The organism is Arthrobacter sp. 01T414 (assembly GCF_056398965.1).
In genome coordinates, this window is record NZ_JBFTQK010000004.1 from 1 (window position 1) to 227212 (window position 227212).

Consider the following 227212-nt stretch of genomic DNA (forward strand, 5'->3'; position numbering starts at 1 on the left):
TGGACAACACAGCCAAAACAACCAATCAATAAAACAATTGGTATCAACAAACTTGGCACACTATTGAGTTCTCAAACAACAGACACACCCGGCACCACCCAAACCAAACGGTCCAGGATCGCTCCGGAGCAACTTTTCAAACTTACCCGCGCACTTCGACCTAGTCAAATCAGCGTCCCGATCCAGTTGGCCGTGGCCTTCGTGGTCTTCTCAGCGGATCAACTCCGGGGAGCAGCGCGGAAATAAACTGTACCACCACTCGGCCGCGGTGACAAAGCCGGCGTCACGGGCTCCCCTTCAGGACGCAGGGCCCGGCTCCCCCGGGCAGCGAAAAGGCCCGGAACCACAGGGGTTCCGGGCCTTTCGAAGGGTAGCTACCCGGCGACCTTGAAGTACGCGGCCCCCAGCGGAGGCAGCGTCACGGTCAGCGTCGCGGGCTGGCCGTCAATCCCGTCGTCGGCCGCGGTCAGCATCCCCTCGTTCAGGACGTTCGACCCACCGTAAGCGGCGGCGTCGGTGTTCAGGACTTCCTGCCACTGCCCCGCGGCCGGGACCCCCAAGCGGAAATCGTGGTGCGGGGCGCCGGAGAAGTTCAACGCACACACCAGCGCGTTGCCCTCGGCATCCCGGCGGATGAAGGTCAGCACGTTCCGGTCGGCGTCGCCGCCGTTGATCCACTGGAAGCCGTCCGGATCGTTGTCCCGTTCGTAGAGCGCCGGGGTGGAGCTGTAGAGCTCGTTCAGATCCTTAGTCAGGAGCTGGACGCCGCGGTGCGCGGGGATGTCGGCGAGCCACCAGTCCAGGCCATGCTGCTCGGACCACTCCGCTTCCTGGCCGAACTCGGTACCCATGAAAATCAGCTGCTTGCCCGGGTGGGCCCACTGGTAGCCCAGGAACGCCCGCAGGTTCGCGAGCTGCTGCCAGCGGTCGCCGGGCATCTTGCGCAGCATCGAACCCTTGCCGTGCACAACCTCGTCATGGCTGATCGGCAGCAGGAAGTTCTCCGTGTAGGCGTAAACCATGGAGAAGGTGATGGTGCCGTGGTGCCACTTCCGGTTGAACGGGTCCTCGGCCATGTACTTGAGCGAGTCGTGCATCCAGCCCATGTTCCACTTGATCCCGAAGCCCAGGCCGCCCTGGCTGGTGGGGGCCGTGACGCCGGGGAACGCCGTGGATTCCTCGGCGATCATGACCGCCCCGGGATGCGTCTTGTAGACGGTGGCGTTGACTTCCTGCAGGAAGGAGATCGCTTCAAGGTTTTCGCGGCCGCCGAAACGGTTCGGCTGCCACTGGCCCTCCTCGCGGGAGTAGTCCAGGTAAAGCATCGAGGCGACTGCGTCGACGCGAAGGCCGTCGATGTGGAACTCGTCCAGCCAGTAGAGCGCATTGGCAACCAGGAAGTTGCGGACCTCGCTCCGGCCGAAGTCGAAGATCAGTGTTCCCCAGTCCGGGTGTTCGCCCAGGTTCGGGTCGGAGTGCTCGTACAGCGGACCGCCGTCGAACTGTGCCAACGCCCACGCATCCTTGGGGAAGTGCGCCGGGACCCAGTCCAGCAGCACGCCGATGCCGGCCTGGTGCAATTCGTCCACGAGGTGCCGGAACTCGTCCGGGTGCCCGAATCGGGAGGTCGGCGCGAAGTAGGACGTGACCTGGTAGCCCCACGATCCGCCGAAGGGGTGTTCGGCCACGGGCATGAACTCCACGTGCGTGAAGCCGAGCCACTTCACGTACTCCACAAGTTCCTTGGCCAGCTGCTTGTAGTCCAGTCCTACACGCCAGGATCCAAGGTGGACTTCGTAGACGCTCATCGCGGCGTTGTGCGGATCCCGGGCCGCGCGGGCCTTCATCCACTCTTCGTCCCGGAAGGCGTAGGAGGGCTCCACGACGCGGGAGGCCGTGAGCGGAGGAACCTCGGTGCCAAAGGCGAGCGGATCGGCTTTCTCCACCCAGTGTCCATGCTTGGTCTTGATCTCGAACTTGTAGCACGCCCCTGCTACAACGCCCGGGATGAACAGTTCCCACACTCCCGAGGATCCGAGCGAGCGCATGGAGAATTCGCGGCCGTCCCAGCCGTTGAAGTCGCCCTTGACCCGCACGGCCTGGGCATTCGGGGCCCATACGGCAAAGGAGACGCCGTCGACGTCGCCGAGGACGGACTTGTAGTGACGGACATGCGCACCCAGCGCGTCCCAGAGCCGCTCGTGGCGGCCTTCGCCGATTAGGTGCAGGTCGATCTCCCCCACCGTCGGCAGGTAGCGGTAGGCGTCGTCCGCCTGCTGCGGCGCCTGGCCCTCGTAGGTGACCTCGAGCCGGTAGTCCGGCACGTGCCCTTGATCCACCGGCTCCAGCACGGCCACCCACACGCCGCCGGATTCGTGCGACATCGGGAAGCTGCCGGCCGACGTGACCACGGAGACGGCTTCCGCGAGGTGCTTCACGGTGCGGATGGTGACGTGGCCGTAGTCGTCGAGGTGCGCGCCAAGAACTGAATGCGGGGCGTGGTGTTCGCCGGCGGCGACCCTGGCAAGGGTCTCCGAGTCCACGGGAAGCGGGACTCCGGGCCGATCGGTACGTGCTGAACCTGTCATTTTGTTACCTTCCGCTGCGGCTTCGGCGGGAACGCCGGCGCCTGTACTGCCGAGGAGACGACGGGATGCATTCACCGGGATGGCGAGCCAATCCGGCCTGTTCCGTAGTTCGTAAACAACTTCGTAGAGAGCCTTGTCGAGCCACAACGCCACGAACAGTGGCGAGTCGCGGTCGATCGTGCCCGGGGTGACCTCCGCATAGCCGGCCAGGAACGCCTCGGCGCAGTCGTCCACCCAAGAGGCGGGGACGACGGCGTCGTCGTACTCGCGGACCGCAGCGCCGGCTGCGTAATCGAAGGACCGGAGCATGCCGACGACGTCGCGAAGCGGCACGTCCGGGAAATTTCGCTCCGAGATCGGTCGGAGGGGTTCGCCCTCGAAGTCGAGGATCGCCCAGCGCGCGGGTTTCCCGGTCCCGCCCGGGACCTGCAGGATCTGGCCGAGGTGCAGGTCGCCATGGATGCGCTGCAGTCGGCCGGCGCTGCTGCCCTGGAGGCGCGACAGAAGTTCTTCCAGCTCGTCGTCGAAGGGCCCGACGGCGGCGCCGGCTTCCGCCCACGACTGCCTGACCCGCTGGGCGACGCCGGGGGCGATCTCCCCGCCCGGGGCGGACTCCGCCGCGGTGCCCAGCGCCTCGGCCAGCCGGCGGTGAACGGTGGCCGTCGCTACGCCCAGGGCGCGGGCTTCGGCGGTGAAGTCGGTGCCGGTGCTGGCCGCGTCCACTGCGAGGCGCCACGCATCGAGGCCGCCGGCCAGGAATTCATGGGCAACGGCCAGCTCGCCGCGGGCCGCCGCAGCGCCGTCGGGTCCGGTCCACTCGCCGGTGACCCAGCCGAGGGTGGCCGGGACCTCAACGGTCCGGCCCGCGGTGAGGGCCGCGCCGATCTCGACCTCGGGGTTCTGCCCCTCGGAAAGCACCCGGAAGAATTTGAGGATCGCCGCGGAGCCGCCGTCGTCCACAATGACCGAGCTGTTGGACTGCTCACCGGAGAGCACCCGGACCTTTCCGGTGGCGAACGGCAGCCGGTAATCCGAGTCCACCAAGTGCCCGGCGGCCGTGCCGTCGGCTGTGGCGGCGCGTCCGCGCATGAGCTCGAGCCAGGCCGCGATGAAGGCCGGGTCATGGACGCCGTCGTAGATCCAGCCGTGTTCAGGGTTGGTCCCGTCCGTGGGGATCTCCCCCAGCAGGGCGGCGCCGGCACCGGCCAGCGGCAGGGCGCGGAAGCTGAGCGGCACCTGCACGACGTCGGTGCGGTTGCCGTCCGCCGTCGGGTAGGTCACCGCGAGCAGCAGGACCTCAAGCTGCGCGCCGGCCTCCGGCGTCCCGGCGCCCGGACCGCCGCCGAGGCGCACCCGGCCGACCGGCTCGAAGCTGAAGTGCGCGCTCTTGACGGGGAACCAGCGCTGGCGCGGCAGCCAGCTGCGGAGCAGGGCGTCGAGCGCCGGGGAAAGGGTGGGTCGGGTCATTTCAGCCTTCGATGGACAGGATAGGCATCGCCTGGGTGTGGGGCGAAGCCGGGTTGGATGCGGCCGATCGGATCCGCAGCCAGAAGAAGTCGTGGCTGCCCAGGGTCAGGGTCAGCGTGCCGTCGTCGGAAATGGCGGGGAACGCCTGGCCGCCGAAGACGTCGCGGAGCCCGCGGCCGGCATACTGCGGCACCCGCAAGGTGGTGGCCACCGGGTGCTGGGACAGGTTGAAAGCGCACAGGATGGTCTCCGGATCCTCGCCGGCGGCGTTACCCGCCGGCAGGTCGCGCAGGTAGGACAGGACGACGTCGTGGTCCGCTTCGACATGCTGGAACGAACCGAGCCCGAATGCCGGGTGGTTTTTGCGGACGCTGAGGATCTGCCGTGTCCAGCGCAGCAGCGAGCCGGAGTGGGCGGCCTCCGCCTCGACGTTGGCCATGCTGTAGTTGTAAACCAGCGACTGGATCACCGGAAGGTACAGCTTGCCCGGGTCGGCGTGCGAGAACCCGGCGTTGCGGTCCGGGTTCCATTGCATCGGGGTGCGGACCGCGTCGCGGTCCTCGAGCCAGATGTTGTCGCCCATGCCGATCTCGTCGCCGTAGTACAGGAACGGGCTGCCCGGCAGCGAGAGCAGCAGGGCGTTGATCAGTTCGATTTCCGAGCGGGAGTTGTCCAGCAAGGGCGCCAGCCGGCGTCGGATGCCGATGTTGGCGCGCATCCGGGGGTCCGGAGCGTACCAGCCGAGCATGGCGGCGCGCTCATCGGCGGTGACCATTTCGAGGGTCAGCTCGTCGTGGTTGCGCAGGAAGGTGCCCCACTGCGCCCCCTCGGGAATGTCCGGGGTGTCCTTCATCGTCTCGATGATGGGTGCAGCCTTTTGGTCCCGCAGCGCGTAGTACAGCCGCGGCATGATCGGGAAGTGGAAGGCCATGTGGCATTCGGGTTCCTCTTCGGTGCCGAAGTACTCGACCACCTCGGCCGGCGGCTGGTTGGCTTCGGCGATGATCACGCGGCCGGGGTAGCTCTCGTCCACCATCCGGCGCAGCTGGCGCAGGAACTCATGGGTGGCCGGCAGGTTCTCGCAGTTGGTGCCCTCCTCCTCGAAGAGGTACGGAATGGCGTCGGCGCGGAACCCGTCAATGCCCTGGTCCAGCCAGAACCGCACGACGTCGAAGAGCGCGTCGATCACCTTGGGGTTCTCGAAGTTCAGGTCCGGCTGGTGGCTGAAGAAGCGGTGCCAGAAGAACTGGCGGCGGATCGGGTCGAAGGTCCAGTTGGATCCTTCGGTGTCCACGAAGATGATGCGCGCGTCCTGGTACTTCTCGTCCGTGTCGCTCCAGACGTAGAAATCGCCGAACGGGCCGTCCGGGTCTTTGCGCGATTCCTGGAACCAGGGGTGCTGGTCCGAGGTGTGGTTCAGCGGCAGGTCGATGATGACCCGGACGCCGCGGGCGTGGGCTTCCGCGACGAGCCGCTTGAAGTCGCTGATGGTGCCGAACTCGTCCAGCACCGAGTTGTAGTCCGAAATGTCGTAGCCGCCGTCGCGCAGCGGGGACTGGAAGAAGGGCGGCAGCCAGAGGCAGTCCACGCCGAGCCACTGCAGGTAGTCCAGCTTCTCGATCAGGCCGTGGAAGTCGCCGGAGCCGTCGCCGTTGCCGTCGGCGAACCCACGCACCAGGACCTCGTAGAAGACCGCCTTCCGGTACCAGAGGGGATCATGCTGCAGGCCGGGCGCGTTCAGTTCGAAGGTCCCCTTCGGGGTGAAGTGCTGGCTGGGGTTGCTCGGGCTGAAACTCACTGGCGCTACCTCCGGATGCTAAGGATGTGGGCGGGTTCGACGTGTGCGTCCAGGCGTACGTAGTTGTACTCGCCCCATTCCCAGCTCTCGCCGGTCAGCAGGTCATCGACGATAAAGCCGCCGTTGTGCGTCAGGTTTTCCGGGTCCAGTTCCAGGGCGGCCAGGTCCAGGGAGACCGTGCTCTCGCGGATGCCGTGCGGATCCACGTTGACCACGATGATCAGGGTGTCCTTGCTGCCGTCCGGGAGGGTTTTGTGCTTCGAGTAGACCACCGTGGCGTTGTCCGTGCTCTGGTGCAGCGTGAGGTTCTGCAGGTCGCCGAGGGCGGGGTGGGTGTGACGGATCTCGTTGAGCCGGGTCAGGTACGGAGCCAGGGTGCGGCCCGATTCGGCCGCGGCGTCCCAGTCCCGGGCCTTGTACTCGAACTTCTCGTTGTCGATGTACTCCTCCGCGCCCGGCCGGGCGACGTGCTCGTAGAGCTCATAGCCGGCGTAGACGCCCCAGATGGGGCTGGCCGTGGCGGCGAGCGTGGCCCGGATCTTGAACGCCGCCGGGCCACCATACTGCAGGTATTCGGTGAGGATATCCGGGGTGTTGACGAAGAAGTTCGGCCGGAAGTAGGCCGGCGACACGTGGCTGACCTCGTGGAAGTACTCCTCCAGCTCTTCCTTGGTGTTGCGCCAGGTGAAGTACGTGTAGGACTGCTGGAAGCCGGCCCGGCCCAGGGCGTGCATCATCGCCGGCCGGGTGAACGCCTCGGCGAGGAAGACGACGTCGGGGTTCTTCTTATTGACCTTGGCGATCAGCCATTCCCAGAACCACACGGGTTTGGTGTGCGGGTTGTCCACGCGGAAGATCTTGACGCCGTGGCTGATCCAGAGCTGGACGATCCGCAGGATCTCGTTGGACAGGCCCGCTGGGTCGTTGTCGAAGTTGAGCGGGAAGATGTCCTGGTACTTCTTCGGCGGGTTTTCGGCGTACGCGATGCTGCCGTCCACCCGGGTGGTGAACCATTCGGGGTGGCTCTGCACCCAGGGGTGGTCCGGCGCGGCCTGCAGCGCGAGGTCCAGGGCCACCTCGAGGCCCAGCTCGCCGGCCCGCGCCACGAACGCATCGAAGTCTTCAAAGGTGCCCAGGTCAGGGTGGATGGCGTCGTGGCCGCCTTCCTTCGCGCCGATCGCCCACGGCGAGCCGGGGTCGTGCGGGCCGGCCAGCAGGGTGTTGTTCGGTCCCTTGCGGTGCTGGGTGCCGATCGGGTGGATCGGCGGCATGTAGATGATGTCGAAGCCCATCGCGGCCACGGCGTCGAGGCGCTTCGCGGCGGTGCGGAACGTTCCGGAGGTCCATTCGCCGGTCTCGTGGTTGCGAACGGCGCCCTCGGAGCGCGGGAAGAACTCGTACCAGGCGCCGCGGCCGGCGAGCTCGCGCTCCACCAGCAGCGGGTACGGCTCGGAGAGGGTCACCAGTTCGCGGATCGGCTGCCGGGCGACGACGGCGGCGACGTCGGTGCTGAAGCCGGCGGCGAGGCGCTCCTCCGGGGTCTTCGAACCATCGGAAAGCCCGACGACGGCGATCCGCAGGGTCCGCCGGTCGGCCGAGGGCCGGGCCGGGTCCTCAGAGGCCTCGGTCAGCAGGGCGGCACCTTCGGCGAGCATCAGGTCGACGTCGATGCCTGCCTCGATCTTGACTTCGGCGTTGTGGTGCCAGGTGCCGTAGCGGTCGTGCCAGGCCTCAATGACGAACGACCACTTGCCTGTGCCGGACGGGGTGAGCAGGCCCTCCCAGCGGTCGGTGCCCTTGCCCCGGTTCCCGCGCGGCGGGGCCAGCCGGACGCGCTGGCGCTCTTTGCCACGCGGGTCCAAGAGGACGGCACTGACGCCGAGCATGTCGTGACCTTCGCGGAAGGCGGTGGCGCCCACCACGATGCTCTCGCCGACTACTGCCTTGGCGGGAAACTTTCCGTCTTCGACCGCGGGCTGCACCGCGGTGATCGGAAACCTGCCAAATTTGAGGCCCTCCGTGATCAGGGCCTTCGGCTTTTGCTTGGACACGGCACTGGTTCGCGAGTTAGTCGTCACAGCCTCGACGTTATCTACAAATCGGACAGAATGCTAAGGCCGCTCACTTTTTTTGGGTGAATCCTGAGGTCAATCCGACATTTAGCGGAAAGAAACCCAAAGTTGTTCCGGGCCCCTGCGTTCTCCGTTAGTGTTTCGCAGGTGAAGGCTATCCGCAGATTTACCGTCCGAACTGTTCTTCCCGAATCGATCCGGCCTCTTGCGCGGCTCGCCACCAACCTTCGCTGGTCGTGGCACCTGCCGACCCGGGAGCTCTTCGAGCAGCTGAACCCGGGTGTCTGGGCCGAGAGCGCGCAGGATCCGGTGACCTTCCTCGGCCTCGTCAGCAGGGAAGAGCTGCAGCGCCTTGCCGCGGACCAGGACGTGGTGCGCCGTGTCCACGAAGCCGCCGAAGACCTGGACCGTTACCTGGAGCAGCCCCGCTGGTACCAGAGCCTGGGCGAGGACGCACCCCGCTGCATCGCCTACTTCTCGCCCGAGTTCGGCATCACCGAGGTGCTGCCGCAGTACTCCGGGGGCCTCGGCATCCTGGCCGGCGACCACCTGAAGGCGGCCTCGGACCTTGGCGTTCCGCTGATCGGCGTCGGGCTGCTCTACCAGGCCGGCTACTTCAAGCAGTCCCTGTCCCGCGACGCCTGGCAGCAGGAGACCTACCCGGTCCTCGATCCGGACGGCCTGCCGCTGACGCTGCTCCGTGAGCCTGCCCCGGACGGCAACGGCCGGCCCATCCAGATTTCGCTGCCGCTCCCCCACGACCGGCGCCTGCTTGCGCACGTCTGGCGGGCCGACGTCGGACGTGTCCCGCTGCTGCTGCTGGACTCCAACGTGGCCGGCAACGACGACGCCGCGCGCGGCATCACCGACCGCCTCTACGGCGGCGGAGGCGACCACCGGCTGCAGCAGGAACTCCTGCTGGGCATGGGCGGGGTGAAGGCGCTGCGGGCCTACCAGCGGCTGACCGGCGCGCCCGCGCCCGAGGTGTTCCACACCAATGAGGGCCACGCCGGCTTCCTGGGCGTCGAACGGATCCAGGAACTGATGTCCGGGGAACATCCGCTGAGCTGGGAAGAAGCCCTGACAGCGGGCCGCGCCTCCACCGTGTTCACGACGCACACCCCCGTCCCGGCCGGCATCGACCGCTTCGAAACCTCGCAGATCGAGCACTTCTTCACCGCGGGCCTGGCCCCGGACGTGCCGATCGCGAAGATCCTGGACCTGGGCCGCGAAGACTTCACCGACGGCAACCCGTTCGTGTTCAACATGGCAGTGATGGGGCTGCGGCTGGCCCAGCGCGCCAACGGCGTGGCAAAGCTGCACGGCGTCGTCTCCCGCGGCATGTTCTCCGCCCTCTGGCCGGGCTTCGACCACGCCGAGGTGCCCATCACCTCGGTCACCAACGGCGTGCACGTGCCCACCTGGGTGGATCCGCGGGTGTCCCAACTGGCACGCGAACAGTTCGGCTCCGACGCCGAGACCGAGGGCCGCTGGGACCTGGCGTACAACGTCAGCGACGAAGCCCTGTGGGCGCTGCGGCGCGAGATGCGGGTCTCCCTCGTCGAGGACGTCCGCCGCCGGCTCCGGGCCGCCTGGAAGAAGCGCGGCGCGGCCGACGCCGAGCTGTCCTGGACGGATTCCGTGCTCGATCCGGACATCCTCACCATCGGCTTCGCCCGCCGCGTGCCGACCTATAAGCGCCTCACGCTGATGCTGCGGGATCCGGACCGGCTCAAGGCCCTGCTGCTGCATAAGACCCACCCGATCCAGCTGGTGATTGCGGGCAAGTCGCACCCCGCTGACGACGCCGGCAAGAAGATGATCCAGGACCTGGTCCGTTTCACCGACGACCCCGCGGTGCGGCACCGGATCGCGTTCCTGCCCAACTACGACATCGCCATGGCCCGGACCCTGTTCCCCGGCTGCGATGTCTGGCTGAACAACCCGCTGCGTCCGCTTGAGGCATGCGGCACCTCGGGCATGAAGGCCGCCCTGAACGGCTCGCTTAACCTCTCAGTACTGGACGGCTGGTGGGATGAGATGTACGACGGCGAGAACGGCTGGGCGATCCCGACGGCTAACAACGACGCGTCCCCGGAGGAACGCGACGACATTGAAGCCTCGGCCCTGTACGAGCTCCTCGAAACCCAGGTTGCACCCAAGTTCTACGGCCTTACCGTCTCCGACGAGGCGGGCGCCGCCGGCCCCTCGCAGTCCGGGGCGCAGGAGGTTCCCACGCACTGGGTCTCGATGATCAAGCACACCATGGCGCACCTTGGTCCGGCCGTGTCCGCGGACCGGATGCTGCAGGACTACGTCAACGTCCTCTACCGGCCGGCCGCGGTGGCCGGGCGGCAGGCGCTAGCGGACAATTTTGCCGCCGCGAAGGAACTCGCCGCCTGGTCATCCCAGCTCCGCGCAGCCTGGCCGCAGATCCAGGTTGAACATGTGGACTCGGTGGGTGTCTCGGAGGACCCGCAGATTGGCGATGACCTGCAAGTGAACGCCTACGTGGCGCTCCACACCCTGCGGCCGGAGGACGTGGCGGTGGAGGTGGCCTTCGGCCGGGCCGAGGACAGCGACGAGCTGACCGACGTCACCGTGGCGGAGCTGCAGTCCGTGGAGGACCTGGGCAAGGGCCGGTACCTGTTCAGCGGCACCCTGGTGATCGACCGCTCCGGGTCCTTCGGGTACACCGTCCGGGTTCTGCCCAAGCACGCGGGGCTGGCGTCGAAGGCGGAGCTGGGCCTGATCGTCAACGCCTGAGCCTGACCCGACCGGCGATTGCTCCGCAAATCGGCCCATGCTCCGCGTGCTCGCTCGTTCCTCCCCACCGTCTCCCTAACCTCGCAAGCTCGGCCAGGGAACCCTGACGGCGGGGGCCCTGCTTAGACGCACGCTTCCGCATGACCGATTTGCGGAGTTACTAGGTTGCTCGCTCGGTGCTGGGGAGCTGCGGCGTCAGAGGCAGACGGCTATGACGTTGAGGTCCTGGCCGGCGTAGCTTTCGGCGTCCTGGAGGATTTCGCAGATGATGCCGAAGGCGCGGTCGCTGCGGAAGGCGGGCGGAACCTGCCAGATGACCGTCGCCTGCCGGTCGTCGTCGGCGGCGGCATCGGCGAAGTCGTGCAGGGCATCGTTGAGGGCGTCGAGGTTGACGCCGTAATGCTCCGGGAAAGCCATTGCCTCGCCGAAGGCCTGCAGGACGGCCTTTTTGGAATCCGCCGCCGGGATCACCAGTGCCCGGCGTCCGGCGTCGTGCACCTGTGCACGCAATTCCTCAAGTGTCCAGGTGTCGGCGGAAAAGAGCTTCATGGGATCCCTACTTGCCTTCGGCGATGAATTTGAACGATTCGTAATGGTCGGCGGTGTAGTATTTTTCGCCGGCCGCGCCCGCCACGATCCGGCGAGCTCCGCGGTCCGACTCCCCCGGAGTCCGTACGGTGAATTCCCGGTAATAGCCGGAGGCTTTCCGCGGAAGAATTCTTTCAAAGTTCCCGAACGGGACATTATCCCGCGAATACGGGTAGGGGCCGCCCCTGGCGATCAGGGCGAGGGTCTGCCGCGCCTCGGCCGGCAGGCCTGAGGCCTTGATCTCCGGAAGGCTGGAGGGGTTGGCGACGCCGGCCGCCGTGGTCCTCCCCGGCGTCGGGGTCCTGGAAGCGGCCGCGCTGGAGGCGGGGCTGCTCCGGCCGGCATCCGGCGGGGCCGTGCCGGTCTGCGGGATGCCGGCCAGCATGAAGACCAGCACCACCACTCCCGCCAGTACGGCGAGCAGGGCGATGAGCCGTTTGACGTTCACTCGTGATTCCCCCATGCCTGCTGTGCGGACACCCTAGACGCGGTAGATGTTGATGGTGTTGGCCTGGACCGCGTCCCGCTCGCCGGAGGAGATGCGGACGCCCTGGCGGCGGTCGTGCAGTTCCGAGGTGGTCAGCCGCATTTCGTACAGCCGGTGGCCGCCGCCGTCGTCCGCGGGAATGAGCGGGAGCGTGACCTTGACGTCGTCGGCGCCGCCGTTGACCACGACGAGCCCGTCAATCCGCCCGTCGTCGGAGCCCAGCAGGAGCTGGACCACCCGGTGGCCCGGATCCTGCCAGCGGTCGCCGGACATCGGCTCGCCGTTCACGTCAAACCAGTGGAAGTACGACTGCCGGTCCCGTGCCGGGTAGTCGTGCGGCTGGGCGGCGAGGAACTCCTTGCGCAGCCGGATCACACGCTTGGTGCTGCGCAGCATCGCGTGCGACTCCGGCGTGCTGGTCCAGTCGATCCAGGTGATGGGGTTGTCCTGGCAGTAGGCGTTGTTGTTTCCCTGCTGGCTGCGGCCGATCTCGTCGCCGGCGGTGATCATCGGCACGCCCTGGGAGATCATCAGCGAGGCCATCAGGTTGCGGCTGGTCTGGGCGCGCCGTGCGAGGACCTCCTCGTCCTCGGTGCGGCCTTCGAAGCCGTGGTTGTAGCTGCGGTTGTCGCCGTGGCCGTCCCGGTTCTGCTCCCCGTTCGCCTCGTTGTGCTTGCGGTCGTAGGAGACCAAATCGGCCAGGGTGAAGCCATCGTGGGCGGTAATGAGGTTGACCGAAGCCAGCCGGCTCCGGCCCGAGGCCGCGAACAGGCCTGCGGAACCGGAGAGCGCATCGGCAAGCCGCGCCACCGAGCCGCCCTGGCCGCCGGCGTCGATCGCGGCGCGGTCAGCCAGCCAGAAGGTGCGCACGGCGTCGCGGAAATGGTCGTTCCAGTCCACCCAGCCGGCCGGGAAGCGGCCGGTCTGCCATCCGCCGTAGCCGACGTCCCAGGGCTCGGCGATGAGCTTGGTTTCGGACAGCACCGGGTCCGCGGCGATCGCGACCAGGAAGGGGTGGCGCGGATCGAACTCGTTGTTGGCGTTGCGGCAGAGCGTGACCGCGAGGTCGAACCGGAAGCCGTCGATGTGGAACTCGTTCACCCAGTACCGCAGGGAATCGAGCACCAACTGCACCACCCGGGGCTCGCCGAAGTTCAGCGAATTGCCGCAGCCGGTGGTATCCACGTACTTGCCCTGGCCGTCGTGGCGGTAGTATTCCAGCTCGCCCAAGCCTCGGAAACTCAGGGTCGGCCCGTCCGCTCCACCTTCCGCGGTGTGGTTGTAGACGACGTCGAGGATCACCTCGAGGCCGGCGGCGTGCAGCAGCTTGACCATGCCCTTGAACTCGTCCTGCACCGCTTGGGGTCCGGCGTCCTGGGCTGCCTGGGTGGCGTAGCCCGGGTGCGGCGCGAAGAACGCGGCCGTGTTGTAGCCCCAGTAGTTGGGCAGCCCGAGGTTCTGCAGGTGCGGCTCGTCGATGTGGAAGTGGACGGGCAGCAGTTGCACGGCCGTGATGCCCAGCGAGATGAGGTGCTCGACCATGGCCGGGTGCGCCATCCCCGCGTACGTGCCCTGGAGGTTCTCCGGGATGTCCGGGTGCAACATGGTCTGGCCGCGGACATGGGCCTCGTAGATGATGGTGTTGCGCCAGGGGGTCCGCGGGCTGTGGTCCATGCCCCAGTCGAAGTCGCCGGCCATCCGGACGCTGGTGATGAAACCGTCGCGTTCGTCCACGCCCCGGCCGTATGGATCGAGCAGCAGCGGTTGCACGCCGTCGGCGTCGAAGTCCAGCGTCGGCACGGAGAGCGGCAGGGCCTCCGGCTCCGGCGAGGCGCGCAGGCCGTAGCGCGAGCCGGCCGGCAGGCCCTCGACGATGCCGTGGTGGACGCCGTCCGTGTTGTTGGGCAGCGTCTTCAGCTGCCAGCTGCCGCCGGGTGCCTGATAGGCAATCTCCAGATTGGCCACGCCCGGCGCGTAGACGGCCACATTCGCGAAGGTACCGCGAGGGTCGTCCGTCGCCGGGGAACCCGTGCGCGGGACGCTGACACCGAGCGGAAACGGCCGCGAGGCGTCTACGGTGGTAGCTGGATCTACATAGGACTTGACCATCGCTTAAAGCTTAGCCGGGGATGACAAACGGTCACCCTTTTTGTCCCAGGGCGTCGGGGGCGGGTGGCGAAGGGCCGCCATACTGGGAGTAGGCGCTGAACTGGAGGTAACTGTGCGGGTAGCACTGGCTCAAATCATCACCGGCCGCAAACCGGCCCGGAACCTGGACCTTGTGCGGGACTACGCCCGTCAGGCCAAGGCCGGCGGTGCGGAACTGGTGGTCTTCCCGGAAGCGACCATGCGTGCCTTCGGCAACTCGCTGCTGGACATTGCCGAGCCCTTGGACGGGCCGTGGGCCTCGCAGGTCCGCGCCATCGCTGCCGAGCTCGGCATCGTCATTGTGGCGGGCATGTTCACCCCCGCCTCCTCTGCTTCCTCTGCGGCCGGCGCGCGCAAGGTCCGGAACACCCTCCTGGTCACCGGCCCCGGCGTGGAGGCGAGCTACGACAAGATCCACCTTTACGACGCCTTCGGTTTCGCCGAGTCGGACACCGTTGAAGGCGGCACCCAACCCGTCACGTTCGACGTCGGCGGCGTCACCTTCGGCGTGGCCACCTGCTACGACGTCCGGTTCCCGGACCTGTTCACGGAGAACGCCGACCGTGGCGCCCTGGTCAACATCGTTTGCGCCTCTTGGGGTGCCGGGCCGGGCAAGGTCGAGCAGTGGAAGCTGCTCTCCCGCGCCCGGGCGGTGGACTCCACCACTTTTGTATTGGCGTGCGGGCAGGGCGATCCGGCCAGCCAGGGGGTTGAGGCTGCAGGTTCCGCGCCCACCGGAGTCGGGCACTCCGCCGTCGTCTCGCCCTTCGGCGAAGTCCTCCAGGAGCTCGACGGCGCCCCGGGCCTGCTCTTCGCCGATCTGGACCCCGCCGTCGTCGAGGACGCCCGCACCAAACTCCCGGTCCTCGCCAACCGCCACAAGTTCTAAGCGACGCTCCCTCAGATCCGGCGCTCTACCCGCAGACGCTCCCTCAGATCCGGTGGACTGAAGCGAGACGCTCCTGCAGATCCGGCGGCTTAAACGCGAACGCTCCCTCACTCGAGGTGAGGGAGCGTTCGCCCAGATTCAGCCAGACGTGAGGGAGCGTCCCGGAAAAGCCCGCCAGACGTGAGGGAGCGTCCCGGCAGGACCCGCCAAACGTGAGGGAGCGTCCCGGAAAAACCCGCCAAACGTGCGGGAGGGTCGGTTACTTGGCGGCGCGCTGGCGGGAGATCTCGTAGAGGGAGATGCCGACGGCCATCGAGGCGTTGAGCGATTCCATGGCGGAGTCGATCGGGATGGAGACGATCTGGTCGCAGTTCTCGCGGACCAGGCGGCTGAGGCCCTTGCCTTCGGATCCGACGACGATGCAGACCGGTTCGGTGGCCAAAGCGAGGTCCGGGAGTGAGACGTCGCCGTCGCCGTCCAGGCCGAGAACGTAGATGCCCATGTTCTTGAAGGCCTTGAGCGTGCTGTTCAGGTTGGCGGCGCGGGCCACGGGGACGCGGACGGCGGCACCGGCGCTGGTCTTCCAAGCCGAGGCAGTGACGCCGACGGAGCGGCGTTCCGGCACGATCACGCCGTGGCCGCTGAAAGCAGAGACAGAGCGGATGATCGCGCCGAGGTTGCGCGGGTCGGTGATGCCGTCGAGGGCGACGAAAAGCGGCGCGTTGGCGATGTGGCCCTTCTTCCAACCTTCGATGGTCTCCTCGGCCAGCTCGTAGGCGTCCTGGTATTCGTACGGCGGGATCTGCAGCACGAGGCCCTGGTGGATGGCGTCGTCCGTCATCCGGTCCAGTTCGGGCTTGCCGGTTTCGAGCAGCGGGATGCCGCGTTCGGCCGCGAGCTTCAGCGATTCCTTGACCCGGTCGTCCATCTCGATCCGGATGGCGACGTGCAGCGCCTTGGCGGGGATGCCGGCGCGGAGAGCCTCGACCACGGAGTTGCGTCCGGTGACGACTTCCTCGGTGGCACGGCCCTTGGGGCCGGAGCGGGCACCGGCACCGGCGCTGCGGGCACCGGAGCCGCGCTTGGCGGCGGAGCGTTCCGCAAGCTGCTTATTCTTGTGGGCCTTGTGGTACGGACGGTCCTCCGCCTTGGGGGTGGGGCCCTTGCCCTCGAGGGCTTTACGGCCGTGACCGCCGGTCCCGACGGTGGGGCCCTTCTTCATTTTGACCGAGCGGCGACCGTTGTTGGCCATGAGTTTCACCCTTTTAACTACTTTAACTACGCGATTCGTTGATAAGTCTGAACTCCAGTCTACTGACTCGCGTTAAATCCTCGACCGCGGGGTCTGCCGGCGGCCCGCTTCGGCCAGCCTGGCCGGGACGGCCTCAGCCGCGCTTGAGGCTCCAGCTTGCGCCGTCCGCGCCGTCTTCGACGACGACGCCGGCCGCCGCGAGGGTATCCCGGATGGCGTCCGACGCGGCCCAGTCCTTGTTGGCGCGGGCCTGCGCACGGGCCGCGAGCTGGGCCTCGACCAGGACGCCGAGGGCGGTGTTGGCCTGCTCGTCCTCTGCCGGGGCCGCCGTGTCACTGAGACCAAGGACACGCAGCATGGCTTCGACGACGGCGAGTGCCTTCCGGGCGTCGTCGTGCTCGCCGGCGGTGAGCGCCGTGTTGCCTGCCCTGACGGTGTCGTGCAGGACAGCGAGGGCCTGCGGCACGTTGAGGTCGTCGTCCATCGCGGCTGCAAAGGCGTCCGGGACGGTGCCGTCGCCGAAGGTGCCGTGACTTGCCGGGGATCCGCCGTCGGCCCCGGCGAGGGTCCGGACCGCGCGGCTGATGAAGCCGTCGATCCGCTCCATCGCGGCGGCGGCTTCCTGCAAGGAGGTGGGCTGGTAGTCGAGGACCGAGCGGTACTGCGCCTGGCCGAGGTAGTACCGGACCACCCGCGGCGAGGCCAGCTCCAGCATTTCGGACGGGCTGATGGTGTTGCCGATGGACTTGGACATCTTTTCGCCGGCGTAGGTGACCATGCCGTTGTGCATCCAGAAATTGGCGAAGCCGTGGCCGGCAGCCTGCGACTGGGCCATCTCGTTTTCGTGGTGCGGGAATCTCAGGTCAAGGCCGCCGCCGTGGATATCGAACTCGGTGCCGAGATACTTGGTGACCATGGCGGAGCATTCGAGGTGCCACCCCGGCCGGCCGGCGCCCCACGGTGAAGCCCAGGCCGCCGTCGCCGGTTCGCCCTCCTTGTGGCCCTTCCAGAGCGCGAAGTCGCGCGGATCCCGCTTTCCCCGGGGGTCGGCGTCGGGAGCTCCCTGCATGTCGTCGAGCTTTTGCCGGGTCAGTGAGCCGTACTTCGCCCAGGAGCGCACATCAAAGTACACATCGCCGGAATCGTCGAGGGCCGGGTAGGCGTGGCCGCGGTCGATGAGCTGCTGGATGAGGGCGTGCATTTCCGGAATGTGGCCGGTGGCTCGCGGCTCGTAGGTGGGGCGGGTGACGCCCAGGGTGTCGTAGGCCTTAAGGAATTCCTGCTCGTAGCGGTAGGCCAAGGCCCACCACTCCTCTTCGCGGACGGTGCCCGGCTCGTCCTCGAAGCCTGCGGCGAACGATTCGGCGGACTTGGCAAGGATCTTGTCGTCGATGTCGGTGACGTTGCGGACCGCGGTGACGCGGAAGCCGCGGTACTCCAGCCAGCGCGTGAGCTGGTCGAACGCGATCGCGGAGCGGATGTGTCCCACGTGCGGCATGCCCTGCACCGTGGCGCCGCAGTAGTAGAGGCTCACTTTGCCCGGAACCAGGGGGACGAAGTCGCGGACTTCAGCGGATGCAGTGTCGTAAAAGCGCAGGGTCACCGCTCCAGATTAGCCGATGCCCCGGGACGGGCCGGGCGGACTACTTGCAGTGCACGCCGATCTTGTCCATCTGCTGCCGGAGCTGCGTCAGCTGCTCTGCGGTCTGCCTCCCGGTGGCGCTGGAGCCCACCTGCTTCATGATGTCGGCCATCTGCTGGATCGGCTCGGAGACTTCCGGGGCCACCTTGTCCGCGACCTCCTGGTAGTGCTGGCCGATCTGGGTGGCTTTTTCCTTGTCGCTGCCTTTGGGCACGAAGGTGTCCGTGGTGAGGAACTTGCAGCTCTCCTCGACGCTCATGCGGGGCGTGGTGGTGGCGGCCGGCGTAGCGGAGCCGGAGCAGCCGGCCAGTAGCGTCCCGGTTACGAGGACGACGACGGGAAGCAGCTTTTTCACGGAAGGTCTCCTGACATCTACGGAGGGGTTGTCCCTTAAGCGTAGGGCAGTTAGGCCGAAGCGGCTGCGCCGAGCGGGTAGACCAGTGCGGTTGCGGTGGCCGCGATGCCTTCGCCCCGGCCGGTGAAGCCCAGGCCGTCGCTGGTGGTGGCCGAGACACTCACCGGTGCACCGGCGGCCTCACTGAGGACCCGTTGGGATTCCTCGCGGCGCGGACCGAACTTGGGCCTGTTGGCCACGAACTGCACAGCAATGTTGCCTATCTCGTATCCGCTGGCGCGGACGATCCGGGCCGCTTCGGCCAGCAGCGTCACGCCCGAGGCGCCGGCGTATTCGGGACGATCGGTACCGAAGTGCGTGCCGAGGTCGCCGATACCGCAGGCGGAAAACAAGGCGTCGGCCGCGGCATGCGCCACCGGGTCGCCGTCGGAATGGCCGGCCAGGCCGCGTTCGCCCTCCCAGAGCAGGCCGCCGAGCCAGAGCGGCTGGGGCGCGTCCAAGGGGGCGTAGGCGTGGACGTCGATGCCGATGCCGGTGCGTGGAATCATGGGCGCGGACTGCTGCGGCTGGTTCCCCTCCACCCTTAGCCCTCCACCCAGCGCGCGCCGAGCGGGCCTTCGAGGAGTCCTTCGGCGAGGATCAGGTCCAGCGGGGTGGTGATCTTCAGTGACTGGCTGGCGCCGCGGACGGCGTGGACCGGGACGCCGAGCAGCTCCACCAGCATCGCGTCGTCCGTGACGGCGGCTGCTTGGGCGGCGTCGAACCCGGCGGCGGCCTCGTGCGCGCCGCGCAGGGTGGCGAGGTCAAAGCCCTGAGGGGTCTGGACGGCGCGCAGCATCTCCCGCGGGGCGGTGCCGGTCACCAGCTCCGGGGCGATGCCGGCGTCGTCGCCGAAGGTGGGGTCCACCGTCTTGATGGTGTCGACAACCGGGATCACGGGGATGACCGCGACGGCGCCGGCGGCGAGGGCAGCGGCCACGCGGTGGAAGACGGCTTCCGGCGTGAGCGCCCGTGCGGCGTCGTGGACCAGGACATACTGCATGCCCGGCTCCAGCGCGGCCATCCCGGCTCGGACGGATTCGGCGCGGCTGGCGCCGCCGTCGACGATGGTCACTACCGGGAGCTGCACGGCCGTCTCCGCGGCGGCTGTGCGGCGGTGCTCGGACTGCAATTCCGCGGCGAACGCCTCACACTGCGCCCTCAATTCAGAGTCTCCAGGCGGGATGGCGACACAGATCTGGCGGGCGATGCCAGCCGCGGCCACACCCCGGAGGGCGTGCATGAGGATGCTGTCGCCGCCCAGGGGGACCTTGGCCTTCGGCATGCCGTAGCCCAGGCGCTGGCCGGAGCCGGCGGCGACGACGATGACCGCGGTGACGTGGGCTGTCGATGCAGAGTTCATGCGGACAAGACTACGTCCCGGCGCCGCACCCAGACCCAACCTGGACGGGTTTGGGCAAAAAGAAGCCCCGGCGGCGTAATGCCACCGGGGTTCGATTCTTAGCTAGGAAGCCAGGACCTCGTCGAGAACGCTTGCGGCCTTCTCTTCATCAGTCTTCTCAGCCAGTGCCAGTTCTGAGATCAGAATCTGGCGGGCCTTGGCCAGCATGCGCTTCTCTCCGGCTGAGAGACCCCGGTCGTGGTCCCGGCGCCACAGGTCGCGGACGACCTCTGCCACCTTGATCACGTCACCGGAAGCAAGCTTTTCCAGGTTTGCCTTGTAACGACGCGACCAGTTGGTGGGCTCTTCAGTGAACTCGGCACGCAGCACGTCGAAAACGTGCTCCAAGCCTTCCTTGCCCACTACGTCCCGGACCCCAACAAGGTCAACGTTTTCTGCTGGAACTTCAATGGTCAGATCACCCTGAGCCACCTTGAGCTTGAGATACATCTTCTCTTCGCCCTTGACAGTGCGCATCTTGATTTCTTCAATTTTGGCTGCACCGTGGTGAGGGTAAACTACTGTCTCGCCGACCTCAAAAACCATGTGGACATTCCCCTTTCCCGCAGACCAGTTTATCACGATTAAGGCATACGACTGCCATGGATCGGCCACGGAAACCGCGTAAATACGCGGAAAATCGCCAGAATCGGCCCTCCAAACCCCTTGACGGACGCGGATAATAGTGCATTGGAGACCCCGTGCCAAGGGCGTGAAAGTTCGACGCCGGGCCTGCCCAGGAGGGGTCCCTGCCGGGCCGGAGGCCCACCCTCCGGCCGGCCCCTCCTCCCGCTGCGGCCGACTTTGTGTAGTCCCCCGAATCCGCGTTTGAGGTCCATTGCGGATAGGCTATGGCTGAATAATGTTTCAAGACTCTCAAGGAGTGCGTGACGTGCGTTTCACTGCGATGACTCGGGGCCGGCGCGGCAAGCTGGCAATGGCAACGGCTGCACTTGGCATTGGCCTGCTGTCGGTGTCCGGCTGCGGCTACATCAACCCCCAGCAGACCTCTGTGCAGTATTCGGCGTCGGACGGGACCCGGACCGACCTCGGACCGCTCCAGCTCCGCAACATGATGATCGTCTCCGACGGCGAGAACAAGCCCGGCCGCGTGATCGGGGCGGTGTACAACACCTCTGCCAAAGATGTGAAGCTCACCATCAGCGGCGCCGCCGGCTCCCAGACCGAGGTTCCGGTCAAGAAGAACTCCTACGTCCTGCTGAATGACACCGCCGACGCGGCGATCCTCAGCACTTCCGGCGGCAAGCCGGGTTCCCTGGTGGAAGTCACGATCCGCGAAGACGGCACCAACATGGACGCCAAGTTCAAGATGCCGGTCCTGGACGCCACCATCACGGACTACAAGAAGTACCTCCCGACGGCCGAGCCCACCAGCTCCAGCAGCACAACGCCGTCGTCGACGCCCTCGGAAACGCCTTCGGAGACCCCGTCGGCCACGCCGACGCCGTAGCACTCCCGCACACGCTAAAGGAGCGGCACCCCACCGGGTGCCGCTCCTTTTTTGCGTCTTCGTCGCGTCCAGCGGCCGGGCCGGCCCGCGAGTCGGACCGGGCGCCCCGCCCGCTCGCGAGCCGGACCCGGGGCGCGGCCCGGCCGCCTAGGGCTCGAACTTGTAGCCCAGCCCGCGTACCGTGATCAGGTAGCGCGGTGCTGAGGGGTCCGGCTCGATCTTGCTGCGCAGCCGCTTGATGTGAACGTCCAGGGTCTTGGTGTCGCCGACGTAGTCGGAGCCCCACACCCGGTCGATGAGCTGTCCGCGGGTGAGGACCCGGCCGGAGTTGCGCAGCAGCATCTCGAGCAGCTCGAATTCCTTCAGCGGCAGCGAAACCTGTTCGCCGTTCACGCTGACAACGTGCCGCTCAATGTCCATCCGCACCGGCCCGGCCTGGACGGTGCTGGAGACGAGCTCCTCGGGTTCGCCGTGGCGCCGCAGAACGGCGCGGACCCTGGCCACCAGCTCCCGGGAGGAGTAGGGCTTGGTGACATAGTCGTCGGCGCCCAGCTCGAGGCCCACTACCTTGTCGATTTCCGCGTCCTTGGCGGTCAGCATGATCACCGGCACGGACGAGCGCTGGCGCAGCTGGCGGCACACCTCGGTCCCGGACTGGCCCGGCAACTGCAGGTCCAGGAGGACCAGGTCGGCGCCGTTGCGGTCGAATTCGGTGATGGCGTCGAGACCGTTGTCCACGACTTCCACCTCGAATCCTTCCTTGCCCAGCAGATAGGAAAGGGGGTCGCTGAACGATTCCTCGTCCTCGACAATAAGAATCCGGCTCAAGCGCTAGCTCCTTGTTCATGGACGCCGGCGGCGTCGCGTCGATCGTGTCGTGCAGTTTGCGGGGACCGGCGGGGATCCGCCGCGGGCTCGTCCTGGCCCTCCATCTCCGGGAGGCGGATGGTGAAGGTGGAACCCTGCCCGGGCTGGGACCAGAGCGTGACCTCACCGCCGTGGTTCGCCATCACGTGCTTGACGATGCTCAGGCCCAGGCCGGTGCCTCCGGTGTGGCGGGAGCGGGCGGAGTCCACGCGGTAGAAGCGCTCAAAGACGCGCTCCTGGTCCTCGGCGCTCAGCCCCTCGCCCTGGTCCGTCACGGAGACGGCCACCAGGCCGTCCCTGGCCCGCACGCCGACGCCAACCCGGGTGTTCTCCGGCGAGTAGCGGATAGCGTTGTCGATCAGGTTTCGCAGCGCCGTGACGAGCAGGTCTTGGTCTCCGTAGACCATGGCGTCGGTCCGGCCTCCCACAACGATCTCAATGTTCTTGCTTTCGGCCGGCAACTGGGACCGGTCCACGGCCTCGGCGACAACCTCGTTGATGTCCACGGGGTGTGCCTGCTGGGCCACGTTGGCCCCCTGCAGCCGGGAAAGTTCGATGATGTCCTGCACGAGCGCGGCCAGCCGGGTGGATTCCTTATGCATGCGCTTGGCGAACCGCCGGACGGCTTCCTCGTCGTCCGGTGAGGCTTCCAGCGCTTCGGCCAGCAGCGAGATTGCGCCGACCGGGGTCTTGAGCTCATGCGAGACGTTCGCGACGAAGTCGTTGCGGATCTCCTCGGTGCGGGTGATCTCGGTACGGTCATCGGCGAGCAGCAGGATATATTCCTCGCCGAGCATGGCTGCGCGGATCTGCACCACGATGGTGCCCTGGCCGAGCGGGCCGCGCGGCAGCTCGAGCTGTTTCTCAAGGATCACGCCGTCGCGCCGGACCTTGCCGGTCATCTCGAGCAGCTGCTGGTGCACCACGGTGTGGCCCCGGACCAGGCCGTAGGCGTAGGCCGCAGGGCTGGCGCGCACGACGCCGTCGACCGCGTCCACCACCACGAAGGCGCGCCCGACGACGGCCAGCACCTCGGCGGCGCCCTCCGGGAGCGAGGGATCGCCGGTCTCGACGTCGCTGATCTTGCGTTGCTGCTCGCTGATCCGGAACGCGAGCACGCCAAATATGCCGAGCGACAGGCCGACCAGGCCCGCGATCACACCGATGAGCATTGGATCCACGGCTCCAGCTTATGCGCTGCGGCATGCCGGAAATCGAAAACTTGTGCGATTGGGGCGCTGGTTCAGCTAACGTTCACCTATTGAGGCGTAACAGTTCACCGGAGGCTGGAAGGGTGGCAGGTTGAACGCCGCTACGGTGAAACGAAACGGCCGGCCGCCGCGGCGCCCGGGAACGTTTCCGAGGAAAGGACGCACCCGTGCGTAAGGTTTTTCAGGAAGAACTCGCCCAGGTGGGTGAGCAGCTCGTCGAAATTTCGAAGCTCGTCAGCGAGGCGTTCGAGAAGGCCACCACAGCCTTCGAGGGCGCAGACATCGACCTCGCCGAAGACGTTATCGCAGCCGACGCCCGGATCGATTTCCTGCAGAACAGCCTCGACGAGCGTGCCATCGACATTCTCGCCCTGCAGGGCCCGGTGGCGAGCGACCTGCGCATGATCGTGGGGTCGCTCCGGATGAGCGCCTCGCTGGAGCGGATGGGCGACCTCGCCCGGCACATCGCCCAGCTCGCCCGTCTCCGCTACCCGGCCAACGTGGTGCCGCAGCAGCTGCAGGAGACCTTTAAGAGCTTCGCCAAGCACGACCTGGAGATCGCGGAGAAGCTCACCGTGCTGTTGGAGACCCGCGACCTGGAGGTGGCCCGGGACATCCTCAAGGCCAACAGTGCCGTCAACGACCTGCACCTGAGCGTCTTCAAGGCGATCGCCCGCAGCGACTGGGCAGAGTCCGCCGCCACCACCGTGGACGTCGCGCTGGCCAGCCGCTACTTCGAGCGCTTCGCGGACCACGGCGTCTCGGTTGCGCAGAAGGTCACCTACCTGGTCACCGGCGCATGGCACCCGACCAGCATCGAGCACAGCTGACGGCCCCGCCGTCCCAATAGCAGCGGGTACGACGGCGGCCGGTCACCTTGGGGGTGACCGGCCGCCGTCGTCGTTTCCGGGGTACGGAGGACGCTACTTCTTGCCCTGGTTTGCCACTGCCTTGATGGACTCCGCGGCGGCCTCGGGGTCGAGGTAGGTGCCACCCGGGTTCAGCGGCTTGAAGTCCTCGTCCAGTTCGTAGACCAGCGGGATGCCGGTGGGGATGTTCAGGCCGGCGATGTCCTCGTCGCTTATGCCGTCAAGGTGCTTGACCAGGGCGCGCAGGGAGTTGCCGTGGGCGGTGACCAGGACGGTCTTGCCGGCGCGGAGGTCTTCCTTGATGTCCGATTCCCAGTACGGGAGCAGCCGGATCAGGACGTCCTTGAGGCATTCGGTGCGCGGCATGGCGTCGCCGAGGTCCTTGTAGCGCGGGTCCCCCACCTGGGAGAACTCGGAGTCGTCCGCGAGGGGCGGCGGCGGGGTGTCGTAGGAACGGCGCCAGGTCATGAACTGCTCCTCGCCGTATTCGGCCAGGGTCTGGGCCTTGTCCTTGCCCTGCAGTGCGCCGTAGTGGCGTTCGTTGAGGCGCCAGTCGCGCTTGACGTCGATCCAGCCGCGGTCGGCCTTCTCCAGCGCAAGGTTGGCAGTGTTGATGGCCCGCTTCAGCCGCGAGGTGTAGAGGATGTCCGGGAGGACGTTGTTCTCCACGAGCAGCTCGCCACCGCGTACCGCCTCGGCACGGCCCTGGTCGTTCAGGTCGACGTCCACCCAGCCGGTGAACAGGTTCTTGGCGTTCCATTCGCTGTGGCCGTGGCGCAGCAGAATCAGCTTGTAAGTCATGCTTTTCATCCTAGCCGAGCAGTCCCGGGCCGTGCCGAGCGTTACACCGGCCGGGATAGGCTGGACGCGTGGTGCAGAAGGCTGAGCGGGTGGTGTCCCCCCGGACCCGGAGCGGGATGCAGAAGCGGACCCAGGACGGCACCGGCGGCGGCACAAGGACGGGCCGGCCGGTAGGCAACGTGACCCGCGGAACCACCAACCCCAACCGAATGCGACGGGTGGACCGCTGGCTTACCGGCCCACAGGCCTGGCGGTTGCGCGGCGCCGAGGATCCACTGGTCGTCGACCTCGGCTACGGCGCGTCCCCGGCTACCGCCGTCGAACTCTTCGAACGCCTCACCGCCATCCGGCCCGACGTGCGCGTGGTGGGGATTGAGATCGAACCGGAGCGCGTCCGGCAGGCCAAGGCACTGGAGCGTCCCGGGCTCAGTTTCCAGCTCGGCGGCTTCGAACTTCCGGTGCCGGGCTGGCCGGTGTTGGTGCGGGCCTTCAACGTGCTGCGGCAATACGAGGAAGCCGACGTGGCTGCCATCTGGCGCCTCGTGCAGGACCGGCTGGCGCCCGGAGGCCTGTTCATCGACGGCACCTGCGACGAGATTGGACGCCGGGTCACCTGGGTGGCGCTCGACGACGAGCGGCCGCTGAGCCTGGGGTTGTCCATGCGCTTCGGCGGCTTCGAGCTGCCCTCGGATATCGCCGAACGGCTGCCCAAGGCGCTCATCCACCGGAACGTGCCCGGCGAACGAATCCATTCCTATCTGCAGGCCCTGGACAAGGCCTGGGTTGAAGCAGCGCCGCTGGCCTCGTTCGGGAACCGGCAGCGCTGGACCGCCATGTGCCGGGCGATGCGGGACGCCGGCTGGCCCGTGCAGGATGGTCCGGCGCGGTGGCGCCTGGGCGAGCTGACCGTGGATTGGGAAGCGGTGGCACCGGACGGTCTATAGCCGGGTGGGGCCACGCCGGCAGGGTTCCCTGAGCGAGCTTGCGAGTTGGGGTACCGGTGGGTGGGGCCACGCCGGCAGGGTTCCCTGAGCGAGCTTGCGAGCTTAGGGTGCCGGTGGGGATCACCAGGGGCCGTAGGGGCCCATGTTGCGGCTTCCGCCGCGGCCGGCATCCTTCACGGCAGGGCGGACGTCCGCGAGGTAGACGGAAGCGGCCGTGACGGCCGCGAGGCCAAAGAGTCCCAGCGGGCCGAAGAACCCGCCTCCGCCGCCAACAATGGACAGCAGGCCGATGAAGAGGGCGCCGCCGGTCAGGGCGAGCCAGAACGTCTTGGTCCGCTTGGACACGGCTTCGAAGGCGTTGGCCTTGTGCCGCAGGCAATCGAAGAACGCCCACACCTCAAGGCCCAGGGCTACGACCGCCAGCAGGAAGTAGATCCCTCTGTCGGCAAATTCAATCAGCGTTCTTCCGTCCATGCCCCAAGCCTAGCTGTCCAGTGCTGCCAAAGCCTGCCGCAAATCGGCCCAGAGGTCCTCGACGTTTTCAATTCCGACGCTCAGCCTGACCAGGTTCTCCGGCACGCTCTCCGGTTCCGCCGTGTGCCGGCGCCGGCGTTCGATCAGGGATTCCACGCCGCCCAGCGACGTGGCCGGCAGCCACAACTCCAGGGCGCGGATCATCCGGTCGGCTGCCTCGGCGCCGCTGAGGGTGCCGTTCGGGCCCTCCACCGGCGCCATTTCGATGCACAGCACGGAGCCGAAGCCCTTCATCTGAGCCTTGGCCCGTTCGTGGCCGGGGTCCGAGGGCAGTCCCGGGTAGCGGATGCTGCCAACCCGCGGGTGCTGGCTCAGCCGTTCCGCGAGCACCGCCGCGGAGGCCTGGGAGCGCTCGATCCGCAAGGCGAGGGTGCGCAGCCCGCGCAGCGCCAGCCAGGCCTCGAACGGCCCGGCGATGCCGCCGTGGATGGTGCGGTGGTGCAGCAGCCTGGCGTGCAGCTCGGCGTCGGAGGTCGCGAGGGCGCCCAGCACGACGTCGGAGTGGCCGGAAAGGTACTTGGTGACCGAGTGCAGGACGACGTCGGAGCCCAGGCTGAGGGGCTGCTGCACGAGCGGGGTGGAAAAGGTGTTGTCGGTGACGACGAGGGCATCGGCCGCGTGTGCCGCGGCGGTCAGCGCCCGGATATCCGCGACGCCGAGCATCGGGTTGGTGGGGCTCTCCAGCCACAGCATGCTGGCCGGTTTGCCGTCGACGGGCGCCAGCTGCGCCAGCACGGCGTCGGTGTCCGCAATGTCCACGGTGCGCAGCTCAAGGGCGCCCTTCTGCGCCAGTTCCGTCGCCATCACGAGCGACCCGGCGTAGCTGTGCGAGGGCATCACCAGCACTCCCTGCGCCGGAACCAGGGACAGCGCAGAACCCACCGCGGCCAGGCCCGAGGCATACAAGAGGCCCGGCAGTGCGGCGCCTTCCAACTGTGCCAGGGCTTGCTCGAAGGGGTCCCAGGTGGGGTTGGAGTAGCGGCCGTAGCCGCGGTCGCCGGGGCCCAGCGGGCCGGTGCCGAAATAGGTCGAGGACAGCACGATCGGCGGGTTCACCGGGGCGTCGCGCTCGCGCGGGGGACGGCCCGCGGCAACCACCACGGTTTCGGCCGAGAGCGAGGCTGCCTGTTCTTCGGAGAGACTCATGGTGACAGGGTACGTCGGAGCGGCCCGGTGCCTGTAAGGCGTTACGCGCGGGCCGCTATGGTGTCGGAGATTGTCGGTAGGCTAGAGCAGTGGATACCCAGACTCCCGGAACGCTCCCCGGACTGTTCATTGCCTTCGAAGGCGGCGACGGCGCCGGCAAGTCGACCCAGACGGCGGAGCTTGCAGCGGCGCTGGAGTCCCGCGGGCTGACGGTGCTGCGGACCCGGGAGCCGGGCGGCACGCCGATCGGCGAGAAACTGCGTTCCCTCGTGCTCGATCACGGCCACGGCCACATCGATGCCCGCACCGAGGCCCTGATCTTTGCGGCATCCCGCGCCGCGCACGCCGCCCAGGTCATCCGTCCGGCGCTGGAGCGGGGCGAGGTGGTCCTCACCGACCGTTACATCGACTCCTCCGTCGCCTACCAGGGCGCGGGCCGCCACCTCGGCACGGAGGCGGTGCGGGGCATCAATGAATGGGCTACCTCGGGCCTGCAGCCGGACTTGACGGTGCTGCTCGACGTCGACCCTGCCGATGGCCGCCGACGCCGGACCGCCGGCGACGCCGCGGAGGACCGACTGGAATCGGAGGCGGACGAATTCCATGCCCGGATCCGGGACGCCTTCCTGTCACTGGCCGCGGCCCGGCCGGAGAAGTACCTGGTCCTCGCGGCGCACCTGCCCGTGCCGGAGCTCGCCGCCCGGATCCTTGACCGGGTTCAGTCCTTGCTCGCCCTCCGCGAGGGCAGCTCGGCATGAGCGTCTGGGACGACCTCCAGGGCCAGCCTGCCGTCGTCACCCAACTGCGACAGGCAGCGGAGGGCGAGGGGCTGACCCACGCCTGGCTGTTCACCGGACCGCCGGGATCAGGCCGTTCCAACGCCGCGAAGGCCTTTGCCGCGGCGTTGAACTGCGACCAGGAAGACGTCACGAAGCGGGGCTGCGGCGAGTGCCCGGCGTGCCAGACGATCGTCGGCGAGACCCACTCCGACGTGACGTTCGTGCGGACCGAGAAAGTCACCATCACGATCGACGAGGCCCGCGAACTGGTCTCGACCGCCGGCAACCGGCCCTCCTCTGCCCGCTGGCGCATCATCGTGGTCGAAGACGCGGACCGGATGGCCGAGCGGACCACCAACGTGCTGCTCAAGGCCATCGAGGAGCCCACCCCGCGCACCATCTGGATGCTGTGCGCGCCGTCCCCCGCGGACGTGCTCGTGACCATCCGTTCCCGCTGCCGGCCGGTGGCGCTGCGGCTCCCGCCAGCGGCCGACGTCGCGGCCCTCCTGGTCAAGCGGGACGGCGTCGAGCCGGAGGTTGCCGAGCGGGCGGCACGCGCTGCGCAAAGCCACATCGGGATCGCCCGCAGGCTGGCCCGGGATCCCGAGGCCCGCGAACGCCGGCTGGAGACCGTACGTTTTCCGCTGCACCTTCGGGGCATCACCGCAGCCGTAATGATGGCGGACAAGCTCGTCAAGATCGCCACCGAGGAGGCCAACAGCTCCAACGAAGAGCGCGACGCCGCCGAGAAGGCCGCGCTGCTCGCTACGCTCGGGGCACCTGAGAGCGGGCCGCTTCCGCCGGCCATGCGCGGCCAGGTCAAGCAGCTGGAGGACGACCAGAAGCGGCGTGCCAAGCGCTCCGTTACCGACTCCCTTGACCGCACCCTGACCGACCTGCTGTCCTTTTACCGGGATGTGCTGATCATCCAGATGGGGAACGCCGTGGAATTGGTCAACGTTGAGCTGAGGAACGAGCTGCAGGAATTCGCCGGGCGCTCAACGGCCGAGGTGACACTTGCCCGGATGGATGCCATCAATAAGGCCCGCAAACGGATCACGACAACCAACGTCGCCCCGCTGCTGGCCATCGAGTCCATGGCCTCCAGCCTGATTTGACCCGCCAGGAACGCTCCACACACTTCGATTCGCCCCGTTCCACATCCCCAAGGAGAACCGCATGACGTCAGCAGCACCACGGCCCTCGGGCGGCCGAACCTTCGGGCTCAAGGTGCGGGCCGCCGGCGCCTTGGCGCTGGGCCTGGCGCTCTCCCTGGTGCTGTCTTCCTGCACACTTTTCGGCACCGGCGACGGCGGGCCAAAGAGCTCGTCCGGGACCCCCGACCCGTCGATCGCGGCCGCCGCCCCGGCCGAGCTGCGGAGCTTCTACTCCCAGCAGCTCACCTGGTCGCCCTGCGAAACTGACTTCCAATGCGCCAAGGTCAAGGTTCCGCTGGACTACAGCAAGCCCGATGGCGGCACGATCGAACTGGCTGCCATCAAGCTGGCGTCGAGGGGCGGCAACAAGAAGGGCAGCCTGCTGGTCAACCCCGGCGGTCCCGGCGGTTCCGGCTACGACTTCGTCAGGGACGCCGGCGCCACGAATATTTCCGAGAAGGTGCGCTCTAACTACGACGTCATCGGCTTCGATCCGCGCGGCGTGAAGCGCTCGGCGCCCGTCACCTGCCTCACGGACAAGGAACGGGACGCCAACCGCGCCAAAATCTACAAGCTGGACACCGACGCCGGATTGGCCGAAGCCTTTGCGGACAACAAGGCCATCGCAGCCAAGTGCGCCGAGAAGACCGGACCGGTCCTGGGCCACGTCGACACCGTCAGCGCCGCCAAGGACCTCGACATCCTCCGCGGCGTCCTGAACGACGCCAAGCTGAACTACCTGGGGTACTCCTACGGCACCTTCCTCGGCTCCACCTACGCCTCACTCTTCCCGGACAATGTGGGCCGGATGGTGCTGGACGGCGCCCTGGACCCCTCGCTAAGCAACGAGGAACTGACCGCCGGCCAGGCGAAGGCCTTTGAGAAGGCCATCCACGCGTATGTGACCAACTGCCTCCAGAACACCGGCTGCCCGCTCAGCGGAACCCCCGACGAAGCGGTCCGGCAGATCCAGGACATCATCGCGGCCGTGGAGGCGAATCCGCGGCAGGCCAAGGACGGCCGGGTGGTCAACGCCTCGATGTTCGTCAGCGGCTTCATCCTGCCCTTCTACAACGACGACAACTGGCCCGCGCTGACGCAGGCCCTGGACAGCGCAATGAAGGGCGACGTGTCCCCGATGCTCCGGCTCTCCGACTTCGGCGCGGACCGCGAGCCCAACGGCACCTACTCGGCAAACTCCACGTTTGCCTTCAACGCCATCAACTGCCTCGACTACCCGATGGAATCAGACCCGGCCGCGATGCATGCCGAAGAGAAGCGGCTTCGCCAGCTGTCCCCCACCCTGGGTTACTACTTCGCCTACGGCGGCACGAACTGCAGGGACTGGCCCTACAAGAGCCTCCGTACCCCTGCCCCGGTCCAGTACAAGGGCTCGTCCGACATCCTGGTCGTGGGCACCACCGGGGACCCCGCTACACCGTACGAATGGGCCGGCGCCCTGCGCAAGCAACTGGGCAAGGCTTCGCTCCTGACTTGGAAGGGCGAGGGCCACACCGCCTACGGCCGCGCCAACAGCTGCATCGAGAAGGCGGTGGACGGGTACCTGGTGGACGGCAAGACGCCGGCCGACAACACGGTCTGCTGAGCTTTGGACGGCTTCCGCGCCGCTCATTTTGACCCGGGCGCGGAAGCTCCATTACAGTTGTCTCTTGCATGATCCGCCCGGTTCGCCGGCGTTTCACGCGGTTGCTTCCTTAGCTCAGTCGGTAGAGCGTCTCACTCGTAATGAGAAGGTCATCAGTTCGATTCTGATAGGAAGCTCGGACAAACCCCCCAGAAATCAACGTTTCTGGGGGGTTTCTCTTTGGTTGTAGACAAGTGGGGAATCCTGTGCATTCCCCCAGGTTTCTTTCGATTCCCATCGTGTCCGTCACTTTTTCGTCACGTCCCCTCGGGTGGCATCAGGCTCGTCGCAAGGCAGCGAGCCGGCGCCCTCTTGCCCTGGGGACGGACACGGGACGCGAGTCGGACGGCAAGCTTTTCCTGAGGCTGGCATGCAACCCGCCTACCTCGGATAGCGGCGGCCTTCCAGTAAGCTCAAGTGGCGACGTGGGCCTCCGGCAGTGAATCGGACCTTCACCCGACGCCGAGAACCTAAGTCTCGGATGTGCCGAACTCTGCGCACATCTGCCGTTACGTCTGAAAGAGGGAGTGCTCCGCGTGTTGACCGCAAGCAATTTTGGGGAAGCTCTGCGGAGCCTCGGTTTTACGGACGAGCCCAATGGGTTGTTGGCCACCACAGTAGATGGCGCCCGCATGGCCGTGGACTTCAAGAAGAAGCAGTTGATCTATCCCGAGGACAAGGGCCTGAAGATCAGCGAACGGCAGACCTGCAACTTCTCGGCAAATGAGAACTTCGTCGTCTTCGAATGCGTCTACAGGCTTCTCAGTAAGGGATACGCCCCGAACCACATTGAGCTAGAGCCCAAATGGCAGCTCGGCCATGGCGCCAGCGGGGGCAGGGCCGACATTCTGATTAAGGGCAACGACGGCAAGGTACTGCTCCTTATCGAGTGCAAGACCTTCGGATCGGAATTCGATCATGAGTGGCGAGTCACTATGCAGGGCAAAGGCCAACTGTTCAGCTACGCCCAACAAGTCAGTGAGACCCAGTTCCTGTGCCTCTACGCTTCCACCTACGAGGAATCGGAAGTCCGGTACCAGACCAACATCATCGCGCACCGCGACAATCCAAAGCACTTGGCTGAGAACCCTAGCCTGCCCACTTTCTCAGGTGCGACCACGACTGAAGATCGGTTCGCCGTTTGGAGAGATACCTACAAGCGTGACTTCCGCACAGTAGGGCTCTTCGAGACAAACATTCAGCCGTACCAGATAGGCAAGGATAAGTATTCCCTCGACGATCTCCACACCATATCTGAGAGCGATCGCAAGAAGAAGTACAACGAGTTCGCCACCATCCTTCGCCAACATAATGTCTCCGGCCGCGAAAACGCCTTCGACAAGCTGGTCAACATCCTGCTGTGCAAACTGGTAGACGAAGCTACCAACCCCGACGACCTGAAGTTCACCTGGAAGGGCGTCGCCTACGATACCCATTTCGGGCTGCTGGACCGCCTCCAGCAGCTTTACCAAGCAGGAATGCAAAAGTTCCTTGGTGAGGACATCACCTATATCAACGAGCAAGACGTCAATCGGGCTCTGCGATTCATCCGAACGAGCCCCGATGCCACTCAGCGAGCCGTTTGGGACCTCTTCGTCCAGCAGAAGTTCTTTACCAACAACGACTTTTCATTCATTGACGTCCACAACCAGCAGCTGTTCTATCAAAATGCAGAGGTACTTCTGCAGATTCTCCAGATGTGGCAAGACGTGCGGTTGACATCCGACGGTGCTACCTTCAACCAGTTCCTGGGCGACATGTTCGAGGGCTTCTTGGACCAGGGTGTGAAGCAATCTGAGGGCCAGTTCTTCACGCCAATCCCGTTGACCAGGTTCATTATTCAGAGTCTCCCGCTGGTTCAGTTGGTAACGGCCAGCAATGAACCTCCAAAGGTTGTGGACTACGCCTGTGGCGCTGGCCACTTCCTGAACGAGTACGCCAACCAAGCGGCGCAGATCCTGCGAAGCGAGACGACGAACGCTTCTGAACTTGCTCGCTATCACGAAAACGTCTTTGGAATCGAAAAAGAGTACCGCCTGTCCAAGGTGGCCAAAGTATCCGCGTTTATGTACGGCCAGCCCGCAATTAACATCGTGTACGGCGATGCGCTAAGGCAGGAACACACCTCCTTCCCGGCTGTTGCAAACGGAACGTTCGACCTGTTGGTGGCCAATCCGCCGTATAGCGTTCGAGGGTTCCTGGAGACGCTCCCGGTGGAGGATAGGAAGGCTTTTGAGTTAACCAAGACCATCGATGAAAAGGCTCTCGACACCGCGAACAGGATCGAGGCATTCTTCATCGAGCGCGCCAAGCAGCTACTGAGGCCCGGCGGCATCGCCGCAATCATCCTGCCTTCCAGCATCCTTTCGAACAACGACAAACCAACGGCTCGGGCGCGAGAGATTCTCTTGGAATCTTTCGACATCGTGGCACTGGTGGAGCTGGGGAGTGGCGCATTCGGATCAACTGGGACGACCACCGTAACGGCGTTCCTAAGGCGGAAAGAAAGCCGACCAGATACCTCTGTCCACCTTCGCGATCGCATCGCAGCGTGGTACGCCGAGCCCGATGCAACTGACGCATATGAAGACGACAGCATCATCGACGAGTACGCCGAACACATCAAGCAGGACCCTGCTGAGTACCGCGATTTCGTTGGGGGCGGGCTGCCGCCCAAGATGATGGCTTCAGAGCTGTTCCAGAACTACAAGCGCGCGTTCGAGGCTGACACGAAAGTAAAGAACCGACTCAAGTCCCGCACGTTCCTCAGGCTCTCAACCGCAGATGCCCAGCGTGAAAAAGAGGATATGTTCCGAAACTTCGCTGTCGCAATCGAGCGCGAAAAGCTATTCTTCTTTGCCGTTGCCCGGTCCCAGCCCAATCCAGTGCTGATCATCCGCAGTCCTAGCGGGACCAAAGAGATGAAGCGGTTCTTTGGGTACGGGTGGAGCAAGGCGAAGGGCAACGAAGGCATACAGCTCATCACAGACGCGCAAAAGCGGCATGTGACGCCGCTCTACGACGAAACATCTCGTACTAATCCTTCGAAGCTCAGCACCTACATCTCGGCTAATTTCGATGGCACACTGGCTTCGCTACCGGACGCCCTCAAAAAGTATGGGACCGTTGCGCCTTTGGAAGACCTCATGGATTTTGACGAGTCAGTATTCGACAAGGCCATATCGCTCTCCCCCAAGTCAGAGATGTTCGTTCCGGAGAGCAAGTTCCCATTGGTTCCGTTGCGCCTACTTGCAACCAACATAAACCGCGGAGCTTCCCCTAGGCCCATCGATGACTACATCACGGAAGATCCGGACGGCGTACCTTGGATCAAAATCGGCGATGTTGCCCGCGGGGCCAAATACGTTACGCAAACCGCCGAGCGCATCACGGCCGAGGGTGCGAAGCAGTCCCGAGCGGTCAAAAAGGGCGACTTCATCCTCTCCAATTCGATGAGTGCGGGCCGGCCCTACATCGTGGACATTGACGGGTGCGTTCACGACGGTTGGCTGATTCTGTCAGACCTGGATTCTTCGGTCAGTAAGGATTATCTCTACTACGTACTGTCAGACCAGATCGTGCAGCGTCAGCTCGACCACAGGTCTAAGGGGCCGATCGTACGGAATTTGAACATCAGCCGCGTGAAGAGTGTCCTCATTCCGCGCGCAGATGAGGACACGCAAAAGAAACTGGTCGCTGACGCCAACGCCCTAGAAGACAAGATCACGAAAGTTCAGGACGACATTCTTCGGCTCAACCATGAGCTGATAACTGAGGTTGCTAAAGCTGAGACCCTTCCCTCCACCCGTCTGGACGAAGTCGCAGAGAACGTTTCGGTCTCTGTCAACCCACAAGACGAGACCGATACCGTTCGCTACGTTGGATTGGAAAGCATCCAAGCCCACACCGGCGAGATGACCGATGTCGCAGGCTCTGAACTCGATGATCCGCAAAGCAGCAAGCGACGATTCGAAGCCAACGACGTCCTGTACGGGAAGCTTAGACCCGGTTTAAATAAGGTCGTTCAGGTCGAAACGCCCGGCATCTGCTCAACCGACATACTGGTCTTCCGGTTCGGATCAATAGAAGCGTCCACGTTCTACTCGCTTTATCTCAGGACGCCGGTGTTCAACAAGCAAGTTGTACGCACAATCACGAACACGATGCCGCGGACCTCGTGGGAGAAGATGCGCAGACTTCCAGTTCCCAGGCTGAACGAGGAGCAACTTGGTGACTGGCTAACGAAGGTGCGCGGTCATCGGCGCGACATCGCCAAACTTGAAACCGAGTTGTCGAAGTTGGTGGCACACAAGGCAGCTCTTGTGAGCAAGTTCCTTTAGGGCGTTAGGCCAGGGCTCGGGCTACGTCGTATCCGGCCGCCCTTGCAAGCGTGCCCCGCGCCCTGTCGTAACGCCGAGTGGTTCGGGGGTCGGCGTGCCCCATGCTGTCTTGCAGGTCATGAAGAGCGGTGCCCGCGTCTAGCGCCAGTGTGGCGAACGTGTGCCGCAGGCTGTGAGGGCTGATCTGCCCCTCCACTCCCGCCGTCTTGGCCAGCCGTTGAACGGTACGGAAAGCCTCAGAAGCCGCCCACCGATGTCCCGTAGCCGTCGTAAAAAGCGGCAAACCCATGCCCGCTGTACCTGCCACCAGCTCACGCCCGGTGGTTTCTTGATAGGCATTCAACGCTTCCACCGCCGGGGCTGGGACGGCGACCCTGCCATCCTTTCCACCCTTGCGCCGGATGCTCAACGTCCGGTGGCCGGTGTCGTGGCCATAGTCCGCCGTGTTCGCGTTCAACGCCTCACTGAGCCGGACACCGGTAAAGAGCAGAAGTGAAACCAAGGCGTGAGAGCGCGGGCCGTCTGCCAGCGCGGCGGCCAGCAAGGCCCGCGCCTGATCTTTGGTCAGCCCCTCGGTGCTGGAATGGTCCGCGTCCACCTTCGGGCGCTTGACCAGCTCAACAGGATTACCTCCCGCGATCGCGTCAGCGGAGAGCGCGTAGCGGTAGAAGCTGGAGAGTGCCGCCAGCTTGGCGGCCACCGTGGCCGGCGCACCAGCCAGCGTGTGCCTGTACCCGTCGACGATTGGACGCTTCACCGTGAGCAGGTCCATTCCCCTGGCATCCAGCCAGGAACAGAAATCGGTAATGCTCCGGCTGTAGGCCCGGAGCGTGTGCGGAGAGCTTTGTGCCAGCTTCCATGCGGCGATGATGCTGCCGTGCCGCTGCTCGTTACTCGCCGGGGCTGCGATCTTCTCAAGTTCCATAACCACATGATAACTGACATTATCGTGTGTCTATGGGAGTTGCTCGTGAAACGTAGAAGCGAAACACTTTCAGGCCTGACTGGAGGGGAGCGTTCCACCACACGACGAAGTGTCTACGAACCCTTGGGGTCTGAGACGTTGGATATGCTCGAAGTCATGATCACGGTCGAAGGGGCAAAGCTGCTGGCGCAGTTCATCCCCGTGCTGGTTCTGATACTTGCCGTAGAGCAGCGGATACTCGGACCCGAGCCGCAGCCGTTCCGCCTTATTGGCTGGATTTGGTATTGGGCGAAGGGGATTGGTCAGTCACTTGGAGCCGCTGGGTGTCTCATCTCGATGGCCCCCCTAATTCTGTACGTGAATGCGAACCAAAACATTGATGGCAGCTGGGCTTGGGTGATCTTCATTTCCGTACTCCTGGCAGGTCAGTCTGTGATTGGGATTGTCACCGCCCTCGTGTTCCGCGGGTACTTCGGACACGCGCAGATCGAGCGCGGGGAGGAGAGGATGCGCCTTCAGCGTGAGGAAGCCCACGCCGTCCGACGCATCCGCCGCGCCCGTAAGCGGGCACGGCGGAAGATTGAGGCTGCGGCGGGGAGGGGGGGGTAACCCCCAATCAGTTGCCGCCCGCCCCCGCTCGTGATAACGCCTCCCTGCGCGTACGGGTTAGAAAGTCTTCCCGGCTTCAAGTAGTCGTCCATATCAACGACCAGAGCTCTCGCATTCGTCGCTGCCGCCTTACCAAGTCTGTTGCTTTGGGCGGGCCATCTCATCTTCCGATTGCGTGGAGGAATCGCAGTCGGAAGGTGAGCCACATTCCGCAAACGGCCAACTGAAATGCGCGTGGTACCGGCCCTACGTACCCGCGCCACGTGAGTGGGTCGTCGTGGCCATTCCGTCCAGCCTCAAGGTGGCGATGGCATGTAGCACGTCAGGTTCTTGCAGACTCTCTCAGCGCCACAGTCATGCCAGGCCCAGGCACAGCTGAGTATGCCCCGTTACTATGAGGCATGACTTTGGGGATAGACAACCGCAGCGAGATCCGGCACTCACAGATCCGAGAGCTCTCTCAGCGTGTGGCGGGGCGAAAGTATGAGAATTACTTGTTCTCCATGCACCTAATCAAGTTGCGCGCCTACAAGGACAAGACAATCAGTTTTGATTTTCCTGTGACCGCGCTTGTAGGACCAAACGGAGGGGGTAAGACAACCGTCCTCGGTGCTGCGGCCCTGATCTTTAATGAGATTCGGCCACGGAGGTTCTTTGCCAAGAGCGGGAAGTATGACGCTGGCATGCTGGCATGGCGCGTCCAGTACGAGATGGCCGAGAAGGGCAAGAGTTCGGCGGTACGCACGGCAAGCTACCCGAGATCCAAATGGGACCGGAACTCCATCAGCCGCCCGATTAACTTATTTGGGGTTACCCGAACGCTTCCGGCAACTGAGAGGACCGACCTGCAGCGGTTCATAGGCGGGACTTTTAAGGGGCAGCAGGAGACTCTACTCTCCGAGGATACCGTCAAGGCAGTGGAGCGAATTCTGGGCAAGGAGGCGAACAAATACCTTCTTGTTGGTGCGTCAAGAACAAGTACCAAGAAGCTGTATGCGGCTGAGACGGAGGATGGACAGGCCTACTCTGAGTTCCACTTCGGCGCCGGCGAGGCAAGTGTTATCCGCATCGTTGCTGACATCGAGAAGAGCCCCGATCAGTCAATGATTCTAATTGAGGAGATCGAAAACGGGTTGCATCCTGTGGCAACCAAACGACTCGTCGAGTATCTGATTGGCGTTGCTCGCCGGAAGTCCTGCCAAATAATCTTCACAACTCATTCGAACGACGCACTCGCACCCCTGCCCGATCATGCCGTTTGGTCCTGCGGCAACGGGGAGCTCACACAGGGCAAGCCTGATGTCAACGCTCTCCGAACTCTTACAGGAGAGGTTAAGGACAGCTTCGCAATTTTTGTGGAGGATCGTTTTGCGGAGGCCATGACAATGGCGGCGCTGCGGAGTTACAGCCGAACTGACGGCCTGGAATTAGCAGGCCTCGCGATCCACTTCGTGGGCGGCCACGCCCAAGCCGTTAAGTTCACGCGCACGCACAACGAAAACCCTGCCATCAAGTTCAGAGCCATGGCCATCCTCGACGGAGATGTACCGCAGGAGGTGTGTCATGCCGATTCGATCGTTGCACTTCCGGGCGAAAGCGACCCCGAGCTACACGTGGCCCTTGCTGTTGCATCCAGGATGGACTCGGTAGCTGCCAAACTGGCCATTGCCATAGGCCTTCCGATCACCGAGCAGGACCGTGTTCGCGATGTCGTCAGGGAGCGACTGCGCACTAACCACGATCCACATACCCTGTTCGATCAGATCGGAGCCGACCTCGACTACACGGCGGGCCGAGCAGTCGAACACGCATTCCTGTCGCAGTGGGCGGAAGAGTTTCCGGAGGAAGTCTCCGCCATTTTTGCGCCCGTGAGAAAGTACTTGCCGGGGATCAGTACTGACGATCCAGAGCCAGTCGCTGACGCCGCCCGGATGTAGCCTCCTAAAATCTCATCATAGATCTCGGCATTACAGGTGGGGTGCGGGTGCCCCCCCCCCCCCCCACCCCCCACCCACACCCGATGCGTCCCTGCTCGTGGTAGGCGTTCACTGATTGAACGCGTTGGAAAGCCTTCAGTCCGGCCGGGGACAGGCCCTGAACGACAACGAGACGCTGGGGGGGATTTGCACTGGCGTCGCGTCGAACCGTTGTCCCTGAATCGGGCCGGGGCGCTCAGCCCCACGGCCCTGTGTACTGGCGAAGCATGCACCTATGTTTATCGTCGATTGGAAACGGCGCATGAACGAAGGATTCAACCGGTCCAGCTAACGGGCCTCATTGGCAGCGCGGACGTGACACTTCAGTCTTCGTCGCATGGGAGGGTCTGCGAACCGGTGCCGTCGTCAGCCAATCCCGGCCCGCGCCCTGCCGCAGGCGCATTCACCGCCGTTGACCACGGTGCGGGTGCACCGCGACGCGGAGACGAGGAGCGCCATGGCCCAGGCTCGTCAACTGGAAACGAGCCGACGATCTTACTGCAGGAATCACAGGGCGGCTTGGACCTTGAGAACCCGAGTTGGTGGCCGAATGACGCCTGGGCAGCACACGGGCTGCAAAGTCCGAGTGCCAGGTAATGGCCCTTGACAGTCGAGAACGTCCGAGCTTGCCTCGGGGTCTCGTTGGCGTCACGCTTGCTTGAGGTGGTGGCGGACATGAAGATGGTCCTTTCAAAGGATAGTGAGGAGGGGTTGCGCGACTCCGCGGCGTCGGGCGCCTGCGTGAACGATGCGTAGCCGTGCGGGCTCTGCCTAGCAACGACAGTTGGGGGCTCGCCGCTACGCCCCTTGGGGGCGAAAGTTCAGCGGAAACCCGTCAGCGCCCATTCGAGGGCGCTGCCCTGCGGGTGATAGCGCCACTGCTTCATACTTCCCAGCAGCGGCGACGATGGCCTCTGGGCCACCGCACAATACGATCCGCAGAAGACAGGGATCGGCCAGTAGAAGAGTCGCTTTGCTCTCTTCTTATAATGGGATTTTTAGAATGGGCTGCGCCCGTCGCCCCACGGAGCAGGCAGGGGGTTGTCATCCGCGGCCCGCACCCACCATTCGTGCTCACGGGCAGACCAGGGGTGCGGCGCAATATCAGTGATGTCGTACTCGAAGCCCGATGAACCACCGACCGTCAGGTCGTGGATGCTCGACGTATTCCAACGGCGCCTACTTCTCATGAGGCCCGCGCTCCGGGCCAACTTCCAATGTTGCGTGATCGTGGATTCGTCCCTACCGACTGTCGAGGCCAGGGTCATGCGGTCCACTGCCGTGATTCCGCGTGCGGAGGCCGTGCGGGCGGTGGCGGAAAGAGTATCAACGACCTTCGGTTTGAGCGCGGAGGCGGACAGTCGCTCCAGGTATTGCTCCAAGTTGAACGCCGGATTCGCAGCCCACAGGGCCGATGCGGCCTGGGCCCTTTGGAGATACCAGCCGGAAGCGCAAACCGCCTTCCGAGTCACGGGTCGGCAATGCCACGGTGGCGGCAACGGGCAATCATCGCGCCCAGCCCTCGTATGAGGCTGGCGTCCCTGACCACTTCTCAGCGCGCGGGACTGCACGCTGAGTCGGGATAACGGGCCCCCAGAGTGGGCCCGCCGCTGTCGGGATAGTCAGCGTGTACAGGACCGAGCTGTTCTTGCGTCGCTGCTTGAACAGGTAGCCCGCTTTTTCGGCGATTGCCGTGTGCCTTGAAACGGTGCCCGGGGTAACGCCCGCCCCCTCCGCCAGTCTTCGCAGCGCTGGCCACGCGCGCGCCGACTCACCGGTGGCAGATCCTGCGATCAGTAGACATATTGCTTTCGTTCTGGGGGGCAGGTCTGATGCAGCGACCGCGTCTTCATAGACCCGCCGACGTGACGTTGGACCCACTGCGCCAGTCACGCCGGAACCCGCTGTTGCTGAGCCCAACGACGCACGTCTTCTATGTGGTACCTGCAGTGGGCGCCGAACTTATAGAACTTAGGCCCGCTAAAGCGCCCACCCTGTGCAAGCCACTTCTCGGACACTCGGAGGTAGGAAGCCACCTGCTTGCGAGTCCAGTAAGGGCTCGGCGGAAGGTCTCCCGGGGCGGCTGTCTTAGCCGCCGCGGTGGAGGCCATGGGGATGATCAAAACGACTCCAATCGTGTAGACACAGTCGACTTGGCAAGCCGACTGTGTTCACAATACTCAAGCACAGTGCGGTTGGCAAGTTGACTGTGCTACAGTGCTCACATGACTAGAAAAATGCCGTCCCTACCCGATGACGTAGAGCTCCGCAATGCTGCTCACCCCATAAGTGAGACGTCCGGCGAAGTGGATGGTCACCCCGTCACCACCCTGCGCGTTTCGTACCGCGTCGAGTCGTTCAACGTCACGATTGGATGGACTGTCGGACATCGGCTTGGACCTTTCAAGGAGCCCGACGAACTCGACATCGACTTCGACTCGGAATGGTGGGCTGAAAACAACAGCTACGAAACGAATTCTGCTGAACGCGAGGTACTCGCCTTGCCAGGCCTGACCACCAGAATTCTCAGGAAGCTGCCTATCGCTCACGCCCAAGCCCTTATGCGGGACAACTACGAATTCTTGGAAATCGAAGAGGTGAAGAAGGATCTGAGCCCGCTCCCTTCAAGAGTTGAGAAAGACGAGGACTACGTTCACATCGCCGCTGCGTACGTCGCCCTTGGCGCCTCATCAGTAGAGCCCATCAGACGGTTGCACGAGTGGACAGGCGAGAGTCCGGACACCTGGCTTGCACGCCTGAAGCGGGCTAGAAACAGAGGAATTCTTCAAGGGACCGGCTACAAGGCCCGCATCTCGCCCTCGTTCCAAGAACAGTCAAATCAGCTCTGGACGAGAATGAGGGCAAGAAGGGAAGAGATCAGTGGCAGTTAAGAAACTTGCTGATGGAGTGAAGCGGTGGCAAGCAGACTGGACAACTGCTGATGGTGTCCGCCAGAGAAGGCGCTTCTCCACGAAGCGCGAAGCGGAGGATTTTCACCAGGCCACCGTCCGATCAATAAGGGGCGGCACGTTCATTGACCCCCGGGCCAGCAGCAAGACGACTGTCGGTCAGCTCTATGCGGAATGGATCACGAGGATTGCACTCGTCGGCGCCAACGGACGAAAGCCCGCAAGCCCGAAAACACTGGACAATTACCGCCGATGCTACGAAAACTACGTGGCACCTCGGTGGGCCCACACGCCCGTCAGCAACGTCCGCTATGACGACGTGGCAGCGTGGATCACAACTCTTAAAGGACAGGACGGGCTTCCAGCAGGCGTAACCACTCGCCGTGAGGTCGGCTTGTACTTCGGCAGGCTCATGGGTCACGCCGTCAAGAAACGCCTACTCCCCAGCAATCCGGCCAAAGATCCACTTGGACAAACAGACTACATACCTGCCAAAGAGAAGCAGCGGGAGCACGTCTACCTGACCATGCCCCAACTCACCGCCCTGGCTCGCGAATGTGAGGGCTTCGAGCTGTTCGTAATGTTGGCGGGAACAGGCGGCCTTCGCTGGGGAGAGATAACAGCACTGTCCTTCGACGACTTTGAATTCGGGGAGACGCCTTCCGTGGCAATTCGTCAGGCCTTCTCAGAGGTTGGCGGAAAACTTGTGCTTGGGCCTACTAAGGGAGGGGAAAGCCGCGTCGTGCCACTCCCCCGTCTCATTGCCCGTCGATGCGAGCAAATGGCCGGCACCAGCGTCGGACGTGAACGAGCCTTCACAGGCGGGCGCGGCTCTGTCCTGCGTAACAACTCTTGGACAAAGCGCCACTATGCCCCCGCTATCGCCAGGGCCATGACAGCCGATCCTTCATTCCCACGCCCTACGTTTCACGACTTGCGCCACACTGCCGTTAGCCTTGCGATCAGCCACGGGGCCAACGTGAAAGTCGTTCAGCGCATCGCGGGACACGCGAGTGCAACGATGACACTCGACACTTATGCTGGGCTCTTCGATCACGATCTTCATGACAGCGCCGAGCGTCTGAATGGTGCGCTCGTGAACCTCAAATGGAACTAGCTCGTCACTTTTTCGTCACCTTAGGGCGGTGCATCCCCAGTTTTATAAGGCAAAGCAGTATCCCTCGTAATGAGAAGGTCATCAGTTCGATTCTGATAGGAAGCTCGGACAGCACGAACCAAAGAACCCCCGGAAATCATGGATTTTCGGGGGTTCTTTGCGTACCTACCAGACGGGCTGCGGGAACCGTGGGGTGCGGTACGGGGGCACTTCGACACGGACACGCCGCGCACCAGACCGACCGGGACCGTATCCGTGGGGACAAGCACCCTGGCCGCTCACCGAGCCCTCGCTGCCCTTGTCATTCAGGTGCCCGTCCGCGACCCTTGGAAAATGGACCGGCGTGAGCGCGAACCCGACCATCCAGGGCCGGCTCCCCACGCGCTTCCGGCGGCACCGGCCCAACCGAACGCGGCGGCAGCTGACAGAACTTCGGCCGGGTTACCAGCCGACGGCCGCCAGCCGTGGGGCACGGTGGTGGGTTTCGGGCTGGTCAGCCTGGCCACCGACGTCGTGTCCGACGGGGCCCGTCCGCTCGCCGGACCGCTGCTGGCGCAGCTTGGCGCCTCCGCCCTGCTCGTTGGGCTCGTCACCGGCGGGGCCGAAGCCGCTGCGCAGGGCCTGCGCCTTGTTTTCGGGCCGTGGGCGGACCGCACCCGCAAATACTGGAGGTTTACCCTTGCGGGTTACGCCCTGACGGCGTTCTGCGTACCCCTGCTGGCGTTGGCCCCGGCCGTGGGTGCCGCGGGGCTGGTCCTGGCTTCGGCGCTGATCATCGGCGACCGGGTAGGCAAGGCCGTCCGCAGTCCGGCAAAAACAGTGCTGCTCGCCGCCGCGGCCAAGCGCGTGGGCCGCGGCCGGGGATTCGCCGTGCACAAGTCGCTGGACCTCACCGGGGCTCTCCTCGGCCCGATCCTTGTGGCCGGCGTGCTGGCGGTCACCGGTGTCCTCCCGGCCGCGTTTGCGGTCCTGGCCGCGCCGGCAGCGGTGGCACTCGCCCTGCTGCTCTGGTTGCGCCGACGGGTGGCCGAGCCCGGCGCGGAGACCAACTCGGAGTCCGTGGCTGCCGCCGCGGGCCCGGAAACCGATCCCGGGCCGGGCGCTCCCCCGGGCGGTGAAGTGCAGAACGCCGACGGCGCACCGGGCGCGGCCGGCATTCCGGCGCTGCCAGCCACGGCCGGGAAGCCGCCGTCGTTGTTCTCCGGGGTTTTCTTGCTGTTCGCCGTCTGTGCCTTCTTCTGGAGCGCGGGCCTCGTGGCGTTCGGCGTCATCTCCTACCATCTGACCGCGGCCGTAGCGGTTCCTGCCCCCGTGGTGCCGCTGCTCTACGCTGCGGCCATGGGCACAGCGGCGCTCGGCGCGCTGGGCAGCGGCTTCCTCTACGACCGGGTGGGCCCGGCGGTGCTATTAGCGCTGCCGGTGCTGATTGCCGCCGTTCCCGCGCTGGCCTTCTCCCCCGGTGTGGCCATGGTAGGGGCAGGCGTGGCCATCTGGGGCGCCGCCACCGGCATCCAGGACTCCACGGTCAAGGCGCTCGTCGCGGACCTGGTGCCGGAGCCGCGCCAGGGGTCGGCCTACGGGGTCTTCGCTGCCTTCGAAGGAGCGGGGGCCCTGGCCGGCGGTGCGCTCTACGGAGCCCTCTACGGCGCGTTCCCGGCGCTGATCGCCGCGGTGGCCGCGCTGCAGGCGGCCGCCCTGGTGCTCTTACTCCTGACGGTACGAAGGGCGCGCCGGACCTAGGGTCCGGCGCGCCCTTCATGGCGACGCCAGCGCGCTGGCAGCGCAATTTCAGTGCAATCTCAGTGCAATGTCAGCGCGCCCACACGGATGCGGCGCCGGAGTGACCGGTGATGATGCTCTGGTAGACAAAGAAGGCGCCGGCCAGGGCTCCGACAACCAGCAGGCCTGTCCGCAAAACCCGGTTCGTGCGAAGGCCGCCGAGGAACGCGAACCGCCGCCCGATCGGTTCAAAGCTGACGATGATCATCGCGGCAACGATCACGAAGAAGATGACCGAGACGACCTTCAGCACGTCACCCTGCTCCGCATGTTCCCGGACCAGTTGCGTAGCCGGTCGGGCCTTCTCCAGCTGCTCCCCCGCCTGCGCGGTGACGAGCGCGACCGGGACCAGTCCCAGCGAAAGGACCCCCAACGGCCAAGCCAGGTACCTGCGCCAGCGCGGGGCAGCCGCGTAGATGATGGCGGCGAGGCCGGCGATTGGGCCAAGCACCACGACGGCGTGGACCAGAAGGATGTGGGCCGGGAGCCCGGCTATTTCAATCACGTGGAATCTCCTACGGTGGACGTGGGCTGCGCACTCCCGGCGTGGGGGGCCGGAGCTTCTATGATTCTTGCATGGCACAACGTGGGCTCGCGGACATCGCGGCGCAGCTCTACGCCATGCCGTTCGACGGCTTTGTCGCAGCACGCAATGCCGCGGCCAAGGAGTTGCTCGCAGCAGCGGAGTCCACCCCGGAGCTGCGCTCCCGCGTAGCGGCGGTCCGTTCCCTGCCCAAGCCCTCGGTGAGCGCCTGGGCCGTCAACATGCTCGCCTGGCACAGGCCCGAGGCACTGAGTGACCTGGCCGAGCTGGGACTAGCAATGCGCCGGGCGCAGGCCGCCCTCGACGCGGCGACGCTCCGCAGCCTCTCCCGGGAACGTCGGACCATGCTGGCCGGTGCCGTTGACGCAGCCCGGGCCGAGGCGGAGCGGCAGGGGCGGAAGATCAGCGGCACCGTCGCGGCGGAAGTGGAACAGACCCTGCGAGCGGCCACCGCCGACGAAGGCGCCGCTACCGCCGTCCGGAGCGGGCGGCTGCTGCGGGCGCTCTCAGCGGACGGCGTCGACGTCGTGGACCTCGACGGCGCCGTCGCCGTTCCGGAAGCACCGGGGCCAACGCTGCGGAAGGGTTCGCCTCCGACGGCGGCTCCGGCAGGAGCAGCCGCTGCTCCCGGGCCGGGCCAACCGCGCCTGCGGGCCGTCAGGCAGGACCGGCCCGCCCCCAGCCCGTCAGCGAGGGACCGTGCCGAGGCCGCGCTGCGGGAAGCCTCGGACGCCGCCTCTTCCAGCGCCGCCGAGGCGGAACGCAAGGCCAACGAGCTGCTGGACACCCAGCGCGCCGCGGCCACGCTGACCGAGGAGGCGGCCCGGCTCAAGGAGGAACTGGCGCGGGCCGACGCCGAGCTGCGGCAGGCCCGCAAGCGCCTCGAACTGGCCGCCGCCGCATCGCAGCAGGCAGCCCGCACCGCGGAGAAAGACCGCCGCCGGGAGGACCTGGCCCGGGAACGGGTGCTGCGGCTCGGCGACACGCCGGGCCGCTGAGCACTTACTGTCAGAGGCCGGTTGCAGACTTAATTCATGGAACAGCATCAGGATTTCGCAGCCGCAGCTTCGTCGTCAAACCAGTCGTCAAACCAGTCTTCAAACCAGTCTTCAAACCAGCCCGCGGCAGATCATTGGGCAGTCACCTACCTGGACACCGACTGTGGCCGGGTCCGCACCGAAACTTTCGACGACGCCCTGGCGGCCGAGCGCTTCGCCTGCCGGCGGGTCCAGGACGAACACGGCTGGGCAATCGTCGACGCCGTGCGGCCACGCCAGAGCCGGGCCGCCGCCTAGCCGCCCTTGCCGCTGCCGCCCCCGTGGGAGGGGGCCGGGTTCGCCGGGCCGTCCGAAAGTTCGCCCACAGGGCCCTTTTGGCGGACGGCGGGAGGGAGTACCTTTCGAGGTGGAGGCCCCTTCTTTTGCGGTGTCGGCAACCGCGGAGAGCTCGGCCTTGGTACCCGAAAAGAGGCCAGCATGCACTCACGGATGCGCGGGGCGTCGATTCTGGCGGCCTCCATTGCCTTGGCAGCGGCCGGATGCAGCACCACCAGCGGACTGTCCCAGAGCGGCCCGCAGTCCGCTGACGATGCAACTGTCCTGACCCTGGCTACCGCTGGCGGCCCCGACGGACGGGCCGCAGCGCAGGTCCGGCAATTCGCCAGCCAAGTGAAAGAACTCTCGGGCGGCACGCTCCGGATTGAGCTCGTGCTGAAAGCGGCTGCCGACGAAGCCGGTGCTTGGGACCAGGCGGTGGCCCAGTCCACCGAGGGCGGCGATTTCGACATGGCGCTGGTCCCGGCCCGGACCTGGGAGGCGGAGGGCATCAGATCCTTTATGGCACTCTCGGCGCCGTTCCTCCGGGCCTCGGACCAGGTGGTGGCCAAGGTCGTCTCGCCCGAAAATGCCGGCGGCATGATGGCCGGGCTGCGGCCTGTCGGACTCACCGGACTGGCCCTGCTGCCGGATGGCCCGCGGATGCTCTTCTCCTTCGGCAGACCCATCATGGCACCGGCCGAACTCGCCGGAAAGGTTGTCCGGGCCCCCGGCTCAAGCACAGGAAATGCAACCCTGAAAGCATTGGGGGCCAGCCCGCAGGCACTGGCCGGCGAACTGTTCACCGACGCCCTGGCCAAAGGCACGGTTAAGGCTGCCGAGTCTTCCTTCACGCGGGCCGCAACCTTCCCGCGGCCAAGCACCGTGGCGGGAAATTTGCCCGTATACGTGAAGGTCAACTCGCTGGTCATCAACACCAAGGCCTACGCGCACCTCGCCGCGGACGACCGCCGCGTCCTGCTGGAGGCCGCCGCCAGGACCCAGGAATCGGTCACCGAAGCCAAGGCCCGTACCGCTGACGAAGCGGCCGCCTTCTGTCGACGCGGCGGCACAATCGTCGCCGCCACGGACCAACAAATCGCAGCCTTTGAAGCCGCGGCGGCACCGGTCTACGCGCAACTCGAGCGGGATGCCGCTACGAAGGCGCTGATCGCAAAAATCCGGTCGCTCACCGACGCTCCTGACGGAGCCTTCGACGTCGCACCCTGCGGCCCGGGCGCGTGACGGCCCACAGAAAGAGCGGTCCAGGCCCGGTAGGCCCTGAACCGCTCGTTTCTTATCGTTTGTTACCGCTTGCAGGGAACCCCTGCCATGGCGCTAGCGCCTAGGCGAAGTCGGAAACCGCCGGGTCCGGGCCGATACGCCCGGCGCCCTCAGCGGAGCGGTCCAGGCCGTTGATGGCCTCCACGTCCGTCGCGTCGAGGGTGACGTCCAGGGCCGCATAGTTCTCGCGGATCCGCGACTCGGTTACCGACTTGGGGATCACCACGTTGCCGATCGCGAGGTGCCAGGCAATGACCACCTGTGCCGGCGTGGCGTTGTGCTTGGCCGCGATCTGGGCGATGACCGGGCTTTCCAGCAGCTCCCCGCCCTGGCCCAGCGGCGACCACGCCTGGGTGAGGATGCCCTTGGAGGCGTTGAATTCGCGCAGCTCCGCCTGGTTGAAGAACGGGTGCAGCTCAACCTGGTTGATGGCGGGGACGACGCCGGTCTCGTCGATCAGGCGCTGCAGTCCCTCCTTGGTGAAGTTGGAGACACCGATCGTCTTCACGCGGCCGCGCTTCTGCAGCTCGATGAGCGCCTTCCAGGTGTCGACGTACTTGTCCTGCTTCGGCTGCATCCAGTGGATGAGGTAGAGGTCCAGGGTCGCAAGCCCCAGGCGCTCCATGGATTCCTCGAACGCCTGAAGCGTGGATTCGTATCCCTGGTCCGCGTTCCAGAGCTTGGTGGTGATGAAGATTTCCTCGGGCTTGAGGCCCGAACGCTCGATCGCGCGGCCCACCCCTGCTTCATTTCCGTAGATCTTGGCGGTGTCGATGTGCCGGAAGCCGGCCTCGAACGCCTGGACGACAACCTTCTCGGCTACGTCGTCCTCAACCTGCCACACACCGTAGCCAAGCTGCGGGATGGTGTTGCCGTCATTGAATGTCAGTTCGGGTGAAGAAGTCATTCATCCATCCTGCCAATCGGCGGCCCCCCAGGCCAGCGTTTTTCCACCGCTAAGCTAGGCGCTTAACCCGGAATATCCGGCAGCCCCGTCAATCGCCCGGCCTACTCCTCCGGCGGGCGCAGCATCAGTCCCCTGCTGTTGCCTCCGCGAGCCGCCGTTCGGCGTCGTCGATGTGTTCCGCGACGGTCTCGGCGCGGCGGCGCACCGACGCCGCGCCGACCGGGACCGGCCCGACGGCGAGGCGCAGCATCGCCGCTGCTTCCGCTGTCATGGCCAGCGCGTTGCCCGCCGTGGACAGGGCCCGATGCACCCCGCTCAGGGCTCCGGGGATGTCCAGGCCGTCGCTGGGAGAGCGGCGCTGCGCCTCCATGCAGATCTGCCGCACCCGCACGGCCAAGGCGGACAGCTCGTTGGCGATCTCGACCAGTTCCGCGTAGAGGGCCTCATCCTCGACCCCTTCGAGGACTTGGTGATACCGGTCCAGGCCCCGGACGAAACGGTCGTGGGCGCGCCGCCATAAGCCCTTGCCGAGTTCGGCGTCGTCCTTGCGTCCTTGCCGCGCCGCGCTAAAGAATCCCAAAGCGGCCCTAGAGGTACTGGCCGGGACCGTGGTCCGGGTCGGCGGGACGGGCGGGCTGGGTGGGGTCTTCGCCGGGCTGCCGCTCGGCGGCCCGCTGGGGTTCGCCGTTTTCACCGATGACGACGCCGGGGGCAATCATGGTTCCGGGCGGCAGCTGGCGGAGCTGAAGCTGCGCGGCCGCGTGCTCCCGGGCGGCATGCTGGGCCGCGATCGCGGTCTGGATGCCGTGAAAGAGCCCCTCGAGCCAGCCGACCAGCTGGGCCTGCGCGATGCGCAGTTCCGCATCGGAGGGGGTGCCGTCCTCGGGGAACGGCAGGTGGATCCGCTCGAGCTCCTGCACGAGCTCGGGCGCGAGGCCGTCCTCCAGTTCCTTGATCGAGCGCTCGTGGATCTCCGCCAGGCGGATCCGCGCCGCGTCGTCCAGCGGGGCGGACTTCACCTCGTCCAGCAGTTGCTTCAGCATGGTGCCGATCCGCATGACCTTGGCGGGCTCGTCCACCAGGTCCTGCAGGTGGCTGGCCCGGCCGCGCTCGGCCGGGCCGCGGGAATCGGAGGGGCGCGGCGCCGATTCCGTAGTGGCCGTGTCGGAGCCGGGGGCGTCGGGCGTCGCGGAGGTGGCGATGCCCTCCAGCGGTGCGTCCCCGCCGGGCTGAGTGTCGTTCGGATCGCTCATGGCTTCATACTCTCACGCTGCAGCGGGACGCAGAGGGTGGATGTCGCCCAGGTGGCACCGGGGGCCCGCTCTCCCGCGGCGGGCTCCGCCAGTGAGGCCCCCGCGGCGGGCTCGCCAGAAAGCCCCGGCGGCGGGTCCGCCGTCGTACGCGCAAATGGCAGGGGCGCCGTCGGGAACTGGTGTTCCCAACGGCGCCCCCTGCACCGCGGCAGCCATGTCAGCAGCAGCGGCCTTGCGGATTGCTGTCCTGGCGGTCGGTGTGGTCCCGCCAGAAGTCCCGCTCACACATCGGCGGACCATCGTGGCCCGAGGCCTGATGGTGCTCCAGGTACTTCTTGTAGGCATCGGCTCCAAGGACACCGCTGAAGTACTCGGCAAATCCCCGGAATCCCGCTAGGAGTGCGTTCATGGCAGCAACCGTCAGTGCCGTGCGGAGTGTTCGAGCCGCTGGTCGGCCGGCAGCTTCTTCCACTCCGCGTCCAGCTCCCGTTCGGCCGCGGTCGGGAACAGCCCGGCCGGCGCGAAGACGCGGGACGGCTGGGCCGGATCCTCGTATTCGACGTTGGCGGTGCCGGCGGAGGCATTGCGGAACGCCTTGGCAGTGGCGATCAACGCCGTGATGATGACGATGATGCTCAGCACCACGAAGATGACCGAGAGCCAGCCCTGGATCATCGTGTTGCGGACCACGGCTTCCATGGCAGCCTGGGTCTTGGCCGTGCCGAAGGAGGTCTTACCGTCGGCCAGGGCCTTGGCGAACGCCGCGTTGTTGGCGAAGTACCCGACGGCCGGGACCGGCGAGAAGATCTTGTAGAAGCTCGCGGTGATCGTGACGACGGCCGCGAACGCGAGCGGCAGGGCCACGATCCACAGGTACTTGAAGGTGCCGCGCTTGGCTACGATCGCGAGAACCACGGACAGTGCAATGGCAGCCAGCAACTGGTTGGCGATACCGAAGAGCGGGAACAGCGTGTTGATGCCGCCCAGCGGGTCGGTGACGCCCATCAGCAGCACCAGGCCCCACGCGGCAACCATCACCGCGGTGGCGAGCCAGGCTCCCGGCCGCCAGGAGTGATCCTTGAACTTCGGAACGAAGTTACCGATCGAGTCCTGCAGCATGAAGCGCGCGACGCGGGTACCGGCGTCGACCGCGGTCAGGATGAAGAGCGCCTCGAACATGATCGCGAAGTGGTACCAGAAGGCCATCATGGCGGTACCGCCAATGAACTGCTGCATGATGTGCGCCAGGCCCACAGCGAGCGTGGGCGCGCCGCCGGAACGGGAGATGATGCTCTGTTCGCCTACGTCCTTGGCGGTCTGGGCGAGGACATCGGGCGTGATGTTAACTCCGGCCAAGCCCAGGCTGTTGACCCACTGCGCGGCCGTCTCAACCGTGCCGCCGGTCAACGCGGTGGGGGCATTCATGGCGAAGTAGATGCCTCGGTCAATCGAGATCGCAGCTACCAGCGCCATGATGGCGACAAAGGATTCCATCAGCATGCCGCCGTAGCCGATCAGGCGGGTCTGGCGTTCCTTTTCGATCAACTTCGGCGTCGTGCCCGAGGAGATCAGGGCGTGGAAGCCGGAGAGCGCGCCGCACGCGATGGTCACGAACAGGAACGGGAACACGGCGCCGGAGAAGACGGGGCCGTTGTCACGGGAGGCGAACTCGCTGAAGGCCGGGACCGTGATTTCGGGCCGAACCACGATGATGGCCAGGGCCAGCATCACGATTACGCCGATCTTCATGAAGGTGGAGAGGTAGTCGCGCGGGGCGAGGAGCAGCCACACGGGCAGGATCGCGGCGATGAAGCCGTAAATGATCAGGCCCCAGGCGATGGTGACCTTATCCAGGTGGAAGAACGCGGCACCCCATTCGGTGCCGGCCACGGCGCCGCCGCCGATGATGGCGGCCATCAGCAGCACGAAGCCGATGAGCGAGACTTCCATGACCTTGCCGGGGCGCAGGTAGCGCAGGTACACGCCCATGAACAAGGCGATCGGGATGGTCATGCCAACGGAGAAGACGCCCCAGGGGCTTTCGCCGAGGGCGTTGACGACGACGAGTGCCAGGATGGCGACGATGATCACCATGATCAGCAGCGTTGCGACGAGGGCGGCGGTGCCGCCGATCACGCCGAGTTCCTCACGGGCCATCTGGCCGAGCGAGCGGCCTCCGCGGCGCATGGAGAAGAAGAGGACCAGGTAGTCCTGGACGGCGCCGGCAAGGACGACGCCGATGATGATCCAGATGGTGCCGGGCAGGTAGCCCATCTGGGCTGCGATAACCGGGCCGACGAGCGGGCCGGCGCCGGCGATGGCGGCGAAGTGGTGGCCGAACAGCACGTTGCGGTCGGTGCGGACATAGTCCTTGCCGTCAGCCTTGTACTCGGCCGGGGTGGCGCGGCGGTCGTTCGGCTTGGTGATGTACCGCTCAATGACCTTGGAATAGAAGCGGTAGCCGATCAGGTACGTACAGACCGAGGCGAACACGAACCAGATCGCGTTGACCGTCTCGCCCCGGACGATCGCGAGCATGAACCAGGCGACGCCGCCCAGCAGTGCGATCGCCACCCAGAGCGCGATTTTCGCCGGTGTCCACTTGCGCTCTTCCGCTTCGCGGACGGAATCATCGACGGCCGTGGCCGGAAGGCCCGGCACCGGCGTGATGCCATCGTCGACTCGTGCGGTGTTTGGCCCGCCATCTGGCATTGTGCCCATGTCTCCTCCTTGAGAAACCCCATCTGACAGATCAGCAGTCAGATCTGCCCCAAGGCACCCTATCAATGCAGCATCAGCTTGGACATGACCCCGGGGCCGCAGGGCCCTGCGGCTCGGCAAGCGGTGCAGAGTCCGCGGTGAACGGCGTCACACCGGGGGTGCCGGCGGGCTGGCGGGCCCGGGCGGTCAGGCCGTGGATGCGGTCAGGCCGGGCCGGTCAGGCCGGGGATGCGGTCAGGCCGGGCCGGTCAGTTGCAGAAGGCGGGCCTCGCAGAGGTCCAGCCAGCGGACCTCTGCCTCGGTCTGAAAGATCAGCGAGTCAAGGACCAGCAGCCTGGCCGTGTCCGCGGGCCTCGGGTGCACCACGGCCTCGCGGCGGGACTTGGTGTACTCCTGAAGCGCCCGGATGGAGACGGCGCGCTGGGCCTGGATGAGTGCGCCGACATCGACGGCAGGCAGCGTCAGGGCGAGGGCAAGTTTGATAGCCAGTTCGTTGCGCGGCGGATTGGCGCGGCCCACGGGAGCGTGGAACCAGCCCTGCACCTCCGCGAGGCCGGCCGTCGTAATGCTGTAGACAATGTGGCCGTCGCCGTCGGCGCCGTCCTTTTGCACGAGGCCGTCGCGTTCGAGGCGGTCGAGGGTGGTGTAGACCTGCCCGATGTTGAGGGGCCAGGACGATCCGGTGCGATCCTCGAATTCAGTCCTGAGCTGGTACCCGTAGCGCGGCCGGTCCTGCAGCAGCGCAAGAAGGCTGTGGCGGATAGACATGGTGCTCCCGACGGTAGCAGGACGACGGCATACACGCGCCCCAAGACGCGTGTATACCGCGTATGGAATCACACTATCGTCGTTTACCCCGGACAAGCGCCATGCATATGCCGATTCGTGCATGTCGTCCGTCACATGGGGTTACATGACGAGCAGGACCTTGCCCACGTGTTCGCCGGAGTCGAAGTAGCGGTGGGCTGCCTGGACCTGGTCGATGGGGAAGGTCTTCGCCACGAGCGGCCGAACCCGGCCGTCGGCGAGCAGCGGCCACACGGCGTCGCGGACGGCGTTCATGATGACGGTCTTTTCCTCCACGGGGCGGGGACGGAGCGAGGTGGCGATGATGGCCGCCCGCTTACGGAGCAGCTGGCCGAGGTCCAGTTCGCCTTTGGTGCCGCCCTGCAGCCCGATCACAACGAGCCGGCCATAGTCGGCCAGGGCGTCGACGTTCTGTTCCAGGTACTTGGCGCCGACGACGTCGAGGATGACATCCGCACCCTTCCCGCCGTTCTGGGCGCGCAGGCTCTCCGGGAAGCGCTCCTCGGCGTAGTTGATGGCAATATCGGCGCCGAGGAAGGCTTTCGCGGTGCCGACCTTTTCGGCCGTGCCCGCGGTGGTGGCGACGTGGGCGCCCAGGGCCTTGGCCAGCTGGATGGCCATGGTGCCGATGCCGCCGGTGGCCCCGTGGATAAGCACCGTTTCCCCGGCCTGCAGCTGGGCCGTCATCACCAGGTTGGAATACACCGTGGCAGCGACTTCCGGCAGCGAAGCGGCGGTGACGAGGTCCACGCCGTCGGGGATGCGCAGGACCTGGCCGGCCGGAACGGCCACCTGCTCCGCATAGCCCCCGCCGGCCAGCAGGGCCACGACTTTGTCCCCGACGGAGAAGGGCTTGGTGACACCGGGGCCGAAGCCGGCGATCCGCCCGGAAACCTCGAGTCCGGGAATTTCGGAGGCGCCCGGCGGGGGCGGGTAGTACCCCATCCGCTGTTGGACGTCCGCCCGGTTGAGTCCGGCGGCGACGACGTCGATCAGCACCTCGCCCGGGCCGGGAACAGGCGCCGGGACCTCGCGGAGCTCCAGGACCTCCGGACCGCCGGGCTCTGAGATGTAGACAGCCTTCATGGAGAACTCCCGATTCCTTACTGATTTCGTGCGGGCAGGGCACCCCCGGCGCGCGGCGCGGGCAACGCCCTTCTCCAGAGTAAGTGGCCGCACCGGCGTCGTCTGCGAGCGCCGCCTGCTTTTTGTGGCTGCCTAAAGGCTATGAAACACTACTCTTCAAGGAAGGTTGTCCGAGCGGCCGATGGAGCTGGTCTTGAAAACCAGTGTGCGGTAACCCCGTACCAAGAGTTCGAATCTCTTACCTTCCGCGGGTGCGCAGAATCTGCGCGACATTGAGGCCGGTTGGCGCGATCGAAAGATCGCTCCAACCGGCCTCACCTGTCTTCGCTTCCGTTCGGCGGAACGCTCAAGCGGAAGCGGCTCAGATCAACCCGGGATAGCTGGACAGAATATAGTCCGCGGCCGCGGGACCCTTCATGCGCAGCGGCGTGTAGCCGGGACGGATCTTCTTCTCTTTCATGGCCGCCCAAAAGGCGTCTTCGGGCCGGGGCACTGCCCGGGACAGGAAGCACCAACTCGTGTAAACGCCGTAAAGGCAGTCCCGTCCGAGGACGGAGCCGCGTGCGGCGTCGGGGGTGGTGGCTTCTTGGAGGAACTGGTCGTACTGCGAATCTGCCATGGTGGCTCGTTTCCGCTGGATGCATATTGTGCCGCCGAGGGCTACAGCGGCAGACACTTGAACGCCATGCACGGGCGCCAAGCCGGTCCGGATGCCGCAGTGCGGCAAATTCAGGACTTATCTACACTGTAGACAGTAGGCGTAGACTTCGATGTAAGCAAGCTTGTTTACCAATTACCCAGGGACGGCTCCGTTGTGGCACCGGGCCCGCCCGACAGGATCAGAACCCATGCCCCCCGCAGCAAAGCCGTCCCCCTCCGCGACTCCCAAACCCCGCCTTAGCCGTGAGCTCGTGCTATCCGCAGCCCTGGCGCTGGTGGATGCCGAAGGACTCGACGCGCTCACCATGCGCCGGCTCGGGCAGGAACTCGGCCGGGACCCGATGAGCCTGTACCGCTACGCCGAAAACCGCGCGGCCCTCCTTGACGGCGTCTCGGAGCTGGTCCTCGACGAACTGGAAATCGTCCCGGAAGACCCGGACTGGCAGGCCCAGCTCCGGCGCATTGCGCACTGCCTGCGCGAGCTCGCGCTCAAGCATCCGAACGTCGTGCCGCTGCTCGTCACGCGCCCCTTGTCCACTCCCCTGGGCCTCCGCCCGCTGGGCACCTTGCGGCCGCTCGAACAAATTCTCGCGCTGCTGATCGACGCCGGCTTCGCCCCGACCGACGCCCTGCACGTCTACCGGGCCTACTACGGCTACCTGTACGGCCACATCCTCAACGAGCTCCAGGAGTTCATCGTGGACCCGGAGGAAAACGAGGTCCTGCTCCGCTTGGGTCTGCACCGGCTGCCCCCGAAGGAATTTCCCCGCCTCCGGGCGCTCGCACCGGTCCTCGCGGATTACGACGGAATGGCCGAACTGGACGAAGGCATCACCATCCTGTTGTCAGGCCTCGCCACCCGGCTGTCGCCTACGGCCTGATCGGGGCCGGCCGGCAGAGGCACCCCGCACGGATCCTGACCAGCGCTAAGATGGCCGCATGACACCGCAGCAGCTGGCCAATCTGGTCCACCTGCGCCGGGCACGGGACCTGATTGACCGCGATTACGCCCGGCCGCTCGACGTGCCCACGATGGCCGCCGGCGCCCTCATGTCCCCCGCGCATTTTTCCCGCCAGTTCAAGGCGGCCTACGGCGAGACACCGTACAACTACCTGATGACCCGCCGGATCGAGCGTGCCATGGCGCTGTTGCGGGCCGGCGCGGGTGTCACCGACGCCTGCATGGAAGTCGGCTGTACCTCGCTGGGGTCTTTCAGTTCCCGGTTCAGGGAGATCGTCGGGATGACCCCCAGCGCCTACCGGGCCCGGGAGCACCACGCGGTGAAGGCCATGCCATCCTGCGTCGCCCGGCAGCACACCCGCCCGCCCAGGAAGCCGAGCAGGATTGAAGAAGCGCCCCAACGCCCGCCGTCGTAGCGTGTGATTCATGAACATTTCACTCCAGTACGCACAAATCACCGTCAACGACCTCGACGAGTCGCTCGCCTTCTACCGCGACGTTCTCGGCCTGGAGGTGCGCAACGACGTCGGCTCGGACGGCCACCGCTGGGTCACCCTCGGCAGCGCCGCCCAGCCCGACCTGGAAATCGTGCTTTCGCCGCCGCACGCCGGCCGCTCCCAGGACGACGGCGACGCACTCCAGCAGCTGCTCACCAAGGGAGTCCTGCCCGTGATCGTCTTCCGCACGGACGACCTGGATGCAACCTTCGAGGCCGTCCGCGCCGCCGGCGCCGAAGTTCTCCAAGAGCCCATCATCCAGCCCTGGGGGCCGCGGGACTGCGCCTTCCGCGACCCGTCCGGCAACATGGTCCGCTTCAACCAGGCCTGAGCCGACCGTCGGGCGAAGCAGGCGCCAGGGCACCCCGGCCCGAGGATCGGTGCCGGCGCCGGGTTCCCCGCAAGCCATTGAAACTGTCGGACCCGCGGAATAGTCTCTCCATGTTTGACTCTGGCCCACCCATCAGCAAGCCGCGGCCACCGGGAAACAACCGGAGCCGCGCAGAGCAGGAGATACCAATGCCGAGCCCTGACATCACTCCCGGCGCACCGTGCTGGATCGACCTCATGACCACGGATACGGACAAGGCGAAGAAATTTTACGGCGAACTCTTCGGCTGGGCCTTCGAAGCCGGAGACCAGGAGACCTACGGCGGCTACATCACCGCCTCGAGGAACGGTAAGTCCGTAGCGGGGATGATGCAGAAGACAGCCGAGCAGGCCGGGTTCCCGGATGTGTGGAGCACCTATCTGCGCGCCGACGACGCCGCCGCGACCGCGGAGGCCGTGAAGGCACACGGCGGCCAGGTCTACATGGAACCGATGGAAGTGCCGGAGCAGGGCAAGATGGCGATGTTCGCAGACGTGGGCGGCGCCTCGATCGGCGTCTGGGAGCCGCGCGAGATGAAGGGCTTCCAACTCGTGGCCGAACCGGGCGCCCCCGCCTGGCACGAACTTCACACTAAAGACTACGCCGCGGCCGTGAAGTTCTACCAGGACGTATTCGGTTGGGACACGGATGTCATGAGCGACACCCCGGATTTCCGGTACACCACGCTGGGTGCCGCGGAAACGGCAAAAGCCGGGATCATGGACGCCTCCAGATACCTCCCCGCAGGCGTGCCCGCCAACTGGCAGGTCTACTTCGCCGTCCAGGACACCGACGCCACCGCTGCCCAAGCCGCGTCACTTGGAGCCACCGTCGTCCAGGCACCCGAAGACACCCCGTTCGGCCGAATCGCCACGCTGAGCGACCCGACCGGCGCGATGTTCAAGATCGTTGCAGAGACTTCCGGGAAGGACACCGCCAACGCCTAAGCCCGCGGGCTTCATAAATCCTTTGGAAAAACTGCGATAAGAAATACCGGCCATCCGAATCCCAAGCGGCTACTGGCCGGTATTCTTTTGACTGCCCAGGCCTGGGGTTAAGCCCCGGGCCGTCAAAAGAGTCATACCAACACCGTCGCTGGGGCCACCTTGTTGGGCTTCCGCCACGGCTGCGAGGCGTTCCGCTGGGGGCCGTCGCGCCGAATGCGCATGAAATCTACCTTGCGTTCATTCACTCCTGTTTTGCTGTGCCGGAATCTGCTTGACCAGGAGCAGACCGGCCGGTCCGCGGGCCATCAACCCGGACATCGCACCCAGCCCTTACCCGGGCACCCTAATGAGAGTTAGAGCGGATGAAATTCACACCTTGGAAAACAGCGCTGGGCACAGCACTGTCAGCCGGGCTCATCGCAGCCCCGCTGACGGCCTCGCCCGCCGCCGCCCTGGAGGCCTCACCGGCAGCGGCCGGAACGTCGCCAGTCATTATTAACGAGGCCTACCTCAGCGGCGGTAGCGCCGGAGCGGCGTACAAGAACAAGTTCGTCGAGCTGTACAACACCTCGGACGCCCCGGTGGCGCTGGACGGCTGGTCCATCCAGTACCGCTCCGCCACCGGAGCCGCCTCCCCCAGCACCACGGTGCCCCTGTCCGGGACAGTCCCGGCAAAGGGGTTCTACCTGCTCAAGGGCGGCAGCAACGGGACCGTCGGGCTGGACCTGCCCGCCGCGGACGCCACCGCCACCGGCTTCAACCCGGCGGGCGCCGGCGGAACGATCATCCTGGCCAAGCAGCCCGCCGCCCTGACCACGCTGGGCACCGGTTCCGTCATTGAACCCGCGAACGTCGCCGACCTGCTCGGCTACGGCACCTCCAACACGTTCGAGACCCAGGCGGCGACGGCGCCGTCGGGCAACACGGACGTCAAGAGCATGAACCGCAGCGGCGGCACGGACAGCAACAGCAACGCCGCCGACTTCACCCTGAACGCGGCCATCACCCCCAAGGCGGCCAACGGGGAAGCCACCCCGGTCGATCCGGGGCCGGTCACGCCCCCGGTTGCCAAGAGCATCGCCGAGATCCAAGGCACCGGCGCGGCCAGCCCGCTCGCCGGATCCTCGGTCACCACCCGCGGCAAAGTCACTGCCGCCTTCCCGACCGGCGGCTTCGCGGGCTTCTACATCCAGACTCCCGGCACCGGCGGCGATCTGACCCCGGCCAACCACACGGCGTCGGACGCCATCTTCGTCTACGCGCCGTCCGCCGTCGCCGGGGTGCAGATCGGCGACTACGTCGAGGTCACCGGCGACGTTGCCGAGTACTACGGCATGACCCAGCTCAACGTCTCCGGCGCTGCGGGCGTCACGAAGCTGACCGAGGCCGCCCCCGAGGTCAAGGCCACCGGCTTCGCCCTCCCGGCCGACGAGGCCTTCCGCGAATCGCTGGAAGCCATGCTGCTGACACCGCAGGGACCGGTCACGGTCGCGGACAACTACTCGCTGAACCAGTACGGCGAAATCGGCCTGGCCGGCGGCACCACCCCGCTTGAGCAGCCCACCGCCGTCGCCCCGTACGGCTCTGCCGAATACACCGCCACCGTCGCGGCAAACGCCGCGCGCGGCATCAAGCTCGACGACGGCGCCAGCACCAACTTCCTCAAGGACGCCACGAACAAGGCGCTCCCCCTGCCGTACCTGACCACCGCGGACCACGTCCGGGTGGGCGCGCCGGTGACGTTCAAGACCAATGTGGTGCTCAGCTACGCCAACAGCTCGTGGAAGTTCCAGCCGCTGACCCAGCTGACGCCCGCCAACGCGGACACGGTCCAGCCGGCCAGCTTCGGCGCCACCCGGGCGGACACCCCGGCCGCGGTGGGCGGCAACCTCAAGCTTGCCTCGTTCAACGTGCTCAACTACTTCCCCACCACCGGCGACCAGGTCGCCGGCTGCAAGTTCTACACCGACCGGGCCGGCAACCCCATCACCGTCAGCGGCGGCTGTGACGTCCGCGGCGCGGCCAACGCCGAAAACTTCAAGCGCCAGCAGGACAAGATTGTCGCCGCCATCTCCAAGTCCGGCGCCGACGTCGTCACCCTGATGGAGGTCGAGAACTCGGCCCAGTTCGGCAAGAACCGGGACGACGCCCTGGCCAAGCTGGTTGATGCCCTGAACGTCGCCACGCCCGGCATCTGGGACTACGTCCGCACTCCGGCGAACGCACCCCCGCTGAGCGACGAGGACATGATCCGCACCGCCTTCATCTACAAGAAGGCAGCAGCAGAACCTGTCGGCGAATCGATCATCCACAACGACACGGTTGCCTTCGCCAGCGCCCGCAAGCCGATGGCCCAGGTCTTCAAGCCCGTCGGCGCCTCCGATGACAAGAAGTTCATCGCGATCGCCAACCACTTCAAGTCCAAGGGCTCGGCCGCAACGCCGGACGACACGGACAAGGGCCAGGGCAATTCCAACCTCGCCCGCACCGCCCAGGTGAAGTCCCTGCTGGCCTTCTCCGACGAACTCCAGAAGTCCAAGGGCACCAACAAGGTCTTCCTGATCGGCGACTTCAACTCCTACGCCAAGGAGGACCCGATCAACGTCCTCACGGCGGCCGGGTACGTCAACCAGGACGAAAAGGCCAAGAACGCCGACGGCAGCGCGAAGCACTCCTACCTCTTCGGCGGCCTCGTGGGCTCGCTGGACCACATCCTCGCCTCGCCGGCGGCCAACGCCGTCGTCACCGGTGCGGACATCTGGAACATCAACTCGGTGGAGTCCGTGGCGCTGGAATACAGCCGTTACAACAGCAACGTCACCGACTACTACGCCCCGAACCAGTTCCGCGCCAGCGACCACGATCCGGTGGTGGTGGGACTGGACCTGCCCGCGACCCCGGCCAGCGTTGACCTGAACTTCCTGGGCATCAACGATTTCCACGGCCGCATCGACTCCAACACCGTCCAATTCGCCGGAACCATCGAGAAGCTCCGGGCCGCCGCAGCGCCCGGCGCCACCGCCTTCCTCTCTGCCGGTGACAACATCGGCGCCTCGCTGTTCGCCTCGGCCGTGGCCAAGGACCAGCCGACCATCGACGTACTGAACGCCCTGGACCTCCGCACCTCGGCCGTGGGCAACCACGAGTTCGACGGCGGCTGGGCCGATCTGCGCGACCGCGTCATCGCCGGCGGCAACAACGCCAAGTTCCCGTACCTCGGCGCCAACGTCTACAAGAAGGGCACCACCGAGCCGGTTCTGCCCGAATACACCGTGCTGGACATGAACGGCATCAAGGTCGCTGTGATCGGCACCGTCACGCAGGAAGTGCCCTCGCTGGTCACTCCGGCGGGGATCGCGGACCTCGAATTCGGCGATCCCGTCGATGCCATCAACCGGGTCGCCGCCAAGATCAAGGCGGACAAGCTCGCCGATCTGATCATCGTCGAGAACCACGACGGCGCCGGTTCCGGAGCTCCCGAAGGCGCCACCCTGGATCAGGAAGTCGCCGCCGGCGGCCCCTTCGCCAAGATGGTCCAGAAAGTCACCCCGGATGTTGCCGCGATCTTCAACGGCCACACCCACAAGCAGTACGCCTGGGACGCACCCGTACTGGATGCTGCCGGACAGCCCACGGGCAAGACCCGGCCGATCGTCCAGACCGGCAACTACGGCGAGTTCATCGGACAGATCCAGCTCACCGTCGACACCAAGACCATGTCCGTCACCGGCTACAAGGCGGCCAACGTCAAGCGCACCACGGATCCGGCGGCCGACCTGGTCGCCGCGTATCCGCGGGTAGCTGCGGTCAAGGCCATCGTTGACAAGGCGGTCGCCGACGCGGCCGTCATCGGCAACCAGCCGGTCGGCAAGGTCACCGCAGACATCACGACGGCGTTCGGCGGCTCCCCCGCCGTGCGCGATGACCGCGGCAGCGAGTCCACCCTGGGCAACCTCGTGGCGGACTCCCTCGTCGACGCCCTCAAGGCGCCCGAACTGGGCGCCGCGGAGATCGGCGTCGTCAACCCGGGCGGCCTGCGCAACGAGCTGTACTTCGCTCCGGACGGCACCATCACCTACGCCGAGGCCAATGCGGTCCTGCCGTTCGTGAACAACCTCTGGACCACCACCCTTACGGGCGCGCAGTTCAAGACACTGCTGGAGCAGCAGTGGCAGACCAACCCGGACGGCACGGTCCCCAGCCGCGCCTACCAGCAGCTTGGCCTGTCCCAGAACGTCAACTACACCTACGACGCCGCCCGCGCCGCGGGTGACCGGATCACCGCGATCCGGGTCAATGGTGCGCTGATCGACCCGGCCAAGTCGTACCGGATCGGCACGTTCAGCTTCCTGGCCACCGGTGGCGACAATTTCCGGATCTTCAAGTCCGGCACCGGCACCAAGGACTCCGGGCTCGTGGACCGCGACGCGTGGATCAAGTACCTGCAGACGCACAACCCGGTCTCGCCGGACTTCGCGCGCCGTTCCGTGGCCGTGGTGAACACCACCGCAGCGGAGGTCAAGAGCGGGGATTCCATCACGCTGGCGGTCTCCAAGCTGGACCTCACCTCGCTGGGCAGCCCGGCCAACACCGCGCTCCGGGCCGAGTTCACCGATGCCGCCGGCAAGGTGACCTCACTCGGCAGCATCCCTGTGACCGCCGGTGCGGCCACGGTGGACGTCAAGGTGCCGGCCGGCGCCGCTGCAGGGACGGGAACCCTGTCGCTCACCGCGGTCGAATCCGGCACGGTGGTGAAGGCCGATGTGTTGGTTGCGGCCAGCGTCCCGGTCCCGCCGAAGTGCACTCCGCCGCTCCCGCCGACCAAGTGGTATGACTTTGCCGGGTGGATCAAGTACACGATCGCCTGGGTCAAGTACCGGCAGTGCCTGCGGGGCTAACTGCCTAGCCTGGCACGAATGAGCATGCCCCTCCCGCGGCCGGAGCGGTGGACATTTCATGCAAGTGTCCACCGTCTGGCCCCGGAAGGGAACATGCTCATTTTTTTGGTCCCGCAAGCGCCCGGCGTCACAAAGCCCGGGCGGGACTGCTGTGACAGGTGTTGCCCATGATGCGGCTGATATCATATCCGGCATGCGTAGAGGGAGATTTAACCGGGCTGTCGGCATATTTATTGCCCTGACGGCCAGCGGCGCGGCCGCCCTCCTCTGGTTCGCCGTCGCCGCCGGCGGACCGGCGCTGAGCGAATCCCCCTCCCAGGGCCTCTTCTTCGGCTTCTGGAGCATCCTCTACAACACCGATGCACCGGCCCCCCGCGTACTCTTGGCAGCCATCGCACTAGCGCTGCTCCTGGCCGCCGGTGTCGCCGCCGTGGACCGGCGGATCGCAAACCGCTCGCGCCGCTCCGCGGACCCGCTCACCGGCCCGCTCGCGCCGCGCGTGGTGATGGCAGCGACGCGCGGCGAGTTTGCCGGCCCGGTCAGGGTCACCGTGCTCATCCCGGCGCACAACGAGGAAGCCTCGCTGCCGCTGACCATTGCCTCCCTGCTGGCCCAGTCCCGGCGCCCGGACCGCGTCATCGTCGTGGCAGACAACTGCAGCGACGACACCGTCCCACTGGCCCGGGAGGCCGGCGTCGAAGTGATCGAATCCGTCAACAACACGCAGAAGAAGGCCGGCGCCCTGAACCAGGTGCTGAAGCAGCTGCTGCCCGGCCTCGGCGACAACGACGTCGTGATGGTCATGGACGCCGACACCCGGCTCGACGACGGGTTCCTCGGCGCCGCGGTGGACCGCTTCACCTACGACCGGGCGCTGATGGCCGTCGGCGGACTGTTCTACGGCGAGGAGGGGCACGGCCTGATCGGCCAGTTCCAGCGCAACGAGTACCTGCGCTACAGCCGCGAGATCGGGCGCCGGCGCGGCCGGGTCTTCGTGCTGACGGGAACCGCCTCGATGTTCCGCGCGCGGGGCCTGCGCACCGTGGCCGCCAGCCGCGGATCCTCGATCCCCGGCACCCCCGGGGACGTCTATGACACCGCCGCGCTGACCGAGGACAACGAACTCACCATCGCCCTGAAGTCCCTCGGCGGGCTCATGATCTCGCCCGAACAGTGCACGGTCGTGACCGAGCTGATGCCCAGTTGGGCCACCCTCTGGGCGCAGCGGCTCCGCTGGCAGCGCGGAGCGCTGGAGAACATCGGCGCGTACGGCATCACGCCGCAGACCCTGCGCTACTGGGCCCAGCAACTCGGCATCGGCTACGGCGTGATCGCGCTGGGCTCCTACCTGCTGCTGATCTTCCTCATGGTCTTCTCACTGGACACCTGGATCTGGTTCCCGTTCTGGCTGGGACTCGGCGCCCTGTTCATGGTCGAACGCGTCGCCACGGTCTGGAAGGGCGGCTGGCGGGCCCGGTTCCTGGCCGTCACGCTGTTCCCGGAGTTGTTCTTCGACATGTTCCTCAACGTCGTCTACCTGAAGGGCGTGGCGGACATCTCGCTGGGCCGGACGGCCAGCTGGAAACACGTCCCGCACGCCCGGCCGCTCGAGACCACGCCGGCGGAACGCGCATGAGCATCCCGGCCGCCGTCGTCGTCCCCGCGGGACTCCTGTTCCCCGAGTCCCTGCTGCATTCGCAGTGGTTCGCCGTTCTCGCCACCTTCGTGGCGATCAACACCGTCATGTACGCCGCCCTGGCGCTGGCGAAGATCCTGCCCAAGGTCCACCCCTCCGACTGGGTACGGACCCGGAACGAACGCTCCGAAACCCGCAGCATCCACCCCGACGCCGGGAACTAGGGCGCTACCGGCCGAGGATGCCCCGGGCGATCTCATCGGCGTCGCGCAGCGTGCGCTGGCCGCTGCGGTAGTGGGGGCCGTGCTGCTGCCGCGCTTCGGCCGCGATGGCCGTCCCCCACTGCGCGGCGGAGAGCTGCAGGCCCAGCACGTAGAGCCCTTCCGTGACCGAGCCGTTCGCACCGACGGGCCGGTAAGGGTGCGGGACGACTTCCAGCCCGGAACTCTGAACCGGCATTCCCTCCACACTCATCATCAGGCGCGGGCGGACCAGGCCGTCCGCGAGCAGCTGCTCCAGCAGCGGCGACGCATTGATGGCGACCCGGTTGGCCGGGGCCAAGGCTTCAATCAGCACCGCGGCCTGGACGTTGTCCCCGCCTTCCGCGCCGTCGCCGGCGAGGCCGGCCACCCACGGCGAGGCGGCCGTGAACACTTTGGCCTTGCGGTCGACGCCGAACTTGGGGTCGGGGCCGACAAAGCTGACCACCCCGGCGCGCGCCAGGGCTGCGAGCTGCTCGGCGCGTAACGCCGGCGGGCCGCTCGCGAGTCCTTCCACGAAGGACTCGAACCAGCCGCGCAGCCCGGCCACCCACGACTCGTCGGTGATGCCACCGTCGGCCACGGCCGTCTTCAGCACTGCCCGGCCGTGATGCAGTGCGCCAATCGCCATCTTGACCGGGTCATCCTCGCCGAGCGCGGAACGCCTCGCGTCATCGAGCAGATAGTCGACGACGGCGGCGTCCAGTTCCGACCGGGATGCGAAGCTCCTGCCGGCGAGCGGCGCGGCGAGGCCCAGCAGGTCCAGCCGGTGGGCCTCCCGGACGTGCGCCTCGATCACTTCCCCGGCGGCCTCTTCCCACTTCACGGTGGAGTGGGCATGCGGCTGCAGGGCCTCCTCGAGGGTGGCCAGGAAGCCCGCGGGGTCGGCATCGAAGGCGTCGGGCTGGGTGCGCGCGAGGGTCGAGTAGTAGGCCCACACGACATCCCGGTGCAGCAGCGGCCAGAGGTCGTGGTCGAACGCGGGCAGGATTCCGGCGGCGGCGAATTTCGAAAGCGCGTCCTCGGTGCAGTACCGCAGCGACACCGCCGCCGGGTAGTAGCCCGCCAGGGTCGCCTTCGCCCGGTACGGGGTGCCGCGGCGCGAGGCGGCGATGATGGACGGTTCCCGGCCGGAGGGCAGGTACGTCAGCCCTGGCCCGTCGGGCGCGGGCAGGAATTTGCCGCCACGGCCCTCGGTCAGCTGGCCCATCACGTCGAAGAAATTCAGGCCCATGCCGCGCACCAGCACCGGCTGGACGGCGGGGATCACGGACCAGTCGACGTCCGCCGGGGCCGCCGGCGGCAGGTACTTCAGTCCCAGCTCATCCGCGGCCGCCTGGAGTTCGCGCTGCTCCGGGTTTAGCCGGGACTCCAGGTGTCCGAGTGCCAGCACCACGGAGCCGACGGTGAGCTGGGAACCGTCGGCGAGCGCGACGTCGAACCCGGCGTTCGAGGAGCCGGCGTTGAAGGAGCCGGTCTTCGATGAGCCGGCGGCCGGCCGGACCGACGTCGCGGTGGTCTGGTGGAATTCCACGGTGACCCCGGCGGGCAGCTTCGCGAGCAAGTCCTCGAGCGTGGACCGCAGGTAGCGGCCATACAGCGCACGGCTGGGGAAATCGGCGGACCCCAGGCCGGACAGTTCGGTGCGTTCCTCGGCTGAGAACGCCGGGTCCGGATCCTTCCGCTGCTGTTCCCGCCACTGGTCAAAGGTGCCCCCGGCCAGCGGCTTCGCCAGCTCCGGGTCCTCGGGGACCACGGTGGGATAAAAGGACTGCGTGTTCATCAGGTAGAGCCGGGACTGCCCGGGCTGCCAGACGTGGCCCGGGCCCGCCGGGTAGGGGTCGATTACGTCGATGTGCAGGCCGGCGTCGGGCGTTGAAGGCGCCCAGTTGGCGAGCAGCCGCTCCAGCACGCTGGTGCCCCGGGGACCGGCGCCAATCAGTGCCGTCCGGATGCTCTGCGATTTACCCACGGCATCCAGCGTATCCGCATCCGGGCCGCCGTCTTGACTTGCCTGCCCTGCGTCCGTGTTGCTTGGATGGGCCCATGACCACCTCTTCAGCTGAGTACCCCACCGCGTCCGGCCAGACCTCCGGAGCGATTTCCGGCACGGCCCCGGAACCCGTCGACGAGAACATCTGGCTGGAGGAAATCTACGGCGAGGAACAACTGGCTTGGGTCCGGGAACAAAATGCCCGCACCGAGGAACTGCTGGAGGACGCAGAATACGGCGAGCTCGAGGGCCGGATCCTGGAGGTCCTGGACTCCACCGACCGGATCGCCATGGTGGGCAAGCACGGCCAGTGGTACTACAACTTCTGGAAGGATCGCGAGAACCCCAAGGGCCTGTGGCGCCGCACGGACTGGGAGAGCTACCGGGCGGGCTCCCCGGCCTGGGAGGTCCTGCTCGACGTCGACGCCCTGGCAGCGGCCGAAGAGCAGGAATGGGTCTTCCACGGCGCCAGTTTCCTGCGCCCGGCGGCCGGGCAGCCGCACCGGCTGGCCCTGCTGGCGCTCTCCCCCGACGGCGGCGACGCCAACCGCTACCGCGAGTTCGACGTCGAGACCCGTAGCTTTGTCGACCCGGCCGAGGGCGGCTTTGACCTCCCCACCGCCAAGGGCAACGCCTCCTGGCTGGACGCGGACACGCTGCTGGTCGCCAGCACCGCCGAGGGACTGCCGCGGACCAGCTCCTCCTACGCCAGGACCGGCGTGGTGCTGCGGCGCGGCGAGTCCCTGGCTTCGGCCGAACGGCTCTTCGAAATCCCGGAGGACCACATGATGGCACTCCTAGCGCACGACTCCACCCCCGGCTTCGAGCGGACCTTCGCTGTGGACTGGATCAGCTTCTTCGAAAAGCGCACCTCCGTGCTGCGCGACGGCGACTGGGTGGACATCGACGTGCCCGCCGACGTGAACCTGAGCTCGCACCGGGAATGGCTGCTCTTCCGCCCGCAGGGCGAATGGGACGTGGACGGAACGAGCTACCCGGCCGGGTCCCTGCTGGCGGCGAACTTCGAGGACTTCCTGGCCGGCAGCCGGGAACTGTCCGTGCTGTTCACCCCGGATGAGCACACCTCCCTGCAGTCCTGGAGCTGGACCCGGGACTTCCTGCTCCTGAACCTGCTCCGCGACGTCTCCTCCGAAATCCGGGTGCTCGATCCGCAGCGGCCCGGCACGGACGTCGCGTGGGCCTCGAGCGTGCTTGATGCCTGCCCGCCGCTGCACGACGTCAACGCCTTCAGCGTCGACGACGAGGACGATGCCGGCGACGGCGACAGCGACAGCGCCGCCGGGAACGACTTCTGGCTGGTCGCCACCGGGTTCGCGACGCCGAGCACGCTGACCCGGGGCACCCTCACGCGCGCCGGTGTGGACGGCGTCGTCAGCACCCACGAGGTGGTCCGCACCGCGCCGTCGTTCTTCGACGAGGGCGCCTACGAGGTCCAGCAGCACTTTGCCGTGTCGAAGGACGGCACCCGGGTGCCATACTTCCAGATCGCGGCCAAGGACCTGGTGCTGGATGGACAAAACCCCACCCAACTCTCCGGCTACGGCGGATTCGAGATTTCCCGCACCCCGGCCTACAGCGGAGCCGTCGGCCGGGCCTGGCTGGAACGGCGCACCGAAGAGTCCGCGGGCGCCGACGGCGCGGCACCGCACAGCCGCGGCGGGGTCTACGTGGTGGCGAACATCCGCGGCGGCGGCGAGTACGGTCCGTCGTGGCACCGGGCCGCGTTGCAGGACAAGCGGCACCGTGCCTATGAGGATTTCGCCGCCGTGGCGCAGGACCTGATTTCCCGCGGCGTGACGTCCCGGCAGCGGCTCGGCTGCGTGGGCGGCTCCAACGGCGGACTGCTGGTGGGCAACATGCTCACCCAGTACCCGGAACTGTTCGGCGCGGTCTCCTGCGGGGTGCCGCTCCTGGACATGCGCCGGTACAGCAAACTCTCCGCCGGCTACTCCTGGATTGCCGAATACGGCGACCCGGACGTGCCCGAGCAGTGGGAGTTCATCCGGACCTTCTCGCCCTACCACCTGCTCCGCGACGGGGTGGAGTACCCCGAGACCTTCATCTGGACCGCCACCTCGGATGACCGGGTGGGTCCCGTGCAGGCCCGCAAGATGGCCGCCCGGATGCAGGCGATGGGCATCCCCAACGTCTGGTTCCACGAGGCCCTGGAGGGCGGTCACGCGGGGGCCTCGGACAACCGCCAGGCCGCGGCGCTGCAGAGCCGCAGCCAGCACTTCCTCTGGCGAGCGCTGGCGGGCCGGGCAGCCTGAGCTCCGGACGCGGTGCCGGGGGCGATGCCGGGCGAGGCGCGCGGGCGCGCTGCGTGGGGATGCAACTGCGGATTTGCTGGCCACTCTGACGGCGGGCATGGGCCGTAAGGGACCCCGCGCTGCGTGGGGATGCAACTGCGGATTTGCGGGCCACTCTGACGGCGGCCATGGGCCGTAAGAGACCCCGCGCCGACCGTTTTGCACTGCATGGCCCCTTCTGCGTATCCTTGGTTGGCTAGTAATAGCAATTGGAGACGTGCCAGAGCGGCCGAATGGGCTTCACTGCTAATGAAGTGTGGGGCACAACTCCACCGGGGGTTCAAATCCCCCCGTCTCCGCGTTTGGCCCCGGTCCTGGACCGGGGCCTTTTGCGTTCCCACCCCCGACGCTCCCTCACCTCCGGCGGAAATTAACCCGACGCTCCCTCACCTCCGGCGCAGACTTACCCGACGCTCCCTCATGTCCGGCCGGAACTTGCCCGACGCTCCCTCACCTCCGGCCAGCGTTCGGATGGCAGGATAGGCGCATGTCGACCAATCACGCGTTTGACGCGATCATCGTAGGCGGCGGCCACAACGGACTTGCTGCGGCAGCGTACCTGTCCAGGGCCGGCCGGAAGGTGCTGCTGCTCGAAAAGCTCGAGCACCCAGGCGGCGCCGCGGTGTCAGCACAGGCGTTCGACGGCGTCGAGGCCCGGCTCTCGCGCTATTCCTACCTCGTCAGCCTGCTGCCGCAGCAGATCATCGACGACCTCGGCCTGCGGATCAGGCTGGAGCGGCGGCGGTACTCCTCGTACACCCCGGACCCGGCTGGTCCCGGCCGGGCCCTGCTGATCGACAACGAGGACGCGGCGTCCACCGCTGCCTCGTTCGCGGCGATCGGCGCGTCAGACGACGAGTTCCGTGCCTTCAACGAGTTTTACGCCAGCTGCGGGAAGCTCACCCGGGCGCTCTGGCCGACCATGACCTCCCCGCTGCCCAGCCGGTCGGCGGCGCGGCAGCTAGCCGTCCGGGCCGGCGCCGCCGAGGCCTGGGAAGCCATGATCGAGCGGCCGGTCGGGCATGCCATCGCCGAGGCGCTCGGCCACGATCTGGTCCGCGGCGTGGTGCTGACCGATGCGCTGATCGGCACCTTTGCCCGCGCCGACGACGCCGACCTTCAGCAGAACATCTGTTTCCTCTACCACCTGATCGGCGGCGGGACCGGCGACTGGGACGTGCCCGTCGGCGGCATGGGCGCGGTGTCCGGGGAGCTGGAACGCGCCGCCCGGGAGGCCGGCACAACGATCCTGGCGTCGGCCGAGGTTTCCTCGGTCCGCCCGGGCGGAGTTGTCAGCTACCGGCACGACGGCGTGCAGCACACCGTCTCCGCCCCGTGGGTGCTCTCCAACGTGGCCCCCGTGGTGCTGGACCGCTTGCGCAACGCTGGGCCGGCCGGTCACGGTCCAGTTGACGCCGCGCCGGATGCTACCGCCACCGCATCAAGCGACGCCGGTTCCGCGCACGCCACGCAGAATCCCAACCATCACCGCGAAGGCGCACAGGTGAAAGTGAACCTGCTGCTCAAGCGGCTGCCCCGGCTGCTCGACGACGCCGTCAGCCCGGAAGCAGCGTTCGGCGGCACCTTTCACATCAACGAGACCTGGTCCCAGCTGGATGCGGCCTACCTCAGCGCCGCGGAGGGGAACATTCCCGAGCCGCTGCCGTGCGAAATCTATTGCCACTCCTTGACCGATCCAAGCATCCTGTCCGCGGAACTGCAGGCAGCCGGGGCGCAGACGCTGACGGTGTTCGGCCTGCATGTCCCGGACCGGCTGATCACCGCGCAGAACAATGAGGCCCGCCGGGCCGAGTTGCAGGCCGCGGTGCTGCGCTCGCTCAACAGCGTGCTCGCCGAGCCCATCGAGGAGCTGCTGCTGACAGCACCGGATGGCAGGCCGTGCATCGAAACCAAGACGACCCTGGATATCGAACGCGCTGTCGGCATGCCGCGCGGCAACATCTTCCACGGCGGCCTCGACTGGCCCTTCGCGGACGATGACGCGCCCCTAGACACCCCGGCGCAGCGCTGGGGAGTCGCCACGGACGATCCGCAGCTGCTGCTCTGCGGCTCCGGTGCCCGCCGCGGCGGCGCCGTCAGCGCCATCGGCGGGCACAACGCTGCCATGGCCGTGCTGGAATCCGAGGAACCGCTCCGCGGCTGAACGCTGCCGGCGGCATGCCGGGCAGTATCGGTATTACCCGGCGGCTGAATGCTGCCGCCGGGCCTCCCTAGGCCCAACAGGCTGGGTGCCTGGCCGGCAGATGCTCATCCGGCCTGGCCGAGCACCAGCGGCAGCACGGCCCCGGCTCCTGCAAGCCGGAGGGCACGTCCGGCCACGGTGACGGTCCAGCGGCTGTCCACGAGGTCGTCCACCAGCATGACGCTTTGGCCCTGGATGCCTTCCAGCGCAGCCGCAAGCTCGGGGCCAACCACCAGACGATCCCAGACCCCGGCGAGTCGGTAGGCGCTGTTTCCGCCGCGCCCGCCCGTGGGTCCGCCGTGTGCGAGCTGCAACTGGCCCAGGTACGGGATCCGGCCGATCTCGGAGATGCCTCGGGCCAGGGAATCGACCAATGCCGGTTTGCCGCGGGACGGAACGCTGACGATCGCGGCCGGACGGCCGGCGCCGCTCCAGCCCGGGGTGCGCGCGTCCCCGTTGCCCCACTCGCGGAGGACCTGCACGCAGGCCCGTAGCATTCCGGGATCGACGGCCCGGTCCGGGGCGCCCGCAGCGAAGGTTTCCCGCAGCGCTCCGCCCCAGCCCAGGTCCGTCAGGCGCGCCAGCACCCGGCCGTTGGCCAGGCTTTCCTCCGGCTTGATCTTGCCCTTTACGTTTACTCCGAGGCGGTCCATGCCGCTGGGCCACTGAAGCCGCGGTTCCAGCACCATGCCGGCCCGGCTCAGGGTTGCGCCGGCCGCTTCGGTCGCGTCGGCGGCAATATCGGCCGGGAACCACTGCCCGGCGCAGTTGTCGCAGCGGCCGCAGGCCTTGGCGGTCTCGTCGTCGAGCACCGAGGTGATGTACTCCATCCGGCAGCCCGCGGTGTCCTGGTAGATCACCATGGAGTCCTGCTCGTCCACCCGGGCCTCGGCGATCCGGCGGTACCGTTCGGCGTCGTAGGTCCACGGCTGGCCGGTGGAGCGCCACCCTCCACCCACGCGCTCAACCGCACCATCCACGGCGAGCACCTTCAGCAGCAGTTCCAGCGGCGTCCGGCGCAGGTCCACCCGGGCCTCGAGCGCCACAGTGGACACGGCAGTGCCGGCCTCCGCGAGGGCGGTCAGGACAGCGGAGGCCTTTTCTTCCGAGGGCATCGAGGCGGTGGCGAAGTACTGCCAGATATCCCGGTCCTCGGAGCCGGGCAGGAGCAGCACATCGGCGTTGACAGCGCCACGGCCGGCACGGCCAACCTGCTGGTAGTAGGCCACCGGCGACGACGGCGCGCCAAGGTGCACCACGAAGCCGAGGTCCGGCTTGTCGAAGCCCATGCCGAGGGCGGAAGTGGCGACCAAGGCTTTGACCTGGTTGTCCTTGAGCAGCTGCTCGGCGCGTTCCCGGTCCGCGGGGTCAGTCCGTCCGGTGTAGGCGAGCACGTCGTGGCCGGCCTCGGCCAGCAGGCGGGCGGTGTCCTCCGCGGCGGACACGGTGAGGGTGTAGATGATCCCGCTGCCGGGCAGGTCCTTCAGGTGCGTGAGCAGCCAGCCCAGCCGTTCCCGGGAGTCGAGCAGGCGCAGCACGCCCAGGCGCAGGGACTCGCGGCCAAGGGCGCCGCGGATGGTCAGCACGCCCTCGCCTAGCTGTTCCTCAATGTCGTGGACCACCCTGGAGTTGGCGGTGGCGGTGGTGGCCAGGACCGGGACGGTGTCCGGCAGTTGGGTGATCAGGTCGGCGATCCGCCGGTAGTCGGGGCGGAAGTCGTGGCCCCAGTCGGAAATGCAGTGGGCCTCATCGATGACCAGCAGTCCGGTCCTGCGGACCAGCTCCGGGAGCTGGTTCTCGCGGAACGACGGGTTGGTCAGCCGTTCCGGAGAAACGAGCAGCACGTCCACTTCATCGGCCGCGAGCTGTTCACGGACGGTGTCCCAGTCGAGTTGGTTGGCCGAGTTGATGGCTACTGCGCGGACCCCGGCCCGCGCTGCGGCGGCGACTTGGTCGCGCATCAGCGCGAGCAGCGGGGACACGATCAGGGTGGGGCCGGCACCGCGGCGGCGCAGCAGCAGGGACGCAACGAAGTACACGGCCGATTTGCCCCAGCCGGTGCGCTGGACGACGAGGGCACGCCGGCCGCCGTCGACGAGGGCCTCGATAGCCTCGAACTGGCCGTCGTGGAATTGGGCTTCGGGGTTCCCCACCAGTTCGCGCAGAACCGCCTGGGCCTGCTCACGCGTCCCGGTTCCCCCGGCGGAGGGGGACTCGGGGGCGGAAAGGACTGCAGCATTCTGGTTATTGGCCATTGCTTCAGTATCCCAGTCCCCTCCGACAGCCACGAAGCGGGCAGAGTCGTATGTGGATAAGCGATATCCACATACGCGCCCAGCCCGGACGGTCCGCGGCTCCTTCCACGTAAGATAGGAGCCGTGACTAGCGACCAGACGAAGACTTTTGACCTTTCGGCTTCCTTCAAGGCCTACGACGTGCGCGGAATTGTGGGCGAATCCATCACCGCAGAAATCGTCGAAGCGGTCGGGGCTGCCTTCGTGGACGTCCTGGACCTGGCCGGGCAGACCGCCCTTGTCGGCGGCGACATGCGCCCCTCCTCGCCCGAGTTCAGCCGGGCCTTCGCCAACGGCGCGGCAACCCGCGGCGCCAACGTCCAGCTGCTGGACCTCATTTCCACCGACGAGCTCTACTACGCCTGCGGCGCCCTCAACGCGGCGGGAGCAACGTTCACCGCGAGCCACAACCCGGCCGAATACAACGGCATCAAGATGGCCAAGGCCGGCGCCGTGCCGATCTCCTCGGAAACCGGTTTGAAGGAGATCCAGGCCCTCGCCGAGGAATACCTCAACGCCGGTACCATCCCCGCGAACGGCCCCCGCGGCCTGATCAGCGTGCACGACGTACTGAAGGACTACTCCGAGTACCTGCGCAGCCTCGTTGACCTCCGCGGCTCCCGTCCGCTCAAGGTCGTGGTGGACGCCGGCAACGGCATGGCCGGCATGACCACCCCCGCCGTTCTGGGCGACACTTTGCTGCCCAAGCTGCCGTTGGAGATCATCCCGCTCTACTTCGAGCTCGATGGGTCCTTCCCCAACCACCCGGCCAACCCGCTGGAACCGGAAAACCTCCGCGACCTCCAGGCCGCCGTCGTCGAGCACGGTGCGGACATCGGCCTGGCATTCGACGGCGACGCCGACCGCTGCTTCGTGATCGACGAGAAGGGCGAGCCGGTCTCTCCGTCGGCCGTCACCGGCATGGTGGCCCGCCGTGAGATCGCGCGCGCCAAGGCCAACGGCGAGGAAACTCCGACGATCATCCACAACCTCCTGACGTCCCGGGCTGTGCCCGAACTGGTCGTCAACGACGGCGGCCGAGCCTTCCGCACCCGGGTGGGACACTCCTTCATCAAGGCCGTGATGGCGGCCGAGGGCGCGATCTTCGGCGGCGAGCACTCCGCCCACTTCTACTTCCGTGATTTCTGGAATGCGGACACCGGCATGCTGGCCGCCATGCACGTGCTGGCGGCTCTCGGTGAGCAGGACGGCCCGCTGTCCGAGCTGGGCCGCGAATATGAGCCCTACCGGTCTTCCGGCGAGATCAACTCGGAAATCGAGGACAAGGCCGCGGCGGTGGAACGTGTCCGCGCGGACTTTCACAACGAGGACGTTGAGGTGGACTACCTCGACGGCAGCACCTTCATCGCGGCAGACGGAAGCTACTGGTTCAACCTTCGCCCGTCCAACACCGAGCCGTTCCTGCGACTGAACGTCGAGGCCACGGATCAGGAAACCATGGAGCGCATCCGCGACCGGGTCCTGGCGCTGGTCCGGGGCTGATCGCCGTGACGGATTCTCCGGAGACCCAAGACGCCGTCCTGCAACCGGCTGATCCGGCCGAGGACTCCTGGCGCGGCTCGGTGCCGGACGCCAGCGCCACCGACCTCGAGAACCTGCTCGGCACCGGCGTGGGGGCAGCCCAGGAACAGCTGGAGCGCAACGGCGGCTTCCTGCCCTTCGCCCTCGTGGTGGAGAACGACGGCGAGGTCCGCCTCGTGGCGGTCACCCCGGCGGACGCGGCCGAGGACGCCGACGCAGACTTCGATGCCGACGGCATGATCAACGACCTCACCGAGCTGCTCCGGCAGCACCGGGACGAGTTCCGCGCCGCCGCGATCGTCTGCGACATCACCCTGCTGGAAGAGGATTCGGACGCGATCCACGTCGCTGCCGAGCACCAAGATGGTTCCGTCTTCGCGGCGGTGCTGCCCTACGGCGCGAACCCCGCGACGAACGAGCTGGAGTTTGGCGAACTGTCCGCCGACACCAATGAACCCACCGTCTGGGTGGACTAGACCAAGCCGGTGCCATGAAGATCAACGCCTTCGCGGACGTGAGCCTGCGCGCCATGATGGTGCTCGCAGCCGCGGCCGACGGCGAGCTGCTCACCACCCAGAGCATCGCCGACGCCGTGGGTACGCCCTACAACCACGTCAGCAAGGCGATGGCCAAGCTTCGTGAACTCGGCCTGATCGACGTCGAGCGCGGCCGCAACGGCGGGTCCCGGCTCAGCCCGGCCGGCCGCGACGCCACCGTGGGCCAACTGCTCCGCGCGCTGGACACGCGGACCGACCCGGCCGACTGCGTGGCTGCCGGAGGCGCCTGCCCGCTTATCAACGAGTGCCGGCTCCGGAGCGCCCTGGGCCGCGCGCGGGAAGCGTTTTACCGTGAGCTTGACGACATCGTCGTCGCTTCGCTGCCCACCTCGCGGCAAATGAATCCCGTTTTCGCGGCAATCGGCCTGCGCCCGGGCCTGGCAGAGCGCCTGTAGAACGCGAGTAGAGCGCCGGCACCGCGCGGCAGAACACAGATAGAGCGCCGGCATCCCGCCACCAGCCGGCGCGCACCCCGGCACGCACCCCGGCGCGCACCCCCGCCCGCACGCCCTCACGCTGCATGCCGCCCGCCCCGGCTTCATCCGATTTGCAACCATTTTCTACGACGTGTAGAACTGAGGCATGAATACTTGTATTTCAAATACGAGTATTTGGCAACGGTCCGGTTGAAGACGCCGGGCCACTATCTCAGGAGTCAGCATGCTCTCGGACAAGTCCTTCCCCGTCATCGAGGCCACCCTGCCGCTGGTCGGTTCCCGGATCGGCGATATCACCCCCAAGTTCTACGCCCGGCTCTTCGGCGCACACCCCGAACTGCTGGACGGGCTGTTCAGCCGCTCCAACCAGCGCTCCGGCAACCAGCAGCAGGCCCTGGCCGGGAGCATCGCCGCTTTCGCCAGCCACCTGGTCAGCAACCCGGGCACCCTCCCGGAGACCGTGCTGTCGCGCATCGCGCACCGCCACGCTTCCCTCGGCATCACCGAACCGCAGTACCAGGTGGTCTACGAGCACCTCTTCGCCGCCATCGCCGAGGACCTGGCCGAGGTCATCACCCCCGAAATCGCCGAGGCCTGGACCGAGGTCTACTGGCTCATGGCCGACGCCCTGATCAAGCTCGAAAAGGGCCTCTATGCGGCGCAGGCCAACGGCAAGATGTGGACCCCGTGGCGGGTTGCCGCCAAGACCCCCGCCGGCACCGGCTCCATGACGTTCACGCTGGAACCGGCCGACGATACCCCCATTACCCCGGCTCTGCCCGGCCAGTACGTCAGCGTCAAGGTGACCCTGCCGGAGGGCCTCCGCCAGGTCCGCCAGTACTCGCTCTCCGGCGACGCCGGCACCAGCCGCAGCTTCACCACCAAGCTCGACGACGGCGGCGAGGTCTCCCCCGTGCTGCACAACCACGTCAAGGTCGGCGACATCCTCGAGATCTCCAACCCGTATGGCGAAATCACGCTCAAGGAGAGCGAGGGCCCCGTGGTCCTGGCCTCGGCAGGTATCGGCTGCACGCCGTCGGCCTCGATCCTGCGTTCCCTCGCGGAGGAGGGCTCGGACCGCCAGGTCCTGGTCCTGCACGCGGAAAGCAACCTGGACAGCTGGGCGCTGCGCTCCCAGATGACCGACGACGTCGAGCGTCTCGAAGCCGCCGAGCTGCAGCTCTGGCTCGAGCGGCCGGAGGCGGGCGCGAAAGAGGGGTTCATGTCGCTGCGCGACGTGGACCTGCCGGCAAATGCATCGCTGTACCTGTGCGGGCCGCTGCCGTTCATGAAGAACATCCGCAACGAGGCCATCAACGCCGGCATCCCTGCCACCAAGATCCACTATGAGGTCTTCGGCCCGGACATCTGGCTCGCCAACTAGGAACACATCGATTGCTCCGTAACCGCCCTTATGACGGGCCAAAAGGGCGATTACGGAGCACTCGAATGCATCTCACCCCAGGGATGGCACACCGGTGATCGTGTGGCCGAACCGCAGGAGATTACCCGGGTCGTAGCTGGACTTCGCGGCCCTCATCCGTTCGTAAACTGGGGGCGCCCACGCCCGGGCCCGGTCCGCCTCATCGCCCGGTTCGCCGTGGAAGTTGACCAGGGTAAATCCGGTGGAGTGCGGAGCCATCGCGGCCAGGGTCGAGCGGATGGACGCCGTGACAGCCTCGGCGACCGGCGGCATCTTGAAGCCGAGCAGGAAGAGCAGGAATGCCGCGTCCCGCCCCGACACGGCGTTCGGCACTGCCCCTTCGCGGGCCAGGGCTCCACCCAGGGGCCGGATTTCGACCAGGAGCAGCGGACAGTCCGAGTCCTCCCCGGTGTGTTGCAACAGCTCCGCCAGGGTCTCCTCGCCGAGGTCCTTTAGCAAGGCTCCGCCGGCCGTGAAGGGGAGCGGATCCGCCGGGTCCATGTGGATCTGGTCGACGTCGAGGTAGTCCATGGGCCCGGCCGTGTCCATCAACGGGGTCGAAATTGCGCGCATGGGGGCAAGCAGCGCGTCGCCGACCTCCCGATTCCCCAACAGGGCGAAGCGGAGGTGCACCACAAACTGGCCCCGCAATGGGCCGGGGACAAACTCCATATCCGGAAGCCGCAACAGCGAGATCGAGGGCGAGGCGTCGTCCGGCAGCGTGGCCAGCCAGTCACGGAACGCGGCCAGAATAAGGGCCGCATCGGCACCCGGGTAGATGATGCCGCCGCCGTAGAACTCGCCCAGCGGAAAGAGGCTGAACTCGAGTTCGGTGACGATGCCGAAGTTGCCCTTGCCGCCGAGCATCAACCCGAACAGCTCGGCCTCCGCCTCGGCATCGATGCGGCGCAGCGCACCGTCCGCAGTGACCACCTCCATGCTGCGGACGTGGTCCGCCGCGAAGCCGTGGGCCCGGCCCAGTACCGGCAGACCGCCGCCGACGGTGTATCCCACCACGCCAACATCGGTGCTTGAGCCGTGCAGTCCGACCAGCCCGAGCGGAACACTGGCTTCCAGGACGCTGCGCCATTTCACCCCGGCCCCCACCCTCGCGGTGCGTTCCACCGGATCGATGTGCAGCCCCTGCAGCCGCCTGGTGTTAATCAGCAGACCACCCTCGACCACCGAGTCGGCGCCGTGTCCGGTGGACTGGACCGCTACCGGGAGCCGGCGTTCTGCCGCCCATTTGACCCCCGCCGCTACATCCTGGGCGGTGCTGGCGCCGAGGACGACGTCGGGCCGGTGGACGGTAGCGGCGTTGAAGGCGAAGGTCTCGGCCGCGAATTCGGGACTGTCCGGCAAAGCGACCGGGCCGCGGACAACATCGGACAGGGCCTGGATATCGTCAGTGACAAGCATGGTGTGCTCCTGGGATCTCGCCCGCAGCGGCAGGCGGAGGGCACGTCAGCGTGCGCCCGGAATGTCCCCGCATCCCCGAGCGCCAGCGGCCGGCCCGGCTGATGAATGCGACGAGCCTATGGGCCTCTCCGGACCGCGGGCTAGGGGCCTAAGTCCCGGCAGTCGGTGCCTCCCTGCCAAGCGATGACAACGATCGTTGAGAATACGACGGCGGCCCCGCACCTTATCGAAGGTGCGGGGCCGCCGTCGTTGCATCAACAGCCGCTAGTGCGCGGACATCCGTTCCTTGAGCGAATCGAGCTCGGAGCGCAGCGCGTCCGGCAGCGAATCGCCGAACTTCGCGTACCACTCCTCGATGGAGGCCAGCTCGGCGTCCCATTCCTCGCGGTCAACGCGGACGGCGTCCTCCACGTGGGCGTGGGTCAGGTCCAGGCCGCTAATGTCCAGCGAGTGCCCGGTCGGGACGAAGCCGATGGGCGTCTCGACGGCGTCAGCCTTGCCCTCGATGCGCTCGATGGCCCACTTGAGGACGCGGGCGTTGTCGCCAAAGCCGGGCCAGGCGAAGTCCCCGTCGGCCGTGCGGCGGAACCAGTTGACCAGGAAGATGTGCGGCAGCCGCTCCGGGTTGGCCTTGCCCGAGACGCTGATCCAGTGCTTCAGGTAGTCGCCGGCGTCGTAGCCGATGAACGGAAGCATGGCCATCGGGTCGCGGCGGAGCACGCCGACCTGGCCCGCGGCAGCAGCGGTCGTTTCCGAGGAGAGCGTGGAACCCATGAAGATGCCGTTGGTCCAGCTGCGGGCCTGGGTCACCAGCGGAACCGTGGTCTTGCGCCGGCCGCCGAAGAGGATCGCGGAAACCTCGACGCCTTCGGGGCTGTAGTACTCCTCGGCCAGCATGTCGACCTGCGAGATCGGGGTGCAGAAGCGGGAGTTCGGGTGCGCGGCCGGCTTGTCCGACGCCGGGGTCCAGTCGTTGCCCTGCCAGTCGATCAGGTGCGCCGGGACCTCGTCGGTCATGCCTTCCCACCACACGCCGCCGTCGTCGGTAAGGGCGACGTTGGTGAAGATGCTGTGGCCCTTGGCGATGGCGCGCATGGCGTTGGGGTTGGTGCCCCAGCCGGTGCCCGGGGCGACACCGAACAGGCCGGCCTCCGGGTTGGTGGCGCGCAGTTCGCCTTCCTTGCCGATCCGCATCCAGGTGATGTCGTCGCCGAGGGTCTCGACTTCCCAGCCCTCGATGGTCGGGTCGAGCAGGGCGAGGTTGGTCTTGCCGCAGGCGGAAGGGAACGCCGCGGAGACGTAGTAGTTCTTCTTCTCCGGCGAGGTCAGCTTGAGGATGAGCATGTGCTCGGCCAGCCAGCCCTCGTCGCGGGCCATGACCGAGGCGATGCGCAGGGCGTAGCACTTCTTGCCGAGGAGGGCGTTGCCGCCGTAGCCGGAGCCGAAGGACCAGATGGAGCGCTCCTCCGGGAAGTGCACGATCCACTTGTCCGGGTTGCAGGGCCAGGCAACGTCAGCCTGGCCCGGGGCCAGCGGGGCGCCCAGGGAGTGCAGTGCGGGAACGAAGAAAGCGTTGGTGGCGGTGATCTTGTCCAGGACTTCGGTGCCGATCGTGGCCATGATGCGCATGGAGGCGACAACGTAGGCGCTGTCCGTGATTTCGACGCCGAACTTCGGGTCCTCGGCGTCCAGGTGGCCCATGACGAAGGGGATGACGTACATGGTGCGGCCGCGCATCGAGCCGTTGAACAGGCCGCGCAGCTTTTCCTTCATCTCGGCCGGCGCCATCCAGTTATTGGTGAAGCCCGCATCCCGCTCGTTCTCGGAGCAGATGAAGGTCTGTTCTTCGACGCGGGCGACGTCGGCGGGATCGGAGAATGCCGCGAAGGAGTTCGGGAACAGCTTCTCGTTCAGCCGGGTCAGGGTTCCGGCCGCCACGAGCTCGTCCGTGAGCCGGGTGTTCTCCTCTTCCGAGCCATCCACCCAGTGAATCTGGTCCGGCTGGGTCAGTTCCGCAACCTCTTCAACCCATGCCAGCAGGCCGGCATGTGTGGTGGGTGCTTTCTCAAGCAGCGGCAGGTTCGCCAGATCGCCCATTACGGTTCCCTTCTTCGGGTTCAGTGGTGTGGTCTAAATGCTAGGTCTCGAGGACCACGCAGATTCAGGACTAAATACGGGTTGACGGCGGGCCGGCGATCGAAAAACCCCGGAAAATCAAGGTTTAGTAACTCCACACGGCGGATTTTTTGTGATCAAGGTCACGTAGACCGGTCTAGTCAGGCAGATTACATGGCTCTCGATTTGGAACTCCGGGCCGATCTCGCGTAAAGTAATTCGAGGTTCGGGGGAGCGAGAAGTTCCCGAAGAGCCGAGAATGCGCCCATAGCTCAGCTGGATAGAGCGTCTGTCTACGGAACAGAAGGTCAGGGGTTCGAATCCCTTTGGGCGCACAGATAGAAAAGACCCGCACCGGTTCGCCGGTGCGGGTCTTTTTGTATGCCCCAGCGCGGCGGTTCCGGAAAAGCGCGGCGGTTCCGGAAATACACGGCGGTTTCGGACGAGGGTGTGCCGGATCCGGTGCGCGCCTGTCGCAAAACGTAGCGAGAACCGCCGCAGCCTAGTTCCCCAGGCCTTACTCCCCCACGGCGGCCGAGATCCGGCGACGCATTTCGTCAAAGTGGCCGGCCAGCCGTTCCGCGGCCAGGACCGCGTCCCCCGCCGCCACGGCTTCGTAGATGCCCCGGTGCAGCGCAGCCCGGCGCGCAGGATCGCCGTGGGCGCTCCCGACAGCGGCACGCCCAGGTTCGTCGCTGCCCCGCTCCGTACCCGCCGTCCCAACGCCGCCCCGCTCGCCAGCCACCTGCCCGCTCGCCGGGCCCAGCTCCGGGCCCAGCTCCAGTTGGATCCGGCGGTAGACCGCCTGGAACGCGCCCATCAGGCCGAGCAGCAGCTCGTTGCCCAGCGGTTCGAACAGTTTCCGGTGGAAGTCGGCGTCGGCTTCGACAGAGCCCTCCCCCGAACCGGCCAGTTCTTCCATTCCCAGCACCGCCGCCTCCAGCCCGGCCAGCTGGTCCGCCGTCATGCGCGCCATGGAGGCGCCGATCAACCCCGACTCCAGCAGCCGCCGAGCATCGATCAGCTCCAGTGCCTCCTGCCCGCGATGCCGCAGCGACATCCGGGCCCGGAAGCTGAGGCCGCCCACCAGCGCCTCGAAGTTGCTCGCGGCCACGAACATGCCGAACCCATGCCGGATCTCGATCACGCCCAGGGCCTGAAGCACCTTCAAGGTCTCCCGCAGCGTGTTCCGGCCAACCCCCAGCAGCGCGGCCAGTTCGTTTTCGGTAGGCAACGGGTCGCCAGGCTCCAGCTCGCGCTCAAGGATGAGCTCAACGATGTCGGCCTGCAGCGCGCGCAGCCGGTCCCGCGCGCCCAAACGGGCCGCCGGCCCGGCGTCGCCGGCACTCGAACTGGCTGCACCCACGGCTGAACTCCTCCCCAAAGTGATCCTCAGGGTAACGGACGTCCCACCTCCTGCACAGGGTCCCGCCGAAACCGCTCCGTGCGGGGCTAGGCTGTTGCCATGACGGCACACTTTGAACGTGAATTCGATGTCCTCGTGATCGGGGCCGGCGCGGTGGGCGAGAACGTGGCCGAGCGCGTGGTCCGGGGCGGATTGACGGCCGTCCTGGTGGAGGCGGAGCTGGTGGGCGGCGAGTGTTCATACTGGGCCTGCATGCCGTCCAAGGCCCTGCTGCGGCCCGGTACCGCGCTGCATGGCGCGCAGACCGTGCCCGGAGCCGAAGAGGCCGTCACCCGGGTCCTCGATGCCGCGGCTGTCCTGAAGCGGCGCGACTACTTCACCTCCAACTGGCAGGACGACAGCCAGGTCAAATGGGTTGAGGACACCGGCATCGAGCTGATCCGCGGCCACGGCTGGATTACCGGTACGCGCCGGGTGGAGGTGGCCGGGGTGGACGGCAACAGCTACGCACTCACCGCGCGCCACGCCGTGGTGCTGGCCACGGGCTCGCGCCCGAGCATCCCGCCCATCGAAGGCCTCGAGGAGGTCGACTACTGGACCACCCGGGAGGCCACCTCCGCACACGAAATTCCGCCGCGGCTGGGCGTGCTCGGCGGCGGCGTGGCCGGGACCGAACTCGCCCAGGCCTTTGCCCGGCTCGGGTCGGCCGTGACGGTGGTGGCACGCGGCGGGCTGCTGGGAGCCTTCCCTGCCCCGGCGGCCGAGCTGGTCCAGGCCGGACTGCGCGCGGACGGCGTCGAACTCCGCCTCCGCACGGGCACCCAGGCCGTCCGAGAGAACGAGAACGGTTCCCTGACGCTGGCGCTCGACGGCGGCAACAGCGTGACCGTGGACAAGCTGCTGGTCGCCACCGGCAGGCACCCGGCACTGGAAGGCCTTGGGCTGGAGAGCGTGGGCCTGACCGGCGACGACGGGAAACCCCCGAGGTTCGAGACGGATGCGAGCGGACTCGTCCGGGGAGCTGAGGGCAACGACCATGCGCCGTGGCTCTACGCCGTCGGCGACGCCGCGGGCAAGGTGCTGCTGACCCACCAGGGCAAATACGAGGCCCGGGCCACCGGCGATGCGATTGCCGCCCGCGCCAACGGCACCCTCACCGGCGAGCCGGGCCCGTGGAGCCGCTACGCCCACACGGCCGACGAGCACGCCGTCCCCAACGTGGTCTTCACCGACCCCGAGCTGGCCAACGTCGGCCGCAGCCTGGAACAGGCCAGGAAGGACGGCTACAGGGCCAGCTCCGTGCAGCTCCCCATCCAGGTGGCAGGTTCCTCGCTTCATTCCGAGCACTACAAGGGCTGGGCCCAGCTCGTGGTCGACGAGGACCGCAACGTGCTGCTGGGTGCCACCTTCGCCGGCCCGGACGTCGCCGAGCTCCTGCACGCGGCCACAATCGCCGTCGTCGGTGAAGTCCCGCTGGACCGGCTCTGGCACGCTGTTCCCTCGTATCCCACCATCAGCGAGGTGTGGCTGCGGCTGCTGGAGGAATACGGGATGTAAGCGCGAACGGCCGTTTGGAGGCCCCGGAACCGGCGGTTCCGGGGCCTTCGATGTCTATTCGCTCACTTCTATTTGAACTGACCGGTCAGTTTAGTTAGCCTTGGAGGAGACCAATTCTTCGAAAGGCTTCCCTTGCTCTCCGTTCAACAGCTTCATGTGAAGGGCCGGCGGGACTACCTGCTCCCGCCCACCTCGCTGCAGGCCAGCCGGGGTGAACTGCTGCTCGTCGCCGGCCAACGCCAGGACCAGCGCACCGCCCTGGCCCTGACCCTGAGCGGCCGGATGAAGCCCTCGGCCGGCACCCTCGAGTGGGACGGCACCACCCGGATCAAGCAGCTCCGGCAGGCGAGCGCCGTGGTGGACGCCCCCGGGGTGAACGAGCCGGAGCAACACCTGAGCGTCCGGGATCTGGTTACCGAGGACCTGGCCCTGATCCCCCGCCGCTACCGGGGCGCGCTGCTCAGCACGCCGTGGCTGAAGGTGAACCGTTTCGAGGACATCGCCGGGCGCTGGGCCGAGGAGCTTCCTGCCGACCGCCGGCTCGAGCTGCTGACGGCACTGGCCCTGGCCAACCCCCGGACCGACCTGCTGGTGGTCGATTCCCCTGACCGCCACAGCGGCGATCCGACTCACTGGCTGCCGCGGCTGCAGGAACTGGCGTACGACGCCGGCCGCCCGCTCGCCGTCGTCGCCACCGTCGGCAACCTCCCGCCGGGCTGGACCGGTCCAGCCGCGGAGATCGGCAATGCCGTCGCGCCGGAACCGTCCGCTGCCCACCCTGACCACGAAACCGAGGATGCCCGATGACCGTGCTGCGGCTTGCCCGTTCCGAACTCAAGCGCATGACCGGCGGCCTGCTGCCGAAGCTGACCATCGTGGCCCTGACCCTGGTACCGCTGCTCTACGGCGCGGTGTACCTGTACGCCAACTGGGATCCCTACGGGAAGCTGAACCAGATCGACGCGGCCCTGGTGGTCGAGGACACCGGCGCCAGCTCCGCCGACGGCACCCGGCTGGAGGCGGGCCGGAAGGTGGCCGACAGCCTCGTGGACGGCCACGTCTTCAACTGGCAGACCGTCTCCAGTGCCGAGGCGGCGGACCAGGGCGTGAGCAGCGGCCAGTCCGCCTTCGCGCTGAAGATCCCGCGGGACTTCTCCGCCAACCTCGTCTCGCCCGGTAGCTTCGACGCCGCCAACCAGGCCATGCTGAACGTCACCACCAACGACGCGAACAACTACCTGCTTGGCACGATCGTGGACAAGCTCACCACCGCTGTCCATTCGACCGTGGCGAAGGAGGTGGGCGAAGAAACCGCCAACCAGCTCCTCACCGGCTTCGGCACCATCCATACCCAGATGCTCAAGGCGTCCGACGGCGCCAAAGACCTCGCTGGCGGGGTGTCGTCGCTCCACAACGGCGCGGCGAGCCTGCACCAAGGCACGTCCTCGCTCAGGAACGGCACCGGCGAATTGGTAGCCGGGCAGCGCAAACTCCTCGACGGGGCGAATGCCTTGAACTCCGGGACCGGGCAGCTCGCCGGCGGCCTCCACCAGCTCAAGGACAAGACCGCCACACTGCCCGCGGATACGCAGCGGCTGGCCGACGGCGCTGCCCGGGTCGCTGCCGGCAATGCCGCGCTGAACACCAAGCTGCAGGGCATGGCGGGCCAGCTAGCGTCCGCCCAACAGGCCGCAGCGCAGGCCCAGCGCGGCCGCGTCGTCGCCTCCAACGGCCGCCTGGTCGCCGCCGGCGTGATTACCCAGGCCCAGGCCGATGCCATTCTGGCCGACTATGACGTGAACTCCGCCCCCGCACCTTCCGGAGCAGCGGCCGCCTTCCAGGATGCCGCCGGCCAGGTGCAGCAACTGGCGGACGGATCCGCCGCGGTCAGCGCTGGCGCCGCGAAACTTGCCGCCGCTGCCCCCGCCCTGAGCGGCGCCGTCGGGCAGGCCTCAGCCGGGGCGGACCAGCTCGCCGCCGGCAGCGCACAGCTCGCCACCGGCCAGCAGAATGCCCTGGCCGGCGCGGAAAAACTCGCCCAAGGCGCCCAGCAACTCGACGACGGCGCAGCGCAGCTGGACAGCGGTTCGAAGAAGGCATCCGACGGCGCCGGAACCCTCGCGGCCGAACTGGGCAAGGGCGCCGGCAAGGTGCCGAACCCGGACGGCGCGCAAAAGGACAGCCTCGCCAAGGTGATGGCGGACCCCGTTGCCGTCAGCAACGTCTCGCAGGCCAAGGCGGGCTCCTATGGGGCCGGACTGGCGCCGTTCTTCCTGACCCTGGCCCTGTGGATCGGCGTCTTCATGCTGATCCAGGCGATGCGGCCGGTCACGCAGCGTGCCCTGGCATCCAACGCGCCGACGTGGAAGATCGCCGTCGGCGGCTGGCTGCCGTTCCTTACGGTCGCCGCCGTCCAGGCCAGCCTGCTGACCCTGGTGGTGGATGTGGGGCTGGGCCTGGATCCGGCTCACCCGGTGCTCATGTGGGTCCTGATGCTGGCAGCCGCCATGGCCTTCAGTGCGATCATCCAGGGTGTGGTGGCGCTGCTCGRCTCGCCCGGCAAGCTGGTGGTGTTGATCCTGCTGGTCCTGCAACTGGTCTCCTCCGGCGGCACTTTCCCTTGGCAGACCACGCCGGAGCCGCTGCATGTGGTGCACCAGCTGTTGCCGATGGGCTACGTGGTCAACGGCATGCGGCACCTGATTTATGGAGCCGATCTGTCCAGCATCATGCCCACCATGCTGGGCCTGGTTGGCTACACTTTGCTGGGACTGGCGATGTCCGCCGTCGCCGTACGGAAGCACAAGTTCTGGACCCTCAAGACGCTGAAGCCGGAGATCGCCGTATGAGCACCACGCCCCGCGTAGCCGCGGCGACCGACGCGGCGCCCGACGCCGACGCCGGCAAGAAACTCCGGCCCGGGCGCACCAACGCGACCAAGCAGAAGCTGTTCGAGGCCTCGATGGAGCTGATCGGCGAGCGCGGGGCCGCGGGCGTGACGGTCGACGAGATCGCCGCAGCCGCGGGCGTCTCCAAGGGCACCGTGTACTACAACTTCGGCAGCAAGTCGGATCTGATCGCGCAGCTGCTCCGTCACGGCGTGGACATCCTCATGGCGCGCCTGCTGAGCGTCAAGGACGGGTCGGCGGACCCGCTCGAGGCAATGGACGAGATGATCGGCCAGGCGATGGACTTCATGGCCGAGTACCCTTCCTTCGCCCGGCTGTGGGTCAGCGAGAACTGGCGGACGCCCAGCGAGTGGCAGGACACCTTCACCGAGCTCCGCGGCCGGCTGCTCGGCGTGATTGGCGCGGCCATCGAGGCCGTGGCCGCCAAGTATCCGGTGGATCCGGCCCTGTCCCGCGGCAGCCTGGAGACGGCGATCTTTGGGGCGTGTTTTGTCGTGGGGCTGGACCGCCAGACCTACAACCCGGAGCGGACGCGGGCTCAAAGTGTCGCCGCAATCATGGCGATCATGCGTGGCTACGTCGTGAAATAGCCCCGCTCGGGGATGATTAGTCACATGCGCCACATGGGTAAAAGCGGGAAGACCGCCATCGCGGCAGCCCTGGCGGCCTTGGCGCTGCTGGTGCTCACGGGCGTCACCCTGCACGAAACGGTAGGACTCTGGTTCCTGGCCGCCTCCGCGCTCGCCTATGTGGCGTCCGTGGCCGAGGTGCTGGTCCGACGGCGGTACAAGACACTGCTGGCCAGCGGGGTCGGCAGCATCCTCTTCATCGCGTTCGGCATCGCGTTCCTGCGCCAGTGGGGGCTGGCCTTCAACCCGGACCCGAACGCCTTGTCCACCAACGTCGATACCGAGCACCCGGACCTGTACTTCTACCTCTCCGCGGCGGCGGGAGCGCTCACGCTGATCCTGTTGCTCGCCGGCACCGTCCTGCCCGGGCACCGGCCCGCATCCGGTTCCGCCTACGCGTCCCGGCGCCCGGCTTCCGCGTCCAGGGGTTCGGCACCCCGCAAGCCAGCCCGCCCTGCCAGCCGCCCTGCCGCCCGGGCGTCGACGCCGCGCTCGGCTGCGCCGCGCGCCTCCGCTCCATCCCGCACCTCGGCCTCCCGATCCGCAGCACCACGAACCGCGGCACCACGGTCCGCTGCACCCCGGTCCGCGGCACCGTCGGCCAAGCGGCCGGCGTCGTCGTCTGCATCTTCAGGGTCCAAACCGGCTCCCAGGACGCCGGCCAAGCCCGCTGCGAAGGCTCCGCCCCGGCCCTCCGGCAAAGCTCCCACCCGGCGCTGACCACCCCGAGCTTGGCCGTTTTCGCTGCCGCGTCGCATGCCGGGCCTTCGCGTGCCGCCGCGCCGCATGCCGGGCCCCGGCAGCACGGCAGTTGCCACCCCGGCCAGGAGCAGCAGGCCGCCGCCAACTTCCGCCGCTGAGGGCACCTCGGACAGCACCAGCCACGCCGTCGTCATGCCGACCACCGGGACCAGCAGGGTGAAGGGAACGACGGCGGAGGACGGATACAGCCCCAGCAGCCGGTTCCAGATGCCGTACCCGATGAGGGAACCAAACACGGCGGTGTACAGCGCGCTGAGCATCGTGACCGGCTGCAGCTGCAGCAGGGCGTCCGACACCGCGGCCGGGCCGTCCACCAGCAGCGAAAGTCCGGCCAGCGGCAACGGCACCACGGCGCCGGACCACACCACCAGCCCCAATCCGGAGGCGGCCTTGGCCTTGCGTGCCACAACATTGCCGCCGGCCCAGGACAGCGCCGCGGCCAGCACGATCATCAGTGGCAGCAGCGGCGCCACTAGGCTGCGGCCGACGGCCACGACGGCGAGCCCGGCAATCCCCAGCGCGACGCCGGCGAGTTGCCTCCGGGTTGGCCGTTCGGCCAGGATCCCCGCGGCCAGCAGCACCGTCAGCAGGACCTGGGCCTGGAGCACCAGCGAGGCCAGGCCCGCGGGCATGCCGAGCGCCATGGCCAAGTAGAGCAGGCCGAACTGGCCCGCGCTCATCAACAGGCCAACGCCGATGATGGCCTTCCAGGTCACGTCCGGCTTGCGGATGAAGAAGATGCAGGGAAACACCACGAGGGTGAAGCGCATCGCCACGAACAAAAGCGGCGGCATTTGTGCGCCGTCGGGGTGCAGGCCGAGGTCGATGGCTACGAAGTTGACGCCCCACAGGATGGCGACGAGCAGGGCAAGCCCGGAATGTCGAGGGGTCATCGCACCCGCGGCCGTCGCCGCTGCCGCGCCTCAGAGATTGCGCGGCCGTTCATCGCGCGGGTCCTCGGCATCGCGGCGCTCCGCAGCCGACTCCCCGGGGTGGCCTGCGACGCCGCCGGTGCCTGCCGGACGATCACGGTCGCTCCGGTCCCGGCGCAGTTCCTCCTGTGGTCGCAGCTCCTCGTGCGGCTGTGACTCGCGGGTGCCGGCCTCGTGGGTGCCGGCATCGTGGGTGTGGGCCTCGTCGCCGCGGGCATCGTCGCGTTCGGTCGTTACGACGTCCGGATCGACGTCGTCGGCCCGTCGGAGCTGTTCTTCTGCGCCGGCACGGACGGCCGCTGCCTCCTGCTGCGTGCCGCGTGCCTGCATGCGGAGGCGTTCGGCCTCGACTTCGGCGGCCTTTGCATCGGCTTCCGCCCGCGCCGCTTTGGCCTCGTGGTCCCTCGCGGCGAGTTGGTCGGCCTCTGCCTTCTCACGCATTTCCGCGGCCCGGTTCCGGTCAGCGTCCGTCTTGCGTTTACGGCTGAAATAGAGTGCCACTGCAATGATCGCGAGCACCACGACGATGCCGACGATGATCCCTACGAGCTGTCCTGAATCCACGTTGATCCACCTTTTCCCTCGGTCGCTTAGAAAACACCGGCAGTAAAAGCAATAACAGCATCAGTAAACAACACAATGAGGGTGCTGACCATCAACGGTCCGGCGCGCTGACCTGCTACTTTGCGCGCGGAACCTTGAAGTGGGTCAGTCGCGCGTCCTGGCCGTCGAGCTCGGCCCAGGGCTTCTCGATCTCGAAAACGGTCAGGCCGCTGGTGGGATAGCGCGTGGCCGCATCCATGTAGGCATCATGGTTGGAGTCGCGGGAGGCCAGGTGCATGGCCAGGTCCTGCACGCCGGGCATGTGGGAGATCACCATGAGCGTTGTGACGGTGTCAGGGACGTGGTTAATCACGGCCAGCATGCGCAGGGCCGAGGCGCCGTAAAGACCGTCCTCCAGTTTCGGAGTCGGGGCCTTATCCCCCAGTTCGCTGCACACCCAGGTGCAGGTCTGCCGTGTCCGCAGGGCACTGGAGCAGAGGATGAAGTCGGGGACCACCCCGTGTTTGAGGAGCCATTTGCCGGCCAGCGGCGCCTCGCGGTGTCCGCGCTCTTCAAGCGGCCGCTCGTGGTCGGCGACGCCGCCCGGCCAGTCCGCCTTGGCGTGCCGCATGAGCACCAGACGTCTAATGTGATGCGCGCTCATGGCTCAATCCTAGTGCGGCCGGCTTCACCACGAGCGCGCTCCACATCGGGTGCCCTGTCAGTCGTCCAGGACGAAGGTCACTTCCAGCACCACATGCCAGGCCACGACGGCGCCGCCGCTTATTTCAACCTTCTGCTCCTTGACCCATGCCCCGGTGACGTTCCGCAGGGTCTTGTTGGCCCGGTCGACGCCTTCTTTGATGGCATCCTCAAACGAGGTCTTGGAGTTCGAGCTCAGGGTAGTAATACGTGCAACAGACATGTTTCCTCCCAATAGTCGGATCGACGGGAGCGAGCCTACGCCGAAGCCCCCAAACACAACAGAGTCCAAACCCCGTAGCCCCCCGGCGGCGGCTTCGCCGGATTTGGGGCCGTGCCCGCTTCGCGGTGCCCGCCACGCCGCGGCCCCAAAATCCGGCCTTGCCGCGCCCCGAATCCGCCGTTCGTGTTGCGAGGGCGCTGCAGCGCAGCGGCACATCCCGAGAGCGCCGTTGTTGCGCGAGGAACGAGCGCAGGCGCCGAGGGATCGTGCCGCGAAAGCGAAAGCGCCCGCCCCCGGAACAGGGACGGACGCTTTGCGTAAAGCTAAGGCTAGATGGAGTATTCCGGAGCGGCCCAGACAACAACCTCGGGGTGCTCGTAGAACCGGTAGCCCTGGCCGCGCACGGTGCGCACCGTGTTCGCCAGGCGGCCAAGCTTGGAGCGCAGCCGGCGGATGTGCACGTCGATGGTGCGCTCGTTGGGCACCTCTTCGGCGTTGCGCCACAGGCCTTCGAGGAGTTCGTCGCGGCCCACGGTGCGGGTGCCGTTCTCCACGAGGTAGTTGAGCAGTTCGAATTCCTTGAACGTAAGGTTCAGCGATTCGCCGTCGAGCGCCACTTCGCGGCGGGCGAGGTCGATCAGCACGCCGGACGGGCGCGGATCCTGTGCCTGCTGCAGCCGTGCGTTCTCGGCGCGCTGGCGGGCACCGGCAGTCGGGTCGCCAAAGGTGGACCGGACGACGTCGAGCGCGGAACCCGGCGCGGACGCCGGGGCGACGGCGACAGCGGCGTAGCTTTCAGCACCAGCGACGAGGGACTGGGCATAGGCGCGGATTTCCTGGGCCAGCTTGGCAATCGAGGTGCCGGCAGCGGCCGCGGTTTCCTCGTCGATCCCCATGTAGAGCACGAAGCCACGGGCCACATTGTCGTTGGGCACGGGGCGGACCGGGCTGCCGTTGCCGGGAGCGATCACCGGGGTCGGCGCGGTAGTCGGCGCCGACTCAGCGGCGGGGACGGCACGAAGCTGGCCGTACGAGTTGGGGTTGTAGCCCTGCGCGGCGTAACCGGGGGCCGGGAAGCTGCTGCCGGATCCTGCGGGACCGAAGCTCGGGCGGCCGCCGAAGCCCTGGCGGAGGCCGGTCTGCCCGGCCTTGTTGGCGTTACGGACGGAGATGTGGACGTATCCGGATGCAACTGACATGAAATGCTTACCTCAATGTGAATGGCCGTCATCGCGGCTCGAATGCTGAGTTCCCCGCAATGAAAACTGGGGAGGGGCGCCCGACGCTGGGCTGGGGGCGAATGCCTAGAAACGTTCTGGGGTGTAGAAGTTAGGCGTGCATTCGACAACAGGGCATCTCAGTACCAGCTGGTGCGCTGATCCAGGAAGCTGCGGCTGCAGGTGCTGTTGAGTTCTTGTTCACAATTGAAGTGTGCAACGTAACAATAAGAACTAGCAAGTAACAATGGACTCCAAAGTCCGCATGGTGAGACGAAAACGTCGATTGTAGCGCAAATCACAATTTTGATAAGCCTACGAATAATTGTGTGTTTCACTGCATGCGAGTACGTGCAACCCAGTTTGTCGAAGATTCTTCAGCTACTGCCACCTCTAGGCCGAAAATATTCACGGTAAGCAATACTGGCGGAATCGTCTCGAAAGAGTCACGCCATCACAACCAGTCCACGGACTGGGCAGGCCCCGGGCCGAGGCCGACTCGTGGCGTTTGCACCTCCGGGGCAGCGTACAGCTCGGTAGTCTGGGATTCACAGGTGCCGCACAGGGTCCCCAAAGCCTCGGCCCAACGGCAGATCGGAGAGTCGTCCCATGGCCACTTCGCACTCCATGACCAACAACCTTCCCCAGCTCACGCATCCGGACGGCTCTCCCATCCGCGCACTGGTGGTGGACGATGAGCCCAGCCTCTCCGAGCTCATGAGCATGGGGCTGCGGATGGCCGGCTGGTCCGTGGCAGTGGCGGCCGATGGCCCCGAAGCGGTCAAGCTCGCCAAGGAGTTCCGCCCCGACGTCCTGGTGCTGGATGTGATGCTCCCCGGGTTCGACGGCGTTGAGCTGCTCAGCCGGATCCGCGCGTTTGCGCCAGAGGTTCCCGCGCTGTTCCTCACGGCCAAAGACGCCGTCCAGGACCGCATTACCGGCCTGGCGGCCGGGGGCGATGATTACGTGACGAAGCCGTTCAGCATGGAAGAGGTGCTGCTGCGGTTGCACCGGCTGGTCCAGCGCTCCGGGGTGGCCGCCATGGATACCGCCGAGCTTGTAGTGGGTGACCTGGTGCTCAATGTCGATACCCGCGACGTCACCCGCGCCGGCGAGGAGCTGCACCTGACCGCTACGCAGTTCGAGCTGCTGCGCTACCTGATGGAAAACCCCAAGCGGGTCATCAGCAAGGCCCAGATCCTGGACCGGGTCTGGGACTACGACTTTGGCGGCCAGGCGAACATCGTGGAACTCTACATTTCCTACCTGCGCAAGAAGATCGACGCCAACCGCGCTCCGATGATCCACACGGTGCGCGGCGCCGGTTACGTCCTGAAACCGGCGGACTGATCCGTGCCCACCCCCTCACGTGGGGCCCCAGTCCCCGGTCCCGACTGGCGCAACCCTTCCACCTGGCACCTACGCACACGGCTGGTCCTGCTCGCCATGGCGCTGCTCGTCGCCATCTGCGGTGCGGTGGGAGTTTTCAGCTACGTCTCCATGGATGTGGTCCTCACCCGGCAGCTCGACACCCAGCTGGCCCAGGCCTCGCACCGTGCGAGCGAATTCGGCAGGCCCTCCACCGACGACTCCGGCCGGCGCCCCGACCTGCTCGAAGCCCGGGGTCAGGGCATCGGAACGCTCACTGCCCGCATCTCCAACGGCGCCGTCAGCGACCCCGGCTTCCTGGCCGACGACGCCACCCGCCAGAGCCTTTCCGCCGCCGACGACGCCGCCCTGCTGGCGCTTCGCCCGGACGGCGTGCCGGTGGAACGGACGCTCTCGGCCGGCGCCTACCGGCTCACCGCCGTGCGCGCCCCGTACGGCGACATCATTGTCACCGGCCTCCCGCTGGAAGAAAAACAAAACACCCTGGCGTCCCTCGTCTGGACCCTGGGCATCGTCTCGGCGGGCGGCCTCGTGCTGATCGGGCTCGCCGGCACCGCCCTGATCCGACGGACCATGAAACCGCTGGAGCAGCTCTCCGAGGTTGCCACCAAGGTCTCCCGGCTCCCCTTGGACGCCGGTGAGGTAGCGCTGGGGGTGCGCGTCCCGGCGTCGGCGGCCCATCCGGGAACGGAGGTGGGCAGCGTGGGCCACGCGCTGAACCAGATGCTGGACAACGTCTCCAACGCCCTCGAGGCGCGGCAGGAGAGCGAAATGAAGGTGCGCCAGTTCGTCGCAGACGCCTCGCATGAGCTCCGCACCCCGCTCACCGCCATCCGCGGCTACACGGAGCTGATGCGGATGACCGAACACTTCACGCCCGACGGCGAGAAGTCCCTGGCCCGCGTCCAGAGCCAGTCCGAACGGATGACCACCCTGGTGGAGGACCTACTGCTGCTGGCGCGCCTGGACGAGGGGCAACCGCTCAAACTCATCGACGTCGACCTCACCCAGCTGGCCGTCGAGACCGTCAGCGACGAGAAAGTCATGGCACCGGACCGCACCTGGCAGCTGGAGCTCCCGGACGAGCCCGTGGTGGTGCGCGGGGACGCAACCCAGCTTCACCAGGTCCTCGCCAACCTGCTGTCCAATGCCCGCAAGCACACGGACCCCGGAACCACCGTGATCACGGGCGTGAGGCGCTCGGCGGACGGCAGCGCCGTGGTCACAGTGACGGACAACGGCGGCGGCATCGCCCCCGAATTCCTCGGCCGGGTGTTCGCCCGCTTCTCCCGGGCGGACGCAGCCCGCACCAACCGGTCCGCAGGTGGCGCTGCCGGCCGAGCGGCCCGTCCCGCCCCAGGGTCGGCGGCCACTTCAGCCGTCGCGACCGCGGCCGCGGCGTCGGAAGGCACCAGCGGCCTGGGCCTGTCCATTGTGCAATCGATTGTCGAGGCCCACGGCGGAACGGTCGAAGTCACGTCCAGGCCGGGGCGGACGGAGTTCGCCGTGCGGCTGCCCGCGGCGTCCCCGGTGGAGTAGCCGCCTGACGTAGCAGCCTGCCTGCCCGTTTCGACGGTTCCCTGCCCGCTCGCTGCTCACCGGCGTCGTGCGGGCAGGGAACCGTCGAAACGGGCCGCCAACACCCGGCCCAATAGGCAAGACGCCACACCGCAGCGGCGGGCCGCCGTTACCTAAATGTGACTTCCGAGTGAAAGTCCGGTACCGTTTTAGGGTGCGGCCATCGATCTGGCCGCGTATCCGGGCTGACGCCAAACTCTGCCGCTCCCGGATTCCCATGGACCAGGCAGAGACGGGGAACCCAGTGTTCCCGGGCATTCTGCATCCATGCACCCTAGGGGTGAAGCCGACACGTCGAGATTCCGTGCGGCCGGATTTCGCATCCGAACCCGACAGCTAACTCCGTAGGCGTTGAGAGGCGAACATGACTGAAATCAAGGAACCCACGCGCCCAGAGGGCGCTAAACGCACGTCCGACACCGCACGCCACCGTGCCGAGCCGGCAAAGCGCCCTTCGGCCGTGTCCTCGTCGAGGGCCCGCACCAATGGCAAGCGCGCCGCCGTCGTGGCCACCGCGTTCGCCGTCCTGCTGGGTGCAGGCGCCGCGGGCCAGGCGTCCGGCTCTGCCGCCCACACCGCCGAAGCTGCCAAGGACACTGCCGCGTCCCTGCAGACCCTAGACTTTGAGCGCGTCGGCAGCATTGCGCCCGCGTCGTCCGCCCCGATGAGCGTCGAGGCCCAGGCCTCCAAGATCAAGCCCGCCAAGGCCCCGGCTGCCCCGGCCCCTAAGCCGACCCGCGCCACCCCGGCGGCACCCGCAAAGCCGGTCGCGATCGACGATCCCGCCGGTGCGCAGGCCTACGCCGCGTCCCAGCTGCCCGCCCATGGCTGGGCTCCCAGCGAGATGCAGTGCCTGATGAAGCTGTGGACCCGGGAGTCCGACTGGAAGACCACCGCCACCAACGCCAGCAGCGGCGCCTACGGTGTGGTCCAGTCACTGCCCGCCGAGAAAATGGCCAGCGCCGGCGCCGACTACCGGACCAACTACCGGACCCAGATCAACTGGGGCCTGCAGTACGTGAAGGACCGCTACGGTTCTCCGTGTGGCGCCCTGAACTTCCACTACGCGAACAACTGGTACTAAACAGCCGTAGCCACGGGCCTTGAGGCCCGCATGAGGAAGGCCCCGGATCCAGTGGATCCGGGGCCCTTTTCATGGGCTGCACCGCAGGGAGACGACGGCGGGGCGGAGCGGCTACCCGTTCGGGCGGCCGGGGATGTACTGCACACCCCATTTATTGCCGTCCGGGTCGGCGAAGTAGACGAACTGGCCCCAGTCCTGGACGTCGATGTCGCTGACGTCCACGCCGTTGTCCTTGAGCTGCTTGTGCGCGGCTTTGATGTCGCCGACCACGAGCTGGAGGCTGGGCGCGGTGCCGGGCGGGGCTTCGTTGAGCCCCTCCCCGATCGCTATCGAGCACCCGGAGCCCGGCGGCGTCAGCTGGACAAACCGGATGCCCTCCGAGGGCCGCTCGTCGTAGTCGGCGTTGAAGCCCACCTTGTTCACGTAGAAGTCCTTGGCCCGGTCCACATCAGACACGGGCACGAAGATGAGTTCAAGTTTCCAGTCCATGGCCACAGGCTAGTCCCGGAAAGGTCCCGCCGGAACCCTTGGCTGGTGGCGCCGAGGCAGTCGCCTGGCTAGTCGGTCGCTTAGCCCGCGATACCGTACAGGCGGTCGCCGGCGTCGCCCAGGCCGGGCACAATGTAGGACTTCTCGTTGAGCTTCTCGTCGATCGAGGCGAGCACGATGGTCACGTTCGCGTCCGAGAGCTCTTCCTCCAGCTTGGCCAGGCCCTCCGGCGCGGCCAGCAGGCAGATGCAGGTGACGTCCGAGGCGCCGCGTTTGAAGAGGAACTTGATCGCCTCGCGCAGGGTTCCGCCGGTGGCGAGCATCGGGTCCAGGACGAAGATCTGCCGGTCCGTGAGGTCCTCGGGCAGGCGCTCGGCGTAGGTGATGATGTCCAGGGTTTCTTCGTCCCGGGCCATGCCCAGGAAGCCGACCTCGGCGGTGGGGACCAGCTTGGTCATGCCTTCGAGCATGCCGAGTCCGGCGCGGAGGATCGGGACCACCAGCGGGGTGGGCTTGGTGAACGCCGTGCCGATGGTGGTGCTGACCGGGGTCTCGATGGTGACCGGCTCGGTGCGGACGTCGCGGGTTGCCTCATAGGCCAGGAGCGTGACGAGCTCCTCGGTGAGCTGGCGGAAGACCGGGGACGGGGTGTTCTTGTCCCGCAGAACGGTGAGCTTATGGGCGACCAGCGGGTGGTCCACAACGAGAGTGCGCATGGGTCAAAACTATCACCCGGACGTCGAGGACCTCCCCGCAGAGCCACTCTGATCGGCGTCGGCGGCGGCGTCGGCTGCGGCGACGTCCGCGATGTTGTCGGGGGCACGGTCGCGCAGGTGCGCTTCGTTATCGAAGGTGGGGGCGGGGCCGGTATGTTCGCGGTGCCGCAGCACATGGAACAGCCGGTGGGCCAGAATCACGATCCCCACCCAGCCCAGTCCCAGGGCCCAGCCGAAGATCACGTCGGTCATCCAGTGGTGGCCCAGGAACACCCGGCTCATGCCCATCGCAAAGACGAAGATCACACCCGCCGTGATGAAACCCACGCGGGCAAGCGTGCGTTTCACCTGCAGGCAGGCCAGGTAAACCACCAGGCCGATCACAACAGTTGAGTTCAGGGTGTGGCCACTGGGGAACGACGGCGACGTCTCGTAGGGCGGCACCGCGTCCGCGAAGTCGGGGCGGGCCCGGCCGATCAGCTTCTTGCCCAGCGAGGTGGCGGTAATGGAAACCGCGGCGGCGCCGCCGATCAGGATCAGCGGCCGCCAGGTCCGGGAGACCCAGATCAGCGTGGCCGTGAGGATGCTGGCCAGGATCGGCATGCCGATGCCGCCGCCGATGTTGGTGAACCCGGTAACGAAGGCGTCCAGGCCCGGGTTGCGCAGCTGTTGCATGAACGAAAGCGTGGGCTTGTCCAGGTTCGCCAGGCCGGCGTCGTCGACCACATTGTCATAGACCTCCGCGCTGGTGAGCGCCAAGGCGACCACGACGATGCCGCCGATCAGCATGGTGACCCACAGTGCGGCGTACGGGACCACCCACCTGCCCCAGCGCCGCATCAGCCAGCTCTCAGTCTTCGTGCTCAATGCCGTCTCCCGACTTCCCGGTGCACCGCAGGGGTGCACAGCTTGCTTAGTGTCGAAACTATCATTGAGCCATGACTACCCCCGAGCCCCGCCATGCGGAATGGATGGGCCTGGCCCTCGCCGAGGCTCGCCGGGCGCTGGCCACCGCGGACGTGCCGATCGGCGCCGTCGTGATCGGCCCGGACGGCGCCGTGCTCGGCACCGGGCGAAACGAGCGGGAGGCACTCGGGGACCCGACGGCGCACGCCGAAATGGTGGCGATCCGGGAGGCCGCGGCCAAACTGCGCGCACGCAGCGCGGACGACGGCGTGGCCGGCGACGGCTGGCGGCTCGAGGACTGCACGCTGGTGGTGACGCTGGAACCGTGCGCCATGTGCGCCGGTGCCGTGGTGCTGGCCCGGATTCCACGGGTGGTCTTTGGCGCCTGGGATGAGAAGGCCGGGGCGGCCGGGTCCGTTTTCGATATCCTCCGCGAGCGCCGGCTCAACCATTGGGTGGAAGTCTACGCAGGCGTCCGGGAGCAGGAATGCGGCGCGTTGCTGCGCGATTTCTTCGCCGGACACCGCGGCACCTGACCCAGCCGGATCCGAGGACTGACTACCGCTCGGCGGTGGCGGTCGTTGACGCCAGCAGCGCGTCAATGCGCTTCTGCCGCGACGCCGGCGAGTCCAGGCTGAAGGCCCGGAAGTCGCCCAGGTCTTCCTTGATCCAGGCCTCCACCTCGGCAATCCGGCGGGTTACCGCTGGCGTGGGGGCGGTGAACCCCCAGGCGGCGATCCGCTCCCGGCCCGGGTCGTACTGCCAGAGCCCGATGATCCGGCCGCGGTCAAGAATCGGATGGTCCGGCAGGTCGGCCTGCAGCGCGAGCGAGCCCAGCGCCCTTTTGTCCTGATCCTCCGCGGCCAGCAGCTCCCCCGCGTTCCGGCGCAGCAGCACCAGCGAGTCCGTTCCGGCGAGCAGCTGGATTTGTTCTTCGGCCGGTTCCTCGAAGGCGGCGAGGCGTTCGACGTCGTCGGGCAGCATCCAGAGCGGGTCTCCCCCGGCGGCGGTGGGAACCTCGACGGCGCCGACGGCGGCGAACGCTGCCTTGCTCTGCGCCACCGTGAAGCTGCTGAACCACTGGGATTGTTTGAAGCTGGCCCCTCCGGTCCAGCCGAGGTAGCGGCGGATCAGCTCCGCGCGGATGTCCTCGTCGCTGAGCGTGCTCGGCCGCAGTCCCCATGGCTCGTAGGCGTAACGCTGCTGGTCGAGGCGGCCGTTGGCGGGGACGCGGCGGATCCGGCCGTCCGCCTGCAGGATGCCGAGCGCGGTGGGGAGCGTGGTGGCGGCGCCCTTCTTCTTGCCCTCCTCGCCGAGGTTGCGCACCGAATCGCCAAGTTCGTCCTTGAGCTGCCGCGGGTCGAGCGGGACGCCGGCTTCGGTGAGGGTGTGCAGCACCTGTTCCTCGAGCAGCGCGATTTCTCCGCGGTCCACCCCCAGCCGGCCCACCACCTTGAAGCCGGCCTCGGCGGGGTCGCGCCCCAGCCGCAGCGCCCAGTCGAAGTCGTCGGCGCCCAACACGTAGGTGCAGCCGCGGGCCGTGGGCAGCTCCAGGATGCGGTGCGCCAGAACGTCGGCGTCCACCTGTGCGCGCCGGATCCCCGCCCGGGCGAAGAGCGTGAGGTACGGGTTGGCCCCGCCCACGGACCGTGCCCAGCCGCCCCGGGCGAAGACCTGTTCCGCGGTGCAGCCGGCCAGCGAGCCGTCCAGGCCCTGCCGGTGCCAGGACCAGGCGCGGAGCCGTTCGGCGGTGAGGCTCTCCGCGGGCGGCAGTTGCACAGTGCTGGGCTCGGTCGTCATGGGGCCATTCTGCACCTCAGGCCTCCAACTAGCTCGCAATAGTTGTCGTTATGGGCCCTCAAAACGACAACTACTGCGAGTTAGTTGGGTGGTCGGGCCCGCCGAGGATCGCGAGGACGAACCGTGCCGTGGCGTCCCAGCCGGGCAGAAGCTCCCGCGAGGACCATGCGGCGGACCGCCAGTCGGTGCGGAGCGTGACGTCGGTGAGCCAGCGGCGGAGCAGCGCTGCGAGCGGTGCGGGGTCTGAACCGAGTTCGACGGCGGCGCCCGGCACCGCGGTTGCTTCCGGCCCTGCCGCAGGCTCTGCCTCTGCCGCTGGCGCGGCCGCGGGGATGTCCGCAGCGGCGGCGGGTCCTTTGCCTGCGGGGCTGCCGGCGGCGAGCGCTTCTACGGCGCCTGTGCCTTGCCGAACGATCACCGGCACACCGCGGGCCAGCGATTCCGTCACCACCAGGCCGTAGGTTTCGGCCCGGGAGATCAGCAGGCTGAGGTCCGCGGCGGCCCACTCCGCATCCACTGCCGCTCCGCGCAGTTCACCCGGGAGGCGGACCCGGCCGCTGAGGCCAAGACGATCCGTTTCGCTCCGCAGCAGCGCGGCGTAGGCGGGGTCCGCGGTGTCCGATCCGGCGAGCGTGGCCGTCCAGGCCAGGTCCCTAACGCCGGCCAGGGCACGCAACAAGAGCAGCTGGTCCTTGTTGGGCAACAGTGCGGCCAACGCCAGCAGGTGGAGCGGTTCGGAGCCGGCGGCTGCCGGCGCGGGGTCGGTGCCGGGCAGCGCGACGCGGATCTTCCCGGCTGCATCCATCCCGTGCCGTTCCCGCAGGGTCGCCGCCGCAGAGTTGCTGGTGCAGATAACACCCGCCGCGGCCTGCAGTGCGCGGCGTTCCAGATCCGGGTGCGCGTCCAACGGCATGTGCAGCAGGATCCAGGCCGGCGCCCCGGCAGCGGCCGCCGTTTCCAGCGCGTCCGGCGCCCCGCAGGCCACCAGGCCGTCCACCATCGTGGGCTGGCCGGCGTCGGACTCGGTCAGCAGGCGGCGCAGCTCCTGCCGGTCAGCGGGACTGCCGACCGGCCAGTCGCCGTCGACCCCGCAGGACTCGGCCGCCACCCCGAGGGCGCGCAGGGCGCGGATCAGGGCGGCGTTGTAGGCGTTGCCGCCGGAGTTGTGGCGCACGTTGCCGGGCACCAGGAGGCGGAGGCGGGGCGCTGCCACGGGTTGCTAGCGGGCGTCGAACTCGAGCGAGTAGCTGGCCCAGGCGTCCGGGGTTTCACGCAGCGTGACGTCGATGCCGGCTAGGGCCTTCCCGTCCTCCCCATCGCGGATCCGGCCGGCGACGGCGTCGGCGATGTACTGCGCGAGGGCTTCGGTGGTGCTGAGTTTGCCGGCGAAGTCCGGGTGCTCATCGAGGTTCTTGTAGTTCAGGTCCGCCAGGATGGCATCCAGCACGTCCCCGGCTTCTCCGATGTCCAGCACGATCGCATCCTCGTTCAAGGCCGGGCGGCGGAAGGTCACCTCCGTGACGAAGGTGGCGCCGTGCAGGCCCTGCGCGGGGCCGAAGGCGGGTCGCGGCAGGCTGTGGGCGATCATGAAATTGCGGCGGACGGTCAGGCTGAACACGGATTACCTCGTGCTTTCGGTTGCGGGAACTTCGGGGTATTCGATGACGTGGCAGAGCGCGTCCAGGCTTCCGTCGGAGAGGCGCTGCACGACGTCGGGCAGCTCGCTGAACGCGGACGTGCCGGTGAGGAAGATGTCGAAGACCGGGTCGGCAAGCAGCGAGACGGCCAGGTCGAGCCGGTCGGCGTTGCTGCGGCGGTGGCGGCGGGCGCGGGCGACGACGCCCACCTGGCTGGCGCGGATGGAAAGCCGGCGGGCGTGGAAGTCCTCGCCCAGCGGCAGGGTGACCAGGCGGTCCGCGTACCAGGACATCTCGATGATCTCGCCCTCGTCGCCCACCAACTGCAGGGCGCGCTGCAGGCCGGCCTGGGAGGCGGAGCAGTGGATCACGATGTCGCAATCGTCCAGCGCGTCGTCGGGGTCGCAGAAGTCGACGCCCAGGGTGTCGGCGAAGGCGCGCTTGGCGGGGTCGACGTCGATCAGTTGCAGCCGGCCCAGCGGGAACGTTGCCAGGAGCTTGGCGACCATGCCGCCAACCAGCCCTGCACCGATGACGGCGACGCGGTCGCCGAGGCGCGGTCCGGCCTCCCAGAGGGCGTTGACGGCGGTTTCCACGGTGCCGGTGAGGACGGCGCGGCGGGCCGGAACGTCGTCGGGGACTTCCGTGAGCGACGCGACCGGGACGATGTAGCGGTCCTGGTGCGGGTGCAGGCAGAAGACCGTCTTGCCCTGCCACTCGGCCGGGCCCTGCTCGACGACGCCGACGGAGAGGTAGCCGAACTTCACGGGCGACGGGAAGCTGCCTTCCTGGTGCGGCGCGGCCATCTCCTCGGCGATGCACTCCGGCACGCGGGCGTTGTGCACCACCATCTCGGTGCCTTTGCTGATGCCGGAGTAGAGCGAGCGGACCAAGACTTCGCCGGGGCCGGGCGCGGGCAGTTCCTCGCGGCGGAGTTCACCCTGTTCGGGGCCGACGGTCCAATATGCGGTTGCTGTGGTTGCTGCCTGGCTGGTGTAGTTCGATTTGCTCATCTTGCTTACGAATCTAGTGCCGGAGCCGGGTGGGGGAAAGCTTCGGCGCCGCTGGCGGGGCGCGGAGGGATGGTTTTCGGAGGGCCTTTGGGTGCCGTTTTGGGGTTGGGCGCCCTACTCCGGTACCCTAGTCAGGTTGGTGACGTGTCCGAGCGGCCGAAGGTGCAACACTCGAAATGTTGTTTGGTGTAAAAGCCAACGTGGGTTCAAATCCCACCGTCACCGCCACGTAGCGAGGCCCCTGCTTCCCTTTGTTTACAAGGGAAGCAGGGGTCTTTGCTTTGCCCAAATCAAGAGCGCGGGAAGGGGACGGTGYGTCGCTTGTGATTTTTAGGCGTACCAACCTCAATGACCGAGCCAACCTGTACGGCGTTTTCCTCGACAAGGAAACCTCTTCTGAGCATGTCTAAGTTTTTGACCAGTTATTGTGGCGGGTCTTTTCGAACGACAACGCCTTCGTCCCCGGGGAATTTTTTGCCCTGATCCCGCTCGGCCTGATCCGCAACGTTGAGCTCCCAAGCATCGCCCGGCGAGCAGGGGGCGGTGGCACCCACTCGGTAGGATTTATCAGCCGCATTCGTGTCGAAGCTTGCCCGAAGGACGGGACCGCCCTCCGCGAAGACAGTCGGGTGTGTCGACGGATTTACGGTGCGCACGGTCATGCCGAGGGATTTCCAATATTCGGCTACGCGTTTGGCGTCCTCAACATGGTGAGTTCCTTGCGTGGCCCAGTGGTCATAACCGTAGCTGGCCCCCTTTTCGCCTGTTCCGAGGGTGCACTCCTGTGCTCCGGCGACGCCGTTGCGGGGCCACCAGCCGGTGACGTCGAGCTGTTTGGTGGTGTTGATGACGAGTTCGACCACGCGATCTCGCCCTTCTCTGGCACTGATTGTCTTTTCCGGTGTTGACTTGTCTGACATCGTCGTGTTTGGCTCCTTGTCAGCGCATGCGGTTAAGGCCGTTCCCATCATCAGCACGGCCGCTGCGGCCGTGAGAATCCTTCTATGCGTCTTAGCCGCTGGCATTTGACAGTCCTTCCAGTAGGGCTTTTTGCAGGTCAGTCGGCCCCAACGGAACGTACGGGGTAATGTCGTCCGTTGCGCCGGTTATAGCCCGCACGACGTTTTGTAGTGATTCTGTGTCACGGTCGAAATACCCTACCGGTCCACCTTCCTCAGACGTGAGCGCGTTGTGGTCGGCGACGGGTGGTCCGGCGTCACCGCCGGTATCAGTGCCGAAGGCGCGGGACCCAAACTCAGGTTCCATCGGATTCACGTGGTGGTCGCGGCTGCCTTCCCGGCCGGTCCAGGCCCACTGGTCTCCGCTTTCCGTTTCACCAGGGATCTTGTCGCGCGCATGTCCGGAGTATATGTGTTCTGCGTTGAGGTCAGATGCGGTATGGACGTTGTCGGGCAGCCCTGCTGAACCGAGCGTGATGAAGTTATCCACCCGGATGCCCGGCTGCGTCAGTGCCACTGCTGCCGTGGTCGTCCCGTAGGAGTGAGCCACAATATTGAGTTGCGGCGCGCTCTCACCGCGGACTGCGGCCAGTCCGCCGAGCGCCCCGGCGAGTTTCTGCCCGCCCGCTACTGCTCGGTTCACATCAAGAACGCCGACGTCGATGTTGTTCTCCAGAGCGGGCACGGGAGGTGTCTCGTACCCGATCCAAGACACCACAGCACTTCCCTCGGGAAGCAGGTCCTGGAGGTTTTGGGCTACTTTCGTCCACCGCGTCATGTCGCCTGCGGTGGTGCCCATGCCAGGAACCGCATAGGTGATACTGCTCGCGGTATCGAGGTCACCGATCGACACGGCGGCCAGAGGGGGCTTGTCCTGGGTGAAGGAGATCAAGTGCCGCTTCTCCCAGCCCTCAGGGGTAAATTGCGCCTTTCGTATATTGTTCAGCACGTCGAGTTGCTTCTGTAGGTCGATGAGTGATTGCCTCATCACGGCCACTACCGGGGGCACCCCACCGTAGCCCACGGTCGTTTCGCCGACGAGCGCCTGTATTTGGGCGATTTGGGTCTTCACATCGGCTACCGCAGCCGTAAGTGCGGTCTGGTTGGCATAGTCCCGTGCTTTGTAGGGCATTCCTTCTAGGTTTCCGAAGACCGTAGGGAACTGTCTCAATAGGAGGTCCTGCCGGACAGAAAACTGGGTTTCGACACCCGGGGGCGGGTTCAGTCCCGTCCACCACGAGTGGATCTCTGTTGGGTTCATCAACAGAATCTGTGACTTCAGCGCTGGAGAGGCCGCCGACATGGCGGCCAGCTCCTTTGCGGTCAGGGATGAAAGTGCATGTAACAGTTCCTGGTCGCTCAACGGTGCGAAACCAGTACCGGCTAGATCGAGCGCAGCGTGTGAAAGTGATCCTCCGCCGGCTGCGGTGAATGCATCGGCGATGTGTTCAATCCAATAAGCATCTGCCGCATTTTCGGCCAGGAGCCGCTCAAAGCCGCCAAGGAAGGAATTCGACCCGAGCGGAACCCAGGCGCAAGAGGAAGTGAACGACACCCACGCGTTGCCCAGCCGCATGAGATCTTGCTGCATGCCTGTGATACCCGCCCTTGACTGGGCCACGAACGTGCGGAGGTGGTCCGGAACGGCAGAACTTTTCCCGTTCGAAGATCCACCGCCTGAGGTACGGTTGCGTTGCCTGGGAGAAAAGACAGCCGAAATGGTTGGCGGGGCGACCGGCGTCTCCGAGGGTTTTGGATCAAAGATGCCCTCTACCGCGGTGCCGACGCCGCCGACGAAGTTCACGCGCCTGCTTTCACGATCGGCCTCCCGCTCCCGCCAAGCATCCAGTCGGGATTGGCGGTCGCGTTCCTCCCGTGCTTTTCGATGCGCTCTTTCGACCTGTCCGGCAAGACCGTCAAGCACGGAAGCCAGCTTCCCACGATCCTCAGCCTCAATCGAGGCAGCCTCCTTGAACAAGTCCGCATACCCACCAGCGAAGTCCTCCAGCGCAGTCTCTACCGCACCACGACGCAACACGCCTTCATCACGAAGCCGCCCATCCACATCGCGGGCAACCCTGACCAAAGACGTGGCAGCATTATCGTCAAACGAAACGCCCAATGCTTACTCCCCCAATGACATCGCTGCAAACTGCTGAGAAGGGCCGCCTGGCCCATCCGCCTAGGTCAATTACGCCCCGCCACCAGCAGAGAAAATATCCTGCGAAATCTTCTGCAACTGACCCCGCAACTGCTCCAACTCCTCCTTGGCCTTATCCAACGCCGCCTTCGTCTCCGGCCACGTCGAACCACGGAACTCAGCAGCCAACGGACCATCCCACACATTCGGATCCGACAGCACACGACCCTGCGCATCCAACGCCGAAATCTGATCCGTAAACCCACTAGAAATAATCGACTGCACCTGACCAATAGCAGCCTTGGCCTGCTCAGTAGACAACACACGCGACATAGAAACCCCCAAAGTGAAAATATAAACCGCCGACGGCATCACCGCCGGGGCCGGGAATGCCCGTCACTATCAACACTAAACCAATAAATCCAACAAATGGCGTAATATCTTCTCGCTGGTGCCGCATGCCTCGCCGGGGCTCGAACCCGCGCGGGCGCCCGAACCTAGAAGGGCTGAGTCCCAAACCTTGTCAGCCCCTCCGCCTACAGTCTCACCCATGGCGACGTTTGCCCGCGACGGTTTCCAGAAGATGATGAGGAGATGCTGACTGTATCCAGAGAGCATCGAGGCCGCATCGAACATCACGACACGGCGAAGGGACTGAATTGAAAGCGAATGATCGTGGTGGCTTCTCAAGCCACATCCTGAGTGCAAGAGATAAGTTCTCCTCGGAACTCGATCAATGCCGTAAGAGTTGCTGTTACTAAGGAGCTCGAGTCTCTAGACGCGACCGTTAGCATCCATGACGCGAGCTACTTCAGTCACACGTTCGCTCCCGACCTATTGCTGAGGTGGCCCGAAAAAGCCGAACGTCCGGTGTGCGGTGGGATTTCGACCAGAGGATCTTGACGTCTCGAAACCCTAGGGTTTCGAGGCACTGAGGTTATGAGACACATAGATCCACCGATGGCGACCGGTTCCGGTGTCCGTAAGGGGACCGGCTTACGGGCAATTGGTGGTCTTCGTCATTCGTCGGGCACGATAGGAGCCATGACCGTCGAACTTCGCCCTTGGACGCTTGAAGATGCACCAGCGCTGTGTGAGGCAAACCGGCAGAGCCCGGACCTAGAAGCTGCTGTACGGTGCTGAACGCTTCGACGTCGAGACCCACGCGAGACTGCGTACGGATTCAAGCCCGAATCTCACAATGCTCCCGTTATCCCAGTAGGGGATCCCTTCCGCGCGGAACGATGCGACAAACAGCGCCGTAAAAACACCGCCATTTATCGCCGCGAGTCACAGCGAAGTCGCCTGGTTTCATGACTTACGGCGGGTGCCGGCTCCCGGGACAGCTCTGGCGGCGATGGCTGCCAGGTCACGGGCCGGTCCGGGCGGTGGTGTGGGGCCGGTCTGCCAAAGGGCGGTCAGGGTGCGGCGCAGGGGTAGCCCGCGGACGGGAACGGCGATGAGCCGTTGCAGGGCGAGGTCGTCGCGGACGGCCAGTGCGCTGAGTACTCCGGGGGCTGTGCCGGCTGCGATGGCGGAGCGGACGGCAGCTGTCGTGGAGAGTTCCACCAGCGGATCTGCCAGGGGCGGGGCCCCTGCGGTGGTGAGCAGGTGTTCGAGGGCGTCCCGGGTTCCGCTGCCGTGTTCCCGGGTGACCAGCGCGGTTGTAGCCAGTTCGGCTGCTGTGACGGGGGTCCGGCGCCGGGCCCAGGGGTGGTCCGGGGCGACGACCACGACCATGTCATCGTTCTGTACCGCCGCTGCGCTCAGGTCCGGGGGAAGGTGCGGGCTTTCGATGAAGCCGATGGCTGCCTGACCGGATCGGACCAGGGCTACGGTGGCTTCACTGTTGTTCACCGTCAGCTCCACGACGGTGGGGACGAGTCCGAGGCTCTCCTGCTGGCGGCGCAGCGCGACCAGCCAGAGCGGCAGCAGGTGTTCGGCAATGGTCTGGCTGGCCGCGACCTTTAGTTGCCGGGCGGTGTCGGATCGGAGCGAGGCGATTCCGGCGTCCAGGCGTTCCGCGGCTGCGAGGACCTCCGCCGCCCACCCTGCGACCAGTGCACCTGATTCTGTCAGGGTGGATCCCCGCGGTGTCCGGGTCAGCAGGGCGGATCCGATCTGGGACTCCAGGGAACGCATCCGGGAGGAGACAGCCTGCTGGGACAGTCCAAGGTGTTTCCCGGCGGCGGAGAGGGATCCCAGATCATGGACCGCGGCGAGCATTTCCAGGGCGGAGAGATCCGGTATCCGGGGACTGAGCATCGGGGAATCTCCTTCAGAAACGTCACATGTGGTACAAGTCCGGCTTGTACCCTGACAAGTGTATGCCCCCTACTGCGGCAGGTCCCGGTCCGGGAGCATGGAAGGTATGGAATCTCTGCTGCTGACCGCCGACGAACACCACTCCACACCACCGGCACAGACCCGGGGCGGCCGCACCGGGGGCCGGCGCGTCCTGCGCCGTCTGGATAGGCCCTCGGAGCTGTTCGCGAACCTGACCCCGAACTGGTTCGCCTCCATCATGGGTACCGGGATCGTCGCGACCGCCGCCGCGACGCTGCCCCTGCAGTTTCCCGGCCTGCGCACTGGCGCCACCGTCGTCTGGGCTCTGGCGTCCCTGCTGCTGATCCTGCTGAGTGCCGCGACCGGGGTGCACTGGATCCGGCACCGGGAAACCGCCCGAAGCCACCACAGCCATCCGGTGATGGCGCACTTCTACGGCGCACCGCCCATGGCGCTGCTCACCGTCGGCGCCGGTACCCTGCTGCTGGGCAAAGACGTCCTGGGCGAACAGCTGGCACTCGGCATCGATACGGTGCTCTGGATCGCCGGGACCCTGCTGGGGCTGGCCAGCGCCGTCGCTGTCCCGTACCTGCAGTTCAGCCGGCACCAGGTCACACAGGACAGTGCGTTCGGCGGCTGGCTTATGCCCGTCGTCCCGCCCATGGTTTCGGCCTCCACCGGGGCTCTGCTGCTGCCCTACGTCCCGGCCGGGCAAGCACGCCTGACCCTGCTGATGGGCTGCTACGCGATGTTCGGACTGAGCCTGCTGGCCTCCATCATCATCACCACACTGATCTGGAACCGCCTCGCCGGGCATAAGATCGGGGCCGCCGCGGCAGTGCCCACCTTGTGGATCGTGCTGGGCCCGCTGGGCCAGTCCATCACCGCCGCGAACCTCCTGGGCGGGAACGCCCACCTCGCCGTGTCCGGGACCCTGGCCCGGGCGATGGAAGCCTTCGGCGTCTTGTACGGGGTGCCGGTTCTGGGCTTCGCGCTCATGTGGGCCGCCCTTGCAACCGCCATCACGATCCGCACCGCCCGTCAGGGCCTGCCGTTCTCCCTGACCTGGTGGTCCTTCACCTTCCCCATCGGAACCTGCGTCACCGGCCTGACCGGCCTCGCCGCCCACACCCACCTCGCCGTGTTCGACGCAATGGCCGTCGCAGGCTACACCCTGCTGGTCGCCGCGTGGATCATCGTCGTCGCGCGGACCTTCCACGGCAGCATCCTCGAAGGCACCCTCTTCCAGAAGCCCGCAACGACCGCACCGTAGGCGGGCCGCAGCGGACCAGCAACCCGTCACGCAAACAAGCAACCGTTAACAGCGCCCGAAGGTGGCCTCATGAAACCCCGGACAACACCCGGTTCACAGCAACGCTCACCCACCAACACAAAAGGGTCCAGGTCGCCCGCCCGATTGCAGCGGCCATTGATCGCCGTCGGCGTGCCACTCCTCCTCGCAGCCGGCGCGCTCACCTACGGGCTCACCGCAAACGGCAGCGGTCAACCGACCCCGTCAGCAGAGAAGGGCCCGACCATGATCGAAGGAGTCATCAGCTATGCCGGCCTGAGCAGGAACCACGTCCAGACCGCGGTGACCTATCCGCAACGTCCCGGCGTCGGCGGAGACCACTCACCGGTGTGGACGAACTGCGGAGCCTACGACCGGCCCGTGCAGGAAACCCGGGCAGTGCACTCCCTTGAACACGGTGCCGTCTGGATCAGCTACCAACCCGGGCTTCCCGCCGATGACATCGCCAAACTCGCCCGGCTTGCAACCAACCAGAGCCACGTGTTGGTCAGTCCCTTTCCCGGACAGGGATCCCTCATCGAAGCAACCGCCTGGGGAAAACAACTAAGCGTCACAGACCCGGCAGATCCGCGGCTGTTCGCATTCATCAAAGCATTTCAGCAGGGTCCGCAGACACCCGAACCCGGCGAGACCTGCAGCGGCGGAGTCAACGGATAAATCAGGAGACATACCGCCGCTCGACCGGTCAGCCCCCAACGCGCGCTGTCCCATGATCTGCCGCTCACCCGTTGATGGCTCCCGGGCGGGACGACAAACCGCCAATCTAAACTGCGATTTAACCGCCAACTCCGACTAAAAGTCACATGGGTCGAAAGTTCGTTGGTTTTCGAGCAACTCGCTGATACATGCGGTTCTTGTAACTATGTCTCGAAACCATCTGGCTGAACCGGTGTATTCACCATTAGTTATGAGACACCCCGGCAGCATGGCGAAACTGATCGGCTACGCACGCGTTTCGACGCGGCAGCAGTCCACCGACCGGCAGTCGTGACGGCGGCTGCTGAACTGCAGTCGCACCAGAGGAGACGATGGTGCGATCCAAGACAACTCAAGGTGCACGGCCGTCGCTCCCGGCATACGCACCCTGGCCAGCGCTCTTGTGCGCTTATCCCGGAAGGTTGCCCAGGATGATTTTCTCCATATTCGCCTGCAGATAGTGCTGTCCCTGCACACTTGGGTGGTCGCCGTCGGGTCCGATCAGCTTGTCAGCCTGTCCCATGATCCATTTGTTCTCAATGGGGTCCACAAAGACGGCGCCCGCCTCGGCCGCTGCAGCCCGGTCCTCATCGCGCACCTGGAGTCGCGACGGTTCGGGTGCGTTTGTGTAGGACGGGGGTCCCACAACCACAATTCTGGCGTTCGGCGACTTTGCGTTAATCTCGGCCAGCGTCTTGGCGACGGCCTGTTTGAGCTCCATTTTGTCCGCGCCCATGTCGTTCTCGGATCCGAAAACCAGCACCAATTGGGTCGTCTTTTGAACGCTTCCTTCGACTTGAGTCAGGAACGTAGAACCGCCGTCGCCGTTACTGACGTATCCGCTGCCGTTTACTGAGGCATTGCGGATGGCCAGAGGGTGCTGCCCTCCCCTGGTGTCGTGCTGAACCAGATTGGGCCATGCCATGGCCGGACTCGTTCCGTGCCCTGTGCTCAGCGAGTCTCCGATGACGACAACCTGCGCGGCAGAGGGGGATCCCCCGGAGGACCCCGCCTGCGCCGGCGGCCCTGAATCGTGCCCTTGGTCCAACAGATGGAACGCTGCCGGGTCGGTGACATGGGCCGCAGCAGACAGTAGTCCTATCGCTGCGACCCCCAGCAGGATTTGCAGGGAGTGCCGTGAACGTGGTTTCAAGAAGCTTCGTCCTGGAGTGATTAGGGGGCCGCTGTCGAGGTGACCACCCTAACAGGACGTCCTTCAACCACCCTGTGCCGGCCGTGTTGGACGGGCGGCATAAGCAAGATGCACGAGACTCGGCCACAGCCCCACGTCTGCGGCCGGGAAACGGGGACCCGCATCTACGTGCGCGACCGGCCGCGGATGAAGTGGAAGATCAGGACCACGACGGCGATGACCAAAAGCAGGTGAATGAACCCGCCACCAATGTTCCCGATCAAGCCGAGAAGCCAGAGAACAGCAATGATGATGGCTATCCAAAGCAACATGAGAATCTCCCTCTATTCGTCCGCGGATGAAATTGCTGAGTCCGGCGGAAGCCCCCACCAGATGTCGTGTGGTGGCTTCACCCTATGCCCGGATCGCTTCCTTGGAAATGGGTAAAAACCTATAGGCGAGTGGCCCCGATGCCGGCTCTAAAAGGTTGAAAACCCTATGGCCCACCACTACCGTTTCTTGACGTGGACTCGACCTTCAGCGCGGAATTGTTCGAATGGCGTGGTCCGGCGCCCTTCTACTGGCTAGCCCTGCCCGCAGACGTGTGTGACTACGTCCGGGCCGAAGCAGCTGCGGCCACCTACGGCTGGGGCGCCATCCCGGTGAGTGTCCGAATCGGCGCCACCGAATGGGAGACCTCGCTGCTGCCCCGCAACGGCGAATACGTGCTGCCGGTGAAAAAGGACGTCCGCGCCAAGGAACGGTTCGGCGACGGCGACACCGTGACGGTGGCAATGAGCGTGGCTCCCCGCGGCGGCCGGGCCGCCAACGGCACCGGCCCGACTGTGTGAGGCGCGGAAAAGCTTGCTGACAAGCTCTGCCGCGGGTCGCCACTAAGCCTTCCACGTAGGCTAGGACGTCACGACTCCTCCCGCATACCACTGCGCCCCCGCTGCTGAATGAAGGAAGCCCCATGAAGAAACTCCTCCCGGTCTCTGCCGTGCTGGGCGCTGCCTGCTTGAGCATCGCCGGATGTTCAACCCCCGCACCTGCTCCGAGCCCGACCGTGCCGCCTGCGAGCGCCGCCTCCTCCGCGGCCGCGGCCCCGGCCTCCGGCTGGGAGCTGAACACCGCGGGCGGAGCCGAACGGATCAAGGCAGCACGCCTGGCTGTCCTCACGGAGGAGGGCGCAGCCGAGCACTTCCATGCCCATCTGGACGTTTTCGTGGACGGCAAGCCTGTTGCGGTGCCGGCGGACATTGGTTTCAGCTTCACCGCGGCCGGCCAGCCGAACGGCATCTCGGCGTTGCACACACATGACGAGACAGGCATCATCCACATCGAGGCACCGGTCGCCGGCGCAACCTATACCCTCGGCCAGCTTTTGACCGAGTGGGGTGTCCTGGACGGCACCGGAATGCCCGGCACCGCGCATTCAGCCCTAACGGGTTGGTCGGTTGCGGTGAACGGCGCCAAGCAGGCGGGGCCGGTCCAGGCTGTCGTCCTGAAAGCCCACGATGAGGTGGTCCTGTTCCACGGAACGGCTCCGGACCCCCTGCCCGCAAAGTTTACGTTCCCGGCCGGCCTCTAAGCCCTTCCCTCGGACGAGGGATCACACATCAACGCCCGAGGGCCGGGTGCAGATGCTCACTCCCAATGGCGACGCGGGCCTGGACGGCAGCCGCTTTGAGGGAGTCCGCAATGGACTCACCGTGCAAGGTCGCCGCCAGAAAGCCGGCCATGAACGCATCGCCCGCACCGTTTGTGTCCACTACCTCCGCGGGAACGGCCGCGACCTCATGCCGGGTCCCGTCCGCTTCCATCGCTATGGCGCCTTCCGCCCCGCGTGTGCACACAGCCAGGCGGGGCCCCCGGGCGAGGCAAGAGCGCATCAACTCCCAGGGATCGCCGGTCCGGTCATCATTCATAAAGACGGTATCCGCAGTGCGCAGGAACGGCTCATGGAACGCGGACGAGCCGTCAAAGTCATGGAGGTCCACCCACAACGCTGTTTGCCGGACCTCCCCACGCCCCAGTAACAACGCCCCAAATTCGCTCAGGTCAATCACGGCAACGTCGGCCGCGGCCACTGCCGCGGCGGCAACGTCCAGTTCTTCGTCCGCCGGCGGGGAAGGAACAGAAACGTAAAGAGATACCCGGCCTCCGGCGTCAGTCATGAGGTTGACGTGACGCTCGGTGCGATCAGACGTGACAGCTTCGACGGCGACGCCGGCCGTGGCGAGGGCATCGCGCACCCGGCCGCCGGCGTCGTCCGCGCCCAAAGGCGAAAACAAGCGCACGTCAACGCCGAGATCCGCCAGATGTAAGGCCTTCCCCGCTGACGTTCCTCCGACCGTATGCCAGGCGCGCCGGGCAAACTGCATGTGCGGAACAGGATCGGGGAGGTGGTCAAGGAGGATCAGGTGGTTCCAGGAGGCGGGGCCACAAACGGCGACCACCGGAGAAGTGCGCATGTCCTCAGCCTAGCCAGCGGCACGCACAACCTCGGTAAAGGATCCACCGGTGTAGCTCAGGGGCGCGCCCGGCATTGGACTCAAGCACCAGGGAAGACCGCGGGGCCCTCCCTGGTGCACAATGCGTTCATGACCAATGACGCTCCACGCCCGGTCTACTTCCTTTCGGACAGTACGGGCATCACCGCGGAAACGCTGGGCAACACCCTGCTCACGCAGTTCCCCGAGAACGACTTCGACCGCATCACGGTCCCCTTCATCACTACCGTCGCCCAGGCACGCGCCGTCGTCAAAGTCATCGACAACCTCGCCGCCACGGGCCTGCAACCCATCGTCTTCTCCACCGCCGTCGGCAGCGATATCCGGCAGGCGCTGGCCTCTTGCAAGGGGATCCTGGTGGACCTCATCGGCACCCACGTGGGGCAGTTGGAGCAGGCCCTGGGAGCCCAGGCCAGCGGGGAACCGGGCCGCGCCCATGGCCTCGGCAACGCCGCCCGCTACCAGTCCCGGATGGCGGCCGTCGAATATGCGATGGAGCACGACGACGGCCAGAGCCTGCGCGCCCTCGAAAAGGCGCAGGTGATCCTGGTGGCCCCGTCCCGCTGCGGCAAGACGCCCACCACCATGTACCTCGCGCTGCAACACGGCATCTTCGCCGCGAACTTCCCGCTGGTGGACGAGGACTTCGAACGCGAGGGACTCCCCAAGCCGCTGCGGCCCTTCGTGTCGAAGTGTTTCGGCCTCACCACCAACCCGCTGCGCCTGAGCCAGGTCCGCACCGAACGCCGCCGCGGCTCGCCCTACGCGTCGCTACGGCAGTGCGGCTTCGAGCTGCGCAGCGCCGAACAGCTGTACGTGTCGCACGGAATTCCTTATCTGAATTCGGCCAGCGTTTCGGTGGAGGAGATGGCAGCTACCATCCTCCAGAAGATGAACCTCAAGCACTGAGGCGGCCTTCACAAGTGTTGCGTGGACCACATCGTGTGGAAACACCGGCGCCGACCTGTCACTGTAAACAGGACTTGCGCCCATCAACCAGCGCCGCCCCACGCGGGGCGCATTACGGCATGTCACCATCTGCAAAGGAGCAGCAACCATGACGACGGACATCCTGTGGTTCTCAGAACTCGGACTCAAGGACCTGGACCGGGTGGGCGGCAAGAACGCCTCCCTCGGTGAGATGGTGCAGAACCTGACTTCTGCCGGTGTCCAGGTGCCTGACGGCTTCGCCACGACAGCGGACGCCTACCGCCGTTTCCTGGCCGATTCGGGCCTGGACCAGAAGATTGCCGACCGGCTGGTGGGACTGGACACCGACGACGTGACGGCCCTGGCGGCAGCCGGCCAGGAAATCCGCGCCCTGATGCGCGAGACGCCCTTCCTGCCGGACTTCGAAGCGCAGATCCGCGACTCCTACCAGCAGCTGGTGGACAAGCACGGCGGCTCCGACGACCTTTCCTGGGCCGTCCGCTCCAGCGCGACCGCGGAGGACCTCCCCGACGCCTCCTTCGCCGGCCAGCAGGAAACCTTCCTGAACGTCCGCGGCATCGAGAACATCCTGGCCGCCATCAAGGACGTCTTCGCGTCCCTCTACAACGACCGGGCCATCGCCTACCGCGTGCACCACAAATTCGAGCATGCCGAGGTGGCGCTCTCCGCGGGCATCCAGCGCATGGTCCGCTCCGACGTCGGCGCTTCGGGTGTCATGTTCACGATGGACACCGAGTCCGGGTTCAAGGACGCCGTCTTCGTGACCTCCTCCTACGGCCTGGGCGAGGCCGTAGTCCAGGGGGCCGTCAACCCGGACGAGTTCTACGTCTACAAGCCAGCGCTCGCGGCCGGCCGCCCCGCCATCCTCAAGCGCGGACTGGGCGAGAAGGCACTCCAGATGACGTACACGAGCAACCGGGAAATCGGCCACACCATCGACTTCGTTCCGGTGGAGGCCTCCCTGCGGAACCGCTTCAGCCTCACCGACGACGACGTCGAGCAGCTCGCCCGCCACGCCGTCGCCATCGAAAACCACTACGGACGCCCGATGGACATCGAATGGGGCAAGGACGGCGTCGACGGCGGCCTGTACATCCTGCAGGCGCGTCCGGAGACCGTGCAGTCCCGGCGGACCTCCGGCAGCCTGAGCCGTTTCCGGCTGAACGAATCCGGGCGGGTCCTGGTCGAGGGCCGCGCCATCGGCCAGCGCATCGGCGCCGGCAGCGTCCGGATCCTCACCGCGATCGACCAGATGGCCGCGTTCAAGACCGGCGACGTCCTGGTGGCAGACATGACGGACCCGGACTGGGAACCGATCATGAAGCGCGCCTCCGCCATCGTCACCAACCGCGGCGGACGCACCTGCCACGCGGCGATCATCGCCCGCGAACTGGGGATTCCCGCCGTCGTCGGTACCGGCGACGCCACCGACGCCCTCACCGACGGGCTCGAGGTGACCGTCTCCTGCGCCGACGGCGAGACCGGGCTGATCTACGACGGACTCCTGGACTTCAGCGTCGAGGAAACCGAAATCACCCAACTGCCCGAGGCGCCGGTCAAGGTCATGATGAACGTCGGCACCCCCGAGCAGGCCTTCACGTTCGCCCAGCTGCCCAACCACGGCGTGGGCCTGGCCCGGCTGGAATTCATCATCAACCGCCAGATCGGCATCCACCCCAAGGCGTTGCTGAACCTGGACGAACAGCCCGCTGAGGTCCTGGCGGAAATCCGGGAGCACATCGCCGCCTACGACAGCCCCCGCGACTACTACATCAAGCGCCTCGCCGAGGGTGTGGCAACAATCGCCGCGGCCTTCGCGCCGGAGCCGGTGATTGTGCGGATGTCCGACTTCAAGTCCAACGAGTACGCCAACCTGCTGGGCGGCCCCGCCTACGAACCGCACGAAGAGAACCCGATGATCGGTTTCCGCGGCGCCTCCCGGTACCTGGAACCGTCCTTCCGGGACTGCTTCGACCTCGAGTGCGAGGCGCTGTCCTTTGTGCGCAACGAGATGGGCCTGACCAACGTCAAGCTGATGATCCCGTTCGTGCGCACCATTGATGAGGCCGCCGGTGTGATCGAGCTGCTCGCGGAAAACGGCCTGCGCCGCGGCGAAAACGGCCTCGAGGTCATCATGATGTGCGAGCTGCCCTCCAACGCGCTGCTGGCGGAGGAGTTCCTGGACTACTTCGACGGCTTCTCCATCGGCTCCAACGACATGACCCAGCTGACCCTGGGCCTGGACCGGGATTCCGCCATCGTCGCCGGCAGCTTCGACGAGCGGAACCCTGCCGTCAAGAAGCTCCTCAGCATGGCCATCAAGGCGTGCAAGGAGCGCGGCAAGTACGTGGGCATCTGCGGCCAGGGCCCGAGCGACCACCCGGACCTCGCGGAATGGCTGGTCGCGGAAGGCATCGATTCCGTCTCGCTGAACCCCGACACCGTGGTGGACACCTGGATCCGGCTCGCCGGCGTTGCGGACGCGTCCGCAGGTCCCGACGCCGTCGCTGCCGCCGGCGTCGCAGCCGGAAACTAAGCACCGGTGGCACCCCGGTCTGAAACCCGGGGCGCCGCTGCCGGTCCCCGGCCGGTCCCCGGACCGGGGTGCCGCCCAGGTCCCCGGACCTGGGTGCCGCCGCCGTAGCAGTAAGCGCGATTTCGTAGCGCTGTAGAAATCGCCGGTAGAATCAGGGAACGACCCCCTGCCGGCAGAACGCCCGCGGGAGCAACAATGGCCGCCGCCGGCGAAGGGAGTGTTCCATGCGCACCGCCGCCAGGGCACCCTTCCACGCCTTGCGCTCGGCCATCGTCGCGACCACGATTGTGGCCCTCGCCGCGGCAGCGCACGTCGTCGCCGGCGGCCAGCTTCCCGCCCCCGCCATCCTGTTTGCCTTCCTGGCCCTCACCGGCTTGGTTACCACCACGGCCACCCGCCTGAAACTGAACCTTTTCGCCATGACCGGCCTGCTCGGCGCCGGGCAGGTGGTACTCCATGAGGCCTTCGCCGCGTTCAGCGCCCCGGACAGGGGGCCCGCCGCGGGCGCAGTGAACAGCGCAATCGCCACTCACGCGCACCACGCCGTCGTGGGCACAATTCCGATTCCGGCGGACCACCTCCAGCTCCACCAACTGGACTCCGCGTTGGCCCTGTCCATGCTCATCGGACACGCCCTGGCAACCCTCGCCTGCAGCCTGCTCCTGGCCAGGGGCGAGGATGCGCTCTGGGCCCTCGCCGCCTGGCTCCGCCCGCTCGTCCAGCTCCCGGCCCCGGTATCGCCGCGTCCGGCGGCCGCACGCGTCCTTCCGCCCCGAACCGACGGCGCCATTCCGTTGCCCTGGCGCAACCTCCGGCGCGATTGCCGCCGCGGGCCGCCCGCCGTCGTCGCCTTTCCCTAACTTTCCTTCCGGCTGCGGCCGCTCCTGCCCCACTTCGTTCCCGTGCATCCGCCACGGCGGGCAGCCGTGCCGTGCCTACTGCTTCCGAGCCTCCCCGTTTCCGTGCGCCGCCCTACCCTGCCGCGCACCCGCCTGAAAGGCACCTGTTTTGAATACCTCAAAGCCCAAGTCCACCTTCCGCCGCGCCCTCTCCGCCACCGCCGCTGCCGGAGGGACGGCAGCCCTGATGCTCGCCGGCATCAGCGGAGCATCGGCCCACGTCGAAGCGACCCCGGACAAGACCGCGGCCAACTCCTACGCGCTGCTCAGCTTCGCCATCCCGCATGGCTGCGACCATTCGGGCACCACGAGAATGACCATCACCCTGCCCGCGGAACTCAACGATGCGCAGCCCACGGTGAACCCGAACTGGACCGCGGCCAAGGTCACGGAGAAACTCCCCGAACCGAAGAAACTCGCCGACGGTTCCTCCATCACCAAGCGCACCAGCCAGATCGTCTACACCGCCAAGTCCCCGCTGAACCCGGAATTCCGCGATGTCCTGGTGCTCTCCGTGAAACTGCCGGACACCCCGGGCAAGACTCTTTACTTCCCCACCCTGCAGGACTGCGAGCAAGGACAGACCAAGTGGACCGATATCCCGAAGGATGGCCAGGACGAGGAGTCGGTCAAGAGCCCGGCGCCATCCGTCACGGTCACCGAGGCGGTCGCGGGGACCGACGGGCACGGCGCCCACGCGGCTGCGGCAGCCGGCAGCCCGGCGGGCGCCACCGCTTTCGCCTCAAGTGACGACGACGGCGGCCAGGCCAGAAGCTGGGCTGGCCTTGTCGCCGGCGTCGGCGGCCTGATGCTGGGCGGCCTCGCGCTGCTCCGCAGCCGCAAACCCGCCGCTGCCCGGGTTCCGGCCTCCGGCGCCGCAACCAAGGAGTAATCCGCCGCGGAGTAAGCCTCGGCGGATTGAGAGGCCAGGTTGGTGCCCGGAAATCACAATCCGGGCATCAATCTGGGCCCTTCGTCGTGGCGTCGTTGACTCAGGCAACCGTGCAACATCAAAGTTGTGCCATGAGGCCTCAGCAGATGAAGAACAAACTGGTAATTACTTCCGTGACCGCGGCCGCCGCGGTCACGCTGCTGCTCAGCGGCTGCGGCCCGAGCCAGCCGCAGGGCGCCGCGACCGCCACCTCGCCGTCGTCCTCTGCCAGCGCGCCGAGCGAGTCCACTACCGCCAGCCCCACCACGACGGAGTCCGGCGGAGCTGCCATGGCGTCATCCGCTGCCGCCCCCTCGTCCTCCCCCGCAACCGGTCCCGCCCGGTGCAAGGCCGCCAACCTCAAGCCCTCCCTCGACGCCAGGGGCGGCGGAGCGGCCGGCAGTGTCTACATGCAGCTGATCCTGAAGAACTCGGGCACTGAGCCGTGCCTGCTCAAGGGCTTCGCCGGAGTGTCCCTCACCGCCGGTGCCAACGGCGCTCCCATCGGTGCCGCAGCGACGCGCGACGACTCCACCGCCGTCGCCGACGTACTGCTCGCCCCGGGCCAGTCCGGAAAAGCCACCCTGCGTTACACGCAGGCGGGCAACTACTCCGACTGCACCCGCACGCCGGCCGCCGGTTTCCGGGTCTACCCGCCGGAAGACACGGCATCGCTGTTCGTCCCCGTACCCAAGGACGCTTGCCGCGAGTCGGCGATCAAACTCCTGACCATCGCGGCGTTCACCGCGGCGTAGCCATCGCCTCAGGGCAGCGCCACCGCATGGAGGCACCACCCCTCCGCCGCGCCAAATGGCCCCGGCTAAGACTGTCTGCCCCATAAGGCATGATGGAGGAATGAAGGGTCAGGAGCTCGCCGGCGGCACACTCGCGGCCGAGGCCATGGACCGGTTCAGCCGGCCGACCCGGGAGTGGTTCCTGGGCGCATTCTCCGCGCCCACACCCGCCCAGAACGGCGCCTGGAATGCCATTTCGTCCGGTTCGCATGCCCTGGTGGTGGCACCGACCGGTTCCGGCAAGACCCTCGCGGCCTTCCTCTGGGCGCTGGACCGGCTGCTGGTCTCGGCACCCGCCGAACCCGACGAACTGCCCGGGCTGGACGCCGCCGCCAAGCCGGCCCGTCAGAAGGCACCAAAGCGGAAAACCCGGGTGCTGTACATTTCCCCGCTCAAGGCCCTCGGCGTCGACGTCGAACGCAACCTGCGTGCCCCGCTGATCGGCATCACCCAGACCGCCAAACGCCTCGGCCTGCCCGCCCCCCTGATCACCGTGGGCGTCCGCTCCGGGGACACGACGGCGGCGGACCGCCGCTCTCTGCTCAGCCACCCGCCGGACATCCTGATCACCACGCCCGAGTCCCTCTTCCTGATGCTTACCTCGAAAGCGCGCGAGACCCTCGACGAGGTGGACACGATCATCGTGGACGAGGTGCACGCCGTCGCCGGCACCAAGCGCGGGGCGCACCTGGCCGTCTCGCTGGAACGCCTCGACGCCCTGCTGCCCAAGCCCGCCCAGCGCATCGGGCTCTCCGCGACGGTGGAGCCGAAGGAACTCGTGGCGCAGTTCCTCGCGGGCTCCGCACCGGTCGAGATCGTGGCGCCGCCGTCGAAGAAGACCTGGGACCTGACGGTCTCCGTTCCGGTCGAGGACATGTCCGATCTCCAGGCCGCGGCCGGGGCCTTCGACTCCGGTCCGGCGTCCGGACTGCAGCCGCACGCGTCCATCTGGCCGCATGTCGAAGAGAAGATCGTGGACCTGGTGCTGGCCAACCAGTCCACCATCGTGTTCGCGAACTCCCGCCGGCTCGCCGAACGCCTCACGGCCCGGCTCAACGAGATCTACGTCGAACGCCAGTTGATGGCCGCCGGCGGAGGCTGGGACGAATCCGGCGCGGCTCCGGGGCCGGACGCTTCGCTGCCCTCCTCCACCGCCACACCTGCGCACATGATGGCCCAGGCCGGCAGCACCGCAGGCGCCGATCCGGTCCTGGCCCGGGCCCACCACGGCTCGGTCTCCAAGGACCAGCGCGCCCTGATCGAGGACGACCTGAAATCCGGCAGGCTGCGCTGCGTGGTGGCCACATCCTCGCTGGAACTCGGCATCGACATGGGCGCCGTGGACCTCGTGGTGCAGGTCGAATCACCGCCCTCCGTGGCCAGTGGACTGCAGCGGGTGGGCCGCGCCGGACACCAGGTCGGCGAGATCTCCCAGGGCGTCCTTTTCCCAAAACACCGGGCGGACCTGGTCCACACGGCCATCACCGTCGAACGCATGCTGGACGGCAAGATCGAACGGCTCTATGTCCCGGCCAACCCGCTGGATATCCTGGCCCAGCAGACCGTCGCCGCCACCGCGCTCGGGGCCATCGACGTGGAGGAATGGTTCGCCACCGTCCGCCGCTCCGCCCCCTTCGCTTCGCTCCCGCGCTCGGCCTTCGAGGCGACCCTTGACCTGCTGGCCGGGCGCTACCCCTCCGACGAATTCGCCGAACTGCGGCCCCGGATTGTCTGGGACCGCAACGCCGGCACCATCGAAGGCCGCCCCGGATCGCAACGGCTGGCCGTCACCTCCGGCGGCACCATCCCGGACCGCGGACTCTTCGGCGTCTACATCATCGGCACCGAGGTCGAAGGCACCGGTTCGTCCGGCGGCTCGGGTGACGGCAAGCCCGCCGCCAAGGCCTCCCCCGCGAAGGGCGGCCGCCGGGTCGGCGAACTCGACGAGGAGATGGTCTACGAGTCCCGCGTGGGCGACGTCTTTGCCCTCGGCGCCACCAGCTGGAAGATCGAGGACATCACCCACGACCGGGTCCTCGTCTCCCCTGCGTTCGGCCAGCCCGGCAAGCTTCCGTTCTGGAAGGGCGACTCCCTCGGCCGGCCGGTGGACCTGGGCCGCGCCCTCGGCGCGTTCGTGCGCGAACTTTCCGCGTCCGACGTCGGCCCGGCCACCGCACGCTGCAAGGCCAGCGGCCTGGACGATTTCGCCGCCAACAACCTGATCCAGTACCTCGCCGAGCAGAAGCTCGCCACCGAGGTGGTTCCGAGCGACACGACCCTCGTGGTGGAGCGCTTCCACGACGAACTCGGCGACTGGCGCGTGGTGCTGCACAGCCCCTTCGGCATGCCGGTGCACGCACCGTGGGCCCTCGCCGTGGGCCAGCGCCTGCACCAGCGCTACGGGATGGACGGCTCGGCGATGGCCGCCGACGACGGCATCGTGCTGCGCGTGCCGATGATGGAGGACGAGCCGCCCGGGGCCGAACTGTTCCTGTTTGAGCCCGAGGAACTGGAACAGATCGTGACCGCCGAGGTCGGCGGCAGTGCGCTCTTCGCCTCCCGGTTCCGTGAGTGCGCCGCCCGGGCCCTGCTGCTGCCCCGGCAGACCCCCGGCAAACGGCAGCCGCTCTGGCAGCAGCGGCAGCGCTCGGCCCAGCTGCTGGATGTCGCCCGGAAGTACCCGACCTTCCCGATCGTGCTCGAAACCGTGCGCGAATGCCTGCAGGACGTCTACGACCTTCCGGCCTTGAAAGACATTGCAGCCTCGATTGAGCGGCGCGAACTGAGGATCCTGCAGACCACCACGCAGCAGCCCTCGCCGTTCGCGAAGTCGCTGCTGTTCGGCTACGTTGCGCAGTTCCTCTACGAGGGCGATTCCCCGCTCGCCGAGCGCCGGGCCGCCGCCCTCGCGCTGGACTCGACCCTGCTCAACGAACTGCTCGGCCGGGTGGAGCTGCGCGAACTGCTCGACGCCAAGGTCATCGAGGCCACCGAGCGTGAGCTGCAGCGCCTTGCCCCGGACCGGCGGATGCGCGGGCTGGAAGGCGTGGCCGACCTGCTCCGCCTGCTGGGCCCGCTCACCGCTGACGAAGTCGCGGCCCGGCTCGAGGCCGCGGTCCAGCCCGACCAAGCCGCGGCGGCGGCGGCCGTGGCGGGGACAGTGGAGACTGCGGTGGGGGCGGAGGCTGCGGCGCAGCCTGCGGATGCCGCGGCCGCTGACGGCTTGGCTGGCGTGGAGTCCGCGCCCGGCGCGGAGCCGGAGCCCGTGACGGCGGCCGAGCCCATCAAAGCCGCGGCAGACAGCGCCGAGGCCGCGGCGCACCTGGCTGCGCTGCAACGGGCCAACCGGGCGATCAAGGTCAACATCGGCGGCACCGAGCGGTTCGCCGCCGTCGAGGATGCCGCCAGGCTGCGCGATGCCCTCGGCGTCCCGTTGCCGATGGGCGTGCCGCTGGCCTTCATCGAACCCGTCGCGGACCCGCTGGGCGACTTGGTCTCGCGCTACGCCCGGACCCACGGGCCCTTCACCGCCGATGAGGCCGCCGCACGGCTGGGCCTCGGCGTCGCCGTCGTCGGCACCGCGCTCAAGCGGCTGGCCGCGGACGGGCGCGCCGTCGAGGGCGAATTCCGGCCCCATGCCCCGGCATCGGAAGACGGGGCGGCCGGAGAAACTTCGGACACCGCGGCCCCGGCGGCCACCACCGTTCTACCTCCGGCGGGGGCCAGCGAGTGGTGCGATGCCGAGGTGCTCCGCAAGCTCCGCCGCCGCTCGCTGGCCGCGCTGCGCGCCGAGGTCGAGCCGGTGGACGCATCCGCGTACGGGAGGTTCCTCCCCGCCTGGCAGAACGTGCGCACCCCCGGAACCAGGGGACAGTCGGCGCTGCGCGGGCTGGACGGCATCATCACCGCCATCGACCAGCTCTCCGGCGTTCCGATTCCGGCGTCGGCCTGGGAACCGCTGGTCCTGGCCAGCCGCGTCTCCAACTACCAGCCGGCCATGCTCGACGAGCTCATGGCCGCCGGCGAGGTCCTCTGGTCCGGGGCCGGATCACTGCCCGGAAACGACGGCTGGATCAGCCTGCACCTTGCCGATTCGGCCGAACTGACGCTGAACCCGGCCCTCGATTTCGAGCCCGGCGACGCGCAGCAGCGGCTCCTGGACCACCTGCAGAACAACGGCGGCGGCTATTTCTTCCGGCAACTGACCGACATCGCCGGCGGGATGGACACGGTCCTCAGCGACCAGGACGTCGTCTCGGCGCTCTGGGACCTGGCCTGGGCCGGCCGCATCACCGGCGACACCTTCGCCCCGGTACGGGCCCTGATCGCCGGCGGCCAAACCGCGCACCGGCAAGTGGGGCGTGCCCCGCGGGCCCGCGCCCCCAGGCTCAGCCGGCTGGGACGCGCCCACGGCACCGGCCTGCTCGGCTCGCCCGGCCTCACCGGCGGTCGCTACGGCTCCACCACGGGCGCCGCGCCCACGCCGCCGCTCGCCGCTGGGCGCTGGTCGGCGCTGCCAGCCCCGGAACTGGACCCCACCATCCACGCCCGCGCCACTGCGGAACTCCTGCTCGACCGCTACGGCGTGGTCACTCGGGGATCGGTCATGGCGGAAAACATCCTGGGCGGTTTCGGACTGATGTACAAGGTGCTGGCCCGGCTCGAGGAAGCCGGACGCTGCCGCCGCGGCTACTTCATCGAGCACCTTGGCGCGGCCCAGTTCGCGGTGCCGGCCACGGTGGACCGGCTGCGGTCCTATGTCGAGGACGCCCAGTTGAACAAGGCCGAGCCGGTCACCCTTGCCCTCGCCGCCACGGACCCCGCCAACCCCTATGGCGCCGCGCTGCCATGGCCGGCGCTGAACGAGGAGGCTGGCACCGGCCACCGGCCGGGCCGAAAGGCGGGTGCGTTGGTGGTGCTGGTTGACGGCGCCCTGGTCCTCTACGTCGAGCGCGGCGGGAAGACCCTGCTGGCGTTCAGCGCCGACGCCGACGTCCTTGCTGCCGCCGGCACGGCCCTCGTGGGCGTGGTCACCAGGGGCGCCGTCGACAAGCTGATCATGGAAAAAGTCAACGGCCACGGCATCCTGGACACTCCCATTGCCGCCGCCCTGGCCCAGGCCGGCGCCTACTCCACCCCGAAGGGACTGAGGATCCGTGCCTGAGGGAGATTCCGTTTTCCGCGCCGCGGCGCAGCTGCACGCCGCGCTGGCCGGCAAGGAGCTACTGGCGTCCGACTTCCGGGTGCCCCGCTTCGCCACCCTCAAACTGGGCGGCTGGACCGTCCAGGAGGTGGTCCCCCGCGGCAAGCACCTGCTGATGCGCGTGACCGGCCCGGCCCCGAAGGACCGGCTCACCATCCACTCGCATTTGAAGATGGAGGGGACCTGGCAGGTCTATCCGCCCGGCGGCCGCTGGCGCAAGCCCGGGTTCACGGCCCGCTGTGTGCTCCGCACGGCGTCGGCGGACGCCGTCGGGTTCTCCCTGGGGCTGCTGGAGGTCATCCCCACCGCCGAAGAGGCCGCCGTCGTAGGCCACCTCGGACCGGATCTGCTCGGCCCGGACTGGGACATGGCCGAGGCCGAACGCCGCCTGCTCGCTGCGCCTGAGGTGCCGATCGGCGTCGCGCTGCTGGACCAGCGCAACCTGGCCGGCATCGGCAACATCTACCGCTGCGAGGCGTGCTTTTTGTCCGGCGTCCACCCAGCCACCCCGGTCTCGGAGGTACCCGACCTGCCGGCCATGATCACCGATGCGAAGGTCCTGCTGACGGCGAACCTCGGCCCGGGCCGCCGGATCACAGTGCTGAACTCCCGTGGTGTCCCAGTGGGCCGGACGGCCGGGCGGCCTGGCTACTGGGTGTACCGGCGCGAGCACCAGCCCTGCCTCAAATGCCGCACCCCCATCCGGCGCGGCGTCCTGGCCAAGGCTACCGGCACCGAGGAACGGGATATCTACTATTGCCCCACCTGCCAGCCGCTGCTCGGCGCTTCGCAGGAGACGCCGTGAGGTGTGCCGGGAAAGGTCGGCGGTAGGATTCCGGCGTATCCCGGCTGCGGCGGGGTTGCGTCGGCGGGGCTACGTCGCCGGAGTCGAGGCGCCGGTTTTCGACGCCCGGTTCGAGGCGGCGGGGCTACGTCGCCGGGGTCGAGGCGCCGGCGACGGCGGCCTCCGCTTCGGGCGGCGCTTCCCCTTCGAGCTCGGCCTCAGCTGCAGACTGGCGCTCCGGGACGGTGAACCACGGCAGCATCAGCTGCACCAGCGGGCCGATGGCCAGCGCGTAGAGCACAGTGCCGGCGCCCACCGAGCCGCCCAAAAGCCACCCGGCACCCAGCACCACTACCTCGATGCCGGTCCGCGCGCCCCGGACCGGCCACCCGGTGCGCCGGGCAAGTCCGGTCATCAGCCCATCCCGCGCACCCGGTCCGAGGCGGGCGCCGATGTAAAGGGCAGAGGCCACGCCGTTGAGCAGCACGGCCCCGACCAGGAGCGCGATCTGGCCGCCCAGGTGCGAGAACTTCGGGATCAGCGCCAACCCGAGGTCGGCAAAGACGCCCACCAGCACGGCGTTGGCCACCGTACCGACGCCAGGCAACTGCCGGAGCGGAATCCAAAACAGCAGCACCAGGAAGCTGACAATGATGACCACCGTTCCCAGGCTCAGGCCGGTCCGTCCCGCCAACCCCTGGTGGAAGACGTCCCACGGCGCCGTCCCAAGGCTGGCGCGGATGACCATGGCGAGCGAGACGCCGTACAGGGCAAGGCCGATCAGGAGCTGGAGGAGTCTGCGGGTCATCATGGCCTCCATCCTTCCCGAAAACTGGCCTTGTAATCCATAGCCAGTTTGAAATACTGGCTTTATGTCCGGCTCCCTGAATCCGATCTCCCTGGCGCGGTTGCTGGGTGCGTGGAGCGTCGGCGCCTCGCCCGCCTACCGTGAGCTGGCCGACGTCGTCCGTCTGCTCATCCTCGACGGGCGGGTCGCGCTCGACGTCGCGCTGCCGAGCGAGCGATCCCTGGCAGCTACCCTCGGCATCAGCCGGACCACCGTGACGGCGGCCTACGCCCTGCTCCGCGAACAGGGGTTCCTCAGCAGCGGCCAGGGCAGCCGGAGCCGGAGTTGCATCCCGAGCCACGGCCCGGCCCAATCCGGAGCGAACGACGCCGGCCAGCGGCTCAGCGGCGCACCCGGGTTGGCGGTTCCCGACGGAATCCTGGATCTGGCCTACGCCTCCCTGCCCGCGAGCGGCGAAGTGGTGCACCGGGCCTTTGCCGCCGCGCTGACGGAGTTGCCGGCGCTGCTGCCCGGCTTCGGCTACGACGCGCTCGGGGTGGGGCCGCTGCGGGAGGCGATCGCTGCCCGCTATACCGCGGCCGGGGTGCCGACGACTGCCGGGCAAATCCTGGTCACCTCCGGCGCGCAGCACGCCCTGAACATTGTGCTGCGGACCCTTGCCGGGCGTGCCGGGAAGGTGCTCGTGGAACATCCGAGCTACCCGAATGCCCTCGACGCGATCCGGGCCGCGGGCTGCAGCACCGTGACGGTGGCCATGCCCGCGGCTCACCCCGGCGGCACAAAGCCCGGCAGCGCGCAACCGCACGGCCCGAGCTGGGACCTTGAAGCAATGGAATGGACGCTCCGGCAGCAGCGGCCCGCGATGGCTTACGTGGTGCCGGACTTCCACAACCCCACCGGCCGGCTGATGCCCGATGCCCAGCGGCGACGGCTCGTGGCGGCTGCCGCGGCGTCGGGCACGGTGTTGGTGGTGGACGAGACGTTGCGGGAGCTGAACCTCGACGGCGCCAACTCCACTCCGATGGCCGCTTTCAGCCCGGCCGTGGTGTCCCTCGGTTCGCTCAGCAAGTCGCACTGGGCGGGACTACGCACCGGCTGGATCCGCGCCAGCGAACCCCTCATCCAGCGCTTTGCCGCCACCCGAACCACCCTGGACCTGGGCGGCCCGGTGGTGGAGCAGCTCGCCGCGGCGCACCTGGTCAACAATCTGGCCGAGCCGCTGCCGGCCCGGCTGGCCGCGCTTCGCGACAACCGGGAGATGCTGCTGGAACTGCTCGGCAGGCATCTTCCGGACTGGGAACCTGAACGGCCCGACGGCGGACTGTCCGTCTGGTGCCGGCTTCCCGCGCCAGTCAGCACCAACCTCGCGGTACTCGCCCCGGACTTCGGGATCCGCCTCGCGGCCGGCCCCAGGTTCGGCGTCGGCGGTGCTTTCGAGTACTACCTGCGGCTGCCGTTCACCTTGCCCCCGGAGCAACTGGAGTCCGCGGTGCTGGCGCTGCGCGCGGCCCAGGACCGCCTGGACCGCTCCCCGCAGCTGCGCCGGAACCTCCCCGCCCAACCGGCCGCCGCCATCGCCTGAGCCTGGGCTCCTCGGGTCGGTCCGTTTCGACGGTTCCCTGCCGACTCGATGCTTAGAGGCGTCGAGTGTGCACGGAACCGTCGAAATGGCGGGGCTGGGGCGGGGTGCGGGCGGGGCGGGCGGGCGGGCGCGAGACGGGCGGGCGGGCGCGGAGTGGGCTAGGCGTAAACCTTCGCCAGTAAACCGGACCAGGCGTCCGCCGTCGCTCCGGTGTCCCCGCCGCCGCTGAAGTCGTGCACGGTCATGCCCACCGACGCCCCGAAGTTGCTGCGCCCGAAGAACCTGTACATCGTGTCGGCGGTCCGTAGGCCAAGGAAGTTCTCGTTGGAAAAGTCCACTTCCCCGGACAGGTGCCCGACGCCGTCGACGTCCAACTCGACCGTGTCGCCAGGGGCCGAACCGGCCACTCCGAGGGCCGCCTTGAGCCGGTCGAAGCCATCCGGGGTCTGGGACGCGGCCGGCGCCTGGATGTCCGTGAAGACGACGGGGCGGCCGTTGAAGTGCTTCAGGTACTGGCCCAGGGTGTGGAGGTAGAAGGCGGTGTGCTTGCTGGCGCCGTCGTACTGCTCGTCCCAGTTTTCGGCGAAGATGCCGCTGTGGACGTAGTGCAGCCGCGCCCGGCCGCCGTCGAGCGGTTCCAGGACGTGCTCCAGCTGGTTGAACCAGCCGTCGGGGCCGTCCATCCTGGACACCAGGTGCGAGGGGTACTCGTCCACGGTCCGCACCGCGGGCCACTGGTCCGTGGGAAACATCCAGGCCGGGGTGTCCTTGGTGACGGCCTCCCACACCTGTTCGGGTGTGCCTGGCAGCTCGGTGTCGTAGACAATCTCGAATTCGCGCTTGTCAGTCACGGTCCTGCTCCTTAATTAGGGGCTGGGTCTTGCGGTGATGTGCGGGTTGCCGCGCGGGCCGGCGTCTTCAACGCTGGGTGGAGTGCGACGACGAGTCGGTGCCTGCGTCCGGCAGGCCGGTTTGTCGGGGCCCCGGGCGCGCCGGCCGCCGGGACCTCGCTTCCGCCGTCGTGGTACTTGTCCACGAGTCTGGTCACCGCGACGCCGAGCTCCTCTGCGAACGCCGCCCGGTCGGCGGCGGACCGGAAAGTGACCTCGCCGTCGATCGCGAAGGTGGCGAGTTTCTGCCTGGCCGCGGCGGCGCCGGCGATCAGTTGGCCAATTTCCTGGACCATGCGGGCCGCGAGAGCCAGCAGCCAGAACGCGGAGAAGCGGTCGGAGAAGCGGTGCGGATCGGGGGCCACGGAGGCCAGTGCGGTCGGGGAAATCAGGTACGAGGTCGCCGTCGCCTGCAGGATGCGTTCGGTGACGTTGCCGCGCTTGCGCTCCTCGACGAGCTCCACCAGGCCGTGCCGTTCGAGGGCCTTCAGGTGGTAGTTCACCTTCTGCCTCGGCAGGCCCACCTTCGCGGCAAGCTGCGTTGCGGATCCGGGCTCGGCCAGCTCACGCAGGATCCGGGTTCGGATCGGGTCCAGGGACGCCTCCGCCGCGGCCGGGTCTTCGATCACCTCGATGTCCAACATGCTTCGATTCTTGGCTCCGACAATTTTATTTGTCAAGAACTTTTTTCTCGTCGGCGCCGCTTCGACGGTTCCCTGCCGACACGATGCTTGGAAGCGTCGAGTGCGCAGGGAACCGTCGAAACGGCGGGCAGGGGCGGGCAAAGTAGAATGGACCGGTGATGCAATCCCCTCTACCCGTGCGCGACGGCGTGAACGCCACCCGCCTGCGCCTGCCGAACGAGGGGCCGTGGGACACCGCCATGGACTACATGATGCACCGCTGGGGGCACATCGATCCGCAGGGCATCGAGGCCCGCTTCGACGCCGGCGAAATCGTGGGCGAGGCCGGCGTCCCGCTGGATCGAACCACTCCGCTGCAGCGCCACACCTTCATCTGGTACTACCGCTCCCTGCCGCCGGAGACCCGTATCCCGGTGGAACTGAACATCCTGCACCAGGACGAGCACCTCTTGGTCGTGGACAAGCCGCACTTCCTGCCCACCACACCGGGCGGCGCCTACATCCAGGAATCGGCCCTGGTGCGCCTGCGGAACCAGCTGCAGTTGCCGGACCTGATCCCGATGCACCGGCTGGACCGCATGACGGCCGGCATCCTGCTGCTCTCCACCAACCCCGAGACCCGCGGGAAGTACCAGGTGCTGTTCGAGAAGCGCCAGGTCCAGAAGGAATACGAGTGCGTTTCCGCCGCGGAGCCCGCCCCGGGGCACCCCGCCGTCGACTTCCCTGTGGTGGTGCGGAACCGGATGACCAAGTCGCGCAGCTATCTGCTCGCCGAGGTCATCGACGGCGAGCCCAACGCCGAGACCCGGATCGAACGGTTGCGCACCTTTGACGGCCCGGCCCCCAGCAGTCCGGACGACGCCGAAACACCGCGCCGCGCGCTCTACCGGCTCGAGCCGCACTCCGGGAAGACCCACCAGCTCCGCGTGCACATGGCCTCGCTGGGGCTCGGGATCGTCAACGACGCGTTTTATCCCGAACTGCTGGACAAGGCGCCGGACGACTACGCCAAACCGCTCCAGCTCCTGGCCCGCGGCATCCGCTTCGTGGACCCCATCTCGGGCAGCCCGGTGGAATACCGCAGCCGGCTCGAACTTTCCGAGGCCCGCTAGCCCGGCCCCTACTCCCGGCCGGATATGCGGTACCTTGTGCCCATGGACTTGGCCAATGCGGACACCTGGGGAGCCGCGATCTATTTCTGGATCGTCCCCGTGGTCCTCGGCGACGCCATCTTCCCGCCGGTTCCCTCCGAGATGCTGGTCATCACCGGCGGAGCCCTCTCAGCCGACGGCCGCGCCAACGTCTTCCTCGTCGCTGCCATCGCCGCGCTGGCCTCCTGGGTGGGCGACCTTGTGGTTTTCCAGCTGTTCAAGCGCCGGCTCAGCCACGTGCTCGACCGCTGGAGCTGGGGACGACGGTTCCACAGCGGGGTTCATGTGGCCATCGCCCGGGCGGGCCGCTCCTCGACGTACGGCGGCATCATCGGAATCCGCTTCATCCCCGGCGGCCGGCTTGCCACCACCGCGGCGGCCGGTATCGCCAACGTGTCCACCCGCGGCTTCAGTTTCTGCGCCGCACTGGGCGGCACGCTGTGGGCCGCCTGGTCCGTAGGGCTGGGATACGTCACGGGATCGGCCACGAGACTGCCGTTCTGGGCGAGCTCGCTGATCGGGGTGGGCTTGGGTCTGGTGATCGGCGCCGTCGTCGGCGTAGTCGTCACCCGACGGCGGGGAAACCGCTCCCCCGTGGTGGAACCCGGGTCTGCCGCGGCTGACCCGGGCACGGAGCTGGACTTCTAAGCCGGGCCCGCCGTTACGGCTAGACCGGCGCCCAGCGGCCCCGGTTCCGCCGCAGCACGGTCAGCGTCCCGGTCACCGCGACGCGTTCGACGGCGTCGCGCATCATGGCGGCCGACTCCAGCGCCTGGCTGTTTTCCGCGGCATAGGCCGTGGCGTCCACCAGGAAGCGCAGGTTCAACTGCGGGACGCCGCCAGCGAGCTCCAGCTGATTGGACTCCACATGGTGCCGCGTCCCGAGCGCCTCCACGGCCGCCTCCATCACGGCCTCCGGCGGGTTGCCCGGCTTGAGCCCGGTGATCTTGAGTCTGGTCTGGAACGACGGCATGCAACAACCCTATCCGCCCCTAATGACGCTCCCTCAGATCCGGCGGCCCTCACACCGATGCTTCCTCAGATCCGGCCGCCCTCACGCCGACGCTCCCTCAGATCCGGCCGCTCCAGCACCGACGCTCCCTCAGATCCGGTTGTACGCAGGAGAACTTTCCGCCACACCTGAGGGAGCGTTCCGGAAAAACCCGCCACATCTGAGGGAGCGTCCCGCAAAAACCCACCACACCTGAGGGAGCGTCCCGGAAAAACCCGCCACATCTGAGGGATCGTCCCGAAAAAACCCGCCACACCTGAGGGAGGATCGGAATGGGCTACCCGGTGTTGCGCAGGCCCGCTGCGACGCCGTTGACGGTGATCAGCATGGCGCGCTGGAGGCGTTCGTCGATCTCGGCGTTGGCCATGCCCTCCCCGGCGGCGGCCTCGGCCCGGACTCGGCGCAGCAGCTCCACCTGCAGGTAGCTGATCGGGTCGAGGTACTGGTCGCGGATCTCGAGTGAGCGCTTGAGTGTGGGCTGGGCGTCGAGCAGCAGGTCCTCGCCCGTGAGGGTCTGGATCTCGGCCACGGTCAGCTCATACTCGGCGCGGATGGCGTGGAACAGGTGGTGCAGCTCGGCCGGAACCAGGGTCGAGACGTAGTACCCGGCAATGTCCATGTCCGTCTTCGCGAGCGTCATTTCAACGTTGGAGAGCACCGAGCGGAAGAAGTGCCAGCCGTCCATCATCTCCACGAGCTGGGCCGAGTTGCCTGCCTCGCGCGCGGCCTTGAGACCGGAGCCGACGCCGAACCAGCCCGGCACGATCTGCCGCGACTGGGTCCAGCCGAACACCCACGGAATCGCCCGCAGGCCCTCAAGCCCCGCGCCGGAATCGGGGCGCTTGGACGGCCGGGAGCCGATGTTCAACGAGCCCAGCTGCTCCACCGGGGTGGACGCCATGAAGTACGCCGGCAGGTCCGGATCGTCGATGAGGGTCCGGTAGCGGGCGAATGCCGCGTCGGAGATGGTCTCCATGACGTGGCCGTAGCGCTCGCGCTGGTCCTCGGAGGTGCGCGGAGTGCGGTGCAGGGCCGAGCCTTGCAGCACCGCGGCAAGGGAGAGTTCCAGGTTCTCGCGGGCGAGCTCGGGCAGCGAGTACTTGTCCGAGATGACTTCGCCCTGTTCGGTGAACTTGATCTCACCCTCGAGCACGCCGTTGGGCTGGGCCATGATCGCGTCGTAGGTGGGCCCGCCGCCGCGGCCCACGGACCCGCCGCGGCCGTGGAAGAGCCGCACCCGGACACCGTGCTTGGCCGCGACATCGCGCAGTTTGCGCTGTGTCTTGTGGATCTCCCACTGGCTCGTCATCACGCCGGATTCCTTGTTGGAGTCCGAGTAGCCGAGCATGATTTCCTGCACGTCCCCCCGCAGCCGGACCAGCTCGCGGTACGACGCATCCGAGAGCAACGCGTCCACGATCTCGGCCGAGGCCCGCAGCTCCTCCACGGTTTCCAGCAGCGGCGCGAAGCCGATTTTGGCGTAGGGCGCCTCGCCGAACAGGTTCACCAGGCCGGCCTCGCGGGCCAGCACGGCCGCGGCAAGGACGTCGTCCGCGCCGCGCGTCATCGAAATGATGTACGTCTCGATCACGTCAGGGCCGTAGGTGCGCAAGGCCCGCCGGATCTCGCGGAACACGTCGTACGTGCCGTCCGCGGCGCCGTCGAGCTTGATCGGGTGGCCGGAGAGCGGTCGGCGGGATGCGAGCTCGGAGCCCAGCACCTCAAGCCGCTCGGCGCGGCTCAGTTCGGCGTACCGCACACCCGGCCCGCCAAGGCGGTCCATCAGCTGCCCGACGGCGTCGTGGTGGTAGTCGGCGTGTTCGCGGATGTCCAAGGTGGCGAGGTGCAGCCCGAAGGAGGCGATGGCGCGCCGGACCCGGGCGAGTGCGCCGTCGGCGGCGAGGCCGGCGTGGTGGTTGCGCAGCGATGCCTCGAGCAGGCCAAGTTCGGCCAGCAGCTCCGCGGTGGCGGCGTAATCGCGGCCCGGTTCGTGGGCCGAACCGGCGGCGACCCGGCGGCCGGTGTTGAGCAGCTTGGCCTTGATGCAGGTGAGCTTGAGCCGGTAGGGCTCCTGGGCATTGAGCTCCAGGACGCGGCGGTCCAGGCCCGGGAGGTTGGCAAGGTCGACGTCGATCGAGTCCAGCAGCGGCTGGTCGGCCCCCGCCAGCGCCGTCGAGTTGGACAGGATGGAAATTAGCCCGTCGATCAGGCCGATGCTGATCCGGACGGCGTGCTGGTTCTGGATCTGGAGGATTTCGCGCGTGACCCCGGCGGTGACGTTGGGGTTTCCGTCCCGGTCCCCGCCGATCCAGGAGCCGAACCGGATCGGCGCCTTCGTGACCGGGAGCGCGACGCCGTGCTCGCCGAGGAGGTCGGAAAGGTCCGAGAGCATCTCCGGCATGGCGTCGGTGAGGATCCCGGTGAGGTAGTAGATCGCGTTCCGGGCCTCGTCCACCGGGGTGGGCCGGACCTGGCGGAGCTCGTCCGTCTGCCACATCTGGTCGATCACCTCGGCCAGCTGCCGGTCCTGGCGCCGCCGGGCCGTGGTGCCTTCCCGGGTGGATTCGGCCAGCACGTCGGAGAGCCGGCGGATTTTGTCCAGGACCGAGCGGCGGGAGGCCTCGGTGGGGTGCGCGGTGAAGATGGGACGGACGTCGAGTTCATCCACGACGTCCTGCAGCACGCCGGATCCGGCTTGTTCCGCGATCTCCTCGACGGCCTTGGCCAGCCAGCCGTCCTTTTCCTGCCGGTTGCGCAGCCCGCGCACCCGGTGGACCTGCTCGGCGGCATTGGCCAGGTGGAAGTAGAAGGCGAAGGCGCGGACCAGGTCGGTCGCCTGCTCAAGCGGCAGCGAGCCGAGCAGTTCGCGGACTTGGGCGACGACGTCGTACGAGCTCCACGGCCCGGTGGCGTCGGCGCCGCCGCGGGCCGCCTCCTTCGATTCCTTGGTCAGCAGCCGCACCTGCTCCACGAGGTCGAGGAGTTCGGGGCCGTGCTGGCGGACGAGGGATTCGCCGAGGAGGGTGGAAACCCGGCGGACGTCGGCGCGCAGTTCGGCGGCGAGGTCCGTGCCGGAGGTCAGTGCAGTGTCAGCCATGGAAACATCTTTCGAGGGTTCGACTTGGCTCGTACACTGCGCTGGATACTGTGAGCCGGGTTACTTGTACCCATGGGATGTTACCCGGCTCACGCCCGCGCGGGGAATTCGTCTCAGATAGTGTCCGGCCCCTTGGTGGTCGCGGCTCCACCGAAGTAGCTCGCAGTTGTTGTCGTTTCCAGGGCTGAAAACGACAACAACTGCGAGTCAGTTGGGCGGGCCGCGGCGCCGTTTAGCGGGCAATCTTGAAATTGAAGTCCGCGTTGCCGAAGGCGCCCCAGAGCCGCAGCCAGATGGGCAGGAGCATCTCGGTGCCGCGGGCCGTGGTGATGTCGCCGAGGTCGATGATGTCGCGGTGGCCGAGGTCAGCCAGCAGCCCTGCCACCACCGTCTTGGCGTCGGCGTCGTTACCGGAGACGAACACCGAGTGGTCGCCGCCAGCCACGCTGGCCGGGTCAACCATGACGCCGGCGTTCATCGTGTTGAGCGTCTTGACCACCCGCGCGGCCGGGAAGGCGCGCTGGATCTGCTCGCCAAGGCTGTCCGTGTTCACCGGGTTCAACGACGGCGGGAAGCCCTGGGAGAAGTCGAGCGGGTTGGCGATGTCAACGATGACCTTGCCGGCCAGGTTGTCGGCGCCGGCGGCGTTCAGCGCATCCAGGGAACCGTTGCCGTTGGTGGCGTTGACAACGATCTCGCTGCCGGCCGCGGCCACGGCGAAGGTGGTCAGCGTAATGTCGCCGTGCTCCGCGTGCCACTGGGAGAACGGGACGCCGCCCATCGGTCCCGCCTCGGTCCGGGCCAGCGTGGCCTGCGGGTCGCGGGTGCCGAGGACGACGTCATGGCCGAGCTTTGCCAGGGCGCCCGCGACGGCGGGGCCGACCGTGCCTGTACCAAACACTGCAATTTTCATGGGGACCTCATTCGGGAAAGAGTTTCGTCGGATGCCGGGGGTAGACAAGTTCGTCTACCGCTGGGCGAGACGCTACCAGACAGAACTGTCTACAGCAAGCACTCATCGAGAAGGCATGGTGGCTGACAAATATTGAAATCTGTCAGTTGATTGTTGTATTGTCTTCCCATGACCTCTCCACTGCTCAGCCCCACCCGCACGCTGGGCCGCACCGGCCCCCGCACCGCCCCCATCGGCCTCGGACTGATGGGCATGTCCGACCTCTACGGCCCGGCCGACGACGCCGAGAGTATTGCCACCATCCAGGCGGCACTCGAGGCAGGCGTCACCCTGCTCGATACCGGTGACTTTTACGGCATGGGGCACAACGAACTCCTGCTCCGCGACGCGCTCCGCGGACACCGCCGGGAGAACGCCCTGATCAGCGTGAAATTCGGGGTGCTGCGCGACGCAGCCGGCGGCTGGAATGGTGTGGACAGCAGCCCCGCCGCAATCAAGAATTTCCTGGCCTACACCCTCCGCCGGCTCGGCACGGACTACGTCGACATCTACCGCCCGGCCCGGCTGGACCCCAAGGTGCCGCTGGAAGAGACCATGGGCACCCTCGCCGAGTTGGTGAAGCAGGGTTACATACGCCAGATCGGCCTGTCCGAAGTCGGCGCCGATACCCTCCGCCGCGCCCACGCGGTCCACCCCGTCTCCGACCTGCAGATCGAGTACTCGCTGGTTTCCCGCGGCATCGAACAGGACATCCTGCCGACGGCCCGCGACCTCGGCATCGGCATCACCGCCTACGGCGTCCTTTCCCGCGGCCTCCTCTCGGGCCACTGGTCTCCCGACGGCGGCGGGCGCGACTTCCGCGCCCACCTGCCGCGCTTCACCGGCGAGAACCTGCAGCGCAACCTCGAGCTCGTGGAACGGCTCCGCGCCATCGCGGACAGCAGGGGCGCAACCGTCGCCCAGCTCGCCATCGCCTGGGTCCTGTCCCGCGGCGAAGACGTCATCCCGCTGGTCGGCGCCCGCCGCCGCGACCGCCTGGCTGAATCCCTTGACGCCGCATCCGTAGCGCTGTCCCCGCAGGACGTCGCGGATATCGAGGCCGCAGTTCCGGCCGAGGCCGTCGCAGGCACCCGGTACGACGCCGGCCAGATGGCCATGCTCGACAGCGAGCGCCGGTGACGCAGACTGCCGGCGTCCTGACCGAGGGACGCATCCTGGAAGCCGCCGAGGACGTGCTGCGCCGCTACGGCCCGGCGAAGGCGACCGTGGTCGACGTCGCCAAGGCCCTGGGCGTCAGCCACGGCAGCGTGTACCGGCATTTCCCGAACAAGCTGGCCCTGCGCGATGCGGTCGCGCGCCGCTGGCTCGCCCGGATCGCCGAGCCGCTGGCCCCGACGGCCGACATGGAAGGGCCTGCCGCCCAGCGGATGCTGCGCTGGCTGCAGCGGCTGGCGGCCATTAAGCACGGAATGGCGCTCAAGGACCCTGAACTGTTTGCGACGTTCAGCCAGCTGACCACGGAGGCCCGGGAAGTCGCGGCCGAGCACGTCGACCACCTCGCCGCGCAGCTCACCGAGATTGTCGCCGACGGCGTCGCTGCCGGCGAGTTCGCAGCGGCGGACCCGGTGACGGCTGGCCGGGCTGTGCTGCACGCCACGGCGCGCTTCCACCACCCGCTGCATGCCGCGGAATGGCAGGACCCTGCCATTCAGGACGACCTCGTCGAGGTCTGGAAACTGCTTATCCAGGGCTTGAGCGTCCGGGCGTAACCCGGGGCTAGTCCGGCTGTGGTCCGGCTGCAGCTCGGGCCCACCGGACAGACTGGTCTGTGTACCATGAAGCTATGACGCCGCAAGCAGCCACCGCACCAGCCCCCGCACCCGCCGCCGCCGGGCCGCGGACTGTCCGGACGCCGGCAGGGCAGGCCAAGGACAAGATCCTGGCCACGGCCTTCCGGCTCTTCTACGCCCAGGGCCTCAGGGCGGCCGGCATCGATACGATCATCGCCGAATCCGGCGTCGCGAAGGCCACTTTCTACAAGTACTTCCCGGCCAAGGATGACCTGATCCTGGCCTACCTAGAGCAGGTCGACGGGGTCTGGACCGGGCAACTGCACGCCGCCGCCGAAGCTGCCGGGACCGATCCCGCCGAGCAGTTGGTGGCTCTCTTCGATGCGCTTTCCACGGCCTGCCGCCGCGACGGCTACCGCGGCTGCGCCTTCATCAACGCCGCGGCCGAGTCGGCCTCCGGCACCCGGGTCCATGAGCGGACGGTCGCCCACAAGCAGCACATCCTTGCCTGGATCCGCGAGCTGGCGGACAAGGCCGGCGCCAGGGACCCTGAAGGCCTGGCCCGGAGCCTGACCCTGGTCCTCGACGGCGGACTGGCCAGCGGGGTGCTCGACGCCGACCCCGCCGCTGCCGCCGCCGCCCGCAGCACGGCGGCCCAGCTGGTGGCGGCCGCCCTGACAAACCCGCCAACCCCCAACTGACAGACAGTTGTTGTCGTTTTGAGCGCTCAGAACGACAACAACTGCGAGCTAGTTGGGCTGACACTCCTGGAGGTTGCCTTGACCACCAACATTTCCCCCGCCGATCCGCAGCTGGCCCGCTGGCAGCGCTTCCGGAACAGCCGCAATACAGCCCTGGCCAGCGAGTACGGCTGGCTCACCCTGACGTCGTTCCAGTGGCTCCCGGACAGCCCGGCTGCCGTGGACCTCGTGCCGGGCCTGTGGTCCAGCGACGGCACGACGGCGTTCCTCACCGCCGCCGCGGCAGACGGGCTGACGCTGGTGGAGACGGGCGAGCCCGTTGATGGGACCATCAGCGCGGCGCTGGCCAATGAGGAGTCGCTGCTGTGGGTCCAGTTCGGCGGGGACGACGGCCGGCAGGTCAGGGTGGAGCTCGCCATGCGGGCCAACAAGTACGCGCTGCGCACCCGGGACTCAAAGTCGCCGGTGTTCACCGGATTCGACGGCGTTCCCACCTTTGATTACCGGCCAGACCTTGTGGTCGAGGCCCGGTTCATACCGTACCCTGAGCCCGTGGACGTACCCATCGGCACCGCCAACCCGCTGGTTGACGGCGTACACCGCTCCGTCGGCGAGCTCGTGTTCCGGCTTCCCGGCCAGGCGCATGAGTGCCGCCTGCAAGCCGAGGAGGAAAAGCTCGGGGCCTTGACGGTGACGTTCCACGACGAGACCAACGGAGAAACGACCGACGAGTGGCGCAAGGTCTCCACGGCCCGGCCCAGGCCGGACGGCACGGTGGTCCTGGACTTCAACCGGGCGATCAACTACCCCAGCGCGTTCACCCCGTACGGCACCTGCCCCATGCCGGTGAAGAACAACAGCCTGGACTACCGGATCGAAGCCGGCGAGAAGCAGCCCTTCGCCTGACCCCGCAAGGGAGCAAGGGTGAGGCTACACGATCGCGGACACCCCGGTCACGGCGCGGCCCGCGATCAGGGTATTGATCTCGTACGAGCCCTCGTAGGTGTAGATAGCCTCGGCGTCGGCGAAAATCTTGGCCATCCGGTAATCGGTGACGATCCCGTTGCCGCCGAGCAGGGACCGGCCCATCGCCACGGTTTCCCGCATCCTGGCGCTCACGTAGGACTTCGCCAGGGCCACTTGGGGCATGTCCGCCGCGTCCGCATCCTGCAGCTGGGCAATCCGGACCATCATGCCCATGCTCGCCACGGCGTTCCCGAGCATCGTCACGAGCTGCTGCTGGACCAGCTGGAACTTCGCCAGCGGCCGCCCGAACTGCCGGCGTTCGACGGCGTACTGCCGGGCGACGTCGAACGCGGCCAGCTGTTGCCCCACGCCCTGCCAGGCGACCATGATCCGCGAACCGCGGAGCAGTTCGTTGGTGTCCTCGAAGCTGTTGATCCCGGCGAAGCGGTCCGCTTCGGCCACCCGAACGTCGGTGAAGACGATGTCGGCGTTCTGCACGGTCCGCAGCGCGATCTTGTTCTCGATCCTGCTGCGGCGCACGCCCGGCAAAGTGGCGTCGACGATGAAACCGCGGATGCCGCCGTCGGCCTCGTCGCGGGCCCAGACCAACATGTAGTCGCAGAACGTGCCGTTGCCGATCCAGCGCTTGGCGCCGTTGAGCACCCAGTGGTCGCCGGCATCCCCGCCGGACACGCGCCGCGCGGTCGTTTCCATCCCGCCGGCGACGTCCGAGCCGTGCTCCGGCTCGGTCAGTGCGAAGGCGCCGGTGGTGCGCAGGGCCGCGGCATCCGCCAGCAGCCTGGTCTTTTGTTCCTCGGAGCCAAAACCGTAGAGCGATTCCACAAACAGGTCGTGGTGGACCAGGAAGAACGTAGCCAGAGAGGTGTCCACCCGGGTCATCTCGGCGATGACCAGGCCGGCGAACAGGTTGCTGTAACCGCGTTGGGCCGGGGCGCTGAGCTCCAGGGCCGCGAGCTTGGGCAGGATGTGCGCCGGGAACTCGGCGCCGTTCCACCACTGGGTGGCGAACGGCGCCACCTCACGGGCCAGGAAATCGCGGAGCTCGGCCAGCTTGGCCTGCTCGGCGGCGTTAAGCAGCGACTCAAAGTCGAAGAAGTCACCGGACGGCAGCCCGGCGAGCAAAGACTCAGAGGCCTCCGGGGCGAGGGTCACTTCGGTCCCATCCGGATGGCACCGTCGAGCCGGATGGTCTCGCCGTTGAGCATGGCGTTTTCGACGATGTGCGCGGCGAGGTTCGCGTATTCCGCGGGGCGGCCCAGCCGGGACGGGTGCGGCACCTGCGCACCGAGGGAGTCCTGCGCTTCCTGCGGCAGTCCCGCCATCATGGGGGTCTCGAAGATGCCGGGCGCGATCGTGACGACGCGGACCAGCGAGCGCGCCAGTTCGCGGGCGATCGGCAGGGTCATGGCGGCGACGGCGCCCTTGGAAGCCGAGTAGGCCGGCTGTCCGATCTGCCCGTCGAAGGCGGCCACGGACGCGGTGTTGATGATGACGCCGCGCTCCGGTCCGCCCAGTTCGGTGGAGACCGGCTCGGTGGCGGCCATTGCCGCGGCGGCCAGCCGGATGACGTTGAAGGTGCCGATGAGGTTGATCTGGATGACGCGGCTGAAGGTCTCCAGCGGAAGCACACCGTCCCGGCCCAGCACCTTGCCCGGCGTGGCGATGCCGGCGCAGTTGACCACGATCCGCAGCGGCCCGAGGGCGACGGCGGCGTCGACGGCGGCCTGCACCTGCTCCTCGCTGGTGACGTCCGCGGGGACAAAGACGGCGCGGTTGGCCGGTTCCGGGGCGCCGCCGCCGGCTGATGCGTTCAGCTCCGCGACCAGGGCATCTCCCGCCGATGCGGGCAGATCCACCAGCACCACGGAGGCTCCCTCAGCGAACAGCCGCCGGGCCGTCGCGGCCCCCAGCCCGGACGCGCCGCCCGTAATCAGCGCGACAGTACCCATGACGTCCATGCATCCTCCTTGATGTGGAACCGCAACCCGGCCGTGGACTGCGCGCAGCCCACCGGCACCAGGGAACATTAGTTAGTACACGTTAACTGGAATGCCAACATTGCGCACCTCGGACCCGAGATTCCGCGCCGGGGCCGCGGCCGCCACTAGGCTTGGTCCATGACCGCAGCAGCTGCCCACTCCCCCGCCCCGAACTGGTCTTTCCGCGCCGATGAGGCCGCACGTTCGGTGACCAGGCTGTTCGGGCAGCGACTCTTCTTCCTGCCCGGCACCCACATCGCCGCGATCTCCCGCCCCTCCGGCCGGATCAAGAATCTGGGCCGGCCCTGGCACTACTGGTGGCAGGCCCACTATGTCGACTGCCTGGTGGACACCGGCCGCCGCGAACTCGGCGCCGATGGCCACACTCCGGCCAAGTTCGACGGCGACAACCTGCCCAGCGCCGGCAGGCTGGCGTCCCGCCTGGTCACCGGCATCCGGCTGCGCAACTTCCTCACCGTGGTGAACAGCTACTTCGACGACATGGCATGGCTGGCCCTCGCCACCCTCCGGCTGGAAACACTCGCCGAGGACTCCCGCAAGACCTCCGGCCGGCGCCGCAATGCCAAGGTCCTCAAGAGCCTCACCCTCCAGTTCGACTCGGCCTCGACCGACGACCTGGGCGGCGGCACGTTCTGGAGCAAGAAGCGCGATTTCAAGAACACTCCGGCGACGGCCCCGGTGGCCTTGTACTACGCCCGGACCGGGCAGGCGGCCAAGGCCCAGGCCCTGCTCGACTGGCTGGACGCCAAGCTCTACGACCCGGAACAGGGCATGTACCGGGACGGTCTCCGGATCGCTCCGGGCGGCGAGCTCGTGCTGGAAAGCGCCATCTACACCTACAACCAGGGCCCGGTCCTGGGCGCACTGCTGGAGCTCGGCGGCGAGGCGAACCTGGAACGGGCAGCCGCGCTGGTGGCCGCCGTCGGTCGCAACCTCACCGTCCAGGCGCCGCTGCTGGGGCGCAAGGGCACGGTGCTCCGGTCGGAGGGGACCGGCGACGGCGGACTGTTCACCGGGGTCCTCGTCCGCTACCTGGCCCTGGCCGCCGTCGACGAACGGCTTTCCCCCGAGACCCGGGCCGAAGCTGCCCTGCTGGTGACGGACACCGCGGAGGCCTTCTGGGAAGGCCGCCGGCTGGTCGCCGCGCAGGAGCCGTTGGCGCGCAAGGATGCCCGGCTCGTCTTCTCGGCCCGTCCGGAACTGCCGGCGCGACGGACCTACCCGGCGGGGTCCGTCGTCGAACTGTCCACGCAGCTGCAGGCATGGATGGTGCTCGAAGCGGCCGCGTCCATCGCCGGCAAGCTGCCCGCCGTCGGGAAGCCGGCCGATGGCGCAGCCGGAGCAAGCGCAGCCGACGGCGCGGCCGGCGCCGAAGAGGCCGACGTGGCCGGTACTGAAGAGGCAGGGACCGGCGCCGAAGCCACCCGCGAGGGCGGTGCCGTGGAAGCTGCTGCACCGGGCCCGAACAATCCCACGGGGAATTAGGTCACGCAATAGTTTCGTAATTCGTGTGATCCTACTCACTTAAGACGCTTTCGGCTTGGTTGCTTAGGTTTGGCTAACCTACAGTTTTTCGTAGTGAGCATGCCCTAACTTCCCCGCTCACGGAGGTTAGGCACCTACGACCTTTTCCTTGCAGAAAGTAGCCTCATGAAGATCCGCAACAACGCGCTGGCGGGCATCGCCCTGGCCGCGACCGCCGCACTCAGCCTCGCAGCCTGTGGCTCCGGCAGCACTACCGGAGCCGACGGCAAGCCCGCCGGCGAGATCACGGTCTACAACGCCCAGCACGAATCACTCACCAAGGAATGGGTGGACGCCTTCACCGCGGAGACCGGTATCAAGGTCACCCTGCGCCAGGGCGACGACACCGAGATGTCCAACCAGATCGTCCAGGAAGGCGCGGCATCCCGCGCCGACGTGTTCCTCACCGAGAACTCCCCCGCCATGGCCCAGGTGGAAAACGCCGGGTTGTTCGCGGACGTTGACAAGGCCACCGTGGACCAGGTTCCCGCCGCCTTCCGCCCCTCCACCAACAAGTGGACCGGCATCGCCGCCCGCTCCACCGTGCTGGTCTACGACAAGGCCAAGCTGAGCCAGGACAAGCTGCCCAAGTCCATGCTGGATCTGGCCAAGCCGGAGTGGAAGGGCAAGTGGGCGGCGTCGCCCTCCGGCGCCGACTTCCAGGCGATCGTCTCCGCCCTGCTGGAACTCAAGGGCGAGGCCGCCACTGAGGAATGGCTCAAGGGCATGAAGGAGAACTACAAGGCGTACAAGGGCAACAGCACGGCCATGAAGGCGGTCAACGCCGGCGAGGTGGATGCCGCCCTGATCTACCACTACTACTACTACGGCGACCAGGCCAAGACCGGCGAAAACTCCAAGAACGTCACGCCGTACTACTTCAAGAACCAGGATCCCGGCGCGTTCGTGTCCGTCTCCGGCGGCGGCGTGCTCAAGTCCTCGAAGAACGCGGCCGCGGCCCAGGCCTTCCTGAAGTTCATCACCGGCAAGAAGGGCCAGGAGGTGCTGCAGAAGGGCACGTCCTTCGAGTACGCGGTCGGCTCGGACGTCCCGTCCAACGACAAGCTGGTTCCGCTCAAGGAACTGCAGGCACCCAAGGTCGATCCGGCCAAGCTGAACTCCGCCAAGGTCACCGAGCTGATGACCAAGGCGGGACTGCTCTAGGCAGTGACAAAAACGCTAACGGCTCCCGGAACCACCGGAAGCACGACGACGGCGGGCAGGGGCAAGCGCCCCCGCCCGCCTTTCGGCGTGTCCGTGGTGGCGATCCTGGCCGTCCTGATAGCCCTCTTTTCGCTGATTCCGCTCGGCTACGTGGCATACATGACGGTCGCCACCGGCTGGGACACCGCGGTGGGCCTGATTTTCCGCGCCCGGGTAGGCGAACTGCTGCTCAACACCGTGCTGCTCACCCTGGTCACCGTGCCGCTCTGCCTGGTCCTCGGGGTGGGCGGCGCGTGGCTGGTTGAACGCACCAGCCTCAAAGGCCACAAGTGGTGGGCTGTGCTGCTGGCCGCGCCGCTCGCGGTGCCGGCCTTCGTCAACAGCTACGCCTGGGTCTCCGCCGTGCCCTCGATGGGCGGACTCTGGTCCGGTGTGCTGATCGCGACGCTGTCCTACTTCCCGCTGGTTTACATCCCGGCGGCCGCGACCCTGAGCCGCCTGGACCCGGCGATCGAGCAGTCCGCCGCCTCTCTGGGCCTGGGCGCGTGGCGCGCCTTCTTCCGCGTGGTGCTGCCGCAGCTGCGGATCGCGATGACCGGCGGCGCGCTGCTGGTCTCGCTGCACCTGCTGGCCGAGTACGGCGCCTTCGCGATGATCCGCTTCGACACCTTCACCACCGCGATCATGGTCCAGTACCAGTCCACTTTCAACGGGACAGCCGGGAACATGCTGGCCAGCGTGCTGGTCTTCCTCTGCCTGATCCTGCTCCTGGTGGAGGTCCGCAGCCGCGGCACCGCCCGCTACGCCCGGGTGGGCTCCGGCGCGCAGGCCCGCGCCCTGCGCCTGCCGTTGCGCGGTTACCAGCTGCCGGCGCAGCTGTCGCTGCTGGCTTTGACCGCGCTGGCCTTCGGCCTTCCGCTGACCTTCGTGCTGCGCTGGATCTTCGCCGGCGGACCGGACATCTGGGCCGCCGAGGAGTTCCTGCCGGCGCTGCTGCAGACGCTCGGTTACGGCCTGGCCGGCGCCCTGGCCACCACCGTCATCGCGTTCCCGATGGCGTACCTCGCCGTGCGGCGTCCCGGCTGGTTCAGCAAGGCCCTGGAGCTCTCCAACTACGTCACCAGCTCCATGCCCGGGATCGTCGTGGGCCTGGCCTTCGTCACGGTCAGCATCCGGATGGCACCGGACCTGTACCAGACCACCGCACTGCTGATCGCCGCCTATGTGCTGCTGTTCGTGCCGCGGGCGCTGGTGAACCTCCGCTCCGGGCTCTCGCAGGCGCCGAAGGAGCTCGACGAAGCAGCCCAGGCCCTCGGCAAGCCGCCGCTGCTGGCGTTCCTCCGCGTCACCCTGCGGCTCACCGCCCCGGCCGCGGCCGGCGGCGCAGCCCTGGTGTTCCTGGGGATCGTGAACGAACTGACGGCCACGCTGCTGCTCTCGCCCAATGGAACCCGCACGCTGGCCACCGAGTTCTGGAGCAAGAGCAGCGAGATCGACTACGCCGGCGCCGCGCCGTATGCCTTGCTGATGATCCTGATCTCGGCACCGATGACCTACCTCCTCTTCCAGCAGTCCAAGAAAGCAGCGGGACAGTGACCGAACAAAACCCCTCCCGGCTTCCGGAACCACGGATCGCACCCTCCGTGGCGCCCAGCACCAACAGCCACCTGGAAGTCGAGGCCGTCACCAAGAACTTCGGTTCCCAGGCCGTCCTCAAGGGCGTCAACCTTTCCGTCGCGAAGGGCGGCACGACGGCGATCGTGGGGCCCTCCGGCTCCGGCAAGACCACACTGCTGCGGCTGATCGCCGGTTTCGAGCACCCGGACACCGGAAGCATCTCCCTTGATGGCCGCAAGGTGGCCGGCGACGGCGTCTGGGTGCCCGCGCACAAGCGCCACGTCGGCTACGTGGCCCAGGACGGCGCCCTCTTCCCGCACCTGACCGTGGGCCAGAACATTTCCTTCGGGCTGGACGCCGGCAAGCTGCCCGGCGGACACCGCGGCGTCAAGGCCCGTGTCGCGGAGCTGCTCGAAATGGTGGCACTGGACCCGGCCATGGCAAAGCGGCGCCCGCACCAGCTCTCCGGCGGCCAGCAGCAGCGCGTCGCCCTCGCCCGCGCCCTGGCCCGTGAGCCCGAGCTCATGCTGCTGGACGAGCCGTTCTCCGCGCTCGACGCCGGACTCCGCGTCGCCACCCGCCGCGCCGTCGGCAAGGTGCTCCACGACGCCGGCGTGACCACCATCCTGGTCACCCACGACCAGGCCGAGGCACTCTCCTTCGCGGACCAGGTGGCGGTGATGCGCGGCGGCAAGCTGGCGCAGATCGGCAACCCGTTCGTGGTCTACACCCGCCCCGCGGACCGGGCCACCGCAGAGTTCCTGGGCGACGCGGTCATCCTCGACGCCTGGATGGAGGGCTCCCTGGCCACCTGCTCGCTGGGCGGCATCCCGGTGCGCCGGCCCCCGGCGCAGGGCCGGGTCCAGCTCATGCTCCGGCCCGAGCAGATCCGGATCGCCGAGGACGGCCCCATCCGCGGCACCGTGGTGGACACGGACTACTTCGGCCCGGAGACCACGGTTCGGCTGAAGCTGGCGGTGCCCCCGGTCCTTGCCGAAGGCGCCGTGGCCGACCACCGCTACCCCGGCGGCGGCGAGATCATCACCATCCGGCACTGGAACGCGTCCATCGCCCGGCCCGGCACCGAACTGTGCCTGCGGGTCGTAGGTGAGGCCGTAGCCTTCCCGATGGAAGACACCGCGGAGGGCTAAGCCCCGCCGGCGCGGCATTCCAGGGCGGCAGACCCAAGCCTGGCACGCGGTCGGCCGCGCGGGCGGCCCTAGGCCCCGCCCGGACCCGCAACATAGGCTGGAGCGCATGACTGTTCAGCCAGCACTTCACCGTCAGCACTGTTCCGTGGCCGCCCCCACCCAGTTGTGGCTCGACGACGACGGCCGCCTCGCCGGCGCATCCGACGGCGGCGCAACTGACGGCGGCGCAACTAACGCCGGCTCAACCGACGGCGGCACCGGCACGGGCGGCTGGTTCACCGGGCTGCTGCACGGGGACACCCGGATGTTGTGCCGCGCCGACGTGACCGTCAACGGGTTCGCACCGGAACCCACCACGGTGGAGGCGTCCCCCGGYGGCATACTCCAGGTCCGCGGACTCGTGCGCGGCATCGAAGGGCCCACCGAGGATCCCGCCGTCGAACTGCTGCAGAGCTGGACCGTCACCCCCGGCGCCGTGCGCGTCTCGCTGCGGCTGAGCACCTCGCTGGAGGCCCTGGACGCCGAGATCCAGGTGCAGCTGGCCGCGGACTTCACCGACATGGCCGCCATCCGGCTCGGCCGCTACCGCGACCCGATGCAGCCCTCTTCCGCGGATGATTCCTCGGTCCGGTGGAGCGAGGACGGCAAGACCTTGACCGTCTCGGCGCCCGGCGCGGTGGCCGCCGGCGAGCGGCTCCTCTGGCGCGGGACGGCCGGACGCGGCAAACCGCTGGAAGCGGAATGGCAGGCAGTCCTGGCCGACGCCGAGGACGCCGTGGTGCCCGCGCCGCCGTCGGCCTCGCGCCGCGTCCGGGCCCAACCGGAAGGGGCACTGGGCCGGCTCCTCGACAACTCCCTCGACGAACTCGACGGGCTCCGGCTGGCGGGCCGCAAGGCGCCCGATGCGCCGTTCCTGGCAGCCGGCGCACCCTGGTACTTCACCCTGTTCGGCCGGGACTCGCTGTGGGCGGCGCGGCTGATGCTGCCGCTGGACGCCGCCCTTGCCGCCGGAACCCTGCGCGCCCTGGCCGCTTACCAGGGCACCAAGACAGACCCAGCGGCGGCGGAAGAGCCGGGCAAGATCCTGCACGAACTGCGGGCCAAGGAACTCGTGCTGGAAAGCCAGGCCCTGCGGCTGCCCCCGGTGTACTTTGGCGCCGTCGACTCCACCCCGCTGTGGCTGTGCCTGCTGGGCGAACTCGGACGCGCCGGCACCGATGACGCCGCGGTGCGGTCGCTGTTGCCCAATGCCGCCCGCGCCGCGCAGTGGCTGCTGGCCGCCGGTGCCGCCGGCGTCGGCGCGGCCCCCGGGAATCCAGCCAACGGCGGCTTCCTCAGCTACCAGGACACCTCCGGCCACGGCCTGAGCAACCAGGGTTGGAAGGACTCCCGGGACGCCATGCAGTTCCGCGACGGCCGGCAGGCGGACGGCCCCATTGCGCTCTCCGAGGTGCAGGCCTACGCCTACCAGGCAGCCGTGGAGACCGCGGAATTGTTCGACTCGTACGGCGAACCCGGAGCCCAGGAGCTGCGCGACTTCGCCGCGGCGCTGAAGCTGAACTTCCGCGAGCGCTTTTGGGTTGAGGATGACATGGGCCGTTTCCCGGCCATGGCACTCGATGGCCACGGCGAACCGCTGGACATCCCCGGCTCCAATATGGGGCACCTGCTGGGCACAGGGATCCTCGACGCCGCGGAGTCGCGCCTGGTGGCCGACCGGCTGCTCAGCCCGGACCTATTCTCCGGCTACGGCCTGCACACCCTCTCCCGGCGCGCGGCAGGATTCTGGCCCTTCAGCTACCACTGCGGCTCGGTCTGGAGCCACGACACCGCCATCGCGATCCGGGGCCTGCTCAGCGACGGCTTCCTTGACGAGGCACGGGTACTGGCAGAAGGCCTGCTGGCGGCCTCGGAGTCATTCGGCCACCGGCTCCCCGAGCTGTTCGCGGGCGTCAGCGCGGCGGAATCGGGGCGGGCGGTGCCCTATCCGGCCTCCTGCCACCCGCAGGCGTGGTCCTCAGCCTCTGCGGTGGTGCTCGCCCAGACCCTCGGCGTGGCGTTCTAGGTCGGCTGCGTGCTCGCGTGTGTCCTCGCCTGCGTCCTCGGCTGCGGCCGAAGACCGGGCGCCCCGCAGGCCATCCACCAGGACCACGAGGCCGGTAACGGCGACGGCCAAGCCGAGCGAGGCCACGACGTCGGTCAGCCAGTGGTAGCCGAGGTAGAGCCGGCTGAAGGCGACAAGCAGCGTGCCGAGGGCAGCCGCCGCATAGGCGAGCACCGCCGTCGAGCGCCGTGCCGTGCGTGCGCCAGCGCTGCCCAGCAAGAGATACACCAGCACCAGCAGGAAGACGCCGGCACCGAGGGTGTGTCCGGAGGGGAAGGACAGGGCGTCGTCGGGTCCCATCAGGAAGCCGGCGGCCGAGGGCCTGCCGCGCGCCACCTCGTGTTTGATCACCGTGGACACCGCGAAGGCCGCCACCATCGCGCCGAGGAGCAGTCCCGGACGCCAGATTTCGCGCTTCCGCACCGCCCAGCCAAGCGCGAGCAGGCCCCCGATGACCGTCATCCAGCCCGGTGAGGTGACCGTACTGACGGCCGCCAGGATCCCCGTGGCGATGGGCGATCGGCCCTCCACCAGGGCGTCGTGGACGCCGCCGTCGAGCAGCGCGAGCCCCGAGTCGGTTTGGACTGCGGCCAGCATGAGCCAGAACACGCCCTCGCCGCCCACCAGCAGGCCCGCGGCGGCAAAGAACAGCGTGCGCTGCGAACGCGGGGTGCGGAGGACGCCGCGGGCGGACCCGCGTTCGGTGATAAGCATTGGACCATTTTGCCAGCCCAGGCTGTCGGGACCCGGGACGGTTACCGGGAAGTCGCTGAAGGCCCGGATTCCGGCCGCCGGCTTTGCGGGTGCGGCGTTTCGAAGCGTGCGAGCATCTCCACGAAGCCGGCGATCTTCCGTTCCCGCGTCGCGGCCTGTTTGACCGCGTTGGTCCGGTAGATCAGCGCATAGCGGTTCACGGACGTCAACACCTCGAACATGGCCTGCGCCCGCGGGTCCGCCGCGATCGCCGCGGCAAGGTCCTCCGGCACTTCGGCCGAGGCCTGGCCCGAGTAGGCCGCCTCCCAGCGCCCATCGGCTTTGGCGCTTTCGACGGCGGCGCGCCCGGCCGCGGTCATCCGGCCGGCCGCTTCGAGGCGCCCGACGCGCTCCACGTTCCGCGCCGACCACACGCTCTTCGGGCCACGCCGGGTCATCCGCTGGAAGGAAGTCTCGGCGTCCCGCCGCCTGCCCTGGCCGTCGATCCAGCCAAAGCACAGTGCCTCCTGCACGGCGGCCTCATAGTCTAGTTCGGTCACCGAGCCGCCCTTTTTATGCAGCACCAGCCACACGCCGGGGCTGTCCGCGTGGTGCTGCTCCAGCCAGGCACGCCACTCGGCGGCGTCGTTCACCAGCAGTTCCCTTAGCTCAGCAGCCATGGCACCATTGTGCTCCCAGCCCCCACCCACCCGGGAGATACCAATGCTGCGTGTCCGTCCCATCCATTTCACGTCCCGCCTCGATCAGTGGGAGCGCCTGCTGACCGACCTGGGCATGGTTAAGACCGTCGACGAGCCCACCTGGCGGGAGTTCGACGCCGGTGCCGGCCGGCTGGCGCTGCACTTCGCCGAGGAAGGGTCCGCGGCGGATGGCACCACCTCGTTCGGCGTCGAGGTCGGGGACCTGGCGGAGTTTGCCCGGCGGACCAACGAAGCCGGCGCCTCGGCTGGCAGCACAGGTGGCACCACGGCGGAGCTGATCGACGCCGACCACGGTTCCTCCTGCCGGGTCTCGTCGCCGGACGGGTTCAGCTTCCTGGCCGACCCCGCCACCGCCGCGGCCGATGGAACCTGGTCCTCCGATGCCGAGGCGGACCCGGACCTGGCCGTGGTCGCCCTCTGGTTCGCGTCCGACCCGGGGGCCGCGGCCCAAACCCTGCGCGACATCGGCGCCCGGCCCCGCCCCGCGCCGGGAGCCACCGGCGTCGGCGTCTCAGGTGCTGACACCTTCGAAACGGAAGCGTTCACGGCGAAGAACGGCGGCGTCCTGATGGTCGGTGCCGCCGGTTCCGCGGCGGGTGCCGGGACCGCGGGGCTGGCTTTCGAATACGACGGCGACCTTGACGCCTTGCGGGAGCGGCTCGCGGACGCCGGGCACGACGTCGCCGTCGGCGAGGAGGCCGCGGTGCCGCTGCTGCACGTCTTCAATCCCGATGCGGACGGCACCGCCGCCCACCCGCATGCCTTGTGGATCGCGGCGGCCCCGGAGCCCGCATAGGCAGGGTAACCACGCCCGGGGAACGGGTATGGGGTAGAACTTAACCATGAACGTTCGCACTCCCGACCCCAATCCCGGCTGGCTTTCCGACGACGATCTCTTCGAGGCCCGCGGCCGGCTGCCCATGGTCTACGTCGAGGCCGTGCCGGTCCGGCTTGACCCGCTCGGGTTCGTGAACGAGGTCGGCACCCTGCTGCAGGCCGACGAGGACGGCACCATGATCCGGTCCCTCGTGTCCGGCCGGGTGCTGTACCGCGAGACCATCCGGGCCGCCCTGCTGCGCCATATGGAAAAGGACCTCGGCCCGCTCGCCTTCCCGCAACTGCCGATCAGCCCGGTCCCCTTCACCGTGGCGGAATACTTTCCCTCCCCGTCCCACACCGGCTTCACCGACGACCGCCAGCACGCCGTCGCGCTGGCCTACATCATCCCTGTCACCGGCGAATGCTCACCGCGGCAGGACGCCCTGGAACTGACCTGGATGACCCCGGAGGAAGTCATGAGCTCGGACGTGCAGCTGGAGTTCAGCGGCGGCCGCGGTGCCCTGATCCGCCAGGCGCTGGCGTACGCGGGCGTCGGCCACTAGGAGACTCTGCCCGGGAGCCGCTGGACCGTCCGGGGACGCCCGGCCCACCCCCGCGTCCCCGACTTCGCGCGCCGGTCTTTGTAGACTGTTGAGCGGACCGAAGAGAAGTTAAGGACTCCAGATGACCCACCCCACAGCCTCACTGAGCTACAGCGAACGGCAGGCGGGATCTCTGCAGACCGGGGATCTGCTGCTCCTGCCCGACGCCACGCGCACCGCCGAAATCCAGCGCGTGGACATCGACAATGACGATTTCGGTTCCCCCGCCATTGTGCGCGCAACCCTCACCGGGGGCGGCGTGCTGCGGATCGCCGCCGGCACCACGGTGCTGATCCAGGACGCCGTTCTTGAGGCGCCGGGGCTGTCGCCGGACGACGCCGGCCGGCGGGACGACGATGCTCCGCAGCCCGGTTCCGTCGAGCCCTCCCCTGCCTCCATTCCCTCCATTCTTTCCGGCGCCGACGGGGCCTCCGACGGGGCCTCCGACGGGTCCTCCGACGGGTCCTCTGGCGCCGCTCCGGGACTGCAGGCAGTTCCGCTCCGGGGCGCGGAGGACAGCGGCCCGACGTCGACGCCGGCCGTCGTCGTTCCACCCCCTCCGTTGGCCCCGCCGGTCGCCAGCGGGCCGAGCGAAGCCGACCTGGCCCTGATCCCCGTCGCGGAGGGCACCCCGGAATCCGTGGTGGAGGCCGCGGCCGAGGCGCACCYCGAGGCGCTGGGAGTGCTGCTGCTCAGCGACCGCCTTACCAAGGGCATCAACACCAAGTCCGGCAGCTGCCTCAAGGACCTGAGCGATYTGGCCCATGAACTGTTTGTCGTGCTCAAGGACGCCGACAACGCACTTGCCGTTGCGGACCTGCTCAACGTGCTGCCTTTCGACGGGAACCCCGGCCGCTGGGCGTCGGTGGAGGCCTCGCTCGCGCTCTCCAGCTACATTTGCCGCCAGCGCGGCGAAGAGGACCGCGCTGCTGTGTACGAGAAGTTCCTGCGGGCGCCGGACGCGATGGAGACGGACCCGTTCAAGGCCCGGATCAACGCCAAGGTTCGCCAGCGCTCCCTCAACGAGCCGAACCTGTACGACAAGGAAATCTTCCGCGCCATCGACAATTCCAACCCGGACGCGGAGCGCGAATGGCGGCTGCTGCGGCTCGAGGCCCTGCTCTTCCTGCGTGCGCACGGCGGCTCGCAGACCATCGGCGGCCCCGAAATTGAGCGCCGTATCGGCAACGAACTCGAGTCCGTCCGCTCCTGAGCACGGCGCTGGCCGCGGGCGGCTTCGGGCACCGTTTGGCCCTACCCCGGTGCGGCCCGGCGTTGTAGATTCACCCCCATGACGAACAATCTCAGCGTGGTGATCAACTCCGACGCGCAGCAGGTCTGGACGATGCTGCGCGAACCCGCGAAGGTAGCGCAGTGGCACGGCTGGGAGGCCGACGACCAGGCCGCCGAGATCAACGCGATCTACTTCGGTCCCAACGTGGTCGAGAGCGCGGACCACACTTCACTCGTCGTCGACGGCGGCGACATCTTCACCCTCAAACCGGTCCCCAACGGCACGGAAGTCAGCGTGACGCGCGCTGCAATCGACCACAACTCGGAGTGGGCGGCCTGGGACGAAGACATCACCCAAGGCTGGCTGACCTTCCTGCACCAGCTCCGATTCGCCCTGGAACGGCACCCGCACGGCAAACGGCGCACCTTCTTCTTCTCCGTGCCCGGGACCGAGGGCTCCGCGATTGAAAAACTCGGCCTGGCAGACGTGCCCGCCCCCGGGGAGCCGTATTCGCTCACCCTGGCGACGGGCGAAGAGATCTCCGGGAAGGTCTGGTTCCGCAGCAACCACCAGGTGGGTCTGACGGTCCACGGTTACGCCGAGCACGGGGACGGGTTGCTGATTGTGGCGGACCAGCCCGTCATCCCCGAGGTCCGGCCCGACGGCGGCTCGCTGGGGATCATCTCCACTTACGATCTCGGCGCGCACCAGCTCGAAGCCATCCGCAACCACTGGGACAGCTGGCGTGCTGAGAACTACCCCACATCGGACCCGCTGCACTAAGGTTTCCGCGGTGTTAGCTGGCACACTTGAACGGTGCCAGCTAACACCGAACCCGCCTCCTCATCCCTGCTGCCTGCCCGGCAATCCGAGTTTTCTTTCAGGGTGGGCAAGCGCCTGAGCGAAACGTGCGCGCCGTCGGACGCGCAGGTCGCGGAGAACGGCGGGAAATTCCTGGGCCGGACCGGCACCATCACCACCCCGCACGGTGAGATCCAGACGCCGGCGTTCATCGCCGTCGGCACCAAGGCCACGGTCAAATCCGTGTTGCCCGAGTCCGTCGCCGAGCTCGGCGCGCAGGCCGTGCTGGCCAACGCCTACCACCTCTACCTGCAGCCGGGCGCGGACATCCTGGACGAGGCCGGCGGGCTGGGCGCGTTTATGAACTGGCGGGGGCCGACGTTCACGGACTCCGGCGGGTTCCAGGTGATGAGCCTCGGTTCCGGGTTCAAAAAGGTCATCGACATGAAATCCGTCGACCACTCCGGCCCGGACGACGCCGTCGCCCCCGGCAAGGAACGCCTGGCCCACGTGGACGAGGAGGGCGTCTGGTTCAAGAGCCACCTCAACGGCGACCGGCACCGCTTCAGCCCCGAAATCTCCATGAATGTGCAGCACCAAATCGGCGCGGACATCATGTTCGCCTTTGATGAGCTGACCACGCTGCAGAACTCCCGCGGCTACCAGGAGGAGTCGCTGGAGCGCACTCGTCGCTGGGCCGAACGCTGCATCACCAAGCACTTCAGGCTCACGGAAGAGCGCGCCGGGAAGCCGTATCAGGCGCTCTTCGGCGTCATCCAGGGCGCCCAGTACGAAGACCTGCGCCGCAAGGCCTGCCGGGACCTCGGCGCGATGAACTTCGACGGCTTCGGCATCGGCGGGGCGCTGGAGAAGGAAAACCTGGGCACGATCGTGCGCTGGTGCAACGAGGAACTGCCGGAGAACAAGCCGCGGCATTTGCTGGGCATCTCCGAGCCGGACGACATCTTCACCGCGATCGAGAACGGCGCGGACACCTTCGACTGCGTCTCCCCCACCCGCGTGGCCCGCAACTCGGCCTTCTACCACCCCACCGGCCGATACAACCTCTCCGGAGCCATGTACAAGCGCGACTTCGGTCCGCTGCAGGAAGGCTGCGATTGCTACGCCTGCCTGAACTACTCCCGCGCCTACATCCACCACCTGTTCAAGGCCAAGGAAATGGTCTCGGCCACCCTGATCTCCATCCATAACGAACGTTTCGTGGTGAAGATGGTCGACGACGCCCGCCTCGCAATCGAGAACGGCACCTTCTTCGAGTTCAAGGCCGAGACCCTGGGGCGGTACTACTCCTAGGATCGTAGCTCCTCCTGTTCCCTCCCGCCGTTTCGACGGTTCCCTGCGCGTTCGACGCGGGTAAACGTCGAGAGCGCAGGGAACCGTCGAAATGGCGTCGGATAGGCTGGCCGGATGGTTATCGAGATTCCCGCCGCAGACGGAACAGCCGAGGCCCTAGTGGCCCGCCCCTCCACCGGTGAGGGCCCCTTCCCGGGCGTCATCCTGTACATGGACGCCTTCGGGCTGCGCCCCCGTATCCAGGACATGGCGCAGCGCATCGCCGACTGGGGCTACGTCGTCCTGGCCCCGAACGTCTTCTACCGCGAAGGGACGGCGTCCGAGCTCGCCCCGGCAGGGGACATGACGACGCCGGAGGGCCGCGAGGCTGCCGGCGCGGCGGCCTTCCCGCGGGTCGGGCGCCTCACCGCGGACAAAGCGCTGCCGGATATGGACGCGTGGGTGGCTGCCCTTGGCAAGCTCGACGGCGTCGCGCCCGGCCCGATCGGCGTTACCGGTTACTGCATGGGGGCACGGCTTGCCGTCCGCACCGCCACCGCCCACCCGGACGCGGTGGCAGCCTGCGGCGGCTTCCATGGCGGCGGCCTCGCCACCGACGAGCCCGACAGCCCGCACCGGGGACTCGGCAACGCCCGCGCCCGCTTCGTCTTCGGCCATGCCGACCACGACCGGAGCATGGACGCCGACGCCGTCGCCCGGTTTGGGGCAGCCCTGGAGGCGGCGGGCCTGGATGCCAGCAACGAGGTCTACGCTGGGGCACCCCATGGCTACTCGATGGCGGACACCTCCGCGTTCCACCCCGAGGCCACCGAACGGCACTTCCGCGAGCTCCGCGAACTCCTGGACGGCACGCTCAAGGCCTGACGCGGGGCGCCCCCCACGGTCCCCGGCGCCGTCGACCCGGCACCTGGTCCCCGGCGCCGTTTCGACGGTTCCCTGCGTGCTCGATGCGGGTAAACGTCGTCCCCGCGGGGAACCGTCGAATCGGCGATATCCACATACGCCCACGGATCCCTTCAGCGCGCCGGGCGCGTGGTCAAAGCTGGTCCCATGCCTACAAAACTTCCCGGTGACGGGACCCTCTGGCGCACGGACCAGCTCCTGGCCTCCGGACTCAATGCCCGCGCCATCGCCGTGCTCGTCCGCGACGGAAGCCTGGTCCGGCTTCGCCGCGGCTGCTACGGCCGGGGCGACTGGTGGCGGGACCTTGACGCCCCGTCCCGCCGTCGTCAGCTGATTTCTGCCCACGCGCTCGGAACGTTGACGACGTCGGCGGGCGGATTCGTGTACAGCCACGTCTCGGGTGCCAGCCTCCACAGCCTTCGGCTGTGGAAGGTCGATGACCGCGTGCACCTCACCCAGGCCGGCTGCCCCTCGGGGATTTCGCATGGGCGCGACGTCGTCGCCCACACCAGGCGGGTGGCAAGCCGCGAGCTGTGCTTCGTGGACGGATTGCCTTGCACGTCCCTGGAGCGCACCGTCGTCGACTGCTGCCTGATATTTACCGTGCCGCAGGCCGTGATCCTGGTCGATCATGCGGCCCGTCTCGGAGCGGACCTTGGCATGATCCGCGCTGCGTGTGATGCCCTCGCCGGCCGCAACGGTGTGGTCGCGCTGCGCCGGGCGCTCGAACTGGTCGATCCCCGCTCGGAGTCCGCCGGCGAGAGTCTCACGAGGGAACTGCTGCACCGGCTCGGGATCAGGCCGCCGGAACTGCAGTACAGCGTCCTGACCCCGCTCGGGGAATACCGGATGGACTTTGCCTGGCCAGAGGTCAAGGTGGCCCTCGAGTTCGACGGCAAGAGCAAGTACTTCGACTTCCGGCCCACCGGGGAGGTCCTGTTCGCGGAGCGGCAGCGGGAGAAGGCGCTGACGGAGCAGGGCTGGACATTTCTCCGGATCGAGTGGAAGCACTTGTTCAACGAGGTGGAGTTCAAATACCGGGTTCTGAGCGCGTTGAACCGCGGCGCCGGGGCCGATTCGTCCCCGTTTCGACGGTCGGCCGCCGGCTAGACGTTTCGCAGCGTCGAGCGGGCTCGGAACCGTCGAAACGGCGGGGGTGGCGCAGGCGCCGCTAGACCGCCCCGTAACTCGGTTCGCGCTTCTTGACCCAGCCAATGGCGAGGGTTGTCAGCGGCACGAAGGCGAACTCCACGAGGGTTTTGTAGAGGAAACCCACGAGGACGTAGTTCACGAACATCGCGACGTCGGAGATGCCGATGACGGAGGCGGCGATGCTGCAGAAGATCAGCGTGTCCACGAATTCGCCGGCCACAGAGGAGCCCATGATCCGGGCCCAGAGCGATTTCTCCCCGGTCCGTGCCTTCATTCTCACCAGGATCCAGGAGTTGATGGTCTGGCCGGCGAGAAAGGCCAAGAGCGAGGCGAGCACGATTTGCGGGACCGGACCCAGGGCACCTTCCAGCGCGGACTGCTTGGCCGCGCCGTATTCGTCGTCGAAGCCGGGCAACGCGATGATCACCCAGTAGCAAAGTGACGCGAAGACGGACAGTGCGAAGCTGGTGATGATGGCCTGGCGCGCGACCTTGAAGCCGTAGACCTCGCTGATGACGTCACCCAGGATGTAGGCCAGCGGGAAGAGGAAGAACCCGCCGTCGGTGATGATCGGACCGATCCTCACGCCCTTGGAGGCGCCGATGTTGGACAGGATCAGCACCACGGCCATGACCGCCAGCATGATGCCGAAGTGAGGGGAACGGATCGAGGCGAACTTTGGCGGGGCCGCAGCTGGCAAGGTCTTGGCGGAAGTCATGGGTGGTCCATTCGTAGTGGTTCGCTCTGCGGTCCGTGACGGGTGCACACGCCCGGGACGGCCGGCTGTATTAGCACTGGGGGTTCCTGCGGCGCGTGGCCCGGAACCGCCTCCATTCTCCCACCTGCCGTGCGCACTTCCGGCGTCCCTTCAGCGCACCCGTTAACGACGACGGCGGGCCGTCGGCTTGCGGAACCGAAGTCCCGTAGCCGGCAGCTCGCCGTCGTCCGCGGTGCGCCGTTTCGACGGTTCCCGGCCAATTCGACGCTGCGGAGCGTCGTGGGCGCAGGGAACCGTCCAAACGGCGAACTTACCGAAGTACCTTAGCGGCGCGAGGCCTCCACGAGGTCCTTGCCGTCGTCCTCGCGGGCGGCGGCGGGATGCCAGGCGTGGCCCTGCTCGTGGTCCAGGTGCGTGGACTTCTTGTTCTTCAGCGCGAAGATGTAGACCAGCAGCGAGATCGCGATGGCCACGGTGACGTAGGTGAAGAAGAGCTCCTCCTGGCCGGCCTTCTGCAGCGCCGCACCAATCAGCGGAACGGTGCCGCCGAAGAGCGAGTTGGCGATCGCGTAACCCAGTCCGACGCCGAGGGCGCGGATGGACGCAGGGAACAGTTCGGCCTTCACCAGGGCGTTGATCGAGGTGTAGCCGCCGACGATCAGCAGGCCGCCCATCATCAGCAGGAACGCGGTGAACGGGTCCTTGGTGCCGGCCAGGGTGGAGAGCAGCGGCCAGGTGAAGAGCACGCCGGTGATGCCGAACCAGAGCAGCAGCGGCTTGCGGCCCACCTTGTCCGAGATGATGCCGTAGACCGGCTGGAGCAGCATGAAGATGAACAGCGCCCAGAAGTTGATCACGGAGGTGTCCGTCTTGGCGATGCCGGAGGTGTCGTTCATGAACTTCAGGATGAAGTTTGTGTAGGTGTAGAACGCCACGGTGCCGCCGAGGGTGATGCCAATGCAGACCAGCAGCGGCTTCCAGTAGCTGGTGAACAGCAGCTTCATGGTGCCCGGCTGCGCTTCGCCGGCCACCGCGGGAGCCTTCGCGGCCTCGATCTGTTCGGCGGAGACGGTTTCTTCCATAGACCGGCGCAGCCACAGGACCACGAGGGCGGCGACGCCGCCGATCGCGAACGGGATGCGCCAGCCCCACTCGCCCAGGTCCGCCTTCGGCATCACGTTCTGCAGGATGACGAGGACCAGCAGGGCCAGCATCTGGCCACCGATCAGGGTGACGTACTGGAAGCTGGAGAAGAAGCCGCGGCGCTTAGTGGTGGCGGCCTCGGACATGTAGGTGGCGCTGGTGCCGTACTCGCCGCCCACCGAGAAGCCCTGGATCACGCGGATGAGGACCAGGAGGATCATCGCCCACAGGCCGATCACCTGCTGGGTCGGGAGGACCGCGATGGCGAAGGACCCGGCGGACATCATCGTCACGCTCAGGGTCAGCGCGGCCTTGCGGCCCTTGCGGTCGGCGTAGCGGCCGAAGAACCAGGCACCGATCGGGCGCATCAGGAACGACGTCGAGAACACGGCCATCGCCTCGAGCCCGGCCTGCAGGTCGTCCTTGGAGTTGAAGAAGTGCGACTGGAAATACGCCGCGAAGACTGTGTAGACGTAGAGGTCGTACCACTCGACAAGGTTGCCGGCCGAGCCTTTAAGGATGTTGCCGACGGCTTTTCGTGTCTGGGCCGCTTCGGACAGTTGGGTGCTCATCAATGAACCTTCCTGGATCCGGCGTCGCAAGGCAGCAACACCGTCCGCCACCTTAGTTGCCGTGATTCAGAACACTTGGGTTTTGGTCATATTGGTCATGAGCACAATGCGGCCGGTTTTCCGTGAGTGGCAGGATGGGACCATGACTTCTTACGCTGTGGACAACGTGACCTCCGACGCCGACGCCTACCCCGCCATAGCCCTGACCATCGCCGGTTCCGAGGCGACCGGCGGCGCGGGCGCACAGGCAGACCTGAAGACCTTCCAGGAACTGGGCGTTTTCGGCATCGCGAACCTGACCTGCATCGTCTCCTTCGATCCGAAGGACAACTGGAACCACCGCTTCGTCGCGGTGGACCAGCAGGTTATCGCCGACCAGCTCGAGGCCACGACGGCGGCGTACGGCGCCGCGTCCGGCGCAACCTCCGTGTTGGATACGGTCAAGATCGGCATGCTCGGCAGCCCGGACGCCATTTCCACGGTGGCCTCCACGCTGGCCGATTCCGCCTTCCGCAACGTGGTGCTGGACCCGGTGCTGATCTGCAAGGGCCAGGAACCGGGCCACGCCCTGGATACCGACCAGGCCCTCAAGGCGCAGATCCTGCCGCTGGCCACGTTCGTCACGCCGAACCACTTCGAGGCCGAATCGCTCTCCGGGCTTGAGATCACCGACGTCGAATCCCTCAAGGCCGCGGCCGTCCGCATCCACGAGCTGAGCGGCGCCGCCGTGCTGGCCAAGGGCGGCGTGCGCCTGACCGGGCCGGACGCCGTCGACGTCTACTACGACGGCGAAACCCTGGAAGTCCTGTCCGCGCCGAAGGTGGGCGAGGTGGCGGTCTCCGGCGCCGGGTGCTCACTGGCCGCCGCGGTCACGGCCGAGCTGGCCAAGGGCGCCACGCCGCTGGAGGCAGCCCGCACGGCCAAGGAGTTCGTCACCGCGGGAATCCGGAACCGGGTAGCCTCGGGCGCCCCGTTCGACGCCCTCTGGCAGGGCGGCCCGCGCTAACCAGCCGCACTCACCCCGGACGCTCCCTCACATCCGGCGCCAATTTTCCCGACGCTCCCTCACATCCGGCGCCAATCCTCCCGACGCTCCCTCACATCCGGCGCTTCCCGCCGCGACGCTCCCTCACATCCGGCGCTTCCCCTCCCGACGCTCCCTCACATCTTGTGAGGGAGCGTTCGGGATTTCCCTGCCGAACGTGCGGGAGCGTTCGGGATTTCCCTGCCGGATCTGAGGGAGCGTCTCATGAGGGACTGGGGTCCGAAACCCTGCCCATGAAAACGGGCAGTCCGGTTTCGACTTGGACGATCTCGTAAAGGAACGGCCGGTCGAAGCGGATCGCTTTTGTCTGCACCGCGCCGCTCACCGCTTCCGCGTTGATCTGGGTCACGGCGGCGGCGACGGTGCCCTTCTCCGCCACGGTGATGTTGACGGCCTGCGCTGCCTGCGTGATCTGCAGTCCCGGCTGGATCGCGTTGAAGTCGGACGCGGTTTCAAGCATTTCCCGCAGGCCCAGCCGGGCGAAGACCCTGCGCAGCTCGAAGCTACTCTGGTGGTCCCACCGGGGCAGGAAGATTTGAGTGGGGATGGGCGCCGCCGCCTCGAGGGCAGTCGTGGCGTCCGCGAAGACGTCCGCGCCGGGCATGGCGGCCCCGGAATCCGGCAGAACCAGCCGCATCACGAACCCATCTGCATAGGGAAGGTCGACGGCTTGCCAGCCCTTGCCTTGGGCAAAGGAGAGGTCCCGGACGCCGGACATGGTGGGGACGGTGACTTGGAGGCCGTCCGCCGTCGTGAATGGCCGGTCGGCGGTGTCGGTCGGGTCGAAGGGGACCTTCCAGGCCGAGGCGAAGTACACGGCATTGAGCACGCTGAAGGTGTTGTCTTTGCCGTATCCGGCCGGGGCCTTCTTGATCCGGCCACCGGTGTTCTTGTTCACCCAGGCGTCGATCGCGGGTCGAGTGGCTTTCTCATCCTGGAAATTCACGGGATACACGCCGGTCCCATAGTAGCGAGCCAAGGAATCGAGATAGCGCTCCCCGGTAGGAACTCCCTTGTCCACGAAGAGCCCATTCGCGGCGTGCAGGACGGGCCGGCGCGGAGGGTTCTTTTCGTCCACCGAGCCGGGGTCGCCGTCGAAGGATTCCAAGGACGCGAGCAGGGCATTCAAGGCTTCGTCGCGGTGCTCCGCGGGGAGGCCGAGGGCCCTGTCCATCTCGGCGGCGGTCGCCCCGGTTGCGCCGGTCCGCAGCATGGTAAGGGCAACCAGCAGGCTGGTCGGGGACGCAACGACGTTGCCAGCGTCGCCACTGTCTGCGAGCAGTGCGGCACCGAGCTTTCGCGCCGACGCCCGGAGCGTGGCCAGCTCGGCCGGGTAGGCGGACCGGTCCACCGAAACCCGTTCGACGCCGTCGGCCCTGAGCAGCGCCGGCGGCGAGGCCGTGCAGGCCGACAAGACCAGCGCCAGCGCCGCAGCCGCCGCGGTTGTAAGAATCCTTAGCCTGGATTTCTGCTTCATCGCGCCCCCAAAAGCCCGCACAATGGCGTAAAACGGCGGGGATCCGCCTACGGCCAGTCAAGCACCGGCACCGGGAAAGCGCGACCGCACCCCGGTCACGATTTGGCGCCGTTTCGGGGTCGACCCGGTCCGTTTCGACGTCGTCCTGGTCCGTTTCGACGGTTCCCTGCCCGCTCGACGCATCCCGACGTCGACTCCGCACGGAACCGTCGAATCGGCGGCAACGGCGGCCCCATGCGAAACCGAGTCCGGTCAGCGCCGCGGGATGTTGCGCAGGTTGCTCCTGGCCATACTCACGGCCTCCCCGGCGCCGCGGTTCAGCACCACCTTGGACATGGCCGTGGCGAAGCCCAGAATCTGGGCGCCCTTGATCTTCGGCGGGATCGAGAGTGCCTTGGGATCCGTGATGAGCTCCACGAGGGACGGTCCGGGGTGGGCAAACGCTTCCCGGTACGCAGCCTCGATCTTGGCCGGGTCCGTGACGCGGACGGCGTGGAACCCGAGGGCCCGGGCGACTTGTGCGTAGTTGGCGTCCGGAACATCGACGCCGAAGTCGGGCAGTCCGTCCACCAGCATCTCCAGCTTGACCATGCCGAGCGTCGAGTTGTTGAACACCACCACGTTGACCGGCAGCCGGTGCGCCGCGACCGTGATCAGCTCGCCCAGCAGCATCGACAGGCCGCCGTCGCCGGAGACCGAGACCACCTGGCGTCCCGGGTACGCCAGCTGGGCGCCGATCGCGTGCGGCAGCGCGTTGGCCATGGAGCCATGCAGGTAGGACCCGATCAGCCGCCGCGTGCCCAGCGGGTTGATGTAGCGCGCGGTCCAGACGTTGCACATGCCCGTGTCGGCCGTGAAAACTGCGTCCTCGGCCGCGACCTGGTCCAGCAGCGAAGCGGCGTACTCGGGGTGGATCGGCTGGGTCTTCTCCACCTTGCGGGTGTAAGCGCCGACGGCCTTGTTCATCAGCCGGTCGTGCTTTTTGAGCATGGCATCGAGGAAGCGGCTACTCTTCTTCGCCTTGAGCAGCGGCATCAGCGCGGCGAGCGTGGGCAGCACGTCACCGTGCACGGCGATGTCGACGTCGGTGCGCCGGCCCAGGTTCTGCGAGGCCCGGTCCACCTGCGCCGTCCGGGTCCCCGGCAGGAACTGGTCATAGGGGAAGTCCGTGCCCAGCAGGATCAGCAGATCCGCATCCTCGATTCCCTCGGCCGCGGCGCCGTAGCCGAGCAGGCCGGTCATTCCGATGTCGTAGGGGTTGTCGTATTGCATGAAGTCCTTGCCGCGCAGTGAGTGCCCGATCGGGGCCTTCACAAGCTCGGCGAGCGCTATCACCTCGTCGTGTGCGCCGTCGACGCCGGCCCCAGCGAAGATGGCGACCTTCCCGGCGTCGTTGATGGCGTCCGCGAGCTCCCGCACGCTGGCGGGGTCGGGCACCAGCGCGGCCGGCCGGAACGCCGCCGGCGCCGGCGTCTCGGCGGTCGCCTCTAGTCCGGCAGTGTCGCCGGGCAGGGTCACGACGGCGACGCCGCGGAGTGCGACGGCGTGCTGGATGGCGCTGTGCATGACGCGCGGCGCCTGTTCGGCGGTGCTGATGAGTTCGGAGTAGACCGAGCATTCGTTGAACAGTCGGTCCGGGTGGGTTTCCTGAAAGAAGCTGCTGCCGATCTGCTTGCTCGGGATGTGCGAGGCGATGGCGAGCACCGGGGCGCCGGAGCGGTTGGCGTCGTACAAGCCGTTGATCAGGTGCAGGTTGCCCGGCCCGCAGGAACCGGCGCAAACCGCTAGCTTGCCGGTCAGCTGGGCCTCGGCTGCGGCGGCGAAGGCGGCGGCTTCCTCATGCCGGACGTGGATCCAGTCGATCCCGCCCTTCGCGGCGCCCCCGGTCTTCCGGACGGCGTCGACGATCGGGTTCAGGCTGTCGCCGACAATCCCGTAAATGCGCTGCACACCGGCAGCCTGGAGTTGTTCGACAAGCTGGGTGGCAAGTTCCTTGGCCATGGGTGCACGCTCCCGCGAGGTAGGTCGATGAGCTGACACTGGTCAATATAGTCCGCTCACCTCCGAGCCTCTCCCAGAGGACGCTCCCTCAGATCCGGCACCCTACCCACAGACGCTCCCTCAAATCCGGCAGCAAAACGACAGACGCTCCCTCAGCTGCTCTGAGGGCGGGTCCAGCGAACCCGTGTCGGACGTGAGGCACCGTCGCCCAAAAACCCGCCGAACCTGAGGGAGCATCCCCCAAAAACCCGCGAGACGTGAGGGAGCGTCGCCCGAAAACCCGCCGGACCTGAGGGAGCGTCGCCACGAAACGCGCCGAACCTGAGGGAGCGTCGGGGTCCGGGTCGGGAGCGTCGGAGCCAGGGTCGGGGGGTGCTCAGGAGCCGGAGTGGGCCTGCAGGAAGGAGTAGACCTCGGTCTCGTCCACGCCGGGGAAGGCGCCGGGCGGCATCGCGGCGAGTAAGTGCGAGTGGGCGCGGGCCGAGGGCCAGGCATTGCCGGCCCACTCCGAGGCCAGGGCGGCTGGGGGTCGCTTGCAGCAGCTCTCGTCCGGGCAGGTCGACTTAGACCGTTCCGTGGTGTCGCGGCCGCGGAACCACTTCACCTGCGCATAGGGCACGCCCACGGAGAGCGAGAACTCGCCGTTCGCGGAGCGCTCGGTCCGGGCCGTGCACCAGTAGGTCCCGGCCGGGGTGTCCGTGTACTGGTTGTAGGCACTGAACTTGTCCGGCACGTCGAACACCACGCGGGAGGTCCAGTTCTTGCACGAGGGCTGGCCCTCGATGGCGCCGGTGTGGTCCTGCGGGAACGTCACGCCGTCGTTCTCGTACGCCTTGTAGATGATTCCGCTCTTGTGCGTCTTCTGGAAGTGCGTGCGGAGGTCCAGGTGCTCGGTGGCGAGGTTGGTGAACCGGTGCGCGGCGGTCTCGTAGGACACCGCGAATGCGTCGCGGATGTCTTCCACCGCGATTTCCTTGGCCACCTTGGCGCGTTTCAGGAACTCAACGGTGGCCAGTTCCGGCAGCAGCAGTGCGGCGGCGAAGTAGTTCGTGGCGACCCGCTGCATCAGGAAGTCACCGTAGTTCGTGGGGGTCTGGTGGCCCAGCACATAGTGGCCCAGGGCCTGCAGCAGCACCGAACGGGGGTCGTGGTCGCTCCGGGCGTTCTGCGTAAGGTAAATTCTGCGGTTCTTCAGATCCGTCACCGAGCGGGTCGAATGCGGCAGGTCGCCCACGTGGTGCAGGCTGAATCCGAGGTGTCCGGCAATGTCCGCGATGACATGGTGGGACAGCGGGCCGGACGTGTGGCCCACGGACGCGAGGACCTTCTGCGCCTCCGCTTCGTACTCCGGGAAGTAGTTGTTCCGCTCCCGCATCATGGCGCGCAGCTCGCCGTTGGCACGGCGGGCTTCCTCCGGCGTCGCGACCTGCTCGTTGAGGCGGCGCTCCAACTCATGCTGCAGGCCCACCATGGACTCCAGTACGTCCATCGGCAGCCTTGAACTGATGCGGATTTTGGGCAGGTTCAGGGACTCGTAGATCGGGCTGCGCTGGTAGCGCTCCAGCTCAATCTCCAGGGCCGCGCGACGGTTGGGCGGTTCCGCGCCGAGCAGCTCGTCGATGCTTACGCCAAGCGCCGCGGCGAGTTGCTGGAGCAGCCCGAGCTTGGGTTCGCGCTTGCCGTTTTCGATCAGGCTCAGCTGGCTCGGGGCGGTTCCGACGGCGGCACTCAGGTCATCGAGCGTCAGCCCCGCCGCCTTGCGCAAATGGCGGACACGGCGGCCCATGCTAATGACGTCCACCTCGGGCGTGACGGGCGAAGGCGAGGACGAAGCCTGGCGATTCCAACTGGCGGGATGCATTTATTGAGAATATGCGAAGAACCGCATTTCTTTCCATACTTTTGGTCTAGAAACCCCTTGGAAAGTGCAGAAAAGTAGTTCTCACAGAAAGATTCACCACCCGGACAACCGGCCAGCAAACCGCAGCGACGCAGGCTGGCCGGCCCGGATCCACCAAGGAGACTAAGATGACTGCAGCATTTGAGCCCACCCAGCAGCCGTCCAGCCAGGACACAACAGAGCAGGCCGCCGCCCTGGAGCTCGAGTGGGCCGCCAACCCCCGCTGGGAAGGTGTCACTCGGGATTACTCAGCGTCCGACGTCGTCCGCCTCCGCGGCCGGGTCTCCGAGGAACACACCCTGGCCCGCCGTGGCTCCGAGAAGCTGTGGAAGCAGCTCACCGAGGAGCACAAAGAGGGCAAGTACACCAACGCCCTGGGCGCCCTGACCGGCAACCAAGCCGTGCAGCAGGTCAAGGCCGGCTTGCGGGCCATCTACCTCTCCGGCTGGCAGGTAGCCGCCGACGCCAACAACTCCGGCCACACCTACCCGGACCAGTCGCTCTACCCGGCGAACTCGGTCCCCACCGTGGTCCGCCGCATCAACAATGCCCTGCTCCGCGCCGACCAGATCGAGTTTTCCGAGGGCATCCAGACCGTTGAGGACTGGATGGTGCCGATCGTCGCCGACGCCGAGGCCGGCTTCGGCGGCCCGCTCAACGCCTACGAGCTGATGAAGTCCATGATCCAGGCCGGAGCCTCCGGTGTGCACTGGGAGGACCAGCTCGCCTCGGAGAAGAAGTGCGGCCACCTCGGCGGCAAGGTCCTGATCCCCACCCAGCAGCACGTCCGGACGCTGAACGCGGCCCGGCTGGCCGCCGACGTCGCCGGTACACCGTCGGTCATCATCGCCCGCACCGACGCCGAGGCAGCCACCCTGATCACCTCCGACGTCGACGAACGGGACCAGGAATTCATCACCGGCGAGCGCACCCCGGAGGGCTTCTACAAGGTCCGCAACGGGATCGAACCCTGCATCGCCCGGGCCAAGGCCTACGCCCCCTACTCCGACCTGATCTGGATGGAGACCGGCACCCCGGACCTGGAGCTGGCCCGCAAGTTCGCCGAGTCGGTCAAGGCCGAATTCCCGGACCAGATGCTGTCCTACAACTGCTCGCCGTCGTTCAACTGGCGCAAGCACCTCGACGACGACACCATCGCGAAGTTCCAGCGCGAACTCGGCGCCATGGGCTTCACCTTCCAGTTCATCACCCTGGCCGGCTTCCACGCCCTGAACTACTCGATGTTCGACCTCGCCCACGGCTACGCCCGGGAAGGCATGAGCGCCTACGTCGAGCTGCAGGAGAAGGAATTCGCCTCCGAAGCACGCGGCTACACCGCCACCAAGCACCAGCGCGAAGTCGGCACCGGCTACTTCGACGACATCGCCACCGCGCTCAACCCGAACGCATCCACCCTCGCCTTGGTCGGATCGACCGAAGAGGGCCAGTTTCACTAATCCCCAGCCGCCCCCTCCGCTCGCAAGCTCGCGAGGGAACCCGGCGGCTGTGGGCCCATTTCGCCGCCCCGGTGAGCTGGTCAGCCAGCTCACCGGAAGGCACGACGGCGGCCGGCACCTCGGGGTGAGCCACCGGGGGCCGGGAAAGGTAATCCGGGAGCACGCGGAGGAATGCCTTTTTCGGCCCCGAACCACGTCACCATTCGCCGTCGAACTTGCTTCTTCTCTAAGGAGAGATTTGAAATGAACAGCTTCACTGACAACTTCACTATCAACGGGGTTACTTTGACCGCGCAGCCGATTTGCCGGCAGGGCGAGGTGCTTACTCCGGACGCGCTGGCGTTTGTTGCCAAGCTGCATCGGGCCACCGCGGAGCGCCGGCAGGAGCTGTTGCAGGCCCGGCAGGAACGCCGCCAGCAGATCAGCAAGGGCCAGGATCCGCGTTTCCTGCCCGAAACCGAGTCCATCCGCAACGATCCGGAGTGGCGCGTGGCTCCCCCGGCACCGGGGCTGACGGACCGGCGGGTGGAGATCACCGGCCCGGTGGATAAGAAGATGACCATCAATGCGCTGAACTCCGGCGCCAAGGTGTGGCTGGCCGACATGGAGGACTCGTCCACGCCGACGTGGCGCAACGTGGTCCAGGGCCAGCTGAACCTGACCGATGCGCTGGAGCACCGGATCGACTTCACATCCCCGGAGGGCAAGGAGTACAAGCTCCGCGCTGCCGAGGAACTGCCCACGATCGTGGTCCGTCCCCGCGGCTGGCACCTGCCGGAAAAGCACATGCTCATCGACGGCGCCCCGGTGGCCGGCGGCATCGTGGACTTCGGTCTGTACTTCTTCCACAACGCCCGCCGCCTGATCGCCCAGGGCAAGGGACCGTACTTCTACCTGCCGAAGATCGAAAACCACCTCGAGGCGCGGCTGTGGAACGACATCTTCGTCCTGGCCCAGGACCTGCTGGGCATCCCGCAGGGCACCATCCGCGCCACGGTCCTGATCGAGACCATCACGGCCGCGTTCGAGATGGAGGAGATCCTCTACGAACTGCGCGAACACGCTGCGGGCCTGAACGCCGGCCGCTGGGACTACATCTTCTCGCTGATCAAGAACTTCCGCACCCGCGGCCCGCGCTTCGTGCTCCCGGACCGCGGCCAGGTCACCATGACGCAGCCGTTCATGCGCGCCTACACCGAACAGCTGGTGCGGGCCTGCCACAAACGCGGCGCCATGGCGATCGGCGGCATGGCCGCGGCTGTCCCCAACCGCAAGGACGAGGAAGCCAACGCCATCGCCTTCGAGAGGGTCCGCGCCGACAAGACCCGCGAGGCCGCAGACGGTTTTGACGGCTCCTGGGTGGCGCACCCGGACCTGGTGCCGGTGTGCCGCGAGGTGTTCGACGGCGTCCTCGGCGACCGCCCGAACCAGCTGGACCGGCTACGCGAGGACGTCACCCCGGACGACCGCGCCCTGATCGACATCTCCTCCACCACGGGGACCATCACCGAACAGGGTGTGCGGAACAACATCGAGGTGGGCATCCGCTACATCGAGTCCTGGCTGCGCGGCAACGGCGCAGTGGCCATCCACAACCTGATGGAGGACGCCGCGACCGCAGAAATCTCCCGCTCGCAACTGTGGCAGTGGATCTTCTCCCGTGCCATCACGGACGCGGGCGACGTCATCACCCGCGAGTGGGTGGAAGACATGCTGGATGAGGAATTCGCCAAGCTGGAACGCTTCGAGGGCGACCGTTTTGCAGACGCCCGGGACATCTTCGAGGAGGTCACGCTCGGCAACGAGTTCCCGGCCTTCCTGACGCTGCCGGCCTACGACCGCTTCCTGCACGAAGCCCGCGACGGCGCCGAGACCGCAACCAGCGGCGCCCACCTGGTGGCCGTCTAGCCACCTACGCCGGGCCCGGGCGCCACCCAGGCGTCCGGACCCGGCCCCGCCAGAATTCCGTCCGCCGGGCTGCCACGCCCTTCGCAACAGGCTCCCCGAAATCCGGGGCGGCAGCCCGGCAACGGAAAACCCCTTCCGAGCACCCGACAACGGCGTCGATCGGACACTTGAGGCCCATGTTTTCCACAAAACATGGGCCTCAGGTGTTGGCGCGGGCAGCTCCGCGCCGTCGTTTCAGTGGGCCTTCGGGATGTGGCGCAGGGACAGCGCGCAGCCCACGATGAACAGGGCCACCGAGCCCAGGATCATCAGCAGCGGCCCGGTCCAGGAGCCCGAGATACCGTGCACGTAGCCCAGCAGGGTGGGGGCCGCGGCTCCGAAGCAGTAGCCGGCGCCCTGGACGACGGCGGACATCCGGCCCGCCGAGGCCTGGTCGCGTGCCAGCCGGATGATGGCGATGAAGATCAGCGTAATGCCGCCGCCCTGGGCCACGCCGCCGAAAGAGGCCCACAGCCACCACAGCCCGGGGGCCAGCAGGAGCCCCACCGGCACCGTCAGCCACAGCGCGCCCAGGGTGAGTCCGACCGTCGTCGTGCTGGCAAGCCGGGCCACGAGCGGAACGCCCAGGCCGCCAGCGATCGCCAGGATCTGGAACAGCGAGGATCCGGCACCGGCCGCCGACGGCGCCAGGCCGAGTTCGTCGGCGAGGAGGCTCGGCAGCCAGGCGGTAACGCCGTAGTAGGAGAACGCCTGTCCGGCGAAACCCGCCGTCAGCGCCACCGTGATCCAGCGCGATGCGGGCCGTCCCGCCGTCCGGGTCGGGTCCGCCCCCGGGATTGCTTCCGGCCGGAACGAGCTGCTGCCGGCGGCCAACACCCACACTGCGCCGGCCGCGACCGCGAAGAGGGCGCACGCCGCGATCGCCGGACGCCAGCCGAGCATCTCGGCCAATGGAGCCGTAATCATGGACGTGACAAAGGAGCCGATGTTCAGCGTGGCGGTGTAGGTGCCCATGGCAGCGGCCTGTTTCGCCGGGCTGAAGTCCCGCCGGATGATCAACGGGACCACGATGTTGCCGATCGTGATGGCGATACCCAGGATCACGGTGCCGAGCATTACGAGGGCGCCCCCGCCGGCGGAGCGCACCACGACGCCAAGCAGCACGCCAAGCAGGGTCAGCGTGATTGCGAACTCCGGGCCCAGCTTCCGGCCGGTCAGCGAGGCCAGGGGCGCGGCGAGCGCGAAACAGAGCACCGGGATGCCCGTCAGGAAACCGATTTCAACCGGTGAGAACCCGAGGTCGCGCTGCATGTCCCCCACCACCGGCGCGACCGCCACGAACGGCCCGCGCATGTTGAGGGCGATGAGTCCGATCGCGATCATCAGGAGCCCGCCGCGCGGGATCTTCGCCAGGGCACTCACCCCGCGGTTCCCGGTCCGGCAGCCGGGCAGAAATATGTTTTCATCAGTCCCATTGCTATCACGCGCCGCTTCGGCCTGCGCCGCACCCGCCGGAACATGACGCACCGGGCTTCACGATGGACAAGCCGCGCGGCCGGCGGACTAGGGTTTTTGGCATGACGCACCACATCCGGAGGGCCACGGCCGCCGACGCCGGTCCGCTGGCCGAACTTGCGGCCATCACCTTTCCGCTCGCCTGCCCGCCCGAGTCCCGGCCGGAGGACATAGCCGCGCACCTCGCAAACACCCTCAGCGAAGACAATTTCCGCGCCTACCTGAGCGATCCGGACGTCACCGTCCTCGTGCTCGACGCGGAAGGGGCCCTCCGCGGCTACAGCCTGCTCGTGGACCGCCCCACCCAGGATCCGGACGTGTCGGCCGTCCTGGCAGCCGTACCAAGCACCGAGCTCAGCAAGTGCTACGTCCACCCGGACCACCACGGCCTCGGTGCGGCGGCCGAACTCATGCAGGCCAGCATCACAGCGGCGGCGGCTACCGGCGCGCAAGGTCTCTGGCTTGGCGTGAACAGCCAGAACGCACGAGCCATCAGGTTCTACGAGAAGTCCGGCTTCCGAAAAGTCGGCACCAAGTCCTTCAGGTTGGGGACCACCGTGGAGCACGACTTCGTCATGGAACGTCCGCTCGCACCCTGAGCGCCCCTAGCCCGGGAGGCACCGGGCACTCGGAAGGACGGCCGGGAATGGAGCGGGGCCCGGCCGGGTTGTCGCCAGCATGAAGATTGAGATCTGGTCCGATGTGGCCTGCCCCTGGTGCTACATCGGCAAGCGCCGCTTTGAAACCGCCCTTGCGGCATTCCCGCACCGCGACGCCGTGGAGGTGCACTGGCGCAGCTTCCAGTTGGACCCCTCCCTGCCGGAGCACTACGACGGCACCGAGCTGGACTACCTGAGCACCCGCAAGGGGATGGCGCCGGAACAGGTCAGCGGGATGTTCGAGCACGTGGCGGCAATGGCCAGCGCCGAGGGCCTCAACTACCGGTTCGACGACGTCGTGGTGGCCAACAGCTTCACCGCCCACCGGCTGATCCACCTCGCCGCCGCGCACGGGAAGCAGGACGCTGCCAAGGAACGCCTGCTCAGTGACCACTTCGAGCACGGACGCGACATCGGAAACCGCGACTACCTCACCACCTTGGGCCTTGACCTCGGGATCGACGCCGCCGAGCTGGACGAACTGCTCGGCTCGGACAAATACGCCGACGCCGTCCGGCAGGACTTCGCCGAGGCCCGGGCCCTCGGCATCAGCGGCGTGCCGTTCTTCGTCATCGACCGCAAGTACGGCCTCTCCGGCGCCCAGCCCGCGGAAACTTTCACCGCCGCCCTGGAGCAGGCCTGGCAGGAAAGCCATCCGCTGGTGATGGTCGACGCCGGCGCTGCCTCGGCCGGCCAGGACGGCGCGGCGTGCGGCCCGGACGGCTGCGCTGTCTGAATCCGCGGCCGGAGCCTAGGCGGGCTGGGCCAGGGCTGCGTTTGGCCCGAGGCCCAGCGCCGGCCCTCTCCGGACGATCTCCAGCGCCTCGACGTCGAGCAGTTTGCGGGCGCCGGTCCGGGCGTCCAGGATCCAGAACAGCTCCATCAGCGGGATGGTCTGGGTGACCCTCCCGCGGTGAAACAACTTGCCGTTGTGCCAGGCCTCGACTTCGTCCCCCGTGGCCAGTTGCGCGCACGACCGGATCACATTTTCCGTACCCATAGCGATTTCCTCCCCATCGGCGCCCCGCCGTCGGGACTCCGTTGGCACCAGCATGCACGGGCGAGGTTTCGGGGGCGTTTCCGGTGCGTGTTTTTCTTGCGACCCCCGGCCATGGCCTGGGCCTTTTGCGCCTCAGTCCGGATCTTTTTAGTGACAGATCGCGCTAAAGTGTCCGTATGCCTAGGATTTCGGCCGCGAGCAACGCCGCCCAACGAGCCGAGACCCAGCGACGAATCCTGACCGCGTTCGGCGAGCTGCTTTTCACGCACGGGCTGCCCGGCCTGACCATGACCGACGTCGCCCGGCACGCCCGGATCGGCCGCACCGCCGTCTACAACTACTACGCGGACATCGAAGAGCTCCTCATTGCCTACGCCCTGGACGAAACCGAGCGTTTCCTCGTGGAGCTGCGCGATTCCCTGTCCTCGCTGGAGAACCCGGTGGAGCGGCTCGCGCTCTACGTGCGCGCCCAGGTGGCGGACCTGAGCCGGCGCCACCTGCCGCCGGGCCCGGCGATGGGGGCCGTCCTATCCCCTGCCTCCTTTGCCAAACTGGCGGACCATGTGGGCGAACTCAGCCTCCTGCTCCAGGACATCCTGCGCGACGGCATGGCGCAGGGTTATCTCCCCCAGGCTGACATCACCCAGCTCGCCCAGCTCATCCACGGCACGCTCTCGTCCAGTGCGGCCCGGGGCGACGGGGCGGGGCCGGACCCGGAAGCGGAGGCGCGGATCGCCCGGACGGTGCGCTTCATCCAGCTGGGTGCCGGGGCCAGGTTCGACGACGAGGGCCACCCCCTGCGCCTCGGCGCGTAGCCATGCTCGGCCCGGCCGGTCTGGCCCGGCCGGCCCGGCCTGGCCTGGCCGGTCTAGTCCCGGCTAGTCCGGGCATCCGGAGCCCGGGCTGCTTATTGGCGGCTGATCAGGGCTTGGGGCTGACCGGGACGATGGTCGGCACGACGGGCAGGCTGGGGTCCTCGACCACCCGGCGGGTTTCCCGCGGGCAGCTGAGCTTGCCCGGCGTCTGGTCCACGAGCCCCGGCTTTGCCAGCGCCTTGAAGTCACCGGTCAGGATGACGTCCACGGTTGCGTCGCTGCGGCCGTCCTGGACGTAGTCCGACCCGGGCACGTTGCGCTGGACGCTGAACGCCGCGGACTGCCCGGCGGCCCCGGACACTACCAGCGCCACCCCCCGGTAGCCGGACTCGGTGTTGCCCACCGCGCCCACCCGAAACTTGCGTGCCACGAAGTCGTTGGCCACCGTCCGGGCCAGACCGGGCCGGCTCGTCGAGTTGTAGACGTTCAGCTTGATCTTCGAGGGCGGCGTGTAGTCGTACGTCGCCCCGGGGCAGAGCGGCGCAGCCGCCTGGCTGCGCTCCGCCGTCGGGAGCTTGATCTGGCCGTTCATGATGGCCAAGGCCACCACAATGGCCGAGGCCACAAGGGCCACCAGAAGCACCAGGACGACGCCGTGAAGAATGCGCCGACGCATCCTTACGGGGTTGTCCAGCTCGTCCTGCTCCGCGAACGTCGCCCGCAAATCGGAGCCAGTGATGACATTGTGGCCGTGCAGGACCGTGAGATCCTTCGGTTTCCTAGCCATTTATCACCAGCACGCGGGCGTGGATCGCGGTGCGCTGGTGCAGTGCGGTGCGGACGGCTCGGTGCAGGCCGTCCTCGAGGTACAGCACGCCGCGGAACTCCACCACGTGCGGGAAGAGGTCGCCGAAGAAGGTTGAGTCCTCGGCCAGGAGCGCCTCGAGGTCAAGGGTGCGTTTGGTGGTGACGAGTTCATCCAGCCGGACCGGGCGCGGCGGCAGCGCCGCCCAGTCCTTGGGCGTATTGAAACCATGGTCAGGGTACGGGCGTCCCTCGCCCACAGCTTTGAAGATCACCATGCAAGCCTATGGAAGATCCCTGGCCAGGGGAATCAAAGAGGCCACGACGCCGGAGGTTGTGGCCAAACAGTGATCATTTGTCATCGCAATATCCCGCCGTGTCACTGCCGTGCGCAGGATTGTCACACCGGCGTCCGCCACTCCCGGGCGCGGGCGTCATAAGACCGCCGCCGGAGGCGAAGTCCAGGTCCGGCTGAGAGAATGGAAGCATGACTGACACCGCGACCTCCGCCCCGGCGCCCTCGGCCCCGCCGCTGGCCCTGCTGCTCGACGTCGACGGCCCGGTGGCGAGTCCCGTCACCCGCACGGTCCAGCCCGGGATCATCGCGGACCTGCTGGCACTCGCGGAGGCAGGAATTCCGGTGATCTTCAACACCGGCCGTTCCGACGCCTTCATCCGCGAGCAGGTCATGGCGCCGATGATCGCCGCGGGAATGCCGGCGGGAATCACCATCCACGCCGTATGCGAGAAGGGCGCCGTCTGGTTCAGCTACACCGCGTCCGGGGCCGGCCAGGTCCACGTGGACCGGGAGCTCGCCATTCCGCAGGCATTCGGGGACGATGTGCGGCGGCTCGTCGCGGAGGACTATTCCACCCACATGTTCTACGACGAGACCAAGCGGGCCATGGTCTCGGTGGAACAGCACATCGCCGTCGCCAATTCCGACTACCGCGAGGAACAGGCGCTCTTCGACGCGGACGCGATGGAACTGATGGGCCGCCACGGCCTCGGGGTGGTGCGGCTGGACCACCACGCCCCAAACAGCGATGACCAGATCGACTACCGCGTCGACCCCACCATCATCTCCACCGACATCGAATCCGTCCGACTCGGCAAGGATCTCGGCGCCAGCCGGGCGGTGGAACTCCTGGCGGCCCAGGGCATCACGCCGCAGGCCTGGCGGACGGTGGGTGATTCGCGCACCGACTACGCCATGGCGGACTGGCTGCACCATAACGACCACCCCGTGAAGCATGTGGACGTCCGCCCAGCCGACGGTATTCCGGTCAAGCCCTACGCAGTCCTGACCGCGGCCGACCTGGGGCTCGGCGCCGAGGTCATCCACGACGACGCCGGGGCTGCCTTCCTGCGTCACTGGCGTACCGCCGTCGCCGGCTGAACGCCCCGCACCGGGCCGTTTTGCGGCCGGGGTTATTATGCAATTAGAGAACCACGCACCACCTACAGCTCGGAGAGTCGACATTACAGACGCATTGATCCAGGACGAGATTTACTACGGCAGCCAGGCGAGCGAGGACAACTACGCCCACGCCGAGGTCACCTCCCCGGCCGCCGTTGCCAGGCTCCGGACCCGCACCGACGTGGTGCGCCGGCACGGCCGGTACGCGCTGATCAATGAGAACCGAACCCCGTACCAGGCCATGGTGGAGGACCTGCTGTTCGTCCGTTCCGTGCTGGACGGAGCGAAGCTGGATTACCYCCTGGTCCGCGGCAACAACGACCGCCCAGTTATCGCCGTTGACTGGAAGAACCGCCGGGAACTCCGGGCCGCCCTGGTCGAGGCCTGCCGGGACGAACCGTTCTACTCCATGACCGTGGACGCCAAGAAGAAGTCCTCCGTGCTGGTAGCCGACGGCGAGCTCTCGCCCAACCGCCAGGCCCGGATTTTCCGCCTGTACCGCCCCCATGTGGAACCCCACGGCGGGCTCGAGTTCGGCGCCTCGGCCGGAGTCCAACTGGAGCTCTGGAGCTTTGAAGGCGACCAGCTGATCCTGCCGATCGAGAACTCGCTGACCCGGCGGACGCTGCTGGCCCAGGACGCCGTGCGCGGCACCGTCGAACGCTATGGCCACACCTGGCCCACGATCGAGAACATGTTCGCGGACCACGCCAGCGACATCAACTTCGACATCGACATCGTCTTCTCATGGGTGGATGGTTCCTCGCCCGAATACATCGCCGCGCGCAAGGCACGGATGGCCGGCGTCGTCGTCGGCGAGGGCGACGACCACGAGGCCCGCTTCCGTCAGATCAACGAGCTGAAATACGCCCTGCGCTCGGTCTACATGTTCGCGCCGTGGATCCGGCGGATCTTCATCGCAACCGACTCCCCCGCGCCCGAATGGCTGGCCGACCACCCCGCCGTAACGATCGTCCGCAGCGAGGAGTTCTTCGCCGACCCCTCGGTGCTGCCGACGCACAACTCCCAGGCCGTCGAATGCCAGCTCCACCACATCGAGGGTCTGTCCGAGCATTTCCTGTATTCTAATGACGACATGTTCTTCGGCCGGGCAGTGCGGCCGGACATGTTCTTCACGCCCGGCGGGATCACCAAGTTCATTGAGGCGGAGACGCGCATCGGCCTGGGCGACAACGACGCCGAGCGGAGCGGCTTTGAAAATGCTGCGCGGGTGAACCGCAAGCTCCTCTGGGACCGGTTCGGGAGGATCACCACCCGGCACTTGGAGCACACCGCAGCCCCGCTCCGGCGCAGCGTTGTGGCGCAAATGGAGGAGGAGTTCCCGGCCGAGTTTGCGAAGACGGCCGCCAGCCGCTTCCGGGCCGCGGACAACATCTCCGTGACGAATTCGTTCTACCACTACTACGCCCTGCTGACCGGCTTGGCCGTTACGCAGACCGCTGCCAAGGTCCGGTACGTGGACACGACGGCCCGGGCAGGCCTGAACTACCTGCCCAAGCTGCTCTCCAAGCGGAACATGGATTTCTTCTGCCTCAACGACGGAAGCTTTCCGGAGGTACCGGCCGAGGAACGCGCGGAGCTGGTGACCGATTTCCTGGAGAAGTATTTCCCGATCAAGGCCCCCTGGGAGAAGTAGCGGCGGAGATCGCGGCCGCTAGCCCGCCTAGTTCCGCGTGGTGATCCGGCGGTGGCCGGGCGCCTGCGCCGGATCCTCAAGCCGAGCCTGGCGCGGATACCGGATGCCGGCGGCGGTGATGCGCCGTTGGGCCTCCTCCGCCGTGACGTATTCGCCCACCGCGGGCAGGGTGTCGCCCACCTGCACCACCGAGTGCACAATCGTGTGCTCGTAAACGTGGACGAGGTTGAAGGACTGCCCGCTGTCCCGCCCGCGGCTGCCGCCGACGGGGACGTTCAGGTCCTGGGTGTAGCAGGTGGCGGACGCGACCGAAACCGGGATGCCGGCGAACATCGCCGTCGTTGAATAATGCAGGTGGCCGCCCAGGATGGTGCGCACGTCCGAGTTCCGGAGAACACCGGCCAGCGCGGCCTGTCCGCGCAGTTCCACCAGCACGGCCAGATCCAGCACCGAGGGTACCGGCGGGTGGTGCAGGGCCAGGATGGTGCCGTCGGGGGCCGGGGTGGAGAGCTCCGCGGCCAGCCACTCCAGCTGCTCGGCACTCAGTTCGCCGTGGTGGAACCCGGGCACCGAGGTGTCCAGCGTGATGATCCGCAGGCCGTTGATGAAGTAGCTATGGTCCACGGGGGCGTCGTCCGCCGGCTGCTCCAGGAGCCTGGTCCGGAAGTTGGCCCGGTCGTCGTGGTTGCCCATCGCCCAGATGACCTTGGCTCCCATCGCCCTGCAGGCAGGTTCCACGATGGCGAGCAGCTTCGAATAGGCCTCAGCCTCGCCGCGGTCCGCCAGGTCGCCGGTAAAAATCACGGCTTCGGGGCGCGCGCCGGAAGCGAGGACCTGATCGAAAACTTGTCTGAGCCGGGAGTCGGCGTCCACCGCCCCGTGCAGGGGATCCGTGCCGCCGAGCAAATGCGAATCACTCAAGTGGAGTAGGAAATGACGCGGCCGGGGGTGCTCGGCCTCGATGAGTTCCATTGCAAACCTCCCTGGTTGGGTGGCGGCAGTGCCTCCAGCGTCCCTCTCAGTAATATCTATCCAACCAGACATTCGGCCAACAATGTGCAAACCCCAGTAGGCATATTTGAAAAAAGGCACAAATCGAGTAGACCGGCGGACACATACGGGCTTACGTATATGCCGGATGTGTCCGCCGGAAAGTGGATTACTCGTATGCCGTGCGGCTAGCTCAGGTAGCCGTTCGGGTTGAGCACGTACTTCGTGGCGGCGCCGGCGTCGAATTCGGCGTAGCCCTTCGGTGCGTCCTCCAGGGAGATCGCCTTGGCGTTGACGTTTTTGGCGATGCTGACCCTGTCATGCAGGATCGCCATCATTAGGCCGCGGTTGTACTTCATCACGGGACACTGGCCGGTGGTGAAGCTCAGCGATTTGGCCCAGCCGGTACCCAGGCTGAGCGAGAGTGCGCCCTTCTTGGCCGCCTCGTCGACGCCGCCCGGGTCGCCCGTCACGTAGAGCCCGGGAATGCCCAGCGCCCCGCCGGCCGCCGTCAGTTCCATAAGGGAATTCAGCACGGTCGCCGGCGCCTCCTTGGCGTCATGGCCGTGCCCCTTGGCTTCGAAGCCGACGGCATCGACGCCGCAGTCGACCTCGGGCACGCCCAGGATCTGCTCTATCTGCTCGGCGGGCCCGCCCTTGGACAGGTCCACCGTCTCGCAGCCGAAGGAGCGTGCCTGCTTCAGCCGGTCCTCGTTCATGTCACCAACAATGACGACCGCCGCACCCAGCAGCTGCGCGCTGGTGGCAGCGGCCAGGCCCACGGGCCCGGCCCCTGCGACGTAGACAGTGGAGCCCACGCCGACGCCGGCGGTCACAGCGCCGTGGAAGCCGGTCGGGAAGATGTCCGAGAGCATGGTCAAGTCCATGATCTTCTCGAGGGCCTGGTCCTTGTCGGGGAACTTCAACAGGTTCCAATCCGCATACGGAACCAGGACGTAGTTGGCCTGGCCGCCGACCCAGCCGCCCATGTCCACGTACCCGTAGGCGCTGCCCGGCCGGTCGGGGTTGACGTTCAGGCAGATGCCGGTCTTGCGCTCCTTGCAGTTCCGGCAGCGTCCGCAGGCGATGTTGAAGGGGACTGAACAGATGTCCCCCACCTTGATGAATTCGACGTCCGGGCCGACTTCCACGACCTCGCCGGTGATCTCATGGCCGAGCACCAGGTCGGCGGGGGCGGTGGTGCGGCCGCGGACCATGTGCTGGTCCGAGCCGCAAATGTTCGTGGCAACGGTTTTGAGGATTACGCCATGGCGCACCGACCGGCCCACGTTGGCGGGGTTGACCCCCGGGCCGTCTTTAAGTTCGAAGGTGGGGTAGTCAATGTCGATCAGTTCGACTTTTCCTGGCCCTTTGTAGGCAACGGCTTTGTTTCCTGTCATCACTTTCCTCCTGGTTTCACGGACCCCAATGTTGAGTGCCCAGTTGTGATTCACGAAGCATTCTGATGCGCCCTCCACGGGGCCGGGTCGGCTGCACTGCCGACGGCAGGCGCGTTTGCGCCGCAGGTAAGCCCGGAATGTCGGAGGGTTTCGCCAGTCTAGGCCGGAAGCATGCTTAGGGGTAGGGCCCCTTGTGCCCTTGCGTTACCGTCGGCTGTCCCAATAGGGACGGGACCGGGCAAACGGTAGGCAGCGAAGGCCGCTGAAGGCCGCTGAGGCCGTGGTTCAGCCGAGCGCCTGCCGGACTGCCTCGATGACCTCGGGTGAGTCCGGCTCCACGGTGGGTGCGAAGCGGGCCACAATTTCGCCGTCGCGGTTCACCAGGAACTTCTCGAAGTTCCATTTCACCAAGCCCGGCAGGAGGCCGTTCTTGAACTTTGTCAGCTGCGCATAGAGCGGGTGCTGGTTCTTGCCGCGGACGTTGGCCTTCGTAGTCAGCGGGAACGTGACGCCGAAGTTGCGTTCGCAAAACTCGGCGATTTCGGCATCGGCGCCAGGTTCCTGGCCGGCGAACTGGTTGCAGGGGACGCCGAGGACGGTGAAGCCCTCGTCACGGAACTTGTTGTGAAGCGCCTCCAGGCCGGCGTACTGGGGCGTGAAACCACACTGGGAGGCCACGTTCACCACCAGCACCACCTGGCCCCGGAACCGGCCAAATTCCGTTTGGGTGCCGTCGTTGAGCGTCAGCGGGATGGAGTGCAGGGATGTCATGGGTGGTTTTCCTCGCGGGCTTGGGGGCAGGAACAGTTGACGATGGTGATTCGGCACCAAGGCGCCCGGGTATGGGTACGGCTGCCGCACTGCGGCGTCGGAGTGGCTACGACGTCGGGCCGGTGGCGAGTTACGGTGTCGGGCCGGTGGCGAGCCCGAGGCCGCCAGTCGGCTCGGTGGCAGCCGTCTCCTGCGGGACGGCGGGAGAGGTGGGCGTCGGAGCGGGGGCGACGGGGGCCGACGCCGGGTCTGTCGCGGCGGGGGCCGGCGCTGGCGTGGCGGTCGGTGTGGGAGCCGGAGTCGGGGTCGGCGTCGGCGTCGGCGTCACCGCTGGTGCGGGCGGCACGGCTGGATCCGACGGGACCGCGGGCGTGGGCGTGGGGGTGGGCGTGGGGGTGGGCGTGGGGGTGGGCGGCGTCGTTGGCGCGGGAGCCGGCGTCGGGGTCGGACTCGGCGTCGGGGTGGCGTGCGGGGAGGACGTCGCGGTCGGTGACGGCTTGGCCGAGGGACCGCCGGGATGCCCGGGCACAGGCTTTTCCTGCACGCCGCCGGTGACCGCCTGGGTGTGATCTTTCGCCACCGGAACCGCCCAGTCCGCGCCGGAGCTTCCCGGGCTGCCGGCACCGGACTTCCCCGCACCCGGGGCGTAGCTGACCATCGGGATGTCCTCAAGCCGGTCCACCTGCCGGGTCGGAAGGAACTTCCAGTCCAAGGGGTTGGTGTGGGAGCCGTTCAGGATCGTTTCGAAGTGCAGGTGGCAGCCCGTGGACGAGCCCGTGGTGCCTACCTTGGCGATGACCTCGTCCACGGCCACCGACTCGCCCTTCTTCACGGCAATGCCCTGAAGGTGGTTGTAGGTGGTGATCAAGCCGTTTCCGTGGTCGATTTCCACCCGGTTCCCGCCGCCCCAGGGATGCCATCCCACCGCACGGACCACCCCGGCATCGGCCGAATACACCCGGGTCCCGCACGGGGCGGCGAAATCCTGGCCCCAGTGGAACTCCCCGGCGGTTCCGGTCAGGGGGCTGGTGCGCAGCCCGAACGGGGACGACTCAAAGAGCCTTTCGAGGGGTGCCATCAGGAAGCCCTTGGGCGGGCGCGAGAGCCCTGCCGACGCGACCCGGAGCTCGACGTCGCCGTCCTTGGACGTGGTTTGGACCGTGGTCCGGGAGAAGGAAACGAGAGCGTGCCGGTCTGCGGTCAGCGCTGATGTCCCCCGGCCGGCACCTCCCGGATCGCCGGGCACCCTACTTCCGCGGTACAGCAAACCCGGTCCGGGAGTGCCTGTTGCGAGCGAAGGCTGCGACGCGGGACCGGATACGGCGATGGGGGGTTCCGGGGGGCCAAAAACCAGCAGGGCGAGGGCAAGTCCGGTGACAGCCGCCAGCGAGCGCGGCACAAGACCCAAGGGCCTGGCCTGTCCACTCGATGAGTTTCCCCAATGTTTTCCCACGATGCGACTCCTGCGAATCTGTCCGCCAGGCCCAAGCTCGTCGGACCCACCCCCTATGTGAACACACTCGGCCGGGCCTGTGAACCTCCAAACTGCCCGGGTTCGCGGGCGTTCGGACCAATTCCGCGCCAGCGTCGGGCGAACAGCGGCGCGTCCCAGTAGCCCTGCCGGGAAAACAGGTACCAGCCCCGCATCGGCCGGGTAAGAATAGGGGGTATGCGCAATGTCCTCAGGGAATGGCAAGCCGAACTCAAACAGACGTTCACCGGAACGCGTGACGCGGTCCCGGAGTGGGTGGGCCACCTCGCTGAGGGAGACGACGCGGGCTTCCATCTACCAGGTTCCGCCGTCTGGGCCGTGCACGGGGATATGCCGACGATCGTGGCCGGTATCCGCGCTTTGCTCATGCAGGCACTGCACCCGGGCGCACTGGCCGGGGTGCACGACCATTCCCGCTTCCGCGAGGACCCCCTGGGCCGGCTGGCCGGGACCATCCGCTGGATTTTCACCGTCACCTACGGGTCAACGGGGGCTGCCCGCGCCGCGTCGGGGTGGGTGTTGCGGCTGCACGAGTCGGTGCGCGGGGAGTACACCGACGGCCACGGCGCGCTCCGGCACTACGCGGCGAACGACCCGGAGCTGCTCCGCTGGGTGCACATCGCCTTCACCGACGCGTTCCTGTCCGCGCACAAGCTCTGGGGCCGGCCGATTCCGGGCGGCCCCGACGCTTACGTCCGCGAGTGGGCGCAGGCGGGGACACTGATGGGCGTGGAGGAGCCGCCGCTGAGCGAGGCGGACATGCGCCGGCAACTCGACCGCTGGTACGACGACGGCGAACTCGCCTCGGGCGCGAAGGTCGCCGAAACCGTGGCATTCATCCGGGATCCCCCGCTCCATCCTGCGCTCAGGCCCGGGTACCGGGTGCTCTTTGCCGCGGCGGTGGCCAGCCTGGAGCCCAAATACCGGGAGATGCTGGGGCTGCGGACCGCGCGGCTGGGTCCCCTACCGTTGCCGGTGAAGCTTGCGACGAGACTCACCCTCGGCGTCGTCCACCTGGCCTTGGGCAGGGTTGGCCCGAGCGAGCAGGCTGCACGTGCACGACTCCGGCGCCTGGGGTACGCGGGCTAGGCGAGCCGGTGGGGGTTGTGGGGCCGGGCTCCCGGTGCGGCGGTGAGCAACCCGGAACGCAAAAAGGCCCCGGTCCAATGGACCGGGGCCAAGCGCGGAGAATGGGGGATTTGAACCCCCGAGGGCGTTAACCCAACACGCGTTCCAGGCGTGCGCCATAGGCCGCTAGGCGAATTCTCCAGTTGCTTCTGAATCAAAAGCAGATACTAGACTACCTGAACTTCCGCGCTTCGCCCAATTGATCCCTCCGCCCGGCCCCCGACGAACATGTTCCACGCTCGGATCCCGCGATGGACATCGCCCCAATATGCCCGCTCCCCGGCACGAAAAATGGGCATGCCCCACCGCGGCCAAGCGGGCCAAACCCCGGATTCGGGCCAGGCCGGATCGTCGGGTAAACTAATCGACGGCCCCTCATGTGGCGTCATCCTGTTGAACTCCCCCAGGACCGGAAGGTAGCAAGGGTAAATGGGCTCTGGCGGGTGCATGGGGGGTCTTTTATGTCTGTGCCGATTGGTAGGGTTTAGCTGTGACTGTTACTACCGCTCTTTACCGCAGATACCGCCCCGATTCGTTCGCGGACGTTATCGGGCAGGAACACGTCACCGACCCGCTGATGACGGCCCTGCGGAAGAACCGCGTCAACCACGCCTACCTCTTTTCCGGCCCCCGCGGCTGCGGTAAAACCACCTCCGCCCGCATCCTGGCGCGTTGCCTGAACTGCGCCGAAGGCCCCACTGACACTCCCTGCGGCGTGTGCCCCAGCTGCGTCGAACTCGCCCGCGGCGGCGCCGGTTCTCTCGACGTGATCGAGATCGACGCCGCGAGCCACGGCGGTGTGGACGACGCACGTGACCTGCGGGAACGAGCCACCTACGCACCGGTCCGCGACCGCTACAAAATCTTCATCATTGACGAAGCCCACATGGTCACCTCGGCCGGCTTCAACGCGCTGCTCAAGATCGTCGAAGAGCCGCCGGAACACATCAAGTTCATCTTCGCCACCACCGAGCCGGACAAGGTGATCGGGACGATCCGGTCCCGCACCCACCACTACCCGTTCCGGCTGGTACCACCGGAACCCCTGATGGCGTATCTGGAACTGCTCTGCCAGCAGGAGAACGTCCCCGTGGCTCCGGGCGTACTCTCGCTCGTCATCCGCGCCGGCGGCGGCTCGGTGCGCGACTCGCTCTCCGTGTTGGACCAGCTCATGGCCGGGGCCGGCCCCAATGGCCTGGACTATGAGCTCGCCGTGGCGCTGCTGGGCTACACCCACGCTTCCCTGCTCGACGACGTCGTCGAGGCCGTTGCCGCCTCCGACGCCGCCACCGTGTTCCGCGCCGTGGACCGCGTCATCCAGACCGGCCACGACCCGCGCCGCTTCGTCGAGGACCTGCTCGAGCGTTTCCGCGACCTGATCATCGTGCAGGCAATGCCGGAGAGCGCCCAGTCGATTCTTCGCGGCATGCCCGCGGACCAGATCGCGCGGATGCAGAACCAGGCACACAACCTCGGCGCGGCCGAACTGTCCCGCGCGGCGGATGTCACCAACACGGCGCTGACCGAGATGACCGGCGCCACCTCCCCCAGGCTGCACCTTGAACTGCTGTGCGCCCGCATCCTGTTGCCCAGCTCGGAGCAAACCGAACGCGGCATCGCCGCCAGGATCGACCGGGTGGAGCGGCGCCTGAATTACTCCGGGAACGACGTCGGAGCACCGGCAGCCGTGTCGGCGCCGGCCGCCATGCCATCCAGCGCTCCGGCCCCGGCAGCCGTGCCGGCACGCACCGTCGCGCCCACAACCACCCCGGCCCCAGCCCAGACTGCTCCAGCCGTCGACGGCGCGGCCGCAGCTGAGTCCCCGGCCGCTCCCGCTGCCCCGGCCCCTCAGGAAATCCAGCCGGAACGATCGACGATCACCGCCCCGCGGGTCAGCACCAACGACTGGCCGGTCGAGGAACCCGCAGCACCCCAGGGCGCCTCCCGCCCCACCCCCGCGCCAGCAAGCCGGCCGGATGTTCAAGCCAACCGTCCGGAGCAGGCACCGCCGGCGTCCGCGCCGGCAGGATCGGGCCAGAGCGCCCCGCCCGCACAGCCCGCCCCGTCCCCGGAGGCTCGGCCCGAACCAGCCGAGCGGCCAGCGGCGAGTGTCCCTTCGGCAGTTCCTACACCGGCACCCGCCCCGGCCTCCGCGCCAGCGTCCGGTTCCGGACCCGACGTCGAGGTCCTGCGCCGCGCATGGCCCGAGATCCTGCAGACCCTGACCAAGATCAAGCGCAGCACCTGGGCGCTCGTCGAACCCAATGCGCAGGTCGGACACTTCGAGGACCAGGTCCTGACGTTGTCCTTCACGACGTCCGGGCTCGCCGGAGCCTTCGGCCGGGCAGACCACGCGGAAAATCTGCGCCAGGCGATCCACAAGACGATTGGCATCGACTGCCAGATCACGGCCGTGGCCGGCGGCACCAACAGCGCAGCGAGCTCTGAGCCAAACCCAAAAGCGCCCGCTAGCCGGGAGGCTGCGGCTCCATCGGCGCAGGCGGCCACCTCGGCCGACGTCGCCTGGGGCCTGGCCCCCGCCCCTGCCACGGCCGGGCCCGCCCCGGATTCCGCGTCGGCAGCCGGCAGCCCGGCAGGCGGCGGAGCCGATACCCGACCCGACGCCGCAACGGTAAAGGCCGCCCCGGAGCAGCCGCCTGCCCCAGCGCCGGAGCCCGCCCCGACGGAGCCGGCTCCGGCCGTTGCAGCGGCCCCGACCGCACCGGCCCCTGCATCGAGCAGCGCGAGCGCCGGCCCGGCCGCCAAGCCGGCTGACGGCCCGATGGCCGAGGCAGCCGGTTCCTACTCGTACCCGGACGAGGACTGGGGTCCCCCGCGGGACGAGGATGCCCCGCCGCTGGATGAAGAGCCGCCGATGGACTGGAATCCCTCAGCCGCTTCAGCCGCCCGGCCCGCACCCGCTGCGGCGCCCGCGCCGGAACGGCCCCGCCCCGGCAACGCCGCCCCCACCCCGGCAGCGGCGCCGGCAAAGGCAACGAGCCAGGCCCCGGCGAATACGACCACTTCCGAGGACCCGTGGGCCCGCGCCGTCGAGCAGTCCCCCGGGGTCTGGACGGTCGGTACGGAACTGAATGTGGGGCGGCACTCCGCCCCGGAGGCCGCAGCAGAGTCCGCGCAGCCCACCCCCGAGCCGGAGCCTCCCCACTATGAACCTGCGGCTGCCCAGATTCCCGAGCCGGTCGGCGCGTATTCGGCCGGATCCGGAGCGGGCTTCGCCGGTTCCGCTGCCGCCCGCGCCCCCGAACCGCAGCTCGCCCCGGCCGCCTCCGGCCCTGCGGTCATCACGGCGGCGGCATCCCCGGTGGTGGCGACGGCTCCGGTCGGCGCTCCGCCGTCGTCGGGACGGCAGAGCCTTTACCAGCGGCTGTCCAACAGCCCCGAGGCGGAAGCCGGACGCGCCAAGGCACCGGCGCGCGCCGCCGTCGCCACGAGCTACGTACAGGACATCCCCAGCGCCGACGACGAAACAATCGAGGAGTCGGGCGTCTTCGGCCGCGCCGCCGTCGAGCGTATTCTGGGCGGGAAACTGCTCGAAGAGCGCTCCCTGGACGGAAGCCCGTTGGCTCCGCGCTTCTAGCCCTCCCGGCGGCCGCCCGGCCCGCCACTCCCCCAAACGAACGAGGACATTGTGTACGAAGGTGCAGTTCAGGAGCTGATCGACGAGCTCGGCCGGCTGCCCGGCGTCGGACCCAAATCCGCCCAGCGGCTTGCCTTCCACATCCTCGAAGCCGATCCGCAGGACATGAAGCGCCTGGTCGAGGCCATCACGACGGTGAAGGAGCGGGTGAAGTTCTGCACCGTGTGCGGCAACGTCACCGAGCAAGAGCTGTGCAACATCTGCCGGGACCCGCGCCGCGACCCCGCCGTGATTTGTGTCGTGGAGGAGTCCAAGGACGTACTCGCCGTAGAGCGCACCCGGTCCTTCCGCGGCCGGTATCACGTGCTGGGCGGTGCCATTAACCCGATCGCCGGGATTGGCCCGGAACAGCTTCGGATCCGTGAACTGCTCACCCGCCTCAATGACGGCGCCATCCAGGAAATCATCATCGCGACGGACCCCAACCTGGAGGGTGAGGCTACGGCCACCTACCTCGCACGGATGCTCAAGTCGATCGGCATCACCGTCACACGGCTCGCGTCCGGCCTTCCCGTAGGCGGCGACCTCGAATACGCCGACGAGGTCACCCTGGGCCGGGCCTTCGAGGGCCGCCGCAACGCCCTGAGCTGACGGTTGCCGTGACACAAGGCGGCGCCGCCCCTGCTTCGATCAGCACCGAACGCCTGATCTTGCGCCCCTTGACCCCCGACGACGACGGCGCGCTCCTGCGGTTCCGCGGCCACCCGGAAGCCGTGCGCTATCTCTCCCACCAAGCCTTCAGCGCCGAAGAGAACACGGCCAGGCTGCGGAAGATACTCAACAGTGCTGCTGCGTCCACCGCGGAGTGGTTCAACGTGGGTTGGGCGATACAGCTCCGAGGAAGCGGGGAGGTCATTGGCGACGGCCGGACCTGGAACTCAGACGCTCCTCCCGCACCCGGCAGGATCCCGGCCCACGCGGCGAGCCTCGGCTACATCCTGCACCCGGATCACCACGGGCTGGGCCTCGGCAGCGAGGCTGCAGGCGCCCTCGTGGAATGGTTGTTCACGGTCCGGGCAAGCAGGACGGTGTTCGCCGGGGTCTACGAACCGAACCTGCCCTCACGCCGGCTGCTGGAGAATCTGGGATTCCGGCCCGATCGCTACTTCACCGCGGCCGAGGACACTGCGGGCAAAAAACTCCCGTCGTGGCGGTACCGGCTCGACCGGCCGGAGCTGCCCGACCGGCTCGACTGAGTGGGTGGGCGATGGACATGCTCAACGGCCCCTGCCCCGAATGGACATAGAGTGCCCGGAAGCGCCCGGGCCTGTCTGGCATTCGGTCACAATTAAACTCCGGGACGCCCGCGGCGATAAACTTGCCTCAGAAGCAGCCGTCGCGCCGACTGGCCGCGCTGTTTGGTTGCTTCGCCCAGAACCCCGATGATCCAGTGAGGGTGCGCGCATGAGTTTGCCCACTACCGAAGTCCACCCCGGACCGCAGCCGCAGCCGCTGCCCGCGATTCCTGCCGCCACCAAGCACCTCGTCGTGAAGAAGTTCGGCGGTTCCTCCGTGGCGGACGCGGAAGGCATCAAGCGCGTTGCAAGGCGGGTTGTGGACGCCCACAACGCAGGTGACGAAGTCGTCGTCGTCGTCTCGGCAATGGGTGACACCACCGACGAGCTCCTCGATCTGGCCGGCCAGGTGACCGATTCGGCCCCGGCCCGCGAGATGGACATGCTCCTCTCCGCCGGCGAGCGCATTTCCATGGCCCTGCTCGCGATGGCGATCAACAAGTACGGCGCGTCCGCCCAGTCCTTCACCGGGTCCCAGGCAGGCATGATCACCGACGGCATCCACGGCAAGGCCCGGATCATCGACGTCGACCCGCACCGGATCCGCACCGCCCTCGACAAGGGGCACATCGCGATTGTTGCCGGCTTCCAGGGCATGAGCCGGACCACGAACGAGATCACCACGCTCGGCCGGGGCGGTTCGGACACCACGGCGGTGGCGCTGGCGGCAGCCCTCGACGCCGACGTCTGCGAGATCTTCACCGACGTTGACGGCATCTACACTGCGGACCCGCGCGTTGTCCCGTCGGCACGGAAAATCGACAGCATCTCCAGCGAGGAAATGCTGGAGCTCGCCGCGTCCGGCGCCAAGATCCTGCACCTGCGCTGCGTGGAATATGCGCGCCGCTTCGGGGTGCCGCTGCACGTCCGTTCCTCATTCAGCCAGAACGAAGGCACCTGGGTCCTGCCCAGCGCCGATGACAAGATCACGATTCAAGAGGGAGTTGCCTTGGAGCAGCCAATCATCTCCGGCGTTGCACACGACCGTTCCGAAGCCAAGGTCACGGTGGTTGGCGTTCCGGACATCCCCGGCAAGGCTGCGGCGATCTTCCAGGTCATCGCGGACGCCCACTCCAACATCGACATGATTGTCCAGAACGTCTCCACCCACGGCACCGGCCGGACGGACATCTCCTTCACGCTGCCCATCGTCGAAGGCGCCGATGCCCTGGCCGCCCTCCGCGCCGCCCAGGCCGAAATCGGCTTCGAGAGCATCGAATACAACGAGAAGATCGGCAAGCTGTCCCTGATCGGCGCGGGAATGCGCTCGCACCCGGGCGTCTCGGCACGGTTCTTCGCGGCGCTCTCCGAGGCCGGGATCAACATCAACATGATCTCCACCTCGGAAATCCGCATCTCCGTGGTAACCCATGCCGATCTGCTGGACGACGCCGTGCGCGCCATCCACAAGGCGTTCGACCTGGACAGCGAGGACGAGGCGACGGTCTACGGCGGCACGGGCCGCTAACGGATTCCAGAGCAAAACCTGAAAAGGGAGCGGCGGTTGCCGCTCCCTTTTCCGTACCAGTGTGGCTTGGTTGTCAGACCTGTTCTTTCGGCAGGTCTTCCCGGCGGACTGCGTAATGGTGCCCCTGGGAGTCGGTCTCTACTTCGAAGCCGGCGAGATCAGTCTCCGAGGCGTGCTCGTAGTCATCGTGCTTGTGCACGACCGGTGCGGAGTAGTCCCCCCGCGAGGCAGGGCCAAACAGGAACCGCACCCAGGCTGACGGGTGCAGGCGCCGGCTCAATGCAGCCTTCCTCAGCGCATGTGCCATATTTCCCACCCCCTCTCCTGCTGACGGGCCACGTCCTGCTAAATGGCCATCTGGAACAGCGGTGGCGCGGGCGGCGCCAGTGACCCAATTTTACGCCCGACGGCGCCAAAAGGCGCGGCGGGCTTGGGCGGGAAAAGGCGGCCGCCGCGCGGCCCGGGGACGGCCAGACAGCGGCGCGTGGCGGGCCAACGTCCGCGGCCCAGCCCCAACCCTTAGCGCAGCGACTTGTCCTCGGGGTTGCGGGGCACCACGTAGGTGCTGCCGTCCGGCCGGTGGAGGGTCTCCCACTGCTGGGTCTCGGCCTGCCGCTGGGCCAGCAGCTGGCGGTTCTGCTCGCTCATCTCATGGCCGAGCGAGGTCCGGCTGGCCGGTCCAAAGATTGCCCGCAGCTTACCGGTGGCCCGCATGAACCGCTGGGCGGTGTTGTCCTTCGCCATCGCTTCCAAGACTCCTTCGTACGAGTGGGTTCCATCAGTGTACGCTAATAATTAGTGCACTAACTATTTGAAGGAGGCTCTATGACCGACGTCATCGCAACTCCCGGAACCCCCGTCGCGGACGAGGATCTCCTGCTGGAACACCAGCTCTGCTTCGCCCTGACCGTCGCATCGCGCAGCGTGGTGGGCGCCTACAAGCCCGTGCTCGACAAGCTGGGGCTCACGCATCCGCAGTACCTTGTGATGCTCTGCCTCTGGGAGTCCAGCCCCCGGTCCGTCCGAGACATCAGCGACGCCCTCGCCCAGGAACCGGCCACGATTTCGCCGCTGCTCCGGCGGCTCGAAGCGGCGGGTTACATCACTAGGCAACGCGCCGAGGGCAACGAGCGCAGCCTCGCCGTCCGGCTGACCCCGGCCGGCGCAGCACTGCGGCAGCAGGCGACGGCGGTCCCGGGCACCATGATGGCCCTGCTGGGCTTGAACCGGGAGCAGGTGGGCGAACTGCACGGCGCCATGATGCGGCTCATCGCCGCCACCCGGTCCGCAGACGGCGGCGCTGCCGGAAGCTAGGGTACTTCCGGCCCGGCACCCCGAGGCCCTGCGGCGCTAGAATGAGGCTGAGACCGAGGAGAAGAGCCCATGCGCAAGAACCAGATTCCCACAGCGCTCATCTTGATGACGGCCGTCGGACTGGCCGCCTGCTCACCAGGCGGCGGACCGGCCCCGAGCCCCTCGTCCACCGGCCCCGCGTCCGCCTCCGCCTCGTCGCCGGGCGGCACCCCCTCCGCCGACACCGAAACCACCGCCCCGGCGCCCTCGCCGTCGGCCGAGGCCCCTACCGCGGGGCCTGGGCAAGGCAACGCCGAGCTGGCCATCATGATCAAGCCCTCCGAAACTGCCAAGGCCGTCAGCTACACCCTGGTCTGCAAAAACGGCGTTCCCGCGGCAGAGAGCAAGCACCCCACGGCCGCTGCCGCCTGCGCCGCCCTGAAGAAAAACGCGGCGCTCCTCAGCCCCTCGCCCCGGGCCACGAACCAGGCATGCACCCAGCAGTACGGCGGCCCCGACCAGGCGACGGTCACCGGCTCGGTGGACGGCAAGGCGGTCGAATCCAAGTTCAGCCTGCGGGACGGCTGCGAGATCGCCCAGTGGAAGGCAGCCAAGGACATTCTGGGCTCAACCGGAGGGGCTGTCTAAACTGCAGCACCTTCCGCAGGACGATTGGCTTGCGCGCGAAGCCGCCCACCAGCAGCGCGTCCGCACCTACTCCGATCCCTACCTCGCCCGCCGCTCGGCCGGCCAAAAGCACCCGGTGGAGGACTTCCTCTTCACCTACTACACCCAAAAACCGGGCCAGCTGCTGCGCTGGCACCCGGGCGCCGGCGTCGTGCTGTCCGGGCCGGCCGCAGCGGAACGCTCCGGTTGGAAGTACTACCGCACTCCCGACGCCGACGAGCTCGCCGCCGCAGGGCTGGCGCCCGGGACGGACGCAGTGACCGTCGACGTCCGCCGGTTCCTCAGCGAGCGGCGCGACGCCGTTCAGTTCGCCGGCATCATCCTGGCGGGAACGGCCGCGCGGCCGGCGCAGTTTGGCTGCTTCGGCCTGCACGAGTGGGCCATGGTCTACCGGCAGGACAAGTTCGAACTGCGGCACGAGTACCTCAAGCTGCGGCTGGGTTCCGAGCAGACGGACCGGGTGGTCGAGGACAACCGGATCCGCTGCTCGCATTTTGACGCGTTCCGTTTCTACACCCCGGACGCCGTGCCGCTGAACACCCTGGAGCCGAGCCGCGAGAACCAGCGGACCATGGAACAGCCCGGCTGCCTGCACGCCAACATGGACCTCTACAAGTGGGCGTACAAGCTCGCACCCGCACTGCCCAGCGAGCTGGTCATGGACTGCTTCAAGCTCTCCTGGCGGATCCGGGCGATGGACATGCAGGCGTCCCCTTACGAGCTGAGCGAATGGGGCTACCCGCCGATCCGGATCGAGACGCCGGACGGCAAGGCCGAATATGTGGAACAGCAGCGGGCCTTCGCCGACACGGCCCAGGAACTGCGCCGGCGCCTGCTGCACGAGCTCACTCCGCTGCTGACGGCCGCAGCCGCCGACTCACCTCTTACCGCGGCACAGGAAGGACGCCCATGACTGCCAACCACGGAACTGCCAGCCCCGGAGCGGGCAGCCCGCACGACGTCGACCTCACCATCCGCCTGACGGAGGCCCCCGGCGCGCCGGAGTACAGCTTCCACCTGGTGTCCGACGACGGCGGCGGTCCGTCCGCTGCGTCCACCCTGCCGGACCCCGCTGCGGCGCTCGAAGCCCTCCGCCTTCACGGTGAGGAGGTCTTTTTCCCGCAGCCCGGCCCGCCCCGGCTTTGCACCCAGCAGTACGGTGGCCCGCAGGTGGCCGTCGTCACCGGGCGCTTCCGGGGCCGTGATGTCCACAGTGAATTCAGCCGCACCGACGGCTGCGAGATAGCCCGGTGGCGTGCCATGGCTCCGCTGCTGGGCGGCACCTCGGGCTCCACTGGCGCCACCTAAAACGGCGCCACCTAAGAACGGCGCCACCTAAGAACGGCGCCACCTGAGAACGGCGCCAGGCAAGAACAAACCAAATAACAGCGATGGCCGGCGGTGAAAACCGCCGGCCATCGCTGTTATTTGGTGTTCAGCCGCCTAGAGGGCGTTGTTCCGGACCTGCGCCGGGCCCTGGTTCATAACGGTGGCGGGAGCCCCTGCAGCAGGAGTAACCGTGGTGGCGCCCGCCGGCGTCACGACCACGCTGACGAACGTCGGCTCGCTGGCGCCGGCGAAGGTCACCCGGCCGATGTACGAACCAACTGCGAGCCCGGTCCAGTTGAGCGTGAGCTTGCCGGCCTTGCCGTTGGTCAGCTTCAGCGGGTTCGGCGAGAGGGTCGCGTTGCCGACGTTGGCGCCGAGCACTGCCGCATCCACGGAGGCCTTGCGGGCCTTGCCGTCCGGGCTGGAGTACAGGTTCGCGTAGATCGTGTACTTGCCAGCGGCCGGGTTAGCGACCGACAGAGTCTCGCTGGACGAGGACGTGGCAACCTGCTCCACGCCGCGCGGAGTGACAACCCACATGTCGAAGTCGGAGTTCGGGTCAGAAGAGAGAACCGAGAACTTCGCCAGCGGCACCCCGGCCGGAACCTGGACGGTCTTGACGAACGTCGAGGCATCCGCGAGGCCCGCGAACGGGCCCGGGACCAGTTCGACGGCGGAGGAATCCGCCTTCGACAGGCCGTCGAGGGTCATGCTGGTGGCGCCGTTCGTGCCGGAGACAACGTTGATGTCACCGGAACCGGTGGCGGACTGGGTGGTGAAGGTGACATCCTTCGGGGCCACCACGGACTGCGGGCGGACCGAGATGGGTGAGGAGACGGTCTTGCCTGCGCCCCGCCAGGTCAGCGAGCCCATGGCGAACTTGCCGAGCGCCGCGCCCTGGTTTTCGAAGCTGACCTTGAAGGTGCGCTTCTCGCCGGCTGCCTTGAAGTTCAGTGCGGCCGGAGCCACGCTGACCTTGATGCCGGGGACATTGGCCGTGACCTTGTACACGCCCGGGGTGAGTGCGGTCACCGTGCGGGTGACCTCGATCTTGCCCGTCAGGTTGCCCAGCGCGAAGGACGGGACGTTCATGTCCCGCGGCTTGGTGCTGCTCGGCAGCTTCAGGTTGACGCCCGTGCCCTGGATGAACTTCATGTAGTCCTCGATGCCAGCGTCGTAGATCAGGCCGGGATCAACCATCCGGGCCGGATCGACTTCGCCCGCGCCGGTGGCGTGGACGTCGGGGTCCTTGGACCCGTCGGCGAGCTTGACGTCGGAGGCCGTGGTCATCATGGCGGACTTCACCGCGGCCGGCGACCAGTTCGGGTTCTTGCCCAGCAGCAGGGCGCCGAAGCCGGCGACGTGCGGGGAAGCCATCGAGGTGCCGGACATGAAGCCGAACTTGGCCCCACCCTCGGCGATGGGCGACACACCTGCGAGAACGGCGACACCAGGAGCGGCGACGTCGGGCTTGAGCAGGTCAGAGTCGGTGGCCAGCAGCGGACCGCGGGAGGAGAAGCCGGCAATCTGCGGCTGGGCCTCCAGCGGCAGGCCGGTGGTGTCCTTGTTGACCAGTGAAACCTTGATGTCCGGGGTAGCGGTGACCTTGGCCTTGATGGCTGCGGTGGCCGGAGGGTTCACGTGCACGGTCGGGACCGAGTGCTGGTCAGCGTCCAGCGAGGAGTTACTCAGGTTCACCAGGATCATCCCGACGCCGCCGCCGCGCTTGACCTCGGCGCTCTTGGCGACGCGGTCAAAGACACCGCGGTCGCAGACAACAACCTTGCCGGCAACCTTGGCCGGGTCCAGCGTGTCAGGGCCGCACAGCGCCGCGTTGGCGTCTCCGGCCTTGGCCGCAGCGTTGGCTGCCAGCACGACGCCGGCGTCCTTGACTTCGCGGTTCATGATGCTGGCGCCGCGGAACTTGGTGCCGTCAGCGAATTCCACCGTGCCCTGGAGCTCCTGGGAGAAGCTGCTGGCGGCGACCGTGGTGACCCACGGCGCGCCGTGGTTGACCGTGCTGGCGGTGGGCCCGGAGTTGCCGGCCGAAGCGGCAACGAAGATGCCGGTCGCGGCCGCGTTCAAGAAGGCCACCGACACCGGGTCGATGACGGAGGTCGCGGAGCCGGAGATGGAGTAGTTCAGGACGTCGACGCCGTCCTCGATGGCCTGCTCGACGGCAGCCACGGAGGAGGAGCTGTAGCAGCCGCCCGTGTTCGGATCGGTGTCTTCCCAGCAAACCTTGTAGACGGACAGCTTCGCGGCGGGTGCGATGCCGCTGGTCAGGCCGAAGCTGCGGCCGTCAACGAAGGTCTCGACGTTCTTGTTGCCGGCAGCCGTGCTGGCCGTGTGGGTTCCGTGGCTGGCCACGTCCACCGGAGACAGCTGCTCCTCCGGGGCGCGGTCACCGGCCGGAACGTAGGTGAGGAAATCATCGGCGAAGTAGTGCGCGCTGAGGACCTTGGAGTTGCAGGCGGAGCCGTCGAAGGACGCACCGGTTCCGGTGCCCTTCTGGCACTCGCCGGTGAAGGTCTCGCCGTCGGCCTTGAGCATGGCGATCTTGCCGTCCGCGGTGCGGTAGGGCACCCCGACGACGGGGGCGCCGACGAGCGGCTTAACCTCATCGCCGGCGAAGAAGGCACTGTCCGGCGTGTAGCCGGTGTCGATTACGCCCACGACGACGCCCTTGCCGGCAGCATCCTGACCGCCGAACTTGGTGTTCCACGTCCCGTTGGGGCCGCTGAGCTTGAGGAAGTCGGTACTGGAATAATCCGGAGCGTTCTCCGTGTCGGGGGCCACCGTCAGGACGCTGGGGTCCTTGGCGAGCTTGACGGCCTGGTCCGTGGTGAGGGTGGCGCTGAAGCCGTTGACCGCAGCGGAGAACTGGCGCTGGATCTTGACCTTCTGCTTGCCCGCGACGTCCTCCTGCTTCTTCTCCAGGTGGGCGCGGTATTTTTTGACCTCGGACTTGTTGGTGTCGAGCTTCTTGCCCTTCGCGGGCTTCGTGGCGGGCAGCCCGCTCGTGCCGCCGTCGTAGGTGGCCGCCGGCTCTTCGGCCAGCAGGACGATGTAGCGGCCGTCCGGGTAGTTAGCGGGGTCCAGATTTTTCTGCGCGATTTCGGCGACGGTGGATCCCTGCGCCGGCGCCGCGGTGGCGGGCGCAATGGCGACTGTTGAAAGGAGAACCGGCAAGCCCAGGGTCAGTGCCACGGCCCTCCGGAGTCCCCCGCTTCGAAGGAAGCTCTTTCCTGGTGATTTCACGAGTGATTTGAACCTTTCAGAAGGAACGGTCCCGGCGCCATTGCCGGGGACGAGGGCTGGTTCGGGTGCGGGATCAGGAGTTGACTCTCGCCCCCAGCGGATACCAGCCGATTCATACAGTACAGACTGAGAGCCAAATATGACATAGACCACAGAGGGCTAATCGAAATTAGTCACATCGCTCGACAATCGACACGGTTCCCGGGGCATGGCAAAGCCGGGGCGGCGACGCCGCCCCGGCTTTAAACGGGAAATTAAGGGGGGCTGCTGGGCCCCGGCCGCACCGGCAGGCTACTGCCGGGGTGTTCGGACAACCTCGCTGATCCAGGCCCGCGTCTTGTCATCAAGGGGTCTGGCCACCTTGCTGGACCTGGCCGCCCGGTCCGCCTTGATCTTCTGCAGCACCATCCGGCCAAGGCCCGCGAAGACGGCGGCGGCCATCACGGGAAGCAGCACGGATTTCGATTTCTCAGCCATGCGGACATCCTACTGAGCGCACCCAGCCGAGACCATAGCCACCCGGGATCCGGGCAGCCGCCAGTGCCGCCCGGTCACGAATGCGGCGTGGTGCACGCCGCCCGGTAGAATAGGCATGCAAGCTCGCGGAGCGCCCGCATCACGCTGTCCACCACAGCGGATCGGCGTGAGACGGCACAACTCCGCTGCGCCCTTACCCAATGCTCACGCACAGGAGTTGCCGGATGCCCCGGATCGTTGTCGACGTCATGCCCAAGCCCGAGATTCTCGACCCGCAGGGGAAGGCCATCGTGGGTGCGCTGCCCCGCCTGGGCTTCACCGCTTTCAGCTCTGTCCGCCAGGGCAAGCGCTTCGAACTGACCGTTGACGGCGAGGTGACCGAGGAGATCCTGGCCCAGGCCCGGAACGCCGCGGAAACCCTGCTCTCCAACCCGGTCATCGAAGACGTCGTCAACGTCGAGGTCGTCGAGGCCTGACATGACTGAACTTCCCCTGATCGGCGAGGCCGTTGCCGTCGCCGCACACCCCCAGCTCGCGGGGGCGAGGATCGGCGTCGTCACCTTCCCGGGCACGCTCGACGACCGCGACGCCGCCCGCGCCGTGCGCCTGGCCGGCGCCACCCCGGTGGCGCTCTGGCACGCCGACACCACCCTGGGCGACGTCGACGCCGTCGTGATCCCCGGCGGTTTCTCCTACGGCGACTACCTGCGCGCCGGCGCCATCTCGCGCTTCGCGCCGCTGATGGCCAAGGTCATCGACGCGGCCAACTCGGACGCCAAGCTGCCGGTCCTCGGCATCTGCAACGGTTTCCAGATCCTCACCGAGTCGCACCTTCTGCCCGGCTCGATGATCAAGAACGACCACCTGAAGTTCCTGTGCCGCGACCAGGTCCTGCGGGTCGAAAACAACACGACCGACTGGACCCGGGATTACGCCGCCGGCCAGGAAATCACGGTGCCGCTGAAGAACCAGGACGGCCAGTACATCGCGGATGAGAAGACCCTCGACGCGCTGGAAGCCGAGGGCCGCGTGGTGTTCCGCTACGTCGGTTGGAACCCGAACGGCTCCCGCCGCGACATCGCCRGCATCTCCAACGCCGCCGGCAACGTCGTCGGCCTCATGCCGCACCCCGAGCACGCTGTCGAGCCGGGCTTCGGTCCGGAGGCCGGCTCCGGCACCGAGGGCCTCGGCTTCTTCACCTCTGTCCTGAACAAGATCGTGGGAGACAACAAATGACGGACACACCCGCAGTGGCGGCGCCCGCGGAGACCGCCAGGAAGTTCAACATCGACACCGTGGAGAACGCGGCCCGGACCCCGGACACCGAACTCCCCTGGGCCGAGCTGGGCCTGAAGCAGAACGAGTTCGACGAGGTGGTCAAGGTCCTCGGCCGGCGCCCGACCGGCGCCGAGCTCGCCATGTACTCGGTGATGTGGAGCGAGCACTGCTCCTACAAGTCCTCCAAGAACCACCTGCGCCAGTTCGGCGAAAAGGTGACCGAGGAGATGAAGAAGGACATGCTCGTCGGCATCGGCGAGAACGCCGGCGTGACCAACCTGGGCGACGGCTGGGCCGTGACGTTCAAGATCGAGTCGCACAACTCGCCGTCCTTCGTTGAGCCCTACCAGGGTGCCGCGACCGGCATCGGCGGCATTGTCCGCGACATCATCTCGATGGGCGCCCGCCCGGTGGCCGTGATGGACCCGCTGCGGTTCGGCGCGATCGACCACCCGGACACCGCCCGCGTCATGCACGGCGCGGTGGCCGGCATCGGCGGCTACGGCAACTCCCTGGGCCTGCCGAACATTGGCGGCGAAATGGTCTTCGACTCCGTCTACCAGGGCAACCCGCTTGTCAACGCCCTCGCCGTCGGCGTCATGCGGCACGAGGACATCCGCCTCGCCAACGCCTCCGGCAAGGGCAACAAGGTGGTGCTGTTCGGTGCACGCACCGGCGGCGACGGGATCGGCGGCGCCTCGGTGCTCGCCTCCGAGTCCTTCGACGACACCAAGCCGTCCAAGCGCCCCGCTGTGCAGGTGGGCGACCCGTTCGCCGAAAAGGTCCTGATCGAATGCTGCCTCGAACTGTTCAAGGGTTCCCTGGTTGAGGGCATCCAGGACCTGGGCGCGGCCGGCATTTCCTGCGCCACGTCCGAGCTCGCCTCCAACGGCGACGGCGGCATGGAAGTGGAGCTCACCTCCGTGCTGCTGCGCGACCCCACGCTGACCCCGGGCGAGATCCTGATGTCCGAGTCGCAGGAACGCATGATGGCCGTCGTCACCCCCGAGAACATCGCCGCGTTCGAAGCGGTCATGGACAAGTGGGCCGTGGAGTACTCCTGGCTGGGCGAGGTCACCGACACCGGCCGCCTCATCATCACCTGGGACGGCGAAGTGATTGTCGACGTCGACCCGCGCACCGTGGCCCACGACGGACCGGTCTACGACCGTCCGTTCGCCCGGCCCGAGTGGCAGGACACGGTCCAGGCCGACGCCTTCACCGGCTCCGTGCAGGACAGCGGCCGTCCCGCGGCCCCCGCGGAACTGGCATCGGCCGTCACCGAGCTCGTCGCCTCGCCGAACATGTGCTCCAAATCCTGGATCACCGACCAGTACGACCGCTACGTCGGCGGCAACACCGCCATGGCGTTCCCGGACGACGCCGGCGTGGTCCGGGTGGACGAGGAAACCGGGCTCGGCGTGGCACTGGCCACCGACGCCAACGGCCGCTACACCTACCTCGATCCGTACCACGGCGCGCAGCTGGCCCTGGCCGAGGCATACCGCAATGTGGCCACCGCCGGCGCCGTGCCGATGGCCGTCAGCGACTGCCTGAACTTCGGCTCCCCCGAGGATCCCGACGTCATGTGGCAGCTCGCCGAAGCGATCCGCGGCCTGTCCGACGCCTGCATGGTGCTCGGCATCCCGGTCACTGGCGGCAACGTCTCGCTCTACAACCAGACCGGGACCACGCCGATCCACCCCTCCCCCGTGGTGGCTGTGCTCGGCAAGCTGGACGACGTCGCCCGCCGCACGCCCTCGGGCTGGCGCGAAGACGGCCAGGCCATCTACCTGCTGGGCACGACCGCGGCGGAACTGGACGGCTCGGAATGGTCCAAGCTGCGCGGACACCTCGGCGGCCTGCCGCCCAAGGTTGACCTCGCCGCCGAGCGCGAGCTCGGCGAAATCCTGATCAACGCCTCGCGCGACGGCATGGTGGACTCCGCCCACGACCTCTCCGAAGGCGGCCTCGCGGCGGCCCTCGTGGAGTCCGCCTTGCGCTACGGCGTCGGCGCCCGTATCTCGCTGCAGGACGTCATGGACCGCGACGGCGTGGACCTGTTCTCCGCCCTCTTCTCCGAGTCCCAGGCCCGCGCCATCGTGGCGGTGCCCCGCTCGGAGGAAATCCGGTTCAAGGACATGTGCACCGCCCGAGGCTTCGAGCACGTCCGGATCGGCGTCGTCGATGCCGAAAGCGGCACGCTGGAAATCAACGGCGTCGACCCGCTGCGCCTGGACGCACTCCGCGAAGCCCACGAGGGGACGCTGCCGAAGTACTTCGGCTAGTCCCCACCGCCACCCTCGCCTCGCAAGCTCGGCCAGGGAACCCTGGCGGCGTGGGCCCACCCCGCCATCGACTGCTCCGTAACTGCCCTTTTGAGCCCTCAAAACGGCGGTTACGGAGCAGTCGTTTTGGTTTTACCCCCGGGGCGCCAGCCGGCCTGGATGAGCGCGGTCCGGACCTTGGCCACCGCGGCCTTGGCGTCATCGCCCATGTGGCGCTTGGAGATCCTGACCTCCGTCCAGCCGAGCGCCGTGTAGCGCTCCGACCTGGATATGTCGCGGACGATCTGTCCCTCATCGCCGTGGTGTTCACCCTCGTACTCGACGCCGACCCGGTACTTCCGGAAAGACAGGTCGGGTTCGTGGTGGTTCATGCCGGCGTCGTCGATGATCGGCACGTTCAGCTCCGGTTCCGGCAGGCCAGCCCGGACGAGAGCCAACCGCAGCAAGGTCTCCTGCGGCGAATCCGATCCGACGCGGATCAGCTCTAGCGCCTCCCGTGCCTTGCGGATCCCGCGTTTTCCGCGGTGGCGGTCGATCATCCGCTGCAGATCCCCGATGTTGCACAGCGGCAGATCCCTGCCATCGAACTCACGCCGTGGCACCCGGACGCAACTGTCGCCGGCCACTACGAGTTCGTCAACGGTCAGCATTTCGGCCAGGTCCAGCCAGGTGCGCTCAGGGGTGGTGAGCGGAATTCCGTCCAGAACGGTGATCTCGTCGTCGTAGAGCTTCATCCGGTGAACGATGACGTGCGGCCGGTTGAGATGGGCCGCACCTTCGGGCCTGATCACGTGGTACATCCCGGGTGCCTCCTTTGCTCGACGCGCCGGAAGCGAACCAAGCTCCGCCGCTGTGAGGTGCGATGCGGCGCACCGCTCATTGACCTCGATGAAAGGCCGCACACAGACGCTCAGCGGAAGGCCCGGCGTCGGGTCCGCGGAACGAATGCCTCTGCCCAGTGCGGCGAGCGAGCGGTGGCGGAGCCTCTTGGGCGACACCCCCGCGTCCGAGGCCTCAGCAGTGGTGAAGGGAYGGCCCCGGAACTCAGCCGGCAGTGGACGTGCGGTTTTCATGGCTTCATCAGAGCAGAAACGCGCCGGGGTCGCTGAAGTTATCCACACCGCCCGATCGAGTGCTCCATAAGTGCCGTTTTGACGCTCCAAAAGGGCACCTGTGGAGCAACCGACGGGGTGGGGGTCAGTCGTCGCTGCGGAGTTCACGCTGCCGGGCGCTGAGCAGCTCAAGTTCCGGCCGGGCGGCCATGAAGCGTCCGACGGCGGCAAGCACCTCGATCAGATGCGCCCGGTCCGCCGCGACGAGCCCGACGCCGATCACGGTTCGCCGGTACTGGTCTTGCAGTCCGGCCTCGGTCACGGACACCTCGAAGCGTCGCTTGAGCTCGGCCAGCACCGGTCGGACCACGGAGCGCTTCTCCTTCAGGCTGTGCACGTCGCCCAGGAGGACATCGAATTCAATCCAGCCGATCCACATGCCCACATTTTCCCACCCATTGCTCCCCACCGGCTCCCTTTTGGGGTCTCAAAAGGGCCGTTACGGAGCAATCGATTGCCGGGTAGGCCGGCCTAGATGGTAAGTTCGCCCATCCGGTCCCAGCCTTCGCCGTCGAGCTGGCGGCTGATGATCCGGGGCGTTTCGGCCAGGGCCTGCGGCATGTCGGCCATGGCCTGCTTGAAGTGGGCGCTGTTGACGTGGTCGCCCGCGGCGTCGTCCTTGAAGGCCTCGACCAGGACGAACTCGTTGGGGTCTTCCACGCTGCGGGACCAGTCGAACCACAGGTTGCCGGGCTCCTGCCGGGTGGCCTGGGTGAAGTCCTCCACGAGGCCGAGCCAGCGCTCGGACCAGTCGGGCTTGACCTTGAATTTAACGACGATGAAGATCACGGCTGGGCCTTTCGGTGGGGGTAGATCGGTCTTCCATTCTTACAGTTCGGGGCGTCGCTCAGCAGGCGTCGATTGCCTCCCGGGCGCGTTCCTGCTGCTGCGGCGTGCCCACCCGTTCGGCCCACTGCTCGGCAAGCTGGAACTCGACCATGGCCTCGGCGCATCGCCCGGCCTCGTGCAGGGTCCAGCCGAGGTTGTTGTGCAGCGCCACCATCCAGCGCCGGGTCCGGGCATCCTGCACCGTGGACGCGTACTCCAGGGCGCTGCGGGTCCACGTCTCGGCATGCGCGGCGTCAGCGATCGCCAGCATGTGCAGGGCGTCGACGGCCAGAAAATCTTCGCCGAGGTGGTCGGCAAGTTCGGCGGCCTGCTCGAACAGCGGAACCGCCATCTCCGCGTGGCCGCTCGAGTTCAGCACCCGGCCCCGCTCCAGCAGCACCCGGACGGCCACCGTGGGCTCGTCGCCGTCGATGCCGTCCAGCAGTTCGTCGGCTTCCTCGTAACGGCCCTGCAGCCCGATGGCCCGGCCCAGCTGCGTGGCGAGCTCGGCCCGTTCGTCGTCGTCGAAGTTCGGATCCTCAAGCGCGGTACGGAAGCGGGTTTCCGAAAGCCCGGGATCGTCAAAGTTCCAGAATCGGTCAAGGGTCTGTTGATTCAGCATTCTCTGCTCCTCTCAGTTCACACCTGCGGCCAGTTCTTGCGCACTCCTAAGGTATCGGGAAGTGACCAGCCGGCGCGCCCGCGCCGTGATGGCGCCGCCGGCAGCATAGAACCAGTTGGCGGGAACACCGAAGGCGGTGATCTTGATCAGCACCAGGCCCTGTTCGTCGAGCGAAATTTCGAACGATTCCTCGCCGCGGACCGGATGCCCGGGCAGGGTCCCGTAGCCGAAACCCGCCGATTGCGGGCCGCCGCCGGGGAGGGGCCGGCGCACCCACACGACTTCACAGGGCGCGTTGATCCGGAACGGCCCGACGCCGAAGCCGCTCACCACCCGCGTCCCGGGGTACACGACGTCGGTCTCCGCGCGGACGCGCAGCCCGGCCCGCTTGTGCAGCTGCCACGTCAGCAGTCCCTGCACGGCCCGGCGGTAGGCCGCCTCGCCGTCGCCCACATAGGCCTGGCTGACGAGGCATTCGATCCCGTCCGGCAGCGGACCGCCCTCGGTGGCCCCGATCCCCGGATAGTTCAGTTCGCCGGCCGCGATCCGCGCCGTCACGGCTGCGCCTCCCCGCGGGCGAGCCGGGCCCAGCCGAGCTGCTCCTGCTGGCGGCGGCTCAGGGTGGCGACCACGAGGTCGTAGGAGTCCTCCACCATGTCGCGGATCATGGAATCCGGCAACGAACCGTCCAGCCTGACTCCGTTCCAGTGCCGTTTGTTCAGATGCCAGGCGCCGGTGATTTCGGGGTGCGCGGCCCGCAGCTGTTCGGCGAGCGCGGGTTCGCACTTCAGGCTCACGGCGAGCTCGGCCGCGTCCAGCGCGGACAGCGCGAACATCTTGGCCTCGTGCCGGGCCCCGCCGGGGATGGCGGCGCGGACCTTGAAGACGGACGTCTCGGGCCCGAAGGGATAGTCCTCGAAGGCGCCGGGAAAGGTCAGGCAAATCCCGCGGAGTGCTGCTGCGTCCATGCTCCCAGCCTAGCCGGGCCGGCGGCGCCCGTCAGAGGCCGAGGCGGGGCGCTTCCTGGGCGGGGCAGGCGTTCATGACCACGTCCAGGCCTGCAGCTTTAGCACGTGCGGCGGCCGCTTCGTCGATGACGCCCAACTGCAGCCAGACAGCCTTCGCTCCGGCGGCGATCGCGTGGTCCACCACATCCCCCACCTTGTGCGAATTCACGAAGCAATCCACGACGTCGATCGGCTGCTTCGCCGCCGGAATGTCCGACAGCCTGGCGTAGCCCGTCTCGCCGTGCACCGGGTCCGCCGGGAGGTTGACCGGGATGATCTCCATGCCGAGCCGATCGCGGATGTACAGGGAGGTGTCGTAGGCGGCGCGCCACTCGTTGGTGGTCAGGCCTACGATCGCCCACCTGCCCTTCGTGCGCAGGAGCCGTTCGATAACCGCGGGGTCGTTCACATGGGTCATCTGCCCAGCCTACGTCCCGCGAGGGGCGGGGCCGGGGCGCAACGGGCCGGCCCGGGGCGGCAGTCCGAACAATCGGCGGGAACCCGGCGCAAAGCTGGGAGGTGTCCGAATATTACGCGCCTGATTTGGGGAAAATTCGCACTTCCGCTTTAGTGGGTAATGACCATCCCGAGCGGCCGAGAGACCTGGATCGATGAAGCCGCAGCAACCCTGGTCGTCGGAGTTCCTCCCCGGAACCCGCCGATAGCAAGGTAGCGAGCCACGGGAACGGCCGGACTGACCACCCGGACCGGAGGCTCGTTCCGTAGGGTGCTACTGCCAGGACCGATGGAGTATCCCTATGTCTGCTGTCCTGTCCCCCTCCGCGCCGGTTGCGTCCGCGGACGCCTCCGTTCACGACGCCGAACGCTCGGCGGCCCTGCCGGTGTCTTTCCGCGCCCTGCGCCGCACCTTCGGTACCGGCAGCGAGGCGCACACCGTGCTCCGCGACGTAAATTTTGACGTCCGGGCCGGTGAAGTCCTCGCCATCCTGGGCACGTCCGGCTGCGGCAAGTCCACCCTGCTGCGCGCCGCCGCCGGCCTCGACGCCCCGAGCTCCGGCACCGTCGAAATCGACGGCGTCCCGGTCCAAGGCATGGATGCCCGCTGTGCTTTCGCCTTCCAGGAGCCGCGCCTGCTGCCATGGCACACGCTCCAGGCCAACATCGCCATCGGCTTGCCCACCGGCGTCAGCGCCAAGGACGGCAAGGCCAAGGTCGCCCGGCTCCTTGAGCTCGTGGGCCTGCGGGACTTCGCCAAACACCGGCCGCGCGAGGTCTCCGGCGGCATGGCCCAGCGCGCCTCGCTGGCCCGGGCCCTGGCACGCAACCCGGGCGTGCTGCTGCTCGACGAACCCTTTGGCGCCCTCGACGCCCTGACCCGGATCAAAATGCAGGACCTGCTGCTGGAGGTCCACCGGGCCGAGCCGACCACAGTGCTGCTGGTGACCCACGACGTCGACGAAGCCCTTCAGCTCGCCGACCGCATCATCGTCCTCGGCAAGGATCCCGTTCCGGAATCCGGCGACCCGACCGCCGCGCCGGCGCCGGGTGCGACGATCGTCCGCTCCGTCGTCGTCCCCGGCGGACGGCCCCGGGACCGGGCATCGGCGGAACTGGCCCGAATGCGGGCCTCGCTTCTGGCCAGCCTCGGCGTCGACGGCCACTAGCCCCAGCTTCTTCCGCTGCCCCAGGGCCGGACGCGCGCAGCATGAGCTGCCGCGCCCACCCGCCCAACGTTCTTCTCCTCTTCCGCACCCGCTCGCACCGTTCTCAAAGGAACCTTCATGCCCTTCCGCACAGCCGCCACCCCTAAACCCACCCGCCGTTCGCTCCTCACCGCCGCCGCCGTTTCCGCCGCCCTGACCCTCACCGGCTGCGTCGCCGGCGAAGGCTCCGGCCAGGCTGCCGCCGGCTCGGCAGGCGGCGCGGCGGCAAGCAACACGCTGAACATCGATTTCGCCACCTACAACCCGCTCAGCCTCGTGATCAAGAAGAAGGGCTGGCTGGAGTCCGCCCTCAAGGACCAGGGCGTCACCGTCAACTGGGTCCAGTCCGCCGGGTCCAACAAGGCCAACGAAGCGCTGCGCTCCGGCGCGATCGACGTCGGCTCCACCGCCGGTTCCGCCGCCCTGCTGGCACGGGCGAACGGTTCGCCGATCAAGGCCATCGACATCTTCTCCCAGCCGGAGTGGGCAGCCCTGGTGACCAAACCCGGCAGCGGGATCACCAAGGTCGCCGACCTCAAGGGCAAGTCCGTGGCCGCGACCAAGGGAACCGACCCGTACTTCTTCCTGCTGCAGTCCCTGTCCGAGGCCGGCCTGTCCGCGAAGGACGTCACGGTGCAGAACCTGCAGCATGCCGACGGCCGCACCGCGCTGGAAAACGGCTCCGTTGACGCCTGGTCGGGCCTGGACCCGATCATGGCCGGAGCGGAGCAGAAGGGCGCCAAGCTCTTCTACCGGAACCTCTCCTTCAACACCTACGGCTTCCTGAACGCCACGGAATCCTTCCTGAAGGACAAGCCGAAGCAGGCGCAGGCTGTCGTCAATGCCTATGAGAAGGCCCGCGCCTGGGCGGCCGCGAACCCGGGCGAGACCGCGCAGATCCTGGCCGACGCGGCCGGGCTGGACCTGGCCGTCGCCAAGACCGTCGTGCTGCAGCGCAGCAACCTCGACGTCGACCCGGAACCGGGTGAAGCCCAGCGCAAGGTCCTCGCGAAGATCGGCCCGAGCTTCGTGGAGACCGGGGACGTGAAGAGCCAGAAGCAGATCGACGACGCCGTCGGCTCGCTCCTCGATGACTCGCTGGTGAAGAAGGCGGATGCCTCCGCCATCAAGGATTCCTGATGACACGCCTCGGAATCCCCACCCTCACCAGCAACAATGTTGCGGACGGGCGCGCTGCAGCCGTCCCCGCAACTCCAGCAGACGCCGCCCGGCCGGACTCCCCCGAAACGGGCGCAGGCGGCTCCCCAGCGAACGGATGGTCCCCCGCCGGGATCCTGGCCAACGGCTGGGCGCGTCTGCTCCTTGGATTGATCATTCCCGTTGCCGTGCTCAGTGCCTGGCAGCTCACCACGGCCGCCGGAGTGTTCAGCGCGGTCCAGCTTCCGCCGCCAGGCATGGTCATGGAGGCCGGCCTGGACCTGCTCCAGCGCGGGCAGCTCGGCCAGCACATTGCGATCTCCACCCAGCGCGTGCTGATCGGCTTCGCGGCCGGGGCGGCACTGGGACTCGTATTCGGGTCACTGGTGGGCCTGTCCCGGTTCGCCGAGGCCCTGCTTGCGCCAACAATTGGCGCGCTCCGGGCCGTGCCGTCGCTCGCCTGGGTGCCGCTGCTGATCCTCTGGATGAAGATCGGCGAGGACTCCAAGATCACGCTGATCCTGATCGGCGCGTTCTTCCCGGTCTTCACCACGGTTTCGCTGGCCCTGCGCCACGTGGACCGGAACCTCGTTGAAGCCGCGCGGGCGTTCGGACTCAAGGGCATAAAGCTGCTGACCACGGTCCAGCTACCGGCCGTCGTGCCGGCCGTGTTCTCCGGGCTCCGGCTCGCCCTGGCCCAGGCCTGGCTGTTCCTCGTGGCGGCGGAATTGATTGCCTCCTCGATGGGCCTGGGCTTCCTGCTCACGGACTCGCAGAACAACGGCCGCACGGACCGGCTCCTGCTCGCCATCGTGCTGCTCGCCGTGATCGGCAAGATCACCGACGCCCTGCTGGGACAGGCGGAGAAGTGGGCGGTGAAACGATGGGCGTAACCCTGAACGAAACCGCAACGCCGGCCCCGCGGAGCAATGCCCCGGATACAGACGCCGAACGCATCGCATTCTGGGAAGCGGCCGCCCTGCGGCTGGACTGGGAACAGGCGCCCGGCGAATCTTCCAGCACCGAGAAGCCCTGGCACACCGCACACCGGTTCCTTCCGGCGGACCCGGAGGCCGGGACGGGACCGGAGATCAGCTGGTTCGACGGCGGGAAGCTCAACGTCGCCTACAACTGCGTCGACCGCCATGTAGCGGCGGGACGCGGGGACAAGGTGGCGCTGTACTTCGAGGGCGAACCGGGCGACCGCCGCACCATCACCTACGCGCAGCTGCAGCGCGAGGTGGCCCAGGCCGCGAACGCCCTGCTGGGCCTCGGCATCGGCAAGGGCGACCGCGTGGTCATCTACCTTCCGGTGATCCCCGAGACGGTGGTCATCACCCTGGCCGTGGCCCGGATCGGCGCCATCCACTCGCTCGTCTTCGGCGGCTTCTCCGCAGAAGCCCTGAAATTCCGGGTGGAGGACACCGGTGCCAAGCTGCTGGTCACCACCGACGGGCAGTTCCGCCGCGGCGTGGCGGTCCCGGTGAAGGGGAACGCGGACGCCGCCGTCGCCGGGGACAACGCGATCGAGCATGTGCTCGTGGTCAACCGCACCACAGCGTCCGAAGATTTGGACAGCGTCCCGATGACCGCAGGCCGCGATGTCTGGTGGCACGACGCCGTCGGGCGGGCCTCCGATGTCCACGAAGCCGAGGCGTTCGACGCCGAGACGCCGCTGTTCATCATGTACACCTCCGGGACCACCGGGAAGCCCAAGGGCCTGGTCCACACCTCCGGCGGCTACCTCACGCAGGCGTCGTGGAGCTTCGAGCACCTCTTCAGCAATCCGGATCCGTCCCTCCGCAACCAGGACGTGCACTGGTGCACGGCGGACCTCGCCTGGGTCACCGCCCACACCTACGAGCTTTACGGTCCGCTCTCCAACGGGGCCACCCAGGTGATCTTCGAGGGCACCCCCAACACCCCGCACCCGGGCCGGCACTTCGAAATCATCGAGCGCTACCGGGTCACGCAGTACTACACCGCGCCCACCCTGGTCCGCTCGCTGATGGGCTGGTTCCCGGACGGCGTACCCGCAGGCTACGACCTCTCCTCGATCCGCCTGCTCGGCACCGTCGGCGAAGCCGTCAACCCTGAAGCCTGGCGCTGGTTCCGGGACAACGTGGGCGCCGGCACCGCTCCGGTGGTGGATACCTGGTGGCAGTCCGAGACCGGGGCCACCATCCTCTCCCCGGCCCCGACGGACACGGTCTTCAAGCCCGGCTGCGCAGCACGGCCGCTGCCGGGCGTCGGCACCCGGATCGTGGACGAGGCGGGCGACACCGTTCCGCCCGGAGTCCAGGGTTTCATCGTGGTGGACGCCCCCGGCCCCGCCATCGCCCGGACCGTGTGGGGCAACCCGCAGCGCTACTACGACTCGTACTGGCGCCAGTTCGCCGAACAGGGCTGGTTCCTCGCCGGCGACGGCGCCAGGTATGACGACGACGGCGACATCTGGATCCTCGGGCGGGTGGACGACACCCTCAACGTCTCCGGGCACCTGCTCTCCACGATCGAGATCGAATCGGCCCTCGTGTCCCACCCGGACGTGGTGGAGGCCGGGGTGTGCCCCGTCGCGGACCCGAAGACCGGCCACGCGATCGTGGCGTTCGTGGTCCCCACCCGCCCCCTCCCCTCGCAAGCTCGGGCAGGGAACCCTGCGGGCGTGGGCCCAAACTCGCTGGCCGAGGAGCTGCGCAACCACGTGGCGAAGGCGATCGGGCCGATCGCGAAGCCGCGCGACGTCGTCGTCGTCCCCGATGTGCCGAAGACCCGCAGCGGGAAGATCATGCGCCGGCTGCTGACCCAGCTGTTCGAGGGAAGCCCCCTCGGCGACACAACCTCGCTGCAAAACGAACCATCCATCGCGGACATCCAGGATGTCCTACGACTCCGAAACACCCAGAAGTAAGGAACACCCATGACTGACATCAGCAACGTCGCCCGTCTTTCCGAGCCCCTCAAGTTCGCCTACTGGGTCCCCAACGTTTCCGGCGGACTGGTGGTCTCCACGATCGAACAGCGCACCGGCTGGGACTTCGACTACAACAAGAAGCTCGCCCGGATCGCCGAGAACTCCGGCTTCGAATACGCCCTGACCCAGACCCGGTACGCCGCCTCCTATGGTGCCGACAAGCAGCACGAGGCCACCTCCTTCAGCCTCGCCCTGCTGGCCGCCACCGAGCGGCTCAAGGTGATCTCGGCCGTCCACCCGGGCATGTGGCACCCCGGCGTGCTGGCGAAATACATCATCACCGCGGACCACATCTCCAACGGCCGGGCCGCAGTGAACATCGTCTCCGGCTGGCTCAAGGCCGAATTTGAAAACTTCGGCCTCGAATGGCTCGAACACGACGAGCGCTACGTCCGCACCGAGGAGTTCATCCGGGTGCTGCGCGGGCTCTGGACCGAGCAGGAGTACAGCCAGGCCGGAAAGTACTACAACATCACCGACTTCACCCTGCAGCCGGCCCCGGTGGACGTACCGGGGCGCGCGCACCCGGAGATCTTCTTCGGGGGCAACTCCACCGCGGCGCAGGCCACCGCCGGACGAGTCGCCGACTGGTACTTCTCCAATGGCAAGGACCTGGAGGGCTTCAAGGAAAACATCGCCGGCGTCGTCGCCGCTGCCGGCGACACCAAGCGCGGGACCGAAGGCGCCCTCGCTGCCCCGAGGTTCGGCCTGAACGGCTTCGTGATCGCCCGGGATTCCGAGAAGGAAGCCCGGGACACCCTGCGCGAGATCGTCGAGAAGGCACACAAGCCCGCCGTCGAAGGGTTCCGCGACGCGGTCCAGGAGGCCGGGGCGTCCACCAAGGATGGCAAGGGCATGTGGGCCGACTCGAGCTTCGAGGATCTGGTCCAGTACAACGACGGTTTCAAGACCCAGCTGATCGGCACCCCGGAGCAGATCGCCGAGCGGATCGTGGAGTACAAGAAGATCGGCGTGAACCTGTTCCTTACCGGCTACCTGCACTTCCAGGAAGAGGTCGCGGCGTTCGGTACGGAGATCCTGCCGATCGTGCGCGAACTCGAGGCGGACCTGGCGCGCAAACACGGCGTCGAACTCGACTTGTCCCTCACCCCGGCGGCCAGCGGCGCCACCAGCAAGCTGGTGAACGCGTAATGGCTGACCGCAAATTCGGCTTCCGCACCCGCTCCCTGCACGCCGGCGGCACCCCCGACGCCGAACACGGCGCACGGGCCGTGCCGATCTACCAGACCACGTCCTTTGTGTTCAAGGACACCCAGGACGCCGCCAACCTGTTCGCCCTGCAGAAGTACGGCAACATCTACTCCCGGATCGGCAACCCCACGGTGGCCGCGTTCGAGGAGCGCATCGCCTCGCTGGAGGGCGGCATCGGCGCGGTCGCCACGTCCTCGGGCATGGCCGCGGAGTTCATCACTTTTGCCGCGCTCACCCAGGCCGGCGACCATATCGTCGCGGCTTCCCAACTTTACGGCGGCACGGTGACCCAGCTGGACGTGACCCTGCGCCGCTTCGGCGTGGAGACCACATTCGTCCCCGGCACCGACCCTGCGGACTACGCCGCCGCGGTCCGGGACAACACCAAGGCGATCTTCGTGGAGGTGGTGGCCAACCCGTCCTCGGAGGTCCAGGACCTCGAGGGGCTAGGGAAGGTGGCACACGACGCCGGCATCCCGCTCGTCGTCGACGCCACCCTGAGCACCCCGTACCTCGTGCGGCCGATCGAACACGGGGCAGACATCGTGATCCATTCCGCCACCAAGTTCCTCGGCGGCCACGGCACCACCCTCGGCGGCGTGATCGTCGAAAGCGGGCGCTTCAACTGGGGCAACGGCAAGTTCCCCACCATGACCGAACCCGTGGCCTCCTACGGAAACGTCTCCTGGTGGGGGAATTTCGGCGAATACGGCTTCCTCACCAAGCTGCGCTGCGAACAGCTGCGCGACATTGGCCCCGCGCTGTCCCCGCAGTCCGCGTTCCAGCTGCTGCAGGGCGTGGAGACGCTCCCGCAGCGGCTGGATGAACACCTGAAGAACGCCCAGGCGGTGGCCGAGTGGCTCGAAGCCGACGAGCGTGTGGCGTACGTGAACTACTCCGGCCTGCCCTCACACCCGCACTTCGACCGGGCGCGGAAGTACCTCCCGCTGGGACCGGGCTCGGTGTTCTCCTTCGGTGTGAAGGGCGGCCGGGCCGCGGGGCAAAAGTTCATCGAGTCCCTGCAGCTGGCCTCGCACCTCGCCAACGTGGGCGACTCGCGGACCCTGGTGATCCACCCGGGCTCCACGACCCACCAGCAGCTCAGCCCGGCGCAGCTCGAATCCGCCGGCATTCCGGAGGATCTGGTCCGGATCTCGGTCGGCCTGGAGGACCTCGACGACATCCTCTGGGACCTCGATCAGGCCTTGGACGCGGCGACGGAAGAGCCCGCCACGGAAGTACTTTCCGCTGACGCCTGCACGATCGGAGCAAACGCATGAGCACCCAGGAAACCCGCACCTGGACCGGCCCCTCCGCGCCGGAACGCCTGAACCTGCTGCGCCAGGCCCGGTCGATCGCCATTGTCGGCGCCTCGGACAAGCCGTCCCGGGCCAGTTACTTCGTGGCGACGTACCTGCAGTCCTCCACCCGGTACAAGGTGTACTTCGTGAACCCGGTGGTGACGGAAATCCTGGGCGAGCCGACGTACGCCTCGCTTGCCGAGCTGCCGGAGAGTCCGGACATCGTGGACGTGTTCCGCAAGCATGACGACCTGCCCGGCGTCCTCGACGAAGCCATCGCAGCCGGCGCCAAGACGCTTTGGCTGCAGCTGGGCTCGTGGCACGAGGACGTCGCGAAGGAAGCCGAGGCCGCCGGTCTCGACGTCGTGATGGACCGCTGCGTGAAAATTGAGCATGCCCGCTTCCACGGCGGGCTGCACCTGGCCGGCTTCGACACCGGCGTCATCTCCTCCAAGCGGCAGGTCCTCGCCTAGTCGGAGCCGCCCGCCAGCGACCGGCCCGCATTTGTTGCCAACAAATGCGGGCCGGTCCCGGCTTAACCGCAGAGAGCCTGAACAGCCCGCCGCCGGCTTGTGATCGAATGGGCGGATGATGCATCGCGTGGTGGTCGCTGCCCTGCTGGGCCCACAGGGAATCCTGCTGTGCCGCAGGAATTCAACCGCCAAGGCTTACCCCGGCAAGTGGGACCTGCCCGGAGGGCACATCGAGGGCGGTGAATCCGCCGTACAGGCACTGGTCCGTGAACTCCGCGAGGAGCTGGGGATCACCGTGCCGCCGCCCGGGGCGGGGCCGTCGTTCCAGCTCAGCAAGGGTGACGGCGGCTCCGGCTCGCTGCTGCTGCAGGGCTGGGCGCTCAGGGACTGGGAGGGTATTCCCTACAACCGCGCGCCCGAAGAGCACACCGAAATCGGCTGGTTCGGAATCGAGCAGGCGCTCGCCCTGGACCTGGCCCACAACGCCTATGCCGAGGCGTTTCCGAGGTGGCTTAGCGCCTAGGCCCCGGTTACGGCTTGGGGGTCGGGAAAGCCGTGGGGAGTCCGCGAAGTACGGGCGACGTCGGCACCGGGGCGGGCGCAAGCCCCCGGCCATTGCGGCCCGGGGTCCCGGGGGTCACGGGACGGTGCGACGGGGCGGGAAGCACGCCGTGGCGGCCGACGGCGGGAGGCGTGGCGACGGGGCCGGCGTGCTTCGGGACAGCCGCGGTTGCCGCGGCAGAGGGCTCTGCCGGATGCGTCGCAACGGAGGACGTGCCAGCCGGAACCGAAGCCGGGGCAGCCGGCAGATCGGACGGGGTGGGGCCGGAAGGGACCGGGGTCCGGGTGGGTGCTGCGGGCTGGAAAATGACACCCAGGGTGTGGCCCACGTTCGCGCGGAAGTCTTGGCTGGACGCTGCCACGGCGCCGGCGCCGAGGCTCATTGCACCGATCACGGCACCTCCGATGAGGGCCATCCGGCGCTTACGGCCGCCCCGACGGTCGGCCAGGCTGACCACGCCGTCGGGAAGGTCCTCCGCTGCGCCGTCCGGTACGGCGGACGTGGCAACCGGATCGGCTGAACCGGCGGTGAGCAGCGCGGCGAGGTCCGCGCGCGGGGCAGGCGCCTGCTCCGGCACCAGGGCGCGGAGCTGTTCCAGGGTGCTGCGGAGTTCGGTGGCAGCTTCAAGGCCGGAGTCACGGAGCATCGCCTGGATGCTGCCATCCTGCTGGGGTTCGCGCGTGCCGGTCATGATGCTGCGTGGTCCTTTTCGGTTACGAGTTCGCGCAGGGCACTGAGCCCGCGCCGCTGAAGCTGTTTGATGGCACCGGGGGTCTTGCCCATGATGCCGGCCACCTGATCGATGGAGAGGTCTGCGACGATCCGCAGAACCAGGACTTCCCGTTGCTCCTCGTTGAGCCGGGAGAGAGTGTGTGAAAGGCCGCCCAGCGATCCGAGCGCCTCATCCTCGGCGGAGGCGGAGTGCCTCGCGTCATTCAAGGGGTCATACTCGGCCAGCTGCGGCGTCCGTTCGGAACGACGGTAATGGTCGACGAGCCGGGCGTGGGCGACGGAGAAGATGAAAGTCCGCAAACCCGTGCGGCCGCCGGTGACGTTGGCCAGTTTCGGCAGGACGTCCACGAAGACATCCTGGGTGAGGGCCTCGGCGTCGTCGACGCCCTTGGCCCGGAAGTAGCCGAGCACCGCCGGGGACATCACGGTGTAAACGGCGCTGAATCCTGACGGGTCGCCAGCCAGAGCTGCTGACAGTTCGTCATCGCTCAGCTGGTCTGCCAAGAGGCTTTCCTTCCGTTACTGCTGGGGTGCGGCCCCCGATAGTCTAGCGGCCGCACCCCATCGCCTCCGAAGAGAAGCGTTCGTGCTTACTTGTCGAGCTTCGGCTGCTCGACCGACGGGACAGCCGGGACAGCCTTCGTTGCCGGGGTGCCCTTGGCGGCCGGAACAGCCGGGGTCGCAACGGTCACGCCGGCGTGGGCCTTGGCCTCGGCAGCGCCCTTGGCGTTGGCGGCGCCGTCGACGGTAACGCCGTCCTTGTCAGCGGAAACGGAGCCCTCGGTGGAGCCCTCGGTACCTTCGACATCGGCGTCGCCCTTGGCATCGCCCTTGGCGGAGCCATCGGTGTTCGGGGTTGCCGGTGCGGCCGGAACGGCCGGGGTGGCGGGGGCGGCAGGCAGTTCCGGGGTTGCCGGAGCAGCCGGAACGGCGGGGGTGGCGGGCGTAGCGTGGTTCACTTCAGCCTGCTGCGTGCCGGACATCTGGGCCGCGTTGGCCAGGCCGATTCCGGAGAAGCCTCCCACTGCGAGAATGGCGGCGCCGACAGCGATCTTGGTGGTCTTGCTAACACTCTTCATGAAAAACGTACATCCTTTGATTGTTTGAAGGCTGGCCGGCGCCTGATGGGGGCAGGCGCCAGCCGGCACTTACGGTCGGAGTCCTGTCGGCACCTGATGGGGGCAGGTACCCGTCGGATCTCGCTCGAAGTCCCCGGCGCCTGATGGGGCAGGCACCGGTCGGATCATTCGCGGCAAGGCCGGCCGGATCTGATGGGGGGACCAGGGCTCCGGGCGGCGCTTACAAAGGGGTAATCGCTGGGGCGCCTCGAAAGGTTACGCAGCAATCGAAAATTCTTTTCTTCTTTTGATTCCGGCTCTGCGGCGCCTGAACTTACGCGTTAACGACGACGGCGGCGGGCCACCCTTGCAGGTGACCCGCCGCCGTCGTGCGCCGGTTAGCGAGGCTCTAGTCGTTGATCAGGTCGTTGACCACGATGGTCTGGTCCCGGTCCGGGCCGACGCCGATCGCGGAGAAACGGGTGCCGGAGAGCTTCTCGAGGGCCAGCACATAGTTCCGGGCGTTCTCCGGCAGGTCGTCCAGGGTCCGGGCGCCGGTGATGTCCTCGGTCCAGCCTTCGAAGTATTCGAAGATCGGCTTGGCGTGGTGGAACTCGGTCTGCGTCATCGGCATTTCGTCGTGGCGAACGCCATCGACGTCGTAGGCGACGCAGACAGGGATCTGTTCGATGCCCGTGAGCACGTCCAGCTTGGTGACGAAGTAGTCGGTGAAGCCGTTCACGCGCGAGGCGTGGCGCGCCAGCACGGCGTCGTACCAGCCGCAGCGGCGCGGGCGGCCGGTGTTGACGCCGAACTCGCCGCCGGTCTTCTGCAGGTACACGCCCATCTCATCGAACAGCTCCGTGGGGAACGGGCCGGCGCCGACACGGGTGGTGTAGGCCTTGATGATGCCGATGGAGCGCGAGATCCGGGTAGGGCCGATGCCCGAGCCCACGGACGCGCCGCCCGCGGTCGGGTTGGAGGAAGTCACGAACGGGTAGGTGCCGTGGTCGACGTCCAGGAACGTGGCCTGGCCGCCCTCCATGAGCACCACCTTGCCCTCGTCCAGCGCCTTGTTCAGCACGAAGGTGCTGTCAATGACCAGCGGGCGCAGGCGTTCGGCGAAGGAGAGGAAGTAGTCCACGACCTCGTCCACTTCGATGTCCCGGCGGTTGTAGACCTTGACCAGCAGCTCGTTCTTCTGCCGCAGCGAGCCTTCGACCTTCTGGCGCAGGATGGACGCGTCAAACACGTCCTGCACCCGGATGCCGAGTCGGGCCACCTTGTCCATGTAGGCCGGGCCGATGCCGCGGCCCGTGGTGCCGATCGCGCGGCTGCCGAGGAACCGTTCGGTGACCTTGTCCAGCACCTGGTGGTAGGGCGCCACGAGGTGGGCGTTCGCGGAGACGCGCAGCTTGGAGGTGTCCGCGCCGCGGGCTTCGAGGCCGTCGATCTCCTGGAACAGGGCTTCAAGGTTCACCACGCAACCGTTGCCGATCACCGGGACTGCGTTCGGGCTCAGGATGCCGGCCGGAAGGAGCTTCAGCTCATACTTCTCACCGCCTACGACGACGGTGTGCCCGGCGTTATTGCCGCCGTTGGGCTTCACGACGTAGTCGACGCGGCCGCCGAGCAGGTCGGTGGCCTTACCTTTGCCCTCGTCGCCCCATTGGGCTCCGACGATCACGATTGCTGGCATGGGATCCTCCCCCATTCGTTCGGGCCGAGCCCCGGTTGATTCGCCGGCTGATTCACCAGGTAGTCATCGCAGCTCAACGCCGTTCATGAGAATGCCCCGAATCTACCGCTGTAGCTCAGTACCACTACGATCTATGCCAGCAACGCCAGAGTCCGGGGCTCTTACCACCCAAGTTTAGCCGAAAACGGTGGACGGCACCGTTTTCGGCTCCCTGCGTGGACGCTGCGACACATAGCGGGCATGACTTGCGGTCCGGCCACGCGTGGAATTAAGTGAGAGTGACCATCCCGAGCGGCCGAGGGACCTGGACCGTTGACGCCGCAGCAACCCTGCCGTTCCGGCCCGCCCTTGGCGGACGCCGTGTGCCGGCACCGGTGCTACCGCCAGGACCGATGGAAAGGAACCCTGCCATGTCCCTGAACACGTCCCAGAACACCGACCACATCCGCGTCACCCACGCCGGCTCATTGCCCCGCACGCCGGAGCTCATCGCCGCGAACGAGGCCAAGGAAGCCGACGGCATCACCCCCGAGTTCCTGGACCTGCTGGAGACCTCCGTGGTGGACGTCGTGCAGCGCCAGAAGGACCTGGGCATCGACATCCCCAACGACGGCGAGTATGGCCACACGATGTCCAGCACCGTGGACTACGGCGCCTGGTGGAACTACTCCTTCTCGCGGCTCGGCGGCCTGGAACCGACCGACGTCGACCGCTGGGCCGACGCGCAGGTGCACCGTTCCTCTCCCGGCCACATTGTCCTGACCTCGTTCCCGGACCGCCGCGACCGGCAAAAGTTCAACGACGCCTACAACGACCCCTCCTCCGGGATCCTGGCCCACCGCAAGGCCGTCACGCAGCCCAAGATCGCGGGGCCGCTGACGTACACGGGCCAGTCGCTCGTGGCCTCGGACGTCACCAACCTCAAAAAGGGCCTGGCCGCGGCAGGCCTGAGCGAGGGGTTCGTCGCGTCCCTCTCCCCCGGCTCCTGCGCCCGGGTGGCCAACGAGTACTACAAGAGCGACGAGGAACTCCTGTACGCCTGCGCCGACGCCATGCGCGAGGAATACAAGGCCATCATCGACGCCGGCCTGACCGTCCAGCTCGACGACCCCTCGCTGGCCGAGAGCTGGGACCAGATCAACCCCGAGCCGAGCCTCGAGGACTACCTGAAGTTCATCCAGCTCCGGGTCGAGGCCACCAACTGGGCCCTGCGCGACCTCCCACAGGAGAAGATCCGGCTGCATGTGTGCTGGGGATCCTGGCACGGGCCGCACACCACGGACATCCCGTTCGCGGACATCATCGGCTCGGTCCTGCAGATCAATGCCGGCGCCTACTCCTTCGAGGCGGCCAACGTGCGGCACGAACACGAATGGCGCGTCTGGGAGGACACCAAGCTTCCCGACGGCAAGTCGATCATCCCCGGTGTCGTCTCGCACGCCACCAACGTGGTGGAGCATCCGGACCTGGTGGCGGAACGGATCGTACGCTTCGCGGAACTGGTGGGCCGGGAAAATGTGATTGCCTCCACGGACTGCGGCCTCGGCGGCCGCGTCCACCCGCAGATCGCCTTCGCCAAGCTCGAGGCCCTCGGGGAAGGCGCACGGCGGGCCAGCAAGCGGCTCTGGTAGCCGGACCCGCCCGGCGGTTCCCGTCGGGCCGGGCGGTCCGCCGTCCGGTCCGCCGTCCGGTCCGGACGGCTCGCCGGGCATTTCGCTGGGCTTGATAGACTGGTGAAGACCGAACAGGAATCGGTCCACACCACATTTTCAAACCACACCGGCCTCAGCGTGCCCTTCCTTTGGCGTGCCCGCGGCCGGTCTGGCAGCTTTACCAATCCCGCAGGAGACCCAGCAATACATGACAGCCCTGGCCACTGAAAATTTCCGCGAACAGCTCCTGAGCCGCCGTTACGACGCTAACGTCGCGCCGGTCAACGAACTGTGTGACGCACTGCAGACCGCCAAAGCTGGCACCACCGTCCCCTACGTGGATCCCGCACACGACATCGACGAGTGCCGCATCATCAGCCTGTACTCCAACATCGGCACCGCGGACCCGTCCGGTTTCATCACTGCCGGGGACGAGGAAGCTGCCACCCGCATGCTCGGCATCCAGTGGAAGCTCGGGCTGCGCCCCGAGTATGTCATGCCTTGGAACGTCCACCCGTGGCACGTGGACGGCGAGCCCAACGGCAAGTTCACCCCGGACCAGATCTCTGCCGGCCTCAAGCCCCTGCTGAAGTTCCTCGCCCTGGTGCCGCGCGCGTCCGTGATCGTGGCGCACGGCACCGAGGCCAACCGCCTAGCCAACCTGTTGCTCAAGACCGAGGTGCCGATGATCTGGCGCCGCGGCCTGAAGACGTACAAGGTCCGCTCCCTTAGCGGCCGCGCCTTCGCCGGCACCCCGGCCCGCCAGGAGCAGTACCTGGAGGAAATGCGCGTCGCTTACGCCGACGCCATGGCCCGCACCGGCCTGGCCAAGGCCTAGTCCCGGTAAGTTAACGACGGCGGGCGCGTAGGAAGCCGCGGTTCGGTTCGTGCTCCCACGGGATGGGGCCCGCGCCGCGCCAGCCGTTGCGGCGCAGCGAGTCCAGGCCGCGGTGGTAGCCTACGCGGGAGTAGGCGTAGGAGTCGATGGTCCGGCCTTCCTTCCACGCTTCCTCGGCCAGCACGGCCCAGAGCAGCGAGGACGTCGGGTGCTTTTCCACCAGGTCCAGCGCCTCGTGGCCGGCCTCCAGCCCCGCGTAGACCTCGGTCTCGGCAGGCAGCAGCGTGGGCTCCGGGCCCATCAGGTTCTTACGGAACTCGTCCGACACGGCTAGAACGTCTTGCCGGTGGAGCCGAGCTGCTGTGCAGCCTCGACGACGCGTGCGGCCAGGCCGGCCTCGGCAGACGCACCCCAGACGCGGGGGTCGTACAGCTTCTTGTTGCCGACCTCGCCGTCGACCTTCAGGACGCCGTCGTAGTTGCGGAACATGTGGTCCACCACCGGGCGGGTGTAGGCGTACTGCGTGTCGGTGTCGATGTTCATCTTGATCACGCCGTAGGAGACCGCGTCCGCGATTTCCTTCTCGGAGGAGCCGGAGCCGCCGTGGAAGACGAGGTCGAACGGGTTGGACTTGCCGATCTTCGCGCCGACCTGCTCCTGGATGTCCTTGAGGATCTCCGGACGCAGCTTGACCCCGCCCGGCTTGTAGACGCCGTGCACGTTGCCGAAGGTCAGGGCCGTGATGTAGCGGCCATTCTCGCCGGAGCCGAGGGCGTCGATGGTCGCGAGGGCGTCCTCGACAGTGGTGTAGAGCTTGTCGTTGATGGCGTTCTCGACGCCGTCTTCCTCGCCGCCGACGGTGCCGATCTCGACCTCAAGGATCATCTTGGCGGCTGCGGTGCGCTGGAGCAGGTCACGGGCGATCCGGAGGTTCTCCTGCAGGGTCTCGGCCGAGCCGTCCCACATGTGCGAGTTGAAGAGCGGGTTGCGCCCGGCCTTGACCTCGGCCTCGGAGGCGGCGAGCAGCGGCAGGACGAAGCCGTCCAGCTTGTCCTTGGGGCAGTGGTCGGTGTGCAGGGCGATGTTGACGCCGTAGTTCTTGGCCACTTCGCGGGCGAACGCGGCGAAGCCCAGGGAGCCGGCCACCATGTCCTTGGTGGAGGCGCCGGACCAGTAGGCGGCGCCGCCGGTGGAGACCTGGACGATGCCGTCGGACTCCGCCTCGGCGAAGCCGCGCAGGGCTGCGTTCAGGGTCTGGGAGGAGGTGACGTTGACGGCGGGGAATGCGAAGCCGCCCGTCTTTGCGCGGTCGATCATCTCGGAGTAGATCTCTGGGGTTGCAATGGGCATGCTGACTCCTAAAGTGAATTTCGTCTGCGGGCTGGTTGACCCTGGAGTGGACCTCGTCGGCTACGAACCATCCTAGCCATTCCTGCACCGGGGCAGTGTCTCCGGTCACGCCGGGGTTGTAATACTCGCTTCCGCCGAGGTGACACTTAACGGCAGTGTGGCGCGCCAACACTGCCGTTAAGTGTCATCTCGCGCGCCAAAGGACGGGCAGGCTACCCGGGCAGCTGGTTGAAGACGTGCCGGCGGATCCAGGCATGCATCGCAATCGCGGCTGCGGAGGCGGCGTTGATCGAACGCGTGGACCCGAACTGCTCAATCGAGAGCGTCGCGACGGCGGCTTCGTGGACCTCCGGCGTCAGGCCCGGGCCCTCCTGGCCGAAGACCAGCACACAGTCCCGGGGCAGTTCATAGGTTTCCAGCGGGACGGAATCGGGGAAGATGTCGATCCCGATCACGGCCAGCCCCTCCCCCTGGGCCCAGGCGACGAAGTCCTCCACGGTGGCGTGGTGGCGGACGTGCTGGTAGCGGTCGGTGACCATCGCGCCGCGGCGGTTCCACCGGCGTCGTCCGATGATGTGGACTTCCTTGGCCAGGAACGCGTTGGCGGTGCGCACGACGGTGCCGATGTTCATGTCGTGCTGCCAGTTTTCGATCGCGATGTGGAAGTTGTGGCGCCGCGAGTCCAGCTCCGCGACGATCGCCTCGTGCTTCCAGTAGCGGTACTTGTCCAGCACGTTGCGGCGGTCGCCGTCGGCGAGCAGGTCCGGATCCCAGTGCCCGCCCTCCGGCCACGGCCCCTGCCAGGGTCCGACGCCGACCTCTGCCTTGGGCTCCGGCTCACCGTCCGGCGCGGCCTCGGTACCGGCGGGTGGTTCGCTGGGCGTCTCGGGTTCAGTCACGCCTCAACATTAGACTGGGAGCTGTTGCGGCACACTATCGGCGGAGGGCACCATGGCGGAGCAGTACGAAGACCACGGAACAGACCAGCGTTCAGACTCTGATGACGTGCGGTCCACGTCCTCGGTTTACCGCAGCGGCCAGGAGATCGAGTGCTGGCTGACGGACATGGACGGGGTGCTGGTCCACGAGAACCAGCCGATCCCCGGCGCTTCGGAACTCATCCAACGCTGGGTGGACACGTCCAAGCGGTTCCTGGTCCTGACCAACAACTCCATCTTCACACCGCGCGACCTCGCCGCCAGGCTGAAGAGTTCCGGCCTGGAAATCCCGGAGGAGAACATCTGGACCTCGGCCCTGGCCACGGCGCAGTTCCTCAAGGACCAGGTGCGCGGCTCCGAATCGGGCAATCGTGCCTACACGATCGGCGAAGCGGGGCTGACGACGGCGCTGCACGAGGCGGGCTTCATCCTCACCGACCAGGACCCCGACTTTGTGGTGCTCGGCGAAACCCGGACCTACTCCTTTGAAGCCATCACCATGGCCATCCGCCTGATCCTGGGCGGCGCGCGTTTCATCGCGACCAACCCGGATGCGACCGGCCCCTCCAAGGACGGGCCGATGCCGGCCACCGGCGCGATCGCGGCCCTCATCACCAAGGCGACCGGCCGCGAACCGTACATCGTGGGGAAGCCCAACCCGATGATGTTCCGTTCAGCGATGAACCAGATCGACGCGCACTCCGAGACCACCGCCATGATCGGGGACCGGATGGACACGGACATCATCGCCGGCATGGAAGCAGGCCTGCACACGGTGCTGGTGCTCAGCGGCATCACGCACAAGGACGACATCGCGGCCTACCCGTTCCGGCCCAACCAGATCCTGAACTCGGTCGCGGACCTGAAGAACCAGATTTGAGCGGGCGCACGGAACCGGCTGGCTAGAAGGCGGTCTTCTTGCCGCCGCCGGAGGGCAGCGGCAAGAACTCGTCCTGCAGCTCCTCGATGAGCGGCCGGTAGATGGAAGGATTCCACTGCGGACTGGCGTGGGCCGGGCGTGCCCCGTCGGTCTGCAATGTATCCGAGACCATGTTGGCTTTGAACCGCAGCATCCAGGTGTCCCGGGCCGTCTCGTAGCTGACGGTCTGGTCCCGGGGATTGCCGATGAACGCCATCTTCGCGTCGCCCAGCTTGCCGACGAAGCGGTTCATGTCGAAGTGGTAGATGTACGCCGATTCGGTTTCGATCAACACGCTGGACGGGGCAATCGGCGAGAGCTGCTCCAGGGTCTGGTCCAGGATCTGCCCCCAGCTTCGTTCATTTTTGTTCAGCACCCGCTCACCAAGTTCATAGCCGCCGCGCAGCACGGTGGGGAAGCGGAATCCTCTCTCGTAAAGGAACACCACCCCTTCGAACCAGCTCTGGTCCAGGACGTCAGACCTGCTGGACGGGCTTGAGTCGAGCAGGATGAATGCCACCTTGACGCCATGAAGCTCCAGCAACCGGGCGGCGACCTGCACGGCGACCATGCCGCCGAAACTGTGGCCGTAGAAGTAGACGGTGTCCAGCTGGTGGGCCCGGATGTGCTCGATGACAGCGATCACGATCTTGTCGATGTCCATGCCGACATTCGAATAGCCGACGGCGGCCAGCTGGCCGCGCTTGGTCAGGGCACCGCGAAGCGAGTTCAGGATCCACTGCGCCTCTTCCCAGCTGGTTTTATACCCCGGGAAGAGGAACCAGCTGGCGTGCGGAAAATACAGTTCGGCGTCGTCGTCGGGCACCAGGAGGATCTTGTTGACCCGCCGCTCGGCCTGGACCCGTCGGGTGAAGAGCATGTCCGCGGCGAGAGCCGACGCGGCACCGGTACCTACGAGGAACTTCCGCCGCGAAAACCGTTTGAGCTCGGCGGCGTGCCGGAGTAGGCGGGCCTCGGCGCTCCGGGCTTCCTGACCGTCGTTCGGTTCCGTCTCATGCGGCACACCTCTACCGTAGCCACTGCGTCGGTGGAGCAGAAAACGCGGGACGAAACGGGGCTACGCCGGTTCCGGCGCCGGGTAAGACGGGGGCTACGCCGGTTCCGGCGCGCGGGCGGGTTCCGGTGCGAGCGCGGGTTCCGGTGCGCGGGCTGCTTCGCGGCGTGCGAGTTCCAGGCTGATGTCCTCGTAGCGGGCCAGAAGCTCCGAGGGTCCACCGTTGCGGGGATCGTCCAGCTTGCCGAAAACACAGTCGCTGGCCGCCAGCAGTTCGTCGTCGGAATAGCGGGCCAGCGGGCGCGTCCCGTACGAGTTGATGGAGGCCACGAAGTCCCCGGAGAGGTCAATGGGCTGGAACACCCGTCCAAAGTCGTCGCCGAACATCAGCAGCTCGAGCGAAACCCCTGCGGCAACGGTCGGAGCGCCGGCCAACTCGAGCTGGCTGGATCCCCCATCTACCGAATTGAGATCGTTGCGCAGGCCGGCGAGGGCCAATGATTCCACGAATTCGGCGTGCGCGAGGTCGACTCGAATATGGGAGCTGAGCCCCCTCCGGCGGATGCGCTGGATCAGCTGCATCAGGGCGGGTCGGGAATCTTGGCTGAGGCGCCCCCGGACATCGATTCGGATGACATCTGCGGCGACATCCAGCTTCACCTGGGCGTTAAGAGATTGGTCCATAGGTACTCCAAATAAAGTGTCTATGGCCGACGGCTCAACCTCATTCAGCGTAACTGCGGGATGGGGTGGGCACAAGTCCCCAAATGATCCCGCACTTTAGCCTGTGGCTTGCCGCCCCGGCTCCTGGAAGTGCGTCCGGGTCGCCGAACCACCGACGGACTCCACCAGCGAGGTGGCAATGTCGCGCAGTTTCACGTTGCCGTGGCTCGAGGCGTCGGTGAGAATCTGGACCGCCGTCGCCTGGTTGCAGCGGTTCTGCGCCATCACAATGCCGATGGCCATGTCGATGACCGTGCGGGATTCCAGCGTGGCCCGCAGGTTCGTGGCGCTGTCCGTGTGAAGCGAAAAGCGGACAGCCATGCGCAACGCCTGGGAGATCTGCCGGGTGTAGTCGCGCGCCCGGGCCGCGACGTCGCCGTCGAACTTGTGCGGAACGTCCGAATACAGGTTCAGCGCCGCTTGGGCTTCGCCCTGCAGATGGAATGGCACGGAAAGCACCGAGCGCAGCCCGTGCGAGGCCACGGCGTTGGCATAGTCAGGGCCCCAGCGGTCTTCCTCGAAAAGGTCCGGGACGTAGACCTCGCGCTCCTCTTGCGCGGCCGTCAGGCAGGGCCCCTGGGCCAGCCGGTACTGGATCTCGTCCACTTCCCGGGCGGACTCGCTGCTCCAGCCGATGGTCGCAGCCTTCCGGTCACGCAGGAGGGTGATGCCGCACAGCGCGTCGTCGCCCTCGCCGGCCACCTGGTGCGCGGAAAAACGCGCAAGTTCGTTGAGGAACTCTTCGAAGTCGGTGCTGTCGAGGATGAGGTTCTGGACCTGGTCGACAGTACTGACTGTTGCCGGGTATTCCTGGGGCGGGAGCATAGCGCGTCTCTTCAACTACGGGTACAGAGGTACCGACGGGGGTATTTAAGAAATAGTAAGACACCCCGAAAGTACCGTCCATATATGTCCGCCGCCGGTGAAACCCCTAATTCAGGCCCAGTTCGTCCTTGCCAAATGCGAACAGGTAGGGGACGCCTGCTTCGGCTTCGATCTTTTCCTTGGCGCCGGTGTCGCGGTCCACGATTACGGCGACGGCCACGACGTTGCCGCCGGCCTTGCGCACACCCTCGACGGCGGTCAGTGCGGAACCGCCCGTGGTGGAGGTGTCTTCGAGGACCAGGACCTTGCGGCCCTCCACCGAGGGACCTTCGACCTGGCGGCCCATGCCGTAGGATTTCTGCGCCTTGCGGACCACGAAGGCGTCGACCGGGCGTCCGGCGTCGACGGCGGCGTGCATGACGGCGGTGCCCACCGGGTCGGCACCCATCGTGAGTCCGCCGGCGCACTCAAAGTCGATGCCGGCGTCGTCCAGCAGCGACAGCATGACCTGGCCGACGAGCTTGGACGCCTCGTGGTGCAGGGTGATGCGGCGCAGGTCAATGTAGTAGTCGGCCTCGGCGCCGCTGGAGAGGATGACCTTGCCGCGGACCACGGCCAGCTCCTTGATCAGTTCCAGGAGGCGGGCACGGGCGGCAGCGGCGTCCGCTGCGAAGTCACTGGTGGCAGTCATGGGACCCAGTTTAGTGCCAGGCAACGGCCCGGTTCCCAGTCCGCCGGCCAGATGTCGGCGCCCGGAGCGGCCTCCGTCCCGGCCTGGACCGTTGCCCACGGGACTGCACGGCACTGCACGGGACTTACGGCACTTGGCAGCCGAGGCGGGGCGGGCGTCCGATGTAAGCATGACGGCAGGAACCGAACCTTCCACGCGCTGGCCGGCCATTCCCAAGGATCCCGGCAGCTTCCGGGTCCGGCCCAATCTGATGGATTACGACGCCAGCTGCGCGGCCTTCTCCTGGGATCACGCCCGCCGGGAACTGTCCGGGCTGCCGGATGGCCGGGGCCTGAATATCGCCTTCGAGGCCGCCGACCGGCACGCGGCGGGCGGGCTCGGCGGCCGCGAGGCGCTGCGCTTCATCCGGGCCGACGGGAGCAGCCGCGCGCTCAGCTACGCGGAGCTCGCGGAGCAAAGCAGCCGGTTCGCCGCGGTGCTGCGCAGCCTCGGCGTCGGGCGCGGCGAGCGCGTCTTCTCGCTCACCGGCCGCAATCCGTCGCTGTACATCGCCATGCTCGGTACCTTCAAGAACGCCAGCGTGTTCTGTCCCCTCTTCTCCGCCTTCGGCCCCGAGCCGGTGCGGCAGCGGCTGCAGCTGGGGTCGGGGCGCGTGCTCATCACCACCCGGGCGCTCTACCGGCGGAAGGTCGCCCAGTTGCGCGACTCCCTCCCGGAGCTGCGGCATGTGCTTTTGACCGACGCCGAGGGCGCCCCGGAGCCGGGCACCCTGGACCTGGCCGGGCTAATGCAGGCAGCACCGGCCGGCGGGCAGATCGCGGCGACGCAGCCCGAGGACATGGCGCTGCTGCACTTCACCTCCGGCACCACCGGGACGCCGAAGGGCGCCATCCATGTCCACGACGCCGTCACCGCCCATCACGCGACCGGCACCTTTGCGCTGGACCTGCATCCGGAGGACATCTATTGGTGCACCGCGGACCCCGGCTGGGTAACCGGCACGTCCTACGGGGTCCTGGCCCCGCTCAGTCACGGCGTCACGAGCATCGTGGACGAGGAGGAGATGGACGCGGACCGCTGGTACCGGATCCTCGCCGAGCAGCACGTCAGCGTCTGGTACACCGCCCCCACCGCGCTGCGGATGCTGATGAAGGCAGGAGCTGACCGTGCCGCCGGGCACGACCTGTCCGCCCTGCGCTTTGTGGCCAGCGTTGGCGAACCGCTCAATCCGGAGGTGGTGGTGTGGGGCAAGGAAGCCTTCGGCCAGCCGGTGCACGACAACTGGTGGCAGACCGAAACCGGCGGGATCATGATTTCGAATTTTGCGGCCACCGAGATCCGCCCCGGCTCCATGGGCCGGCCGCTGCCGGGCATCGAAGCGGCGCTGGTGGCGCGGGACGCCCAGGACAAGCCGGTGCTCAGGGACGGGCAGGCGGTGCTGGTCACCGAGCCTGACACCATGGGCGAACTTGCCCTGCGGCCCGGCTGGCCCTCGATGTTCCGGGGCTACCTGCACGAGGAGGAGCGCTACCGGCGGTGCTTCGTGGGCGGCTGGTACCTCACCGGCGACCTCGCCAAGCGCGACGCCGACGGCTACTACTGGTTCGTCGGCCGGGGCGACGACGTGATCAAGTCCTCGGGGCATCTGATCGGCCCGTTCGAGGTGGAGAGTTCGTTGATGGAGCACGAGGCGGTGGCCGAGGCCGGCGTGATCGGCGTCCCGGACCCGGTCGCGGGCGACGTGGTCAAGGCCTTCGTGGAGCTGCGCCCCGGCTGGGAGCCGTCCGAGGAGCTGCAGCTGGACATCATCGGGTTCGCGCGCAAGCGGCTGGGCCCCGCGGTGGCGCCGCGGCTGCTGGACTTCACGACGGCGCTGCCGAAGACCCGCAGCGGGAAGATCCTCCGCCGCCTGCTGAAGGCCCGCGAACTCGGGCTCCCGGAGGGCGACACGTCCACCATCG

196 protein-coding genes, 6 tRNA genes, 1 other RNA gene, 2 pseudogenes and 1 riboswitch (1 of these 206 cut by a window edge) are annotated in these 227212 nt (G+C 67.4%); of the genes and pseudogenes, 107 read left to right on the forward strand and 98 right to left on the reverse strand.

The genetic code is table 11. The features are described 5' to 3' along the window. On the forward strand, nt 1-246 hold a 246-nt coding region (locus AC1DK9_RS10110), incomplete at its 5' end, for a hypothetical protein (RefSeq protein WP_476915838.1). A 128-nt stretch (nt 247-374) separates the two neighbouring features. Here AC1DK9_RS10110 and AC1DK9_RS10115 read toward each other — a convergent pair. From AC1DK9_RS10115 to AC1DK9_RS10125, 3 genes are read right to left on the reverse strand one after another with little or no spacing between them, the layout of a single operon-like run. Next, nucleotides 375-4055, reverse strand: coding sequence for a 1,4-alpha-glucan branching enzyme (locus AC1DK9_RS10115; protein WP_476915839.1), 3681 nt, complete (start codon nt 4053-4055; stop codon nt 375-377). A gap of 1 nt (nt 4056) precedes the next feature. Continuing rightward, entirely contained in the window at nt 4057-5853 is a 1797-nt protein-coding gene (gene treS / locus AC1DK9_RS10120) for a maltose alpha-D-glucosyltransferase (protein ID WP_476915840.1), read from the reverse strand. Between the two features lie 5 nt (nt 5854-5858). Next, entirely contained in the window at nt 5859-7931 is a 2073-nt protein-coding gene (locus AC1DK9_RS10125; RefSeq protein ID WP_476915841.1) for an alpha-1,4-glucan--maltose-1-phosphate maltosyltransferase, read from the reverse strand. 141 nt (nt 7932-8072) lie between these two features. Between AC1DK9_RS10125 and glgP the strand changes: the two genes are divergently transcribed. After that, a complete protein-coding gene (gene glgP / locus AC1DK9_RS10130) occupies nt 8073-10691 on the forward strand; it encodes an alpha-glucan family phosphorylase (protein ID WP_476915842.1) in 2619 nt (872 codons plus the stop codon). Nucleotides 10692-10886: 195 nt separating this feature from the next. On the opposite strand, the gene AC1DK9_RS10135 is transcribed toward glgP, so the two are convergent. The 3 genes from AC1DK9_RS10135 to glgX are packed head-to-tail and all read right to left on the reverse strand — an operon-like array spanning nt 10887 to nt 13875. Further along, the gene (locus AC1DK9_RS10135; protein ID WP_476915843.1) at nt 10887-11240 is read right to left on the reverse strand and encodes a barstar family protein; all 354 of its coding nucleotides are present in this window, start codon (nt 11238-11240) and stop codon (nt 10887-10889) included. 7 nt (nt 11241-11247) lie between these two features. Then, entirely contained in the window at nt 11248-11742 is a 495-nt protein-coding gene (locus AC1DK9_RS10140) for a guanyl-specific ribonuclease (protein ID WP_476915844.1), read from the reverse strand. Nucleotides 11743-11760: 18 nt separating this feature from the next. Further along, nucleotides 11761-13875: a glycogen debranching protein GlgX gene (gene glgX / locus AC1DK9_RS10145; protein WP_476915845.1), complete on the reverse strand. Its 2115-nt coding sequence runs from the start codon at nt 13873-13875 to the stop codon at nt 11761-11763. A 112-nt stretch (nt 13876-13987) separates the two neighbouring features. Between glgX and AC1DK9_RS10150 the strand changes: the two genes are divergently transcribed. Next, a complete protein-coding gene (locus AC1DK9_RS10150) occupies nt 13988-14803 on the forward strand; it encodes a carbon-nitrogen hydrolase family protein (RefSeq protein WP_476915846.1) in 816 nt (271 codons plus the stop codon). A gap of 259 nt (nt 14804-15062) precedes the next feature. Here the strand turns inward: AC1DK9_RS10150 and rlmB are convergent, their stop codons facing one another. The 6 genes from rlmB to AC1DK9_RS10180 all read right to left on the reverse strand — a co-directional run bounded on the left by rlmB (nt 15063) and on the right by AC1DK9_RS10180 (nt 20039). After that, a complete protein-coding gene (rlmB, locus tag AC1DK9_RS10155; RefSeq protein WP_476860972.1) occupies nt 15063-16055 on the reverse strand; it encodes a 23S rRNA (guanosine(2251)-2'-O)-methyltransferase RlmB in 993 nt (330 codons plus the stop codon). A 133-nt stretch (nt 16056-16188) separates the two neighbouring features. Continuing rightward, nucleotides 16189-17658, reverse strand: coding sequence for a cysteine--tRNA ligase (gene cysS / locus AC1DK9_RS10160; RefSeq protein ID WP_476860973.1), 1470 nt, complete (start codon nt 17656-17658; stop codon nt 16189-16191). 40 nt (nt 17659-17698) lie between these two features. Then, complete coding sequence (locus AC1DK9_RS10165) at nt 17699-18052, reverse strand: hypothetical protein (RefSeq protein ID WP_476860974.1); 354 nt, start codon at nt 18050-18052, stop codon at nt 17699-17701. Nucleotides 18053-18102: 50 nt separating this feature from the next. After that, nucleotides 18103-18600 carry a 2-C-methyl-D-erythritol 2,4-cyclodiphosphate synthase gene (ispF, locus tag AC1DK9_RS10170; protein ID WP_476860975.1) on the reverse strand — a complete coding sequence of 166 codons (498 nt, stop codon included), beginning with the start codon at nt 18598-18600 and terminating at the stop codon, nt 18103-18105. 35 nt (nt 18601-18635) lie between these two features. Continuing rightward, nucleotides 18636-19454 (reverse strand): 2-C-methyl-D-erythritol 4-phosphate cytidylyltransferase, encoded by an 819-nt coding sequence (gene ispD, locus AC1DK9_RS10175; protein ID WP_476860976.1) that lies wholly within the window; start codon nt 19452-19454, stop codon nt 18636-18638. A gap of 102 nt (nt 19455-19556) precedes the next feature. Next, nucleotides 19557-20039: a CarD family transcriptional regulator gene (locus AC1DK9_RS10180; RefSeq protein WP_026266570.1), complete on the reverse strand. Its 483-nt coding sequence runs from the start codon at nt 20037-20039 to the stop codon at nt 19557-19559. A 361-nt stretch (nt 20040-20400) separates the two neighbouring features. Here AC1DK9_RS10180 and AC1DK9_RS10185 point away from each other — a divergent pair, with 361 nt between their 5' ends. Next, nucleotides 20401-20964 carry a hypothetical protein gene (locus tag AC1DK9_RS10185; protein ID WP_476861573.1) on the forward strand — a complete coding sequence of 188 codons (564 nt, stop codon included), beginning with the start codon at nt 20401-20403 and terminating at the stop codon, nt 20962-20964. A 147-nt stretch (nt 20965-21111) separates the two neighbouring features. On the opposite strand, the gene AC1DK9_RS10190 is transcribed toward AC1DK9_RS10185, so the two are convergent. Together AC1DK9_RS10190 and AC1DK9_RS10195 are read right to left on the reverse strand one after the other, a co-directional pair. Then, nucleotides 21112-21792 (reverse strand): response regulator transcription factor, encoded by a 681-nt coding sequence (locus tag AC1DK9_RS10190; protein ID WP_175324033.1) that lies wholly within the window; start codon nt 21790-21792, stop codon nt 21112-21114. Then, complete coding sequence (locus tag AC1DK9_RS10195) at nt 21789-23003, reverse strand: sensor histidine kinase (protein ID WP_476861574.1); 1215 nt, start codon at nt 23001-23003, stop codon at nt 21789-21791. The genes AC1DK9_RS10190 and AC1DK9_RS10195 overlap by 4 nt, the downstream gene beginning before the upstream one ends. Before the next feature lie 206 nt (nt 23004-23209). On the opposite strand from AC1DK9_RS10195, the gene phoU reads away from it, so the two are divergent. Continuing rightward, entirely contained in the window at nt 23210-23872 is a 663-nt protein-coding gene (gene phoU, locus AC1DK9_RS10200) for a phosphate signaling complex protein PhoU (RefSeq protein ID WP_476860977.1), read from the forward strand. 93 nt (nt 23873-23965) lie between these two features. Here the strand turns inward: phoU and AC1DK9_RS10205 are convergent, their stop codons facing one another. Next, nucleotides 23966-24712, reverse strand: a complete 747-nt coding sequence (locus tag AC1DK9_RS10205) for a phosphoglyceromutase (RefSeq protein WP_476860978.1) — start codon at nt 24710-24712, stop codon at nt 23966-23968. Nucleotides 24713-24780: 68 nt separating this feature from the next. Between AC1DK9_RS10205 and AC1DK9_RS10210 the strand changes: the two genes are divergently transcribed. Then, nucleotides 24781-25656 carry a class I SAM-dependent methyltransferase gene (locus tag AC1DK9_RS10210; protein ID WP_476915847.1) on the forward strand — a complete coding sequence of 292 codons (876 nt, stop codon included), beginning with the start codon at nt 24781-24783 and terminating at the stop codon, nt 25654-25656. A 120-nt stretch (nt 25657-25776) separates the two neighbouring features. Here AC1DK9_RS10210 and AC1DK9_RS10215 read toward each other — a convergent pair whose 3' ends face one another. Then, nucleotides 25777-26130, reverse strand: a complete 354-nt coding sequence (locus AC1DK9_RS10215) for a DUF2516 family protein (RefSeq protein ID WP_476915848.1) — start codon at nt 26128-26130, stop codon at nt 25777-25779. A 9-nt stretch (nt 26131-26139) separates the two neighbouring features. Next, the gene (locus AC1DK9_RS10220) at nt 26140-27336 is read right to left on the reverse strand and encodes a trans-sulfuration enzyme family protein (protein WP_476915849.1); all 1197 of its coding nucleotides are present in this window, start codon (nt 27334-27336) and stop codon (nt 26140-26142) included. A gap of 89 nt (nt 27337-27425) precedes the next feature. On the opposite strand from AC1DK9_RS10220, the gene tmk reads away from it, so the two are divergent. The 5 genes from tmk (at nt 27426) to AC1DK9_RS10245 (ending at nt 35257) form a co-directional block, all read left to right on the forward strand. Then, nucleotides 27426-28094 carry a dTMP kinase gene (gene tmk / locus AC1DK9_RS10225; protein WP_476915850.1) on the forward strand — a complete coding sequence of 223 codons (669 nt, stop codon included), beginning with the start codon at nt 27426-27428 and terminating at the stop codon, nt 28092-28094. Further along, entirely contained in the window at nt 28091-29233 is a 1143-nt protein-coding gene (locus AC1DK9_RS10230) for a DNA polymerase III subunit delta' (protein ID WP_476915851.1), read from the forward strand. The genes tmk and AC1DK9_RS10230 overlap by 4 nt, the downstream gene beginning before the upstream one ends. A gap of 61 nt (nt 29234-29294) precedes the next feature. After that, the gene (locus tag AC1DK9_RS10235) at nt 29295-30878 is read left to right on the forward strand and encodes an alpha/beta hydrolase (protein ID WP_476915852.1); all 1584 of its coding nucleotides are present in this window, start codon (nt 29295-29297) and stop codon (nt 30876-30878) included. 103 nt (nt 30879-30981) lie between these two features. Continuing rightward, nucleotides 30982-31054 (forward strand) — tRNA-Thr (locus AC1DK9_RS10240). 399 nt (nt 31055-31453) lie between these two features. Then, a complete protein-coding gene (locus AC1DK9_RS10245; protein WP_476915853.1) occupies nt 31454-35257 on the forward strand; it encodes an N-6 DNA methylase in 3804 nt (1267 codons plus the stop codon). 4 nt (nt 35258-35261) lie between these two features. Here the strand turns inward: AC1DK9_RS10245 and AC1DK9_RS10250 are convergent, their stop codons facing one another. Further along, nucleotides 35262-36182 carry a tyrosine-type recombinase/integrase gene (locus AC1DK9_RS10250; RefSeq protein ID WP_476915854.1) on the reverse strand — a complete coding sequence of 307 codons (921 nt, stop codon included), beginning with the start codon at nt 36180-36182 and terminating at the stop codon, nt 35262-35264. A 6-nt stretch (nt 36183-36188) separates the two neighbouring features. On the opposite strand from AC1DK9_RS10250, the gene AC1DK9_RS10255 reads away from it, so the two are divergent. Further along, the gene (locus AC1DK9_RS10255) at nt 36189-36791 is read left to right on the forward strand and encodes a hypothetical protein (protein ID WP_476915855.1); all 603 of its coding nucleotides are present in this window, start codon (nt 36189-36191) and stop codon (nt 36789-36791) included. A 401-nt stretch (nt 36792-37192) separates the two neighbouring features. After that, nucleotides 37193-38728, forward strand: a complete 1536-nt coding sequence (locus AC1DK9_RS10260) for an ATP-dependent nuclease (protein ID WP_476915856.1) — start codon at nt 37193-37195, stop codon at nt 38726-38728. 1545 nt (nt 38729-40273) lie between these two features. On the opposite strand, the gene AC1DK9_RS10265 is transcribed toward AC1DK9_RS10260, so the two are convergent. Continuing rightward, complete coding sequence (locus AC1DK9_RS10265) at nt 40274-40660, reverse strand: helix-turn-helix domain-containing protein (RefSeq protein WP_476915857.1); 387 nt, start codon at nt 40658-40660, stop codon at nt 40274-40276. Between the two features lie 332 nt (nt 40661-40992). Here AC1DK9_RS10265 and AC1DK9_RS10270 point away from each other — a divergent pair, with 332 nt between their 5' ends. From AC1DK9_RS10270 to AC1DK9_RS10280, 3 genes are all read left to right on the forward strand, one after another. After that, the gene (locus tag AC1DK9_RS10270; RefSeq protein ID WP_476915858.1) at nt 40993-41658 is read left to right on the forward strand and encodes a hypothetical protein; all 666 of its coding nucleotides are present in this window, start codon (nt 40993-40995) and stop codon (nt 41656-41658) included. Next, nucleotides 41648-42793: a tyrosine-type recombinase/integrase gene (locus AC1DK9_RS10275; protein WP_476915859.1), complete on the forward strand. Its 1146-nt coding sequence runs from the start codon at nt 41648-41650 to the stop codon at nt 42791-42793. Before AC1DK9_RS10270 ends, AC1DK9_RS10275 begins: the two co-directional genes overlap by 11 nt. A gap of 477 nt (nt 42794-43270) precedes the next feature. Continuing rightward, a complete protein-coding gene (locus tag AC1DK9_RS10280) occupies nt 43271-44533 on the forward strand; it encodes an MFS transporter (protein WP_476915860.1) in 1263 nt (420 codons plus the stop codon). A 70-nt stretch (nt 44534-44603) separates the two neighbouring features. Here the strand turns inward: AC1DK9_RS10280 and AC1DK9_RS10285 are convergent, their stop codons facing one another. Next, nucleotides 44604-45077 (reverse strand): DUF2231 domain-containing protein, encoded by a 474-nt coding sequence (locus tag AC1DK9_RS10285; protein ID WP_476860986.1) that lies wholly within the window; start codon nt 45075-45077, stop codon nt 44604-44606. A 71-nt stretch (nt 45078-45148) separates the two neighbouring features. On the opposite strand from AC1DK9_RS10285, the gene AC1DK9_RS10290 reads away from it, so the two are divergent. From AC1DK9_RS10290 to AC1DK9_RS10300, 3 genes are all read left to right on the forward strand, one after another. Further along, nucleotides 45149-46114, forward strand: a complete 966-nt coding sequence (locus AC1DK9_RS10290) for a hypothetical protein (protein WP_476915861.1) — start codon at nt 45149-45151, stop codon at nt 46112-46114. 36 nt (nt 46115-46150) lie between these two features. Beyond that, nucleotides 46151-46411, forward strand: a complete 261-nt coding sequence (locus tag AC1DK9_RS10295) for a hypothetical protein (RefSeq protein WP_476915862.1) — start codon at nt 46151-46153, stop codon at nt 46409-46411. Between the two features lie 180 nt (nt 46412-46591). Continuing rightward, the gene (locus AC1DK9_RS10300; RefSeq protein ID WP_476860989.1) at nt 46592-47674 is read left to right on the forward strand and encodes a TRAP transporter substrate-binding protein; all 1083 of its coding nucleotides are present in this window, start codon (nt 46592-46594) and stop codon (nt 47672-47674) included. A 100-nt stretch (nt 47675-47774) separates the two neighbouring features. On the opposite strand, the gene AC1DK9_RS10305 is transcribed toward AC1DK9_RS10300, so the two are convergent. The 7 genes from AC1DK9_RS10305 to AC1DK9_RS10335 all read right to left on the reverse strand — a co-directional run bounded on the left by AC1DK9_RS10305 (nt 47775) and on the right by AC1DK9_RS10335 (nt 54487). Next, complete coding sequence (locus AC1DK9_RS10305) at nt 47775-48620, reverse strand: aldo/keto reductase (protein WP_476915863.1); 846 nt, start codon at nt 48618-48620, stop codon at nt 47775-47777. Nucleotides 48621-48744: 124 nt separating this feature from the next. Beyond that, a complete protein-coding gene (locus tag AC1DK9_RS10310; RefSeq protein ID WP_476915864.1) occupies nt 48745-49200 on the reverse strand; it encodes a hypothetical protein in 456 nt (151 codons plus the stop codon). A 7-nt stretch (nt 49201-49207) separates the two neighbouring features. Beyond that, complete coding sequence (locus tag AC1DK9_RS10315; protein WP_476860992.1) at nt 49208-49873, reverse strand: bacterial proteasome activator family protein; 666 nt, start codon at nt 49871-49873, stop codon at nt 49208-49210. Nucleotides 49874-50090: 217 nt separating this feature from the next. Then, nucleotides 50091-50282 carry a YbdD/YjiX family protein gene (locus AC1DK9_RS10320; RefSeq protein WP_476860993.1) on the reverse strand — a complete coding sequence of 64 codons (192 nt, stop codon included), beginning with the start codon at nt 50280-50282 and terminating at the stop codon, nt 50091-50093. Nucleotides 50283-50293: 11 nt separating this feature from the next. Continuing rightward, complete coding sequence (locus tag AC1DK9_RS10325) at nt 50294-52585, reverse strand: carbon starvation CstA family protein (protein WP_476861575.1); 2292 nt, start codon at nt 52583-52585, stop codon at nt 50294-50296. Nucleotides 52586-52828: 243 nt separating this feature from the next. Further along, a complete protein-coding gene (locus tag AC1DK9_RS10330) occupies nt 52829-53362 on the reverse strand; it encodes a PadR family transcriptional regulator (protein WP_476860994.1) in 534 nt (177 codons plus the stop codon). A gap of 141 nt (nt 53363-53503) precedes the next feature. Next, nucleotides 53504-54487 carry an NAD(P)H-quinone oxidoreductase gene (locus tag AC1DK9_RS10335; protein ID WP_476860995.1) on the reverse strand — a complete coding sequence of 328 codons (984 nt, stop codon included), beginning with the start codon at nt 54485-54487 and terminating at the stop codon, nt 53504-53506. Nucleotides 54488-54647: 160 nt separating this feature from the next. On the opposite strand from AC1DK9_RS10335, the gene AC1DK9_RS10340 reads away from it, so the two are divergent. Further along, a tRNA-Ser gene (locus tag AC1DK9_RS10340) sits at nt 54648-54735 on the forward strand. A gap of 113 nt (nt 54736-54848) precedes the next feature. Here the strand turns inward: AC1DK9_RS10340 and AC1DK9_RS10345 are convergent. After that, on the reverse strand, nt 54849-55106 hold the full coding sequence (locus AC1DK9_RS10345; RefSeq protein ID WP_476860996.1) for a hypothetical protein: 258 nt from the start codon (nt 55104-55106) through the stop codon (nt 54849-54851). A gap of 229 nt (nt 55107-55335) precedes the next feature. Between AC1DK9_RS10345 and AC1DK9_RS10350 the strand changes: the two genes are divergently transcribed. The 7 genes from AC1DK9_RS10350 to AC1DK9_RS10380 all read left to right on the forward strand — a co-directional run bounded on the left by AC1DK9_RS10350 (nt 55336) and on the right by AC1DK9_RS10380 (nt 64680). After that, nucleotides 55336-56028, forward strand: a complete 693-nt coding sequence (locus tag AC1DK9_RS10350) for a TetR/AcrR family transcriptional regulator C-terminal domain-containing protein (RefSeq protein ID WP_476860997.1) — start codon at nt 55336-55338, stop codon at nt 56026-56028. Nucleotides 56029-56086: 58 nt separating this feature from the next. After that, complete coding sequence (locus AC1DK9_RS10355; RefSeq protein WP_476915865.1) at nt 56087-56524, forward strand: helix-turn-helix transcriptional regulator; 438 nt, start codon at nt 56087-56089, stop codon at nt 56522-56524. A gap of 10 nt (nt 56525-56534) precedes the next feature. Continuing rightward, entirely contained in the window at nt 56535-56936 is a 402-nt protein-coding gene (locus AC1DK9_RS10360) for a VOC family protein (protein ID WP_476860999.1), read from the forward strand. 188 nt (nt 56937-57124) lie between these two features. Next, nucleotides 57125-57922, forward strand: coding sequence for a VOC family protein (locus tag AC1DK9_RS10365; RefSeq protein WP_476915866.1), 798 nt, complete (start codon nt 57125-57127; stop codon nt 57920-57922). A 362-nt stretch (nt 57923-58284) separates the two neighbouring features. Continuing rightward, on the forward strand, nt 58285-62820 hold the full coding sequence (locus AC1DK9_RS10370; RefSeq protein WP_476915867.1) for an ExeM/NucH family extracellular endonuclease: 4536 nt from the start codon (nt 58285-58287) through the stop codon (nt 62818-62820). 193 nt (nt 62821-63013) lie between these two features. Next, nucleotides 63014-64456 (forward strand): glycosyltransferase family 2 protein, encoded by a 1443-nt coding sequence (locus tag AC1DK9_RS10375; RefSeq protein WP_476915868.1) that lies wholly within the window; start codon nt 63014-63016, stop codon nt 64454-64456. After that, a complete protein-coding gene (locus AC1DK9_RS10380) occupies nt 64453-64680 on the forward strand; it encodes a hypothetical protein (protein ID WP_476915869.1) in 228 nt (75 codons plus the stop codon). The genes AC1DK9_RS10375 and AC1DK9_RS10380 overlap by 4 nt, the downstream gene beginning before the upstream one ends. Before the next feature lie 4 nt (nt 64681-64684). Here AC1DK9_RS10380 and AC1DK9_RS10385 read toward each other — a convergent pair whose 3' ends face one another. Further along, nucleotides 64685-66688: an FAD/NAD(P)-binding protein gene (locus AC1DK9_RS10385; protein ID WP_476915870.1), complete on the reverse strand. Its 2004-nt coding sequence runs from the start codon at nt 66686-66688 to the stop codon at nt 64685-64687. 74 nt (nt 66689-66762) lie between these two features. On the opposite strand from AC1DK9_RS10385, the gene AC1DK9_RS10390 reads away from it, so the two are divergent. From AC1DK9_RS10390 to AC1DK9_RS10400, 3 genes are all read left to right on the forward strand, one after another. Beyond that, nucleotides 66763-69000: a prolyl oligopeptidase family serine peptidase gene (locus tag AC1DK9_RS10390; protein ID WP_476915871.1), complete on the forward strand. Its 2238-nt coding sequence runs from the start codon at nt 66763-66765 to the stop codon at nt 68998-69000. A gap of 250 nt (nt 69001-69250) precedes the next feature. After that, nucleotides 69251-69338: transfer RNA gene (locus tag AC1DK9_RS10395), tRNA-Ser, on the forward strand. A 188-nt stretch (nt 69339-69526) separates the two neighbouring features. Next, the gene (locus AC1DK9_RS10400) at nt 69527-71203 is read left to right on the forward strand and encodes a phytoene desaturase family protein (protein ID WP_476915872.1); all 1677 of its coding nucleotides are present in this window, start codon (nt 69527-69529) and stop codon (nt 71201-71203) included. 104 nt (nt 71204-71307) lie between these two features. On the opposite strand, the gene AC1DK9_RS10405 is transcribed toward AC1DK9_RS10400, so the two are convergent. Beyond that, the gene (locus AC1DK9_RS10405; protein WP_476915873.1) at nt 71308-73497 is read right to left on the reverse strand and encodes a RecQ family ATP-dependent DNA helicase; all 2190 of its coding nucleotides are present in this window, start codon (nt 73495-73497) and stop codon (nt 71308-71310) included. A gap of 123 nt (nt 73498-73620) precedes the next feature. On the opposite strand from AC1DK9_RS10405, the gene AC1DK9_RS10410 reads away from it, so the two are divergent. The 4 genes from AC1DK9_RS10410 to AC1DK9_RS10425 all read left to right on the forward strand — a co-directional run bounded on the left by AC1DK9_RS10410 (nt 73621) and on the right by AC1DK9_RS10425 (nt 77456). Continuing rightward, nucleotides 73621-75039 carry a phosphomannomutase/phosphoglucomutase gene (locus tag AC1DK9_RS10410; RefSeq protein ID WP_476915874.1) on the forward strand — a complete coding sequence of 473 codons (1419 nt, stop codon included), beginning with the start codon at nt 73621-73623 and terminating at the stop codon, nt 75037-75039. Nucleotides 75040-75044: 5 nt separating this feature from the next. Beyond that, a complete protein-coding gene (locus tag AC1DK9_RS10415; protein ID WP_430267512.1) occupies nt 75045-75554 on the forward strand; it encodes a hypothetical protein in 510 nt (169 codons plus the stop codon). Nucleotides 75555-75568: 14 nt separating this feature from the next. Beyond that, nucleotides 75569-76030 (forward strand): RrF2 family transcriptional regulator, encoded by a 462-nt coding sequence (locus tag AC1DK9_RS10420; RefSeq protein WP_476861009.1) that lies wholly within the window; start codon nt 75569-75571, stop codon nt 76028-76030. Between the two features lie 265 nt (nt 76031-76295). Next, nucleotides 76296-77456, forward strand: a complete 1161-nt coding sequence (locus AC1DK9_RS10425) for a globin domain-containing protein (protein WP_476915875.1) — start codon at nt 76296-76298, stop codon at nt 77454-77456. Between the two features lie 72 nt (nt 77457-77528). On the opposite strand, the gene AC1DK9_RS10430 is transcribed toward AC1DK9_RS10425, so the two are convergent. After that, a complete protein-coding gene (locus tag AC1DK9_RS10430; protein ID WP_476915876.1) occupies nt 77529-78914 on the reverse strand; it encodes an FAD-binding oxidoreductase in 1386 nt (461 codons plus the stop codon). A gap of 264 nt (nt 78915-79178) precedes the next feature. Beyond that, nucleotides 79179-81011 carry a phosphoenolpyruvate carboxykinase (GTP) gene (locus AC1DK9_RS10435; protein WP_476861012.1) on the reverse strand — a complete coding sequence of 611 codons (1833 nt, stop codon included), beginning with the start codon at nt 81009-81011 and terminating at the stop codon, nt 79179-79181. 279 nt (nt 81012-81290) lie between these two features. Here AC1DK9_RS10435 and AC1DK9_RS10440 point away from each other — a divergent pair. Continuing rightward, nucleotides 81291-81364, forward strand: a tRNA-Arg gene (locus tag AC1DK9_RS10440). Nucleotides 81365-81546: 182 nt separating this feature from the next. Here the strand turns inward: AC1DK9_RS10440 and AC1DK9_RS10445 are convergent. Beyond that, nucleotides 81547-82395, reverse strand: coding sequence for a FadR/GntR family transcriptional regulator (locus AC1DK9_RS10445; RefSeq protein WP_476861013.1), 849 nt, complete (start codon nt 82393-82395; stop codon nt 81547-81549). A gap of 99 nt (nt 82396-82494) precedes the next feature. On the opposite strand from AC1DK9_RS10445, the gene AC1DK9_RS10450 reads away from it, so the two are divergent. The 4 genes from AC1DK9_RS10450 (at nt 82495) to AC1DK9_RS10465 (ending at nt 87451) form a co-directional block, all read left to right on the forward strand. Then, nucleotides 82495-83952, forward strand: a complete 1458-nt coding sequence (locus tag AC1DK9_RS10450; RefSeq protein WP_476915877.1) for a dihydrolipoyl dehydrogenase family protein — start codon at nt 82495-82497, stop codon at nt 83950-83952. A 132-nt stretch (nt 83953-84084) separates the two neighbouring features. Beyond that, entirely contained in the window at nt 84085-84759 is a 675-nt protein-coding gene (locus AC1DK9_RS10455) for an ABC transporter ATP-binding protein (protein WP_476915878.1), read from the forward strand. After that, nucleotides 84756-86801, forward strand: a complete 2046-nt coding sequence (locus tag AC1DK9_RS10460) for a YhgE/Pip family protein (protein WP_476915879.1) — start codon at nt 84756-84758, stop codon at nt 86799-86801. Before AC1DK9_RS10455 ends, AC1DK9_RS10460 begins: the two co-directional genes overlap by 4 nt. Next, complete coding sequence (locus AC1DK9_RS10465) at nt 86798-87451, forward strand: TetR/AcrR family transcriptional regulator (protein WP_476861017.1); 654 nt, start codon at nt 86798-86800, stop codon at nt 87449-87451. Before AC1DK9_RS10460 ends, AC1DK9_RS10465 begins: the two co-directional genes overlap by 4 nt. A gap of 752 nt (nt 87452-88203) precedes the next feature. Here the strand turns inward: AC1DK9_RS10465 and AC1DK9_RS10470 are convergent. The 5 genes and pseudogenes from AC1DK9_RS10470 to AC1DK9_RS10490 all read right to left on the reverse strand — a co-directional run. Continuing rightward, nucleotides 88204-89145: pseudogene (locus AC1DK9_RS10470) on the reverse strand (EamA family transporter); the annotation flags it as partial. 30 nt (nt 89146-89175) lie between these two features. Then, complete coding sequence (locus AC1DK9_RS10475; protein ID WP_476915880.1) at nt 89176-89748, reverse strand: hypothetical protein; 573 nt, start codon at nt 89746-89748, stop codon at nt 89176-89178. 115 nt (nt 89749-89863) lie between these two features. Further along, nucleotides 89864-90391, reverse strand: a complete 528-nt coding sequence (locus AC1DK9_RS10480) for a SixA phosphatase family protein (protein WP_476861019.1) — start codon at nt 90389-90391, stop codon at nt 89864-89866. A gap of 57 nt (nt 90392-90448) precedes the next feature. Continuing rightward, the gene (locus tag AC1DK9_RS10485; protein WP_056735995.1) at nt 90449-90652 is read right to left on the reverse strand and encodes a dodecin family protein; all 204 of its coding nucleotides are present in this window, start codon (nt 90650-90652) and stop codon (nt 90449-90451) included. A 329-nt stretch (nt 90653-90981) separates the two neighbouring features. Next, on the reverse strand, nt 90982-91851 hold the full coding sequence (locus AC1DK9_RS10490; RefSeq protein ID WP_476861020.1) for a winged helix-turn-helix domain-containing protein: 870 nt from the start codon (nt 91849-91851) through the stop codon (nt 90982-90984). Nucleotides 91852-92478: 627 nt separating this feature from the next. Here AC1DK9_RS10490 and AC1DK9_RS10495 point away from each other — a divergent pair. From AC1DK9_RS10495 to AC1DK9_RS10505, 3 genes are all read left to right on the forward strand, one after another. Next, nucleotides 92479-93219 (forward strand): response regulator transcription factor, encoded by a 741-nt coding sequence (locus AC1DK9_RS10495; RefSeq protein WP_476861021.1) that lies wholly within the window; start codon nt 92479-92481, stop codon nt 93217-93219. A 96-nt stretch (nt 93220-93315) separates the two neighbouring features. Beyond that, the gene (locus tag AC1DK9_RS10500; RefSeq protein WP_476916095.1) at nt 93316-94797 is read left to right on the forward strand and encodes a HAMP domain-containing sensor histidine kinase; all 1482 of its coding nucleotides are present in this window, start codon (nt 93316-93318) and stop codon (nt 94795-94797) included. Nucleotides 94798-95016: 219 nt separating this feature from the next. Continuing rightward, a riboswitch (cyclic di-AMP (ydaO/yuaA leader) is annotated at nt 95017-95202 on the forward strand. Further along, entirely contained in the window at nt 95201-95920 is a 720-nt protein-coding gene (locus AC1DK9_RS10505; protein ID WP_476915881.1) for an aggregation-promoting factor C-terminal-like domain-containing protein, read from the forward strand. Its footprint overlaps the riboswitch before it by 2 nt. A 111-nt stretch (nt 95921-96031) precedes the next feature. On the opposite strand, the gene AC1DK9_RS10510 is transcribed toward AC1DK9_RS10505, so the two are convergent. The 3 genes from AC1DK9_RS10510 to AC1DK9_RS10520 all read right to left on the reverse strand — a co-directional run bounded on the left by AC1DK9_RS10510 (nt 96032) and on the right by AC1DK9_RS10520 (nt 97965). Continuing rightward, nucleotides 96032-96409 (reverse strand): VOC family protein, encoded by a 378-nt coding sequence (locus tag AC1DK9_RS10510; RefSeq protein ID WP_476915882.1) that lies wholly within the window; start codon nt 96407-96409, stop codon nt 96032-96034. Nucleotides 96410-96489: 80 nt separating this feature from the next. Then, the gene (gene upp, locus AC1DK9_RS10515; protein ID WP_043478170.1) at nt 96490-97125 is read right to left on the reverse strand and encodes a uracil phosphoribosyltransferase; all 636 of its coding nucleotides are present in this window, start codon (nt 97123-97125) and stop codon (nt 96490-96492) included. Between the two features lie 12 nt (nt 97126-97137). Beyond that, the gene (locus tag AC1DK9_RS10520; protein ID WP_476916096.1) at nt 97138-97965 is read right to left on the reverse strand and encodes a phosphatase PAP2 family protein; all 828 of its coding nucleotides are present in this window, start codon (nt 97963-97965) and stop codon (nt 97138-97140) included. A gap of 98 nt (nt 97966-98063) precedes the next feature. On the opposite strand from AC1DK9_RS10520, the gene AC1DK9_RS10525 reads away from it, so the two are divergent. After that, nucleotides 98064-98567 carry a nucleoside deaminase gene (locus AC1DK9_RS10525; RefSeq protein ID WP_476861026.1) on the forward strand — a complete coding sequence of 168 codons (504 nt, stop codon included), beginning with the start codon at nt 98064-98066 and terminating at the stop codon, nt 98565-98567. 22 nt (nt 98568-98589) lie between these two features. Here the strand turns inward: AC1DK9_RS10525 and AC1DK9_RS10530 are convergent, their stop codons facing one another. From AC1DK9_RS10530 to AC1DK9_RS10545, 4 genes are all read right to left on the reverse strand, one after another. Next, complete coding sequence (locus tag AC1DK9_RS10530) at nt 98590-99831, reverse strand: DNA glycosylase AlkZ-like family protein (protein WP_476915883.1); 1242 nt, start codon at nt 99829-99831, stop codon at nt 98590-98592. 70 nt (nt 99832-99901) lie between these two features. After that, complete coding sequence (locus AC1DK9_RS10535) at nt 99902-101044, reverse strand: glycosyltransferase (RefSeq protein WP_476915884.1); 1143 nt, start codon at nt 101042-101044, stop codon at nt 99902-99904. A gap of 6 nt (nt 101045-101050) precedes the next feature. Beyond that, complete coding sequence (locus AC1DK9_RS10540; RefSeq protein ID WP_476861029.1) at nt 101051-101449, reverse strand: 6-pyruvoyl trahydropterin synthase family protein; 399 nt, start codon at nt 101447-101449, stop codon at nt 101051-101053. A 3-nt stretch (nt 101450-101452) separates the two neighbouring features. Then, entirely contained in the window at nt 101453-102481 is a 1029-nt protein-coding gene (locus tag AC1DK9_RS10545) for a zinc-dependent alcohol dehydrogenase (RefSeq protein WP_476915885.1), read from the reverse strand. Nucleotides 102482-102619: 138 nt separating this feature from the next. On the opposite strand from AC1DK9_RS10545, the gene AC1DK9_RS10550 reads away from it, so the two are divergent. Further along, nucleotides 102620-102709: transfer RNA gene (locus tag AC1DK9_RS10550), tRNA-Ser, on the forward strand. Nucleotides 102710-102903: 194 nt separating this feature from the next. On the opposite strand, the gene AC1DK9_RS10555 is transcribed toward AC1DK9_RS10550, so the two are convergent. The 4 genes from AC1DK9_RS10555 to AC1DK9_RS10570 form a co-directional block, all read right to left on the reverse strand. After that, nucleotides 102904-103506 (reverse strand): hypothetical protein, encoded by a 603-nt coding sequence (locus AC1DK9_RS10555; protein ID WP_476915886.1) that lies wholly within the window; start codon nt 103504-103506, stop codon nt 102904-102906. Further along, complete coding sequence (locus AC1DK9_RS10560) at nt 103493-105562, reverse strand: alpha/beta hydrolase (RefSeq protein WP_476915887.1); 2070 nt, start codon at nt 105560-105562, stop codon at nt 103493-103495. The genes AC1DK9_RS10555 and AC1DK9_RS10560 overlap by 14 nt, the downstream gene beginning before the upstream one ends. Before the next feature lie 69 nt (nt 105563-105631). Continuing rightward, on the reverse strand, nt 105632-105913 hold the full coding sequence (locus tag AC1DK9_RS10565; protein WP_476861576.1) for a pyrophosphorylase: 282 nt from the start codon (nt 105911-105913) through the stop codon (nt 105632-105634). Between the two features lie 978 nt (nt 105914-106891). Then, on the reverse strand, nt 106892-107845 hold the full coding sequence (locus AC1DK9_RS10570) for a LysR family transcriptional regulator (RefSeq protein WP_476915888.1): 954 nt from the start codon (nt 107843-107845) through the stop codon (nt 106892-106894). A 106-nt stretch (nt 107846-107951) separates the two neighbouring features. On the opposite strand from AC1DK9_RS10570, the gene AC1DK9_RS10575 reads away from it, so the two are divergent. Both AC1DK9_RS10575 and AC1DK9_RS10580 read left to right on the forward strand, forming a co-directional pair. Then, nucleotides 107952-109139: a TDT family transporter gene (locus tag AC1DK9_RS10575; RefSeq protein WP_346958967.1), complete on the forward strand. Its 1188-nt coding sequence runs from the start codon at nt 107952-107954 to the stop codon at nt 109137-109139. A gap of 264 nt (nt 109140-109403) precedes the next feature. Next, entirely contained in the window at nt 109404-109835 is a 432-nt protein-coding gene (locus AC1DK9_RS10580; RefSeq protein ID WP_476915889.1) for a DUF3105 domain-containing protein, read from the forward strand. A 448-nt stretch (nt 109836-110283) separates the two neighbouring features. Here AC1DK9_RS10580 and AC1DK9_RS10585 read toward each other — a convergent pair whose 3' ends face one another. Beyond that, the gene (locus tag AC1DK9_RS10585; protein ID WP_476915890.1) at nt 110284-111027 is read right to left on the reverse strand and encodes an SGNH/GDSL hydrolase family protein; all 744 of its coding nucleotides are present in this window, start codon (nt 111025-111027) and stop codon (nt 110284-110286) included. Nucleotides 111028-111191: 164 nt separating this feature from the next. Beyond that, nucleotides 111192-111338 (reverse strand): lmo0937 family membrane protein, encoded by a 147-nt coding sequence (locus AC1DK9_RS10590; protein WP_441418987.1) that lies wholly within the window; start codon nt 111336-111338, stop codon nt 111192-111194. Between the two features lie 192 nt (nt 111339-111530). Here AC1DK9_RS10590 and AC1DK9_RS10595 point away from each other — a divergent pair, with 192 nt between their 5' ends. Beyond that, nucleotides 111531-111857, forward strand: coding sequence for a DUF1905 domain-containing protein (locus tag AC1DK9_RS10595; protein WP_476915891.1), 327 nt, complete (start codon nt 111531-111533; stop codon nt 111855-111857). Between the two features lie 122 nt (nt 111858-111979). Further along, a complete protein-coding gene (locus tag AC1DK9_RS10600; protein ID WP_476915892.1) occupies nt 111980-112597 on the forward strand; it encodes a hypothetical protein in 618 nt (205 codons plus the stop codon). A 28-nt stretch (nt 112598-112625) separates the two neighbouring features. Here the strand turns inward: AC1DK9_RS10600 and AC1DK9_RS10605 are convergent, their stop codons facing one another. Further along, on the reverse strand, nt 112626-113480 hold the full coding sequence (locus AC1DK9_RS10605) for a carbohydrate kinase family protein (protein ID WP_476915893.1): 855 nt from the start codon (nt 113478-113480) through the stop codon (nt 112626-112628). A gap of 129 nt (nt 113481-113609) precedes the next feature. On the opposite strand from AC1DK9_RS10605, the gene AC1DK9_RS10610 reads away from it, so the two are divergent. From AC1DK9_RS10610 to AC1DK9_RS10640, 7 genes are all read left to right on the forward strand, one after another. Next, on the forward strand, nt 113610-114428 hold the full coding sequence (locus tag AC1DK9_RS10610) for a pyruvate, water dikinase regulatory protein (protein WP_476915894.1): 819 nt from the start codon (nt 113610-113612) through the stop codon (nt 114426-114428). Nucleotides 114429-114576: 148 nt separating this feature from the next. After that, nucleotides 114577-117006: a phosphoenolpyruvate synthase gene (gene ppsA, locus AC1DK9_RS10615; RefSeq protein ID WP_476915895.1), complete on the forward strand. Its 2430-nt coding sequence runs from the start codon at nt 114577-114579 to the stop codon at nt 117004-117006. Nucleotides 117007-117230: 224 nt separating this feature from the next. Further along, a complete protein-coding gene (locus AC1DK9_RS10620) occupies nt 117231-117866 on the forward strand; it encodes a hypothetical protein (protein WP_476861042.1) in 636 nt (211 codons plus the stop codon). A 226-nt stretch (nt 117867-118092) separates the two neighbouring features. Further along, nucleotides 118093-118797, forward strand: coding sequence for a YcnI family copper-binding membrane protein (locus AC1DK9_RS10625; RefSeq protein WP_476916097.1), 705 nt, complete (start codon nt 118093-118095; stop codon nt 118795-118797). Between the two features lie 131 nt (nt 118798-118928). Continuing rightward, nucleotides 118929-119591, forward strand: a complete 663-nt coding sequence (locus tag AC1DK9_RS10630) for a DUF4232 domain-containing protein (RefSeq protein ID WP_476915896.1) — start codon at nt 118929-118931, stop codon at nt 119589-119591. Between the two features lie 100 nt (nt 119592-119691). After that, the gene (locus tag AC1DK9_RS10635) at nt 119692-124794 is read left to right on the forward strand and encodes an Lhr family helicase (protein WP_476915897.1); all 5103 of its coding nucleotides are present in this window, start codon (nt 119692-119694) and stop codon (nt 124792-124794) included. Next, nucleotides 124787-125638, forward strand: coding sequence for a DNA-formamidopyrimidine glycosylase family protein (locus AC1DK9_RS10640; RefSeq protein WP_476915898.1), 852 nt, complete (start codon nt 124787-124789; stop codon nt 125636-125638). Before AC1DK9_RS10635 ends, AC1DK9_RS10640 begins: the two co-directional genes overlap by 8 nt. A 124-nt stretch (nt 125639-125762) precedes the next feature. Here AC1DK9_RS10640 and yczE read toward each other — a convergent pair whose 3' ends face one another. Next, complete coding sequence (yczE, locus tag AC1DK9_RS10645) at nt 125763-126428, reverse strand: membrane protein YczE (RefSeq protein WP_476915899.1); 666 nt, start codon at nt 126426-126428, stop codon at nt 125763-125765. 61 nt (nt 126429-126489) lie between these two features. Between yczE and yczR the strand changes: the two genes are divergently transcribed. Beyond that, entirely contained in the window at nt 126490-128007 is a 1518-nt protein-coding gene (yczR, locus tag AC1DK9_RS10650; protein WP_476915900.1) for a MocR-like transcription factor YczR, read from the forward strand. Between the two features lie 158 nt (nt 128008-128165). On the opposite strand, the gene AC1DK9_RS10655 is transcribed toward yczR, so the two are convergent. Together AC1DK9_RS10655 and AC1DK9_RS10660 are read right to left on the reverse strand one after the other, a co-directional pair. Then, complete coding sequence (locus AC1DK9_RS10655) at nt 128166-128858, reverse strand: SRPBCC family protein (RefSeq protein ID WP_476915901.1); 693 nt, start codon at nt 128856-128858, stop codon at nt 128166-128168. A gap of 11 nt (nt 128859-128869) precedes the next feature. Next, a complete protein-coding gene (locus AC1DK9_RS10660; RefSeq protein ID WP_476915902.1) occupies nt 128870-129541 on the reverse strand; it encodes a helix-turn-helix domain-containing protein in 672 nt (223 codons plus the stop codon). Between the two features lie 158 nt (nt 129542-129699). On the opposite strand from AC1DK9_RS10660, the gene AC1DK9_RS10665 reads away from it, so the two are divergent. After that, a complete protein-coding gene (locus AC1DK9_RS10665; RefSeq protein ID WP_476916098.1) occupies nt 129700-130653 on the forward strand; it encodes an RluA family pseudouridine synthase in 954 nt (317 codons plus the stop codon). Nucleotides 130654-130695: 42 nt separating this feature from the next. After that, the gene (locus AC1DK9_RS10670) at nt 130696-131340 is read left to right on the forward strand and encodes a DedA family protein (protein WP_476861051.1); all 645 of its coding nucleotides are present in this window, start codon (nt 130696-130698) and stop codon (nt 131338-131340) included. Nucleotides 131341-131359: 19 nt separating this feature from the next. On the opposite strand, the gene AC1DK9_RS10675 is transcribed toward AC1DK9_RS10670, so the two are convergent. The 3 genes from AC1DK9_RS10675 to AC1DK9_RS10685 form a co-directional block, all read right to left on the reverse strand. Continuing rightward, nucleotides 131360-131665 (reverse strand): hypothetical protein, encoded by a 306-nt coding sequence (locus AC1DK9_RS10675; protein WP_476861052.1) that lies wholly within the window; start codon nt 131663-131665, stop codon nt 131360-131362. 316 nt (nt 131666-131981) lie between these two features. Then, nucleotides 131982-134801 carry a phosphoenolpyruvate carboxylase gene (gene ppc / locus AC1DK9_RS10680; protein WP_476915903.1) on the reverse strand — a complete coding sequence of 940 codons (2820 nt, stop codon included), beginning with the start codon at nt 134799-134801 and terminating at the stop codon, nt 131982-131984. Between the two features lie 232 nt (nt 134802-135033). Next, entirely contained in the window at nt 135034-135714 is a 681-nt protein-coding gene (locus AC1DK9_RS10685; RefSeq protein ID WP_476915904.1) for an NADPH-dependent F420 reductase, read from the reverse strand. Nucleotides 135715-135882: 168 nt separating this feature from the next. On the opposite strand from AC1DK9_RS10685, the gene AC1DK9_RS10690 reads away from it, so the two are divergent. From AC1DK9_RS10690 to AC1DK9_RS10705, 4 genes are all read left to right on the forward strand, one after another. Then, complete coding sequence (locus AC1DK9_RS10690) at nt 135883-136893, forward strand: aldo/keto reductase (RefSeq protein ID WP_476915905.1); 1011 nt, start codon at nt 135883-135885, stop codon at nt 136891-136893. Continuing rightward, nucleotides 136890-137483: a TetR/AcrR family transcriptional regulator gene (locus tag AC1DK9_RS10695; protein ID WP_476915906.1), complete on the forward strand. Its 594-nt coding sequence runs from the start codon at nt 136890-136892 to the stop codon at nt 137481-137483. The genes AC1DK9_RS10690 and AC1DK9_RS10695 overlap by 4 nt, the downstream gene beginning before the upstream one ends. A 74-nt stretch (nt 137484-137557) precedes the next feature. Continuing rightward, a complete protein-coding gene (locus tag AC1DK9_RS10700; protein WP_476915907.1) occupies nt 137558-138205 on the forward strand; it encodes a TetR/AcrR family transcriptional regulator in 648 nt (215 codons plus the stop codon). A gap of 78 nt (nt 138206-138283) precedes the next feature. Continuing rightward, nucleotides 138284-139111 carry a DUF1684 domain-containing protein gene (locus tag AC1DK9_RS10705; RefSeq protein ID WP_476915908.1) on the forward strand — a complete coding sequence of 276 codons (828 nt, stop codon included), beginning with the start codon at nt 138284-138286 and terminating at the stop codon, nt 139109-139111. 24 nt (nt 139112-139135) lie between these two features. On the opposite strand, the gene AC1DK9_RS10710 is transcribed toward AC1DK9_RS10705, so the two are convergent. Both AC1DK9_RS10710 and AC1DK9_RS10715 read right to left on the reverse strand, forming a co-directional pair. Next, nucleotides 139136-140344: an acyl-CoA dehydrogenase family protein gene (locus AC1DK9_RS10710; protein WP_476915909.1), complete on the reverse strand. Its 1209-nt coding sequence runs from the start codon at nt 140342-140344 to the stop codon at nt 139136-139138. After that, nucleotides 140341-141150, reverse strand: coding sequence for an SDR family NAD(P)-dependent oxidoreductase (locus AC1DK9_RS10715; RefSeq protein WP_476915910.1), 810 nt, complete (start codon nt 141148-141150; stop codon nt 140341-140343). Before AC1DK9_RS10715 ends, AC1DK9_RS10710 begins: the two co-directional genes overlap by 4 nt. A 159-nt stretch (nt 141151-141309) precedes the next feature. On the opposite strand from AC1DK9_RS10715, the gene AC1DK9_RS10720 reads away from it, so the two are divergent. The 5 genes from AC1DK9_RS10720 (at nt 141310) to AC1DK9_RS10740 (ending at nt 148713) form a co-directional block, all read left to right on the forward strand. Continuing rightward, on the forward strand, nt 141310-142677 hold the full coding sequence (locus AC1DK9_RS10720) for a glycoside hydrolase family 76 protein (protein ID WP_476915911.1): 1368 nt from the start codon (nt 141310-141312) through the stop codon (nt 142675-142677). Between the two features lie 165 nt (nt 142678-142842). After that, nucleotides 142843-143880 (forward strand): iron ABC transporter substrate-binding protein, encoded by a 1038-nt coding sequence (locus AC1DK9_RS10725; RefSeq protein WP_476861060.1) that lies wholly within the window; start codon nt 142843-142845, stop codon nt 143878-143880. Nucleotides 143881-143883: 3 nt separating this feature from the next. Beyond that, nucleotides 143884-145476, forward strand: a complete 1593-nt coding sequence (locus AC1DK9_RS10730) for an ABC transporter permease (RefSeq protein ID WP_476861061.1) — start codon at nt 143884-143886, stop codon at nt 145474-145476. Next, nucleotides 145473-146648 (forward strand): ABC transporter ATP-binding protein, encoded by a 1176-nt coding sequence (locus AC1DK9_RS10735; protein ID WP_476861062.1) that lies wholly within the window; start codon nt 145473-145475, stop codon nt 146646-146648. The genes AC1DK9_RS10730 and AC1DK9_RS10735 overlap by 4 nt, the downstream gene beginning before the upstream one ends. A 106-nt stretch (nt 146649-146754) precedes the next feature. Next, complete coding sequence (locus AC1DK9_RS10740; protein ID WP_476915912.1) at nt 146755-148713, forward strand: glycogen debranching N-terminal domain-containing protein; 1959 nt, start codon at nt 146755-146757, stop codon at nt 148711-148713. On the opposite strand, the gene AC1DK9_RS10745 is transcribed toward AC1DK9_RS10740, so the two are convergent. Both AC1DK9_RS10745 and AC1DK9_RS10750 read right to left on the reverse strand, forming a co-directional pair. Continuing rightward, complete coding sequence (locus AC1DK9_RS10745) at nt 148666-149466, reverse strand: phosphatase PAP2 family protein (RefSeq protein WP_476915913.1); 801 nt, start codon at nt 149464-149466, stop codon at nt 148666-148668. The genes AC1DK9_RS10740 and AC1DK9_RS10745 overlap by 48 nt on opposite strands. A gap of 41 nt (nt 149467-149507) precedes the next feature. Continuing rightward, nucleotides 149508-150125 carry a YdeI/OmpD-associated family protein gene (locus AC1DK9_RS10750; protein ID WP_476915914.1) on the reverse strand — a complete coding sequence of 206 codons (618 nt, stop codon included), beginning with the start codon at nt 150123-150125 and terminating at the stop codon, nt 149508-149510. A gap of 43 nt (nt 150126-150168) precedes the next feature. On the opposite strand from AC1DK9_RS10750, the gene AC1DK9_RS10755 reads away from it, so the two are divergent. The 7 genes from AC1DK9_RS10755 (at nt 150169) to AC1DK9_RS10785 (ending at nt 156950) form a co-directional block, all read left to right on the forward strand. Further along, complete coding sequence (locus AC1DK9_RS10755) at nt 150169-150963, forward strand: VOC family protein (protein WP_476915915.1); 795 nt, start codon at nt 150169-150171, stop codon at nt 150961-150963. 46 nt (nt 150964-151009) lie between these two features. Further along, the gene (locus tag AC1DK9_RS10760) at nt 151010-151549 is read left to right on the forward strand and encodes an NUDIX hydrolase family protein (protein WP_476915916.1); all 540 of its coding nucleotides are present in this window, start codon (nt 151010-151012) and stop codon (nt 151547-151549) included. A gap of 121 nt (nt 151550-151670) precedes the next feature. Continuing rightward, the gene (locus AC1DK9_RS10765) at nt 151671-152801 is read left to right on the forward strand and encodes a DUF6707 family protein (RefSeq protein ID WP_476915917.1); all 1131 of its coding nucleotides are present in this window, start codon (nt 151671-151673) and stop codon (nt 152799-152801) included. 78 nt (nt 152802-152879) lie between these two features. Next, entirely contained in the window at nt 152880-153605 is a 726-nt protein-coding gene (locus AC1DK9_RS10770; RefSeq protein WP_476915918.1) for an SRPBCC family protein, read from the forward strand. Nucleotides 153606-153638: 33 nt separating this feature from the next. After that, complete coding sequence (gene tgt, locus AC1DK9_RS10775; protein WP_476915919.1) at nt 153639-154937, forward strand: tRNA guanosine(34) transglycosylase Tgt; 1299 nt, start codon at nt 153639-153641, stop codon at nt 154935-154937. 114 nt (nt 154938-155051) lie between these two features. Further along, complete coding sequence (locus AC1DK9_RS10780) at nt 155052-155801, forward strand: dienelactone hydrolase family protein (RefSeq protein ID WP_476915920.1); 750 nt, start codon at nt 155052-155054, stop codon at nt 155799-155801. Nucleotides 155802-155987: 186 nt separating this feature from the next. Next, the gene (locus tag AC1DK9_RS10785; RefSeq protein ID WP_476915921.1) at nt 155988-156950 is read left to right on the forward strand and encodes a type IV toxin-antitoxin system AbiEi family antitoxin domain-containing protein; all 963 of its coding nucleotides are present in this window, start codon (nt 155988-155990) and stop codon (nt 156948-156950) included. A gap of 61 nt (nt 156951-157011) precedes the next feature. Here the strand turns inward: AC1DK9_RS10785 and AC1DK9_RS10790 are convergent, their stop codons facing one another. Then, a complete protein-coding gene (locus AC1DK9_RS10790; protein WP_476915922.1) occupies nt 157012-157710 on the reverse strand; it encodes a queuosine precursor transporter in 699 nt (232 codons plus the stop codon). A gap of 323 nt (nt 157711-158033) precedes the next feature. Then, entirely contained in the window at nt 158034-159425 is a 1392-nt protein-coding gene (locus AC1DK9_RS10795; protein WP_476861074.1) for an MFS transporter, read from the reverse strand. A 142-nt stretch (nt 159426-159567) separates the two neighbouring features. Here AC1DK9_RS10795 and AC1DK9_RS10800 point away from each other — a divergent pair, with 142 nt between their 5' ends. Next, nucleotides 159568-160431, forward strand: a complete 864-nt coding sequence (locus AC1DK9_RS10800) for a hydroxymethylpyrimidine/phosphomethylpyrimidine kinase (RefSeq protein ID WP_476915923.1) — start codon at nt 159568-159570, stop codon at nt 160429-160431. Nucleotides 160432-160672: 241 nt separating this feature from the next. Here AC1DK9_RS10800 and AC1DK9_RS10805 read toward each other — a convergent pair whose 3' ends face one another. The 3 genes from AC1DK9_RS10805 to AC1DK9_RS10815 form a co-directional block, all read right to left on the reverse strand. Next, entirely contained in the window at nt 160673-161947 is a 1275-nt protein-coding gene (locus AC1DK9_RS10805; protein ID WP_476915924.1) for a serpin family protein, read from the reverse strand. 252 nt (nt 161948-162199) lie between these two features. Next, the gene (locus AC1DK9_RS10810) at nt 162200-163948 is read right to left on the reverse strand and encodes a pyruvate dehydrogenase (protein WP_476915925.1); all 1749 of its coding nucleotides are present in this window, start codon (nt 163946-163948) and stop codon (nt 162200-162202) included. A 376-nt stretch (nt 163949-164324) separates the two neighbouring features. Next, nucleotides 164325-165809 carry a helix-turn-helix domain-containing protein gene (locus tag AC1DK9_RS10815; RefSeq protein WP_476915926.1) on the reverse strand — a complete coding sequence of 495 codons (1485 nt, stop codon included), beginning with the start codon at nt 165807-165809 and terminating at the stop codon, nt 164325-164327. Nucleotides 165810-165976: 167 nt separating this feature from the next. On the opposite strand from AC1DK9_RS10815, the gene aceA reads away from it, so the two are divergent. Both aceA and aceB read left to right on the forward strand, forming a co-directional pair. Next, a complete protein-coding gene (gene aceA / locus AC1DK9_RS10820) occupies nt 165977-167305 on the forward strand; it encodes an isocitrate lyase (protein WP_476861079.1) in 1329 nt (442 codons plus the stop codon). Nucleotides 167306-167548: 243 nt separating this feature from the next. Further along, the gene (aceB, locus tag AC1DK9_RS10825; RefSeq protein ID WP_476915927.1) at nt 167549-169213 is read left to right on the forward strand and encodes a malate synthase A; all 1665 of its coding nucleotides are present in this window, start codon (nt 167549-167551) and stop codon (nt 169211-169213) included. A gap of 234 nt (nt 169214-169447) precedes the next feature. Here aceB and AC1DK9_RS10830 read toward each other — a convergent pair whose 3' ends face one another. Beyond that, nucleotides 169448-170596 carry an MFS transporter gene (locus AC1DK9_RS10830; protein ID WP_476861578.1) on the reverse strand — a complete coding sequence of 383 codons (1149 nt, stop codon included), beginning with the start codon at nt 170594-170596 and terminating at the stop codon, nt 169448-169450. Nucleotides 170597-170790: 194 nt separating this feature from the next. Here AC1DK9_RS10830 and AC1DK9_RS10835 point away from each other — a divergent pair, with 194 nt between their 5' ends. Both AC1DK9_RS10835 and AC1DK9_RS10840 read left to right on the forward strand, forming a co-directional pair. Continuing rightward, complete coding sequence (locus AC1DK9_RS10835) at nt 170791-171327, forward strand: N-acetyltransferase family protein (RefSeq protein WP_476915928.1); 537 nt, start codon at nt 170791-170793, stop codon at nt 171325-171327. Between the two features lie 79 nt (nt 171328-171406). Continuing rightward, entirely contained in the window at nt 171407-172123 is a 717-nt protein-coding gene (locus AC1DK9_RS10840; protein WP_476915929.1) for a DsbA family oxidoreductase, read from the forward strand. A gap of 15 nt (nt 172124-172138) precedes the next feature. On the opposite strand, the gene AC1DK9_RS10845 is transcribed toward AC1DK9_RS10840, so the two are convergent. Next, a complete protein-coding gene (locus AC1DK9_RS10845; RefSeq protein ID WP_476861083.1) occupies nt 172139-172387 on the reverse strand; it encodes a hypothetical protein in 249 nt (82 codons plus the stop codon). Nucleotides 172388-172563: 176 nt separating this feature from the next. Between AC1DK9_RS10845 and AC1DK9_RS10850 the strand changes: the two genes are divergently transcribed. Then, on the forward strand, nt 172564-173202 hold the full coding sequence (locus AC1DK9_RS10850) for a TetR/AcrR family transcriptional regulator (RefSeq protein ID WP_476915930.1): 639 nt from the start codon (nt 172564-172566) through the stop codon (nt 173200-173202). Between the two features lie 106 nt (nt 173203-173308). Here AC1DK9_RS10850 and AC1DK9_RS10855 read toward each other — a convergent pair whose 3' ends face one another. Together AC1DK9_RS10855 and AC1DK9_RS10860 are read right to left on the reverse strand one after the other, a co-directional pair. Further along, nucleotides 173309-173989 (reverse strand): LytR C-terminal domain-containing protein, encoded by a 681-nt coding sequence (locus tag AC1DK9_RS10855; RefSeq protein ID WP_476861085.1) that lies wholly within the window; start codon nt 173987-173989, stop codon nt 173309-173311. Next, nucleotides 173982-174281 carry a type II toxin-antitoxin system VapB family antitoxin gene (locus AC1DK9_RS10860; protein WP_175322235.1) on the reverse strand — a complete coding sequence of 100 codons (300 nt, stop codon included), beginning with the start codon at nt 174279-174281 and terminating at the stop codon, nt 173982-173984. Before AC1DK9_RS10860 ends, AC1DK9_RS10855 begins: the two co-directional genes overlap by 8 nt. A 212-nt stretch (nt 174282-174493) precedes the next feature. Here AC1DK9_RS10860 and AC1DK9_RS10865 point away from each other — a divergent pair, with 212 nt between their 5' ends. Beyond that, entirely contained in the window at nt 174494-175405 is a 912-nt protein-coding gene (locus AC1DK9_RS10865) for an HAD family hydrolase (protein ID WP_476861086.1), read from the forward strand. A gap of 37 nt (nt 175406-175442) precedes the next feature. Further along, the gene (locus tag AC1DK9_RS10870) at nt 175443-177083 is read left to right on the forward strand and encodes a stealth family protein (protein ID WP_476915931.1); all 1641 of its coding nucleotides are present in this window, start codon (nt 175443-175445) and stop codon (nt 177081-177083) included. Between the two features lie 27 nt (nt 177084-177110). Here the strand turns inward: AC1DK9_RS10870 and AC1DK9_RS10875 are convergent, their stop codons facing one another. The 4 genes from AC1DK9_RS10875 to AC1DK9_RS10890 form a co-directional block, all read right to left on the reverse strand. Next, complete coding sequence (locus tag AC1DK9_RS10875; RefSeq protein ID WP_476861088.1) at nt 177111-178055, reverse strand: phosphodiesterase; 945 nt, start codon at nt 178053-178055, stop codon at nt 177111-177113. Nucleotides 178056-178261: 206 nt separating this feature from the next. Next, nucleotides 178262-179473: a formaldehyde dehydrogenase, glutathione-independent gene (gene fdhA, locus AC1DK9_RS10880; protein WP_476861089.1), complete on the reverse strand. Its 1212-nt coding sequence runs from the start codon at nt 179471-179473 to the stop codon at nt 178262-178264. A gap of 285 nt (nt 179474-179758) precedes the next feature. Then, the gene (locus tag AC1DK9_RS10885) at nt 179759-180244 is read right to left on the reverse strand and encodes a glutathione peroxidase (RefSeq protein ID WP_476861090.1); all 486 of its coding nucleotides are present in this window, start codon (nt 180242-180244) and stop codon (nt 179759-179761) included. A 130-nt stretch (nt 180245-180374) separates the two neighbouring features. Continuing rightward, nucleotides 180375-181490 carry a M23 family metallopeptidase gene (locus AC1DK9_RS10890; protein WP_476915932.1) on the reverse strand — a complete coding sequence of 372 codons (1116 nt, stop codon included), beginning with the start codon at nt 181488-181490 and terminating at the stop codon, nt 180375-180377. Between the two features lie 423 nt (nt 181491-181913). On the opposite strand from AC1DK9_RS10890, the gene AC1DK9_RS10895 reads away from it, so the two are divergent. Further along, a complete protein-coding gene (locus tag AC1DK9_RS10895) occupies nt 181914-182825 on the forward strand; it encodes an oxygenase MpaB family protein (RefSeq protein ID WP_476915933.1) in 912 nt (303 codons plus the stop codon). A gap of 95 nt (nt 182826-182920) precedes the next feature. Here the strand turns inward: AC1DK9_RS10895 and AC1DK9_RS10900 are convergent. Continuing rightward, nucleotides 182921-183005, reverse strand: a tRNA-Ser gene (locus AC1DK9_RS10900). A gap of 225 nt (nt 183006-183230) precedes the next feature. On the opposite strand from AC1DK9_RS10900, the gene ffs reads away from it, so the two are divergent. The 5 genes from ffs to AC1DK9_RS10925 all read left to right on the forward strand — a co-directional run bounded on the left by ffs (nt 183231) and on the right by AC1DK9_RS10925 (nt 189285). Next, nucleotides 183231-183327, forward strand: an RNA gene (gene ffs, locus AC1DK9_RS10905) — signal recognition particle sRNA small type. A 27-nt stretch (nt 183328-183354) separates the two neighbouring features. Next, nucleotides 183355-186462: a DNA polymerase III subunit gamma and tau gene (locus AC1DK9_RS10910; RefSeq protein ID WP_476915934.1), complete on the forward strand. Its 3108-nt coding sequence runs from the start codon at nt 183355-183357 to the stop codon at nt 186460-186462. 51 nt (nt 186463-186513) lie between these two features. Then, nucleotides 186514-187113 carry a recombination mediator RecR gene (gene recR / locus AC1DK9_RS10915; RefSeq protein ID WP_476861094.1) on the forward strand — a complete coding sequence of 200 codons (600 nt, stop codon included), beginning with the start codon at nt 186514-186516 and terminating at the stop codon, nt 187111-187113. Nucleotides 187114-187121: 8 nt separating this feature from the next. After that, nucleotides 187122-187718 (forward strand): GNAT family N-acetyltransferase, encoded by a 597-nt coding sequence (locus AC1DK9_RS10920; protein ID WP_476915935.1) that lies wholly within the window; start codon nt 187122-187124, stop codon nt 187716-187718. Nucleotides 187719-187926: 208 nt separating this feature from the next. Beyond that, nucleotides 187927-189285 (forward strand): aspartate kinase, encoded by a 1359-nt coding sequence (locus AC1DK9_RS10925; protein WP_476861096.1) that lies wholly within the window; start codon nt 187927-187929, stop codon nt 189283-189285. Nucleotides 189286-189358: 73 nt separating this feature from the next. Here the strand turns inward: AC1DK9_RS10925 and AC1DK9_RS10930 are convergent, their stop codons facing one another. Both AC1DK9_RS10930 and AC1DK9_RS10935 read right to left on the reverse strand, forming a co-directional pair. After that, entirely contained in the window at nt 189359-189592 is a 234-nt protein-coding gene (locus AC1DK9_RS10930) for a hypothetical protein (protein WP_476861097.1), read from the reverse strand. 212 nt (nt 189593-189804) lie between these two features. Beyond that, entirely contained in the window at nt 189805-190029 is a 225-nt protein-coding gene (locus AC1DK9_RS10935) for a hypothetical protein (protein ID WP_476861098.1), read from the reverse strand. An 81-nt stretch (nt 190030-190110) separates the two neighbouring features. Here AC1DK9_RS10935 and AC1DK9_RS10940 point away from each other — a divergent pair, with 81 nt between their 5' ends. The 4 genes from AC1DK9_RS10940 (at nt 190111) to AC1DK9_RS10955 (ending at nt 192573) form a co-directional block, all read left to right on the forward strand. Then, nucleotides 190111-190599, forward strand: a complete 489-nt coding sequence (locus AC1DK9_RS10940) for a MarR family winged helix-turn-helix transcriptional regulator (protein WP_476861099.1) — start codon at nt 190111-190113, stop codon at nt 190597-190599. A 69-nt stretch (nt 190600-190668) separates the two neighbouring features. Further along, nucleotides 190669-191226 (forward strand): SSI family serine proteinase inhibitor, encoded by a 558-nt coding sequence (locus AC1DK9_RS10945; protein WP_476861100.1) that lies wholly within the window; start codon nt 190669-190671, stop codon nt 191224-191226. Beyond that, nucleotides 191219-192178 (forward strand): 3-methyladenine DNA glycosylase, encoded by a 960-nt coding sequence (locus AC1DK9_RS10950; protein WP_476861579.1) that lies wholly within the window; start codon nt 191219-191221, stop codon nt 192176-192178. The genes AC1DK9_RS10945 and AC1DK9_RS10950 overlap by 8 nt, the downstream gene beginning before the upstream one ends. Next, nucleotides 192175-192573, forward strand: a complete 399-nt coding sequence (locus tag AC1DK9_RS10955) for a subtilase-type protease inhibitor (RefSeq protein ID WP_476861101.1) — start codon at nt 192175-192177, stop codon at nt 192571-192573. The genes AC1DK9_RS10950 and AC1DK9_RS10955 overlap by 4 nt, the downstream gene beginning before the upstream one ends. 135 nt (nt 192574-192708) lie before the next feature. Here the strand turns inward: AC1DK9_RS10955 and AC1DK9_RS10960 are convergent, their stop codons facing one another. After that, complete coding sequence (locus tag AC1DK9_RS10960) at nt 192709-195804, reverse strand: S8 family serine peptidase (RefSeq protein WP_476915936.1); 3096 nt, start codon at nt 195802-195804, stop codon at nt 192709-192711. 342 nt (nt 195805-196146) lie between these two features. Continuing rightward, nucleotides 196147-196332, reverse strand: coding sequence for a hypothetical protein (locus AC1DK9_RS10965; protein ID WP_476861103.1), 186 nt, complete (start codon nt 196330-196332; stop codon nt 196147-196149). Nucleotides 196333-196556: 224 nt separating this feature from the next. On the opposite strand from AC1DK9_RS10965, the gene purS reads away from it, so the two are divergent. From purS to purL, 3 genes are read left to right on the forward strand one after another with little or no spacing between them, the layout of a single operon-like run. After that, nucleotides 196557-196808: a phosphoribosylformylglycinamidine synthase subunit PurS gene (gene purS / locus AC1DK9_RS10970; RefSeq protein WP_011690410.1), complete on the forward strand. Its 252-nt coding sequence runs from the start codon at nt 196557-196559 to the stop codon at nt 196806-196808. 1 nt (nt 196809) lies between these two features. Further along, nucleotides 196810-197568 carry a phosphoribosylformylglycinamidine synthase subunit PurQ gene (gene purQ, locus AC1DK9_RS10975; RefSeq protein ID WP_476915937.1) on the forward strand — a complete coding sequence of 253 codons (759 nt, stop codon included), beginning with the start codon at nt 196810-196812 and terminating at the stop codon, nt 197566-197568. Beyond that, the gene (gene purL / locus AC1DK9_RS10980) at nt 197565-199898 is read left to right on the forward strand and encodes a phosphoribosylformylglycinamidine synthase subunit PurL (protein WP_476915938.1); all 2334 of its coding nucleotides are present in this window, start codon (nt 197565-197567) and stop codon (nt 199896-199898) included. Before purQ ends, purL begins: the two co-directional genes overlap by 4 nt. A gap of 110 nt (nt 199899-200008) precedes the next feature. Here purL and AC1DK9_RS10985 read toward each other — a convergent pair whose 3' ends face one another. The 7 genes from AC1DK9_RS10985 to AC1DK9_RS11015 form a co-directional block, all read right to left on the reverse strand. Next, the gene (locus AC1DK9_RS10985; RefSeq protein ID WP_476915939.1) at nt 200009-200971 is read right to left on the reverse strand and encodes a hypothetical protein; all 963 of its coding nucleotides are present in this window, start codon (nt 200969-200971) and stop codon (nt 200009-200011) included. Between the two features lie 124 nt (nt 200972-201095). Continuing rightward, nucleotides 201096-201389: a DUF503 domain-containing protein gene (locus tag AC1DK9_RS10990; protein WP_476915940.1), complete on the reverse strand. Its 294-nt coding sequence runs from the start codon at nt 201387-201389 to the stop codon at nt 201096-201098. A 92-nt stretch (nt 201390-201481) separates the two neighbouring features. After that, a complete protein-coding gene (locus tag AC1DK9_RS10995; protein WP_476861108.1) occupies nt 201482-201799 on the reverse strand; it encodes a putative quinol monooxygenase in 318 nt (105 codons plus the stop codon). Between the two features lie 58 nt (nt 201800-201857). Continuing rightward, nucleotides 201858-202460, reverse strand: a complete 603-nt coding sequence (locus AC1DK9_RS11000; RefSeq protein ID WP_476915941.1) for a hypothetical protein — start codon at nt 202458-202460, stop codon at nt 201858-201860. 12 nt (nt 202461-202472) lie between these two features. Beyond that, complete coding sequence (locus AC1DK9_RS11005; RefSeq protein WP_476915942.1) at nt 202473-203018, reverse strand: DUF1990 family protein; 546 nt, start codon at nt 203016-203018, stop codon at nt 202473-202475. Then, complete coding sequence (locus tag AC1DK9_RS11010) at nt 203015-203428, reverse strand: MmcQ/YjbR family DNA-binding protein (RefSeq protein WP_476915943.1); 414 nt, start codon at nt 203426-203428, stop codon at nt 203015-203017. Before AC1DK9_RS11010 ends, AC1DK9_RS11005 begins: the two co-directional genes overlap by 4 nt. Nucleotides 203429-203459: 31 nt before the next feature. Further along, nucleotides 203460-203885 carry a CoA-binding protein gene (locus AC1DK9_RS11015; RefSeq protein WP_476915944.1) on the reverse strand — a complete coding sequence of 142 codons (426 nt, stop codon included), beginning with the start codon at nt 203883-203885 and terminating at the stop codon, nt 203460-203462. Nucleotides 203886-204225: 340 nt separating this feature from the next. Here AC1DK9_RS11015 and AC1DK9_RS11020 point away from each other — a divergent pair, with 340 nt between their 5' ends. The 8 genes from AC1DK9_RS11020 to AC1DK9_RS11055 all read left to right on the forward strand — a co-directional run bounded on the left by AC1DK9_RS11020 (nt 204226) and on the right by AC1DK9_RS11055 (nt 212772). Next, on the forward strand, nt 204226-205092 hold the full coding sequence (locus AC1DK9_RS11020; RefSeq protein WP_476861113.1) for an ABC transporter ATP-binding protein: 867 nt from the start codon (nt 204226-204228) through the stop codon (nt 205090-205092). Between the two features lie 117 nt (nt 205093-205209). Continuing rightward, a complete protein-coding gene (locus tag AC1DK9_RS11025) occupies nt 205210-206271 on the forward strand; it encodes an aliphatic sulfonate ABC transporter substrate-binding protein (protein ID WP_476861114.1) in 1062 nt (353 codons plus the stop codon). Continuing rightward, entirely contained in the window at nt 206271-207182 is a 912-nt protein-coding gene (locus tag AC1DK9_RS11030; protein WP_476861115.1) for an ABC transporter permease, read from the forward strand. The genes AC1DK9_RS11025 and AC1DK9_RS11030 overlap by 1 nt, the downstream gene beginning before the upstream one ends. After that, nucleotides 207173-209200 carry an acetate--CoA ligase gene (gene acs / locus AC1DK9_RS11035; RefSeq protein WP_476916099.1) on the forward strand — a complete coding sequence of 676 codons (2028 nt, stop codon included), beginning with the start codon at nt 207173-207175 and terminating at the stop codon, nt 209198-209200. The genes AC1DK9_RS11030 and acs overlap by 10 nt, the downstream gene beginning before the upstream one ends. A 9-nt stretch (nt 209201-209209) precedes the next feature. Continuing rightward, complete coding sequence (gene sfnG / locus AC1DK9_RS11040; RefSeq protein WP_476915945.1) at nt 209210-210415, forward strand: dimethylsulfone monooxygenase SfnG; 1206 nt, start codon at nt 209210-209212, stop codon at nt 210413-210415. Next, nucleotides 210415-211755: an O-acetylhomoserine aminocarboxypropyltransferase/cysteine synthase family protein gene (locus AC1DK9_RS11045; protein WP_476915946.1), complete on the forward strand. Its 1341-nt coding sequence runs from the start codon at nt 210415-210417 to the stop codon at nt 211753-211755. Before sfnG ends, AC1DK9_RS11045 begins: the two co-directional genes overlap by 1 nt. After that, on the forward strand, nt 211752-212249 hold the full coding sequence (locus tag AC1DK9_RS11050; RefSeq protein WP_476915947.1) for a CoA-binding protein: 498 nt from the start codon (nt 211752-211754) through the stop codon (nt 212247-212249). The genes AC1DK9_RS11045 and AC1DK9_RS11050 overlap by 4 nt, the downstream gene beginning before the upstream one ends. Before the next feature lie 115 nt (nt 212250-212364). After that, nucleotides 212365-212772 (forward strand): NUDIX domain-containing protein, encoded by a 408-nt coding sequence (locus tag AC1DK9_RS11055; RefSeq protein WP_476915948.1) that lies wholly within the window; start codon nt 212365-212367, stop codon nt 212770-212772. A 7-nt stretch (nt 212773-212779) separates the two neighbouring features. Here AC1DK9_RS11055 and AC1DK9_RS11060 read toward each other — a convergent pair whose 3' ends face one another. From AC1DK9_RS11060 to AC1DK9_RS11075, 4 genes are all read right to left on the reverse strand, one after another. Continuing rightward, nucleotides 212780-213502 (reverse strand): hypothetical protein, encoded by a 723-nt coding sequence (locus AC1DK9_RS11060; RefSeq protein ID WP_476915949.1) that lies wholly within the window; start codon nt 213500-213502, stop codon nt 212780-212782. Further along, entirely contained in the window at nt 213499-214047 is a 549-nt protein-coding gene (locus AC1DK9_RS11065; RefSeq protein ID WP_476861121.1) for an RNA polymerase sigma factor, read from the reverse strand. Before AC1DK9_RS11065 ends, AC1DK9_RS11060 begins: the two co-directional genes overlap by 4 nt. Nucleotides 214048-214133: 86 nt before the next feature. Continuing rightward, nucleotides 214134-214622 (reverse strand): hypothetical protein, encoded by a 489-nt coding sequence (locus AC1DK9_RS11070; protein WP_476915950.1) that lies wholly within the window; start codon nt 214620-214622, stop codon nt 214134-214136. Nucleotides 214623-215010: 388 nt separating this feature from the next. Next, a complete protein-coding gene (locus AC1DK9_RS11075; protein ID WP_476861123.1) occupies nt 215011-216300 on the reverse strand; it encodes an adenylosuccinate synthase in 1290 nt (429 codons plus the stop codon). Between the two features lie 410 nt (nt 216301-216710). Here AC1DK9_RS11075 and AC1DK9_RS11080 point away from each other — a divergent pair, with 410 nt between their 5' ends. Beyond that, nucleotides 216711-217931 carry a cobalamin-independent methionine synthase II family protein gene (locus tag AC1DK9_RS11080; protein WP_476915951.1) on the forward strand — a complete coding sequence of 407 codons (1221 nt, stop codon included), beginning with the start codon at nt 216711-216713 and terminating at the stop codon, nt 217929-217931. A 229-nt stretch (nt 217932-218160) separates the two neighbouring features. Continuing rightward, nucleotides 218161-218790, forward strand: coding sequence for a uracil-DNA glycosylase family protein (locus tag AC1DK9_RS11085; protein WP_476915952.1), 630 nt, complete (start codon nt 218161-218163; stop codon nt 218788-218790). A gap of 22 nt (nt 218791-218812) precedes the next feature. Here AC1DK9_RS11085 and AC1DK9_RS11090 read toward each other — a convergent pair. The 3 genes and pseudogenes from AC1DK9_RS11090 to AC1DK9_RS11100 all read right to left on the reverse strand — a co-directional run. Then, nucleotides 218813-219118: pseudogene (locus AC1DK9_RS11090) on the reverse strand (DUF3151 domain-containing protein); the annotation flags it as partial. Nucleotides 219119-219120: 2 nt separating this feature from the next. Then, a complete protein-coding gene (fbaA, locus tag AC1DK9_RS11095; RefSeq protein WP_476915953.1) occupies nt 219121-220140 on the reverse strand; it encodes a class II fructose-bisphosphate aldolase in 1020 nt (339 codons plus the stop codon). A gap of 212 nt (nt 220141-220352) precedes the next feature. Beyond that, nucleotides 220353-221039, reverse strand: coding sequence for a TrmH family RNA methyltransferase (locus AC1DK9_RS11100; protein ID WP_476861127.1), 687 nt, complete (start codon nt 221037-221039; stop codon nt 220353-220355). Between the two features lie 52 nt (nt 221040-221091). Here AC1DK9_RS11100 and AC1DK9_RS11105 point away from each other — a divergent pair, with 52 nt between their 5' ends. Beyond that, nucleotides 221092-221958: an HAD-IIA family hydrolase gene (locus AC1DK9_RS11105; protein WP_476861128.1), complete on the forward strand. Its 867-nt coding sequence runs from the start codon at nt 221092-221094 to the stop codon at nt 221956-221958. Between the two features lie 22 nt (nt 221959-221980). On the opposite strand, the gene AC1DK9_RS11110 is transcribed toward AC1DK9_RS11105, so the two are convergent. The 4 genes from AC1DK9_RS11110 to pyrE all read right to left on the reverse strand — a co-directional run bounded on the left by AC1DK9_RS11110 (nt 221981) and on the right by pyrE (nt 225251). Next, nucleotides 221981-223021, reverse strand: coding sequence for a thioesterase domain-containing protein (locus AC1DK9_RS11110; RefSeq protein ID WP_476915954.1), 1041 nt, complete (start codon nt 223019-223021; stop codon nt 221981-221983). 87 nt (nt 223022-223108) lie between these two features. After that, nucleotides 223109-223696, reverse strand: a complete 588-nt coding sequence (locus AC1DK9_RS11115; protein ID WP_476915955.1) for a hypothetical protein — start codon at nt 223694-223696, stop codon at nt 223109-223111. A 96-nt stretch (nt 223697-223792) separates the two neighbouring features. After that, nucleotides 223793-224560 (reverse strand): GAF and ANTAR domain-containing protein, encoded by a 768-nt coding sequence (locus tag AC1DK9_RS11120; protein ID WP_476861131.1) that lies wholly within the window; start codon nt 224558-224560, stop codon nt 223793-223795. 106 nt (nt 224561-224666) lie between these two features. Next, complete coding sequence (gene pyrE / locus AC1DK9_RS11125; RefSeq protein WP_476861132.1) at nt 224667-225251, reverse strand: orotate phosphoribosyltransferase; 585 nt, start codon at nt 225249-225251, stop codon at nt 224667-224669. 169 nt (nt 225252-225420) lie between these two features. Between pyrE and acsA the strand changes: the two genes are divergently transcribed. Further along, a protein-coding gene (gene acsA / locus AC1DK9_RS11130; RefSeq protein WP_476915956.1) for an acetate--CoA ligase crosses the window boundary here: on the forward strand, nt 225421-227212 show its 5' portion. Its footprint extends 104 nt past the window's final position; the window shows 1792 of its 1896 coding nt (coding positions 1-1792); its start codon is at nt 225421-225423; its stop codon lies off the right edge, out of view.

What these genes read in the sequence shown, in the direction of transcription:
- AC1DK9_RS11030 (WP_476861115.1), top strand. Translation starts at nt 206,271, where the DNA reads ATGACACGCCTCGGAATCCCCACCCTCACCAGCAACAATGTTGCGGAC.
- pyrE (WP_476861132.1), bottom strand. Translation starts at nt 225,251, where the DNA reads ATGACTGCCACCAGTGACTTCGCAGCGGACGCCGCTGCCGCCCGTGCC.
- AC1DK9_RS10720 (WP_476915911.1), top strand. Translation starts at nt 141,310, where the DNA reads ATGACCGCAGCAGCTGCCCACTCCCCCGCCCCGAACTGGTCTTTCCGC.
- AC1DK9_RS10575 (WP_346958967.1), top strand. Translation starts at nt 107,952, where the DNA reads ATGGAATCTCTGCTGCTGACCGCCGACGAACACCACTCCACACCACCG.
- AC1DK9_RS11105 (WP_476861128.1), top strand. Translation starts at nt 221,092, where the DNA reads ATGGCGGAGCAGTACGAAGACCACGGAACAGACCAGCGTTCAGACTCT.
- rlmB (WP_476860972.1), bottom strand. Translation starts at nt 16,055, where the DNA reads ATGGCCAACAACGGTCGCCGCTCGGTCAAAATGAAGAAGGGCCCCACC.
- AC1DK9_RS10635 (WP_476915897.1), top strand. Translation starts at nt 119,692, where the DNA reads ATGAAGGGTCAGGAGCTCGCCGGCGGCACACTCGCGGCCGAGGCCATG.
- AC1DK9_RS10780 (WP_476915920.1), top strand. Translation starts at nt 155,052, where the DNA reads ATGGTTATCGAGATTCCCGCCGCAGACGGAACAGCCGAGGCCCTAGTG.
- AC1DK9_RS10400 (WP_476915872.1), top strand. Translation starts at nt 69,527, where the DNA reads ATGTCGACCAATCACGCGTTTGACGCGATCATCGTAGGCGGCGGCCAC.
- AC1DK9_RS10835 (WP_476915928.1), top strand. Translation starts at nt 170,791, where the DNA reads ATGACGCACCACATCCGGAGGGCCACGGCCGCCGACGCCGGTCCGCTG.
- AC1DK9_RS10315 (WP_476860992.1), bottom strand. Translation starts at nt 49,873, where the DNA reads ATGAGCGATCCGAACGACACTCAGCCCGGCGGGGACGCACCGCTGGAG.
- AC1DK9_RS10750 (WP_476915914.1), bottom strand. Translation starts at nt 150,125, where the DNA reads ATGGCTGCTGAGCTAAGGGAACTGCTGGTGAACGACGCCGCCGAGTGG.
- AC1DK9_RS10935 (WP_476861098.1), bottom strand. Translation starts at nt 190,029, where the DNA reads ATGGCGAAGGACAACACCGCCCAGCGGTTCATGCGGGCCACCGGTAAG.
- AC1DK9_RS10990 (WP_476915940.1), bottom strand. Translation starts at nt 201,389, where the DNA reads ATGTGGATCGGCTGGATTGAATTCGATGTCCTCCTGGGCGACGTGCAC.
- purL (WP_476915938.1), top strand. Translation starts at nt 197,565, where the DNA reads ATGACGGACACACCCGCAGTGGCGGCGCCCGCGGAGACCGCCAGGAAG.
- AC1DK9_RS11060 (WP_476915949.1), bottom strand. Translation starts at nt 213,502, where the DNA reads ATGACCGGCACGCGCGAACCCCAGCAGGATGGCAGCATCCAGGCGATG.
- AC1DK9_RS10350 (WP_476860997.1), top strand. Translation starts at nt 55,336, where the DNA reads ATGCCCCCCGCAGCAAAGCCGTCCCCCTCCGCGACTCCCAAACCCCGC.
- AC1DK9_RS11115 (WP_476915955.1), bottom strand. Translation starts at nt 223,696, where the DNA reads ATGGACCAATCTCTTAACGCCCAGGTGAAGCTGGATGTCGCCGCAGAT.
- AC1DK9_RS10520 (WP_476916096.1), bottom strand. Translation starts at nt 97,965, where the DNA reads ATGCGGCGCTGGGGCAGGTGGGTGGTCCCGTACGCCGCACTGTGGGTC.
- AC1DK9_RS10930 (WP_476861097.1), bottom strand. Translation starts at nt 189,592, where the DNA reads ATGGCACATGCGCTGAGGAAGGCTGCATTGAGCCGGCGCCTGCACCCG.
- aceA (WP_476861079.1), top strand. Translation starts at nt 165,977, where the DNA reads ATGACTGCAGCATTTGAGCCCACCCAGCAGCCGTCCAGCCAGGACACA.
- AC1DK9_RS11085 (WP_476915952.1), top strand. Translation starts at nt 218,161, where the DNA reads ATGACAGCCCTGGCCACTGAAAATTTCCGCGAACAGCTCCTGAGCCGC.
- AC1DK9_RS10565 (WP_476861576.1), bottom strand. Translation starts at nt 105,913, where the DNA reads ATGTCGCGTGTGTTGTCTACTGAGCAGGCCAAGGCTGCTATTGGTCAG.
- AC1DK9_RS10725 (WP_476861060.1), top strand. Translation starts at nt 142,843, where the DNA reads ATGAAGATCCGCAACAACGCGCTGGCGGGCATCGCCCTGGCCGCGACC.
- AC1DK9_RS10370 (WP_476915867.1), top strand. Translation starts at nt 58,285, where the DNA reads ATGAAATTCACACCTTGGAAAACAGCGCTGGGCACAGCACTGTCAGCC.
- AC1DK9_RS11055 (WP_476915948.1), top strand. Translation starts at nt 212,365, where the DNA reads ATGATGCATCGCGTGGTGGTCGCTGCCCTGCTGGGCCCACAGGGAATC.
- AC1DK9_RS10795 (WP_476861074.1), bottom strand. Translation starts at nt 159,425, where the DNA reads ATGAGCACCCAACTGTCCGAAGCGGCCCAGACACGAAAAGCCGTCGGC.
- ispF (WP_476860975.1), bottom strand. Translation starts at nt 18,600, where the DNA reads ATGATTCCACGCACCGGCATCGGCATCGACGTCCACGCCTACGCCCCC.
- fbaA (WP_476915953.1), bottom strand. Translation starts at nt 220,140, where the DNA reads ATGCCCATTGCAACCCCAGAGATCTACTCCGAGATGATCGACCGCGCA.
- AC1DK9_RS10235 (WP_476915852.1), top strand. Translation starts at nt 29,295, where the DNA reads ATGACGTCAGCAGCACCACGGCCCTCGGGCGGCCGAACCTTCGGGCTC.
- AC1DK9_RS10480 (WP_476861019.1), bottom strand. Translation starts at nt 90,391, where the DNA reads ATGAGCGCGCATCACATTAGACGTCTGGTGCTCATGCGGCACGCCAAG.
- yczE (WP_476915899.1), bottom strand. Translation starts at nt 126,428, where the DNA reads ATGATGACCCGCAGACTCCTCCAGCTCCTGATCGGCCTTGCCCTGTAC.
- AC1DK9_RS10255 (WP_476915855.1), top strand. Translation starts at nt 36,189, where the DNA reads ATGATAACTGACATTATCGTGTGTCTATGGGAGTTGCTCGTGAAACGT.
- AC1DK9_RS10405 (WP_476915873.1), bottom strand. Translation starts at nt 73,497, where the DNA reads ATGGCCAATAACCAGAATGCTGCAGTCCTTTCCGCCCCCGAGTCCCCC.
- AC1DK9_RS10215 (WP_476915848.1), bottom strand. Translation starts at nt 26,130, where the DNA reads ATGGACGGAAGAACGCTGATTGAATTTGCCGACAGAGGGATCTACTTC.
- AC1DK9_RS10300 (WP_476860989.1), top strand. Translation starts at nt 46,592, where the DNA reads ATGCACTCACGGATGCGCGGGGCGTCGATTCTGGCGGCCTCCATTGCC.
- AC1DK9_RS10630 (WP_476915896.1), top strand. Translation starts at nt 118,929, where the DNA reads ATGAGGCCTCAGCAGATGAAGAACAAACTGGTAATTACTTCCGTGACC.
- AC1DK9_RS10435 (WP_476861012.1), bottom strand. Translation starts at nt 81,011, where the DNA reads ATGGGCGATCTGGCGAACCTGCCGCTGCTTGAGAAAGCACCCACCACA.
- AC1DK9_RS10270 (WP_476915858.1), top strand. Translation starts at nt 40,993, where the DNA reads ATGACTAGAAAAATGCCGTCCCTACCCGATGACGTAGAGCTCCGCAAT.
- yczR (WP_476915900.1), top strand. Translation starts at nt 126,490, where the DNA reads ATGTCCGGCTCCCTGAATCCGATCTCCCTGGCGCGGTTGCTGGGTGCG.
- AC1DK9_RS11000 (WP_476915941.1), bottom strand. Translation starts at nt 202,460, where the DNA reads ATGCTGAATCAACAGACCCTTGACCGATTCTGGAACTTTGACGATCCC.
- AC1DK9_RS10195 (WP_476861574.1), bottom strand. Translation starts at nt 23,003, where the DNA reads ATGCTCATCGGTGTGATCGCGGGCCTGGTCGGCCTGTCGCTCGGCATA.
- AC1DK9_RS10495 (WP_476861021.1), top strand. Translation starts at nt 92,479, where the DNA reads ATGGCCACTTCGCACTCCATGACCAACAACCTTCCCCAGCTCACGCAT.
- AC1DK9_RS10335 (WP_476860995.1), bottom strand. Translation starts at nt 54,487, where the DNA reads ATGAAGGCTGTCTACATCTCAGAGCCCGGCGGTCCGGAGGTCCTGGAG.
- AC1DK9_RS10345 (WP_476860996.1), bottom strand. Translation starts at nt 55,106, where the DNA reads ATGGCAGATTCGCAGTACGACCAGTTCCTCCAAGAAGCCACCACCCCC.
- AC1DK9_RS10670 (WP_476861051.1), top strand. Translation starts at nt 130,696, where the DNA reads ATGGACTTGGCCAATGCGGACACCTGGGGAGCCGCGATCTATTTCTGG.
- AC1DK9_RS10610 (WP_476915894.1), top strand. Translation starts at nt 113,610, where the DNA reads ATGACCAATGACGCTCCACGCCCGGTCTACTTCCTTTCGGACAGTACG.
- AC1DK9_RS10745 (WP_476915913.1), bottom strand. Translation starts at nt 149,466, where the DNA reads ATGCTTATCACCGAACGCGGGTCCGCCCGCGGCGTCCTCCGCACCCCG.
- AC1DK9_RS10570 (WP_476915888.1), bottom strand. Translation starts at nt 107,845, where the DNA reads ATGCTCAGTCCCCGGATACCGGATCTCTCCGCCCTGGAAATGCTCGCC.
- AC1DK9_RS10380 (WP_476915869.1), top strand. Translation starts at nt 64,453, where the DNA reads ATGAGCATCCCGGCCGCCGTCGTCGTCCCCGCGGGACTCCTGTTCCCC.
- AC1DK9_RS10115 (WP_476915839.1), bottom strand. Translation starts at nt 4,055, where the DNA reads ATGACCCGACCCACCCTTTCCCCGGCGCTCGACGCCCTGCTCCGCAGC.
- AC1DK9_RS10875 (WP_476861088.1), bottom strand. Translation starts at nt 178,055, where the DNA reads ATGGAACTCATCGAGGCCGAGCACCCCCGGCCGCGTCATTTCCTACTC.
- AC1DK9_RS10230 (WP_476915851.1), top strand. Translation starts at nt 28,091, where the DNA reads ATGAGCGTCTGGGACGACCTCCAGGGCCAGCCTGCCGTCGTCACCCAA.
- AC1DK9_RS10755 (WP_476915915.1), top strand. Translation starts at nt 150,169, where the DNA reads ATGCTGCGTGTCCGTCCCATCCATTTCACGTCCCGCCTCGATCAGTGG.
- AC1DK9_RS10505 (WP_476915881.1), top strand. Translation starts at nt 95,201, where the DNA reads ATGACTGAAATCAAGGAACCCACGCGCCCAGAGGGCGCTAAACGCACG.
- AC1DK9_RS10785 (WP_476915921.1), top strand. Translation starts at nt 155,988, where the DNA reads ATGCCTACAAAACTTCCCGGTGACGGGACCCTCTGGCGCACGGACCAG.
- AC1DK9_RS10305 (WP_476915863.1), bottom strand. Translation starts at nt 48,620, where the DNA reads ATGACTTCTTCACCCGAACTGACATTCAATGACGGCAACACCATCCCG.
- AC1DK9_RS10715 (WP_476915910.1), bottom strand. Translation starts at nt 141,150, where the DNA reads ATGGACGTCATGGGTACTGTCGCGCTGATTACGGGCGGCGCGTCCGGG.
- AC1DK9_RS10185 (WP_476861573.1), top strand. Translation starts at nt 20,401, where the DNA reads ATGACTCGGGGCCGGCGCGGCAAGCTGGCAATGGCAACGGCTGCACTT.
- AC1DK9_RS10925 (WP_476861096.1), top strand. Translation starts at nt 187,927, where the DNA reads ATGAGTTTGCCCACTACCGAAGTCCACCCCGGACCGCAGCCGCAGCCG.
- aceB (WP_476915927.1), top strand. Translation starts at nt 167,549, where the DNA reads ATGAACAGCTTCACTGACAACTTCACTATCAACGGGGTTACTTTGACC.
- AC1DK9_RS11050 (WP_476915947.1), top strand. Translation starts at nt 211,752, where the DNA reads ATGAGCACCCAGGAAACCCGCACCTGGACCGGCCCCTCCGCGCCGGAA.
- AC1DK9_RS10425 (WP_476915875.1), top strand. Translation starts at nt 76,296, where the DNA reads ATGCTCTCGGACAAGTCCTTCCCCGTCATCGAGGCCACCCTGCCGCTG.
- AC1DK9_RS10360 (WP_476860999.1), top strand. Translation starts at nt 56,535, where the DNA reads ATGAACATTTCACTCCAGTACGCACAAATCACCGTCAACGACCTCGAC.
- AC1DK9_RS10805 (WP_476915924.1), bottom strand. Translation starts at nt 161,947, where the DNA reads ATGAAGCAGAAATCCAGGCTAAGGATTCTTACAACCGCGGCGGCTGCG.
- AC1DK9_RS11015 (WP_476915944.1), bottom strand. Translation starts at nt 203,885, where the DNA reads ATGACCCATGTGAACGACCCCGCGGTTATCGAACGGCTCCTGCGCACG.
- AC1DK9_RS10700 (WP_476915907.1), top strand. Translation starts at nt 137,558, where the DNA reads ATGACGCCGCAAGCAGCCACCGCACCAGCCCCCGCACCCGCCGCCGCC.
- AC1DK9_RS10510 (WP_476915882.1), bottom strand. Translation starts at nt 96,409, where the DNA reads ATGGACTGGAAACTTGAACTCATCTTCGTGCCCGTGTCTGATGTGGAC.
- acs (WP_476916099.1), top strand. Translation starts at nt 207,173, where the DNA reads ATGGGCGTAACCCTGAACGAAACCGCAACGCCGGCCCCGCGGAGCAAT.
- AC1DK9_RS10600 (WP_476915892.1), top strand. Translation starts at nt 111,980, where the DNA reads ATGAAGAAACTCCTCCCGGTCTCTGCCGTGCTGGGCGCTGCCTGCTTG.
- AC1DK9_RS10450 (WP_476915877.1), top strand. Translation starts at nt 82,495, where the DNA reads ATGACGGCACACTTTGAACGTGAATTCGATGTCCTCGTGATCGGGGCC.
- AC1DK9_RS11075 (WP_476861123.1), bottom strand. Translation starts at nt 216,300, where the DNA reads ATGCCAGCAATCGTGATCGTCGGAGCCCAATGGGGCGACGAGGGCAAA.
- AC1DK9_RS11070 (WP_476915950.1), bottom strand. Translation starts at nt 214,622, where the DNA reads ATGAAGAGTGTTAGCAAGACCACCAAGATCGCTGTCGGCGCCGCCATT.
- AC1DK9_RS10525 (WP_476861026.1), top strand. Translation starts at nt 98,064, where the DNA reads ATGACTACCCCCGAGCCCCGCCATGCGGAATGGATGGGCCTGGCCCTC.
- AC1DK9_RS11010 (WP_476915943.1), bottom strand. Translation starts at nt 203,428, where the DNA reads ATGGACGCAGCAGCACTCCGCGGGATTTGCCTGACCTTTCCCGGCGCC.
- AC1DK9_RS10390 (WP_476915871.1), top strand. Translation starts at nt 66,763, where the DNA reads ATGACCACCTCTTCAGCTGAGTACCCCACCGCGTCCGGCCAGACCTCC.
- AC1DK9_RS10250 (WP_476915854.1), bottom strand. Translation starts at nt 36,182, where the DNA reads ATGGAACTTGAGAAGATCGCAGCCCCGGCGAGTAACGAGCAGCGGCAC.
- AC1DK9_RS10140 (WP_476915844.1), bottom strand. Translation starts at nt 11,742, where the DNA reads ATGGGGGAATCACGAGTGAACGTCAAACGGCTCATCGCCCTGCTCGCC.
- AC1DK9_RS10850 (WP_476915930.1), top strand. Translation starts at nt 172,564, where the DNA reads ATGCCTAGGATTTCGGCCGCGAGCAACGCCGCCCAACGAGCCGAGACC.
- AC1DK9_RS10940 (WP_476861099.1), top strand. Translation starts at nt 190,111, where the DNA reads ATGACCGACGTCATCGCAACTCCCGGAACCCCCGTCGCGGACGAGGAT.
- AC1DK9_RS10325 (WP_476861575.1), bottom strand. Translation starts at nt 52,585, where the DNA reads ATGCCAGATGGCGGGCCAAACACCGCACGAGTCGACGATGGCATCACG.
- AC1DK9_RS10865 (WP_476861086.1), top strand. Translation starts at nt 174,494, where the DNA reads ATGACTGACACCGCGACCTCCGCCCCGGCGCCCTCGGCCCCGCCGCTG.
- AC1DK9_RS10625 (WP_476916097.1), top strand. Translation starts at nt 118,093, where the DNA reads ATGCTCGCCGGCATCAGCGGAGCATCGGCCCACGTCGAAGCGACCCCG.
- ppc (WP_476915903.1), bottom strand. Translation starts at nt 134,801, where the DNA reads ATGGCTGACACTGCACTGACCTCCGGCACGGACCTCGCCGCCGAACTG.
- AC1DK9_RS10605 (WP_476915893.1), bottom strand. Translation starts at nt 113,480, where the DNA reads ATGCGCACTTCTCCGGTGGTCGCCGTTTGTGGCCCCGCCTCCTGGAAC.
- AC1DK9_RS10815 (WP_476915926.1), bottom strand. Translation starts at nt 165,809, where the DNA reads ATGCATCCCGCCAGTTGGAATCGCCAGGCTTCGTCCTCGCCTTCGCCC.
- AC1DK9_RS10530 (WP_476915883.1), bottom strand. Translation starts at nt 99,831, where the DNA reads ATGACGACCGAGCCCAGCACTGTGCAACTGCCGCCCGCGGAGAGCCTC.
- AC1DK9_RS10330 (WP_476860994.1), bottom strand. Translation starts at nt 53,362, where the DNA reads ATGTCTATCCGCCACAGCCTTCTTGCGCTGCTGCAGGACCGGCCGCGC.
- AC1DK9_RS10675 (WP_476861052.1), bottom strand. Translation starts at nt 131,665, where the DNA reads ATGCCGTCGTTCCAGACCAGACTCAAGATCACCGGGCTCAAGCCGGGC.
- AC1DK9_RS10660 (WP_476915902.1), bottom strand. Translation starts at nt 129,541, where the DNA reads ATGTTGGACATCGAGGTGATCGAAGACCCGGCCGCGGCGGAGGCGTCC.
- ppsA (WP_476915895.1), top strand. Translation starts at nt 114,577, where the DNA reads ATGACGACGGACATCCTGTGGTTCTCAGAACTCGGACTCAAGGACCTG.
- AC1DK9_RS10320 (WP_476860993.1), bottom strand. Translation starts at nt 50,282, where the DNA reads ATGAACGCACTCCTAGCGGGATTCCGGGGATTTGCCGAGTACTTCAGC.
- upp (WP_043478170.1), bottom strand. Translation starts at nt 97,125, where the DNA reads ATGCGCACTCTCGTTGTGGACCACCCGCTGGTCGCCCATAAGCTCACC.
- AC1DK9_RS10770 (WP_476915918.1), top strand. Translation starts at nt 152,880, where the DNA reads ATGACGAACAATCTCAGCGTGGTGATCAACTCCGACGCGCAGCAGGTC.
- AC1DK9_RS10965 (WP_476861103.1), bottom strand. Translation starts at nt 196,332, where the DNA reads ATGGCTGAGAAATCGAAATCCGTGCTGCTTCCCGTGATGGCCGCCGCC.
- AC1DK9_RS10295 (WP_476915862.1), top strand. Translation starts at nt 46,151, where the DNA reads ATGGAACAGCATCAGGATTTCGCAGCCGCAGCTTCGTCGTCAAACCAG.
- AC1DK9_RS10545 (WP_476915885.1), bottom strand. Translation starts at nt 102,481, where the DNA reads ATGAGCAAATCGAACTACACCAGCCAGGCAGCAACCACAGCAACCGCA.
- AC1DK9_RS10830 (WP_476861578.1), bottom strand. Translation starts at nt 170,596, where the DNA reads ATGATCGCGATCGGACTCATCGCCCTCAACATGCGCGGGCCGTTCGTG.
- AC1DK9_RS10220 (WP_476915849.1), bottom strand. Translation starts at nt 27,336, where the DNA reads ATGAGTCTCTCCGAAGAACAGGCAGCCTCGCTCTCGGCCGAAACCGTG.
- AC1DK9_RS10590 (WP_441418987.1), bottom strand. Translation starts at nt 111,338, where the DNA reads ATGTTGCTTTGGATAGCCATCATCATTGCTGTTCTCTGGCTTCTCGGC.
- sfnG (WP_476915945.1), top strand. Translation starts at nt 209,210, where the DNA reads ATGACTGACATCAGCAACGTCGCCCGTCTTTCCGAGCCCCTCAAGTTC.
- AC1DK9_RS10945 (WP_476861100.1), top strand. Translation starts at nt 190,669, where the DNA reads ATGCGCAAGAACCAGATTCCCACAGCGCTCATCTTGATGACGGCCGTC.
- AC1DK9_RS10355 (WP_476915865.1), top strand. Translation starts at nt 56,087, where the DNA reads ATGACACCGCAGCAGCTGGCCAATCTGGTCCACCTGCGCCGGGCACGG.
- AC1DK9_RS10885 (WP_476861090.1), bottom strand. Translation starts at nt 180,244, where the DNA reads ATGACATCCCTGCACTCCATCCCGCTGACGCTCAACGACGGCACCCAA.
- AC1DK9_RS10810 (WP_476915925.1), bottom strand. Translation starts at nt 163,948, where the DNA reads ATGGCCAAGGAACTTGCCACCCAGCTTGTCGAACAACTCCAGGCTGCC.
- AC1DK9_RS10135 (WP_476915843.1), bottom strand. Translation starts at nt 11,240, where the DNA reads ATGAAGCTCTTTTCCGCCGACACCTGGACACTTGAGGAATTGCGTGCA.
- AC1DK9_RS10485 (WP_056735995.1), bottom strand. Translation starts at nt 90,652, where the DNA reads ATGTCTGTTGCACGTATTACTACCCTGAGCTCGAACTCCAAGACCTCG.
- AC1DK9_RS10760 (WP_476915916.1), top strand. Translation starts at nt 151,010, where the DNA reads ATGAACGTTCGCACTCCCGACCCCAATCCCGGCTGGCTTTCCGACGAC.
- AC1DK9_RS10430 (WP_476915876.1), bottom strand. Translation starts at nt 78,914, where the DNA reads ATGCTTGTCACTGACGATATCCAGGCCCTGTCCGATGTTGTCCGCGGC.
- AC1DK9_RS10840 (WP_476915929.1), top strand. Translation starts at nt 171,407, where the DNA reads ATGAAGATTGAGATCTGGTCCGATGTGGCCTGCCCCTGGTGCTACATC.
- AC1DK9_RS10580 (WP_476915889.1), top strand. Translation starts at nt 109,404, where the DNA reads ATGATCGAAGGAGTCATCAGCTATGCCGGCCTGAGCAGGAACCACGTC.
- AC1DK9_RS10555 (WP_476915886.1), bottom strand. Translation starts at nt 103,506, where the DNA reads ATGCCAGCGGCTAAGACGCATAGAAGGATTCTCACGGCCGCAGCGGCC.
- AC1DK9_RS10685 (WP_476915904.1), bottom strand. Translation starts at nt 135,714, where the DNA reads ATGAAAATTGCAGTGTTTGGTACAGGCACGGTCGGCCCCGCCGTCGCG.
- AC1DK9_RS10260 (WP_476915856.1), top strand. Translation starts at nt 37,193, where the DNA reads ATGACTTTGGGGATAGACAACCGCAGCGAGATCCGGCACTCACAGATC.
- purS (WP_011690410.1), top strand. Translation starts at nt 196,557, where the DNA reads ATGCCCCGGATCGTTGTCGACGTCATGCCCAAGCCCGAGATTCTCGAC.
- AC1DK9_RS10855 (WP_476861085.1), bottom strand. Translation starts at nt 173,989, where the DNA reads ATGGCTAGGAAACCGAAGGATCTCACGGTCCTGCACGGCCACAATGTC.
- AC1DK9_RS10365 (WP_476915866.1), top strand. Translation starts at nt 57,125, where the DNA reads ATGCCGAGCCCTGACATCACTCCCGGCGCACCGTGCTGGATCGACCTC.
- AC1DK9_RS11080 (WP_476915951.1), top strand. Translation starts at nt 216,711, where the DNA reads ATGTCCCTGAACACGTCCCAGAACACCGACCACATCCGCGTCACCCAC.
- AC1DK9_RS11045 (WP_476915946.1), top strand. Translation starts at nt 210,415, where the DNA reads ATGGCTGACCGCAAATTCGGCTTCCGCACCCGCTCCCTGCACGCCGGC.
- AC1DK9_RS10690 (WP_476915905.1), top strand. Translation starts at nt 135,883, where the DNA reads ATGACCTCTCCACTGCTCAGCCCCACCCGCACGCTGGGCCGCACCGGC.
- AC1DK9_RS10845 (WP_476861083.1), bottom strand. Translation starts at nt 172,387, where the DNA reads ATGGGTACGGAAAATGTGATCCGGTCGTGCGCGCAACTGGCCACGGGG.
- AC1DK9_RS10800 (WP_476915923.1), top strand. Translation starts at nt 159,568, where the DNA reads ATGACTTCTTACGCTGTGGACAACGTGACCTCCGACGCCGACGCCTAC.
- AC1DK9_RS10490 (WP_476861020.1), bottom strand. Translation starts at nt 91,851, where the DNA reads ATGTCAGTTGCATCCGGATACGTCCACATCTCCGTCCGTAACGCCAAC.
- AC1DK9_RS10620 (WP_476861042.1), top strand. Translation starts at nt 117,231, where the DNA reads ATGCGCACCGCCGCCAGGGCACCCTTCCACGCCTTGCGCTCGGCCATC.
- AC1DK9_RS10500 (WP_476916095.1), top strand. Translation starts at nt 93,316, where the DNA reads ATGGCGCTGCTCGTCGCCATCTGCGGTGCGGTGGGAGTTTTCAGCTAC.
- AC1DK9_RS11120 (WP_476861131.1), bottom strand. Translation starts at nt 224,560, where the DNA reads ATGCTCCCGCCCCAGGAATACCCGGCAACAGTCAGTACTGTCGACCAG.
- AC1DK9_RS10375 (WP_476915868.1), top strand. Translation starts at nt 63,014, where the DNA reads ATGCGTAGAGGGAGATTTAACCGGGCTGTCGGCATATTTATTGCCCTG.
- AC1DK9_RS10465 (WP_476861017.1), top strand. Translation starts at nt 86,798, where the DNA reads ATGAGCACCACGCCCCGCGTAGCCGCGGCGACCGACGCGGCGCCCGAC.
- AC1DK9_RS10895 (WP_476915933.1), top strand. Translation starts at nt 181,914, where the DNA reads ATGCGCAATGTCCTCAGGGAATGGCAAGCCGAACTCAAACAGACGTTC.
- fdhA (WP_476861089.1), bottom strand. Translation starts at nt 179,473, where the DNA reads ATGACAGGAAACAAAGCCGTTGCCTACAAAGGGCCAGGAAAAGTCGAA.
- AC1DK9_RS10955 (WP_476861101.1), top strand. Translation starts at nt 192,175, where the DNA reads ATGACTGCCAACCACGGAACTGCCAGCCCCGGAGCGGGCAGCCCGCAC.
- AC1DK9_RS11025 (WP_476861114.1), top strand. Translation starts at nt 205,210, where the DNA reads ATGCCCTTCCGCACAGCCGCCACCCCTAAACCCACCCGCCGTTCGCTC.
- AC1DK9_RS10790 (WP_476915922.1), bottom strand. Translation starts at nt 157,710, where the DNA reads ATGACTTCCGCCAAGACCTTGCCAGCTGCGGCCCCGCCAAAGTTCGCC.
- AC1DK9_RS10205 (WP_476860978.1), bottom strand. Translation starts at nt 24,712, where the DNA reads ATGACTTACAAGCTGATTCTGCTGCGCCACGGCCACAGCGAATGGAAC.
- AC1DK9_RS10290 (WP_476915861.1), top strand. Translation starts at nt 45,149, where the DNA reads ATGGCACAACGTGGGCTCGCGGACATCGCGGCGCAGCTCTACGCCATG.
- AC1DK9_RS11020 (WP_476861113.1), top strand. Translation starts at nt 204,226, where the DNA reads ATGTCTGCTGTCCTGTCCCCCTCCGCGCCGGTTGCGTCCGCGGACGCC.
- AC1DK9_RS10180 (WP_026266570.1), bottom strand. Translation starts at nt 20,039, where the DNA reads ATGGTTTTTGAGGTCGGCGAGACAGTAGTTTACCCTCACCACGGTGCA.
- glgX (WP_476915845.1), bottom strand. Translation starts at nt 13,875, where the DNA reads ATGGTCAAGTCCTATGTAGATCCAGCTACCACCGTAGACGCCTCGCGG.
- AC1DK9_RS10420 (WP_476861009.1), top strand. Translation starts at nt 75,569, where the DNA reads ATGAAGATCAACGCCTTCGCGGACGTGAGCCTGCGCGCCATGATGGTG.
- ispD (WP_476860976.1), bottom strand. Translation starts at nt 19,454, where the DNA reads ATGAACTCTGCATCGACAGCCCACGTCACCGCGGTCATCGTCGTCGCC.
- AC1DK9_RS10665 (WP_476916098.1), top strand. Translation starts at nt 129,700, where the DNA reads ATGCAATCCCCTCTACCCGTGCGCGACGGCGTGAACGCCACCCGCCTG.